The organism is Ornithinibacillus caprae (genome assembly GCF_009728145.1).
GTDB classification, from domain to species: domain Bacteria; phylum Bacillota; class Bacilli; order Bacillales; family Amphibacillaceae; genus Ornithinibacillus; species Ornithinibacillus caprae.
Window position 1 is genome coordinate 173,014 of the sequence record NZ_WOCA01000002.1, and the last position, 230,686, is coordinate 403,699.

Sequence of the window (230,686 nt, forward strand, 5' to 3'; positions counted from 1 at the left end):
TCAATCTGCTAAAGGAACACTGGATATTACCGTACTAGGTGAACTCGACAGGATCGAAGCCTCACAATCCTATATTGGTCTTGAAATGGGAAGTACCACTAGTTTTTCTGTAAATGGCTATGATAAAGATGGGTATACCGCACGAATTGAAGCACGTGATATGGAATTAGAATATGATCGAACCGTTATTTCAGTAGAGGATAATCAAGATGGAAGTTTTACGGTTGTACCAGAGCAGGATGGAGGATCGACAACAATTAAGGTAACCGTTCAAGACGAAGTGATCCATCTTCCAGTTACGGTTGGACTTACTACGGTGGAAATTTCCGATTTCGAAAATACCGATGGATGGTCTTTTACAAAATATCCATCAGAGGTAGGAGCTTCCATGGAAGTGGTAGATGGTAGAAATGGAAATGGAATCCAATTAAACTATGATTTTTCGACAACGACTGCTACTCGTGCTGCCTACTTACAAGCGTCACCACTAATGGATCTTCCTGGTGATGTACAAAAGCTAGGTTTATGGGTACATGGTGACGGAAATGGTGCATGGCTTCGGACAGTTATTGAAGATGCTACAGGCACAAGATATACATTAACACTTGCCAACCAGGTCAATTGGACAGGCTGGAAATACGTGGAGACAACTATACCAGATGGAATACAATATCCAGCAAAATTATGGCGTATCTACCCAGTAGAAACGAACCGTAATAATCAATATACTGGTCAGCTGATTTTTGATGATTTGACAGTGAAAGTTCCACCAGAAATTGAAGATTCGGAGGCTAAGGCATCAACACCAGATCCAATTATTGCTCAAAATGCTGTAATTGAGGAGGGACGCTGGAAATTTGCTGTGTTGAATGACACGCAATTTGTTGCACTCTCACCAAATAGTCAGCAGGTGCAAATGGCTAGAGAAGCGTTACAGCAAATTGTTGCAGAGGAACCAGAGTTTCTTGTAATAAATGGAGACCTTGTAGATACTGCCTGGGAAGAGGACTTTGAATTTGCCAAACAGGTTTTGGAGGAAGAAGTTGGAGATGCGTTTCCAATTTATTATACTCCAGGGAATCATGAAATCGTCGGAAGTGGTTCGTTAGATAACTTTTTAGACGTATTTGGCGAGAATCGTTATAGCTTTGATCATAAAGGAACTCGGTTTGTTTTATTAGATTCATCAACCGGGAGCTTCCGGACGAGTGATTTTGACCAGTTAATCGAGCTAAAGGAATCATTGAATGATGCAGCAACAGATCCATTGATCAAAAATGTCGTTGTTTTCGGTCATCATCCAACACGTGATCCACTACCAACGAATAATAGTCAATTGTCAGATCGTAAGGAAGCGAAGCTACTAGAAAATTGGCTTACAGAGTTTCGTGAAGCCTCAAATGGAAAAGGTGCCATCTATATTAGTGGTCATGCGCATAACATTGGTCTAGAGAGAGTAGAAGGTGTGCCATATATGGTAACGGGTTCTGCAGGAAAAGCTCCGTACGGTTCCCCTGGTAATGGTGGTTTTTATGCATGGACAATGTTTGGGGTAGATCCGACACCAATTCCTGAGCACGCATTTGGTCCGGATCAAGCGGCTGCACCAAGTAATGCGAGAGGAAAAGAATGGATTCAAGCTGAGGTGAAACCCATTTTAGAATCAATTACAATTGATGCTCCAGAACATCTTACAGTTGGGGAAACAGTGGAGGTTTCTGCTGTGGGACATCAAGCTGGAAATTTAGATTTCCCACTAAGCTACCCAGCATCTGTCATTTGGCAAGGTAGTGACGATGTATTTGTCGGTGCTGGTGATGCGTTGGAGCGTGCTAAAAAATCGAATAAATATAGAGCAGTTTATAACTTCTTAACTGGGGAACTTACAGCACTAAGAAGTGGTGGGATTTCTTTAAAAGTAATAGCTAATAATGAAGAGGTTGAACAGGAAATAATTATTGATTGAAGTAATTGCCACGAAAAGGTTTTATTCCGCATGTAACGGGTAGGTAGACCAAAACGCAGGAGTCCTGGGAGTGTACCTGCGCAAGGATCGGTGCAAGGGAAAGTGGTAGATCAACGGATCAAACAAACTGCCCACTGATTAAAGAAGGCTGTTAGGATATTAATAAGATATTCTAGCAGCCTTTCTATATGACAGGTGCCTGTCACTCCTCGGGTTTTGTCGAATTATGTCGTTTGGCAATTTAAAAAGACATAGAGACTGGTTATCTCTATGTCTGGTTATTATATGAAATGTGTTCATAAATATTACATCTTTGGTATTCTAATATTACTAACCATTAGTATTGAGAGTATGGCTGTAATCATACCGAAGAATAGTACAGATAGTATTGGTACGAAAAATGAGAAAAAGGTTAAGATGATTCCTGCAGCCGTGATTGGAATACCATAAAAAGCCCCGTCGAATTCCTTCACATTAAAACGTGCTAAACGTATTGCACCACATAAGATATACACTGTGATGAACACTAAACCTATATCTGGTATATTGTGAAAAGCGGTTTGATAGATTAAGATAGCTGGTGCAATACCAAATGATACAAGATCGCACAGTGAATCTAGCTGTTTGCCGAAATCAGATTCGGTATTTAATTTTCGGGCTAGCATTCCATCAAAGCGATCAGAAAAAGCTGCAAGAAAAATAAACAACTGACTCGTATGTGTATAACCTCTTACGACTAGTATAATAGCTATAATTCCAAAAGAAATATTCAATAATGTAAGACTATTGGCAGCATGTGTCCTCATTTTTACTTTTGTATGCTCCATACTTCTAATAAGAAACATGTTATACCTACTTTATAGTATGTACTTTCTTTTACAGTTAAATAGGAAGGATGTCTATGGCCATTCCCCAATAGGCTGACCTACTCTAACCGATGATTCTGTTTTTACCATAGGAGCAAAGGATCGGTGCTTCTCTAGAAAAAGAATAACTGTTGAACCAAATGAAAAATAACCTAGCTCTTCTCCTTTTTTACATGTCGGGGAAGAATGGTGAATTTGAATACTATTAATATTTAATGCTCCAACCTTAACAATAGCAACTTTCCCAAATTCAGTTGATAGTTCCGAAATCAACCGGTAATTGCTAGATAAGGGACGGTTTCCATACTTCATCCCCAAACGATTAACAGGATATGACTTTTCTCCAAGTGCATAACGTGATAGAAGAGCACCATCAACAGGATAATGAATTCGGTGGTAATTACTTGGTGATAGATACAAAATAAAAAAATATCCATCTTTATATTGGTCTGCTTTTTTGTTATCACCAAATATATCTTTAATACTGTACAAGTGATTTTTAATGTAAAAAGAATAGTCAGATGCAACGATCCCATGATCACTTACCATCCCATCAACAGGTGAAATTAAATAATTGGGTGTTTGATCAATTGGTCTAGCATCATCCTGTAAGCCACGTGTGAAAAATGAATGTAAGGTTTTATAATGGGATATTGGATATTCCATTTCTTTTGTATTAATCTCATAAGCTTTTGAAAATGGGCCAATAAGTGGCTTGCTAATTCGAGATCGTGTAAAGGTTTTTAATATAGAAGAACTAATCGGATTTCCAGTTAGTTCGACGAATGATTTTAATAGCGTTTTTTTCAATGTTTCCAGTCCTTTATGTTATTACTAGATATGAGTTTTTCTTTTCTTCTATAATAAAACACGATAATTCCTAGGAGAAGGATGATTATCATTAACGTTGGCAGTATTATCCAAATATAGTGATGCAGCATTACAAAGAGCTGATCCCAATTATTACCTAGTTGATTACCTAACACAATAAATGTAGATACCCAAATAATCGCACCAATATAAGCAAACATAGCAAACCGCTTAAAAGGGAATTTGGATATTCCTCCTAGGTATGCAGCCACATGTCTTACACCTGGGATAAAATAACAAATTACCAGTACAAACGATCCAAATCGATTAAATAAGTGATTAGTACGTTGAATCATTCGTTCACTAATAAATAATCTTTTTCCAAATTTCCTTATAAATGGTTCCCCTAATTTGATTCCAAGAAAATAACTAATCGTAATTCCGCAAATAGCACCAAGAAGTGCTGAGGTATATGTAAAAAGAAAATTCATATTCCCTAAAGAGATGACGTATCCCAAATAGGTTAATAGAACCTCATCTGGAACAGGTAATCCTACAATACCTAACGTTAATAGAACAAAAATGGCAATATAGCCATATTGGGCTATTAAATCATACCATGTTTCCATACGGTGTCCTTCTTTCTGAGGAAGTTTGTACAATATTACTATTATACTAGATTATGTAAATAATGATAGAAAAAATAAAGACTAATTTATGAATTGATGGGAGGGAAGTTCGTTTTGAAAGAGTTTGAAAGGAATCTGTAGCTTGTTGGAGATTCAATGATAGTTTAGTTTGAAAAATATTGTAACTATTTTGTGTTATATTCGTGTTATGTAAGAAGGGGGGAGAGAGATGTGCGAGATGATATTGATGGGTTGTATCTTTTATATTTTAAGGATATTTATCGCTTTCTTCTTTCTCTGACCAATGATCATTATACTGCAGAGGATCTAGTACAAGAAACTTTTTTTCGTGCCTATTTATATTTGGAAAAATTCCATGCTGGGAATGTAAAAACATGGCTTTTTACGGTTGCTCATCGTGCCTTTGTTGATTATTACAGAAAGCATAAACGAATCGATGTGAAAGAGGAGGATTTTTTTCGGACTCGATTTGAACAGAAACAAACAACAGAAGCTATCGTAGTTCTACAGGAGGATATTTTAGAAATTAGGAAGTTATTAAAAGATTTGCCGGAGAAGCATAAGTTTGCTGTGCTACTTCATGATTTTCATGAACTTACATATGACGAAGCTGCACAGGTAATGAATGTAAAGAAATCTCATTTCAAAGTTTTATTGTTTCGTGGTAGGCAAGCAATTAGAAACAGAAAGGTGGGGGAATATGAGCGAAGATTTTAAGAAAAAACTATTAGCCTATGAGAAGGGTGAACTACAAGGAGAAGAGCTAGAAGCATTTGAAAAGGAAATGGAAAAACTAGAATATTATCAAGAGATGCTAGAAGGTAAAGAAGATCAGCAGCCACTTCCTACAATAAATGAGAAGAAACAAAAGCGTATTATAACGAAAGGGAAATGGAAAGCACGTTTTCAAACGGCATTAACTGTATTTGGATTGTTTATTTTATTTACGATCGTTTCTACGGCTCTTACTTTGGTTTATTATTCATGGGGCAAACCTGATCGGGTCGATGTGTATCGAGGAATATTAGACTATACACTTACGATTACAGAACCGTATGGGTATCTTGGCGGTACCAGTACAAATTCGACAGCCTTTTTTGGGTTAGAAGCTAGTAGAGATATTAGAAAGCGGGTCGGTAATGAAACGATCAAAGTTGGGGAGTTAACAGTGGATTTCCGCTTTTCTTTGATGGGATTTCCAGAAAGGGAATACATAGGACAGGAGTCAGAGGATCGACCAGCCTTTTCATATCCTAATATTGGTCATCGTAACATGTCTGATTGGGAACAGTTAGAAAACTTACCAGAGGGAACGGTTGTGTCTGCATATGTGTCATTTAATGATCTGATGGAAACGAGGGAGGTAGAATCTTTATTCTCTAATCGTGAGATGTTTCTCGAATGGCTGGCAGTTGATACCGGAATTGAGGAAACGGATGAGAAGTATGGAGGGATTATATTTGATCCTATTGGTTTTCCAAGTACGCCTATCTGGCATGATGATGACATGATTTTGACATCTAGTGAAGAGGATAAACGTTGGTTTGGTGGGACGAAATCAGAATCATATCAATCTCCTGTATACAATGAAGGGGATCAAGATATGCTACATGAACAATTTATGAAAACATTGTACTTTTTAAAAGATCATGAGAAAAAAGCAAATCGATTAGTCTTTTTAGATTTGCAATTGGAGGACCGAATTACTTACCTAGAGGAAAACGGGATTAAACATTACGGTGCGGTTATTACTGGTCCAACGAAGGAAGTTCTTAACTTACAAGACGAATCATGGGTAGCGGAATTAGAAGTCGATGAAGTTGCTTTTTGGAATTGGGAATAGCTTCAATCCCTATTTTTCGCTGTATTAGATAGAACGTTCAAACATTGTATCGACTTAGACTATGAATAATCAAGAAATTGGAAGACGAATTTCTTGGTGTTGGAAATGTACTAGGGATTGCAGCTAAGTCCCTCATTAAGGTAAAGAATATTTAGCGGAGCGATGAATCACATCACTAGTTTGATGGTTCCTCATTCCGCTATTTTTAAATTTGTATTTTATGTTGGTAAAATGACTCCATATTAGGAGGATAGCTGCATTGGTTCCCAAAATAAATGTGTTAAGGAAATCATTCGCAACAGTGGCAACCATACAATCTTTCCTACTCTATTTAATGACAAATGTAACTACTAATCATTAATGAAAGTTGTAATACATAATTTAATCAAAGTAAAGAAAGGGTGTTAAATATGTCCATTGCTTCTATGGAAGGTGTTGTTAAACGATATGGAAATCATGTGGTACTGGAGTATCATAGAAAATATAGGGAAACCTTCTGGTGATTACTTATATCGTGTAATAGATATACTTGAATTAGATGATCATCGGCCTGATGATAGTGATAGGAGCCAGTTAAGTTTGTTTTAATTCGATTCATGAAGGTGCCAATAATCATCGGGAGTTCATAGCCTCCCAGATGATTAAAGACTCACGTGATAACCATGATATTTCAGCAATCCTTGAGCCTTTGTGCGATCCTTATCCTTTTCAAAGCTAATTCGTAACACACCGATCAGGCCTTCTCTGTTTTCAATAATGTTTAGGTTGGTCAGACTTATACCTTGTTTAGCAAGTAACGTGGTGATCCCAGCAATGGTTCCAGGGACATCCATTACGTCCACATACAAATCATAATAGGAAGGGATAGCCCCTTTCGAATGAATAGGTAAGGAATCGCGGTATTCTTTGGCAACTTCAAAGTAGTGGGAAACCGCTGGGTCATCTCCTTTTTCTAAAATATGCCGGAAGTTCTGCATTTCTCCCATCCAATCGTCAAGTAATGCTAATAAATTGACTTGATTTTGTTTCACGATATCTTTCCACATCTCTGGATTCCCCGAAGCAATCCGTGTGATGTCTCGAAACCCTCCAGCAGCTAATAAACTAATCAGGGGATTACGTTCTGCATGTTTTTTCGCTTGATTAACCAATCCTGCTGCCATTACATGTGGCAAATGGCTAATGACACCAGTAACATAATCATGTTCTTCTGTTTCTAGAACAAGAAAATGGGAATTCGTACCTTCCAGCCATTGTTTTAACTCTTCGATTCTATCAGCTGACATACTAGAAGGAGTTAGGATGTAATAGGCATTTTCGAATAAGTGAGACTTCGCGCTTGCCACACCAGACTTATGAGAGCCAGCCATCGGGTGCCCACCAATGAACGTAACTGATTCCTCAGGCCATAGCTCATTAGCTAGCTTCATGATCTCCATTTTAGTGCTACCCGTATCGGTGATTAAGACGTTCTCTTTTAGATTAAAATTTGCTAATTCTATCAATAGATTTTCCAACTGGAGTACTGGTGCAGAAAGAATAATGACATCTGCCAATTCAGCTCCTTGACGAAGGGAATTCGCTACTTCATCAATGACCTGCAAAGCTTTAGCGGTTTCTATTTCGCTTTTTTGAATATCATATCCGTAAATTCGCGCTTCTGAATGTTGCTTTTTAATGGCGAGGGCTAAAGAGCCTCCTATTAATCCAAGTCCTACGATCATTACATTTCCTTGCATGCCTCATCCTCCTGTCGGTGTTTATTATCTTTTCGTGGTAATCCATTCCGCCAATGCATTTCTAACAAGTTTGTTTTCATGCTTCTGACCAACAGTAATGCGGACTGACGTTGGGAATCCTAATGCTTTTCCTGAACGAACAATGATCCCTTTTGATAATAAAAACTCAGCAACTTCGTCTCCGTCCCACTCAACATTAATTAATATAAAGTTTCCTTGGGATGGAAAATAATGAAAGTTGTTTTCCTCGCAAAATGCATAGTATTTTTCCAGTTCAACTCTGTTTCTCATCCGGCAATCCTCAACAAACTCTTGATCTGAAATGGCAGCAGTTGCCGCTAGTTGTCCAAGCACATTTGTGTTAAATGGAAGGCGAATAGGTTCCAATTTTTTAATGGTTGTTTGTGATGAAATTCCGTAACCGATCCTAAAGCTGGCAAGACCATATATTTTGGAGAAGGTTCTCATGATCATGATGTTTGGAAATTCTTCCATAAACGAAAGAGAGTCATATGGCTCCGTCACATACTCGTAATAAGCTTCATCAAGAACCACCAATACATCGTTTGGAACGCTCGCTAAGAAATGGCGGATTTCCGTTTCTGGAATATAACTCCCTGTTGGATTATTGGGGTTGCAAATCCATACAACTGCGGTGTTTTCATCCATTTTAGTGAGCATGTTTTCCAAAGCATGATTTCCATTTTTCAATTTTACTTCGCGTACTTCTGCTCCTTCAATAATGGCCGAATGCTTATATTGTGGGAAAGTCGGTGTAGCCATTACGGTATTTTTATCAGGTGTCAGTAATGCTCTTGAAATAATTTGGATCAGTTCATCCGTGCCATTTGTAAACATTAATTGATCATCGTTTACATCTAAATGGGAGGCAGTAGCTGCTCTTATTTTTGTAGCATTTCCATCTGGATAAAGCATGTAGGACGAATCCATATGATGTAATGCGTGAACAACATTTGGTGAAAAGCCATATGGGTTTTCATTGGAAGCCAATTTGATAATGGATTCCAGTTGATATTGCTTTTTTACTTCCTCTGTGGCTTTCCCTGGTTGGTATGGTCGTAGGTTATGAATTTGCTCTTTCCATTTCATGCTGGTTTCTCTGCTGTTTTTTATGGTTGGATGCTGTTGGTTACGTGATTCACTTGTTTTTAAGGCTTTCATAACGTTTCCTCCTTTTTTCTTGAGCATTATGTTAGCTTTTCTTTAAATTCCTTTAATTCGTTCATAAATTGATGGAATTCCGGTATATTCATTTGCTGAGCGGAGTCAGATAAAGCAACTGCAGGGTCTGGATGAACTTCTGCCATAACGGCATCCGCGCCTATTGCAAGTGCTGCTTTTGCGGCTGGAAGAAGTAAATCTTTTCTTCCTGTTGAGTGGGTTACATCAACTAGTACAGGTAAATGTGTTTCTTTCTTTAAGATTGGAACTGCTGAGATATCTAGCGTGTTTCGTGTAGCCTTCTCATATGTCCGAATACCACGTTCACAGAGAATGATTTGATCGTTTCCCTGTGCCATGATGTATTCTGCGGCATTGATAAATTCTTCAATTGTTGCAGCCAAACCTCGTTTTAACAGGATCGGTTTTTGCACTCTTCCGACCGTTTTAAGCAGTTCGAAATTCTGCATGTTACGAGCTCCGATTTGTATGACATCTGTGTACTCTAAGGCGATTTCTACATCATGAGGAGTTAGGATTTCACTGACAACAGACATTCCTTCTTCGTCTGCAACCTGTTTTAGAATTTGTAGTCCATCTATTCCAAGCCCCTGGAAGTCATAAGGAGAGGTACGTGGTTTGAAAGCCCCACCGCGCATAAGGGTTAGACCTTGTGCTTTCATTGCCACAGCTACATCCTTTACCTGTTCGTAACTTTCAACTGCGCATGGTCCCATAATGAAATTCTGCTCTCCATTACCGATCTTTGTACCGTTCACATGGACAATTGTATTTTCAGGTCGAGCTTTTCTTGATACTAATAACGCTTTTTTATGATCATCTTCTTGAAGTTCAAGACTTGCTTTGAAGATCTCTTTGAAAATATGTTGGATTGTTGAGGCTTCAAAGGGTCCTTCGTGATTTTCCATAATCAAATCAAGTGCTTGACGTTCACGAACTGGATCGAACCGAACTACTCCTTGCTTCTCTTTGTGCTCGCCAATTTTTTGAACAATTTTACCTCTTTTATTTAACAAAGCTAAAATGTCTAAATTAACCTCATCGATTTGGTCGCGTAACTCTCTTAATTCATTTGCAATCATTTCTCATTCCTCCTGAACGTTTTGGTTAAGGTAAAACTTATATGATGTGTTGACTCGAAAATAAGCATGCCCACCTATAGTGGTATTGGTGCTTTGGATGATGCGAAATTTCCTAGGTGGAAAGGGGAATTTTTCTATCTTTTCCTTCCAACAAAAAATCGTCCCTGTCGTAATTGTATAAACGACAGGGACGATTTCATCGCGGTACCACCCTTATTGTGAACTGAAAAACGTGTTCACCTCTCCATTATTGTTAACGATCAATGACCGTCTTTCTCATCGTAAAGATTCCTCCTTACTTCGAAAAAGAAGCTCCAGGATTGTAATTCATGCTTATCTATGACTGATTTACACCACCATCAGCTCTCTGCACAGGGAGATAAGGCACTACTTCGATCCATTCGTTGCTTTTGGAATTATTGAATTTTTTGGTGACTGTCTTAAAAGATGGTAACTTACCTTGGGTGGTTAATGTTCCAACGAATAAAAAAGTCCCTACTGATTGATTAATCAGTAGGGACGATTGTGTTCGCGGTACCACCCTAGTTGTGAATATGATCATTCACCACTTCGATTTGTTAACGATCATATGACCGTCTTTTTCTTTAAAAAGCTACTGCTTTATGAAGAAAAAGAAGCTCCGGGATTGTAATTCATGCTTATCTATGACTGATTCACACCACCACCAGTTCTCTGAACAGGGAGATAAGACACTACTTCGATCCTTTCGTTGCCGATTATATAAATTGATTTATTTCACTGTTTCGATGTTATTGTTTCACATTATATGCAACTCGGAATAATCTGTCAATAGTTTTTTTGTGGGACTTAGTAGAAGTAGTAATTTTGTTTGGAGGCATGTGTAATAATTTTTAGGCGTGTAGTTTTAAGGAGTTTCTCTAAAAGAAGCAGGAATATTTTATAGCGACAATATTATAAATTGAATCAAAAAAAGACCTCGATATGAGGTCAATTTATTACTTTCTTATAGCATCACTGATGAAAAGTTCATCTACTGTGGTATCCAATACAGAGGCTATATCAAACGCTAATTGTAAAGTAGGGTCGTATTTATCATTCTCAATTGCATTTATTGTTTGTCTGGATACCTTACAGAGTTTAGCCAGTTCGTCTTGGGATAATTTAGCTGATTTTCTTAATTTCTTAATGTGATTTTTCATTTAATCACCATATTTTTTTCTGTAAATTAGTAATGTTACCAGATATATAACTGAAATCACCGTCAGAAAAACTATCGGAGAAATCCCATTGCCATTATAAGATATATTCCCTTGGATAGTTAGATAAATCGACTGTGCAACCTCTAAAATTAGCATACCAAAAACTACCATAAATGCATATGATTGAGCTTTCTTATTGATAAACTTCCTTCTTTCATCACCTTTTTGAGAAAATGTTGCAACAAAAATAAAAATTCCACAAATTAACAATATGACTGAATACACAATTTTAACCAAGTCCATTTTTTGTTTCCTCCCATATTAAATTATTAACTCATAGGCAGAGAATTTTCGTGGAAGGAATGGGAATCCTTCGACAAGAGTCGGAAACCTTACCAAACGAGGTGGGGAGGAAAATTCTATGAATGGGGGAACTCTCGTAAAGGGTATTGGCGAGTAGTCAAAAGTCCAATCCTACACAAAAAAATCGTTTTCGCCTATTGGCGAAAACGAGGGCTAAAGAGTTTAACTTCGAGATATGAAATTCTAAGTTCGACATAATCTGGTGGAACCACCGTATATAGTGGTGTGAGGGAGGTTAATTACCTCTCCTATTTCAATGGTGATTATCTAACTATGATCGCAACTAAGAGATTTCTTTTATCAGTTTATCTTTGTAGGAGCCATAATACTCTGGTGTTCTCTTTAATGTCTCTACAATTATTCTCGTTATTGCCCCTCTTAGAAAGAACAATACCTGTTCTTTCGTTTCACATTTCTCCAAAGCATACAAGATCCACTTTTTCTTATCCCTCGTACTAACCACTAATAAATATTCCTTTACTTCCAAGCTATGATTCTGGTAGGTATATTTATGTTGAACATCAATTCCGTGTTTCTGAAATACGACATGACATAATTCTTCGTAATAACTGTTCATACCATTACTCCTTTAATCTGATAGGAACAGTCTTTACTATTTTCTTATCATGTATACCTTATGGAATGGGACAAGGGGTCGGGTCCCAAAGTCAACAAAATTCGATGGGACAAGGGGTCGGGTCCCAAAGTCAATAAAATTCGACAAGTGACAGGCACCGACACAACAAATTATGCTAATGAGCCAAATATTTTTTCTTTTAATAGTCGTCCTGTTGGTGTGTCAGCTAGTCCGCCTTCACCTGTTTCTCTTAATGTGGATGGCATGGATTGGCCAATGCGGTACATCGCACCGATTACTTCATCGCACGGGATCCGGCTTGATACACCTGCTAATGCCATGTCAGCTGAAACGATTGCAAGTGAGGAGCCTGCAGCATTCCGTTTGACACATGGTACTTCAACAAGACCTGCGACAGGATCACAAACAAGTCCAAGCATGTTTTTTAGTGTGATCGCAAATGCTTCTGCAGATTGTTGAGGAGTTCCTCCCGCCATTTCCACTATTGCGGCTGAAGCCATCGCTCCTGCTGAGCCAACCTCAGCTTGACATCCTCCTGCGGCACCAGATATGAATGCATTGTTGGCCACTACAAATCCAAATGCACCTGCAGTAAACAAATAGCGAATCATCTGTTCACGTGTTGGATTGAGTTGATTTTTCACTGCAAATAATGTACCTGGAACAACACCTGCGCTACCGGCTGTTGGGGTTGCGCAAATTGTTCCCATAGCTGCGTTTACTTCATTTGTTCCCATTGCTTTACTTACTGCATCTAACAGTAATTTACCGGATAAAGGTGTTTTGTTTTTCATATATTCTTGAATTAAAACAGCGTCTCCACCAGTTAATCCTGTGACAGATTGGACCCCTTTTAGGCTATCTTCAATTGCTTTCTCCATTACTTCAAGGTTTCTTTCCATATCAGAAAAAATAGCTTCACGCGTTTTATCTTTAACATCCATTTCTTGACGGATCATCACTTCTGAAATCAATATGTTTTCTTTTTCTGCTATTTCCACTAACTCTGCTGCTGTACGAAACATATGATATCTCCTCTCTTTTAAAACTATCTATCGATCAATAGTAGATACACGTGTAATATGCTCTGCTTCCGCTAGTTCGTTCCTTACATGCTCCTCTATATTTTGATCTGTTTCAATGACCATGATTGCTTCCTTGGTCGTGTCGTTTCGGTTCACTTCCATATGACCGATATTTATTTCATATTTTGCTAATATAGATGTGACAGAAGCTATAGCTCCAAATCTATCATTATGCATGACCAGAATAGCTGGATGATTTCCAGATAAACGTAGTTCAAACCTATTTAATTCCGTGATTTCTATCGTTCCACCACCAATAGATATTCCAACTAATTCAATTTGTTCTTTGTCATTGCCAATAATCAATCGAGCTGTGTTTGGATGGCTAACCGCACTTGTGTCTTCAATGAACTCAATACTTAGCCCGCATTCTTCCGCTAGTTTCAGCGCCTGACTCATTCTAGGATCATCCGCTTCAAAGCCTAGTAACCCTCCAGCGAGAGCAAAGTCTGTTCCATGACCTTTGTATGTTTTGGCAAAGGATTCATATAAATGGATTTTTGCCCAACGAGGTTGTTCTCGAAATAAATTTCTTGCTGCTTTTCCAATTCTTGCTGCTCCTGCAGTATGTGAACTGGATGGCCCAATCATAACCGGACCGATAATTTCAAATACTGAATTATATTTCATCAATCTCACCGCCTTGAGAGTATATCTTATGCTGCTTTATTTCCTATTTTAGAAAGCTCGTCCACTCGACGAATTTTAAAGTTTTTAAAGATAATGGAGCCAACAAATCCCCAAAATGCACTAACCAATGCACATAAAAGCGCAACAATGGTTACTTTTACAGGGTCATTAAAACCATACATAACAGCAAAACCAGCAATTGGAGTGGCTGTTCCTGTTGCACCATTGACTAATCCAGATAGGGCGATGATCACTCCTGCTGATGCTCCGCCAAGGAAGTTTGTAACATATACTGGTATCGGGTTAGCAGAAATAATATCGACTTGAGATAAAGGTTCAATCGCAACCGAAATCGTTGTTTTTCGATCACCAAATTTCATCCGATGGAAGAAGATAAAGTTCATGAATGATGATCCAAATACGGCCAAAGCCCCGATTGCCATTGGTACTCCTGTTAAACCTAACATAGCCGTTAAAGCCATAGAACTTAATGGTGCAGTGGCTACAACCGTAACAACTCCTCCTAAAATAATACCCATGATAATTGGGCTTGCATCTGTGGTTTGGGTAATAATTCCACCAATGTTAAGCAATGTTGCATCAACCAGTGGGTCTGCATAAAATGCTAACAGACGTACAAGTGGAGCTGCAACAACGATTGTAACAATTAAGTCAAGACCATCTGGTACTTTTGCTTCGATTTTCTTCACTACAAATGCCATTAGATAACCAGCGATAAAACCAGGTAAAAGTCCTAATCCTGCACAAGAAACCCCTAACATTAAGGCATAAACAGGTGAGACTCCAACTGCTAATGCAACAAGAGCCGCAGCTGCAACCCCGCCCATACTTCCAGCTGCATCACCAACTTCGCCTAGAAATTCGATGTTTAATAAGTCTCCACCTACAAAGCGTTGAAATGCCTCTACTAAGAATGTTGCAATGGCAGCACTTGCTAACGCTCCCATTGCTTTCATACCTTTTGGTGCTTTATAACTAAATATTGTAAAACATGCTAAAACAATGAGTAATAATATTGAACCTTTTAAAATTTCCATTATGCAATCTCCTCTTGGTTGTATAGTTTGTATGCGTTTTCATTTTTCCTGTATTAAACGAGCAATTCGATGGAGGATGAAGAAAATTCCTACTGAATGAAGATTCCTCTATCCTATGTAAACAGGAATGAAGCTTTCTATTATTGTAAAAACTAATACCTTATTCACTTACTTCTTTTTCTACTTGGTAATCACTCATGGAACGAATCTTGTTCAAATAATTATAAATGGTGAATTTAGAGACTCCTAAGACATGGGCAACATACTCCGTAGCACCTTTGATTAAAAATGTTCCTCTTTTATCTAACTCACTAACGCATTCCACTTTTTCTTCCATAGACATCTGTGAAGGTGCTTTTTTAAAGCGTTGAAGAACTTGATGAACCATTTCGTGTGTAACATCTTGCACAGAGTTAAAAAATGTTTCAGAAGGATTTTTTTCCTGCTGAAAATCGATAAAACGATCAATTTCTCCACTAAATTCCATCAGAAGGCTAATATCATAATTCGTGCAAAGTGCTCCAATAATCTTGTTGTGTTCATCTCTTAAGAAAACAGTGGTAGATTTCAAGATATTTCCTTCTTTTGTCTGAGTTTGATAATTAGGGATATCTTTAATGTCTTCATGATTTTTTCTTAATTCTTTTAAGACAAGGTCTGTGATCGGGGAACCAATTTCCCTTGATGTGACATTGCCAGCAATATGAATTAAGGATCTTTCCAAATCTGAGAAATCATGGACGGCAACCTCACATCTTGGTCCAAACATATTGACCATCATATCAGCAGTTCTAATCGCATGATCAAATATAAGTTTATTCATTTCTCCCATTCTATTAACCCCCTTGTAATCGTTTTCAATAAAACAACCTAGTATACTATATCATAATTGTTTATGGTTTTAAAACAAAATTTTAATGGTTAAAAAAATATTTTAATAGTGTTGGTTGAATAGGGTTAGAATTTCACCGTGATAATAAATCGGCGTTGACTACTAATTCATTTTAGGATGGAGAGAGAGTAACTTTGTTGAAAATGGATTTGAAATAGTGATAATCTTATAAATATAGATAGGAGGTATATCATGAATGAAATAGTACCTAGGGTAACACTGCATGATGGGCTTACAATACCATCCATTGGTCTTGGTACATATCAGCTGAAAGGCGTGGAGGGTGTACATGCAATAACAAGTGCAATTGATATCGGTTACCGTTTAATTGATACCGCGTATAACTATGAAAATGAAGCAACCGTTGGGGAAGCAGTGAAAAGAAGTTCGGTTCCAAGAGAGGAATTACGAATTACATCTAAATTGCCTGGACGCTATCAAACATATGACAAAGCGGTGACTACCATTCAGGAATCCCTTTATCGTGCAAATCTTAACTACTATGATTTATATCTGATACACTGGCCCAATCCTAAACAGGACCATTATGTAGAAGCTTGGCAAGCGTTGATCGATGCGAAGAAATGGGGGCTCATTCGATCTATTGGTGTGTGTAATTTCTTACCAGAGCATATAGAACGTCTGGAAAAAGAGACTGGTATAAAGCCGACAGTCAATCAGATCGAACTACATCCATTTTTTAATCAAGAACAACAGCGCAACTGGCATGATGAAAATGGAATTGTAACGGAATCATGGAGCCCATTGGCTAGGGCAAATCATGTTCTACAACATGAAACATTAAAAGATATTGCTGCGCGTCACCATAAAACAATATCTCAAGTTATTTTAAGGTGGCATTATCAACTTGGTGCAATTTCCATTCCTAAATCAGCATCACCTCAACGACAACGTGAAAATATCTCTATCTTTGATTTCGTATTAGATGATGCAGAGATGAATAAAATATCGAACTTAACACGCCCAGACGGAAGGATTAATAACCAAGACCCAGCAGTTTATGAAGAATTTTAAATGCTGAAGATAAAATTTTAAGAGCGTTAAACTCCAGTTTTTCAGTTGTGGGGTGTATCGCTCTTTTTTGATATTTCATCAGAGCTATGAGTGCCCATCCGAAGCGGAGCAAGCGTCAAACGGTAACTCATCGAGTCGATGAGAGCCCAAAAGCACGTCGGCAAACCGAAAACGGTAACTCAAGGGCGTTATGAGTGCCGATCCGAAGCGGAGCAAGCGCCAAACGGTAACTCATCGGGTCTATGAGAGCCCAAAAGCACGTCGGCAAACCGAAAACGGTAACTCATGAGCGTTATGAGTGCCCATCCGAAGCGGAGCAAGCGCCAAACGGTAACTCATCGGGTCTATGAGTGCCCATCCGAAGTGGAGCAACCGTCAAACGGTAACTCAAGGGCGTTATGAGTGCCCATTCGAAGTGGAGCAAGCGCCAAACGGTAACTCATCGAGTCTATGAGTGCCCAAAAACGCATCGGCAAACCAAAAACGGTAACTCAAGGGCGTTATGAGTGCCCATCCGAAGCGGAGCAAGCGCCAAACGGTAACTCATCGGCGTTATGAGTGCCCAAAAGCGCATCGGCAAACCAAAAACGGTAACTCAAGGGCGTTATGAGTGCCCATCCGAAGCGGAGTAAACGCCAAACGGTAACTCAAGGGCGTAATGAGTTCCCATTCGAAGTGGAGCAAGCGCCAAACGGTAACTCATCGGAGTTATGAGTACCCAAAAGCACGTCGGCAAGCCAAAAACGGTAACTCATCGGAGTTATGAGCGAGTTTTAGCTATGGGAGTGTTGCATTTTTTAATAAATTGTTTCAATAATCGACAACACTTTTGGAAATTGTTTCAAATTTAATTGACTTTGCCATCATAGTTACCTACAATAAAATTAATTGAATACGAAAAAAATTAGGTTGATATACAAAACAGTAGTTTTGTAATCATTAAAAGGGAAGTCCGGTGAAAATCCGGCGCGGTCCCGCCACTGTAAATGGGAGTTTTCTATGAAAATACCACTGTCTATGATGGGAAGGTAATAGAAAACGTAGAACATGAGCCAGGAGACCTGCCTAGTTTTTTACGCCATTCAACCTACGAGGATAGGGAGGTGTGCTAGGGCAGGACAATGATTTTCTGATTTTTAATGTATAATGTCGCTTAGCATATTTACGCATGCACCTCCGATTAGGGGTGCATTTTTTGTTGGAATAAAGTCTTTGGCAAAAGTTTTCAAAATTTTTTCACTTGAAATAGGAGGGTTTACGATGCAAAAAATAATAAAACAACTTGCGGTTATTTTTTCTGTCTTGTTAGTAATTAGTAATCTAGTATTCTTACAGCCACAAATAAGCTATGCTCAAGCTTTAGATGCAGGTGTTACGATAACTGCGTTGGATGAAGAAGGGGAACGTGTACTTCCTTTAACTGCAATCAGCATTGATGAGGGAGATACTGCTTTTGATGTGTTACTTGAAGCCGGAGAATTACATAATTTGGAGATTACGTATGATGAATATGACTTTGGTGTTTTTATTACTGGAATTGGGGATGCTGTCCAAACGGATTCCGAGTGGTGGTCGTTTAATGTATATGGACATGGCCCAGACGTAGGGGCTTCCTCTTATCAAGTTACCAATGGAGAGCATATCTTATTTACATTAACGGATGAATTTAGTCCAACTGTTCCTGTTATCGTTTCCGCAGTGGACATGAATGAAAACGATGTCATTCCAGAGACAGAAGTTACAGTCATGGAAGGTGCTAGTGCGTATGATGCGCTCTATCAGGCTGCTAAGGAACATCAGGTAGAGATAGAGGCTACTATTGATGATGAATATTTTACATTCATCAATAACCTTGGAGAAATCGCACTTGAGGAAAATGAATTTTGGAATATATCCGTAAATGATGAGCCATTAATGACAAGTATCGTTGCACATCAAGTTCAGTCAGGGGAACATGTTCAACTAGAGGTACAAGCATGGGAATCCAATGATGAAGAATTAGATGAAGAAACAGAAACAGATGAAACAACAACCAATTCTGAACTACCGGTAATTACGAATGAAGTGATCCAAGAAAGTATTGCTGGAATCACCAATTATATATCAGAATATAATATCTCGATTGAATATGGTAATGAATGGTGGGCATGGGGAGTAGCTCATACCGAACAAGGGTTACCTAGTTCCTATGTGACGAGTGTGGAACAAAAAGTGAAAGAGTTAGACGGTGAATTCCGTAGTATTTTTGATTTGGAAAAAGTCATTATTGGCTTGTCTGCTGCGAATGCCGATGCAACAAATGTTGCTGGATATAATTTGATTGAAAAACTATTGAATCATCGTAGTTTTGAAAATCCTTCTATTAATATGGCAATCTATGGTTTATTAGCTTTGGATAGTGGTTCCTATGATGTTCCAGACGAAGCAAGGGATCATTTAATAGATTTCATTTTAGACAGTGAATTAGAGAATGGTGGTTGGGCATTATTTGGTGATCGCCCTACAGCTGACATTACGGGAATGGTATTAATCTCCTTAGCACCATATCAAGATCGCCAGGAAGTTAAAGGCGCGATAGAAAGAGCTGTAACTTATCTATCTGCTGCGCAAGACGATACAGGTGGATACTATGAATCCTTTAATGGGGGAGATTCTAGTGAATCGGTATCTCAAGTCATCACGGGTCTTGCTGCTGTTGGTGTGGATCCAACTGGAAATGACTTTACGAAAGATGGAGGAAATCTTGTACAGCATTTGCTGAAGTTCAAGCAGGATGACGGGGGTTACAGCCATCTCATTGATGATACATACTCCATGGGAATGTCAACCCAACAGGCATTACTAGCATTTTTTGCTTATCAGAAGTATGTCAATGGCGAAGGTTCGGTGTATCAATTTAATACTCAGTCGGATGACGGGCAAGATGACGAAGAAGAAAAGAAAGAGGAAGAACCAGATCCTTCAGGGGAAGATGGTAAGGGTGGATCCGAAGATGGTACCGATGATAATGGCGATGATAATGGTTCAGTAAATGACGATGATCAAAACGGCAATGATGAAAACAAAGAGGGAGAAAAAGAAGAACCGAAGAAAAAAGCAGGAACAACGGATGAAAATCCAGAGGGTAAAAAGCTTCCTCAAACAGCAACCAATACGATGAATATTCTATTTATCGGTTTAGTTTTATTACTAGTAGGGGCTTCTTTGTTCATGGTATACCAAAGAAAAAAAGCATAATTCTCATGAAGGGGAGATAAGAGGAAATAAATTTTCTTATCAGCGTAAGCTTTTGCCAGAAGGATTTGGCAAAAGCTACGTTTTCTAATGGGATACACTCTCCATCATGGAAAGGAGAATTTTGATGAAGCGTATGATCTGTATGGTTTTAGCTATCATCATGACGGTCTTTGTGGTAGGTTGTGCAAAGGATGGAGTTAACTCGCAAATGGATTCGAAGGACCAACCTACGAGAAGTACAGAAGTAGTGGATTATAAGTCTGCAACTATAGTAGGAGAAACGGATCCAGAATCAAAAGAGGATCAAGAAGTTGCAGAAGAAGGATCCAATGATGAAGCAACAGAGAGCAACGATGAAGAATCAGAGGAAATAAGTCAATCATCAGATGATAGATCGACAACCTCTTTAGAGGATGGAACGGATTCAGCAACGAAGGAATCTAAAACCGAGCACAAAAAGAAGAAAGAATCTAGCTCCAAAACAACTAAAAGCTCGAGTCAAAAGGAATCTTCGAGAGAACAGTCAAAAGAAAAGCCAAAGGAACAACCAAAGGATACACCAAAAGAAGAACCAAAGGAAGAGCCAACCGAGACAGTTACCATTTCCATAACAACTGGAGATGTTCGTGGCGTTATTTTATCCTCTACAACAGTACCTGTTCAGGAAGGGGATACCGTGCTAGATGTTACACGCAGGGTTACCAAAGAAAAAGGCATTCAACTGAGTGTCCGAGGTTCTGGTGCGACCGCTTATGTGGAAGGAATCGATAATCTCTATGAATTTGATGAAGGACCATTAAGTGGCTGGCTTATTCGGGTAGATGGGGTTCTCATTGATCGGAGCACTGGTATTTACCCTGTTGAACCTAATCAGACCATCAAGTGGATATATACGACGAATTATTTGGAAGATGGTTTTGATTAATGATTAGGGGGTTTCGTTCGATTCATCCGTTTGTATTATTTGTTTATTATGTCTATATCATTACTAGTCTCATGTTGTATCAGCATCCTTTTTTTCTTCTAACTGCTCTTTGTTTAGTGGTGTATGTTCATGTGCTTTTGGACCGTGGTGAACAGTTGAAACGATGGATTTGGATGCTGGTTTTGATGAGCATTTTCATTTTTATTCTAACTCCTTTCTTTAATAGAAGAGGGAATCACGTGTTGTTTTACCTGTTTGATAATCCTGTCATGTTAGAGGCGGTCATTCAAGGTGTAATGATTGCCCTAACATTGATGTGTATTTTAGCGGTTTTTATTACGTTTAATATCGTGATGACCTCGGATAAATTTTTATTTATTGTTTCCAAATGGTTCCCAAAATGGGGAATGCTGATCATGCTGTCCATGCGATTTGTTCCACTATTAAGGAAGAGATTACAGGACATTGAGCAGGTCCAACAAGTAAAAGGGGTATCTCTGAGGCAAGGAACGGTTAGACAGCGGGCGAAGAATGGAATGTTGCTCATGCAAATCCTGCTGACTTTTTCATTAGAGGAGTCGATCCAGTCAGGTGACTCCATGACAGCTAGAGGATATGGGTTACAGAAAAGGAGTAAATATCACCCATACGAAATGACACATCGTGATTGGGCGTTAGGATTCGTGATGACAGTTTTCTTTGGAATCATCCTATATGGATGGTGGCTTGAGGATGGCGTTTTGGCATTGCTACCAGCGCTTGAACCGATTTGGTTAAGCGGTAGGGAATGGTTCTTCTATGCCATTTGGTTTATGTTCATCGGAATTCCGATTTTTGTAGAAGGAAGGGAAGTTCTCAAATGGAAATATTATCAACAGAAAATGTGACGTTTCGCTATCCAGGATCACCCCAATATGTTCTAGAAGATATCAACTTCTCCATCCATAAAGGGGATTTCGCCATTCTTTGTGGTCCATCTGGTAGTGGGAAATCCACCTTGCTTCGCATGTTTAAACAAGAACTGTTACCGCATGGGGAATGTTCCGGTTCTTTTTTTTATAAAGGGAATTCATTACAAGACATGGATCGTCTTACCGTTGCCAAAGAGATAGGGATGGTATTTCAGGATCCAGATAATCAAATCGTGATGGAGCATGTCATGGATGAACTTTTATTTGGGATGGAAAATATGGGATATCCAACAGATGTAATGCGAAGGAAAGTAGCAGAAATGGTTCACTTCTTTGGGTTACAGGATTTATTAGAAACGAGAACAGATGAATTATCTGGTGGCCAAAAACAACTCATTAACCTTGCTTCAGTATTGCTATTAGACCCAAACATCCTATTGCTGGATGAACCTACTGCGCAGTTGGATCCGATTGCAGCAAAAGAATTCATTCATTTGCTCAAACGATTAAATGATGAGTTTGGGATAACGATACTCATTGTGGAGCATCGTTTGGAGGAATTGTTTTCCCTTGCCAATCGTGTAATTTTACTAGATAAAGGAAGACTTGTGTTTGATACAAGCCCCCGTGATGCGGTTAGTCACATGTATACAAGCATGAGACATTTTTTACCGAGTGCAGCATTGGTGTATTTGGATCATAGTGAGGAACGACGTCAGGAGAAGATCCCCTTATCGGTAAGGGAAGCAAAGAAATGGGTAGTTAATGCGAATCTATCATTTGTTCAAAAAAAGGAGAAACTGTTACCTGAACAAGAACCTTTTGTTGAATTAAGAAAAATAGATTACCAGTATTCCAAGCATAGCGAACCAGTATTAAAGAATCTATCTTTTTCCGTCAATCGTGGAGAGTGGATGTCTCTTGTTGGTGCTAATGGGACGGGGAAAACGACGGTGTTAAAACTAATTGGAGGGTTGTTAAAACCACAGCATGGTTATATAAAATATAGTGGTCGAAAGGTGAAACAAATTGATCAGGAGGAGATTGGCTATTTGCCTCAAAACCCCAAAACCTTTTTCTTGCACGATACATTATTTGATGAATATAGACAGATTGCTAAAGCAAATCAGAAGAATGTAGAAGCGATCGATTCCCTTGTTAGGAAGTTTCAATTGAGGGAGCTACTAACTAGACATCCTTATGATCTCAGTGGGGGAGAAATGCAAAAAGCAGCTTTAGTAGGGATTTTGTTAGGTGAACCATCGTTATTGCTTGTGGATGAGCCAACCAAAGGAATGGATCCTGATTTTAAAGCGGAGTTTGGTGAATTAATGCAAGAATTAGTGAATGAAGGGCTAACCGTTATTATGGTTACCCATGATATTGAATTTGCAGCTCATTATTCTACTAGATGTAGCATGATATTTCGTGGAGATATTACTGTGTCTGAACAAACACAATCTTTTTTTCGGGAAAATACATACTACACAACTGCGATCAATCGAATAACTCGTGAGGGAAGTGGTTTATCCCCGGTCACATTGGAAGAGGCGATGCTGTTATTACAAAAAAATGGTATTTGATTAGTTTAGTCATTATTATTTTCATCTGTTTAATTGGTTTTCCATTGATCAATGTAAAATATTATCTTTTGCTAAGTATAGTTATTATGGTTGCTTCTTTTCTTCCGTTTGTAGTTCGTTTTTCTAAACAACAGATTACGAGTAGAGAATTGGTTATGTTAGCGATTTTGGGTGCTATTGCTGCAGTAAGTCGTGTACCATTTGCCTCCATACCAAGTGTACAACCTACCACCTTTGTCATTATTGTTGCGGCAATCGTACTAGGTCCACAAAGCGGATTTGTAATCGGTGTGACGGCAGCAATTGTATCGAATTTATTTTTAGGACAAGGGCCGTGGACACCATGGCAAATGTATGCATGGGGGATGATTGGCTTATTTGCCGGTATCATGCGCAATACATGGGTGATGAGAAGTAAGGTTGGCAAATGTACATTTGGCTTTGTCGTTGGTTTTCTCTTTGGATGGTTTATGAACCTATGGATTGTTGTTGGCGTCATACAAGAAATAAACTGGAAAACGATTATCCTTTATAACAGCACAAGCTTCTACTTCGATTTAGCCCACGCACTATCAAATGTCTTCTTTTTATTACTGTTTAGTAAGACTTGGATTAAAATCTTGGAGAGATTTAAGCAGAAGTATGGGCTGTTTGAGTGACGTTTAGGGTCAGGTCCACTGTCCCAATTTCTATTTAACTTTATAAAACCCAGTGGGAAATTGAAATTTCCACTGGGTTTTTTCTGTTTTATGTGGTTTGTACCGCTGAAAATTGTTGTTTTAGGTGAGAAACGTGAAGTTAGGTTTCTGCAAGGGATGGAAGTTTTCGTTATGCTAAGTCCAATGCGGGATGAAAGGATGTGTTCGTTTCGCAATGAAGGAGGAGAAAACATGGAAGATGAAAAAGAATTTTCATTTGAAGAGATTTTCAAGCAAAACGAGAGGAGGATACATTTCTATATTCACAAACTGGGACTTCATGATCCACATCGGGAGTACTATGTAGAAGGTATTTACGCGATGTGGATTGCCTATAAGAAATACCAACCAGACAAAGGCCCGTTATCAACTTACTTCAATTACACCATCCGCAATCGCCTCATCGATATGCTCCGCAAAAAAGAAAGGGAAACCCACCATAAAGAAAAAATTGTTCAAGAGGAAATAACGAAGATTGATAATGGAAATAGAGATGGTAAGAGCAACATTCCTATTGTAGAGACGGCAGGGATTACGTTAGAAGACGAAGGTCTATGGGACGAGCTTCAGGCAAGATTAACCAAAAACCAAATGAAGTGGGTTTACTATCATATTGTGATTGGAATGAAGCTAAATGAAATTGCAGAACAAGAAGACGTCTCGTTAAATGCTGTAAAAAGCTGGGGAAGAGAAGCGAGAAAGAAGCTAAAGGATATAGGAAGAATAGAGTGAAGTAAGATACAGGCACCGACAACGGGCACTTGCCCGATGTCGGTGCCTGTCACTCGTCGGATTTTGTCGAAAAAAATTGGATTATTTTCAAATGGAGAGTATTTGAGTGAATTTAGTCTTATTTGGAAGGTTTAAATAATATTATCAAAATCTTAGCGAGATTATTCTAAAAGTTTATGTTATTTACTGTTATTTGAGTTTTTATGCGGTTTGATTACTCCTGTTAGTTAACCTAACATTAATAATATGTGTTCGAAAGGAGGGATTGAATGAGGGTAACGATTGGTCAGTTTGATCCTGTACTAGGGGATAAAGCGGAAAATATAGTGCGGATGATCAGGATCATGGAACAGGCTTCTGAGGCTTCAGCAGATATAGTTATTTTTCCAGAGCTAAGCTTAACCGGATATTTTATCCAAGATGTTGATGCCAAGCTTGCAGAGCCAATTAATGGAGTGAGTATTCAAAGCATTCAAGAGAAGAGTAGAAGCTTACGCTTACATACGATTTTACCCTGGCCAGAACTTGCAGAAGATGGGAGCGTGTACAACTCGGCTTGTCTCATTTCGGATATGGGAGAAATGATTGGAACCTACCGCAAAGTCCATTTATATGAAACAGAAAAGGAAGTTTTTACAGCGGGGAATGAATTTAATGTGTTTGAAACGAAAATCGGTCGAATTGGATTGATGATTTGTTTTGATTTGGACTTTCCAGAATCTACGAGAATATTAAATTTAAAAGGCGCTGATATCGTTCTTTCTCCGACAAATAATATGGTTCCTTACCAGCGTTATCATGAGGCATATGTACGAAGCAGGTCCATGGAAAACGAATTACCGATTGTATCCTGTAATCGTATAGGGAATGAAAGAGACCTTACCTTTTTTGGCGAAAGTACAGCCTATGACGCTTATGGCAATCAACTAATAAAATTGGACAGTAAAGAAACTATACAAACAGCGGAAATTCCAATTAATCAACAAAGGGATCCAAATTTACAGTATAAAGAGAATCGTATACCCAAAATTTATGAGCAGCTTACAAATTTACAATAAATAGGAGAATGTACATTGAAAAAACGGAAAGGTATCATAAGTGGATTTAGTTTAGTCTTAGTTATTTTAATGGTTGCTGGTTGTGGAACGAATGCTTCTAGTGACAAAAAAGAGCCCATTGTTTTTGCAGATGCTGGTTGGGATAGTCTTCGTTTTCACAATGAAATCGCGGGTATCATAATCGAGGCTGGTTATGGTTATGAAACAGATCAGCGCACTGGTTCAAGTACGGCAGTGTGGGTTGGTATTGAAGAGGGAGATATTGATGTCCATATGGAAGTATGGAAAGATAATCTGATGGATATTTATGGAAAAGGAATTAAAAATGGGGACTTTCAAAAGGTATCGTTAAACTTTGACGATAATTATCAAGGATTCTATATCCCAACTTATATGATCGAAGGGGACCCTGAACGGGGGATTGAGCCGGTTGCTCCAGATTTGAAATATGTTACTGATTTACCAGAATACAAGGATCTATTTCAGGATCCAGAGGACAGTAGCAAAGGGCGTATTATCGGATCAATTTCTGGCTGGACGGTCGATGAAATATTATATGAGGCGTATGAGTATTATGGTTTAGATGAGACATTTAATTACTCTCGCCCGGGTTCTGAAGCGGCAATTAATGCGTCACTAACTCAAGCCTATGAAAACGGGGAGCCATGGGTTGGATATAATTATGAGCCAAACTGGATTATTGGTATGTATGATATGACTCCATTATTGGAAGAAGAGGAGGGTCCTTTGGCTGAGATTGCTACACAGGATATTGAAATTGTTGTGACTAAATCATTACCTGATCGTGCACCAGAAGTAACAGAATTTCTAGGAAACTATCAAACATCGAGTGAAATTGCTAATGAAGCCCTAGCCTATATCCAAGAAACGGATGCTTCGGCGTATGAAGCGGCTGTGAAATTTTTGCAAGAAAATGAATCTATTTGGACAGAGTGGGTACCTGAGGAAGTAGTAGAAAAAGTAAAAGAAGAAATCGAGTAGAATATAGTGCCTTTTAATTGGGGTAGGCACGTAACTAGGAGGAATATTATGGGGCAACAAATGGAACGTGTAGTTGGAGAAGGTGTAACGGATTATTTAGAGCATCCAACCTTTAAAACAATTGAAGAAGAACGTCAACATAACAAACAAAAATTAGCCGCAGCATTTCGCTTATTTGGTCGGTTTGGATTTTCCGAGGGAGCTGCCGGGCATATTACGTATCGTGATCCGGAATTAACGGATCATTTATGGGTGAATCCATATGGCATGCATTTTAGCAAAATTAAAGCTTCGGACCTTGTATTAGTTAATAGTGAGGGGAAGGTAGTAGAAGGAAAATATTCGGTACATAAATCGGCATTTTCGATCCACTCGGCAGTTCATGAAGCGCGTCCAGATGTAGTTGCATCTGCTCATGCCCATTCGGTATACGGAAAAACCTGGTCAGTGAGTGGAAGATTACTAGATCCGTTAACACAGGATGCTTGTTCCTTTTACAATGATCATTCGATTTTTGACGAGTATAAAGGTGTTGCATATGACGAAGAAGAGGGAGTTCGCATTGGGAGAGCATTAGGTGATAATAAAGCAGTTATATTACGAAGTCATGGGCTCCTTACCGTTGGCCAATCCGTAGATTCAGCAGCGTTCTGGTTCATTACCATGGAGCGCTCATGCCAATCTCAATTACTAGCAGAATCAGCTGGCATAGTAAATCCAATTGGACCTGAAGATGCTGCACATACTGCAAGTCAAGTGGGAAGAGAAATCGACGGATGGGAAAGCTTCCAACCACTATGGGAACGGATCATTAGCGAAGAACCAGATTTGTTGGATTAGCGGGGCTGGTTGCTGGGTTGGCTTGGTTGTTTGGGGTCAGGTCCCTCGTCCCAGGGAGGGGTGCAATTTGGGGTCAGGTCCCCCGTCCCAGAGAGGGATGCAATGTGGGGGTCAGGTCCCCCGTCCCAGAGAGGGATGCAATGTGGGGTCAGGTCCCGTGTCCCAGAGAGGGATGCAATGTGGGGTCAGGTCCCGTGTCCCAGAGAGGGGTGCAATGTGGGGTCAGGTCCCCCGTCCCAAAAGGGATGCAATAAGGGACCTGACCCCCTGTCCCACTTTACCGATTTGCTCTATTTTTCACCCAAGCAAATCCTAATAATCCAAGCATTACAATCATTTGCGTGAGGAAGGCTATGCCGTCCCAAAAATATGGATTGGATGTGGGATAGGTAACTAAATGATTTAAGCTCCTTGAAATTGCATATAGTGCTTGCGGCAGAAAGTAAAAGATAAATAATCCGGACATTAAGATAATGCCACAAAGATAGAACACGCTATAATAGCGTACAATTTTTGTCTCATTATCAAGGAGGACTTCTGTTGTACTTGGAGCACTTTTCCTAACTGGAAGCCATTTTCGTAGCATTTGCTTTCCACTCTCCATTAGGTTGTAACAACCTGTTACATTCTCAACAACATAATACAGGTCCGTTTTCATATAAAAACAGCATTGATAAATAAATTTAATAAATAGATCAAAGATGATTATTCCGATAATACCTTGTATCAATAAATGACTATCTGTAAGAACTAAAGTGATCATAAAAGCAAAAAAGAGAATTATCTGCTCAAATGACATGCCGGCAAAATATAGTCGATTTCGTTGTTTAGGAGATAGTTTCCAGGCCGGGGTTAAGTCGGTCTCAAATACAACAAAAAATAATCGATGACCAATATCTAATTTAGCAGGTAGACCGTGAGCTCGAATGGCTAGTATATGACCAAACTCATGAATCATAATAAGAACGAGAGAGACAGTCATATAGGTCACGATATTTAACATCATGGAGTCAAAGACAAAGATATCCCGATAACTTGGTAGTAGAGTAGGATTTGAAAATAACAAAAAAATATTTGTCAGGAAAAATACCAAATATAACTTACTAGCTATTTTATTAAAAAAGAATTGCCCTAACCGAACAGGAATCCACTGAAGCCCTGTTGGGGATTGGTTCTTTTTTTCCTTGCCCACTTTTTGCCCATCTATTTCTTTTACTAAACCTAAGTCTATGAGTTGCTCAGCAAAAGGAATAAGTTCGACTTCTTCGGTAGGATAGACCTTTCTTAGTGATTGTTCAATTTCACCTATTGTTTTACCGTCTTTTATCATCTCCAATGCATCGATACAAACCTTTGGCATTTCGAAAAATTCACCGGACTGGTTATCTTCGACGATATAATGTTTTTTATCTTGGCGGATTTGTAGAGGATATAGAGATAGCTTCGACTGGAGGGTTAATTTCATCAGGTATCACTTCCTTTAATAAAAATAATAGGATGCTAGAACTTTACTCCTAACATCCAACGTTTTTCCAAATGATTAGCGGCCACCCCACCAGCACCACCAGCAAGTTACTTTGATTTTATGTAGTTTGCGGATTTTCATTGTCAATACACCTCCTTTCAAATAATTAGTTATTATTGTTTTGATGGTACTCTTTCCAACTTGGATAAACTTCTATAAATAAATCTACTAATTGAGGATCAAATTGTGTTCCTTTTCCTTCAATGATACGCTTGTATGCTTCCTCAAGAGATAAAGCAGACCTATAGGATCTAGAAGAAGTCATCGCATCAAAGGAATCAGCAATTGTTGTGATTCTCGCTAATAATGAAATTTCCTTGCCCTTTAATCCATCTGGGTAACCATTTCCATCCCAGCGTTCATGGTGGTGATAAATTATATCGATGTATCCAGATATTCCTTCCACATCTTGGACAGACTTTGCTCCAACCGTAGGATGTTGTTTAACTAATTCGAATTCTTCATCTGTTAATCTTCCAGGTTTCGTTAAAATCGCATCTGGGATATTGATCTTCCCTATATCATGTAATAGACATGTATAGTAGAAGTTTTTTAATTGCTCTTCCTTAAATTTGCCTGTCGCTTTTGCTAAACTCATGGCATAATAAGCAACTCGTTCACTATGACCGCGTGTGTAAGGGTCTTTTAGTTCTAAAGTAGCAATAACACCTTTTACAATACCTTCTAATTGTTTATCGTATGTACTCTTAACTGCCTTCACATAGCTGAGGAAACGATATAAAAGAAATGAAGAAAGTATTGCTATGACGGCTACTATTAGTAATGGGAGTAACACAATTGGATCTTGGAGCACGATCCCCACGACTAAGAACTTTGTAACCGTTCCTAAAAATACTAAATAAAAAAACTTTTTATTGATAAATAAAGGTGCAAACAATACAATAACAACCTCAGCGATATTACCGTTTGCATAAGTTGCATCTTTTCCCCAGTAAATCCATATATCGTTACAAGTATTAAGAATTGTATATGTAATAAAATAAATATATTTTATCCATTCAGGTCTTTGATTTTTCATTAAATAAATAGCCAAGGGTAATAGACCAATCATGATAATATACATAAATATATTTAGCCCAACATTGGGAGAATCCTCTATACTCCAGGGTGTTTTAGGCAATATATAATAATAAGTGATATCATAGCCCAAATAAAGTGTATAAAATAACCACAAAAACCACTTGGTCGCTCGTTTTTCCTCAAATAGTAACGATTCTTGAAGTATTTTCTTTTCCATGCTGTTATCCTCTCGATCTTAAAAATATAACGTTTGTATAATAGTTTCTAGTCTATTTTGCTTCCTTTGCTAGAAGCCTTGATTTCATACATTTTCTCATCTGATAAAGAAATTAACTTATCGACGGTTTTTCCATCTTCAGGAAAGATAGCAATACCAATAGATAATTGAATATTTAGATTCTGATCTGTAGTTAATTCGTCTACACTTTCATGTAATTGATGTACTAGTTTGCCAGCAGTTTCTCTATCTATATTTTGATAGATGACGAGAAATTCATCCCCACCCCATCTAATAACTAAGTCTCTATTACTAGTTTTGCTAGATAGGACTTTGCAAATTTCTTTTAATATATAGTCTCCATATTGATGTCCATAGGTATCGTTTATGTATTTAAAATGATCAACATCGACATTGAATATTGCAAGGGATTCTTTTTTACGTGTTGCTTTTGCGAGCATTTTTGGAATAACTTTATATCCGTACCTGCGATTATAAACCATTGTTAAAGGGTCTCTATAAGATAGGAAACGATATTTATCGTATGAGTAACCAACAATCCATGATAAAACGGTATAAAAAATGCTGAATATAATCGCCAAAGGTTGTATCTGATCAACAAGAAAAAAGTGAGTGACTGATGATGTAATCATTAAAGTGCAAAAGGTAATTCTACCAGTATATCTCATCGTAATCTCCTAAAACATTCGAATACCATCTAGTATAATATTACTAGTTTATAAAGTAAATTGGCGGAAAATTTAAATTAAAGCAATTGGGGGACAGGTCCATAGTCCCGGTTTGAAGTGAATTGGGGTCAGGTCCCTTGTCCCGATTCCTTTTCCTAAATTGGAGGCAATAAGGGACCCGACCCCCTGTCCCACCCCCTGTCCCATTTGTGATAAAATCAAATTTCCTCTTGACGAAACTTTTTAAATCTTTATAATAGTTGTTAATTAAATTTTAAATAAGATTCATAAAATTCGTTTAAAAGGATTGACATTTTATTTCATAGTGTTAAGATATCGATAATTAAAAGTTATAATATTATAAATTATCGGAGGCAGCTATGATTAATAAAAATGCACCACATCCTTTATACCATCAAGTGAAGGATCACCTAGAAGCAAAGATTGTATCGGGAGAGTGGCCAAAAGGGTTCCAAATTCCAACAGAGAAAGAGCTAGCAGAGCGCTTTGAAGTTTCGACAATCACGATTAAACGGGCCGTTTTGGAACTTGTACACCAAGGAGTATTATATCGACAACGTGGGAAAGGGACCTTTGTTACTTCTAAAAAGGAAACTGACTTACAGAGTTTAGTTACTTTAAAGTATGGTCAGAAAGAAGGAGTAAAACATCCGCACCACACGAAAGAATTTCATACGCAAGAAGCTAATCTCTTAATAGCAAAGCTTTTGGAAGTGGATGAGGAAGATAAAGTATATAAACTGAGCAGGATTAAGATGAATGATTCCATGCCTATTGGTTTGGAGTATACTTATCTACCGGTAAAGCTACTACCTGATCTTAAAGAAGAAATGATTCAAGACGAGTTACTTTATAGTGTTTTACAAAACCATTATTCAATTGAACTCGGAAAAGCAAAAATATATTTTTCTACATTAACAGCAAACGAGGCGGAAGCAGAACTACTACAGATTCCAGTTGGTGAGCAACTATTCGTCATTGAACGTTTTACAAGGACAGTGCAAGGCGAAGTCATTGAGTATTCTAAGTTTATCGTTAGACAGGAACATTATCAGTTCTATATCGAAGTAAATATTTAAAACATACTTTCATGTTAAAGTATGCTTTAATACATAAAAGTTATAATGTTATAATATTATATTTTTTAAGGTGGTGTGGACATTGAAAGTATTTATGTTTGAAGGAAAAGAAATTCCTTTTCGAGAAGGTCAAACGATTGCTGGAGCTCTCTTCCAAGCTGGGATCTACGGCATAAGTTTATCAAAAAGGACGAAATCACAAGTAGGGTCATTCTGTATGACTGGTGATTGCTGTAGTTGTTATGTGAATGTCCAAAATGAGAGGGTGCTAGCCTGCCAAACACCACCAAAGGAAGGGATGCTTGTCATGCGAGGTGAATTGTTTGGAATATGATGTAGTTATAGTTGGAGCAGGATTATCGGGGTTGGCGGCACTACAAGTCATTCAACAACACTCCTTAAAAGTCGCTATCATTGATGACAAACATGAGCTTGGTGGGAATTATTTAAAACGCAGATGGTTAATTGATCACCGACATTCTTTTAATAGATTGCTAGATCAAGTGATCGAACCGTCAACAGATGTCTTTCTTAACCACCAAGCAATTGGGCTTTATGCTGATAATTCTCTCGGAGTAACAGATCAACAAACGATGACTTGTTTTCGAGCTAAGGTGGTGCTTCAATCTACCGGTGCTCGTGAGCTTCCTGAACAATTCGAAGGCTGGCAATTACCGGGAGTGATTACGTTGGATGCTTATTTGAAGCTACGTTATATAGAAGGCATTATCTTTCCGAAGCGCATCGGTATTGTAGGAGCACATCCCTCCCTTCCTAAGGTTGCACAAAACCTTAGAGAAGAAGGTCACGAGGTTGTTTTAGCCTCAACGAATCAGTCAGTGACCGCTTTTGGTAAGGATCAGGTAAAAAAACTTTCTGTTGATGGAGCAAAACATGATGTGGATGTTGTCATTTCTAGCAAGGGTTATGTTCCGGTCAACGAATTAGCTCATTTATACGGATATCCGCTGAAGTATAAGAAGGATTCAGGTGGCTGGGCAGCCCTACCAGTTGATAAAACAAGACAAACATCCTTTTTTGTTGCAGGTCGAGCAAGTGGAACACAAACAGAAGAAGAGTCGGTTCAATCGGGAATTCAGGTGGCGCATAACATCTTGACCTATTTGGAGAAAGAAGGTGAGGAACATGGAAGCGAATCAAGTAATCGTATGTCACTGTGAAGAACTTACAGTTGCGGATTTAAAAATGGCATTTGAACACGGTGCGCGTACATTTGACGACCTGAAACGAATGAGTCGATGTGGCATGGGACATTGCCAAGCGAAATATTGCTTCGATGCAGCAAATGATCATTTGGCCAATTGGTCCAAGGTTCCCGTGGAGTGCCTTCCTAACACACGTCACCGGATGCCAATTCGACCGGTTCCTTTGAAAGTGTTTATAGAGGGGGGATTTCATGAAGGTTGAAACCTATGATGCTATTGTGATTGGGGCAGGAGTCGTTGGACTAGGCATTACATATGAATTATCCAAACAGCAAGGGCTCAAAACATTGACAATAGATCAGGGTTATCCAATGAGTGGAACCTCAGGTGCGACGCAGGCATGGATTTGGGTTCACAGCAAAACCCCTTATAAGTATGGTCAACTTAGTCTGGCAAGTGCCAATCGGTACCAGGAATTACAGGAGGAAATTGGTGACATTGAATATATAAGGTCTGGAGGCATAGCGCCTATTTTTTCAAAACAGGAACTTTATGATGCTAAAGCATTACAGCTAGAAATGAGTAAAGCGAACATTCCGGTAGATCTCCTTTCAAGAGAAGAGATTCTTAAGCTAGAGCCGAATCTATCACCTAATTTACTCGGTGCAACCTATTCCCCCATTGATGGTCACGTGAATCCATTTAAACTAATTCAACGTTATCATCTTCAGGCAAAGATAAATGGGGCACATTTTTCTTTTTACAACGGAGTGAGAGCACTAGAGAAGACAGAAGTAGGTTACAAAGTAACAACGAATAGGGGAGTTTATGAAGCCGAGAAGGTCATTCTATCGGCGGGGCTATGGTCAAAATCTATTGGTGAATTTCTGAATATTCGAATACCTACTCATACTTCTCGGGGACAAATTTTAGTTACTGAACCTACAGAGCCACTTATCCATCATGTGATCATTGGTATGAGACAGTTAAGTAATGGAATTGTATTAATGGGTTTTTCAAAAGAGGATGTCGGATATGACCGACGAACGACAATGGATGTGCTGCAGGATACAGCTGAAAAGTCGGTCAATTTGGTACCGAAACTAAAGGATGTGAAAATTGTTCGCTCCTTTTCTGGTATTCGAGTTATGCCAAATGATGGATTACCAATATTTGGTGAGGTGTCTGAACAAAAAAATCTATATGTAGCCGTTACGCATAGCGGTATGACACTCTCAGCAATTTTAGGAAAATCAATGGCTGAACTTGTCACAACAGGGGAATCAAGCTTTCCTATGGAAGCTTATTCAATAGAGCGATTTAAGGGAAGGGAGGAAAATCAATGAGTAAGGTACATCAATACATTGAAGCAAACAAGGAGAAGTACTTAGGTTGGCTTGAAAAGGTTTGTAACCAACCAAGCGTTTCCGCTCAAAATCGAGGGATGGAAGAGATGTTTACTATTATGAAGGAGCTCTTGCAAAGTGTTGGGGCAAAGACGAAAACGATTCAAACAGAAGGGTATCCAGTTTTAATTGGTGAATTCCAAGGTGAAAAGGAAGAAACATTAGCATTTTACAATCATTACGATGTTCAACCAGAGGATCCTCTCGATGAGTGGGAAAGTGAACCTTTTCAAACGACTTTTCGCGATGGGGTGGTCTTTGCTAGGGGAACAGCTGATAACAAAGGAAATATCATTGCTCGGTTAGCCGCACTCGATGCGTATCAAGCCGTTCATGGTAAGTTGCCGATTCATATTAAATTCATCATTGAAGGGGAAGAAGAGGTTGGTAGTCCGCACCTAGAATATCTTGCGAAGGAACATACAGAAGACATTCGAGCAGATGCGATTTTATGGGAAGGCGGTATGCGTGAGGTAAACAATAAGCGACTTCACGTCGGATTAGGTGTCAAGGGAATTGCGTACGTTGAACTGATTTCAAAGGGGGCGAAGCATGATTTACACTCATCTGAAGCAGCGATCATTGAGAATCCAGCATGGAAACTAACGTGGGCTTTGGCTACACTGAAGGATCGAAACGACAATGTATTAATCGATCATTTTTATGATGAAGTAAAGCCGCTTACGGATAAATCAAAACAATTCATTGAAACGCTAGAGTACGATGAGAATTACACAAAAGAGAACTATGAGATCGACGAATTCATTGACGAAATCTCAGGCTATGAATTAAAACGTCGTTTGATTGCAGAACCCACATGTACCATCTGTGGCATAAAGTCTGGCTATTTAGAAGAAGGTGCAAAGACAGTACTTCCTTCCAAGGCAGTTGCTAAGCTGGACTTTAGGTTGGTTCCCGGACAAACACCCGACCGAATCGTTTCTTTACTAAGAAAGCATTTAGACAAACATGGGTTTGAAGATATTGAAATTAATCAGTTAAACCATTTGGAACCGTATAATACCGATCCGGATGATCCGTTTGTAACACAGGTGTTGGACGCAGTGGCAGAAACGTATGAAGAAGAAGCGATCATATACAGTAACCTAGCTGGTTCTAGTCCAATGCATAAATTATTATCGAATTGTCAGATGCCAGCAGTACAAGTGGGGGTGGCCAATACAAGCTCTAAATTTCATGCACCAAATGAAAATATCACCATACAGGATTTTATACAGGGTACACAATTGGTGGCGACCATTGTAAATAAATTTAAAAAATAGGAGGAGAAAAGCGTGAAACAAAGGTGGGAATGGCTAACGTTTATTGCAGTTTTGGTATTTTTCCTAGCTGCTTGTAGTGGAGAAAGTGGAGAAGTAGGAACTGATAATGGAACAGAAAATGGTAGCGTGTCGGATGGGAACTTGGTAATTGCCCAATCGGCAGATATCACGACCCTTGACCCGCAGGACTCCTTAAGTACTAATGGGGAGCGGATTTTCCGCAATATGTATAATCGCTTATTTGCTAGAAATCAAGATATGGAGATTGTTCCTGAGATCGTTGAATCGTATGAAAATGTAGATGACGAAACATGGCATTTTAATTTAATCGAGGGTATCACATTTCATAATGGTGAAGAGCTTACGGCTGAGGATGTTAAGTTCAGCTTAGAACGGGTTATGACAGACCAAGGATTAAAAGAATATCCATATTTCACACAGCTTGTAGAAGTTAATGTATTGGATACGTATACGGTTGAAATTGTAACCGACGGCCCAATGCCTACGCTCCAACATGTACTTGCTAAAAGTGGAGCAGATATCTTACCGAAAGACTATGTGGAAGAAGTTGGTATGGATGGGTTTGTTGAAAATCCGATTGGTTCAGGACCTTACCAGTTTGTTAGTTGGGATGTGGACAGTGAAGTAGTGTTGGAAAAATTTGAGGACTATTATGGTGAGCCTGGAATATGGGATATGGTTACTGTTCGTGCCATCAGTGAGAGTTCTACTCGGGTTGGCGAGTTGTTGACAGGTGGTGTTCAGTTGATTACGGATGTTACACCGAATGAATGGGATCGAGTCAATGACAATGAAGGAACTTCTCTAGTGCAAGGTGAGACAACTCGCGTCATGCTATTGATGAACCGTTTGACAGAAGGATTTGCGACATCAGATGAACGTGTTCGTGAAGCAATTGATTTGGCCATTGACCAACAAGCAATTGTGGATTCTGTTCTTCGTGGTTCTGGTGTTCCAGTTCGTTCGCGTGTACCAGAAGGGGTATTTGGAACGGATCCTGACCTTTATGATACGTATGTGCATGACAAAGAGCGTGCAAAAGAGTTACTTGCAGAAGCGGGTTATGAAGATGGATTAGAAATCACCCTAACAGCACCACGCGGTCGTTATCCGCTAGATGGCGAGGTAGCAGAATTGATAGCTGTAATGCTTGGTGAGGTCGGTATTGAAGTGAATTTGGAACTTCTTGAGTCAGGCACATTCATTGATGTTTATTCAGAAAATGAAAACGAGGAATTGATTATGATTGGACTTGCGGATGGATTGTTGGATGCTTCTTATTCCTTGGTACATTACACGATAGACCGGGCTGCTGGACAAACAGATTACAATAATCCAGATGTTGACCAACTATTCCAAGATGCATCTCGTAACTTAGACGAAGAGTCTAGATTACAACAGTTTAAAGAAATTCAGCAAGTCGTCGCCGAAGAGCGTCCACACACTTTCTTGTATCAGGATAAAGTGAATTATGGCGTATCTGACAGTATACAGTTCGAACCACGCTTAGATGAAGCGTTGTATTTCGATCATATACAACCAAACTAACTGTTTTAGGTGGGTGAGCAAATGAAGAAATTCATAATTAAACGGTTACTCGAGTTAATACCAGTCTTGTTTATCATCACCTTTGTGGTTTTTGTGCTCGTCTACCATGCTGGGGATCCGGTTTCCTTGATGCTTCCTGAGGATGCCAGTCAGGAAGACCGTGAATATATGCGGGAATCCTTGGGACTCAATGATCCGTTCATTGTTCAATATGCTAATTTTGTTATGGATATTACTCGTGGGAACTTTGGAACATCCACTCGGTACGATATGGACGCTCTTCCGCTTGTGATTGAACGCTTACCCGCAACCTTTGAGTTAGCAGGAGCTGCCATGTTGGTGGCTCTTGCCATCTCCATACCTTTGGGGATTTGGTCAGCGAATAGGAGGAATTCTTATGTCGACTTATTCATCACTGGTGGATCTGTATTAGGTAAAGCAATGCCAAATTTTTGGCTAGGGATTATGTTGATCTTGCTTTTGGCAGTCAATTATCAAGCCTTCCCAGTGTCAGGACGAGGAACTTTTATGCATTTAGTCTTACCGGCTATTACACTAGGAACATCGGTTGCTGCGGAGATGACTCGACTTGTTCGATCATCGATGCTAGATACATTAGGGCAGGATTATATACGGACAGCGTCAAGTAAAGGAGTACCTTATGTTAAGGTGGTTGTTTATCACGCATTCCGAAATACACTTATACCTGTCATCACAATTACCACTTTACAGCTTTCCATACTTGTTAGTGGGGCTATTATTACCGAATCCGTCTTTCAGTGGCCAGGTTTGGGTATGCTACTTGTTCAAGCGGTAAACGCACGTGATATGGCAGTTGTGCAGGCCTCCGTTTTTATTATTGCAATACTTGTTATACTCATTAACTTAATCACTGATTTGATTTATTTCATTATTGATCCACGGATTAAACATTCTTAAGGAGGTGTTCCAATTGAGTGAGGCTACTAGCGAAGTGAAAAAAGTTAAAACCTATAAGAGATCCGGAAATGTTAAGTTATTTCTAAAATTACTTGCACAGAGTAAAACAGGAATGGTCGGACTCTTCATTTTAATCAGCGTCACACTGATCGCGATTTTTGCCGATTTCATTGCTCCATACAGTCCAACCGAACCGCAATTATCCGATATATTGGTTCCACCTTCTTGGCAAGAGGGAGGCACATCAGCTTACTTATTAGGAACCGATAACCTGGGGAGAGATGTCTTTAGCAGACTGATATATGGAACGCGTGTCTCCCTGATTGTTGGGGTTTTATCCGTGGTAGTTGCTGGTTTTATCGGTTTGATTATCGGAGTTGTTTCGGCTTATTTCGGAAAATGGGTTGATCAAATTTTGATGCGAATAGTCGATGCGTTTTTATCCATACCAAGTATTTTGTTCATCATGGTTATTTTGACTATTTTTTCCCCAAGCTTGACCGTTTTGATTATTGTAATTGGACTGACTACTTGGGTGAACTACGCACGGATTATACGGGGGGAAGTTCTGAGTTTAAAGGAACGTGAATTTGTGAAAGCTTCTCAGACAATTGGCACAAGCCACTTGACCATCATCCGAAAGAATCTGATTCCAAACGTGATGTCGACATTTATCGTTATTTCAACGTTGAGCGTGGCGACAACGATTATTCTAGAAGCATCTCTGAGTTTCCTTGGATTAGGCATTCAACCACCAGACATTTCCTGGGGAGGGATGTTGAATGATGGAAGGGATTACTTGGCAACACATTGGTGGATGGGAACCTTCCCAGGTATTGCGATTACTATTACGGTGCTTGGCATTATTTTTCTCGGTGACTGGCTCCGCGATGTACTTGATCCGAGATTATAAGGAAAGGAGATAACGGAATGAATTTATTGGAAGTCAAGAATTTGCATACGAGTTTCTATACTGATCATGGTGTGATCCCAGCACTTACCGGTGTCTCTTTCTCTGTTAAAAAAGGCGAGGTCCTGGGCATAGTCGGTGAATCTGGTTGCGGGAAGAGTGTCACGTCATTGTCTATATTGCAGTTGTTAGGCAATAAAGGAAAAATTAACTCTGGAAGCATTCATTTTAAAGGGCAGGATTTAACGACTTTTTCAACAAAGAAAATGAGGAAAGTGCGAGGGAATGAAATTTCCATGATCTTTCAGGAGCCTCTAACATCTCTTAATCCGTTGATTCGTGTCGGAAAGCAAATTGAAGAAACCGTCTTACTGCATAAAGAAGAACTTTCGAAAATAGAAGCACGTAATCATGCGATTAACATGATGAAAATGGTAGGGATTCCACAGGCGGAAGAAAAGTATGCGTACTATCCGCATCAGTTGAGTGGTGGGATGCGACAGCGGATCATGATTGCTATTGCCTTAGCTTGTGATCCGGAATTATTAATTGCGGATGAGCCAACTACTGCACTTGACGTGACAATACAGGAACAGATCCTAGGATTAATGAAAAAGATTACGAGAGAGCTAGATACATCTATTATTCTCATTACCCATGATTTAGGTGTAGTGGCTGAAATGGTCGACCGAGTGGTAGTAATGTATTCGGGCCAAGTTGTTGAAGAGAATGAGGTAGAGAAGTTCTTTGCCAATCCGAAGCATCCTTATTCCAAGGGACTTATCAGGAGTACTCCATCCATCGATCAAGAGGATAACCTCGAATCTATCAAAGGGAGTGTGCCTACCCCTGCCAACAAGCCAAGTGGTTGTCCGTTTCATCCGAGGTGTCCATTTGCGATGGAGATCTGTAAAAGTCAGGCACCAGAAAATATGTACTACGGTGAGGAAGAGATGGTGAATTGCTGGCTGTATAAGGAAGAGGTGAAGACATCGTGACCGAAGCAGTGGAACTTAAAGAAAAACATCGTACTACAGATGATCAAAAGGTTTTATTGGAAGTAAAAAATCTAAAAACTTACTTTCCTATTAAATCTGGAAAATTCAAACGAACAACTCGCTATGTAAAGGCTGTGGATGATGTATCTTTTTATGTAAAAAAAGGAGAAACACTTGGTATTGTAGGAGAATCTGGGTGTGGAAAATCAACGACAGGAAATTCAATTATTCGATTGGTTGAACCGACAAGTGGAGAAGTTTTCTTCAACGGTGAAAATATTGCTAGCGTAAAGCCAAAGGATTTTCGTCCGCATAAGAAAAATATCCAGATGATCTTTCAGGATCCGTTTTCTTCCTTAAATCCAAGAATGCACGTCTTTGATATTATTGCTGAGCCTCTCGTCACGCACAAACTCTACAAAGGAAAAGAGCTTGAAAAACGAGTAGTTGAATTGATGGAAATCGTGGGATTAGATCCAGAGCTTTTGCACCGATATCCGCATGAGTTTAGTGGCGGACAACGACAGCGGATTGGTATTGCCCGTGCTATTGCACTAAATCCTGAATTGATAATTTGTGATGAGCCGGTTTCCGCTTTGGATGTATCGATTCAGGCACAGGTTTTGAATCTATTAAAAAGACTGCAAAAAGAACTGGATTTAACCTATGTCTTTATCGCGCATGGAATCCCGGCTGTTAAATATGTGAGTGACCGGATTGCTGTAATGTATATGGGGGAAATCGTGGAGGTGACCACGAATGAAAAACTATTTTCAAACACGCTTCACCCTTATACAAAGAGGTTGATTTCAGCTGTTCCATCAACTGATCCAACTAAACGGACAATTGGTGACAGTGACGCGGTCGCCGATGAATTGAACCAGGAAGAGACTAGTGACCAAGGGTGTAAATTTGCTGCGCGGTGTCCGTTTGCACAAGACAACTGTTTGGTTGATCGACCGAAACTAAGAGAATATGCCAAAGGTCATTATGTGAAATGCCATTATCCACTAAAACATTAGATGGGGGAAGTTACATGACATATGTAGTAATTGGAGGAGGAATAGTAGGTGCATGTGCTGCTTACTATTTATCACAAAAGGGAGAAAAAGAAGTCATTCTTATCGATCAAGCATTTGAAGGAAAAGCCACATCTGCAGGAGCAGGAATTATTTGTCCTTGGATATCAAGGGTGGATGATCCGGACTGGTTTGCTATTGCGAGTAAAGGAGCTCTATATTATCCTGAATTGATCGCATCGTTGGAAGCCGATGGGAATACAGAAACAGGTTATGGTTTTACCGGTGCATTAGCGACAAGCGACAATTGGGAAGAATTAAAGGAATTGAAGAAAAAAGTAGAAAAACATAAGGAGTCCTATGCAGCAGTTGGCGATATAAAACTGTTGGAAGCCCCAAAAGCCCAGGATTATTTCCCTGGTTTGGATGAAAATCTGCATGCACTTTATATTTCGGGTTCAGCTCGGTTAGATGGAAGATTACTTGCAAAGGCGTTAGTGAAAGGCTTTAAACAAAATGGCGGAAAAGTAATTGAAGAGAAAGTAAGCTTAATAAAAGACTCAGATCATCGGGTAATAATAGAAACGAGTGAAGGTAACATTCAGGCAGACCAAGTAATTGTGGCAGCAGGTGCTTGGACTGGTGATTTGCTTAAACCAGTTGGTGTAGCGATTAATCAAGTGGCCCAAAGAGGCCAGATTGTTCATCTAACCGTTGACGAGGATACTTCTAATTGGCCAGTTGTCCTTCCGCAGGATAGTAGCCATTATATGGTATCTTTTAATGATAACCGAATTGCATTTGGTGCTACGCGTGAGACAGGGAGTGGTTTTGACTATCGGGTAACACCCGGTGGAGTTCAAGAAGTATTACATGAAGGGTTGCGTGTTGCCCCTGGCTTGTCTGATGCTACGTTCAAAGAAGTCCGAGTCGGATTCAGGCCGATGAGTCCGGATAAAAACCCGTTGCTCGGTAAAGTATCAGGCTTTGAGAATCTAATTATTGCAACCGGGCTTGGTGCCTCAGGCTTAACGATGGGGCCATACGTTGGCTCGTTGGCAGCTCGATTGGCATTAGACGAAGCTATTGATCTTGATTTAACACCGTATGATCCATTACGTTAAAAGCAGGTGAATGAAATGAAATATGTACGTTTCAAACAAGGAGAAACAGATAAATATGGTGTCCTGAAAGAGGAGGAAATTATTGTCTTAACAGGTTCTCCTTTAAACGGAGATTCAACGCAGACAGATGAAAAAGTGAATATAGAGGAAGTTCGTCTGATTTCTCCTCTTGTTCCAAATGAAATCATCGGAATTGGGGCTAACTTTTTTGCTGATGAGAAGGACCGACCGGAATGGTTACCCGACACGCCGATTTTCTTTTCAAAGCCAAAGCATTCCGTCATTGGGACAGGAGATTCCATCGAATTGCCACCTGGAGTTGAATCAGTAAAATTTGAATCAGAAATTGCTGTAATCATTGGGAAACAGGCTCGGAATATTGATGAATCGGATTATTTAGATTATATCTTCGGCATCACTGTCGCAAACGATGTAACAAGCCCAGATTATTTTAGAGAAGATGGTCATTGGTTCGTAGGGAAATCATTCCCTAGCTTTACCCCCTTAGGCCCCGTGATTGAAACAGATGTTAAATTAGAAAATGTAATGATTCAATCATACGTAAATGGGAAACCGTTTCAAAATAGCCCAACTAGCCACATGATTATATCCATTCCACAAATGATCACTTACTTGTCTCAAGTAACGGTTTTAAATCCTGGGGATGTCATTCTTACTGGGAGTCCAGTAGGAGCAGATTTTGTTAAAGCTGGTGATGTAGTATCTTGTACCGTTACAGGAGTAAGTACACTAGAAAATCCAGTAATTCAATCAAAAACAACAAAGAAAGTAACTTTGATATAATGAAAGGGTCACATGATGTGGCCTTTCTTAGTTCGTAGGAATGTATAAACTTTCTTATCCTGCATAAGTACAACTAAGGATGGATAAGAAAAGCTAAGTTTTTTAATGAGGTGAATATATTGAAAACCGTGAGCGGAATTATTTTAATAATAGGATTTTATTTATTAGGGGAAACCATCAATACATATCTTTTGTCATGGGTTCCAGGCAGTATAATTGGCATGATATTGCTATTTGGTCTTTTTCTAGTATTTGGTGAAAAACTAGTTGATTGGGTAAAAGGTGGCGCTCAGCTTTTCATTAAGTATCTGCCTTTATTTTTTGTGCCAGTAACAGTTGGAATCATTCAATATGACAATCTTTTAAGTGTATTTGGCGTCTTATTCTTCAGTTTAATGCTTGTGAGTTCATTTTTAATCATTTTACTTGTTAGTTATTGGATGGACCGGAAAGTAAGTGAATTTTCATGTGGCTAATATTAACTTTAATTGTTTTCGCTGTAGCTCAGTATGTTTATTTACGAAAGAAGCGCAATTATTTGATTCCTGTTTTCACAGCTACGGTGGTCCTAATCATATTGGTACTCATAAGCGGAAAAACCTATGCAGATTATTATGTGAGTGCACAGTGGATTGACTGGTTGCTCGGTCCTGCTGTGGTTGCATTAAGCTTTCCGTTATATAAACATCGTAAAATGCTCGCACAAAATGGATTGAAAATTGTAAGTTGGGTTGTCATTGCCGCAATCCTAGGCGTATTGACAGGTGCTGTCGTCTTATGGGCATTCCAAGTAGACAACAGTTATGTAGTTTCTGCTATGTTGAAAAATATAACTGCACCAGTCGCCATCGATCTTGCCGAATTTTATGGAGGGATTCCTGCTTTGACAGCTGTTATCTGTACCATGTCTGGGATGCTTGGTGCAGTAATCGGTCCAACTATTTTTAAAAAGCTGAACATAAAAAGCAGCTTGGCTAAAGCAGTAGCTATGGGATCAACCTCTCACGCAATCGGAACCGCCCGTCTGATGGAAGACGATGATTATGCTGGGGCTATTAGTACATTATCATTCTTGTTAATGACATTAGTCATGCCTGTATTGGTCCCATTGTTTGTTTATGTTTTGGTGGGGTGAGAGTATTGGGACGAGGGGTCGGGAACCTTGTCCCATTTTTATTGATAAAGTGTACTCGATTTTCTAGAGAGGTTTGATATAAATTAAAGGTGGGGTAAGGGGATTCAAAATTAAACGGAATACTTTAATCCCATTGCTCTTCTAGTAATCTTATACATTTTACCATTTATTTCCTCGCCTGAAGATTATATAATAATATGGTAATGAATTTATAATGGAGGGAATTTGATTTGAATAGGATTGTAAGAAAACTATTAATCTTACTTATTTCAATCATTATACTGTTTCTAGCAACGGAGTGGATCGTAAAAGGAGTTCTTTATCTCTTATTTCAATCACATACATATATAACTTTTGTAGCTCCTATACTTCATTTTACGAAGTATTTTGCAATTGCTATTGTCCTACTTCTTTTATTCAAAAAATATGTTAGGTTAACTCCCGTGGGTCGTAAACTAATCCCTATATTTTTGGTTCTGTCCATCGTCATGATACTAATAACATCGTTATGGTTCCAAGCTGCAAATGAAGAGAAGATAGTTAGGAACCGGATTGTTTGGCATGATGTCAAATCATGGGATGAAGTGGAGTATGTAGAAACTGAGATTTATCATGAAGAGAAAATATTCACAGAGCGGGATAACCCATTCGAATCATCTAGCGTAATTGCAAATTATAATATCCATTTCCAAGATGGCTCTGTCATCAATGTCTGGAGTGACGTTTCTTCGATATATGAACTTCATCAATTTGTCTTAGAAAATGACATAGAAGTAAAACATCTAACCGACACCGAACACTTCAATCAAAATTTCAGCTATTACTTCAAAGAATCACTCCCAAAAGCACAATATATATTTGGCGTTGAGTAAGACAACTTGGGGTCAGGTCCCGCGTCCCACTTCAACAGGATCGCTTGGGGTCAGGTCCCGTGTCCCACAACCACCGCGAGGGACCCGACCCCATGTCCCACCACCACCCCATGTCCCGGTTTTTACATATACTTTACCTGCTCCTAATGGTGGGTTAATAGAGAACTACTACAATTAAATAAGAGAGTCAAATAAAGGGGGGAGAGTGTTAGGTAGTGAAAACTCCTAGTATGACAAGGATTTGCAGTTGTATACTTCTAACGTTTCGACATAGTAGATTGTTAGTTTACTAGATTAGGTGTTAAGTATTAATAAAGATCCTATAGGAGGTAACTTTTCTATGATGAACAAAAAGTATTTCGGGTTTTCGTTAAGATTGACAGCAATTATTATGATCATGTTATCGATGGTTTTGCCAGCTAGTGTATTTGCTGAAGAAGAGAGTGAGAATTTTTCGCTAACGATTATGCATATGAACGACACACATGCACATGTGGAGCCATTACCGAACATGTTAACTGCAATCAAGGAGGTTCGTGCTGAAAATCCTGATGCATTATTATTCCATGCTGGTGATGTTTTTTCAGGAACATTATATTTTAATCAGTTTAAGGGGATAGCTGATTTGGCGCTAATAAACATGATGGATATTGACGCGATGGTTTTTGGAAATCATGAATTTGACCTTGGATCAAATGAGGATGGACATCAATCTTTATCAGAATTCGTTACTGCAGCAAAATTCCCATTCCTTGGGACAAATATTGATTTCTCAGCGGATCCCTTTATGGCTGGCACTATAAATGCTGATCCATTTACAGATTCACCAGAAAACGGATCGGTCCATGATGGGATTATCAAAGAGATTAATGGGGAAAAAGTAGGTATTTTTGGATTGACGTCTGAGGATACAGCTAATATTTCTAGCCCAGTAAATGTGAAGTTTTTAAATTATATCGAAGAGGCAGAAAGAGCAGTGGCGGCATTTGAAGGTCAAGGTATTGATAAAATCATAGCAGTCAACCATATTGGTTATAACAGCAATCCAGATTTTGGAAATGATTTACAACTTGCCTCCTATGTAGAAGGTATCGATGTCATAGTTGGTGGTCATTCCCATTCCAAATTGGACGAGCCGGTGCTTGTTTCAACGGATGCAAATGGGGCTGAAAAAGACCCAACAGTTATTGTGCAAGCGCATCAGTACTCTCAGCTTTTAGGGAAATTAGATGTTGAATTCGATGAAAATGGAGTTGTGGTTGGGTATGCAGGCCAATTAATTGATGTAAGTGAAAAAGAAGCCGATCAAGATGCTATTGACGTACTTGCTCCATATAAAGCGGAAGTTGATGAATTAATCAATCAAGAGACGGGCGCAGTTGCCATGAAGCCTATACTAAATCCACGTCACAGTGATAGTGATATTAGTGTTCGGGCAAATGAAACAGAATTAGGAAATCTGATAACTGACGCGATGCTTGCAAAAGCAAAAGAAAAATATCCAGAAGTCGTCATAGCCATGCAAAATGGAGGAGGAATCCGTGCTGCAATTGATGAAGGGCCAATTACTGTTGGTGAAGTGATCGCTGTGCTTCCATTTGGAAATGATCCAGTGATTGCAGAATTAACAGGAGCTGAAATTAAACAAATCTTAGAGCATAGTGTTCGTCAAGCTCCTGCAGAAAGCGGTGGATTTTTACATGTTGCTGGTATGAAATTCACCTATGATAGTACAATGGACCCAGGATCACGAATTGTAACAATGGAAGTGGAAATTGATGGTGAATATGTGGAAATTAACGCAGACCAGACTTATTTAGTTACAACAAACAATTTCACTGGTAAAGGTGGAGACGGCTTTGAAGTTTTTGCTCAAGCGTATGATGAAGGACGCGTAAAAGATATCGGTGAAATTGATTGGGAGCAATTACGAGACTATATGGTAGAGGACTTAAATGGTGAAGTTGACCCGGTTATTGAAGGCCGTATTATTGATTTATTAGGTGAGGATCCAGAACAACAACCTGATGATGATCAAGACGGCTCTGATGATGACAACAATGACGAGAATTCTGAAGATGAAAAGAATAAAGATAGTAGCGGAGATGGAAAGGATAAAGACGGAACAGATAATGGTGATTCTGGCTCTGACGAAGGAAATAACGAAGGTGAAAATAAGGAAAATGGTGATGTAACAACCCCAGAACAAGGTAAAAAAGGACTGAAGGGAGAGCAAGAAGGAAAGCCTTTACCCAAAACAGCTACTGATATGTATACCTTTCTCTTAGTAGGTGGGATTCTACTAATTATTGGGGCAGGTATTTTAGTGTATAGAAAAGTGAGATTTTCATCGATTGGTAAATAGAATAGGTCAAACTGTCATTTGTATAGAGGAATTTTCTCTGTTTTAAAATTATCTCTCAATCCATACTTATTACCTATTGTTACAAAAGTGAAACTATCATACTATTATAGTAGTTGAATAAATGGATTTGAAGACTTTGGGTGGAGAATAAGAGAACCCCATGGAAATGTGCAGTATTACGTTAGCGTAGTACGGTTACTTTTCATGGGGTTCTTTTTATTTACAGATTTTTTGTTCTGTATAAATGCAACTAAGGCTTTGCAAAATCCAAATAATTCCCTACTAGATACCCCTATCCAACAAGTAAAGACATTCCCGTATAGCACATCCCTTAAAATGAAAGGGCTTTCTTATGCTGTTATATACTATATCCCGATGCTCAACCAATATTCAACTTTAAACCGACTAAAAAGGAGGAAGAAGGATGTTTCATAGAATGAAACGTTTATGGATTTGTATTGCAACTATGGCAGTCGCACTGATAATGTTTACTTTCCCTACTACCGAGTCAAACGCCTCAGAAGAATCACCATTACTAATCACGGAAATTGTTTCGAAATCTGCAGGGACAGGTCAGCCTTATGAATATGTGGAAATTTATAACAATAGCTCCGATGAAATTAATTTAGATGGTTATGAGTTACAGTATTTTACGAGTAATTTTTCAAACCCCGCTAATACATGGCCAATAACTAATAAAACAATCCAACCAAGAGATTCATTAGTACTCTGGTTAAAGAAATTTAATTACCCAGATGTTCCACTATGGGATTTTAACTCGAATTACGATGTGTTACTGACTCCAGATCAAGTGTTTGAAGTAACGTTGACAACATCTGCACAAGGATTGCATGACAGTGCTTTAAGACAAGTTGGGCTAGCTAACTCTACTGGTGAAACGATTGTTACGGCATTGATCAATGATGGAGAAGTTGATGGGATTACAAATAAAAGTGTTATTTACCAAAAAGGTGACGGCAGTGAAATGGTAAAAATTCGACATGATGAAGAACCTACTCCTGGTAGATTGGTGAATGAACAATTACCTGGTCCTGGAACACCATCGGGGATAACGGCTGAACCACTGAATGAAGCAGTTTCACTTCGGTGGGAAATTGTAGAGGGAGCAGCTAGCTACAATATCTATTATTCTGCAAGCTCTGATCCAGTCAATGTTTCTGGTGAAAATTCCTATATACTAGAAAATCTAACAAACCATGAAACGTATTCTTTCCGAGTAACTGCGGTTGATCATGAAGGAAATGAATCCTCAGCCAGTTCGGTAGTCTGGGCTACACCTCAAGATGAGGTTGATAGTGAAGCTCCAGCTACACCAACTGGTCTACAAGTAACTCCGGGTATAAATGACGTGGAATTACAATGGAATGAAAATTCGGAGGACGATCTTGCTGCATACCGAATTTACGTTAATGGTACAATCTATGATACGGTTTTGCCTAACCACACAAGGATTTCTGTCTTTCCATTAGAACTTGGAAGAGAATATACCCTTGAAGTAACAGCTTTGGATCATGTTGGGAACGAGTCTGAAAAAGCAACTATTATTTCCGGACCAACCGAAAACGCACCGATACCAAAAGTTTTAATTACCGAGGTTGTACCAAATACGGATAACTATGCACGATATGATGCTTTTGAATATCTAGAAATCTACAATAATAGCAGTGAAGTGATTGATTTAGAAGGGTATCGTGTTAAGTCAGGAAGCTGGGATGTTGAAATAAAAGAATCGTTAATCATAGAGCCATATGATACACAGTTATTTTGGACGAGAAGACAGGAAATTGTACCAATTTCGTTAGAAGCATTTAACTCCAATTATTTTGGCTCCTATCACAATAAGTATCTTGAAGCAGAAAAGGTATATATTTTTAATGATATTGGTGGGCTTGTGAATAGTGGAAATCAAACCGTAACCATTTCAAGCCCTCAAGGTTTAGAAGTAGTGCGGGCAAATTATACAGGAGATGATGTGTCTCTACGAAATTCCGTTGTATTCGGTTATCCAACCGATGGAACATTGACCATGGAGACTCTTTCAGGACATCAACCACCGACACCAGGTTGGGTTGATGCGAATCAAGTTCCAGAAAGACCGGTGTTAGATGAAGATCCTCCTGCAACTCCAGCAAATGTCCAAGCTATAGCGGGGTATGGAGAAGTAGAATTAACATGGGATGCAAACGAAGAATCTGATTTATATCGTTATCACATCTATAAAAATGGAGAACTAGAATTTTCTGTATCACCAGACCAAAATGAGTTTACACTATCAGCGTTGATTGGGAACCAGCAGTATGTATTGGAAGTAGCGGCAGAAGATGTTTCTGGAAATGTATCGGAAAAATCTGCAGAAATTTCGGTTACTCCAGCACATCAAATTATCACACAGGAAGAACGATCTTTTGTAGAGAAGGATCCAGCTTATCAAGGCTTGTGGGATATTAGCGAGGATGGGCCTGTTATCCCTGGTTTGGCTCAAGATCTCGTGCCACAGGGAATGACGTACTATAAACAGAAAGATTGGCTGTTAACGGTCAGTTATCTGGATTATGGTAGGCCAGGAACATTGACGGTTGTTGATGCGACAACAGGAGAGTTGGTTAAATCGGTTTTACTTTATAATCAAGACGGTACTCCGTACACCGGCCATGCAGGTGGCTTAACGATTAGCAAGGATCATATTTGGGTTGCTTCTGAAAATTATTTGCTACCATTTGAAATTAGTGAATTAGTCAATGCTCCGGATAATGGAGAGATTCAATTCATCCATCATATTCCTGTTCCTGTAGATGCAGCGTATACGGTTTATGATGAAGGCATCCTTTGGGTTGGAGAGTTTTATCAACAAAATGACTATCCAACTAATCCAGATCATCATATGGAGAATCGGAATGGGGAGATGCACTATGCCTGGATGATTGGCTTTGATTTGCCATCAAGTACGGATATGCTTACCGATGAACAATGGAACGAAGCATCAGGTGAAGCAGCAATTCCTGATTACGTACTTTCCACGACTGATATGGTCCAAGGTGCTATTGTTGGGAAAAAAGGAGTAACATTGAGCACCTCCTATGGTAGAGGAAATGATAGTGTGCTATATCGTTATGAGCATCCATTAAAGGAGGAGCCACATGATTATGTGGAGGTGGCTGGAAAAACAATTCCACTTTGGTTCCTTGATGGAGCACAATCCAAGCCACGAGAAAGTATCGAAGCAATTCCAATGCCAGAGGGAATTGTTGCTGATCATCCAAAAGATCTTTATGTTGTATTCGAATCAGGTGCAAATAAATATCGCTATACAACAACATATCCGATGGACCGTTTTTTAAAGATTGACTTAAAACGACTGATGAAGGATGATAAGGAGATTATTAAGGAAGATATAGAATAGTATTTAATGGGAAAGAGCGGCTATGTGGTCGTTCTTCTTTTTTTGGTTAGTGGAGAGTGTGTGGGTGTGAGGTGGCAAGGTTTGGGAAAGGGGAGTGGAGCGATTTGGATCGAATATGGAGCAGATGTGAGGAGTGGAGGGCGATTAATTAGGTAAGGAGCGGTTGTGAGGAGTGGAGGAGCGTTTAAATTAGATAAGGAGCGGTTGTGAGGGGGGGGAGGAGCGAATAAAAAATGGATAAGGAGAGCTCGCCGCGAGCAGAAGTATTTTAATAGGAAAATGCTAGGTTACGTAGAAAAGTCACATAAATAACACAAGAGCTACAGGTTTATCAGGATATAAATTAATTTTTCACTTAATGTTTTTACTAGATAATTGTATTTATAACTGAAGAAAATTCTTATTTGTAACCTATAACACTAGCTAGAATACATTTATATCGATTAGACAAAAATAATTGGCTAAAGTATGCTAAAGCAAAAAAGGAGAATTAGATACTAATGAATTTACGTAATCGCCCCAAACCAATTCCGTTATTAAAGTTAGAAGCATTAATACCACGTTTAAGGCCGGGATTTCCATATCTAGCAGAATTACAGATGGAGGAAAGAAATCGTATAAAAGGGTACGAAGGTGAAAAAAAGATTGATTATCACATAAGAATACTAGATAAACGTTATACAGTTCTTCATGATGTGTACTTGAGGGTTAATGGCAAGTCCTTTCAAATTGATACATTAATTATTTCAAGTAACGCCATCTTCATTGTTGAAATGAAGGATTACAGTGGAAAAGTCCTCTTGGACACGGTTCTGAGGCAATGTATCCATAGTAATGGCAGAAAGGAAAATGGTATTAATTATCCTATTGCCCAGGTGGAGAACCAGAAACTTCAACTCGAAAATTGGCTTGTTAGTCATAATCTTTTTGACATTCCAGTCTATTACTTTATCGCATTCAGTGACTCTAGTACAATCATAGAAGTTAAAGGAGATCCGCAAGAAATTGCACCAATCGTTGCACATGGTGAACAAATTCCTAAAATGGTACTGGATAAGGATAGAGAATTACCTAATAAAAAAATACAAGACTATAAACTAGGAAAAGCAATATTACGTGAGTGTCGTGAGTACGATTTCGACATACTTGGTAAGTATCACGTATTGCCACATGACATTATGCCAGGAGTTCAGTGTCCAAATTGTGGTATGTTCGGAATGACTCGTACTCAAAAAAAACTGGCATTGTAATAAATGCAGTCACCGATCAAAGTATGCCCATAAACAAGCACTACAAGATTACTTCCTCCTTATCAATCCTTCCATTACAAATAAATCAGCTATGAACTTCTTAAATGTTGATTCGCGTTATATCGTCACAAGACTATTTAAAAGTATGAACTTAGTATACACTCCGCTAACTCGAAGCTGGGCTAAAACATCCCATCTCCCAAGCGCCCCAACCCCAAGATAAGCGCCCCACCCCATCTCCCAAGCGCACCAACCCCAAGATAAACGCCCCACCCCATCTCCCAAGCGCACCAAACCCAAGATAAACTCCCCATCCCATCTCCCAAGCACTTTACTATTTTATTTACCTTGAGCAAATTCACTAAAAAACTCGAGTGTCAGACCCCACTCCAACTATTAATCAGCTATCCACTCCTACCACACTAACGAAATCTATGTTAGGTTAAACATATGAAAAATACTCTTACATAGCATAACTGAGCTATTGGTTTTTCATTAAGTACCTTATACGATCGTTTTAAAAAGGAGAGGAGAACTGTGGATAGATTGATCGTCCCAGATAAAATTACCGATAACAAATTAATCAATTTATATAAACAAATGTGGGTGATTCGTTTCTTTGAGGAAAAAGTAGATGAATATTTTGCAAAAGGTATGATTCATGGTACGACACACTTAGCAATTGGGCAGGAAGCAAGTGCAGCGGGTGTTTGTGCATTGCTTGATGTGGAAGATAAAATTACAAGCACGCACCGGGGGCATGGACATTGTATTGCCAAAGGTGCAACCGCTGACAAAATGATGGCAGAGCTTTTTGGTAGGACAACAGGATATTGCAAAGGGAAAGGTGGATCGATGCATATTGCTGATGTGGACATGGGGAACCTTGGAGCAAACGGGATTGTTGCTGGTGGGATTCCGCTAGCAGTAGGATCTGCTCTTACAGCACATATGAAAAAGCTGAATTATGTTACCGTTTGCTTTTTTGGGGATGGGGCTACAAACGAAGGAAGTTTTCATGAAGCAGTGAACTTAGCTTCTATTTGGAAGTTACCTGTAATTTTTGTTTGTGAAAATAATCAGTATGGTATGTCTAGTCCAGTAAAAGAAATGGTTAACGTAGATAACCTCGCAACCCGTGCACAAGCGTATGGTATCCCAGGAGTTGTTGCAGATGGTAATGATATGATTGAAATGATGAATGTAACAGATGAAGCGATAAAACGAGCGCGAAGAGGCGAAGGGCCAACATTCATTGAAGCAAAAACATATCGTTGGAAAGGCCATTCCAAGAGTGATACGAAGAAATACCGCACGCTTGAGGAAGAAAAGGAATGGATGCGTAAAGATCCCATCAAACGTTTTAAGAATGATCTGATGAAAGCAGGTTTTTTAACGAAAGAAAAAGCTGAAAAACTTCAAGAGGAAGCAAAAAAAGTAATTGAAGACGCAGTGAAATTTGCAGATGAAAGTCCAATGCCAACTCTAGATGATTTACTAACAGATGTTTATGCATAGGAGGGGGTAGCAATGAGAGAGATTACTTATTTAGAAGCGGTACGGGAAGCAATGAGCCAGGAAATGCGTGTCAATAACGATGTATTTATTTTAGGTGAGGATATTGGTGTCTATGGTGGGGCATTTGGTGTAACAAGTGGGATGATTGAAGAGTTTGGTCCGGAACGTGTTCGTGACACACCGATTAGTGAAGCGGGGATCGCTGGTACAGCAGTTGGTTCTGCGTTAACTGGGATGCGTCCAATTCTTGACCTACAGTTTTCAGATTTTATTACCATTGCCATGGATCAAATCGTAAACCAAGCAGCGAAAATTCGTTATATGTACGGTGGCAAAGGGATGGTTCCGATGGTTGTACGTACGCCAAGTGGTTCTGGTACTGGTGCGGCTGCCCAGCATTCCCAAAGCTTAGAAGCTTGGGTAACACATATCCCAGGATTAAAAGTGGTACAACCTTCCACAGCCTACGATGCAAAAGGATTGCTAAAAGCTGCAATAGATGATGATAACCCAGTTATTTTCTACGAACACAAATTATTATACAAAACCTCTTCTCATGTACCAGAAGATACATACAGTATTCCATTAGGGAAGGCCGATGTGAAACGGGAAGGTTCGGATGTGACCATCGTTGCAACAGCTATCATGGTACACCGGGCATTGGAAGCAGCAATGGAACTTGCTAAAGAAGGAATTGATGTTGAGGTTATCGATCCCCGGACACTGGTTCCTTTAGATGAGGAAGCAATTATAACGTCCGTGTCGAAAACAGGGCGTGTCGTTGTGGTACATGAAGCTGTAAAACGTGGTGGATACGGGGCAGAAATCGCAAGTATGATTGCTGAAAGTGAAGCATTTGATTATTTAGTTGCACCGATTAAGCGGTTAGGTGCAGCCCCTTCACCAGTACCTTACCATCCTGAACTTGAAAAAGCACATGTCCCACAAGTGCCGAATATCATCCAGGCTGTGAAAGAAATGTTAAAACGGGCATAAGGGTAGTAATCCTTCCTTTCTGTTCCCTTTTCAAAGAATGGTAGATACATATAGAAATATCTATCGTCTATAAAAAAGGTATGTTATACTGAGATTGATAATTACATAGATTTCAAACTAGGGGAGCCGTAAAAGGCTGAGACAGATCTTATCTGGACCCTTTGAACCTGATCTGGAAATACCAGCGTAGGGAAGTGGGAAAATGTATATTATGTTACATAATATATTCAAGCAAAGGCCACCCCTATATGGAGTGGCCTTTTATATTTAAGGAGTTACGTGTTTATGGGTAATGGTGAGCTACATGTTATTTCAACAGGGAAACAATCCCCAGAAAAATTAGTAGAAATTGCAGCGGTAATACACCCTTATATCGATGCTTTACATATTCGTGAAAAAACAAAAACTGCAAAAGAAATCTATGAAATTGTAAAGCTATTACTAAAAAAACAGGTCCCGATTTCTAAAATAATTATTAATGACCGACTAGATGTAGCTTATCTTATGAAGGCCCAGGGAGTTCATTTAGCGTACCATTCCTTACCCGTTGATCTTGTGAAAGAAGCCATTACTGATTTACGTGTTGGCTGTTCCGTGCATTCTTTAGATGAAGCTCTGCAAGCACAGGCTCAAGGGGCTGATTATATAACCTACGGACATGTTTTTTCGACACAATCCAAACCAGGGTTAACTCCACGAGGGTTGAAACAATTACGATCCATTTCAATGTCTGTTACGATTCCAGTTATTGCAATAGGTGGAATTAAACCATGTAATGTTAGGTCTGTGGTTGAATCAGGGGCCAAAGGGGTTGCTGTGATGTCAGGTATTTTAGAAGCAAATAATCCTATAGAAGCGGCAAAAGAATATGCTTTACATCTTTCTATCTAACAGCTTCTTATAAGCTAAAACTACTGTTTATCCCGCATGTAAACGGGTAGGCCTACAAAAAACGCGACATCCTGGAACTGCGATTATTCGTCCCACTTAGATATTTGTCGCATTGTCGGCACTAGCACGTCCTGTGCGTTGTAAGACCCCCACTTCAAGGCTTTGCGATGATACTAATAAGGATAAGTGGGGGCGGGATGCCCGTAAATTTCCGATTGGTTCAGAGGCCTTTAGGTCATACCATTAAGGTACTAACAAACAGCGGGGGAAGAAGAAACTTCCACTGATTGAAGATACACTTTATAAGGTGTTGTAGTGCTTGTTGGAAAGGAGATTTTTGATGCCTAGCATGTATGATGCAATTATTGTAGGGGGTGGTATCAATGGTGGTTCCATTGCTTACAGTCTTGCGAAAAGAGGGAAGAAAGTTCTTCTGTTGGAAAAGGATCGACTTGGTAGTAAGTCTTCCAATGCAGCAGCAGGGATGCTAGCTGCACAAGCTGAATTGAATGAAGATGGTCCGTTATTTCAATTAGCTAAGAAAAGCAGAGCGATGTTTCCGTTACTAGCTGAGGAAATAAAAGAATTAAGTGGAATTGATATTGAACTAGTCAATAAAGGGATGTACAAAATTGCTTTGTCTGAAGAAGAAGAACATCAGTATAAACAAATAATCGATATTCAACGGCAAACAGGAGAATTAGCGGAATGGATCACCGGAGAGGAAGTTAGAAGGAGAGAGCCTTCCTTATCTGAAGCGATTACTGGTGCGGTGTACATTGAAAAAGATGGGCAAGTTTCAGCTCCCAAATTAACGTTAGGATTTTTAAAAGCTGCTGCAGCTTTAGGAGTAGAGATCAAAGAATATACGGAGGTTTTATCCTTTCATGTTGAAAAAGGAAAAATAGCTGGGGTAAAAACAAACAGTGGGAATTTCGAAAGTGAGACCGTGATTGTAGCAGGTGGAGCATGGAGTCAGAAAATATTGTCGGAAGCTGACGTGAAATTGAAAACGTATCCAGTTAAGGGAGAGTGTTTTTCTGTTCTTACCCACCAACCATTGATCAATGGAACCATCTTTTCTCATGGATGTTATCTTGTTCCTAAAAAGGGCGGACGCCTTCTAGTGGGTGCAACCGTTAAGCCGAACACGTTTGATCAAACCGTAACCGTTGATGGAATTGGCTCTCTTATGGAAAAAGCAAAAAAAATCGTGCCATCCATTGTGAATGCGGAATGGGAGAAGGCATGGGCGGGCATTCGACCACAAACGAGTGATAGCTTGCCATATTTAGGGGAACATCCAAATTATAAAGGATTATTCATTGCAACAGGGCATTTCCGCAATGGTATTTTGCTTTCTCCAATAACCGGTGAGATGATATCTAATTTGATCGATGGAGAATCTACACCGATTGATTTAACCGCTTTTCGAATCGACCGACATGTTAGAACGATTGTCTAAAAGGGAGTGTAGATATGGAGTTAATAATTAATGGTGATAAAGTAGAAGTCCCAAATAAGATTACAACAGTATCTTCCTTACTACAGCACTTTGGAATTAACCAAAAGGTAGTAATTGTGGAATTAAATCAGTCTATCTTGGAAAAAGGATCTCATCAAGAAACAACTATTTCTGATCGTGACAAAATCGAAATTGTAAACTTTGTAGGAGGCGGATGATGATGTTAAAAATTGGACCATATGAATTTTCATCAAGACTTTTGTTAGGTACTGGGAAATATCCGAACTTTGATGTTCAAAAAGAGGCAGTAGAGGTTTCACAGACGGAGATCCTGACGTTTTCCGTACGCAGAATGAACATTTTTGAACCTAGTCAACCAAATTTCCTAGAAAATATTGATGTACAAAAATATAAATTACTTCCTAATACGGCAGGGGCAAAGACAGCAGAAGAAGCAGTCCGAACTGCAAAACTAGCAAGAGCTTCTGGGCTTTGTGACATGATCAAAGTAGAAGTAATTGGTTGCCAAAAAACACTTTTACCTGATCCAGTAGAAACATTGAAAGCATCAGAAGAGTTGATAAAAGAAGGTTTTATCGTTTTACCATACACGTCGGATGATGTTTTGTTAGCAAAACGTTTAGAAGAATTAGGCTGTCACGCGATTATGCCAGGTGCTTCCCCAATTGGCTCTGGTCAAGGAATTATTAATCCATTAAATCTTAGCTTTATTATTGAACAGTCTAATGTACCTGTTATTGTTGATGCAGGGATTGGTACCCCTTCTGATGCGACTGTAGCGATGGAATTAGGAGCAGATGGTGTACTATTGAATACTGCTGTTTCAGGTGCGGAAGATCCAGTGAAAATGGCGAAAGGAATGAAACTGGCTATAGAAGCAGGACGACTAGGATATGAAGCTGGTCGCATACCGAAAAAACGTTATGCAACAGCAAGTAGTCCAATGGAAGGAATGAGCATCAGTTGAGTGAACGTTATTCCCGACAAGAATTATTCTCTCCAATAGGGAAAGATGGACAATCGAAAATTAGTAGAAAACATGTGTTAGTGATCGGTGCAGGCGCTCTTGGGACAGGGAGCGCTGAAGCACTTGTCCGTGCAGGGGTGGGGAAGCTAACCATTGTTGATCGTGATTATGTGGAATGGAGTAATCTCCAAAGACAGCAGTTGTACGTGGAGGAGGATGCCAAGCAACGTATGCCAAAAACAGTAGCTGCTGAAAAACGTCTGAGAATGATCAATTCAGAGGTGGACATTCAAGCTTCGGTGTTAGATGTATCAGTGGAAGAAATTGAACAACTGATTGATGAAGTTGATTTAATTATGGACGCTACAGATAATTTTGACATTCGCATGATTATTAACGATATTTCTCAAAAATACCAGATCCCCTGGATATATGGGGCCTGTGTGGGTAGTTATGGTATTAGTCATACCATCTTACCAGGAGAGACACCTTGCTTACATTGTTTACTCGAGACCGTTCCGATGGGGGGGGTAACATGTGATACGGCTGGAATTATTAGTCCAGCGGTTCAAATGGTTGTTGCCTATCAAACAACGGAAGCAATGAAGCTATTGGTTGAAGACTACCACGCCCTGAGAAAAAAGTTAGTTTCTTTTGATTTATGGAAAAATCATCATACAGCAATTGGTGTCGATAAACTTAAAAAGGAAGACTGTTCATCTTGTGGCCAGTCACCTACATATCCATTTCTGTCTTTTGAAAATCGGACTAAAACCGCTGTCTTATGTGGAAGAGATACGGTCCAAATTCGTCCACCAGAACGGATGAACAGAGACTTAGAAAAGCTTGCTACCATTCTTTCCGAACAAGGTGGAAGGGTTTCACTAAATCCGTATTTACTGTCTTTTCAAATTGAAAAACACCGACTTGTTCTATTTAAAGATGGTCGAGTACTTATTCATGGTACAAAAGACATTGCCAAAGCAAAGACGTTATATCACCGGTATTTAGGTTAGATAACGAGGGGACAGGTCCACTGTCCCAAAATCACTTCGTATATCGATTCGCATAACTGCTTGCTACAAATGCCTCTGGTTTAATCTTAGGCTCTAAACCTAGCGACTCCATTCTGGATACCATTTCGTTTACAAATACACGAGTTTTGTTTCGTGCTCCGGCCCCAATGTCAATATGACCTTCTATGGTAAAAGAAGCCCCTTTATAAATATTCGGCAACACAAGATCGATGAGATGTTCTTTCTTTTCTTCTGTAAACTGGGATACGACTTCTTCGGTTAACGTTGTTTCATAAGATATTCGTTCGTGCAGATTGATCATCTTACGTGGAACCTTTACCTTGCGTATGCAAGCCCATGCCCCTTTGCGCTCTCGTTGGATGACAATTCCTGTGATAAATAACGTGTGATCGGTATGAATCTGTGAATCTGTTCCGAAAATTAAACGGTAATTCCCCAATGGATCCTTCTTTATATAGGATACAATGTGTTGAAATACCTCTTCAAAAGACATCCGTTCTTGACTTAGGTTTTGGAATATCAATTCATTATCTGGTTTCATAACCTTACCATTTCCCTCCCATGGAGTGGAGATTGTATATCCTTAGTATATGTCAAAATGAACGTGCTTAGTTGATTGTAAATATTAATTAACTCTTTCTTTAGATTTTATTCATTTGAATTTGATTGGGTGTGGGGGATTAGCTCGTGAGGGAGAAATAAGGAGTGTAAGACGAGTAGTTGTTATAACAAACCATGTAGAATCGGCATATAGGGAGCAGGACTGTACTATTTGGTGAAACTGGGACAAGGGACCTGACCCCAAAAAACTGGGACAAGGGACCTGACCCCAAAAAACCCCAAAAACTCACAGGTCCCTTGTCCGAGTTTATTTTACTCTCACTTCTTTTTGATTATAATTTTTTCCATTTCCTTCAGGGTTATAGTTTTTTTCTATATTTCCAGCTACGTCCATGGAGAACCATTTAACTGTTGTGGTTTCAGTGATCGTGATGGATTCCGCTCCTTCACGTGTTCCCTTAAGTGATATCCTATCTGACTCAAATGTAGGCTTTGAACCATCTAACGTATAGAAGACGGTTGCTGGTTCACTCGTTTCAAATGAAATTTCTACAGTTCCACTAGTTTCATCCGGTACGGTTTGCAATGATGATTTTGGTAGTTGATGATCTTTTCCATATTGATGGGCGATATCAAGCATTCCAATCATTCCATTGGCAAATTCCATTGCTTCTTCATGACCTTCTTCAAATGGTGGTTGGAAACCTACAGCCTGCCAGCGTCCTGTTTCAGGGTTCCATAGATCCGCACCTACTTCAAAGTCCCAAGCGAAAATATCATGTTCATACCACAGAACATCTGCTGAGTTACCTGCTGCAGAATATAGCACATCTGGAATTGGTCCGGTTCTTCCAGGTAGGATTACGGTTCCGCGATGTTCTTTAATTGCATCTAAAATTGTTTCAGATGCTTGCCAGAAATAAGCTTCTTCACCTGCAGTTGGTCGTGGTAGTGTAGTTCGATTTTCATCATATGCTCCTGGAGGCCACATGAAGTAACCACCATAGCTGTGTATATTCATACCAAATTTAATATTCGGATTTTCTTCCGCTAACCAGATCAGATTCTTCGCTTCCGGTTCAGAGGTTTCTTCAGGTCCTGCATAACTACCTGACAGGCAATTCGTAGAACCGCCTATATAACCATCATGAACGGAACCAACAGAGTGGTTACGGTTTAAATCCACGCCCCATGAATTTCGATTAAGTGGGTCAGCAGATTCTGCTGGACAATGATTTGTCATATTCTTACGTTGGTAATTGTAATCATAGAACGAGTAATGGCCGCCGTCAGGGTTCACTGTTGGAACGATAAAAATATCAAGGTTATTGACAAGTTTTTTCGTATCTGCGTCCGTACTGTAATTCCGCAATAATCTTTCTGCTGTTTCTATAGCTACAAGCGGTGTAACCCATTCACGGGCATGTTCTTGAGAGTAGGCTAAAACACCAGTTTTCGAACCATCCCGATCTTTACCGATACGAATTGCTTTCACTTCGAATGGATCACGTGAAATTTCTTCAGGTGCGTTTAATCCATCGGTAAGAGTAATTTCTGTTTGCGCTTGAACAATGCCTTCACCTTGGTTATTTCGGAACGGTGTTGCCGTTACTAAATGACCTGCTTCATCATTAATTGCTTCTATCACTTCTGCTGCTGTACTGATTGGATTCGAAGTAGAGTTGGTTGCTAGGTTTACTTCAATCGTGTCACTGCTTACATTTACCTGTAAGTCTGCATTAGCTTGTTCTGGATTCTGTAGTTCAACTGATATCTGGTTTCCACCTTCATGACCCCATGCATGCGATGTAAGTACAATTGCCGCTCCAGGATTATTGTTCACATCACCAATAATAGCCTGTGCATTTCTTCGATAACCATTTGTTTCATATGGTAATGTTACGATCTCAGCAATTTCAGGAAATTCTTCTGCTAACTGTTCAATTCTCTCGGTTATTTCGGTTGGATCCATGTAATGATCAATAAAGTCTGTAACATAATGCTTGCCATCGTCTGGTGTTCCATCACCGATCCATTCCGTAACAGCAGATTCTGCCGATGCACCTAGACTACTAGTAATGGTTACATGTTCTGGGATGTCTTCAATGTTAAGCAATACATAATGATACAAGTATTCACCATGATCAACTTTTGGACTTAATGTAGCACTCTGTTGTTGTCCATTTTCATCTGTCCATTCTGCAGTTAAAACATTACTTCGATAATCTCCCGCTGTTGTTTTGGTTTCTATATAGAGAAATGTTCCTGACTGATTTGTAAAGTGATTAGCTCGAAGTATATTTAGTTGATCAGCTTCTTCAGAAATTTGCTCTAGTTGGTCAACTGTATGTTGTCGTTCCGTTAAAATCTGATTGACTTCTTCATCAGAAGTAATCATTTCTATGTCATACCCTTGTTGTAATAGATCCTCTACTTCACGGTTAGTTGCAATTGCATCCATTTCAATTTTTCCATTTTCTCTGTTCAAGTATTCTGTTAAATCGAGATCACTTGCAACTAACTCATCTAATGCTTTTTCGTTAGGAACGGTGATGCGAATAAGTGACTTATCTTGTTCTGCTTCAAGTTCACTCATGGTTGATGCTACTGTCTGCGGACTAGACCATACAGATGAAAATCCTAAAGCTATGATACTTAGAACCGCGAGTGCCAGAGATAGCATTCTTTTTACTCCCATTTCCATCAATCCTCCTAAATATATTTTGATACTCGAAGTAATTATATCAATGCTTGAACAACTTTTAAATATATTTTGAATATTAAGAACAAAAATAAGTAAAACTACTTAGAAATAGATGTTTTGGCGAGTCATAAGAACTATTGGAGCAGTAGAAAGAGTATTGATTGGCTCTAGATAGTGGGGTTCTACTTTTTGAGAGGAAAAAGAACATGCAATAAGTATGTTCAACTTTGATATGGTTGGGAAGAATGCTGGTGAATATATGAACTAACTACCTTAAATAATAACGAGTCAGCCAAGGGTTTTTTCCACCGTCCCTCTTCTTGAAGATATATAATCGACACAACCATCATATTACCAACAAAAAAGACCATACTAAACCAAAACACAGAAAGTAGGGATAAAACATGGATGAGGATAAGAAAAAATCATCAAAAACAACCACAAACCAAGGAAGGAATCAAAGTGAAAAAGGGAAGGAGTATAATATCCGGTCAGAAAAAATCAGATACAAAAATGCTGACGATATTTACGAGTAGGAGGGACTACTAGGGAGCTAATGATATCTAGTAAAAATGGGACAAGGGACCTGACCCTAAAAATTGGGACGAGGGACCTGACCCCAGAGATCATCAAAATTGGGACGAGGGACCTGACCCCAGAGATTATCTTAAAGTTCCCTTCTTTATTAATCGGGTAATTTTATCAATTGCTATGCCTGTTTCAAGAGAGATGTCTATTGCGTTTGAGTTTGGATTGTTTGTTAAAAATGTCTTTACTTGTTTTACGAGTTTTGCTTCCTTTTCATAGCAATCTTCGCATAAATTATTTAGTAAACTATCGATTTTTCCACAGTCTAAACACGAGCCATTCCTTTTCATATATACGTAACCTCCAAAATTATCCGTTCAAATTGTTATTTATAATTTCATTTAAATTATTAAAATTAGGTTTGACAATAAAATCTTTTGCACCAATATTAATCGCTTCAATAATGTTCATCTGTGAACCTAAGGCTGAACACATGATTACACGAGCATTAGGATTAATTTTGATGATTTCCTTTAATGCTGTTAGTCCATTAACTTTTGGCATGGTGATATCGAGTAAAGTTAAATCTGGATGGACTTTCTTAAATTGCATAATCGCTTCAAGACCATTCGTTGCTTCCACAATTTTAAAATCGTTATGTTCGGTTATTCTCTTTTTAAGAAATGTCCTCATAAATAATGAATCGTCTGCAATCAAGACTGTTTTCATGTGAATCCCTTCTTCTAGATATATTTTAAGCAACAAAAAAGGGTCAGACCTCTAATATTGAATAGAGACTAACCCTGTTATCATCTTCTTCGGTAGCCCGGCTGTCTTAGCAATTGCCTTAGACCCGCAGCTTTGCGTCCTTACCTTTCAGTAAGTTTGCCATTATCGGAGGATGTCTCAAAATTATGATTATATAGTACTATTGTACCGTATAAGTTATAGTTCGTGAAGGTTTTTGTAGGAATTTGTCGGAAAAATAGTAAAGAGATATTCTGTGGGGAGGAAAACTGGAGGATATTTAGGTTAAAAATTTGTGACTGTGGTAAGTTTGTTTTGAACATTAATGAAGGACTTTTCTTCTTCCTAAAAGAAAAGTCCTCCATTATTTCAAGTTTACTAAAGTAAAAATCTAATAGCAAACAACTCTATTATAGGCCAAGGTTTTAATAAAATGAGCACTTATCGGAAATTACGTCCACCACATCTCCCCAATAGATTCCTTCACCATCACTGGCTTCAATGTATTAACAGCCTTTGTAAACCCTTCGTCAATAGACATCAAGCCATCCTCATGCTCAATGCTAACTACATAGTCATATCCATAGAGTCGTAGAGTACTAATCATATCTGCCCAAACCTTAGAATCATGTCCAAACCCAACCGTGCGGAAATACCAAGCACGATGTTGCATATCTGAATAGGAAGTCATATCTGTTAGTCCGTTTCGATTCATATTTGGTTGGTCGATAATGGTGTCCTTTGCATGGAAGTGGTGAATTGCATTTTCCCGACCTAGTATTTTAATTGATTCAACCGGATCAATGCCTTGCCACCACATATGGCTTGGATCAAGGTTAGCACCAATAGCTGGACCACATGCTTCTCTTAACCGTAAAAGTGTTGCGGGTGTATGTACCGAAAATCCTCCATGAAGCTCTAGTCCAATTTTCACATGGTGCTCCTTTGCAAAGGCTGCTTTTTCCCTCCAGTACGGAATAATCTTTTCTTCCCATTGCCATGTTAAAATTTCCTGAAATTCATTCGGCCATGGTGCGACTGGCCAGTTCGGATATTTCGCATCCTCATGGTCACCTGGACAACCGGAGAAGGTATTTACCACCGGAATACCGAGCTTGCTAGCTAGTTTTACCGTTTTATCGAACAAGGCATTCGCCTCATCTGCAATGTGTTTTTGTGGATGAAGTGGATTGCCATGACAACTTAAAGCGCTTACAATTAATCCTTTACTTTTAATTGTTTCGATAAAATCCTTCTGCTTTTGTTCATCTGCTAATAATTCATCCACCTTGCAATGGGCATCACCAGGGTAGCCTCCCGTACCTAATTCAACTGCCTCAATTCCTTTTGCGGCTACATGATCCAGCATTTCCTCTACATTTTTATCAGAAAATAATACTGAAAAAACTCCTAATTTCATGAAAAAACCTCCTTTATGGAAATTTGTAATCCGTTACATCTATTATACATAATATTTATGAAAATCAATACAAAAAATCATTATTTTTGAAATTAACGCGCAATTTTGTATTGACAAACAATCACCTGCGTTTTACAATCAACATGTAATCGATTACATTTAGTGAGACTTATATATAGTGAAAGTAGGAATCATCATGGCAAATATTCAACAAATCGCTCAAAAAGCGGGAGTTTCCGTTGCAACGGTATCTAGAGTATTAAACAACGCTACATCAGTAACCCCACAGACAAGGCATAAAGTAGAAATTGCAATAAAGGAGCTAAAGTACGAACCTAGTATGCTAGGACGAAATCTACGAAACTCAGAAAGCCGTCTATTGCTTGTCCTACTGCCTAGCATTTCCAATCCATTTTACAACGAGATTATAAATGGTATCCAAAACACGGCAATAGCAAAAAACTACAACATTCTTCTATGTGAGACAGACTCCAAACCCGAACGTGAAAATATTTATTTTAATATGGTCAAAAACAAGCTGGCTGACGGTGTCATATCAATGGATCCAACGGTTAATATGCAAAAACTGAATGAATTAGCAGAAAATCATCCAGTCATTCTTTGTAGTGAATATGAAGAAGGAGGAAGTATTCCGTACATTACTGTTGATAGTGAGTTAGCTGCTTACCAGGCGGTTAAGCATTTAATTAAACTAGGTAATGAAAGAATAGCACTCATCAATTCGGATGAAAAGTTTCTCTATGCGAGACTTCGTCGAGCGGGATATGAACGAGCACTCAAAGAGTTTAATCTTCCTATCCGTGATGAATGGATTTATCATACCAAGGATTTAGAGTTTGAACATGGTGTGCAGGCAATGAGAATGCTGCTACAGTCAGAAGAGAAGCCAACTGCAGTATTTGCCGTATCGGATACATTAGCTATCGGTGCACTAAAGGCCATAAATGGTGGGGGGGATACTCCTAATCCAATTGCAGTTGTTGGTTTTGATAATATCAGCTTTTCAAGTATGACAAACCCAACCCTTACGACCATTTCACAACCAATGTTCAAAATGGGTAGTTTAGCAGCAGATATGCTAATGAATAGCATTAAGGGCGACAGAGTTGAAAGCATTGTTTTAGATCATGAATTAATTATTCGTGAGTCTACGATGGGGTAGGGAGTTATCTTGATAGGAGGGAGATCTGTCTTATGAAATTCAATGTAGGGATTATTGGATGTGGTTCGATTACTAGATTTCGACATGCACCTGAATACAAAGCGAATCCTCATGTTGAGGAAATCGTCTTCTATGATCGAAATATTGAGCGGGCCCAACGCTTAGCGGAGGAGTTTGGTGGGCGGGTCGCTGAAAAGCTGGAAGACTTACTTACTGATTCATCCATTGTTGCTATTAGCGATTGCTCCTCAAATGAAGCGCATCATATCAATACGCCAAAAGCTCTAGAAAGTGGGAAGCACGTTTTATGTGAAAAGCCATTAGCAATTAGTGTTAAGCATGCGAAAATTATTCTTGAAGCAGAACGTAAATCTGGCAAAAAATTAATGATTGACCAGAACCAACGTTTTACAAAAGCTCATCAAAAGGCTAAAGAAATTATACAAAGTCAAGAGCTAGGTGAGGTGCTCACCTTTAAGACTTCCTTTGGCCACCAAGGTCCAGAAAGCTGGGGAGTAACAAAATCGAATGCGACTTGGTTTTTTAAAAAGGATCGTTCCCATTCAGGTGTTGCGGGAGACTTGGGAATTCACAAAATTGATTTGATTCATTACTTATTGGATGATGAAATTGAGGATGTGCATGCCTTTCATGGAGCTCTTGATAAGGTTGATGAACACGGAAAACCGATAGAAGTATGTGATAATGTTGTATGCGCGTTAAAAACGAAAAAGGGTCGATTGGGAACTGCTTCTTTTTCTTGGACTTATTACGGGGCTGAAGATAACGCAACGACCATTTATTGTCAGAAGGGGATTTTAAAAATATATCATGATCCAGAAGCACAGCTCATCATGGAAATGAATGATGGTTCGGTGGTTAAATACGAGCTGGAACAGATTCAGACCAATGACAATCAAACCAATACAGGGGTTATTGATGCCTTTATTGATTGCATTGTGAACGATCTAAATTCGCCAGTTACCAGTCGTGAGGCGGTTGCTTCTTTGAAAGTAGTTGAAAAGATACTAGGGTCATCGAATTAGGATAAAAGCGGTATAAATTTTCAAAATAATTTGACTTAATTTTATTTTTAAATTAAGATGTTTGTAACGGATTACATTTATAAAACTCCAAGCAAAATATTCCCAGCTTACCTTGTAATCCATGACCAATATGACGGGAGGGGTAGCATGTTTAAACAGCTTGCGATCAATTCGAATACCTATCATGGCTTTTCGTTAGAGGATGCTGTAAAAGGAGCGAGTAAGGCAGGTTTTAAGCAGATCGAATTAGCCGCCGTAAAGGACCATACCGCTCATGTTTTACCCAATATGTCAGCAGAAGAGCTCCAAGGAATTCAGGTATTGCTCCAAACATACGGAATGACCTGTGTTGGAATTGGTGCGCATAGTAATGTGATGAGGGAAGAAGGTATTGCTAATTTGATGGAGAGTATCGAATTAGCTGTATATTTTGATTGCCGGTATGTGGTTACGGCAACGGGTGATGCACATTATGATTCAGATGTTATTGAGGATACAAGGCTATTAGCCGAAAATTTAGAGCCAGTCCTAAAGAAGTGTGAGGAGACAGGGAAAATTCTTGTCTTGGAGACACATGGCAATAATTTTGCTTCAGGTATTTCTTTGAAAAAACTAGCTCAAACATTAAATAATCGTGTCAAAATCAATTACGATACAGCCAATGTGATCTTTTATGGTGATGTGTTGCCATATGAGGATTTAGAGGCTTCCATAAAAGAGGTGGAGTTTATTCATTTAAAGGATAAGCTTGGTGCGAATCATGAGTGGAATTTCCCTGCAATTGGTGATGGGTATCTTGATTTTAACCGAATCTTTACCATCCTTGAAAAAGGAAGTTATCAAGGTCCGATTAGTGTAGAAATTGAGTTTACCCCAGATGGTCCTAAAAATCTAGAGGAGGTAAATGAATCAGTAAAACGATCGTTTACCTATCTTGAGAGCTTACTAGGTGGAAAGAGGTAGGAGGCTATCATGAAACGTATTGGACTAGTTGGATTAGGGTTTATTGGTAAAACGCACTTTGAAGCGTATCGGAAGATCCCTCATGCGGAGGTAACAGCTATTTGTACGAAAGGTAAAAGTAATGATGAATTAACAGCTTCTTTTGAAGGAGCATTTGTTTCAGATTATGATGAACTGTTACAGCGAGAGGATATTGATGTTGTTGATATTTGCGTACCGACCTTTTTACATGAGGAGTATATCACAAAGGCTGCTAAAGCTGGAAAGCATATTATTTGTGAAAAACCGTTAACCTTATCGGAAAAAGCTGCTGATCGAATGTATGATGTCATTGGAAAATATGATGTAAGGCTGTTTGTCGGCCACGTACTTCGGTTTTGGCCAGAATATCAGACCATTAAAGCTTATAGTGAGTCAGGTAAATTGAATAACATTGATACGATTCATGCCGAGAGATTAGGCCAGCTTCCAGCTTGGAGCGAATGGTTCCAACATCCTGAAAAAAGTGGTGGAGCTCTGTTTGACCTTCATATTCATGATATTGATTTTGCCTATTATTTGCTTGGTGAGGTGGAGAGTGTTTATGCAGTAGGACATCAAAATCAATATGGGGCATGGGATCAGATCATAACAACGCTTACGTTTAAAAATCAGGCAAAAGCTGTTTTGGAAGCATCCCAGCGAATGCCACATGGATATCCATTTACGATGTCGCTGAGGGCACAGACATCCGAGAACGTATTGGACTTCCAGGTAAAAGCTGGGGAAAACATTGAAAGTATTCATGATCGTCACTTTGTATTTTACGAAGGAGAACAAAAGAAGATGGTAGATGTTGAGGAAGCAGATGCGTTTGTCAATGAATTAAATTATTTTATCGATTGTATGGAAAAAGATCAAGAAAACCAAATAGTTCCATTAGACGACGTATTATACATAATTAAACTACTCAAAGTGATTGAAAAGTCGTTGGTAATAGGGCGAGAGGTACAAATTTCATTTTAACAGGAATTGAAAGCGCTTTATCAAATTTAGGTTTCATCATTAATTTATTGGATAGATTTTCAAAATGGAGGGGGTTTTTATGTTGAAAAAGTTTGTAAGGCTGTTTGTATTGCTTGTATTGGTCATGGTTCCAGTGTTGAGTGCATGTGGAGATGATGCTTCTGGAGGTGGAGATTCAGGTGATAAGTATAAGGTTGGTATTCTGGCTCCTGCCGTTACACATGGATGGGTTGCTGCGGTTGCCTATCATGCGGAATCTCGTGCGGAAGAATTATCTGACCAGATTGAGTATCAAATTCATACGAGTAGTGATGCTTCTGAAATGACATCACAGCTTGACGATTTAATCACTTGGGGAGCAGAGGCAATTGTAGCATTCCCGCAGTGGGAAGGAATGGAAGTTCCGATTCAACGTGCGCTGGATGAAGGGATTGAAGTGGTAAACTTTGATATCGTTATTGATGTAGACGGTGTGTATCGTGTTGCTGGTGATAACTACGATATGGGTGTCCAAGGGGCAAACTATATTGTTGATAAGGTTGGAACAGAAGGTGAGGTTGTTATTTTAGAGGTACCTTCTGCTGGTTCTGTATCTGAATTACGAACAGATGGATTTATGGATACGATTGAAGAAATCGCACCAGATTTAAACCTACACACGTATGCGACGCAATTTACAAGAGAAGATGGGTTGAAGGATTTTGCTGATATTTTAACAAGCTTAAATCATATTGACGCCGTATATTCTTTGGATGATGAAACGTCAATTGGTGTCCTGCAAGCAATTAGTGAAGCTGGTCGAGACGACATTCAAGTCGTTACTGGTGGCGGAGGTATGCAAGAATACTTCGAGATGATGCCAGAAAATGAGGATATTTGGATTCAATCTGCACTATACAGCCCAGCTATGGTTAAAGACGCAGTTGATATCGCAGTTGATTTATTAGAAGGTAATGACGTTGACATGGAAACAATCATTCCAACAACCGTAGTTGACCGCGATAACTACGAAGAATTTTTGGATGACGGATCCCCTTACTAGGGGTCAGGTCACTAGGGTCAGGTCCACTGTCCCAAAGGGACGGTGGACCTGACCCCATTGTCCCACTGAATATTAGCATGGATGTGATGGCATGAGAATTGAGATGAAGAATATCCGTAAGTCATTTGGGAGTAATGATGTGATTAAGGATGTGTCCTTTTCTGTTGAGGGTGGTGAAATTTGTGCGCTGCTCGGTGAAAATGGGGCGGGAAAATCGACATTAATGAATATTCTTGGTGGGGTTTACCAAACGGATGCGGGATCGATTTTAGTTAATGGTCAGCAAGTAGACTTTGAAAAGCCTTCCGATTCAATGGAAGCGGGAATCGCTTTTATCCATCAGGAACTAAATTTAATTAATGATTTACCTATCTATGAAAATATGTTTTTAGGTCGGGAAATAAAAACGAAACGGGGAAGTCTAGATTTAAAACAAATGTATCAACAAACGGCTGACATGTTTGAACGAATGAATATCGACCTAGACCCGGGTAAAATGGTTCGTGACCTAGATGCATCCTATAAACAAATAGTAGAAATCTGCCGTGCAATGATGACGAATGCATCGATTATTATTATGGATGAGCCCACCACATCGCTAACCGATTCTGAAATTGTACGAGTTTTTAATATGATGGAAACCATGAAGGAGCACAATGTCGGGATCATTTTCATTTCCCATAAATTAAAAGAGGTATTACAAATTTGTAATAAGTATCTCGTGCTTCGAGATGGGAATTTGGTTGCAGAAGGAAATGTAAGTGATGTTACTACAAAGGATTTGGCTAGTTATATGGTTGGTTATGATGTAAGAACGGAGTCACTAAGAAGAGAGAAAAACATGGAAGAAGAAGATAAAGAAGAAGTATTAAGGGTAGAAGGATTAACGGATAAACACCATTTCAGAGATATTAGCTTTTCTGTAAAAGCAGGAGAAATTGTTGGTGTGACAGGGCTTCTCGGAGATGGTCGGAGTGAGCTGTTTCAAGCAATCTTTGGGGCGGATCCATTCTCATCGGGGAAAATTTACTTGAACGGAAAAGAAGTGAACATAGGTAGTACCTATCAAGCCATTAAAGAAGGCATTGCCTATCTTCCTCGTAATCGAAAAGAGAATGGAATTTTAAAGGATATGAATATTTTCGAAAATGCATCGATTGTAACATGGCCAATGTTTTCAAAACGTGGAGTTATTAATACTGCAAAGCATAAACAGAAATTCAAGGAACACCGTGGTACGTTAAGATTAAAGATGGGCGAGCTGACAGATAGCATTACTAGTCTATCTGGGGGGAACCAACAGAAGGTAGTTTTATCAAAGTGGTTAGCTGCAAACCCAAGGCTACTAATTTTAGATAATCCTACACAGGGCGTCGATGTAGGGGCAAAGGAAGATATTTACGATATTATCATCAAGCTTGCCGAGGAGAATATTGCGATCGTTGTATTATCTAGTGAGGCTCATGAGATTATCCGCGTTTGTGATAGAGCATTAGTTATGTATCACGGTGTTATTCAAGGAGAAGTTCGTGACGACAGGATGAATGAGCAAGAAATTATGCGTCTAGCTACTGGTGGGGATTTTGGTTTGGAGAGGAGAGAACACCAATATGAAACCTGAATTAGAGAATAATACCACTGACCCGGTAAAAACGAAGAAAACGTTTATCGAATGGTTTTCGTATAAATGGTCAAATGACCCACTTTTTAGTATATTAATTGCCCTTATTATTATGGTTATATTGCAAACGTTGACACTAGGATTTGATTATGACTCCGTTGGGGAATGGTTTGGGGCGTGGATGAATAATTGGATCAATATTTTACGCAACAATGCTGGTATTGGAATCATTGCATTAGGGATGACCTTGGTTATTATGACAGGAGGAATTGATTTAGCGGTCGGTTCTACTTTGGTTATTACCGGTGCTTTCACTATGTATCTGTTAGATACGGGAAGTGGAGGAATTCTAGCTGCAGTTGGTGTAACGGGGGTCCCGGCTATTATTCTTACTGTTATTTTAGTCATGGCGTTTGGATACCTATTAGGTTCTCTTATTGGTGTAACGGTAACGAAAGGGAAGGTACCACCATTTATCGCAACACTGGGTGCAATGATGATTTTTAGAAGTGTAACCCAGCATTTTGCACAAGGATATAATACAACTGTTCCAATGGAATTTTTACAGATATCTAGTTTAAAAATAGGAAATCTAATGATTATGCCGATTATTTATTGGGCGATCATTGCTGTTATTCTTTACTATGTTTCCAAGCGAACGACCTTTGGGCGACAAATTATTGCAGTTGGTTCCAATGAAAGAGCAGCAAAGCTTTCGGGTGTAAATGTTAATAAAGTGAAGCTTCGTGTCTATGCGCTGATGGGACTTTTAGTTTCCATTGCGGCTATTATTCAAGTATCTCGTATCGGCTCGATGGACTTCTCTAATGCAGGTAGAGGAATGGAAATGGATGCCATTGCAGCAGCTGTTGTCGGTGGAACCAATATGCTTGGAGGACGAGGGTATATTCTAGGTACGGTATACGGCATGCTCATCATTGCTGTCATGAATAATCTACTAAACCTGTTTGGAGTACCTCCCTTCCTACGAGACGCCTTCAAAGGAGTCATCGTAATTGTAGCAGTGCTACTACAGAGAAAAGAGAAAAGTGCATAGAAGATGAAGGGAGTGTCTCTGTCGGTGCCTCTGTCGGTGCCTGTCACTCCTCGAATTTTGTCGAATTATGACCACCTTAGCGGATTGCTGAGGTGTTTTTTTCTTCTCATATATTTATCATTCGGACTGTTTGTAATAAATTTGTAAGATAATGCATTGTTATTGTTATTGAATAACTAGTAGAATGATACTACAATGTAACTTAGTCAGTAGTTCAAAAGACTTATTCGGAAACAAAACCTTTTTCATATATTTGAAACTATTCATTTTCATTCTGACTCTAAGTTTATCTACTAATCTAACGAAAAGGTGGGAATCCCAATGGAGGAAATGATCGCATCAAAAGAGAAAACATTAACACAGGTAACGATGCTCCTCCAAAACATCCTATACCTTTTCGTAGTTATTTACTATTGGGGAGACGCTAATGCATGGTGGTTAAGCATTATTTTTGTGCTGCTCATGGGCTTTAATGTGCTTGCGATGAAATATTTGCAATCCAAACGATATATTCTGTTAACTGCCATCATCCAATTAGTTGCAGCTTTTTTAATCATATATTTTTCCGGAAACACGGAAAGTCCATTTTTTCCAGTTTATTATTTACCGGTGATAACTTCTGTAGCTTTGATTACGAAGCCTGAACAGCCGAAGGATATATTCATCACCACTATTTTAGCTTCTATCCTATCATTTATTAGTACACTATTAATGAATCAAACTATTTTTCTAGACTGGATGAGAGTAGGAGTATATTCAGTTAGTTATGTAGCTTTAGGATATGGAGTAATGTTCTACCAATACCGTCTTGAGCAAAGCATAAAGAATGCAAAGATCGATTTTTTAACGGAATCTTTTAATAGAAAGACCGGAGAAGCGTTGCTAGTAGAAGGCATCGACCATGCTAGGGAAAAGGGGACTCCAGTTAGCATTGCATTTTGCGACTTGGATAAGTTTAAAGTATTAAATGATACGTACGGCCATCTGTGTGGGGATATGATTTTAAAACAAGTTGCAGCAATGTTTAATGAGAACATTCCAGAGGACTCCCAGGTAGTTCGCTGGGGTGGAGAAGAATTTATGCTAATTTTTCCAAATAAAACAGAAGTAGAGGCAGTACAAATAATGGAAAACATACGGAAGAAAATAGAGTCTCATTCGTTCTATTATATGGATCAAAAGCTTTCCGTAACCATTAGTGGTGGAGTTGTAGAAGTAGACCGGGGATCAGACGACATGTTAGATGCTATTAGTAAAGCGGATCGCTGCTTATATGAAGCCAAGGCATTTGGTCGAAATAAAATATTAGCTGGAGGCTGCAATTTGGGGTCTGACCCCAAATTGCGGCCCACCAAATGACAAACCTAAAAAAACGGGATCGCACTAGGCGAGCCCGTTTCTTTTCTGGTTCATCCTTCCAACCCTTGCTTACTCGGAATTGCCTTCGTTTCCGTTTCATTCCGTACAAAATGTCCAGAGCCTAACCAAGCTGCCATCGCAAAGATTAAATAAATGGCTTGAGTAGCGTATGCCCCCTGTAAAAACACTTGTAACCCCATTCCTAATCCAAGTGCGGGAATAACTAGTAGAAATGTACGAAATATCCGTTCAAAGCCTTTATGTGGCGGAAGTGGCCATAGGCGTGAAAAGAAAATACCTAATGCTACACCTAGACCAGATACAACAAAAAGCTGCAGAAGTACATTTGGTGTCGGAAAGGGCCATTCCATGATGTAATGCCCAATGAGGTAAAATACCTCTAAAAACAGCGTAATCCCGATCACTTTACGAAAAGCGTTTATATTCATCCACGGGTGTGCCAAGTAGAGTAACACTACGCCAATTCCTAATAATATTGTCCAAATCATGATTTGTCTCCTTTCCAACAACCTTCATTTTTACGACTCATCTAAACGTCTAGTCTTCTTTCGTAGCTGCGATTTCACCTTTATCATCCACCTCAGGTGCGCGCACATTTTCAATTAGCTGCTGAATTTCAACTGGTGGTGCTTGTGTATTTCGTGAAACGATGAAACTGACGATGAAATTCAGTATCATACCAACTATCCCAACACCTTGGGCATTGATTCCAAAGAAGTTTTCTATAATCGGTCCATCTGTTCCGAATATGGATTCGGATAGAATGAGCCCGATCATGACTAAGGTAAAGGTCAATCCAGTTAAAATACCGGCAATCGCACCTTCTTTATTCATCCGCTTATCAAATATCCCTGTCAAAATAACTGGGAATAAGCTTGCAGCACCTAAACCAAATGCTAGTGCTACCACTTCTCCAGCAAACCCGGGTGGATTGATCCCAACATAAGCAGCGATTAACAAGGCAACAAATAGGGTCATTCTACCAACACGGAGACGCTGTTTTTCTGATGCCTCTTTATTAAAAATTCGATAGTAAATATCATGGGATACCGCACTAGTCATGGTAATCAATAGCCCAGAGGCTGTTGAAAGGGCAGCGGCCAACCCACCAGCAGCAACTAGAGCAATAACAAACGGTGCTAGGTTTGCCACTTCAGGAGTGGACAGTACGATGATATCTCCATCAATCACGACTTCATTATTTTCACCACTCGTAAAGTTAATTTCTCCATCCCCATTTAAATCATTAAATTGTAATAACCCTGTTGTTTCCCATTTATTAACCCATTCAATGTCTTGAACTTCTTCAAGTGGTTTATCTGCAATGGTATTGATTAGATTATACTTTGCAAACGCGCCAACAGCAGGTGCAGTTAGATAGAGCAATGCAATAAATACGATTGCCCAAACCGCGGACCATCTAGCAGAACGAACACTCTTAACTGTATAGAATCGGACGATTACATGTGGTAATCCTGCAGTTCCTGCCATTAAGGCTAAGGTGATCATAAATACATTGAGTAACGATAAATCGGTAAACGGTGCCATGTATTCTGTCATCCCTAGGTCAACTTGAATTTGACCAAGACGATCCACAATATCACTTCCCGTTATAGCAAGCTGTGGAATTGGATTTCCTGTCAGCTGAAAGGATATTGCAAATGCTGGAATAAGAAAGGCTAGGATGATAACAAAGTATTGAATGGCTTGTGTCCACGTTACCCCTTTCATTCCACCAAGAAGTGAAAAGAATCCAACAATAGCCATTCCGATTAAAACACCGACAATAATATCCACCTGCAAATAGCGACTAAATACGATTCCCACTCCACGCATTTGACCGGAAATATAGGTTAAAGAAATAAAGATTGTTGCAATGGCGGCTACGGCACGAGCGTTATTGGAGTAAAACCGATCTCCGATAAAATCTGGCACGGTAAATTTTCCAAACTTACGTAAATACGGTGCTAGTAATAAGGCAAGTAGAACATATCCACCAGTCCATCCCATTAAATAAATGGTGCCATCATATCCTAAAAAGGCAACCAGACCAGCCATGGAAATAAAGGATGCAGCAGACATCCAATCCGCAGCAATGGCAGCACCATTGGCTACAGTAGGTACATTTTGACCGGCTACATAAAAACTAGATGTGTCACGAACCCGAGACCACCAGCCAATACCCGTATAAATTAAAAACGTAATTAAAACTAATGTTATGGTAATTGCTTCTACAGTCAAAGCTATCCCTCCTTTTCATTATCCTACATTCGATTGTTTCTCATTTTTTACCTGATCTAAGTATTCTTTATCCAATTTATCCATCCGAATGGCATAGATTAAAATTAAGGAAATAAAGACTAAAATTGCTCCTTGTTGTGCAATCCAAAATGAGAGTGAGATACCGAAAAACTGAACGTTACTTAATGGTTCAGCAAAGAGTATTCCTCCTCCAAACCCAACCAGTGCCCAAACAGCAAGCAGACCGCTAATTAATCTCAAATTTTTCTTCCAATAACGTTTTTGCTTTTCATCGAGTGTTTTGTATCCTTCTTGTTTTTCCAATCATAATCCCTCCCTTAGAATAGTTTTTATTAGCTATAAAGAAAACGCTTTCATTGATGAAATAAAAAAATACTGAATATTCAGCTTGTGATATTCAGTATATAAAAAAAATTCGATTAGATTTAAAAATGAACATAAATTGTAGGTTTTTACGTTTGAAATGTTAAAAACGGTGTGTAAATGAATTATGGACTAATCCCTTCTAAAGCTTCAAATAATCCTTTAGCAGCTGTTCGGCTTACTGGGATAGTTGAATTTTCTTCATCTTTTATCACTAAATTATAGGCACCATTAAACCAAGGGGTTATTTCTTTGATGGCATCTATGTTTACTAAATAACTACGATGCGGACGATAAAAGGGGAACCCAGTTAATTTATCTTCTAATTCCTTCAGGTTCATTTTTGTTTCCATCACATCATTTTTTAATGTGTGTATTTTAATCGATCTTCCATCACGTACAGCGAATCCAATTTGCTTTGGATCTACGACTACCATTTTTTCATCAATAGAAACTACCAATTTATCTATTTTCGGTTTCCTAGATACCTTTTGGGGAAGAGCTGATCGAACACGGTCCATAGCTGTTTGGAATCTAGCGTCATCAAAAGGCTTTAATAAATAATCCGTAGCTTGGAGATCAAAGGCTTGTACACCATAAGATTCATAGGCTGTTGTAAATACTATAAGTGGAGTCTTTTGTTGTGTTTGTTCATCACGAAGAATTTTAGCTACTTCTACACCATTTATTCCTGGCATATGAATATCGAGAAATATAACATCTGGTTGATATTCTTGATATAGTGTTAACAATTGCTCGCCGTTTTCTGCACTAGGGCATAGAAGAACATCTTCTTCCTGCTGTAGTAGATATGCTAGTTCTTCTCGCGCTAATCGTTCATCTTCTACGATCATGGCATGTATTTTCATTGTTCACTTCCCTCCGTTTCTAGGTTACATGGTTTGCGGATTGAAAAGATTCCTGTTTAAAGGTATGCCGAATCGGTAAATAAAATGAAATCCTACTTCCCGCGTCTATGTTTTCTATATGTAATCTGTTATCGTTACCGAACATGCCTTTTATTCGCTGATTAATATTATATAGTGCGGTACCATTCCCGTCTTTTAGGTGTAATGGTTTTTCGCCTAATAGTGGTAGCAAGTTCTCTGGAAAGCCCTGTCCATTGTCTGTAACGTTGCAATAGATTTGTTCGTTCACTTGAGTAATTTGAACGCGAACAACTCCCTTGCATTGACAATCTTTAAGCCCGTGTTGAATGCTATTTTCTACTAGTGGCTGTAATGTAGCAGGGGGAATTAGTACGTCTTCTAATCCATCTTCTATATCAATATCCACCACGATTTGATCTGGGAATCTTGCTTTTACGATTTCAATATATGCATGTACATGCTCTAATTCACTTTTTAATGGTATTAAAGAGTCACTTGCGATTTTTAAATTTGCTCGCATGTACTGGCTTAATTGGAAAAGTATATGACGGGCCTTTTCAGCATCAACTCGTAATAAGGAATGAATTAAATGGAATGTATTGAATAGGAAATGAGGATTAATTTGCGCCTGTAAATTACGCATTTCCGCCTCCTTTAATAATTCTTTCATTCTTTCTGCTTCAAATCCGCTGATTTGGTTGGAAATAATCATTCCAAGCCCTTTTGCTAAAGCCACTTCAACGGCTCGTATTTGCTGAGAATGTCGAAAATAAAGATTGATTAAGCCGATAACTTCTCCAGATCGAAAAATAGGCACCATAATGGCTGTTTTCAGTGGACAAGCATCATACCGACATTGAATATCGCTCTGTTCATAAGCAACCTGAATTTCTCCTTGCTCTACCGCCTTGCGTGAGAGACGCATTTTTAACGGTTCCATTGAACGATGATGGTCATCGCCAAGTCCAACATGACTGAGCACCTGCGTTCGATCTGTAACAGAAATCGCTGCGACATCCAGTTCTTGGTACAGTAACTGTGCCATTTTTTTCGCATTCATAGTTCCAGGTGCTTCCCTTAGTAGGGGCAATGCCTTTTCAGCAATGGATAAGGCACGATTTGTCTCGATGGCAGCTTCTCTTTCTGTTTCATTTAACGCGACACGAATCATCATCGTAAAAATCGCTAGTGCTACCGAATTGGTAATTACAAGCGGTATTCCTATCGTATTCACAATTTCCACGCCGTTCTGTTGGTTTGGCAAAACCATTAATAGCATTCCCATATGTAGAACAGGTGGGAAAATACCTATAAATAGGGCTTTGTTTGGTGCTATGACTCGCTCTTCGGAAAAAAATTGCCCGGTTCCACCTGTAATGAGTCCTGCCATCGGATTAATGATACAATTAGCTACCCAGGCATCACCTCCAAGGAAAGCGATGTAGATGCCGGAAACAATTCCAGCCCCAAGGCCAACCAATGGCCCTCCTAATAAACCAGCAATCATGACAACGACAAGGCTAAAACCAATTAGTACCTCATCGTTACCAATATCGATAACCAATGCTTTAATGATCAATTCTTCTCCATGCATGATTACTCCAGCATGTGTCCCAACAATACTCATTAGTCCAAACACTAAGGAGTGGTAGATGACCGTTTTTATGGTAATATCTCGATCCAGTAGCGAGCGGAATCTAGGGATCCTGGTCAACATAAAAGCCATGAGTAATAACAGACCAATTCGCTGAAACAAGATAATCGTTAATTCAATCATGTATCTCGACCTCCCATGCTTGCATGGATTTTTACGATCATCTCCTTATACTTGCCTTGATCCCCATTGCGGTAGAAATAGGAAACAACAATAGCAGCTATAAATCCTAATGGAATGGCAATAATTCCAGGATTATAAAGTGATATGATATGAAATCCCTCTGGACCAATGACGACTAATAATAAAGAAATTAGAAATCCTACTGATAGTACCGCATATGCACCAACACGGTTAAAACGCTTCCAATAGAAAGTAAGAAGCAATAAAGGAAAAATCGTTGATGCAGCAACAGAAAAGGTGATCGAAACTAAATAGGCTACATTGCTATCTTCCAATCCAATGGATAGTCCAATGGCAATAAAACCTATTACCACTGCTGTTAATCGTGCAACAAAAAGTTGTTTGCGTTCACTTACTTTCTTTTTCATGAAATAGTGAAAGTATATATCATGGGCAAAAGCGGATGTGGCTGCAAAAATTAAGCCGGTAACGACGGCAATAATAGTTGCAAACGCAACTGCCAATACAAATGCTACAAGGAAATCACCGCCTAGCACATCAGCTAAAAGGAAAATAGCTAAGTTTCCACCTGGATCAGAGTTTGCTAGACTATCCCAACCGACAAGTCCAATGACTCCAACCCCTAAAATTAATGTCATTAGATAAAAGAACCCAATTAACCAAGTAGCTGACATCGCAGATAGACGAGCGTTTTTTGCATTTTTTACCGTTAAAAACCGAATTAAAATATGGGGAAGACCGGAAGTACCTAAAACTAAGGACAAGGTCAGTGATAGCATTTCAATTGGTTGTTCAAATAGATTTCCTGGTAAGAAAAATTGTTCCCCTAATGGGCTTTCTTTTTTTGCTTGGTCATATAAGAAAGGGATGTCCCATTTCACCCATGACAATAAAATGAACAACAAAAGCAATGTTCCAGACATCAAAAGCACAGTCTTTATTATTTGAACCCACGATGTTGCCACCATTCCTCCAAACACAACGTATATAGTCATTAGGGTACCGATAATCCAAACGGAGGCTGCGTAATCCACACCTAATAACAAGCGGATTAATAGACCGGATGCTACTAATTGTGGAATCAGATATAAAATAGAAATAATGATGCCAGTCGTTGCAACAGCAAACCGCATTCTCCGACCAGAAAAACGTACAGCAATCACATCGCCAATTGAGTACGTTCCTAGATGATGGACAGGTTCAGCGATCAGTAACAGTAAAATAACATAGGATACAAGAAATCCTGCAGCATATAAAAAACCATCATATCCATAGAAAGCAACTAATCCTGTTATTCCTAAAAAAGAAGCCGCGCTAATATAATCCCCTGCAATGGCCAGTCCGTTTTGAATCCCTGATAAACTTCCTGCGGCTACATAAAATTGATCGGTTGTTTTGCTTCGTTCAGCAGCCCAATGAGTGATAATTAGTGTACCGATGACAATTGCTAGAAAGAAAATGAAATATGTTAGATTCATAGATTAACCCCTAACGTGTTTTGCTTTCTGCTAATTTGTTTACCTGTTGTTCGATATCCTTCATTCGTTTCCAATGGATCCATCCTATTAACCAGGTTAATAGGAATAAAGAAAATACGTAGAACCAAGCAAACATTCCACTAAATTTTGTCTGTATCGTAAAAAAGAGTAGTGGGAGAACAAGATAAAAGGTAAGAAAACAGGAAGACATGATGAAAAGGAAACGATTCTTTTTTCGAACGATGTGTTGAAAATCTGAATGATTATATATGGAATCAATTGAATTGCGTTGATGATTATTATCCATGATAGGCACCCTTTCCTTCATGAGTCGAATGGTTATTGCATGGGATAATTATAAATTAAATGACGAATTTAAGTCAATATTTCAAAAATTCATTTTATAGAAAATGTAGTCCATCTGCTTTTTTATTTCTGTTTCTTCTTTTGTACGGTATAATTAATATCATTACAACGGTACAGGAAATCGACTTAACCATATAGAGATTTCGAATAGTGTGTAGGGAGGAGATTACGTATGTTAAATGTGTTAGATTTGAAAAAGATGAAACAGAACGAGGAAAAAATTACGATGGTCACAGCATATGATTATCCTTCAGCGAAACAGGCAGAACAAGCAGAAGTAGATATGATCCTTGTCGGGGATTCATTGGGGATGGTTGTTTTAGGTTACGAGTCAACTGTTGAGGTTAAAGTGGAGGACATGGTCCATCATGGAAAAGCAGTAAAACGCGGTGCGCCAAATACGTTCACGGTTGTTGATATGCCATTTATGTCCTATCATATCTCTGTAGAAGACGCTTTACGTAATGCAGCGAAGATTTTCCAAGAAACCAATGCTCAAAGCTTAAAAATTGAAGGGGCATCAGAGGAGATCTTGCTTTTCATTAGAAGGTTAACAGATGCAGGGATTCCGGTGGTTGCACACTTGGGGTTAACCCCACAATCTGTCAATGTACTTGGTGGCTTTAAGGTGCAAGGGAAGGACAAAGCAGCAGCTCAAAAACTTCTAGCAGATGCTAAGAAAGTACAGGAGCATGGGGCAGTTGCACTAGTATTAGAGTGTGTTCCAAAAGAATTGGCAGAAATGGTAACAGAATCCGTCAATATCCCAACAATTGGTATTGGCGCCGGCTTAAATTGTGATGGACAAGTATTGGTTTATCACGATATTATGAAATATGGTGTTGACCGCCTGCCGAAGTTTGTGAAATCGTATGCTGATTTTAATGTCCAAGGGACCCAAGCGCTAAAAGCATATGTCTCCGATGTAAAGCAAGAGCGTTTTCCAACGGATGAGCATTCTTTTTTTAGTAAGTAAGGTAGCTTAGTAGTAAGGTGGGAGAAATAAATGAAAGTAATCCGTTCGATTGAAGAGATGAAGCAATCGAGTAAATTTTTTCAAGAAGAAAAGAAGCAGATTGGATTTGTTCCAACGATGGGATTTCTTCACGAGGGACATTTAAACTTGATGAGAGAAGCGAAGAAAGAGAACGATGTGGTCGTAGCCAGTATTTTTGTTAATCCATTACAGTTTGGTCCGAATGAAGACTATGAAAAATATCCACGTGATGAGCAAGCGGATACACGACGTGCTGAAAAAGTAGGAGTCGATGTATTATTTATACCGTCTGTGGATGAAATGTATCCAAATCCAATGCTTATTCAAATGGGGATTAAAGAGCGAGTCGATGTTTTATGTGGTAGTTCCCGTCCTGGTCATTTTGATGGAGTGCTTACCGTATTAACGAAGTTATTTCATGTTGTTCGTCCAGACAGTGCATACTTCGGGTTAAAGGATGCACAGCAAGTGGCTGTTGTGGATGCCTTAATCCGTGATTTAAACTTCTCAGTTAACATAGTAGGGTTACCGACTGTTAGAGAAGAAGACGGATTGGCAAAGAGTAGTCGTAATGTCAATCTATCTGAACAGGAGAGAAAAGAAGCAATTTGGATCTATAAAGGTTTACAAGCAGGACGTGAGCTCATGCTAACTGGTGAAACAGATCCTGATCAAATAATCCGTGAAGTAACCAAATCGATTGAAGCCCATATTTCTGGGGAAATTGATTATGTCGAATTATTAAGTTATCCGTCATTAAAGCCAGTGACCTCGATCAATCAACAAGTAATTCTTGCTACTGCTGTATACTATAAGCAAGCTAGGTTGATAGATAATCTGCTTTTAGATAAAAACGGAGACATTATAGAGCGTTTTAACTAGGAAGGAACTTTTGTATCCTGCAAAAGTACAACAAAGGCTATTTGTCATAAAAAGTTGGCTATAGCTTAGATTACTAGGAGGAAATAGTATGTTTCGTACGATGATGAAAAGTAAAATTCATCGGGCACGTGTGACAGAAGCAAATTTAAATTATGTTGGCAGTGTTACCATTGATCAAGATATTTTAGACGAAGTAAATATATTACCTCATGAAAAGGTACAAATTGTTAATAACAACAATGGAGCCCGCCTTGAGACGTATGTGATTTCAGGTGAGAGGGGATCTGGTGTCGTTTGCTTAAATGGAGCGGCCGCACGATTGGTACAAAAAGGGGATGTTGTGATTATTGTTTCCTATGCACTTGTTTCAAATGAGGAGCTTGCTTCCCATAAACCAATCGTTGCAATCATGAATGAAAAAAATGAAATTACCGAGTTAATGGAAGAGGAGCCACCATTGACAATCGTGGAATCATAAGATAGTTATTTTAAACAGAAACAGTCTGATTCAATCATCGAATCAGACTGTTTTTTATTGGTAGCAGGGTAGGAAAGTCTATATTTTCCTATCTTGCGTATGTGCAACGAAGGTATTCACCATAAATGCTTGATGAATGCCATGTTTCTATATATGTATGATTATTTTGGATGAATCATCTGTGAATAGCTATTTTCCATAATTTTTATTAGATTTAATAGCATATCATTATAGGGCGTTGGGATGCTGTGCTTTTTCCCTTCCTCCACAATTGCGCCGTTGATTGCATCTATTTCTGTTTTTCGCTCGTAGAGAATATCTGATAACATGGAGGAGGTATTCATGCCGATCTCTTCTTCTCCTAATCTGATACATTCGTCGACAGGGTGGTCAAACAATAAAGGAATATTTTTTGCCTTGGCGATCTTTATTGCCTCATTAACTAGCTCCTCTAAAATATGTTTGCCTTCTGGTAATCGTATGGCATCTCCATTTTTAAGTCTAGTTACTGCGGTTAATCCATTATAGGCAATATTAACAAGTAATTTACTCCATATGATCGACTGGACATTATCAGATACCTTTGTGTCGAGTCCACTTTTTGTGAAGGCTGATGCAATGTTTTCTAGTAGGTCATGATTGAAGTTAGATTCTACTGCGCCAATAAATGTGCTTCCCCATGCCTGATGCAAAATGGTTCCCGGCTTAGGGACACTTGCTCCGGACCATGTGCCTCCTACAAACACTTCCTGTTGTGGAGCCATTTTTTTAATAGCTTCCATATTTCCAATCCCGTTTTGTAAGGTAAGAATAGGTGTGTTACTCCGAATGAATGGTAACACGGTTTCTAAGACAATTTCTGTAGCAAATGTTTTAACTAGTACGACGATCATATCATAGTTGTCGGTTAGATCCGTTGGATTTGTTATAATCGGAAGTTTAACAGTGGTGTTATTACCGTGTTGATCTATGATCTTTAATCCGTCCTTTTTAATAGCTTCGACATGATGGTTTGATCGATTAAACAACGTTACGTCTACACCGTTTTGCGTTAACTTTCCCGCAAATAAACTTCCCATTGCACCAGATCCGAGGATTAAGAGTTTCATATTTATTCTCCTTTAGTGGTGGTTTAATCAGCTTGCAGGATAGGAAAGTGTGAAATTATTCTATCTGCATTCGTTCAACTAAGGTATCTGTCATTGCGTGTTCGTTTTCTAATTATGATTTTATCATGAAATTTTTGGGACAGGAAACCTGTCCCTCTTTTGCATCTTAAAAAAAGAATCTTCTATTTTATGGCGAATATATGGATATGTTACAAATAAATGGAAGGTGTTTTACATGATGAAGGGTCAGAACCGAGGTTGTCTGGGACAGAGGGTCAGACCCCAGGTTGCCAGGGACAGAGGGTCAGACCCCAGGTTGCCAGGGACAGAGGGTCAGACCCCAGGTTGCCTCAGACCCCAGGTTGTGGTTTTACGGGTCCTATCCCACGTGGAATTTCGATTTTTTCGCTTGTTTTTGCATCTAATGCTTGAATAATATAGTCAACAGCAATGGTTGGGTCTACCTTTTCACCGCATGTATAAACATCGATGCTGGCATACCCGTGTTCTGGGAAGCTATGGACGGTTAAATGGGATTCGGAAATAATAACAACTCCGCTAACCCCATGTGGTGCAAATTGATGGAAGGCTACTTCGCGAACCTCAGCACCTGCTTTAAGGGCTGCATCTACAAAGATTTGCTCTAAAAGGTTGATATTATTTAATACATCAATATTGCAGTTCCATAATTCAGCTATGATATGTCTCCCCAAAACATCCATTAAAAAAGTCCCCTTAGTTTTAGTTATTTCTTTTATGTGAAACATAGTATAATAGGGAGTATAAACTGGATTCTACGTTTTTGCAATGAATGGGACAAGGGACCTGACCCCAAAAATTTTTTGAAACTTTTCTTTTTGTGGGTACGTATTACTAGGTGTCGATTGGAATATTTTTAGTTAGTGAGGTGAAGTTGTGGGTCTGTTTTCTAAGATTTTTTCAAAGAATAAAAGTAGTGAACCAGCACCGAAAGAAAGAACTGTATTATCTATAAAGGTTGGTGACATTATCACTTATGATTTAGTTGATTACGAAGTAGTTGGAAAAATTACGTATCGAGATGGAAATTATGAGTGGTATGGGTATCAGTTACTAGAAGGACATGATACAATTTGGTTAGCAGCGGAAATGGATGATGAACTGGAACTTGGTATTTATAAAAAAGTTCAGTTGCCTGTATCCAAACCGTTTCCAAAGGAACTTACGCATGAGGGTGAGACCTATTATTTAGATGAATCTGGTATAGCTAAGATACTTGGTGAAGGTAGAAGTGCAAACTTGCAAGGAGCGGAAATGGAATACGCTGATTATGCAAACAATGATGAATCCAAATTCATCAGTTTGGAAGCTTGGGGAACTGAGGTAGAAGCAAGCTCAGGATATCCAATTGAACCATATGAGATTAAAATCATGGCAGGATCAAGGTAATCCCTATAAAGGACCTAACTGTCAGACTTATGAATATAAAAAGATAAATTTTTGAGGAGGGTAACTATGTTTAAATTTTTTAAACGTGTAAAAACAGTTGTGAGTTCAGAGTTAAATAGTGCGCTAGAAAAAGCGGAAGATCCGGTGAAAATGCTTGATCAGTACATGCGTGATATGGCAGAGGATATCCGTGAGGTGGAATCGGCAGTTGCGAAACAAATTGCCAATGAAAAAATGCTAAAGCGTAAATTGGATGATGCCAATGCTATGGTGGAAAAAAGACAAAAGCAAGCAGAACAAGCAATTGAAGCAGGAAATGATGAGCTAGCTCGTCGTGCACTTCAAGATAAAAAAGACCATGATTCAACCGCAGCATCTTTCCAGGAATCATGGGAAAGAGCTAAGAATGATTCGGAAATGCTACGCAATAAATTAGATGAAATGAAAAAAGAATATCAGGAAATGAAGCTGAAAAAAGATTCCTTAAAAGCGCGAGCTGAATCCGCAAAAACTCGTACAAAAATTAATCGTACGATGTCTTCTATTGGCAATGACGCATCCAAGCAAGGATTTGAGCGCATGGAAGAAAAAGTTATGCAATTTGAAGCGGAAGCAGAAACAAGTGATGATATGTCACAGGAAAGCCGCACTTTAGATGATGAGTTTAAGGATCTAGAGAAAGATAGTGTTGATGATGAATTAGCCGCATTAAAAGAAAAAATGAGTAAAAAGTAGGCAGGTAGCTACAGGAGCAGTCTAGTCACCTGAGACAAACAGCTGCTCCTTATCCTGTAAAGAGGGGGATTGATTTGTTTAAACGAGGGATGTTACTTATCGGGCTTTTATTCCTATTGATTCTTTTAGCTTCATGTTCATCTCGTGGGATCGACCAAGGAATGTCGTTTGCGGCTGAAGATATTCCGAATGAACCTTCGAAAGATGAAATCATAGAGACGATTAATCATTCGACTAACTATGAAATCGATGATGTAATCGAAGCTAATTTTTCGAGGATGGATGAGGTAAGTGGTGATGGTTCTAAAGCAGAAATCTATGCCACTACTCAATTTGGACTTACAGAGCTTAGTTCTGTTATTTCAAATGCTATTGAACCAAGGGAAATAAGTGAAGTGAAGGATAATCAGCAAATTTTAATTTATCCAGATCACTTTCTTACATTAAGGGAAAGTGAAGAGGACTCTGATGTACTTTTAATCGAGGTTGCAAGTGATGAGTTTGTTAGACGAAACTACTCACCGAACTTTTTAAGTACATATTTTTCTATCAGACTATTAGAGAGTATGTTAGGGACAAGTAATTGGGGCAGCAGTAACAAAGGTGGATATACAGGCATGGGAGGTTTGGGGGGTTCGTCCGGTCGTGGAAACACGACATTTAGAGGGGGAGGCCCTGGAACAGGAAAATAAAGGGAAGGTGATAAAATGGAACCATTTATCTCTACGTTAATTTATTTTGTGGTAGCAATCATTATTGTGGTAATCGGCTTAATTATTTTTGAGAACATGACTCGAAAATACAAGGACATGGAAGAAGTTAAAAATGGGAATCATGCAGTTGCATTGTCAATCGTCGGGAAGATCATTGGGATTTGTATCATTCTATCGTTTGCGATCTATAATAGCAATGTAATATACGAAACAATCATTTGGGGTGCAGTTGGTGTTGCGTTACAAATGATTGCCTATTGGATTTTCGATTTATTAACTAGAAATTTTTCCGTGGAAGAGCAACTTAAAAACAATAATATTGCAGTAGGGATTATTTCAATGGGTGTATCGATTGGATTAGCATTAGTAATCGGTGCTTCCATTACGTAACGGAATATTTCGGTTGGCGGTCAGGCTCTTGCTTGGCCGTTTATTATTATCAGGCTAGTTTTTAGGTGGAGTGGATCAAACTTGAATGAAGCAGCAATTAGACAAAGTAAAATTATTTATTGGTCATCTGGAATTGTATCGATTTGTGGAATTATATTTGAAGTATTATTTGGTGCATTAGGTTCGTACATATTAGGTGATGGGGTCAAACAGTATACGCTAACCATCTCTTTATTCTTAACAGGGATGGGGATTGGTGCTAGCTTAAGTGAAAAGTTTATGAAAAACCTAATTATCACGTTTGTGTGGATTGAGTTTGGTGTTGCTATTATTGGTGGTTTTTCTAGTTTTACGATGTTTGGAATTACAGCGTTTGCTCCTGCTGGAACCGATGCGTTTTATTTATATTTAATTACCTTATTAGTTGGTGCGTTAACAGGGGTTGAATTGCCGATTCTTATTCGTAAAGCAAATGAAATTGGTGTCACCTTAAATAAAAGCACAGCTCGGGTGTTATTTTCTGATTATTCTGGAGGCTTAATTGGTGGACTACTATTTGTATTCTTTTTCCGACCCTATTTTGGCATGGTAAAAACAGCTTTTTTAGTTGGTTGTATTAATCTAACGGTTGCCTTAATTGTGCTATGGCTATTCCGTAAAGAAATTCGGCATTTTGTGGTACATGCAGTGATTGGGGTTAGTATTGGAATCATATTAATGCTTGGGTTATTTTTTGGGGAAGCAATGGCATTTAAGTTTGAACAAAAGCTATACAAGGATCCGATAATTCATATGGAAGATAGTAACTATCAAAAAATTACCATCACGAAAGATAAAGAAGATGTTCGTCTCTTTTTAGATGGGCAGCTACAATTTAGTTCGATTGATGAGCACCGTTACCACGAAGTACTTGTCCACCCTACGATGGGGTATGCGGAAAATCCTGAGAACATATTGATCTTGGGTGGTGGAGACGGAATTGCAGCGAAGGAAGTTCTTAAATATGATGGGGTGAAGTCTATTACGCTCGTTGATTTGGATCCAGCTGTTGTTGAATTGGCTAATACTAATCGGCATTTACTTGAAGCGAATGAAGGTGCGTTGAAAAATGAAAAAGTACAGGTTGTGAACACGGATGCCTTTCAGTATTTAGAGGAAACAGATGAGTGGTTTGATGTCATTATTGTTGATTTACCTGACCCGAATAATGAAAGTTTAAACAAACTGTATACGAAGGAATTTTACTCGATGGTGCGAAATCATTTAATACCTGGAGGAGCAGTCATGATCCAGGCGACAAGCCCTGTCTTTGCGACAGAAGTGTACTGGACGATTGCAGAGACTGTTTCATCTACAGGGTTATATACGGAGCATTTCCATGTTGATGTGCCTAGCTTTGGTAATTGGGGATTTGTAATGGCAAGTAGAGAGGCGATCGATCTTGCAGAAATCGAGATCTCCGTCCCAACTAAATTTATCACTCCAGACATGCTACCTGCATTAGCAGTATTCGGGAAGGATGAAGACTCAGAAATAGTAAAGAAGAACGGGGATCTAGTAGAATTAAAGCCCAATACATTAATAGACCCACACCTAATTGAGATTTATGAGAAGGAATGGGTGAATTACTAGGGGGGTCAGGTCCCTTGTCCCAATGGGACAAGGGACCTGACCCCAAAAAACCGGGATTGACATTTTTTTGAATCCTGTTAAACTGATGGAAGTTTATAACAGCAAACTTGGTTTTATATATTAATATCTGGAGGTGAGTGAGTTTTGAGTAAACAAAAATATTGGGTTCCAGCATTAGAAAAAGCCAATTTAATACTTGAACAAATCGCTAAACATCCAAAAGAACTAAGGTTAATTGATCTATCGAATAAATTAGAGATCAACAAAAGCTCCATGTACTCTTTATTAAATACACTAGAATCCCTTGGTTGGATCCATAAGGAGAAAAGCGAAACGTATTCATTGGGTTCCGTGTTAGGTTTTATAGGGTCTAATTATTTAAATCAATTCAATATTTTGGAAGCATTTTCAAGAGAAGCTAAAAAAGCTATCGAAATAGTAGATGAACATATTCAATTAGGGAAATTAATTGGAAATGAAGTATTTTATATTGGAAGAGAGCAGGGTAGTTCTCCAGTTCGTTTGGTAACAGATCCTGGGACAAGGTATCCTTCCTATGCATCAGCAATCGGAAAAATTCAGTTAATTAATTTTAACTACGATGAATTAAGAGGAATTTTTCCAAACTATTATTTTGAACAAAAAACAGAGCATACTGTAAAAAACGTAGACCAATTATGGGAGCAAGTTCAAAAAGCGAAAATTGATGGTTATGTAGTAGAAGAACAAGAGGGTGCCGATGGTTTTTATTGTGTGGCAGCACCTATATATGATCATAGTAATAAGGTTGTGTACGGGGTTAGTTTTACTATGACTGAAACTAGTTGGCTTAAAAAAAAGAAAATTGCTAAAGAGGAAATTACAAAACTAGCTCATAAACTATCCGAGGGTAATGGGTATGTTGGGTATTCATAATTGTTTTCCAGTGAAGTATTAAAATGTACTGAGTTTTAGTACGTTAATCTAATTATTCATAAAAAAATATAATAACTCGAAAGGTCACATGTCTTCCATTAGTCGACATGTGGCTTTTTCTCTTTTCTATAAAACTAACTGTTAATTTAAATTTTGATAAATATTTGACAATTAAGATGCATATGTTAAACTATGATTAGTTCATCAAACAAAACTTAGTTTACTATAATAAACTAAGTGATTTGAAAAAGAAAACTATTATATTCTGAAAAGTAAGCTGATATAAAAACGAAAGACAAAATTATAGACCGATTGCATCTTTTTTCAGCTTATTGGAAGCGGTGTCAATCGTTTGTTTTTGTATCGATCGTTTACTGGCAAGAACAAAGTAAAAGGAGTGGCATAATGAAATTACTTACTTTTCAAGTAAACAATGAAACTAGTAAAGTCGGAATTCAAAATGGAGGAACAATATTTGACCTTTCAAAGCTTGTTGATTTATATCAACAGTCAACTATGCGTGATGTTCCATTGATAACAAATCTCGAACAATTAGTAACGTTAAATGAAGAAGTTATGCCTGTAGTACGTGATGTATTTGCTTGGGCAAAAGAAAATGAGAATGAGGTTTCCGAAGCTACATATTTGCTTGATGAAGTTACTGTTCAAGCACCTTTATCTCAACCTGGAAAAGTAGTATGTGTTGGAAACAATTACATGGATCACTGTATTGAACAAAATGTCGAACCACCTAAAAAGCCAATGATATTTTCTAAATGGGCTTCTTGTATTGTTGGACCAGGTGAAGCAATTGAATTACCTGAGGACTCCGAACAGGTTGATTATGAAGCAGAATTAGTTGTTGTGATAGGAAAGCAAGGAAAAAATATTTCTGAAGAAAATGCACTTGATTATGTATTCGGTTACACCATTATGAATGATGTTAGTGCACGTGATGTTCAATTTGAAGATGTGCAATGGGTTCGAGGTAAATCGTATGACACTTTTGCACCCCTTGGTCCGGTTATTGTAACGAAGGATGAGATTGAAGATCCACATAATCTAGATATTAAATTAGAGGTAAACGGGGAAGCATTACAGGATTCAAATACAAAGCATTTAATTTTTAATATTTCACATCTTATTTCATATTTATCAAAAGGCTTCACCTTTGAACCAGGTGACATCATTGCAACAGGAACTCCACATGGGGTAGGTGTTTTTCGTGAACCACAAGTATTTTTAAAATCTGGTGATAGATGCAAAATTGAAATCGAGAAAATTGGTGTATTAGAAAATAAAGTGAACTAGACAGCATTGGGGGAGAGTTTGATGAAAGTATTATCTTGGAATGGACCAAAACAAATTGATGTTGAGGAAAGACCTATACCACAATTAAAAGAGAATGAAGTTCTAGTAAAAGTGGATGTTGTTGGTATATGTGGGTCAGAAATCGAAGGATTTTTAGGACATAATAGTTTGCGTGTGCCACCATTAGTTATGGGACATGAATTTAGTGGCCATATTGAGGAGCTTGGTGCCGAGGTAAATAGTTTAAATATGGGGTCAAAAGTGGTAGTAAACCCACTGCTAACGTGTGGAACTTGTAAGCAATGTGTCCGTGGGAATGGGCCACTATGTGAGAATAGACAAATCATCGGTATTCATCGTTCTGGTGGCTTTGCGGAATATGTTGCAGTCCCCGCAAGTTCTATTGTAGAAGTACCAGAAAAATTTGACTCTTATGCTGCAACACTTTCAGAACCACTTGCATGTTGTTTCCGAGCAGTTAGAAGAGCAATGGCACAGCATACGGTTCCAAATGTGTTGATATATGGAGCTGGTGCAATTGGTTTATTAAGCTCATTTGTTGCGAAAGAAATAGGAGCTAATAACATTATTGTTGCTGATATTAATGAGGATCGATTACAAACATTAAGCGATATTGGGATCGAGCATGCACTGAATAATGGTAATCCTGATTTTGAGGAGAAACTTGAAGGAATTGTTGGTAACAAAGGGGTTGATGTCGTAATTGATGCGGTTGGCTTTCTACCGACAAGATCTCAATCTGCTAAACTAGTTAATCCAGGTGGAGTAATTATGAATATAGGGTTAGGTATTGATGAGACTCCAGTACCGATTAACCATTTTATCCGTAGTGAAATTACCGTTTTAGGTTCATTCTGTTACTCAAGGCAAGACTTCTGGGATGCTGTGCAACTTCTTGTTGAATCGAAGGTAACACCAGATGGTTGGACAGAAGTTCGCACTTTAGAAGAAGGTCAACAGTCGTTTATGGAGTTAATCGAAGGAAAAGTGAAAAATAGTAAAATTTTTCTTGACTTAAAGAAGTAAGAGTTTGAGGAGGAAAAAAGATGAGTGTAACTGGACATAAAATAAAAGCTATCCGTGCATATGTCGTAGGTGGTGGCGGTGGGGACTACCATGACCAAGGACAAGAACACTGGATTGTTAATCAGATTGCAACACCAATGAGTATTTATCCAGAATATAGGCAAACACGAACAAGTTTTGGGATTAATGCATTAAAAACATTAGTAGTAGAGGTTGAATCCAATCATGGTGAGATTGGTGTTGGGATTTCAACTGGTGGGTATCCCGCTGCATGGATTGTAATGAATCATTTGGATCGATTTATTGTTGACCAGCCTGTTGAAAATGTAGAAAAAATGTGGGATCAAATGTACCGTGCAACTATGTATTATGGTCGCAAAGGTGTTGTAATGAATGCAATATCTGCAGTTGATTTAGCATTGTGGGATTTACTTGGAAAAGTAAGACAGGAACCTGTTTATGCAATGATTGGTGGAAAAGTTCGTGAAGAGATATCTTGCTATGCAACGGGGCCGCGTCCTAATTTAGCAAAGGAAATGGGCTTTATCGGTGGCAAGCTTCCATTAGTATATGGTCCTGCAGATGGAGAAGAAGGATTACGTAAAAATATAGAACATGCTGCTGAGATGCGTAATCGAGTAGGCGATGACTTCTGGCTCATGTGGGATTGCTGGATGGCGCTTGACTTACCATACGCACAAAAGTTGATGGAAAAATCATCTGAGTTAGGTTTTAAGTGGATTGAGGAATGTTTCAATCCAGATGATTATTGGGCATATCGTGATCTGAAAAAACGGGCACCAAATAATATGATGGTAACTGGTGGGGAGCATGAAGCAACTCGTTATGGTTTTCGTATGTTAATGGAGTTTAGTGACCTAGACATTATTCAACCAGATGTTGGTTGGTGTGGTGGTTTAACGGAACTAATAAAAATTGGTAACTTAGCTGAGAGCTATGGAAAATATGTTATTCCTCACGGTAGTGGCGTGTATAGCTATCACTATGTCATTACGAAAACGAATAGTCCGTTTGCTGAATATCTAGTGATGAGTCCGAATGCTGATAAAGTGGTTCCACAGTATTATCCGTTATTAGAAGGGGAAGTTATTCCAGAAAATGGAAAAGTGAAATTAGATGACCGTCCAGGGTTTGGAGTTACTTTATCAAAAGATGCTAATTTGACTCAAGTTTATAAAGAAAAATAAAGGGGTTAACCAATAAAATACATGGCAGATTTGAAGTGTTAGCCTTTCGTCTGCCATGTAAATAGATCAAAGGGAGAGGGAAAAGTTATGGGTCAAGATACGTTATTACTTATTTATTTAGGTATATCCCTAGTCATTATGCTAGGTCTTGTTGTAAAGTTTAAAATAAATGTAGCTATTTCACTTGTGATGGCGAGTTTATTTATGGGACTTGCATCCGGGCTAGGTTTACTTGGTACATTAGATGGAATATCACAGGGATTTGGTGGATTAATGACAGATCTTGGTATTCCTATTGGCTTAGGGGTGATTCTAGGTAAGCTTATTTCGGATTCAGGAGGAGCGTACTCGATTGCAGAGGCAATATTAAAACGAACGAATGAAAAGTGGGCATTATATTCCTTAGGGATTGCATCATTTGTACTTGCAATACCGGTATTTTTCGATGTAGCATTTATTATTTTAGTTCCTTTAGCAATCCAATTAGGAAATAAAATTAATAAACCACTACCATACGCAGTAGGGGCTATCATTATTGGGGCAGCAATAGCACATACATTGGTTCCCCCAACACCTAATCCATTGGCAGCAGCTGGGATTTTAGATTTTGATTTAGGTATTATGATTGTAGTAGGTGTTATTGTAGGTTTATTAGGTACGTTATGTACTGTAAAAATATATTTTATGATATTAGATAAAGGCTTCTGGAATAAGGATACGGATGAGGATGCAACAATGGAGAATCCATATGGTACAATGGATATCCCAGAAAATCGTCCATCGGCATTTTTATCGATAATTCCTATCGTACTGCCAAGTATTCTAATTTTATTCGGATCTTTTGGTAACGTTTTCTTTGACGAAAATCCTGCAATTATAACATTTCTAAGTGATCGTATTGTTGCATTACTAGCAGGTACAATTGTTGCATACTTTGTAGCTGCAAAAGCGTTAAATAAAAATAAACGTGATTTATCATCTTCTGAAGCGATGCAGGCAGCGGGTATTGTACTACTAATTACAGGTGCAGGTGGTTCATTCGGTACTATTATTAAAAGTACTGGGATTGACCAAGCGATTTTAAATATTTTTGTAAGTGATGCACATTCCACAATTAGTGTACTATTAGTAGCATTCTTTATGGGTGTTTTATTTAGAACGATAACAGGCTCTGGAACAGTAGCTGGTATAACTACTATGACTATTATGGCAGGTGTTTCCGCTGGCGTTGACGTTCATCCAGTATGGGTAGCCATGGCTTCATTATCTGGTGGATTAATGTTAGGACATGTGAATGATAGTGGATTCTGGATTTCAACTAAGATAGCAGGTTTAAGTGTTAAAGGTGGATTAAAAACCTATACAACAAGTGAAGCAATCGCCGGATTTGTAGTCATCATTATTACCATTATCGGAGCTCATATTTTTTAGGGTATTTTTTAGGGGACAGGTCCCTTGTCCCATTTGTATAATAGAGTCATAGATTTTCCCTTGATGGATTAGCTTCAACTTGCTTTCATCAAGGGAATAAGAGTTTTGGACTTGAATTAGGGGTTGAAGTAATTTGGGGTCAGGTCCTTTGTCCCGTTGGGACAAGGGACCTGACCCCAAGAGGAGGGATGCGGAATGAAGGTTTCGTTGTTCATTACGTGTTTATGTGATATTTTTTCAACTAATGTCGGGAAAGATACGGTGGAGATTTTGGAGCGTGTCGGTTGTGAAGTGGATTTTCCGGAGCTACAAACCTGCTGTGGGCAACCAGCTTATAATAGTGGGTATTTGAAAGATTCAAAAGAAGCGATGAAACAAATGATGCGGGCTTTTAGGGACTCTGAATATGTTGTTGGTCCATCAGGGTCTTGTGTTGGAATGTTACGTGAATATCCTGAAGTATTCGCTGGGGATCCTGACTGGGAAGAACCTGCTAAGGAATTGGCTGCAAAATCGTATGAGTTAACTCAGTTTCTAGTAGATGTAATCGGCGTGGTTGATATTGGGTCCACATTTAAAGGTAGAGTGACATATCACCCATCGTGCCACATGACGCGAATTCTAGGAGTAAAGGATGCACCGAAGGCATTACTTCAACAGGTTAAAGGTGTTGAGTTAGTTGAGTTACCAATAGCTGAGGATTGTTGTGGGTTCGGAGGGACATTTGCCGTTAAACATGCAGCTATTTCGGAACAGATGGTCAGTGAAAAATCACAGCATGTTTCGGAAACTAATGCTGAATTTTTGGTCGGTGGTGACATGGGTTGTTTACTTAACATAGGTGGTAGGATGGCTCGTGAGGGTAAGAAGGTAGAGGTCATGCACATCACAGGGATTTTAAATTATCGCCAATAAAATGGAGGGATAGGAAATGAGTATAAAGATCGGAAATGCTCCATTTGAAAGTCGTGTGCAAGATGGCATAAAAAATGACTTTATGCGCAAGGCTGTATCCTCCGCACAAGGTCGCTTTCGAAGTGGTCGATTAGTGGCTGCAGAAGAGTTAGGTAATTGGGAAGAATGGCGTACCTTAGGAGAAGAAATTCGAAGTCACACATTAGAAAATCTCGATTATTACTTAGAGCAGCTTAGTGATGAAGTCTCCAAACGAGGTGGAAATGTCTTTTTTGCACAAACTGCAGAAGAGGCAAATGAGTATATTAAGGAAGTTGTTAAGAAGAAAGAAGCGAAGAAAATTGTTAAGTCCAAATCGATGGTAACCGAAGAAATTGGCTTAAATCATGCCCTAGAAGAAGTGGGAAGTGAAGTTATTGAAACTGATTTAGGGGAATGGATCTTACAGTTAGATGAAGATCCACCATCCCATATCGTAACACCGGCACTTCACAAGGATAAAGGTCAAATTCGCGAGACCTTTGCTGTGAAAAAAGGTTATGATAAATCGGATCGCCCAGAGGAGCTCGCATTATTTGCACGGGAACAGTTACGGCAAGAATTCCTACAAGCGGATGTAGGGATCACTGGTTGCAATTTTGCGGTAGCGGAATCGGGTGCGATAACGTTAGTAACGAATGAGGGAAATGCTAGACTTGCAACAGCATTACCAGATACACAGATTTCCGTAATGGGGATGGAAAGGATTGTCCCGACATGGGAAGAACTGGAGGTCATGGTTAGCTTATTGACAAGAGCTGCAGTTGGTCAAAAATTAACGAGCTATGTTACTTCGCTTACGGGAACTAGGTTGGAGGACGAGGTGGATGGACCTGAGGAATTCCATTTAGTTATCTTGGATAATGGACGTTCGAAGATTTTGGGTACTGAGTTTCAAGCTGCTCTACACTGCATCCGTTGTGCTTCATGTATTAATGTTTGTCCAGTTTATCGTCATGTTGGCGGGCATGCGTATGGATCGATTTATCCTGGCCCAATTGGAGCTGTCCTTTCACCACTATTGGATGGATATGATGATCACAAAGAATTACCGTATGCATCTTCATTATGTGGTGCTTGCACCGAAGCGTGTCCGGTAAAAATTCCGTTACATGAAATGTTAATTCGACATCGTCAAATTATTGTGGAGCGGGAGAATAAGGCACCGAAAACAGAGAAGATGATGATGAAGGGGTATGCAAAATGGGCATCGAGTCCAGCAGCGTATAAGATGAGTACAAAAGTCGCTCGCCCAGCATTAAAACTCTGGACGAAAGATGAGTCTATTTCAAGTGGACCTGGGCCTTTGAAGGGCTGGACGGATTCCCGTAATTTCCCTGCACCGAGCAAGCAATCCTTCCGAGCTTGGTATAAGGAACGACAAAAAGGGGGGAGTTATAATGGGAATCCAAAATAGAGAATCATTTTTAAATAATGTTGCTGAAAATCTTGGCCGTGAACGTCGAACACAAGATGTAAAGCGTCCTGAGTGGAGCGTGAATCCGCAGTGGGATGTGTACCGTGATTTTTCTCAGGATGAGCTTGTTGACGTATTAGAAAAACAGTGCGAAGTGATCCATACCGATTTTAAGCGCACAAATAAAGAGAATTTGGTAAACGTTCTTGCAGAAACGATTGAAGGTTTTGATGGAAACTCAATTGTGGCTGCGAATGATGAACGAAATGTATCGTATGGGTTAGTTGGCTTATTTGATAAGTTACACCAGGATGGCAAGGAAGTTCATATATGGGATCCGAATTTTGGGAATAAGAACCGTGAATTTGCGGAACGTGCAGATGTTGGCATTACATTTAGTGATATTACGTTAGCGGAATCAGGTACAGTGACATTGTTTAATAATAAAAACAATGGAAGATCGATTAGTTTATTGCCTAGGACCTATATTGCCATCATACCTAAACGTACGATTGTTCCACGAATGACGCAAGCAACAAAGCAAATACATGAAGCAAATCAAGAAGGACATAACGTTTCATCCTGTATCAGTTTTATCACAGGACCAAGTAATAGCGCAGATATCGAAATGAAATTAATCGTCGGAGTTCACGGACCAGTCAACGTTTGTTATGTAGTGGTTGAGTGATGAGTGGGGTCAGGTCCCTTGTCCCACTCCGACCCATTTTGAAAATAATTAAAAATTGATTAATAGACTATTATTGGTAGTACAATTTGTGATTCTTCCTCTGAATCACAAATTATTATTTAATTTTCTAACTGCTTATTATTACAAAATCTAATTTTACGAGCGAAAGGCATCTTTGACAGGAGTTTCTATATAGATTATGTTATATAAAAACTATACAGGTGGGACAGCGGACCCGACCCCAAATTGAGGTGAGTTATATGTCAAGGAAGCCAAGGGTGAAAAGCTATAGTGGTATCTATCATATTATGATGAGAGGGATTAATAGACAAACTATTTTTGAAGATGATCAGGACAAAATAAGGTTTATAGAAACGGTTAAAAGGTTTAAAAACATAAGTAACTTTCATATTTATGGTTATTGTTTGATGGATAATCACATCCATCTATTAATAAAAGAGAATGACGAAGCGCTATCAAAAGCTGTTCAAAGGATTAGTGCAAGCTATGTCTATTGGTATAATAATAGATATGACCGCTCAGGATCTCTATTTCAAGGTAGGTATAAAAGTGAACCAGTAGATTCGCTTTCCTACTTTTTAAAAGTAATAAGGTACATACATCAAAATCCTTTGAAGGCTGGTTTAGCATCAAATGTATTTGAATGTAAATGGACAAGTGTCAATGAATATTTTAATAGATCTACCTTCTTAGATATTGAATTTGCCCTCCATCAATTTTCCCCAGATAGAAAACAAGCAATTCAAATGTACACAGATTATATGCACGCTCCAAATGATGATGAATGCTTAGACGATCAAATAATGGTAAAGTCCTCAGATGATAATGTGAAAAAATACCTTTCCGAAATTGGATTTCCTCACAGTAGTGAACTTCAAAAGATAGACAAGAATAAAAGAAATGAAATTATTTTAGAACTAAAAAGCTTAAAAGGAGTAACAACTAGACAATTATCAAGAATTACTGGTATATCCAAAAGTGTGATTGATAGAGTGCGTTAAAGCGTGTATATTTGGGACAAAGGGTCTGACCCCGAAAGAAACTGGGACAGTGGACCTGACCCCAAACAACCGCCTGAATCGGACTGGGACAAGGGACCTGACCCCAAATAACAAAGGAGGAAGTCGATGGGGAATTCAAGTGTTAGTAGTACATATCAAAGGTTAATGGATAATCAAATGATTCGGGAGACGTTGGTGTTTATTGAATCGGATCATGATAGAACGGTGGCGGAACAAATTGCGATCACGGAAATTGAGGCACCACCATTTAAAGAGAAGACACGTGCGGAGGATTTTAAGAAACGATTAGAGGATTTAGGTCTTTCTGATGTTCGTATGGATGATGAAGGGAATGTATATGGAATTAGATACGGGACAGGAAAAGGTCCAAAAGTCTTCATCTCAGCTCATTTAGACACCGTCTTCCCTGAAGGAACGGATGTGAGCGTGACTGAAAAGGATGGGATTTTGTACGCGCCAGGTATCAGTGATGATACCAGAGGATTAGCAGAATTATTAGGGGTTATACGAGCGGTTAATCACGCTAATTTACCAACGGTTGGTGATATTATTTTTGGTGGAACAGTGGGAGAGGAAGGAGCAGGAGATTTGCGAGGGGTGAAGGCATTTTTCCATGAAAACAAGGATATTGATGGTTTCATTTCTATAGATGCTCCAGGAGCAGATAGCATTGTTTACTTAGGTACAGGGAGTTATCGTTATACGATTACACTTAAGGGGGATGGTGGGCATAGTTTCAGTGACTTTGGTATTCCAAGTGCAACCCATGCGCTAGGTAGAGCTATATCCGCCATTTCAGATATTCAAACCAAAGTAGATCCAAAAACAACATTTACCGTAGGAGAGGTTTGGGGTGGAACCTCGGTAAATGCGATCGCAGAAGAAGCGGGAATGACTGTTGACCTAAGATCGAATGATCAGACCGAGTTAGACAAACTAGAGGAACAGTTTTTGCAAATAGTACGCAAAGCCGCTGAGTTAGAAAATACAAGATGGGATAGCAATACGATAACAGTGGATATCGATAAATTTGGAAATCGCCCACCGGCAAGTCAACCCAAAGATGCACCAATTGTTCAAGCTGCCTATGGAGCCATTGAACAAGTTGTTGGCCAGCCATCACTAGCAGGTGCAGTGAGTACAGATGCTAATTATCCAATGAGTTTAGGGATTCCATCTGTCACTTTAGGGTTAGGTGGAAAAGCTGGTTCTGCTCATACCCTTAATGAATGGTATGATCCGACTGGGGCTTTTATTGGCGTGCAAAAGAATTTTCTGGCTTTAATTGGGTTAGTTGGAATAGAGGGGATTTCGGAACCTTTATTAGAAAAGCGAGTGAAATGAGAGGAAAAAGAAATGCCAGCTGATATGTTCAGCTGGCATTTTTGCTACTGTTTTACACCTTCTGGCCAATGTAGATCATGTTCCTCCACTTTGGTTATATTGTTTTCTTCATCTACAAAAACCACTTTTGGACGTAGTGTTTCAATTTCTTCCTCCGACATTTGGGCCATACTTAGAATAATGACAAGATCTCCTGGTGAAAACAAGTGGGCAGGGGGGCCGTTTAAGCAAATTCTTTTGGAACCTTCTGGAGCAGGTATGGCATATGTTTTCCATCTTGTGGCATTTTTTAAATTAGTTATTTGAACCATTTCATACGGTTTAATATCAGCCTCCTTCATTAATTTTTGATCAATTGTAATACTACCAACATAATCGAGCTCTGCTTCGGTTACAGTTGCTCTATGAATTTTCCCTTTGCACATTAAACGTTGCATGTTGTTAATCCTCCTAATTCCTTTACACTAAATTCACTGATATAAATGATATGAGTTGGATGATTATCTTATGAATGTTACTTATTTGGCAGATAAGGAATTTTCTTATGCTGCGTCGAGATTATTGATATTTACTGATAAAAATGAAGCTTGAAATCTATTAAAAAATAGTGGTACTATGTATAAATCAGTGTGTAGAGATATTGGTTATGTTTATTGACCAAAAATATATGTCTCATGAGATACGTCTGCCATCTGAAATTTTATTATATGGAGTTGACGGATATGCATGAGGAAACAAGGTTGCCTAGAAACGGAAAAGAATTTGTATTGTTTTTAGCTATTATTTCAATCCTTTCAGTAAACATTATTGCCCCTATTGTTACAGGTTTTGAATTAGGATTTAGTAGAGAAGTTTATATTAATACATTTCAATAATTCCATTTATATGGCTCTGTGTCATTTTATTGGTGACGCTTGTTGCGAACCCAATCGTTAGTAAATTGGTACCCAAGTTCGTTGGACCAAACGATGGATTTAATGCAAAAGTATTATTCACGATACTGTTTAACGTAACTATCTTATCTATTTTACTAACAGTGATTGGATCTTGGATTGGCATGGGAGAAATTAGTATGGAGCCAGTCCAATCATTCTTTTATTCTTGGCCACGTAACTTTTTCATTGCTTTTTGGGTTGAACTATTAATTGCCCAGCCAATAGCGCGATTTGCAATGAAGAAATTACACGAAAGTCAGGCAAGAAAAACAGTTAAAAATTAGGGGTCAGGTCCCTTGTCCCATTTGGGACAAGGGACCTGACCCTTATTTAGTTACATATTTACTACTTACATAGCCAGTCTTTTTACCATATTCAATCTTATACCATGATCCTTGTTGTCCTATAATTTTAATTTTTTGATTTTTCTTTACGGTACCAATTACTTTTGATTTTGTTGTGTTTTGCTGTCTTACATTTAGAACGGAAGCCCTTACTTTCCCATTTTTAGCTTTAAACGTATTAGCTACTGTTTTAGTAAGTTTGTAACTTTGAGTTAGTTTCGTTTGCTGTTTATTTGAGTTTACAGCACTAATGTTAAATTTGTAGTTTCCATTTTTAAATTTAGAAGCATTCCATTGAATAGAGTGTGTTCCAGATTTTGTATTTACATTATTTCTTAACGTACTTACTACTTTCCCAGAACTATTAGCTACTTTAATGGTTATTTTTGATGGTTGGTTCACATGGTAAGTAAACTTAACCGTATGGTTTTTCTTGTTGTAAGATGTTTTTACTTTTTTGAGTACAGGCTTTTTAACGGCTGTTGGTTTAATAGGAACAGGTTTTGTTTCTTGTACTGGTTTCTCCTCAATAATTTCTTGTAATGGAGTAGTAATTGGGTTTGGTGCTGAAACAATACCACCATTTAAAGCTTGGTTTAGCTCACTCCAAATCCCTGCCTGTTCTTGTCCTAAGCTCCAGCTTCCCATTCCTTTTAAGTTATACTTATGAATTAGACCAACTTTATATTTTAACGACGTTGCATTTTCATACCAAATCGTATAGTTTCCTGGTGCAAGTGTACGGTTACCAACGACTGTTTTAGGGTCGGATTCTTTAATTGTAAACTTAGCTACTGCTGATTGTGAGATTTGGTCCATGGTTACTGTTCCATTATAACGAGTCACAATTTCATCAATACGATTATTAGATATTCCAATTCCACCGTGTGGCTGTCCATCTACCCAATAACGACCAAAAAAGGGTACGCCTAAAACAATTTTCTCTGGTGGAGCATGCTTTAGTATAGCTTGTACGGTTTTCTCCACCCATGGAAAGCTAGCTACAGGTCCAACTGGTCCCCATTCATACGACTCATCATATGCCATAACCATTAAATAGTCTGCATACTTTGCTAATTTTACATAATCATAGGAACCATGCCACCCTTTTGTCCAGTTGTTTGGGTTGGCTGCTACTGCAACAGATACTTCTTTATCTAGTGGAATTTTTTCCCGTAAAAGACGAACGAAATCTGTATAAGCATCCTTGTCTACCTCGGTTACATTTTCAATATCTACATTAACTCCATCAAGATTATACTGTTTAATTGAATCGGCTATTTGAGTCGATAGCTGCTCTCTATTTTGTAATGCAACACGACCGATGGTTCTATTCCAATGATTACTCAGGAACGGTACAACTTTTATCCCTCTATTATGCATTTCATTAATAAATTTCGAATCTAGTTGATAGGTTAATTTCAGTGTTCCATCACTATTTAAATCAAAATAGCTTGGAGATACAACATTTAATGAACCATTAGTTTTATCTACATTTCTAATGAATGTGTCTGTGCTACCGAAGTAAATATATGACATATTAAAATTACTTGAGCTTGCACTGACATTTTGGTTGTAGTTTGGAAGAAAACTATATACTAATAATAATGATAGAAAAACCTTGAACATTTTTCTCATTTCATTTTTCCTCTCAATATAAGTTGTGAGATTGCTAGATTGTTATGAAAATGAATAAATTAGCAACCGGTAAATTGATTATAATTGGCAAATCAAGAATTGAATAGCCGATAAATATTACCAAATAGTTTTCCTAAATTATCCACTATACAAAACGATAAAAATAACTATAATTAATCTAAATCTATTTTTTCTAAAGGGGAAAGTGAAGGAATTGATGAAAAAACAATGGTTTAAAGCTATTATACTTGCTATTTGTTTTGCCCTAATTTTTCCTTTTAGTTTACCGCAACAAATAAGTGCGTCTAATCTATCAGAGGAAAAAGTAATTATTCTATTTGAGAAAAACATTGATAAAAATGCAGTAGCGAATGCGAAGGGAAAAGTAAATAAAGAATTTAACCATATTCCAGCAGTTAGTATGTCCGTTAGTCCACTGGCGTTGAAAGGATTGAAGAACAATCCCAATGTACGTTTAATTGAAGAAGATCAAAAAATTGAGGTTAAGGGCCAAGTACTAGATTGGGGTATTGAAAAAACAGCGACGGTAACCGCATGGCGATCTGGATTAACTGGTAAAGGTGTAAAGATTGCAGTAGTGGATACAGGAATTGCTGCTCATGAAGATTTATCGATTGCAGGGGGTATTTCTGTTGTTAATTATACACCCTCTTATAGTGATGATCATGGACATGGTACACATGTCGCTGGCATTATTGGTGCCCAAAATAATGAATTAGGTATAGTTGGTACTGCTCCAGACAGTGACATTTTTGCTGTTAAAGCTCTTGATTACAATGGATCCGGTTACTTATCTGATATTATTGCAGGTATTGATTGGTCGATTTCTAACCAGATGGATATTATAAATTTAAGTCTAGGAACCTCACAGGATTCTGTTGTCTTAAAACAAGCTATCGATCAAGCGTATCAAAAAGGAATACTAGTTATTTCAGCTGCAGGAAATTCAGGTAATAAGGATGGTAGTGGAGATACAGTTAATTTTCCTGCTAAATACCCGACATCAATTGCAGTAGCTGCAGTTGATTCCAATAATCAAAGAGGTTTATTTTCATCCACAGGAGAAGCAGTAGAAATAAGTGCCCCTGGTGTAAACGTAGTAAGTACGTATTTAGGAAACCAGTATATACGAATGAACGGAACATCGATGGCCGCGCCTTTTGTATCTGGAATCATTGCACTGTATTTGCAGGAAAATCCGCATGCAACAATTCAAGATGTTCGAAGTCAATTACAAACGAATGTTATTGACTTAGGAGTAGAGGGTAGAGATTCATTTTATGGGTATGGTCTGATTCAAGCTCCACAAATGAAAGTAGTACCAGTTGGCGATGAAATAGTTACCGAGCCAAGTCAACCGGAAATAATTGAACAAGCTCCAAATGAGGAAAAAATAATCCCTTTACCACCAGCTAAGCTTTCAAATCCTAGTAATTTTAAATCGAAGAAAACGAAGGCAACTACAGTAGAGCTAGGATGGAATAAAGTATCAGGTGCCAAGAAGTATGAAGTAAAAAGAAATGGTAAGGTAATCTATAGAGGAACAAAGACTCGTTTCGTAGATAAAAAGTTAAAAAGAAATAAAGTTTATACGTATGAAATAATAGCCATTAAAGATTCAGTGAAAAGTAACCCTACGAAGCTCCGTGTAAAAACGTTAAAAATAGATCAACCTACAAGCTTTAAATCAACATCTACCAAAGCAACAACTGTTGGCTTGGATTGGAATAAAGTATCAGGTGCCAAGAAGTATGAAGTAAAAAGAAATGGTAAGGTAATCTATAGAGGAACAAAGACTCGTTTCGTAGATAAAAAACTGAAGAAGAACAAAACCTATAAATATGAAGTCAGAGCAATCAACACATCAGGTAAAAGTAAACCCACAACACTGAAGGTAAAGACGAAGAAAAAGTAATTTGGGGTCAGGTCCCTTGTCCCAATTGGGACAAGGGACCTGACCCTATAAAATTGGCTCTTCATAATAATAATCTACTGGTACTGGTGCAACTTGTGAACGTTCAAGTGCTGGTGTATCTTTTCTAGCTACTTGATAAATAGCTGCACCAACAATATCTGCAACATCTTTCAATTTTTCTTTACTAATATAGTCGATAATGTCATCTTCTGTATGGTACCAAGGTTCAAGAGGTGTATGAATAAATAGTGCTGCTGGAATGCCTAGATTATGGAATGGAACATGGTCACTTCTACCAAGCTCACTGTATGGAACAAGCTCACTTACACGAGAACCTGCTGCAGCCCCTAGATCTGTAACTGTATTCTTTTCGCCATCAGCTGTAAACATAACTAGATCACCAGCATCCACACTTCCAACCATATCTAACTGGAACATGGCAACCGTACGCTCTACTTCGTCTTCGGTCATAGCTTCCGCATATCTTCTAGAACCCCATAATCCATATTCTTCTGCACCGAAGGCAACAAATTTAATCGTTGTATCTGTTGGTGTATTTGCAAAAACTCTAGCTAGCTCAAGCAATGCTCCAGTACCTGAAGCATCATCATTAGCTCCTGGTCCCCAAGGCACTGTATCATGATGTGCACCTACAATAATTTGCTGTCCATTGTCATGATTTTTCATGGGCTCTTTGACTGCTTCCACATTATAAGCTGTCACTTCATTTCCACCGGAAGGAAAAGTAAACTCATAGACATTGACATCTTTATAACCATAGCTTTCTAGTTCATCAACCAGATAGTCTACGGTTGCCAATTCTCCTTCAGTACCAGCTCCACGAGGTCCAATTACTTCAGATAAATATGAAATGTGTTGATAAATATTGTCCTCGTTTACTCTCTTAACAACCTTGTTGTCAAATGCTTGCCCTGACTCTCCATTTGAAGCTGCAAATACCGGTGTTGTTAGAAGCATTAAAAAGACGAAAAATAAACTAGTAAACTTATAACCTTTCAATAAAAACACGTCCCTTCTATTTTTTGCAGATTAGTGCCATGAAGCTAAGCAAAGACTAGCTTCCTAATTTTAAATATTCTTTTAATTTCAACGAAATCCTGCTTATTTCTAAAAAATGGTAATAAGGTAGGAGCTAATTTCAAGAAATTGATACTTAAGTATTAAAGTTGTTTTAATGTAATGGGAAAGAGAGTTCTGTAAAGAATAGGTAAATGGGTTCATTCTATTCTATTACCGTTCTATTTCCATGCTATTTTCGATATATTTTACTAACTATATATAAGATAAATTTTATAAAAGGGATGTGGACGAGCTGATGAAGGGAAATAAATATTGGAAAAAAGTTGTTATGCTGCTCTTTATCGTGGCAGTGGCATGTCTGCCATTTTCTAGCGAGGAAAAAGATCTTTTTGTAGTCGCATCGGATGAGCTAGCGGAAGGAACATCAAATCAATCATTAGATGATAAAATTGATCAACTGCTCGAAGACGAACGATTGGATGGAGCAATGACTGGTGTGAGTATTCGAAAAGCGAGTGACGGAGAACTACTTTATTCACATGATGGTGATATACGATTACATCCTGCTTCTAATCAGAAAATACTTACCGCTATTTCAGCACTTCGAACACTGGGTGCTGATTATCGGTTTACAACGGAAGTTTTAACTGATGGTAAATTGGAAGGGAAGGTTCTTCAAGGTAATTTATATGTAAAAGGAAAAGGTGACCCAACCTTATTAAAAGAAGACTTCGATCAGTTTGCAAATGAATTGAAGGAACAGGGGATTCATAAAATCAAAGGGAATCTAGTTGGGGATGACAGCTGGTATGATGATGTTCGTTTATCGACTGACTTAAATTGGGATGATGAATTTAATTATACTGCAGCCCAAATCTCAGCATTGACCATTTCTCCTAATACGGATTATGATGCTGGAACGGTTATCGTGGAGGTTTATCCTGGTAAAAAGGCAGGTGATCTTCCTGTCGTGAAACTGACACCGGAAACAGATTACCTTACGATCGTCAACAAAGCCGAAACAGTTGCAAAAGGTGAATCAAAATCTATTTCCATTGACCGAGAGCATGGTACAAATAAATTTATCATCGAGGGGAAAATCCCAGTCGATGGATCACTTTCTAGAGCGTGGCGAGCGGTATGGGAACCAACTGGCTATGCACTAGATGTATTCAAAAAGTCTCTGGAAGAACAGGGAATCGAGTTAATTGGGAATTCACAGGTGACGTTAGGTACAACGCCAAACGAAGCTACTGTTCTTACGTCAAAACAATCCATGACGCTTGAAGAGCTATTAATTCCGTTTATGAAACTTAGTAATAATGGACATGGGGAAGTACTTGTAAAGGAAATGGGACAGTTTGTTCATGGAGAAGGTAGCTGGAGTAAAGGGCTAGAAGTTATGGAGGAAGTATTAGCTAATAATGGTTTATCGATGAATTCGATTTTGCTGCGTGATGGTGCAGGTATGTCTCATAAAAATCTGATTCCTGCAGATCAAGTTACAAAACTACTTTTCGAAGTACAAGATGAGAGCTGGTTCCCTGTATTTGAAAATTCATTACCAGTAGCAGGGGAGCCTGACCGCTTTGTAGGTGGAACGTTACGAAACCGTATGACTGGGGATTCAACAAAAGGAAATGTAAAAGCAAAGACGGGCTCCCTAACTGGCGTTAATACACTATCTGGCTACGTTACATCAAAAGACGGCGAGAAATTGATCTTCTCCATCATGATGAACAACTATATCACCGGATCAATGACCCAAATTCAAGACACCATCGCAACCACACTAGCAGAGCATGAGTTTGAATAATTGGGGTCAGGTCCCTTGTCCCAAAAATTCCTCTCTTTACATTAGGAGAGGAATTTTTCTGCTTTTGTTTGCATGGGAATTGAACATTATTCTCTTTACGATTTACATTCCCGTGTAGGGGATGAGAAATGGGACAGTGGACCTGACCCCAAAAATGAGCCTCAAATTGGGACAGTGGACCTGACCCCAAAGTACCCCAAAGCTTTGATTTTCTGACTATTTAAATTATAATAAAAATTATAGTGGGTAGTAGTGAAAAAAGGAGATGATGAAATGGAACCAAAAGTAGTTCAGAAGAACGCAATTCAAATTATAGGGTATGAATTCGAAGCAAACTTAAAGGAGATTGAAGAACAACAATTGGGAAAAAAAACGCTTGAGAAATTAAAGGAAAGCGTGGATGAAATTGAAAATAAAGTCGGTGATCATGTATATATGACACAAATTTACCCAATGAGAGAAGATTTTGATGCAGAGGTACACCAATTCAAACAAATAATTGGTTTCGAAGTAGATGAATTAGACAGTAATATACCAAAAGGAGCAGTCCGGCATACGATACCAGAGAATGATTATGTATGTTATACACATCATGGCCTAGAATCAGAGTTACATAATAGTTATTCCTTCTTGTATGGTAAATGGCTAGAAGAGAATGGTTATGTTCCACTTGGTTACGATGTGGAACTATGGGGTGAACGATACCAGCCATATTGTACGGATAATCAAATTGACTTATTTATTGCAGTAAAAAGCAAGTAAGGTCTAGGGAGGGAATGACAAATGACTTCCACAGTATTGAAAACACGTGATCATCGAAAAATATATCAAGAAATATACCGACCCAAAACTGAAGAACTAATTATTCAACAACTTCCTGAGTGAAAATATGTTTCACAACGAATGGTTACTTCTTTTAATATGAACTGGGATGGAAGACCAGAGCCAAGAGATGAAAAATGGCTAGCATGGAAAGTGGTTAATCAAATTAAGCAAATCACAAAAAATGAATTACAATATAAATTTAAGTTGATGCCACCAGAGACTATTTGGCATTAAAAAGCGGATGGCGATCAGTGGATCGTGGATCAAATGATGTTAGTAGCTGATTGTACAACGGAAGAAATGTTTCTAAGAGCATTAAAAAAAATGAAAAAGAATTTACGAGTACAAGATTTACCGACAATTTCGTTTGTTGAACGCTCTCCTTCCTTATGTGCACAAAGACTTTATGTTGGTCATTATCAAAATACAAAAGAAGTTTTTGAAGAAATGAAAAAAGAATTAACAGATCAGGGATACCGAACGCTGGGCCCTCGTCGTGATATTTACCTGTTACCGGCAATGGACTGCTATCCAGCTGAAAAGTCTAAAACAATTATTTCTGTTGATGTGGAGAAAAAGTAGAATCTTAAACTTATATCCTGAGAGAAAAAGCATTTTGAACGGACTTTTCGTTCCAAGATGCTTTTTTATCATTGGCAGATAGAAAAGTATAAACTTTTCTATCCTGCATAAGTGCAACTAAGGCATTCACCATAAGGGCTTGGCGAATGCCAAGTTTTCTAATAGGCACATATCTGTCTCTGAAGCAGGTCTTTATGTATAATTAAATCAATTAAATTAGAAATCTGGTGAATACATCTGTGAGAAAAATATACATCGCGTTATTACTGATTATGATGACATGGGGATTTAATGTTTCGGCAATTAAAATATTGGTTGCTAATGTTGACCCTATTTTATTAACTTCTGTTCGAATTTTTGTTGCGGGAATATCCGTGTTAGTGATTCTAGCTTTCTTTAAAATACTTCGCTTGCCTACTAAAAGGGAAGTAATAGTTATTATCTTAATCTCTCTATTTAATGTGGTTATCCATCATATCTTCATAAGTGTAGGTCTGTCGAAAACATCTGGGGTTAATGCTGGTTTAATTGCCGGAACTACTCCATTATTTACCATGGTATTTTCGATCATTTTCTTAGGGAATCGAGTAAGTAAACTACGACTATTTGGCTTCCTCTTAGGTTTTATCGGTGTTGCTACTACATCCATTGCAGGTAGTGGGGGAATTGCTTCTGTCTCCGTAGGGGATATTTTGGTTTTACTTTCGATATTAGCTCAAGCCTATTCATTTATATTGATTAGTAAATTAAATCCTGAGCTTGATCCAAGGCTGTTAACTGGATATATGTTGTTGTTTGGTTCTGGACTTATTTTCATCGCAAGCTTATTTGAAGGATCTGATTTTCGACAATTAACGAAATTATGGAGCTGGGATGTGGGATTAGTCTTTATCTTCAGTGCTGTTGTTGCAACTGCACTTGGGCATATGTTATATAACTTCGCTATTAGAAAAGTTGGTCCTGCTGAGTCAGCTATTTTTACAAACTTCATTACATTTTCAGCATTAATTGGTTCCGCTATATTTTTAGGGGAAGCAATTCTGTTTACTCATATCATCGGATTAGTATTAATCGTATTAGGAGTATTGATAGGTACTGGTGTTGTTGAGTATTGGTGGAGGAAAAGTAGAAAAAAGGAAAGAGAAGTATAGATAATGAATCAAGTACTGCTGGTGCAATTTGTGCTAGCGGTATTTTTTTACATATGCTGGGTAAGTAAGTGCAACTAAGTTTTCAGCAATAAAGGCTTGTCAAAAGTTTAATATATCGGAAGTCTAACTTTCCTATTCCGTATGCTTTTTTTCTATAGAGATTTATCAATAGCAAGTTTTTAAATACTCATAGTCTGTCCAATCCTTTCATAAGTTTATGTTAGAAGGGGAGGTCTTACCATGGGGTTATTTCACGAATTCAAGCAGTTCACCATACGCGGAAGTGCACTAGATATGGGGGTGGGGGTCGTATTAGGTGCTGCGCTAAGTGGATTTATCGATTCCTTAGTCAGAGACATTTTACTTCCTCCAGTCGGATTATTGATATCAAAAATGAATATAGAAAATTTATATATTAGTCTCAATGGTCGAATATACCCTTCGTTGGAAGAAGCGAAGGAGGCTGGTGTTGTGACGATTAACTATGGTCTTATTCCTCTCACAATCTGTCAGGTTTATCCCGCATATAACGGGCAGTAAGCCCCCACTTAACCTACGAGGTAAAACCAAGGATGAGGTGGCGGATCAACTGCCCGTAAATGTCCGATTCGTTCATCTAACAATCATTGGGGGATAAAGCACGCCCCACTGATTGAAGATAAACTTTATTATTATATTGTTTATCGTTTTTCTCGCTGTAAGGCAGATTAATCGTTGGAAAAAACCTCATGAACACCCACTTGAGTCCATGACAAAAAAAGAGTGTCCGTATTGTTGTTTATCTATCCCGAATAAGGCGGTCATTTGTCCGCACTGCTCTTCACCGATTGCGGATAAGAAGAATGATACGGGACCACGTTGGAGAATAAGATAGTAGGAGGAAATCGCCTAACTAGTAGAAGAATAAAAAAGAAGATAAAGGTGGAACTTCCTCTGTTAACCTTCTTTTAAAAATAAGTGGTGATTTAAAGAGCAAGCAATTATTTTTGTTAAAAACCTAGGTCTTGCGCAATAAAGACTTTCAAAAAATAGGAAAAGGTCAGACCAACAGATCTGACCTTCACCATAAAACAGGGAGAGGTTTATATTATTGCCCAACGTCTTTGGTTTGATTCGTACTTCTCGTTAATGTAAAAAATACGATACATCCAATAAGGGAAGTACTAAATAAAATGAACCCCATTGGAATCGCTGAGGATTCGTTTATTCCAACAAGTGGGGATACGATCGAACCAAGTACTAATGGAAGCATGCCCAATACGGCACTTGCACTACCCGCTCGATGCCCTTGTTTTTCCATTGCCAATGTAAAGGAACTGGTAAGAATCATACCCATAGATGTCATGTAAATAAAAATTGGGATAACGATTAGTGCTAATGGTCCTTCTACCATGGTCATGATCAGTAGGAAGGTTGTTGCACTAACAGCGACAACAACGGCCACTCGAAGTAAGCTTCGCTCAGGTATGATTCCCCCTAAACGGCCAATGATAAAGCTACCAGAAATTATTGCCAACCCATTTATGCCAAAAAGAATGCTAAAAACCTGAGGCGACACGTCGTATATCCCTTGATACACAAATGGTGTACCCGATACATATGCAAAACTTCCTCCATGAATAAAGCCAACTACTAAAGCGTAGCCAATAAAAGAACGGTCTTTTATCAAATCACCAATGGTGCGAATGGAGTGACCAATCGAGCTAGGGATACGCTTTTCGGGTGGTAATGTTTCCTTTAATTTGAATGAAATGGTTATAACAATGATGATTCCAATGATACAAAGTGTATAAAATATGGAACGCCAGCTCGCAAATGGGAGGAGTAAGATAGATCCTCCAGCAATTGGTGCGATCATTGGTGCAGTCGCATTGATTACCATTAACAGCGCGAAAAATTTAGTCAGTTCCCGTCCGCTAAATACATCTCGGACGACTGCACGGGAAAGGACAATACCAGCAGATGCTGTAAATCCTTGGAGAAATCGCGCCAGTACCAAAATGATAATGTTTGGTGCAAGTGCACATAATAAAGAAGATAATGCGAATAAGGAAATGCTGATAAGCAAAGGGCGCCTTCTGCCGTGTGAGTCACTAATCGGACCAATAATCATTTGTCCAATCGCTAGACCTATTAAACATGCAGTTAAACTTAATTGTACTAATGAAGCACGAGCCCCTAAATCTTCGGCTATTTCTGGAAAACCAGGTAAATACATATCAATATTTAATGGACCTAATATGCCAAGCATACTAAGAAGAAAAGCTAAGCCTAGGCGTTCTTTTCCTGTTGGATTTTGTAACATGAGTGTTTAACACCTTTCTATTAATCTACGAATTGATAAATACAGTAATTATACGGTACAAGGAAGAGACTGTCCAATGTTAGAAATCGTAATCTATTAAGATTAGGTAGTTTCCTATACTAAAAAACACCCCTCTACCTATCGACACGATCCGACAAAAATCGATTAGTGACAGGCACTTGTCGAATTGGGAGGATCTAACAGGTAAAAAGGACTATTATTTTTATTGGGGATTTTTACCTGTTTTTACATGGAAAATTAAGGAATTAATGGTGAAAATAGTACCAAATAATCAATTTTCAGAAAATGGTAATATGTGCGTTGACATTATAAATATAGATAATTAGTCTTTAAGTGAGAAGGTTAATTCAGTAGGTTAAATGAATTACATAAGGTAATACATTTACTATGTAACCTCAAAGTTTTTATTTTTTAAAAGGGAGTGGAAGATTATGTCAGGTCAAATTCGGATGTCACCAGATCAATTACAAGACAAAGCCAAACGTTATGGTCACAGTGCGCAGCAAATTGATCAAATTTTAAGGGATTTATCAAACTTACAGGAAGAGTTAAGAGGTGAGTGGGAAGGTCGTGCGTTTGAACGTTTCGATGATCAATTTAGAGAATTAACACCAAAAGTACAGGACTTCTCCCGCTTAATGCAGGAAATCGAGATGCAATTAACGAAAACTGCTGAAGCTGTGGCACAACAAGACCAAGCTTTATCACAAAACTTTGGTTTAAGATAACTGTTAATCTAAGAAAAGAAGTCGTAGCTAGAAATCTATCGCCAGAGTTTAAACTATGACACAAGTAAGTATTGATGAGCTGCACGACTATAGTTGTGTGGCTCATCTAATATACAGTTAATGTACATAAATAGTACTAGGTAATATAAACCGGTGTTTAAAGAGCCACGAAACGAATGATACCGATTTTTATTCATTCCATGAGGACTAATACCTACATAATAATGCTTGTTTTACGGTATCTTCTACTATTTCGTAACACTATTGGGCTTATATGATAAATGGATTTTGTAGGAGTGGAGAAATAATTGAAGAAATTAGATAAAAGATGGCTATTATTTTTAGTATTAATTTTATTACTCGCTTCTGGTTTATCCTATCTTGTTTTAAAACAAGAGGATGAAACGAGAACGGAACAATCAAATGATACGCTAAAGATGAATATTGCCCTAGTGAATGAGGATGAAGGTGCACAATTTGGGAATGAAGATTTAACGTTTGGTGATGCTTTTGTCAGGAGTTTGAATAATAATGACGAGCACAATTGGTATGTCGTTAGCCGTGGTGTTGCAGAAAGTGGCTTGAACGGAAATACATACGACATGATGATTGTTATTCCAAATGATTTTTCCGAAAAAGCATTGTCAATTGATTCTGAATCACCAGAGCAGGTAGTGCTTGATTATAAAATCAATGCTTCAGATAATGAACAAATAAGATCTGAAGCAGAGAAAACAGCAAGCAATATATTAAATGACTTTAATCGTAGAATTATAGATGTCTATTTTGCAAGTATTATAGGAAATTTACAAGATGCGCAGGATTCTATTGGGGAGATCATTGAACAACAATCACAATACACGAATATGTATAACCATAATGTCAATGCCCCCCTTTCAAACTATACAAATCAGTTTGGAATGCTCAAAGATCATAGTCAATCTTCGAGAGAGACATTTTCAGGGTTTGAAGATACATTACAACTGTTTGAAAATCAGCTAGGAGAGAATATTGAAGCGGGTCAGAGCTACTTGACAGATGTAGATGAATTTTCAAATTTAAAAGAATCTAATAATTTATCACTATCAAACTTTAGTGATTTATTAACTCAATTCGATCATGCCTTAAAGAATGATGATGTCGAACAGAAATTAAACGATTTACAAGCAACCAATAACTTTATTTGTCAACAATTCAAACAAAGCATGGAACAACAAGATAATCTTGTCTTTGATTCTGCTGAATTACGTGCGTATTTTCTAGATGCAAATGAACGGGTGCGTAATGTAGAAAAAATACTAAACGATACACTGGAGTCTGATCTAGAGTCAAATATAGAAGACCGTTTGCGAAATATATTTGCCGAAGCGTTTAGTGATGGGTATATTTTAAATCCACGCACAATATTTGAAGAGCCAGATCAACGAGTACATGCTCGTATTCAAGATCAAATTGAAAAGTTGCCTTCATTAAATGAGGAAGATATTCGTGATTCTGGATTATCCGAGCAATTAGTTTTGCAATTAGTGAATGTTATTGCTGTAACAAATAAATATATAGAAGAGTGTTCAGTTGATGAAGATTGCGATTATACTCCTTCACCAAAAGATAACAGCAATATGCTAAAACACGAAATTCAAGCAATTAAAGACCATTTAATATCAACAGGTGTTACAATAACTGATTCGGTTGAACTACCAAAAAACGAAAAAGAAGGTCAGATTTTTAAGTTGGAAATCCCTTCTGAATATGATCTAACCCGATTAGTGTTGACGTTACCAGGACATGATGAAGCAGATTATACAAGCTCTTATAAAGAAAATGGCGAAGTAAGATTACCTGCTAATGAAGAAGGCATATTCACGGTGTCTATTTCGCTTAAATTGAACGATGAATCTAGTGACATTGATGTATTTCAACCAGCAACATGGAGTTGGGAAATGGAGCAAAAAAATATTACCAACGTGGATGAACCAGAAGAAGTTGCTGCCATTGTATTTAATGCACCTCTAGTTGCAAGTGTGAGCACAGAGTCTAGGGAAGGTACAGATGAGAAAGAGAGCAGTCAAGAAGTAAGCAATGATCCTAATAAAGAAACATCTTCGACAGAGGAAGAAAACCTAAAGGATTCTCAAAACGAAAGTAATGATTCAGGAGAAGAAACTGAAAATAATGAAACGAAAACAAACAATGATTCTACGGATGAGACCCCAGGAGAAGACAACAGCGATCCTGTAAATGGCGACGATGGAGAAAGTAATCCAGATGGGGACGAACCAGACCCAGACCCTGATCCTGAAATCATACGAGTAGAGGTTATCAATAACTTTATTCGCCACAAAGTGATGTCTTCAGTTCATGAAGAAGGGATGAATCCAGATTATGACTCAAGTACGGAATTACTTATCAATGCAGCTGTTCATACAGTAAGCAATTATCAGCAACTAAGATCCCAGTACGAAATGTATTATGGACTTGATATGGATAGTCCAGGACTAAAGCGACGCTTAAATAGAAGTTCCTTAGCTAATCTAGCTACTGAGTCCTCACTATACTATTTGTTCAATGAACAAGATATTGAAGAATTGCTAACGAACTACGTTATTTCAAACGTAAAAAAAGGAATAACCGAAGAAATTCGTACACCAATACAACAATTAGAAGAACAAATATCGACGTATCGAGAAATCGCTGAGTTAGCTGAACAGAATTCGAATGAATTAGTAGATAAAGTAATGAAAACATCTGAACAGGCTGCATTATTAAATGATAGCCTACAAGAAACCTTGAAAAATGTTTCCCGTTGGCGTGAGTCAAGTCTTGAATTAATTGATAAGCAGAGGGAAGTTCAAGCAAATAATGATAATGAACAACTCGAACTATTATCACTTGGTAATGAGTTTCAGCCACTTCTTTCTGAAAGTCAGTCCCTTGTGGAACAAGCAAGAAGTAACCTGGAATCAGCCGATACAGTTTATCAGGCCTTTGAGATGGTTGATACTCAAGCGGATACTATTGAACAAAGCGGAGAAGACTTAGTTCAATTAGCTAGTCAATTATCTGCAGAGATGACGGATAAACTAGTAGAGGATCAGGAGTTTGCAGATAATTTTACTGGTGTTCTTGCAAATAGCCGTATAGGTGAAAGACAAAATGAAAATTTATATGAGTTTCTATCTAATCCTATTCAAACTAGTAATGAGGGAACCATTAGAACTCGAGAAACCTTTTCACCTTATTTACTAGTTCTCACCTGTTTTATTGTGGTTTTATTTACAGCGTATGTTATTTCCACTATTCAGCAAAGAAGAGTGGAACATGATCAGTTCTCGGCTGATAAATCGTTAATCAGTAAGAATTTACCTATTACATTAATTACTGCTAGTATCGGAATCTTAGAAGGAATCATAATTGGTTTAATGTCTAGTTACTTCCTACAAATTTTAGAAGGAAGTATGATCATCTGGACATTATTAGTAACCTCTGTCATGGTTGCTATGCTCCTAATTGCAACCTATTTGTTAAGACAAATAAAAATGGTTGGAATGTTTATATTGCTAATTATATTTAGCTTGTATTTATTCTTATCCAATGCATCTGGTACTGGATTAGAGACAATGAACAAGTTAAAAGTATTTTCACCTTTACAGTATGTAGAGTCTTTATTGCAACAAGCAGTACAAGGAAGTCCTAATTATGCATTAGCAACTATCTTTTTACTAGGATTAATCATCATAGGGACTCTAGCTAATTTATTTGTCTTCCATCATTTTAAACAAAAAGGAGAACTAGAAGATGAAAGTACAGCAAAAGCTAGTTAAAGCTATGCTATTATTTTCCACTATTCTACTGATACTAGGTGTAAATATACATCTAGTATCAGCTGAGTCTAGTTCTAATAATCGAGGAAGCCTGGAATTTAAGATTGATCGTATAGAAAAAAGTAAAGAAACCGACAGAGAGATCAGTGAAACAGAACTAGAAAAGGTATTTCCGTCTTTGTTTTCAGAGGAAACGGAAACTACTATTCATGATCAACAAACAGAAGAAGAAAAATTATTGAAAGAACTGGAACAATCTCTTTTTTCCATGGAAACTGAGCCAAATGAAACGCTTGAAGATGTGAAGCAAACATTGTTTACAGAAGATTATACAGTAACCGTGTCACAATCCATACAAGACCAAGAAGAAGAGAAGAATTCAGGGTTGGGCAATTCCGTTATAGCTGTTTTCAGTGGGTTTGCTTTTCTCTTATGTGGTGGAGTTTATGTGATGATGCGCAAAATGCTAGATTAGGAGAGTGAAAGATGTCTCAACAAACACATATTAATGTGACATTTGATTTTAGCAAACGACTATATTCAGATAAAAAGTATGATTTACGTGTTCCAGTTCAATTGTCTGTCAAACATTTGCTCCAAAGTGTTATGGAGACGGTAAACATTGATTATGATGCTGATTCACGATGTGCTATTAAGGTACTTACTAAAAATCTATTGCTAACAGACGATGATATTCTATCCGATTACCCTGTGTCAGATGGAGATATTTTTATCGTATTATAACGATTATACATTCTACGTGCGTATTCTTGGGATTGGAGAATAAGGAGTTGGAAATATAATATACAAATGAACCGGGGAGGCTAGAACCCTCACCAAATGAAGTTTCAATCTAATGAAGGGGTCAACTACTATGCAGGAAAAAACAGTACAAATGGATAAACTTACACTTCAGGTTAAGGTAGAAGAAGGCAGTTGGCAATTCTCACTTCCAAAGTCAGAAACAAGTATCAAAAATGTCAGACAAATGGATTTGATAAAAGATCCATCTGACTATTTCGTTCCACTTTCTATTGAAGAAAAAGAAGATGTATTTCTATTTAATATGCGTATCGATTCAACGATGAAACGTTGGGAACATGTACAAAAACTTAACCGAAATGATAAATTGCGCCTATTATGCAATGTGGCTCGACTCGAACAATTTCTTTTTACGAGAATCACATTTTTCCTTCATCCAGATAATCTTGTTTTCGATGATAATTTAATGCCTAAGGTTGTTTACCGAGGGATTCGCAATGTCGTTCCTCCTTATGAAATGGATGAAAAAGTATTTTTGAACCAATTTAAGTGTTTTATCATTGCACTTTTTTCAAAAAAATATAATTTTGATCAGCTATATAATGGTTCTTTGAAAAATGCAAAAGAAACCGATTTTCAGCGTCAAGTGAGTGAAGTGGATGATCTTAAAGAATTGTACTCATTATTATTAGAAAGCTATAAGAAGGAACAAAGGAAAGTAGAAAAAACGATGGAGTTAGTTCCTACAAAACGTTTTCGTTTATTTAAACAGTTATCCATTATCATGATTGTAGTATCTGTATTATTAGCTGCTCCACTTATATATTATGGGTTTGTAAAAAGTCCTTATCAGGAAACATTGTTGGAAGCACATGGTGAGTATTTAGCTTCTGATTATGGAAGTGTCATTTCCACTTTACAGGGAGAAGACCCTGAGAAGCTGCCAAATCAAACAACGTATATCCTTGCACATTCTTACATTAATGTGGAGAAATTATCTGACCGGGAAAAAGAAGCGATTATGAAAAATGTAAGCTTAAGAAGTGATTCGGACTATTTACTATATTGGATCTATAATGGACGTGGTGAGTTTGAGGCATCAATTGAAAAAGCTAAATATATAGATGATCCACAGCTCATTATGTATGGATTAATTAAACAAATAGAACAGGCAAAAAATAATCCTAACTTGACTGGGGCGGAACGTGATGAAACGGTTAGTTCGTTACAAGATGAATTAAATAAATATAGAGAAGAATATAACTTAAATGAAGAAGATGATGAACTTCAAGATAATGTAACCGAAACAGAGCAAAGTGAAATTACGGAAAGTACCAGTACAGAAGAGGAAACAGAAGAAGAAACAGAGGAAGAAAGTGAAACTAGTAATGATGAGGAATAGTAGTTTCATAGGAAAGCAAAAACTTCTACGGTTGGAATAGAGAGAGGAAGTAAACAGATGGCACAAAAATTACTCATGATCATGTATCGTAACCAATTACATAAATGCCATTTATGGGAAGATAAAGCTAAAACAATAACGATTAGTAACCAATGGGCAGATACAATTACATTTCAGGATTTAGAAGACTCTTTTACCGTTGAATGGGATGGGGAACAATGCCACGTAGGAGAAGAAATTATTAAGGAATATAACAGTATTTCGGTTTCAGGGGAATTGCTAGAGTTTTATCTATTAGACCTAGAGAAGGTTTATACATATGATTTAGCTGGGAAATCTTCGTTGACAATAGGGAAAAATGAATATGATGATCTAACTATTGAAGGAATAATGGCTGATTTGGTACTTGTTCGAGAGGATATGAATCCTTCGTTCACACTTGAAGTTCAAAACGGAACTATTTATCACAATTTTTTTCGAGTAAAAGAAAATGCTCAGGTAGAACCAGGTGACCAACTATTTGCAGATGGAGTTCTGCTTATCTTTGGAGACAAAGAGATTCAGGTTATGGCTTCACATAAGCAGGTATCTTCTAAACTAGTAGCATTGACGGAAGTAGAGCATCCCTATCAAGGAGAATATCCTAATTTTCACCGATCCCCACGGATTATTTATCGAGAGCCAGAAGAAAAAAAGACAATTGCTAAGCCGTCTAATAAACCGGCTAAGCCTAGTGAACAATTAGCACGAACTATTGTACCACCATTAGTAATGATTGCAGCACTTGTCCTAATTTCTTTGGTTCAGCCTAGAGGTATATATATTATTGCCATGCTCTCCATGACTATTGTTACCATTATATTTTCAATAACTTCTTATATGAAAAATGTAAAAAAGTATAAGACAGACATGAAGGAACGAGAGCAAAGCTATAAAGAATATTTGCAGCGAAAAACGAAAGAGCTCTACTTAACGAGTGAGGAACAACGCCATGCTTTAATGTATCATTATCCAAATGTGAGTAAAATTAGTGAAATGGCTGTAGATGTGGATGCTCGAATATTTGAAAAAACCATTTATCATCATGACTTCTTAACCTTTCGAGCAGGCTTAGGGAAAGTTGAATCGAGTTTTGACATTGAGTTTAATGAAGAGGAATTTACCCAAGAAAAAGATGAATTGATTGATGCTGCACGAGATCTGCTTTCTCAACATAAAGAAATTCAACATGTTCCTGTTATTACTACCTTAATGAAAGGTCCGGTAGGTTACATTGGCCATCGAAAACTTGTTATAGAACAATTACAGTTATTAGTTATACAACTATCTTTGTTTCATAGTTATCATGAATTACAATTTATCACTATTTTTCCAGAAGAGGAGAAAGATGAATGGAATTGGATGCGGTGGTTACCACATGCTAGCTTACGAGATGTAAATGTTCGTGGGTTTGTTTATCATGAACGCTCAAGAGACCAAGTATTACATTCCATGTATCAGATTATTAAGGAACGAAAACAGGCATTAGAAGAGAAATCAAATAAACACGAGAAAACCTATTTTACACCACATTACACAGTATTAATTACAGATGAGAAAATGATTCTCGATCACACCATCATGGAGTTTTTTAATGAAGACCCAAGTGAACTAGGTATATCGCTTGTATTTGTTCAAGATGTCATGCATGCCCTTCCAGAACATGTGAAAACAGTTATCGATATCCGAGATGCTAAACATGGCAACATTATATTGGAAGAGGGAGAATTAGTTAATAAACATTTTATACCGGATCATTTTCCTAAAGACTTTGATAGAGAAAAAGTATCTCGTGCACTAGCACCTATAAACCATTTGCAGAATCTAAAAAATTCTATTCCTGAAAGTGTCACTTTTTTGGAAATGTATGGGGTAGAAAAAGTTTCTGAGTTAGCTATTTCAGAGCGTTGGAAGCAAAATGAGACGTATAAAAGCTTAGCTGTACCACTTGGTCTGCGCGGGAAAGATGATATTGTTCAATTGAATTTACATGAAAAAGCACATGGTCCACATGGTCTAGTTGCAGGTACTACTGGTTCAGGGAAATCGGAAATTATTCAGTCATACATATTATCCCTTGCAGTTAATTTCCACCCGCATGAAGTTGCCTTTCTATTGATTGATTATAAAGGTGGGGGAATGGCGAATTTATTTAAGAACTTGCCACATTTAGTTGGAACCATCACGAATCTTGATGCTGCACAGTCCATGCGAGCCCTTGCTTCGATAAAAGCGGAATTACAGAAAAGACAGCGACTTTTTGGAGAACATAATGTGAATCATATTAATCAATACCAAAAGCTTTACAAACAAGGTGAAGTTAGTGAGGCAATGCCTCATTTGTTCTTGATCTCCGATGAATTTGCGGAGCTGAAATCAGAGCAACCAGATTTCATGAAAGAGCTTGTTTCTACGGCAAGGATTGGACGTTCACTAGGTATTCACTTAATCCTCGCTACCCAGAAACCAAGTGGCGTGGTGGATGATCAAATCTGGTCGAACTCAAAGTTTAAATTGGCATTAAAAGTACAGAACGCAAGTGATTCCAATGAAATCTTAAAAACGCCTGATGCAGCAGAAATTACTTTACCAGGTCGAGCTTATTTACAGGTTGGGAATAATGAGATCTATGAATTATTTCAAAGTGCTTGGAGTGGTGCAGATTATGTTCCAGACAAAAATGATCAAGATTATATAGATACAACCATTTATGCAATCAATGATCTTGGACAGTACGATATTTTAACAGAGGATTTAAGTGGACTTGAAAATAAAGAAGAAATTTCGAAAACACCATCAGAGTTAGATGCCGTTATTGACTATATTGCTGTTTATACGGAAGCACAACAAATCGAGCAGTTACCAAGGCCATGGCTTCCACCACTGCCTGAACGTATCTATGCTCCTGATATTCATCCAGTAAATTATCAGGAGGCATGGCAGGAGCCTAAAAAAGTATTACATGCCATGATTGGTCTTCTTGACCAGCCAGAATTACAGAAACAGTCACCACTAGCTATTGATTTAACAAAAGATGGGCATATTGCTGTGTTTTCCAGTCCTGGTTATGGAAAATCAACCTTTTTGCAGACGGTTGCGATGGATCTCGTACGTCAGCATAATCCGGCGCATTTACACTTGTATTTACTTGATTTCGGTACCAATGGATTGTTGCCTTTAAAAAATATCCCACATGTTGCGGACACGATTTTAATAGATGATCTAGAGAAGGTTGGGAAATTTATTCGTATCCTCACCAACACCATAAAGGAACGAAAACAAAAGCTAAGCAACTATGGGGTTGCGAATATGACAATGTATGAAAAGGCAAGTGGAGATATCGTACCAAATATTCTTATAATGATTGATAACTTCGATTCTGTTCGTGATGCAGACTTCTCGGATGAGTTTGAAAAGCTTATTACACAAATTGCTCGTGAGGGAGCCAGTGTTGGTATCCATTTAGCCATTAGTGCTGGAAGACAAAGTGCAATGAAAATACCGTTGCTTTCTAATATTAAAACGCAAATTCCATTGTATTTAATCGAAACAACGGAGGCTCGAGCAATTGTTGGAAAAACAGGTATTGAAATTGAAGAAATTGCTGGAAGAGGTCTTATTAAATTGGAGGATCCCGCATTATTTCAAACTATGTTACCAGCTGCTGGAGAAGAATCTTTAGAAATTATTGATTCAATACAGCATATTGCAAAAGAGATGGATGCTTCTTGGGATGGGGAGCGACCGAAGGAAATACCTGTTGTTCCGGAAAAAATAACGTTAGAGGAGTTTATTCAAATTCCAAAAACAAAAGAAATGATTACTAATGGTGGCATTCCATTTGCTGTAGACTTTGAATTAGTTGAGCCATTAGAGGTAAACGTTATAAAAGACCAAAATACATTAATTTTAGGCGAAGTAATGGATACTATCGAGGAAACATTCTTGACCGTTATGAGTAGTATTTCAGCTAATCCGCATATTGATGTAGGTTTAATAGATAATCAATCAGCTAGATTTAGAACATATAAAGAGAATACAAATGTCTATGCTGGTGATCCAACATCAATGGAAGAATTCACCGTGTGTATTCAAGAGCTTTATGAGGCGAGAGAGGATTCATATCGAGAGACTCAAAGTAAGACAGATGGTCAAGCGACGGTAAATGATTTTCTCCAAGAGATTCGTCCAATGGTAATATTGGTGACCGATGTCTCTTATGTAATCGATAATATGTCGTTATCTACTCAAACGACTATTTCAAAATTGATCGAAAATGGGCCGCGAATGGGTATTTACTTTATCATTGGAGCGGTGCACAGTGCGATTGATCGCTTGTATGATGATATAACAAAAGTAGTGAAAAAGCAGAAGAATGGTGTATTAATTGGCAGAATATCCGATCAGAACATGTTAGAAGTTTCTAATAGACCTTATCGTGAAAGTAATTTATTACCGTATGAAGCGTATTATATACAGCAGGGCAAGGCTGAGAAAATTAAAATTGTGGCACCTTTTTAATATAGAGGGGAGTAATAGGTTATGTTTGGTTGGTTTAAAACAGATACCGAGAAGAAAAGGGATGATTATCTTAAGCTCTATGAAAAGTTGCAATCTGCAAGAGAATATCATGATAAGAAAGTAAGTGATGCAGAAGCGGCTTATTCGAGCTATATTCGCTCTGTACCGTACATGTCTAATTATAAAATACCTTCTAATGATTTTGATCCAAAACGTGAGGAATTAAATGGTAAGTTACAGCGGTACTTTGATTACGAAAAAAGGAAAAGAAATGATATTGTCAATGCAGCTTCTAGAGCTTATCAGCAATACGAACATTATAAAGCAATGGCAATAAGGGAAGCAGAAGCTGAAAGAGCAAGAAGAGAAAAAGAAGCGAAAGAGCGATTGGAGCGATTATATGGGCGACGTTAAAATCGATGGGAGTAAATTAAATGAGGCAAAGGCTGCAGCGCGAGCGATGGAATCTTCTTTAAAATCAACTTATCGCCAATGTGAGAGTTTGATTTCTATTGTCCAATCAGCATCATGGAAGGGGAAATCTCGGGACGCTTTTATTACTTATTTGGAAATTATTAATCAATACCACAAAGAGTTAAAGGAAGCTGCTACACTTCAAACAAAAGCGCTAAATAATTTAGAAGGATACATTGACGATTTCAAGAAGGATAGTTCGGTTAGGGAAGTGAGAAACCTATGACACAATTGTCAACTGATGCATTTAATGTTCCTGAACTGTATTTATTGGCAGCAGCTTTCGGTGGAAATGTATTGTTTGGACTTCCTGAAAAGGAAATCTATCAATTGAAGGGCGAGGAAGTGTTTGAAGAGGCTCATAATCGACTGATTGAGAAACAGATTATAACACCTGATGGAAAGATCACAAAAGCTGGTGCAATCATCATCCAAGCAATTGAATATTATCACCAAAGTAAAAAGTATGTCCGAATCAATAATATAATGTTTGCTTTTAGTGATCATAATGACGATGAATTAATTTTACTCGTGGAGTTGGAAGAAAAGTCTCTATATAAATTATTTGTTGTATCAAAAGCTATTGTCTTAAAAATGCTAGGAGAGAAGTTTCCAATCATTCTTAGAGAACCTCAGGAAGAAGAGAAAACCTTCTTGAAAGAGGAATTATCCAATCAAGATCGACATGATACGGAACAATATGATCCTGGAAGCTCGCTCATTAACTTAGAATTCTTTCATTTGGATAATCAACCACAAGAAGCTACAAATCCTTCTTTTTATCAGCAGTGGTTAGCTTTTGTGAAAGAGGAAAAGTTACTGATGGTTGATACAGTAAAACGCAAATATTACCATGCAAGTCAATATTGGTTTTTAAAAGTACTCTTTGATGAGATGGAATTCCCCTACAAGGAGGCGAAGTAAATGCATAAAATAGCGACAACTGGTGCGGCTGCAGGTGCTTCAAATATTACGATAAGTACAGATGAAATTACTTCCATTTTTAATCAGTTACAAGCTATTATAACGGAATTAGATAGCAATGTTACACCAAATATTAAGAAGCTTGGAGAACTGAACTTCTATCAAGATGGAAAAGCAAAAAAAGCTATGGCTGCCTATGCTGAGGCAAATGAAAAAATGCTTGATTTACATGATAACTATGTTCGGGCTTCATCATTAGTAATAGAGGTATTAAATAAAATGATGGAAACAGATCAAGCAATTGCCCAACAAATTATAGCAAAGTTGGAGGTCTGATGCGATGGATGTAAAATACATCCCTGCAGACTGGGAAAAGATGAAATCTGGTCTGGGTGATCTAATTGGATTAGGTCGCTGGGGAAAAGGGATGATCGATGACCTAAAGGATATTACGGATAACTTAGAGGATGCTAAATCTGATATTGCTAAATATGATAGTGACGGAGTCGTTTCCTTCAGTCATATCGATCGGGAGCAAAACTATCAATCTTTGTTTGATGACTTCAACGTATTACATACTTTCTCAGGAAAGGTTGGAGATATCGTAGATCGAACGATTGACCAGCCCTTTTACGAAGATATCGATACTTTCGTAGAGACGATGCGGGATGCGACGATATCGAAATATACAACGGAGAATCGAATTGGTGCGACAGAAGAACAAACGATATACTATGGTCAAGGGATGCAGGAAACACGAAAGGTTCCAAAAGCTGAAGTTAGCCTGGATGATTTACTGAGCGGGGATAATTATTACGCTGAACAATTGAAGATTGAATATGACATGTGGAAAGCAGAACATCCTGATCAGGATTTTTCTCAGGAAGATTACCGCATGGCAGCAGTTAACATGCGAGCATTTGAATATGATTCAATCAAGGATCAGCAATACAACAAAGAATTTTGGGTGAACATTGCAGCGCTAGTCGTGATTGTAGGAGCAGCGATCGTTTGTCCACCAGCAGGATTAGCATTGGGAGCAGCGTATGGTGGTATGGAGATCAGTACTGCGATTACAGGAAAGGACTGGATATCAGGTCGAGAACTGGATACGGGAGAACGTTGGTTCAGAGGTGCACTAGCTCCATTAGACATCGTCCCAGGGGTAGCGGGTATTAAGAAATTCAGTTCTGGCGTACGAGTTGCTAATCAAGCTGCAGACTTAGGTCAATTTGGCTTAAAAACGGGTGTAAAAACAAGTGTTCAAAAACAGTTAAGCCATGTTGGAGACATGGTGGTAGCTGCTGGGAAACAGACGGAAGCCAGATTGCGTAATGCGGGAAGGGTAGTGAAGGATAAACTAGTAAATGATACGATAGACCTTACAAAAGTAACAGATAAAGCAGTAACAGTAATTAAGCCGCGAGAAGTAGTAGAGGTCGCCGGTATTGGAAAAATGTTCATGAAAGCAGAAAACACACACTCCATTGAGAAGTGGGCTAAAAGTAAGTTTGGTAAGACAGATGGGGTGAATGTTGGGGGAGTTAGGAATGCAAATGACCTCGAAAAATTCGCCTATAATATGATTGATAATCCTGGACCATTATCTAAATTACGTGGTAATCCCGCAGGGAATTTTTATGGAGGCAAATATAATGTCGAAGTCTTAAAAGATGACCTTATTCTATACAGAGCCGGAGAAGCAGGAGGTTTAACTATGCTAGGGAAAGAAAAAAATGCTTTAGGACAATGGTTTACAAGAGAACCTGCTGAATCAGCAATAAAGGTAAGGATTGATACAGCTGTTAAACCACAATGGATAGACCCCAAAACGGGAATTTTAACAGGTACTTCACCTATTAATGCCACTTACAAGATAAAAATTCCTAAAGGAACCACTATTTACGAAGGACCAGTAGGTAATCAAGGAGGGGTTTATACCGGAGGGATGGACTATAATCAAATATTTATATCGGAACCTTGGAAGATAAAGGGGATAGAAGTTCTAAAAGAAATACCTCTAAAATAAAGGAGTTTTTTATATGGATAGTAATGCTGACTTAATTCAACTGAAACAATTGTACACTGAATTATTAGACATAACTGAGAGGCATGGAAAAGGAGAAATAGATTATCAAATTCAAGAAATAAAGAATGTTATTAATATAATACACGGCACGATTATTAATGGTGATAAAGATTCTGAAGAAGTACTACAAAAAGTTAGGAAAATTAACCGCAATATTTATCCACCAAGAGGGGGATTAACTGATTTTTTTATTTGGAGTAATGATGTTGATCAAAGGATCAAGCTTAATGAACCACTAAGTAATATTGGTAATAAAATATGGGAGATTTTAAACTGACTTCACTGCAAACAATATTAATAAGTTCTAAATAAGGCTTATGGAGCTTAGAGTACGGATGACCTGAATGTTAAAAATGCTGAAGATTATTTTAATTATATCAATGATATTGGAAAAAAACAGATTTAACAAGTGAAGAAAAGTTTGCTAAGATTTAAGATGCGTATGGTGCATTTGAAGTAAAAGGTGATGTCACAGTCGTTGCTGATATGAAGTATCTAAAACTGGAGGCTTTTGGCAGGAGGCGTTTGGATTGCAAAATAAAAGTTATGAAGTAATAAAAGATGAGATGAAAAATGAGTTAATAGAATATTTTAAGGATAAAATTGGGGGTTTTTCAATCTCAGGACAAACAGATACACCTTATACAATGTTTAATATGCAGTTTACAATGTATAATTATTTTAATGTTATTCTCAATTAGATAGAGTAGCTTTTGGTTTTTCAATTATTAATGGAGATGTGGGAATAAATTTAGAAAACAGTCAAGAATGGTATGACAAAGCTGATATGAACATATTTTTGAAGGAATTAGAACAACAAATAGAACTAAGAATACCAGATAAGTTTTTAGAATTTTATGGATGGAAGTAATTTTTCATAAATAATTAATAAAGTAAATGGAACAAGAGAGCCAACTGTAATAAGTTATAGAATATTATGGTTGGCAATCTTTTTATGGATGAAAATTTTTGTGTTAAGAATGCCCGTGATGGAGTTTTTTTGTTTCCCATTGCCTGGGGCATACTATTCGATAAAAAAACTGCACCCATATCAAGGTGCAGTGTTTCACTCTATTGGATCCATTCATCCACTAAATCTTGATTGTCTTCAACCCATTGTTCAGCGCCAGCAATAGCATCTTTTCCATCATCTTCAGCTTCTTTTACATATGTCATTAATTCGCCAATGGATTCATCATCCATTTTCCAATTTTTAATCCACTCCGCTACTTCAGGGAAATCTTCACTAAATCCTATACGCGTAGCATGGTGAATTTTTTCGACTTCTCCGAACATGTTCATAGGATCTTCTAAATATTTTAAGTCTAATGATGAGAAGACCCGGTGTGGATTCCACAATGGAACAATAATCGGTTCCTCTGCTTCAATAGCATTCTCTAATTCCTCTAACATCGCAGGTTCAGAACTAGGAAGTAATTCATAATCAAGGTTATAGTCTTCGATCACATCTTGAACAACTAGCATGGTTCCAGCACCAGGGTCAAACCCAGTAATTTTTCCTTGGAACTCATCGGTAAAATCGTTCAAGTCCTCAATAGAGTTTATATCTTCCATATATGCTGGAACAACCAGGCCAACTTTTGCATTGTCGTACCATGTTTCTTCTGAAAAGTTAATTTGTTCATCATATTGTTTTACGTATTCCGCATCCTGAATTGGCAGCCATACTTCTACATTAATATCTAATTCATCATTTGCAAGTGCCGCCATTTGTGTTCCCATATCAAGCAAATGAAACTCTACATGATATCCTTGTTCTTCGAGAATAACTTTCCACATGTTAGTGACAGCAATATTTTCTGCCCAGCTAATTTGCCCCATATCAATGGTTGGTTTTTCTGTATTTTGCTCCGTTCCTGTTTCTTTTGTTTCTCCGCATGCACTTAAAACCATCACCGCAATAACTGTTAATATGAATGTTACTCCTTTTTTGAACATCATTGGTTAGCATCTCTCCCTTAGTTGTTTTGTTTATTTATCTTGAGTATCTGTTTCTTTCGGTAAAAATTTATATATTTCTTCTGAACGTATACTTTCAACTAGCTTTTCCAGCCAGCGATAATACACTTTGGATTGATTTAGTAAGTCGTAGTGACTTTTTGCTTCTTCACGAAGCTCATCAGAAATCGTTTCATCCTCAAAAATTTCTGCCAGCATATTTTCTGCTTCATGAATCGCATCCATATTCATTTTTACTTCCCGTTCCCACATTTGGCAGAAGTAGGCCATAAAGGAATGGAAAAAGTCTTTTTCAGCAGTGTACGTATGTTTTCTAGTACCACGCTGGAATTTTTTCTTTACCATTTCGATCTGCTGTAATTTTCGAACATTCGTGCTCATGCTGGGTTTGCTCATTCCAAGCTCTTCCCGCATTTCGTCTAAATTCATTTGATCCTGAAAATACATGGTGGCATAAATTTTTCCTGCTGCAGGTGTTACTCCATATAAATCCATGGTTTCGGAAATAGCTTGTATGACTTGTTCTTTAGCTTCTTCTAGTTGCTCTCTTGCCCTCTCATCCTGTGGATTTTTCAATAAAAATAACCTCCATTTGATTATGGTTCAATTAATTAAATTTTTTCTTAACAAATTAAATATTATACAAAGAAAAAATAATGTCAAATAAAATTAAGATTAATATCCGCTTTGATGCTAGTGTTCATGCATCTTAGAAGAATATTAGATTATTTGAAAGCGTATTGTTTTAGCTACCATTTTTATAAAAATTATATACGTCTCTCTTTGACAAACAAAAAAATCTGTTTTATGATTAATTTTGTTCAAAACGTTAAATTTTTTCTTAACAAACTTAACGAAATAAACGTAAGATTAGGAGGGAATAGTTTGGATATCAAAAAACAATACATCAATGGTGAATGGATGCTTGCCCTCTCCAAGCAGACGAGAGAAATCATCAATCCATATAATCAAGAAGTGATCGCCACGGTTGCTGAAGGTAACGAAGAGGATGCAAAACTAGCTATCCAAGCAGCTAGAAATGCGTTTGATCATGGAGAATGGCCCGAAACTTCTGCTACGGAACGTGGAAGAATGGTTAGCAAAATTGCTGAATTAATTGAACGAGATAAGGAAGAATTAGCGGAAATGGAATCCCTGGATACTGGAAAAACAGTAGAAGAAAGCAGGGGCGACATGGACGATATTGCAGGTGTCTTCCGGTATTACGCAGAGCTTGCGGATAAAGATGGTGGAGAGATCATTGAATCTCCGGTTCCTAATTCAGTTAGTAAAGTCGTAAAAGAGCCAGTTGGTGTTTGCGGACAAATTACGCCTTGGAATTATCCATTATTACAAGCTTCATGGAAGCTAGCGCCAGCCTTAGTGACTGGCAATACATTGGTAATGAAGCCAAGTGAAATTACACCACTAACTACGGTGAAAGTATTTGAATTAATGGAAGAAGCTGGTGTTCCAAAAGGTGTAGTTAACCTAGTTCTAGGAGCTGGAAACACGGTTGGCGCCGAGCTTTCTTCCAATACTGATGTTGATCTTATTTCCTTTACCGGTGGTATTGAAACGGGAAAGAAAATTATGCAAGCAGCTAGCAGCAACGTGAAAAATCTAGCGTTGGAGTTAGGTGGTAAAAATCCAAATGTTGTGTTTGCGGATGCTGATTTTGACACAGCCGTTGATCAAGCATTAAATGCTGTATTTTTCCATGCTGGACAGATTTGTTCAGCTGGAACGAGATTAATCGTAGAAGAGAGTATCCATGATGAATTTGTAGACGCACTTGTGAAACGTGTAGATAACATTCGACTCGGTAGTGGTTTTGATGAGGAAACGCAAATGGGTCCACTAATTTCCGAGCAGCATCTAAATAAAGTGGTTAATTATGTAGAAGCTGGAAAAAAAGAAGGCGTCACAGTAGCTACAGGCGGTAAGCGCCCTGAAGATCCAGCACTAAACAATGGCTTTTTCTATTTGCCGACTGTATTAACTAACTGTACAACGGATATGAGTGTTGTTCAAAATGAAGGTTTTGGACCAGTCATTACTGTAGAGAAATTTACAACAGAAGAAGAAGCTATGAAACTAGCAAATGACTCTATCTATGGCTTAGCAGGCGGTGTTTGGACGAAGGATATCGCAAAGGCAGAGCGCTGTGTTGCGAAAATGCGTATGGGGACAGTTTGGATCAATGAGTTTAACTTATACTTCCCGCACGCACCGTGGGGTGGCTTCAAGCAATCAGGAATTGGTCGTGAGCTAGGGAAACCAGGTTTAGAAGAATACCAGGAAACAAAGCATATTTTCCATAACTTAGCCCCACAACCAATTAATTGGTTTTAATAGATAGCTAATCGATAAACAACTTGAGGAGGAATTTTACATGAGCTTAAATATGAAAGTAGAACACATGCACAAATTTCATCAATTCGAATTACCAACTGCGATTAAACATGGCATTGGTTCAATTAAACACATTGGGGAAGAAGTGAAAAGCCTTGGTGTTACGAAGGCACTTCTTGTAACTGATCCTGGCATCTATAAAGCAGGAGTTACAGCACCAATTGAAAAGCATTTAAAAGAAGCAGGAGTAGAGGTTGTGCTATTTAATAAAGTAGAACCAAACCCACCAGTGCGCTTAATTGCAGAAGGATCTGCACTTTTTAAACAAGAAAATTGTGATGGCTTAGTAGCTGTTGGTGGAGGAAGCTCCATGGATACGGCAAAAGGTATCGGCGTAGAGGCTACCCATGAAGGATCTGTACTCGATTATGAAGCAGCTGAAGGCAAGAAGCCATTGGAAAATCGTATTCCACCACTAACTACAATCCCAACAACAGCTGGAACTGGATCTGAGGTAACGCAATGGGCAGTTATTACGGATGAGGAACGTGAATTTAAATTTAATACTGGTGGACCGTTAATTGCAGCACATCTAACAATTATTGATCCTGAAATTCATGTTTCTATGCCACCACATGTTACAGCTATGACTGGTGTAGATGCATTAGCACATGCGATCGAATGTTATACCATGCATTATGCGCAACCAGTTACTGATGCAGTAGCACTTCTTGCGATTGAGTATGTAGGGAAATATTTACGCCGTGCATATTCCGATGGTGGAGATATCGAAGCACGCTATGGTATGGCTCAAGCGGCAATGCTTGCAGGTCTTTCTTATGGTAGTGAGTCTGCTGGGGCAGCACATGCGATGTCTCAAACATTAGGTGGAATTATTCCAGTTGCTCACGGTCAATGTGTAGCAGCAATGATGGGACCAGTTATGGAGTATAACTGGAAGGGACATCCTGAAAAATTTGCACGTATCGCGCAAGCATTAGGAGTAAATACGTTCGGTATGACTACAGAAGAGGCGGCAAAAGCAGCAGTAAATGAAGTGTATCAATTAGTAGAGGACTTAGAAGTTCCGACACTAGAAGAGCAAGGTGTATCACCAGATATGATCGATCGCCTATCTAAAGAAGCAATGAAAGATCCACAAACGATAGGTAACCCAAGAGACCTAACCGAAAAAGACTACAAATGGATCTACCAACGCTGCTTTGAATTAACACCAAAAACATTATAAATTCGACAAGTGCCTGGCACCGACATAATTTGACATAATTCGAGGGGTGACAGGCACCTGTCAGTTAAAATAAAATCTCGGATGAAGTTTCATCCGAGATTTTGTTTATGTTTATTCTTTTATTCTTTTCTTTGATAATCTTCCTAATAAGAATGCCCCTACGCCAACACCGATAACTGTGTTGGTCTTTTTATTAAACACTTGCTTTGCAACAAGGTTTAAGTTTTGTGGACGTTCTGCTAAACGGCGCATGAAGTAACCATACCAGTCCGTTCCAAATGGAATGTAGGTAGTAAAGTTATAGCCTTCTTTTGCTAGTTGTTGCTGCATTTCTTTTCTAAATCCGTAAAGCATTTGGAATTCAAATTTATCATAAGGGATATTGTTGTCTTTAACAAATTGCTTTACGTGATTAATGATAGTATGGTCATGTGTTGCAATAGAAGTGAATTTTCCATGTAACAAGTGGTACTCTATTAATCTGATAAAGTTTTGATCAATGTCTTGTTTATCTTGAAAAGCAACTTGTTCAGATTCTTTATATGCACCTTTTACTAGTCTTAAACGATAGTCTTTATATTTTTGGATATCTTCCTCAGCTCTAAAGAAATAAGCTTGGATCACAGTTCCAATATTGCTATATTTATTAGAGATTTCATCGATTAAATCAAATGATGGTTGTAAGTGACTATAATTCTCCATATCCACGTTAATAAATATGTCATAACGGTCAGCAGCGGAAACAATTTCTGAAAGATTCTCTAAACAGAAATTATAATCGATATCTAAACCGATCTGCGTAGGTTTGATAGAAATATGTGCATCTACCTGATTCGTATGAATCGCTTCAATTACAGCTAGGATTTGCTCTTTAGCTGCAAGTGCTTCTTCTTTTTGATATACAAATTCGCCAAGGTTATCAATTGTACAAGAAATACCTTGTGCATTTAATTCTTTAACACTCTCAATCATTTCTTCAATATTTGTACCTGCTACAACAGACTTAGCACCAAGCTTTAACCCCCAACGCTTTGCCCCACTGTTAAGCACTTTATTTTCTGATAGATGAATGAAAAAATCTCTTGTAATACCCACTTAAATCCCTCCAACTCTGCTACTGCTAAAGAATTTTGTCTACTATATAGTATATGGTTCGTACATGCTAATGGATAACTTGATGAAAGGGTTTTAATTATTCCTCAAGATTATCCTAATTAGATTATAAAATTTTCAAAAAACAATCTAACACTACTATTATACTACATTTTGTTGAAATTTGTCATTATGATTATCTTCACTGTTGGTGTAATGTCGCTACCGATGTCGGTGCCTGTCACTCCTCGAATTGTGTCAGATTTTGTCGGTTAAAGGGGGAGTTGCTAGGGGAAATAAAAAAATCACACAATCGTGTGATTTCTAAGAGTTAAGATGTCATTTTTTCTTTCAACGCTTGAATTAGTTCTTCGTCGGTTAAATAGTTTCCGTCTAACCCTAATTCGTTTGCTATTTGAGTTATAGATGGTTGCTCCAAATGTGCTTGTTGGAGTATATTTTTTTGTTTGAAAACCTCACGACTAGGTCCGTCCGCTAAAACATTCCCTTGATTAAAAACTATCGTACGTTCAAAAACTTCTGCTGCAAAGTCCATATCATGTAGAATACAGATGATTAGCTTTCCTTGATCACGCAAATCCCAAATAATCTCTTTTAGCTTCTCTTTTCCAGCAAAATCTTGTCCCATTGTTGGTTCATCAAAGATAACAATATTCGTATTCATTGCAAGGATAGATGCAATTGAGATCATTTTTCTTTCTGATAAACTTAAATCATATGGATTTGTATCTAGTTTATCATCTAATTGGACCTTTTTTAGTGCGGATATGGCGTTATGACGGGCTTCCTGATCATCTTGGCCAATGTTTAATGGTCCAAACATAACCTCGCTGATTACATTGTTTTTAAAGATTTGATCATTGGGATTTTGAAAGACAAGCCCTATGTCTTTAGCTAAACTAGCGGCAGTGTAGTCTCTCGTATTTTTGCCTTTAAATAAAATTTCTCCTTTGGTAGGGTATAATAAACCTTTTAATAGTTTAACAAACGTTGATTTACCAGCGCCATTTTGACCGACGATAGCAGTTGTTTGCTGATCCAATTCTAGGTCGATTCCATTTAACACGCTACTTCCTGGTGTATAGGAGAAATGTAGATTGTTAACTTGTATCGTATTCATAATTTATCACCAATTTCCCGAGATATTGCTTTAATTGTGACAGGGAAAAGATCAGTCTTTGAGTCTTTAATCCCTAATGCTTTGCCAATTCGTGTTGCTGTAGGTGCGGTTATACCGTAATCGGGCAGGTCGTCACGAGAAAATACCTTTGCCGGGGTATCAAAATCGATGAGCTTGCCATGATCTATTAATGCTACCTTATCCGCATATTCCGCCAGCTTGTCTATTTTATGCTCAGCCATGATAATGGTAATGCCTTCTTTTGTAAGATTTTCGACTACTTTAAATACCTCTTCTGAACCTTGTGGATCAAGTTGGGAGGTAGGTTCATCTAATATTAGTATTTTGGGCTTCATGGCAATAACACTAGCAATTGCAACTCGTTGCATTTGTCCGCCTGAGAGATCAAACGGATGTTTATCCTTGATTGAAGTAATATCTAGTAAGTCTAGGCTTTCATCCATTCTTGTTATCATTTCATTTCTTTCGACACCCATGTTTTCTAAACCAAAGGCAATCTCTTCAAATACGGTATATTTGGAGGCAGTCATTTGGGAAAATGGATTTTCAAAAACTAATCCCACATGTGCAGCAATGTCACCGACTTCATGTTGCCTAACCTCTAATCCATTAACAAAAACCTTCCCACCGTAGCCACCATTAAAAAAGTGAGGGACTAAACCAGAAAGAGCAAAACAAAGAGTGGATTTTCCAGCAGTATTTCTGCCAATTAATCCAATAAACTCTCCTTGCTTTACCTCAAATGATATATCGTCTAAAGCGAGCTGATCCGTGTCTGGATACTTATACTTTAATCCTTCAACTTGTATGATGCTCATGATAGAATCCTCCAAGCAATAGTGACAATTAAGATTGCCCATAAAATACTCTGAATAGTTTTGGTATATTGATATTCTTTGGAGAGGTTTAAAAATGTCTTTTTCATCTTGGTATTAAAACCTCTTACCTCTAATGCGATAGCACGTTCACGTGTATTGTGTAGGGAGTTCAATACAACTGGTACGATTAATGGGAAAAACGCTTTCACTCTAACAAGAAGGTTCCCCTCGGTTTCCATTCCTCTAGAACGCTGTGCATCGGTTATTTTCCCCATCGTTGCTCGCATTTGTGGAATGAGCTGTAGTACGGATAGTAATACATATCCAATCTTTGGCGACATCCCTTTTTTAATCAAATCCTCAACTAATTCATCATGTTTTGTTGTGAGAATTAATATCCCAAAGGACATAATCATGTTCAGCACACGTAAGGTAAGTAATGCAGCAAAGGTTAACCCTTCTTTATAGAACGTTATAAAGCCTATGGAGTAAAGGACTGTTTGATTTTCTGGGTGAAAAAATCCTTGGACAATGATGATTGAAATGATTAATAGAATACTAAGTGCTAGGATTGGTAATATTTTTCGAAAAACCTTTCCAATAGCAAGAATCAATAAGCTTGTTAATGTAACGAAAAGGACAAACTCTAACTTAGGAATAATGTATGTGATGGCGATACTCACCATCACATACAAAAGCTTTGTTAGTGGAGCAACATGGTGTATGAAGGATTTTTTGTCAACGTAAAGTGTCATTGTGCTCATGGAATCATCCTCTATAGTTCTTCGATTTTGTCGCTACCACGGAAAATAGAAATGAAATTCTTTGGTAATCCTCTAAATATCAAATAACTTACAATCACAGTTGCGACTTTATCTGGAACATCTACTACGATACTATCACCAAATGAAGCTAACCATACTGGGAAGTTGTTGGAAACTAAGAAAGCATAAAATGCATCGCCCCATACATTTCCTGTTTGTCCTCCCCAGAAAATGATATTTAGTGGTGTAGATACCACTGCTGCAACAAGACCAACGACTAAACCGATTACAATTGCGGTCTTTATACTTTTCAGCCACCCTTTGTAAGCCATAACCCCAACAACTAAACCAATTGCACCACTTGTTATGGCATATACAGTTGAAATAGGGTCTACCGTAAGGCCAAAAATAACGTTATTAATAATTCCGGATAAAGCACCAATAATAGGTCCTGCTAGCATACTTGCTAAGACAGTACCAATAGAGTCCAACCATAATGGAAGCTTTAGTAGTCCAGCAAATAGTTTTCCTAAGTAGTTAATTCCGATTGCAGCTGGTATCAATGCAATAGCAGCTGTGGAAAGCTTGAGTGTCCACATACTTTTTTTACTCATCATGTTTCCCCCTAAAATATTTTTTTATTATCAATGGAAGATCTATTGCTCCCCCCTCATATATTCTAACGAAAGTAAAGACTGAAGTACAGTATAATTTGAATAAATGTCTTTACACTATGTCGGTGCCTGTCACTCCTCGAAATTTGTCGAAACAAGAATCATTATTTACAAATTATTTATCTAGTCTTAATAGACTATTAATAATTATAGATTACAATGAAGATAGAAATTAAAAATGTTGAAGGTAGGGATTAAGTTGATCAACCTTAAGCATGTAGCTAAGCTAGGAAAAGGACTCATGTATTTTCTAATTTTTCCGTTCTTGATCTTCGTCATAGTTAAAAGGATGCGAGCGAAGGAACAGTATGTAAGAATTTAACTCACAAGATATACTTATAAAACAGTTACCCCCTTTTTTTTGATAACATAAATGGACACCAATTGTTACCTTATAGGTGATAGTTGGTGTTCTTAGTTTATTTCACGAAACGAATCTAGAGGTGTGAATCTCTCACTTCAACCTTTTTAGGTAAAGTCAGAGTGATTAGTGGGGTGTCTATAAATTTCCAATTTGTTCAGGTAACTTATTGATAGTTCATTTTATGTTGCAAAATAGCATATGATTCGTACCATTCAAAGTCTTGTTTATATATTTCCCTAGACATGATACAATTTTCACAATTAATTATTAGCTAGGGGAGAGGTAGATTTCATGATTACACTTATAAAAAAAGCAGACATATACACCCCGGAATATATAGGTAGCAATGACTTGTTGCTCATAGAGGGGAAGATCGTCAAGATTGGGGAAATTACCGATGATAGCTTGCTATCGCTTGGTTTAGATGTAGAAATAGTTGAAGCGAGTGGAAAGATCGTTACCCCAGGATTTATCGATCCACACGTCCATTTAATTGGAGGTGGAGGCGAAGGTGGTTTTGCTACGAGAACCCCAGAATTACAATTAAGTGATATCGTAGCAGCGGGAATCACTACGGTAGTTGGGTTGCTTGGTACGGATGGAACAACTCGACATATGACATCGTTATTAGCTAAAGCGAGGGGACTTGAAGAAGAAGGAGTAACTACATATATCTATACTGGAAATTATCATGTGCCGACACCGACGATTACTGGTAGCGTGAAGGATGACGTGATTTTGATCGATAAAGTAATTGGTGCAGCGGAGATTGCTATTTCTGATTCGAGGTCAGGGCAGCCCACCGTTGAAGAAATTGCTAAACTCGCTGCTGAAGCACGAATTGGTGGATTGTTAAGTGGGAAGGCTGGTATAACACACTTTCATGTTGGACCGGGAAAAGATCTATTAGGACCACTGCATCGAGTTTTGGAAGATTATGAAATTCCACCTTCCAAAATCTATGCCACGCATATTAATAGAAGCAAAGAATTAGTAGATGATGCGATTGCTTTAGCGCAAAAAGGTGCATTTGTAGATATAACTGCTGGTGATGATACATGCGAATGGATAACTTATTATAAAGAAAATGGTGGAGATATGAAGCAATTAACTATTTCTTCTGATGGAAATGGTAGCTTACCGAAGTTTGATGCTGCCGGAAACTTCATCGGATTGGGTGTTGCTAGCCAGAAGACATTATTTGAACAAGTTGTTTCTTCGGTTAAAGAACATGATTTATCGTTGGAGGAAGTTTTACCATTCGTAACAAGCAATACTGCTACGGCATTACATATTGGATCCAAAGGGATCATCAAAGAAGGCGCAGATGCAGATGTAATAGTTTTAAATAAGGAAACGCTTGAGCTTACACATGTCTTTGCCAAAGGCCAGCAAATGGTAAAGGATGGGGAAGTGATCGTGAAGGGAACGTTTGAATAATGTTAGCTTAGCTTTGTCGGTGCCTGTCACTTGTCGAATTTCGACAAGTGACAGGCACCGATATTTAATCTTCCATTAAGGTGCTTTCTACTAATACGGTTGATTGTTGTTCGCTAATGATATAGGCATCTTCAATACCTGCGTTTTTCACCTCGTTTAGTCGGACTTCAGCATTTTGTCTAGTAGAAAATGCTCCAGCCTGTGCACGATACCATACCTCTCCTGAAATGGTAACCGTAGCAACAAACGAGTCGATTCCTCTGCTATTAAGAAATGCCACGCGTTCTTCGGCATTCTCTCGTGATTTGAAGGAACCTGCAATAACCTTGTAAAAGACATCTGAATCATCTGGTTTACGCTGAAGGTTGAAGGCAATAGCTAGTCCATTTACATGCCCTTGGGCAACAGTTTGTAACCAGGATGATTGCTTCATTAAATTAGAATCATGTGTATGATCGATAAATCCATTCTCCGTTAACATTGCTGGCATATTGGATTCACGTAATACATGGAAGTTATCTTTTTTCTTTCCTCGGTTATACAGTTGATTCACACGTGTAACTTCCGTATGAATAGAATCACGGTATCTAGCGGTAGGGGAAGAGTCAGATAATCCACTATAAATAAAATCCTCATAACCATATGCAGTGCCATTGAAAGCATTACAATGGATGGATAGAAAATAATCCGCTCCCCAAGTATTTGCATCATTCGTACGTTGTTGAAGGCTCACAGTCGTATCTCCGGTTCTACTCATTCGAATATTAACATTCTCATAGTTATTTAGTAAGATGGTACCTATTCGAAGTGCAATATCTAAGTTAATGTTTTTTTCTAGTAGTCCATTTCCTGTGGCACCGCTGTCTGTACCACCATGACCTGGGTCTAGGTAAAGCCTCATCATCAATCTCCTCCTTAAATTTCACGAAATTATAATGGCTTATGAAATTTCTTGGATGGGACATGGATAGCATTGTATTCCCCTGATGATGTTTACTTTTCACTTAACTTTATTGCTGCTTCTATGTTGATCCGTAAGGGTGTTTATCTATGATGAATTACATGTGAGTAAAATAAAAATTTGCTTTTTCATATTCATCAATATCTCCCTTCTCTTAAAATTTGGATCATAGATAGTATTCGACGAGAAGAAAAGAAAAACCTTTAATATTCTGAAAAATGAATCAATATACTTATCCGAATTCAACATTGAGGTACAAAGTCATGAAAGGTCTAAGGATTTTTATCTATTTGGTATTTTATAAAGCAGAGGATAGTAGTTGAATGTTTATACCAATGTAGATGAAAGTAAAATGATAAACTTACTGCTACAAAGTTTCCTTCGAGTGTAAAAGGGCTCCCTTTTTATAGGAACCCCCACACTGATTACTGCATATGAATAGCCTTTCTAGCCAACTGATCTGCATGGCCATTACTCTTTTCCGGTATCCATTTTATAAAAAAATACGGTAAGGAACTGGATTTCTCTCTTATTTTCTCAAGCAATGGTAGAAAGGTTGGATTTTTGGTATAATCTTTTTCTATCGTGTCTACAACGAGTCGAGAATCTGACCGAAAGGATAAAATTTCATTGGAAAATTGCTCCCGACAAATTTCTAATGCTTTGATTACTGCATGAAATTCTGCTTCATGATTAGAAAGTACTCCCAATGGGAATGAATACGTATATTTTTCTCCACCTGCTTTTATATAAATGCCAGCACCACTAGGACCAGGGTTACCACTGGAAGAGCCATCTGTATATACTTCAATCAAGTTTTATTACTCCTTTTTATACTTTATCCCGCATGTAACGGGCAGTAAGACCCCCACTTCAAGACTTTGAAGTGAAGAAGGATAAGTGGGGGATCAACTGCCCGTAAATGTCCGATTGGTTCAACTAACATTCAGTGGGGGATGAAGAAAACCCCCACTGAATGAAGTTTCACTTTATCTAGTATTAGATTATAGCAGTTTTTTTACAATAGATACATTAGGCAGGCTTCAAGGTATAGGTTTAAAGCAAAAAAACAAGGATAGCCTCGCTACCCTTGTAGATTTCTTCCTATTTTACTTTTGCTTTCTGTGTTTGCCAAATGGTGAAACCAACCGATAAAAAGGCTAGTATCAAGAAAGTTAAAGAGATAGGTCGGGTTAGGAAAAGTGTCCAATCGGGATTAGACATAAACGCCCTTCTCAAATTTACTTCAGCAATCGGTCCAAGAATTACCCCAATAATAATAGGAGCTAAAGCAAACTTGTATTTCGTGAAAAAATACCCAATAATCCCAATTATAAATAATAAATACAGGTCAGTTATACGGTTGTTTAGTACAAATGTACCAATAACACATAGCATTAAAATTACTGGTACTAAAATGCGGGTAGGTACCTCTGTAACTCGGACGAAAAGGCGAATTCCAAGAAACTGTGTAATTAGCATGAAAAATGAGGCTACCAAAAATGCTAGAAAGATTCCGCCAACAATATTAGGTTCGTTGGTAATTAATAATGGACCTGGATTTATACCGTGAACCATTAAAGCCGATAATAACACAGCTGTTACCGCTGATCCTGGGATACCCAAGGCAATCGTTGGAATTAGGTCACCACCCACAGTAGAGTTGTTTCCAGCTTCGGAAGCAACGACACCTTCCTCATGACCTTTACCAAATTTATTTGATTCCTTAGACCATTTTTTTGCTTGGTCATAAGCAATGATATTAGCAATACTTCCTCCTGCTCCAGGGATTGCTCCAATAATTGCACCAATCGCAGAAGAACGAATGAGATTTACAGGTTTTCGAATTACAGTCATAAATGTTTGTTTTGGTTTCAATACAAACGTAATTCCTTTGATTTTTTCTTCCTGCTTTTGTTTAAGATCTTTCTCTAGCTCCGAGCGTTCGACGGAGTTAAGTAGTCTAGAAATCGCGAACATTCCAATTAGTACAACAAGAAAAGGAATACCTGCTCGAAGTGTTTTAATGTCAAAGGAGAAACGGGAAATTCCTGCAATTGGATCTGCCCCAACTGTAGCTATCAATAACCCAAACAGTCCTGCAATTAAGCCTTTCAGTATGGATTCACCAGTCACACTGGCGATAATCGTTAAAGCTGCTACTATTAAAGAAAACATTTCCCAAGGGCCGAATTTGAGAGCAAGATTAGCGATTTGTGGTGCTATCGAAACGAGCAGAAAAAAGCTGATGATTGAGCTTAGAAACGAAGCCCAAATTCCAATCGATAATGCCTTTCCAGGTTGTCCTTTTCGTGCCATCGGATAGGCATCGAAAGTGGTTGCAACAGCAGATGGGGTGCCTGGAATTCCAAGTAGTGCAGCTGTTATAAGTCCACCAGACATACCTCCTACGAGAACTCCAATCATGGCAGCTACACCAGTAACTGGCTCCATTCCAAACGTTAACGGTAATGTTAAGACAATGGCCATAGTGACAGTGAAACCAGGAATTAATCCAGCTAGGATTCCTGCTATTACTCCTAAAAATATGACTATCAGTATATGTACTTGGAAAATTTCACTTATCCCAAGCCAAAATAAATCTAACATTCTAACACCTCCTGTTAAAAGAGTATTCCATCTGGAAATCTGACGTATAGTACGTTTTCAAAAAAATAATACATTCCTAACGTGACTATTAATGAAATTAAACTAATTAACATGATATTTTTTTTCTTTCTTGGTCCAATGATTAGTCCAGTTATTATAATAAAAGCTATACTAGAAACCATGAATCCTATCACATTCATTAGAAGGATATAAAGACCAAGGGTTAGCAAGATCAAGACAACAAATTTGTATTCGTTCCATTGTGTTAGTAAATACTTTTTCATTCCGCCTTCAAAGCCTAATGATTTTTCCCTTACTAGTTCAATAGTTTTTTTAATTAACAAAATCGTTGCAAATAAAGCTAGTAAAGAGGCAATCAATTTTGGATAGGAGCCAGGATCTAAATGGGTTTCATTAAGCTGTTGAAAATTTCCCGAATTAAAATATATAATGGCACTTAAAAGAATTAATAGAATTCCAATTACAATTTCACCCATAATATCTCTCCCGCAATATCAGTTATAATGAAGTAGAGGGACGATTTCTCGCCCCTTTTGTTTTTATTCTATATCAGCAGTGATTTCTTCAATCACTTTGTTTTGGTTCTCTAAGTAATCAGCATAGTCCTCATGGTTCATGAAGTTTACACTTGCACCAAGATTCTCAACATCTTCAATAAAGTCGTCACTACTAGCAACTTCTTCAAACTTTTCACTTAAAATTTGGATGATTTCAGGGTCAGTACCGCCTGGAGCTACATATCCACGGTTTATTCCCATTAAAATGTCATAACCTGATTCTTTAAATGTAGGTACATCAGATAACTTGTCTTCTCTTTCCTCTGTACCGATAGCAATAAATTTCATATGTCCTGCTTCAACAAATTCGATTGCAGATGGATAATCAACAATAACAGCATCCACATGTGCTCCAGCAAGTGCTTGAATTGCTTCTCCAAGTCCTTCATAACCAACTAAGTTATACTTGATGCCCAATTCCGTACCAATTTGTTCAACCCAGACGCGTGGGATACCACTTACAGTTCCGCCAAAATTTATTTGGTTATCCTTTCCATATTCCACAAATTCTTCTAACGAATCGACATTCATTTCACTTGAAACAGCAAGGATCTGGTTGGAAGCCGTCATAGAAGCAATCGGTTCGAAGTCATCATAATTTACTTCGGTAACTCCAGTGTGATGTGCTACGAGATGGCCATCATGAATTTGTCCAATATGATAGCCGTTTGGATCTTTTTCTAGTAATTCTTCTGCTCCAATTGTTCCCCCCACACCAGGAATGTTAACGACAACCATTGATTGATTCAAGGCTTCTTCCACATGTTCAACAACCACACGACCTTCGATATCACTGCCACCACCTGGATCCCAGGGTATTACCATTTCAATTTCACGGTTTGGATAATTTTCTGTTGAATTCGCTTCATTTCCACAAGATGCTAGAATCATTGAGCCAGAAATGAGGATAAGAAATACAACAAGAGTGTGTACCTTTCCTTTAGCCATACGATTCATCTCCTTTTTTATGGATTGTTTCCTATCCTAATGACCTGCTTTGAAATTCAAAATGTAAGTAATTACAAATCATCTGAATATTTTATGTTATTATAATTTATTCAATACTTACAGTCAATATGTAATTTTGAGAAAATTGGTTTCTTTTTGAATGTATTTCTGTGTAGTTGTTGAATAAGGGGAACAACTTTTATCGTTTCCATAACAATTATGGGGATGTTTAATGTGGGGATGGTAACATACATTAGATGTCCTTGTCTTAAAATGATATATCGTATGTAATAATAATTTCAATTTACTAATATAGTACAAGTATACTTCGAGTGAACTAGGGAGGAATTGTCTTTATGATAGATAAACTGTTCCCAGGGCTAAGACATTTAACATCTTATAACTCATCAAAACTATCCAGTGATATTACAGCTGGGGTAATTGTTACATTTTTGTTGATACCACAAAGTATGGCGTATGCAATAATTGCTGGTGTTCCACTGACGATGGGAATACTTGCTGGCACATTCCCTTTGATCATCTATACGTTATTTGGTAGCTCTAGATATTTATCTATAGGACCAGTTTCTATTGTATCCTTACTAGCTTTTACAGGAATATCAAGTATCACGGATCCCGGATCTAATAGATTTCTAGAATTAATTATTTTACTTTCCTTGTTAGTTGGAATGGTACAACTACTTTTGGGGCTATTAAAATTTGGCTCTTTTTTAAACTATATATCACCAGCTGTCATTGGTGGATTTACCTCCGCTTTAGCAATCATCATCATACTGAACCAAATGAGTTCAATCATAGGTGTGGCGTTGCCGAAATATAATAATTTCATAACATATTTTTGGGGGATTTTTGAACGGATATCAAATGTAAATATAGTAACGATCACAATTGGACTAGCCAGCTTACTTTTTTTAGTAGTGCTAAAAAATATACTACATATGTTGTCGGGACCATTTTTACTAATCTTTATATCGATTATAGTGGTAGATTATTTTGACCTGAATAACAAGGGAGTAGAGGTTGTAGGGGGAATACCTAGAAAGCTTCCTGATGTTTCTCTTACTATTCCAACATTAGATATATTATTATCTTTAATACCAATAGCGTTAGTCATTGGATTTATATCATTTTTTGAATCTTTTTCAGTGGCAAAAACGTTGGCAGATAAAGAAGGTGAAAAAGTAAACCCTAATCAGGAGTTAATTGGGTTAAGCTTTGCCAATATTACTAGCTCATTTGTAGGTTCCATTCCAGTTGCCGGGGCCATTTCACGTACAGCTGTAAATTATGAATCAGGTGCTAAAACCAACGTGTCCATGCTTGTAACAGCACTATTAATGTTGCTAGCTGTTTTATTTATGACACCATTGTTTTATTACCTACCTAAAGCGACTCTTTCAGCAATTATTATTTTTGCTGTGATGAAGTTAATTAATGCAAAGCAACTTGTGTATTATCTAAAGCGCAAACCAATCGAGGCTTTCATCTTTTTAGTGACTTTTATTTCTACATTAATATTGGATGTTTTTATAGGGCTAGTTATTGGAGTTGTGGCTTCATTAGGTATCTGTCGCTTGACGAAAGTAGATAAGTAACAGGTAACTGACTACCTAAAAAGAAATCTCTGAATAAGAGTGATCCAGCTACGACAAATACGGTTGGATCGTTCAAAAAGTAGATAGCTAATACCGGCAATTGCTAAGATTGGTAGTAATCGAATTCCTAGAGCGGATTAATTTGAAGAAGTTCTATCTAGTAGGATCGCGATTACGGAATGAACGGATAGCTTAGAATACATATTACCTGGTTCTATTGCTTTAAACAAAAATTATATAGCATTTTCTAAGCTTCCAATGCAACTATACCCTGAATTTATAAAACATTCGCCATCTATTTTTGAATTAATGTTATACTATGAGAACATATCATGTTTAAAAAATATTTACATGCAAAAAAAACGTTGTATAGTTTTTGATTTCTTTTTGAAACTAATATAGCGTATAATCTTACATAATGTTAGCGCGTTATTTTTCGCAAAACTTACATAATTTGTTTAAATCCCTAAATCTATAATATATAATAAATAATAGAGGTTAATTCAATTAGAGGAGTTTTATAAGTGAGACTAGATGATATTGATAAAAAGCTTATTGAGATTCTTGCAGATGATGGAAGAATTTCCTATGTAAATTTAGCAGAGCAGGTAGGGCTTTCAAGGGTAGCTGTAAAAGATAGAATCCATAACTTGATGGAGAAGGGGATTATCGAAAAATTTACCGTTGTTGTTAACTCCGAAAAAGCCGGAAAGCAAATTTCTGCTTTTTTTGAGGTTGAGGTAGAGCCAATGCAATTACAGAAAGTTGCACAAAATCTAGCAGATAACCCGAATGTTGCTAGTATTTATCAAATGACAGGGCCGAGTACGCTTCACATGCATGTTCTTGTAGAAGATATGAAGATGCTAGAAACGTTCATAAATGATGAACTTTATTCGGTAGAAGGCATCAATCGAATTGAAAGTTCCGTTATTTTGAAACGATTTAAAAGTCGGAACGGGTACAAATTATAATTTGTATGTTAAAAATATAAAAGATCCAGACACAGATACGTGTTTGGATCTTTTTTAGTATAAACTTTTCTATCCTACACAAGTGCAACAAAAATATTTTAAAAAAGCTAAATTTTCTAATACCTAGGTATAAATAAATATGAGTAAAGTCCTATATTCATGCGTGTTTTCGTAAATTACAAAATGGTGTCCGTAATAGGTTTTTATCGGAATAAATGAAAGTGTTTCCGATATTTTAATTAATTTTTGTTGCATAATTATATTGACAAGTGCATATTATTTGGAGTATAGTCAATTTTAAATAAAAAGAAAATTGTATAAAATACTGAATAAAGGAGGGGTGACATGATTAGTTTTATCATAAGAAGAATGGGCCAGTTAGTACTACTGTTGCTAGGTATTTCGTTTATTGTGTTTATGAGTATGCACATTGCTCCAGGTGACCCAGCAACGATTATTGGTGGACCTACCGCAAAGGAATCTGATCTAGAAGCAATTAGGGAGGATTTGGGTCTAAATAAACCTGTCTTCGTTCAGTATGTTGATTATCTCAAGGGGATATTACAAGGAGACTTTGGCTACTCCTATCAAAATAGTCAACCGGTCGGAGAAGCTATTGCCACCCGCTTACCAAATACCATTAAATTAGCTGTTTCAAGCATGATTGTAGCCATCATAATTGGATTAATAGCAGGCATGATTTCAGCGATGAAACAGAATTCCTGGTTAGACGTAACCAGTACAACCTTCGCATTAGTAGGGGTATCGATTCCGAATTTTTGGTTAGGTGCAATGTTGATTTTAGTGTTTGCGGTGAATTTACAATGGCTCCCGGTGAGTGGATTAAGTGAACCGTTCTATACGATGGATGGAATGAAGCAATTAGTCCTACCATCTATTACATTAGGGACTGCTTCAGCAGCTATCATTGCAAGAATGTCCCGTTCATCCATGCTGGAGGTCGTTAAGTCAGACTACATACGAACTGCAAAAGCTAAAGGTGTTAAGCATAAAACAGTTATTTGGGTACACGCTTTACGAAATGCCTTGATTCCAGTAATTACAGTTGTAGGGATTAATTTTGGTGCCTTGCTTGGTGGAACCATTATTACGGAGCAGGTGTTTGCTATCAATGGAATTGGTAGATTAATGATTGATGCTATTGCAGCTAGAGATTTTCCAATGGTACAAGCAACGGTTTTATTAGTTGCAAGTATTTTTGTCATTATAAATCTAATTGTCGATATCATTTATGTGAAAGTCGACCCAAGAATTAGTTATGAATAATCATGGGGAGGAGGGAATCGTACGATGTCGACAGATTTAGCGATAGAAACTAATTCATCGAATAGCGAGAAGAAAAAAGATGGGTTTATTGTTGAAACAGTAAAAAAGCTTGTACAGAATAAATTAGCCGTAATTGGATTAGTAATTATTTTTATCCAAGTTGTTCTTGCTATATCTGCTCCTTTTATCGTTAGCTATGGTCCATATGAGCAGGATCCAACTGCAACGTATTTAGGAGTTGGATCAGAAGGTCATTTTCTAGGAACAGATAACTATGGGAGAGATATGTGGTCTCGCATTGTATATGGTTCAAGGATTTCCCTTATTGTTGGGGTATCAACCGTTGCAATTGGTTTACTTGGAGGTATAACTTTAGGGTTGTTAGCCGGTTACTTTAAAAAATTAGATGCAATTATTATGAGAATAGTAGATTTGTTATTTGCGTTCCCTGGAATTTTGCTAGCAATGCTTATTATTGCAATGCTTGGGACAAGCCTAGTAAACGTGGTTATTGCTATTAGTATTTGGTCTATTCCAGGATGTGCTCGTATTGTACGTGGTAGTGTTTTATCTGTTAAAAAGCAGGAATATGTGATGGCATTGCGATCGGTAGGTGCAGGCAATACCCGTATACTGTTAAAGCATATTTTGCCAAATTGTACGGCACCTATCATTGTGTTTGCTACTACTCGTATGGCAACAGCAATTTTATCAACAGCTTCGTTAAGCTATTTAGGGTTAGGCGCACAGCCACCAACACCTGAGTGGGGAGCTATGATTGCAGCAGGTCAAAATTTCATGTGGGATGCACCTCATATGGCGGTTATTCCTGGAGTCGCAATTATGCTTACTGTATTTGCGTTTAACGTTGTGGGGGACGGATTGCGTGATGCGCTTGATCCAAATATGAATGTGTAATGCTTAATTAAAGAGGAGGAATTAAATTGAAAAAATTATGGATGACAACAGCTGTTTTACTATTAATCTCTCTATTAGTAGCTTGTGGGGATAGTGAAAGCTCAAGTGGAACGGAAGGTGAGGATGTACCCAAGGAACTAACCTATGCTTCCACTTCAGATGCCAAAGGTTTATCACCAATTGATACAAATGATTCCGTTTCAAGCAATGTAATCGTACAAGTCTATGAAACTTTATTTTCACTAAATCCAGAAACGATGGAACCTGAACCATTACTAGCAGAATCCTATGAAACTCCTGATGAAAATACATGGGTAATTACATTGAAAGAAGGAATTTCTTTTCATGATGGTACACCATTTAATGCAGAGGCAGTGAAATATACCTTTGAACAGATGAAGGATCCTGATCGTGCAGCACCTCGTGCATCACTATTAGAACCAATTGATACGATTGAAGTGGAGGATGAATATACGGTTGTTTTAACTACGAAAGAACCATATGGACCGATGTTGGCAGCATTAAGTCACTCCAATGCATCCATTGTAAGTCCAACTGCAGACCAAGAAGGTGATATTAATAGAGAACCAGTAGGAACTGGCCCATTCGTTTTTGAAAATTGGGAAGAAGGAGACCAAGTAGTTTTAACTAAAAACGAAGACTACTGGAGAGATCCAGCCCAATTAGATAAAGTAACATTCAAAGTTGTGCCAGAATATTCTACGGCAATTTCTATGTTAGAAACGGGAGATGTTCAATTCTTAGATGCAATTCCATCTGATCATATTTCACGTGTAGAATCACTAAGTAATGTAGAAGTAGATAAACAAGAAGGTACACGTGTATCTTATTTAACATTTAATGTAGAAAAAGAGCCTTTTAATGAACTAGAATTCAGACAAGCTGTTGCATATGCGGTTGATCAAGAGTCGTATGTGAACCAATTAAATGGATTAGGTTCTTATAATGAAAGCATCATTGGTCCAAAAGTATTTGGTTATGAGGAAGAGGCTACTGAATATGGTTATGACTATGATCCAGACAAAGCTACGGAAATCATTGAAGCAAATGGATATAGTGATGAAAGTATTACGATGCTAGTAGCAAATCGCGATAATTATATGAAAATGGCAGAGATTGTACAGTCTCAGCTGTCCAATGTAGGATTGGACGTTGAAATTGAAACAATGGAATGGGGTGCATTCCTAGATACGGCAAGAGCTGGTGACTATGAAATGACATTCTTAGGATGGGCAAATAGTACAGCTGATGGTAGTGAGTTATTATATCCAAATCTACATTCCGATAATATTGGTGGATCCAACTACACTCGTTATAATAATGACGAATTTAATCAACTTGTAGAAGAATCACGGATTACAGTAGATCAAAACGTACGTAAAGAAAAACTTCAAGAAGCTAATATTTTAGCAATCCAGGATGTTCCGTGGGTCGTAATGGAGCATGGTGTAGTAACGGCAGCGTATGATGAGTCCGTATCTGGTCTGTCTGTTGATCCAACAGGTCAATGGTCATTATATCCTGTAACAAGAGAGTAGGGGGAATATGGGGAATTTACTTGAAGTTAACGATTTAACAATTAAATTTCGAACAGCTAAAGCAACATCTACAGCTGTTCGGAACGTTTCTTTTTCGCTTGAAGCTGGTGAAACCCTATGTATTGTTGGAGAGTCTGGTTCAGGAAAAAGTATTACTTCATTATCCTTAATGGGCCTTCTTCCCGAAAACGGGGAAGTGTCAAATGGATCCATCCGTTTGAACGGGGAGGAGCTAGTTGGGAAAACGGAAGAGGAATTACGAAAAATCAGAGGAAATGAGATCTCGATGATTTTCCAGGAACCAATGACTGCACTTAATCCGGTATTTACAGTTGGCTATCAAATTCAAGAACCATTGCGAATTCATAAAAGGATGTCCAAGCAAGAGGCGACCGTCAAAAGTGTTGAGTTACTTAAGCAGGTTGGGATACCAAATCCTAAAGAAAAAATACATCAATATCCACATGAGTTAAGTGGAGGAATGCGCCAACGGGTTATGATTGCGATGGCATTAGCGTGTGAACCTTCTCTATTGATTGCCGATGAACCAACAACAGCATTGGATGTAACGATTCAAGCGCAAATATTGGATATCATGGATGATTTAAAAGAAGAATTTGGCATGGGCGTTGTGTTTGTAACCCATGATATGGGAGTCGTTGCTGAAATTGCTGACCGTGTAATGGTTATGTATGCTGGTGACGTAATAGAAGTAAATGATGTACAAACGTTATTTGAAGACCCAAAGCACCCTTATACGAAAGGATTATTGGGGGCAGTGCCAAATGTAGATGATGAAACACAGGAAATGAAAGTTATTCCTGGCTCTATGCCGAGTATGGAAGATGATATTCCTGGATGTCGTTTTCATCCCCGGTGTCCAATGGCAATGGATATTTGTAAAGAGAAAAAACCAGCGTTAATTGACGTTGGTAAAGAAAATGCTGCTGTAAGATGCTGGCTTCAGGAGGTGGACACCAATGCCGACACAACCATTGCTGCAAGTGGAGGATTTGAAAACGTACTATCCGATTAAGGGTGGCGTATTAAAGCGAACAAAGTCACATGTTAAAGCAGTTAATGAGGTTAGCCTAGAGATTTATGAAGGCGAAACACTTGGAGTTGTAGGAGAATCCGGCTGTGGAAAATCAACGTTAGGGCGAACAATCCTAGGGCTGGAATCCAAATCGGGTGGCTCGATTCAGTTTAAAGGAAATGATATTGGCTCATTAACAGAGAGACAATTGAAGAAATACAAAAAGGATATGCAAATGATTTTTCAAGATCCATTTGCTTCACTTAACCCAAGGCAAAAAATTGGAAAAGCATTGGAAGAGGTATTTGTAATCCATACAACGATGTCTAAGAAGGAACGGAAACAACGTGTACTAGAACTGTTATCTGAGGTTGGATTAAATAAAGAGCATTATGATCGTTATCCACATGAATTTAGTGGGGGACAACGGCAGCGGATTGGTATTGCACGAGCGATGGCGCTGAACCCTTCATTAGTGGTGTGTGATGAGGCGGTTTCTGCTTTAGATGTCTCGGTACAAGCGCAGATTATTAAACTATTAAAAGAGCTCCAAGCGAAGCACCAGTTAACCTACGTTTTTATCTCGCATGATTTAGGGGTTGTACGTCATATTAGTGATCGTGTTTTAGTGATGTATCTTGGAACTACAGTAGAGTTAGGTACGACAGAGCAGATTTTTAAAAATCCGCAACATCCATACACAAAGGCATTACTATCATCGATCCCGCGTCCAATTCCAGGAAGAAAAAGAGAGAGAATCAAACTAGAAGGAGACTTGCCAAGTGCATCCAATTATCCTACTGGATGTCCTTTTCATACAAGATGTCCAGTAGCAACAGAAGCATGTAGGGAAGCAAAACCAGAGTGGCGAGAAGTAGAAGAAGGCCATTATGTAGCCTGTCATTTGGTTTAATAGAGTAGGTGCCTGTCACTTGTCGAATTTCGACAAGTGACAGGCACCTTCCTTTTTTTAGTAAAATTACATAGAAATCCTTTACAATTAAAAAAAAATGTTTTACAATTTAATCAACTGGTTATAACCAATGTGATATTAACCTAGGAGGTGAATTTTTGGACTTTGGATAAGACTAATAAAGTACCACTATATTTACAATTAATGGAAGAAATAATTAATAAAATTGATGGTCAAGTCTACCATGAACATGAAAAGTTACCTTCTGAACGAGAGCTTTGTGAGATATATGACTTAAGTCGAATTACTGTTAGACAAGCATTACAAGAACTAGAGCGTGAAGGCTATATTTATAAGCTTCACGGTAAAGGTACGTTTGTTGCTTCGAAATCTATTACACAAAATTTAGTGAAATTATATAGTTTCACTGAAGAGATGAAAAAAATGGGAAAGACACCAACTACCAAAGTATTATCATTTAGTGAAATTGCTCTTGATAATCATCTGGCAAAACAAATGAATTTAGAACCACTAGAAGAAGTATATCAAGTTGTTCGTCTACGTCTGGCAGATGGATCACCACTGATATATGAAACATCCTATTTGCCAAAAAAGTTGTTTCCTAATTTAACAGCAACTGACTTAGTAGAAAAACCTATGTATGATGTTTTTAAAGAGGATTACCAAATCGTTGTTACTAAAGCAATTGAAAGATTTACTGCTTCTTTGATTAGAGAGAATGAAGCACCTCACCTTGGTGTGGAAGTAAGGCAACCCGCTATGATATTAAAACGATTTGCCTATTATCATGATGAATTGATTGAATATACCATCAGTGTCGCACGAGGCGATAAATTTGCTTATACGGTTGAGTTACAATAATAAAGCTCTATTTAAATTATTTTAATAGAGCTTTACTTAAAAACTTACTGGTTATGACATCATTACCAGATAATATTAATAACTTATGGAGGGGCACCATGTTTAATTTGACATCTAAACAATTAGAAGAAATGAAAGCGATTTATACATCGAAAGAAATACTACAGCAACCAAAAGTATGGCGAGAATTAACTCAAAATCTTTCTGATCAGATAGAAACTTTAAGAAATTTTATTGAAACAATCTATTTTAAGCATAGTAATGTACGCATAATATTCACAGGTGCAGGAACTTCAGCTTTTATCGGAGATATACTGGTACCTGAATTAAGAAAGCAAAATCAAGAAAAAGTCCAAATTGAGGCAATACCTACTACAGATATTGTTTCTAATCCTAGTGAGTACTTAATTAAAAATGCTCCAACCATTATGGTTTCGTTTGCGAGGTCTGGAAATAGTCCAGAAAGTGTTGCAGCTGTGAAGCTCGGAAAAGACATTATAGATGAATTTTATCAAGTTGTTATAACCTGTAACAAGAATGGTCAATTGGCTCAGAATACTAAGGATGATATAAAAAGTATTACTGTTTTGACACCTGAAGCTGCACATGATCAAGGGTTTGCAATGACTAGTAGTTTCACAAGTATGGTACTTGCAGCATATCTAATATTCTCTACTAACGTATTCAATGTAAATGAATTAGAACAATCATTTTCAAATGCTGAACAACTATTTGAATCTATTAATGAAACCATTGAAGATATTGTTAATTTTGATTTTGAGCGCATTGTATATCTAGGTTCTGGATTATTAGGGCAATTATCGCACGAAGCAGCATTAAAAATGCTTGAGCTATCTGCAGGTCAAGTAGTTGCTATACATGAATCTTCCCTTGGCTTTAGACATGGTCCTAAATCAATATTAAATGAAAAATCAGTAGTTGTATTGTTTATGTCTCAGAATCCTTATACACGAAAGTATGATTTAGATATTCTACGTGAGTTGTCAGAAGATGATTTATCCAAAATTGTCGTTCTTACAGATAAAAAAGAAGATGAAATAGAACAGCTAGCTGACTGGACAATACCTGTGGGTGATTTAGCAAATGATCTATACCTTGCATTGTTATATGTAACCTTTGCACAAGGGTTAGCATTAAAGAAATCAATTCAATTAGGAATTACACCAGATAATCCAAGTCCGGATGGACGTGTGAATCGCGTTGTGCAAGGTGTAACTATTTATGAAAGATAAAAATAACAGTTTACTAGATTTATATAAACTATAAAAAAGGAGAATGTATATGTCAGGACCTAACATTTTATTAACTAGAATTGATAATCGTTTAATTCATGGACAAGTGGGAGTAACTTGGACAAATCACCTTGGAGCTAATTTAGTCGTTGTTGCAAATAACAAGGTTGCTGAAGATGAAGTCCAACAAAATTTAATGGATATGGTGTTACCCGATACAGTGCAATCACGCTATTTTACATTGCAAAAAACCATTGATGTGATTCATAAAGCATCACCACGTCAAAAGATATTTTTAGTAGTAAAAGATGTACAAGATGCATTAGCCCTAAGAGAAGGAGGGGTTCCTATAGATAATTTAAATATTGGAAATATGCATTATGAAGAAGGGAAAAAACAAATTTCATCAACTGTATCTGTTGATGAAAAGGATATTGCAGCTTTTAAACGACTAGATGAATTAGATGTAAAACTCGACTTACGTGGTGTGCCAAGTGAGAGAGGTCAAAACATTTTAGATTTACTTTAGGTATTGCTATATAGAAAAAATAATAAGGGAGGCAAACATATGTTATTAGAAGCATTATTAATTGCTCTGTGGGCTGGAATTGTGGGGATTGATCTTTTTAATGGTCTTACACACATTCACCGTCCAGTAGTTACAGGGCTAGTCGTCGGGATTATTTTAGGAGATGTTACTACCGGTTTAATTGTAGGTGGTACATTAGAGTTGATTTGGATGGGAATGGTACCACTGGCTGGTGCACAACCACCAAATGTAGTTATTGGTGGGGTAATAGGTACAGCATTCGGTATTATTATTGGTCAAGATCCGAATGTCGCCGTTGGAATTGCTATTCCATTTGCAGTTGCAGTACAAGGATTAATTACATTGTTTTTCACTATTTTTTCACCAGTTATGCATAAAGCAGACCAATTCGCTCTGGAGGGTAATTATAAGGGGATAGAGAGAATAAATTATCTTGGATTAGCAATATTGTTCGTATTTTATGCAGTAATTGCATTCTTGCCAATATTCTTTGGAGCAGAACAAGCATCTGCATATGTTGAAACAGTTCCACAATGGATACTTGATGGACTATCTATTGCAGGTGGAATAATGCCAGCAATTGGTTTTGCCATGTTATTAAAAATTATGATGAAAGTCGAATATATTATGTTCTTTATTGTGGGGTTTGTTTTAGCTGCTTACTTGAACTTACCAATTTTATCAATTGCATTAATTGGTCTAGCTATCGCACTTTATGATTTCTATCAAAACAAAAAAGGAAATAACAATAGCGGACCTCGAGAGGAGGAAATAACAGATGGAATCTAACATATATGAAGATAATACATCAGCTCAAGAATTATCAGCAAGACAGTTAAGACATTTAGCCTGGAGATCATTATTATTACAAGCATCATTTAACTATGAACGTATGCAAGCTGCAGGGTGGTTATACTCTCTATTACCTGGATTGCGTTATATTCATAAAAATAAAAAAGATTTAAGCAAATCCATGAAAGATCATATGGAATTCTTTAATACGCACCCGTTCTTAGTAACATTTATTATGGGTGTGATACTCGCTATGGAGCAAAAGAAGGAAGATAGAGAAGCTATTCGAGGAATTAAAATCGCAATGATGGGTCCACTAGGTGGAATTGGGGATGCAATGTTCTACCTAACTTTATTACCTATTACCGCGGGTATAGGTGCTTCGTTAGCCATTGAAGGTAATGTATTTGGACCTATAGTATTTTTGCTTCTATTTAACTTAGTTCATTTTGGAGTACGCTTTGGATTAATGAACTATGGTTACAAAATGGGTGTAAAGGCAATTTCGAAACTTAAAGAGGGAACTCAATTTGTTTCTCGTGCTGCATCTATTGTTGGTTTAACAGTTGTTGGTGGTTTAATAGCAACATACGTAGCATTTAATGTAAGTTATGTTTGGAAGTCAGGAGAAGCTGAACTAGCAATTCAAGCTGATGTTTTAGACCAAATTATGCCAGCTATGCTTCCTTTAGGGTATACGTTATTAATGTATTGGTTGTTAAAGAAAGGTCGCTCTCCTATTACTCTAATTGGAATTACAGTGATTGTAGGGCTGCTTGGGGCATATTTTAACATTTTATAATTAATTATAGATGGTTCACAATTAGAATTTCATTATAAAGAATTTGAAAGAAAGTACTAAGGTAATCTTCAGTTTCATAATTAGACATCATTGAAAGGGATGAAAGTATGATCGGTATTGTTCTAACTGGACACGGAGCATTTCCAAACGGAATGCTTGAATCTGTACAGCTCATTGCTGGTGAAGTAAAACAGGTACGCATCGTACCGTTTAAAGAAGATCAGGATAAACTAAAGGATGAATTGGAACAAGCAATAAAAGAGGTTGATACAGGGTCTGGCGTTGTTTGTTTTGCGGACTTAGCTGGTGGAACACCTTTTAATGTAAGTAGTCGTGTAGCAGCTACAAAATCTAATGTAAAGGTTATTGGTGGTGTCAATTCACCTATGCTATTAAGTGGCTTATTTCAACGTGAGCTTCATTTAGATGATTTTATTAATAGGGTATTACACGATGGCAAAGAAAATATAAAGGAATTCGCAGTGAATAAGAAGGAAATAGAAGAAAGCGAAGAAGGAATCTAGTAAAAGTATAAAAAGGAAGTTTACTATATGACCTATTATATAAAAGCTGATCGATTCTTACTTGAACATGAAGAGAAGCTTGGAGGGTATTTACAAATAGAGGAAGGAAGATTTGGTGAATTTGTAGAGGCCACTCCTAAAAATGCAAAGATTATAGATTGGACTGGGCATACCATTGCCCCTGGCTTATTTGATACACATATCCATGGAATAAATGGATATGACATTATGGATGGCACTTCTGAAGCGGTTCATGAAATCTCAAAAGCTATTTTACCATTAGGAGTTACTCGTTTCTTGCCAACTACGTTGACGTCATCAAAGGAAGATTTGAAACAATCAATAATTAGTGTTACTGAAGCTGTTCAAGAAGAATTAACTGGAGCTAAGTCAGAAGGAATATTTTTAGAAGGTCCTTACTTTACTGATAAACATAAAGGAGCTCAAAATCCTAATTATTTTCGTGATCCAAACATTAATGAATTTCAAGAATGGCAAGACCTATCTGGTGGAACTATTGTAAAAATCGCGTTAGCACCAGAACGGAACAAAGCTGTAGAATTCACGAAAAAAGTAACTGAAAGCGGAGTATTAGTTAGTATTGCTCATACAGAAGGGTCATATGAATGCTGTCATGAATTGATAGATTCTGGGGCTCGAAACTATGTTCATTTATTTAACGGGATGACTGGTTTACATCATCGTGAACCAGGGGTTGTAGGTGCAGCACTTACTGATTCACGTGCATTTACAGAGTTAATATGTGATGGGTTTCATGTACATCCAAAAGTAGCTGTATTAGCTAGTCAAGTGAAAGGTGATAAATTAACATTAGTTACCGATTGCATGCGTGCAGGGTTAATGCCTGATGGACAATATGATTTGGGTGAGTTTTCAGTTGTAGTGAAGGATGGTATGGCGAAGACGGAGAGTAATTCATTGGCCGGTAGTACATTACAGCTAATTGAAGGTGTAAAGAACTTACAGCAATGGAGCGAAATTCCATTGTATAAAGTCTGGCATAAAGGATCGTTATCTCCAGCAAAAAGCCTTGGACGTGAACATGAGATTGGTAGTATCACTACTGGAAAAATAGCTGATTATGTAGTCCTTGATTCTAACATTAACGTTCAAGCTGTAGCAATTGCAGGTGAAATAAAGTTTGAAAGATAAATAGTTATCCATATTATATAAATTGTTTTCATCAGCGATTAGACACATTTCTAGGAGGAAATTTATCATGGGATTTGTTCAAAATACAAAAGAAATGCTATTAAAAGCAAGAAGAGAAGGTTATGCTGTTCCAGCATTTAATATTCATAACTTAGAAACCGTACAGACTGTAGTGGAAGCAGCAGTAGAAATGAAGTCCCCAGTGATATTAGCAGCAACCCCTGGGACAATGAAATATGCTGGTCGGGCATACATCCAAGGAATCGTAGAAGTCGCAGCAAAAGAAAATGATATTCCAATTGCATTACATTTAGATCACCATGAAACATTAGAATCTATTAAGGAATCACTAAAATTAGGTACAAAATCAGTAATGATTGACGGTTCACATCATTCCTTTGAGGAGAACATTGAGCTTTCTAGAAAGGTTGCAGAGACAGCACATAACTATGATGCTACTGTGGAGGCAGAACTTGGAAAGTTAGTTGGTCAAGAGGATGACCTAGTAATTGAAGCAAAAGATGCTGCTTACACTGATCCGGATACAGTAGTTGAATTTGTTAGGCGAACTGGTGTTGATTCACTTGCTGTTGCAATAGGAACAGGTCATGGTTTATATGAAACTGAACCTAACTTAGACTTTGATCGTCTTGAAAAAATTAGGAAATTAGTAGACGTACCTATAGTATTACATGGTGCCTCAGGTATATCAAAAGAGGATGTTCGTAAATGTATTGAGCTAGGGTGCGCTAAGGTAAATATTTCAACTGAATTAAAAATACCATTCTCTACTGGGTTACGTAATCACTTAATTAATAACCCAAACGAAACTGATCCAAGAAAATATTTCGGACCAGCTAAACAAAAAATGAAAGAAGCGGTTATCGAAAAAATATTAATATGTAAGAGTGATGGCAAAGCATAATAAATTAGTAGAATGGAGTGGGATGGTGTTCCCACTCCATTTATTATAAGGAGTGAGCATGATATGATCTTAACCGTAACGTTAAATCCGTCAGTTGATATTAGCTATAAACTAAAGGAATTTAACATAGACACAGTAAATAGAGTGTCAGATATTTCGAAAACAGTAGGTGGTAAAGGGTTAAATGTAACTAGAGTTCTTAATCAATTACATGAGGATGTAGCAGCAACTGGTTTTATAGGAGGAAGTTTAGGAGCATTCATCCGTAATGAGATTACAAAAAAAAATATTCAAGATAAATTTATAAAAATAGATGGTGAAACACGTAATTGTATAGCTATTATACACGAAGGTAAACAAACAGAAATATTAGAGAGTGGACCAACAATTAGTTCTGAGGATTCAGATGCACTTTTATATAATTTTAATACTTTCATTAAAAAAGCGGAGATTGTTACAATTTCTGGTAGTTTACCTGTTGGATTGCCAGAAGAGTATTATGAAAAATTACTAGGGATAGCAATGAATAATAATACCCCTGTTCTTCTTGATACGAAAGGGGAATTACTTTCCAAAACGTTGCAAGGAAAGAGTATGCCTTTTTTAATTAAACCAAATAGTGATGAATTAGGAGAACTGCTTGGTAAAAATATAAGTACTCTATACGAAGTAGTGGAGGCTATAGATAATCCGTTATTTAACAAGGTACCATGGGTTGTTGTAACATTGGGTTCTAAAGGTGCGATCGTAAAACACCAAGACAATATATATAGAGTAAGAATACCGAAAGTTGATATTTTGAATCCAGTTGGATCAGGAGATTCAGTTATTGCTGGATTTGCTGCAGGTCTACATCGAAATCTAAAAGAAGTAGAATTAATAAAGTTTGGAATAACGATGGGTGTATTAAATGCAATGGAGGAAGAAACGGGGTGTATTAATTCAGATAATATTGAGTGGTGTAGAAAAGAAATTATGGTAGAAAAAGTACTATAAAGTGAAATAGTTAGTACAGGTGACGAAACATATCTAGGATAAACCTAGATATTGTGATGTAACACAAAATCCAATGGTATATATACCATTGGATTTTGTAATAACTTAGTAAATTCCCACCTGATCAAATCCACTCTCTACAGCTGCAACTTCATCGCTACCTTCGCCATAAATATCAGCCGCGGACTGTACAATAGCATTTCTAGCATCACTAAAGTCTGATGTTGGAGTTAGATATACAGTTAATGCACGGTAGTAGATTTGTCCAAGTTTTTGTTTCCCAATTTCCTCACCAATTAAGTATGCAGCATGGTTGGTAATAGAAGAGTTAACGTGTACACCACCATTATCGACATAAATTGGCATATCGTAGTACTCATCCATATGCTCAGGATACATTCCGTTACCATATGGAGCTCTTTGTTCAGATACTGGGAATTTGCTTGGGTTACTTAGACTACGTAAAGCAGTTCGTCCTTCTTCAATAGAAGGTGGAGCCATAATATCTTCACCCATTTCCCAATCATCTTCATCGATTAACGCACCGAACACATCAGCGAATGATTCGTTAAGTGCTCCTGACTGGAAGCGGTACTGTAGGTTAGCAGTATGAGTGATTACACCATGTGTCATCTCATGTGCAGCAACGTCTAGACCTGCAGATAGAGGTACCATAAATTCTCCATCCCCATCTCCGTATGTCATATGACGACCATTCCAGAAAGCATTGTTATAATCTGTTCCATAATGTACGTACGAAATAATCGCCATTCCGTTATCATCTAACGAGTTACGGTCGTGCTCATCCAGATAATATTCATAGACAGTTTCGGAATTAAAGTGTGCGTCTACAGCTGGGCTTTGGTATTCATCCATCCAGGATGAATTATCGTTTTCAAAAATTTCTCCCGTGTTGTGATCAAATGTGTAAATTCCTTCTAGGTTTTCATGAGACTCATCATATAATTTAAATGTTGTAGCACCACCTGATGTTACTTCTTGTGTTGTGTGTATATGGCGAAGATCTCCATGAACCCCTTCACCTACACCTTTATGATGTTTCTTTTTGATATCTTCTGTATGCAATAATGCATTGTACTTATCGACTACCTCACCAGTATTGGCATCAACGAATACAAACCAGTTACCGGGTTCATCTCCCAAGAAGGTTAGATTTACCTTGTAAACTAGATTGTTCTGTTCTTCAAATGGATATACAACAAGTTCTGATGAAGGTTCATAGCTTAATTCAACTGGAGCTTGTACCGCTGATTTAGCTACTTTTAATGCATCTTCAGCTTGTACAGATGCATTGGTGCTTAAGGATTCAATTTCTGCATTTTTGTTATAATGTCCATTTACACCAACTACTTCATGATCTTTGTTGAAGTGAACGATGATTTCCGCTCCATCTACTGGAACATTATTTTTCATTTGTTGGAAGCGGATATGTGTCATTCCTAATTCATCTTCTTGGATTGTTTTAACGTTGAGGTTAGCTTGTGGATTTTTAATTCCTAGTTTCGTTTCATGTTTACTCAAGTAATCTACTGCATTAGTAGTATTACTAGATGCATATTTTTCTGCGTGTTTCTCCTTGACGAAGATCGGAACGTTAGACTTCTCATTCCATTCCTTTTGAACTTGTTCACTAAGAGGTGTAAAAGATTCATGTGGCTTGGCCAATACCTCACTGACTGAGAATGAGCCTGCTACAATTGCTGAGGATAAAATGACCGGAATAATTTTTTTCTTATTCATCTATTTCCCTCCTAAAATTTGAATTGAATTCATTATAGAATAAAATAGTTTGTATTACATGATTATTTAGAACTGATTTAATATTATGTAAATTACTATATTTTACTCATAAAAAAATAGATTCATGGTGCTTTTTACCTCATGAATTAGGTAGTTAATTCTAGTAAAAATCCTAGTATTTTAAAGGAATCTACTAGATAAGTGTCGAAATAATAGGATTAATAGTTTGAATATTACGTATTAAGAACTAAGGTATTCGACAAAATTCGAGGAGTGACAGGCACCGGGAATTTTCTTGACAGTACTATGGAATCGTTTTATTCTTGGGGTAGATATTAGTTTAAATGGAAATGAGCGATTATATGTTAAGTTGGGAAGATCGACGACTAATGGTTAAAGTCGCTATGTTGTATTATTTTGAAGGTTGGACACAAGCAGAGATTGCCGCAAGAAATAATGTCTCACGTCCGGTGATTTCTAAGCTACTGAATACAGCTAAAAAAGAAGGCATAGTCGAGATATACATTAAAGATGAAACATTCCATACGGTGGAATTAGAACAGAAAATAATTAAGAAATTTGGATTAAAGGAAGTAATTGTTGTATCAACTGCCGGTTTTGCACCGGAAATGGCTAAGCGTCAGCTTGGTAAAACAGGTGCTTCGTATATAGCTAATCATACTAAGGAAGTAAAAAGCTTAGGAATATCATGGGGAACAACACTTCTATCTTTAGTGGCAGAGTACCCATATGAACACAAAGAAGATGTCCATATTGTTCCGATAGTAGGTGGAATGGGGAGTGAATATGTTCATCTTCATTCCAATCAACTTGCTTTTAACTTAGCACAGAAGATGAATACTACTTGTTCTTACCTCTACGCTCCAGCGATGGTAGAGTCAAATGATTTAAAAGAACGGCTCGTTAGTTCCAAAGATATTGCCCATGTTTTGGAAGAAGGTAAGAATGTCGATATGGCAGTAGTTAGTATTGGAAATCCATTTAAAGGGGCAACGATGGAGAAGATCGGTTATCTTGGTCCAGATGACCTTGCGTCATTACGTAAGGCTGGTGCAGTAGGAGATATAAGCTCTCGTTTCTATGATGCAGTTGGAAAGGAATTAGACCATCCTTTAAATCAGCGAGTTATTGGATTAAACTTAGATGATATAAAAAAGATCCCTGAAGTTGTTGGAATTGTAGAAGGCTCTTACAAGCTAGAAAGTATTGAAGCCGCACTTCAAGGTGGTTATCTTGATGTATTAATTACTGATGATCGTACAGCTCAAGAATTAGCAGATAGTCATAACTTATAAATAATATTTACATTCATAGTAGACCATCATAACGAGATCATAAATAAAAGGTACTGTGACAGTCAAGTAACGATGAATGATCGTAATTATTTTGTGCTTAAGAAGATTCCCAGATAGGGATCAGTAACACTTATTTTTGATGTGATACATTTATAAAGTTGACAAGAAACATAGGGGAATACAATAGTAAAAAACTAGAATGTATTCCCTTTATTCTTATTCACAAGGTTTAACCACACACTTCAACCCTTCTTTACGGAGTGCAGTTTGAAATGCTTTTTCTGTATCCTTCAAAGGGAAGGTATGGGTAACAAAAAATGAAAAATCAATTAGTCCTTCATCAATCCATTTCACGGATTCTACATGTAAATCCCTCGGTGCCCCATGTGTTCCAACTACCTTCAAATGTTTATAAATAAAGTGATTCGTATTAATAGGTATCTCGTCTAGATGTTTAATCCCAGCAAAATAAAGGACACGGCCACCAGTTCTTGCAAGTTCCAGTGCTTCCTTTTGAACCTCTGCAGAAGGAGCAGTGACAATAACCACATCTGCTCCCAAGCCATTCGTTTCAGCCTTAACCTTTGTAAATGTATCTGAATTACTTGGATCAATCACTATATCAGCACCAATATCTAATGCCAATTGTTGTCTGGGCTTAGAGCGTTGAATGGCGATTACTTTTGCTGCTCCCATTCGCTTTGCTGCTGCCATGTACATGCAACCTATCGCACCTGCACCATAAACTACGACTGTATCACCTGCATTGATCTCAACTTCACGTAACCCATTTAACACACACGCAAAAGGTTCGGATAAACTTGCTAGTTCGTATGAGGTATTGTCAGAAATTTTAAGAATGGAACCATACTCTACAAACTCTCTAGGAAGGACCACAAATTCTGCAAAACCACCATCCACCTGGTATCCAATGGACTCTCCTTTGACACACAAATGTCCCTCGTTTTTTTGACAATATAAGCAAACTCCACAAGGGATGTGAGCCCAAAGCGTTACCCGGTCCCCTTTGTTAAATCGTTTCACGTGAGATCCCGTTTCAACAATCTCACCAGCGATTTCGTGTCCAGTTACTCTTGGATAATCGATTCGTTTATCGCTATTTTGATAGATACGTAGATCGGAGCCACAAACCCCTGTAGCATATATCTTCAACAGCACTTCATGCTCAGAAATAGTGGGATATTTTCGTTCTTGGTATTCCAAAGTTTCCTTACCTGTTAGTGCAACAACATGCATACCTTCTCCTCCTATTCTGATTTAAAATTCAACGCTTTTTTAATTAGATAATGCATTTTTCGTTTCTCTTCTTCTTTTTGCACGTTATTCCAATTCAATAAAGAGGATGCCTCACTTGACACAATATCTAATGTACGTTTCACTTTTTCCAAATCAAATAATAGATAGCTAGTTCTACGATCATAAAAGTCAGATAGAGTTGAAACCATTTCGTGTTCTACCGTGTATTTTAATTCACCTAAGATGTTTCGTTGCTTTTTTTCCATATCTGGGCGATAAGAAGCTATGGTTTGCAGGACTTTACCTGTATTTGATCCGTAACGCATTACATAATTATTTACTTCTTCTTCTGTTAAATCGAGTTCCTGATAGTAACCGTGAATACGATTTGCATAGGAATTCATCTCGCCTGCATGGTTAAATTGAGAGCCAGATAATTTTATTTTATCGGTTTTCGTAGGTTGGATTAACCTGCTTTCTTTTTTCTCAATGTATTGTAGAACGCGCTCAGCCATTTTACGATATCCTGTCAGTTTTCCACCAGCTATCGTTACTAACCCACTATCAGATTCGAAAATCTCATCATGACGTGATAACTCTGATGGATTATTTCCATCCTCACCAATTAAAGGACGAATGCCAGCCCAACTAGAAACAACATCATCAACACTAAGGTCTAGGGATGGGAACATATCTTTTAAACAACCAAGTAAATAATGTACTTCAGATAGTTTCACATGAATATCATCCATATCTCCGTAATAACGTGATTCCGTAGATCCAACATATGTGCGATTTCCAACTGGAATGACAGCTATCATTCTGCCTTTATGTTGAAAGTAGATAGAAGATTTGACTGGTAGTGAGTTATGGTCAAACACAATGTGGATTCCCTTGGCAAGGATCATGTATTTCCCTGAAACGGGACGATCTTTCCTCCGAACAACATCTACCCATGGACCTGCAGCATTAATAATATGTTTAGCATAAGCTGTAAAGATATTTCCTTTAACATGGTCTTTCACTACGATCCCTTTTACCTTATTGTTTTCGTCTTTTAAAAACTCAGTCATTTCTGCATAGTTAAGGACAACAGCACCTTTTTCTGCAGCAGTTTTGGCAACCTCCATGGTTAATCGACTATCATCCGTTCGGTATTCCACATATTCACCACTACCTTTGACTGTTTTTTCATTGAATAATGGTTCATTTTGCAATGTTCTCTTCTTATTATAAATTGTATGACGTTCTTCCTTTTTAACACCTGCTAGTCGATCATAGAGCGTGAGCCCAGCTTTTAGTGTTACTAGATTATAAGATTCCTTTTTAATTAAAGGAAAATTCATTTTGATTGGATAGACTAAATGTAGGGCATTATTATAAACAATTTCACGCTCTGAACCAGTTTCTTTTACTACTGGAAAGTCAAAGTTTTGTAAGTATTTAAGTCCACCATGAATTAACTTACCTGATCGGCTACTTGTACCAGAAGCAAAGTCATGTCGTTCAACTAAAGCGACCTTTAATCCTCTTGTTATTGCATCTAATGCAATTCCACTACCAGTAATTCCGCCACCAATTACGATGAGATCAAAATTTTCTTGTTCCATTTGTTTGATGGTTTGCTGACGATTTAACGTTGAAAAAGAAGTATTACTAGTCATCCTGATATCCTCCTTTACGAGATTTTATACAAACGTTCAACATAAGATCAAATGTAATATATCATTTAAAGTATATCTTTTGTAATTTTTTTCGTCAATAAAGGGTTTTCATTATAAGCATTATAATTATTAGTTGAGTAAGAAAACAAAATTATAATGAAATTTTTTACAAAAATAATTTGTAAACGATTTCAATTTGAAGAATTTATGTTAATATGTTATCTATCTGTTACATATGTAAAGGGGGAGAAAGAATGGATTTAGATGAACGTCGTTTACTCCTAAAGGTTGCAAAACTATATTATTTCGAGGGATGGACACAGACAGAAATTGCGAAAAAAGTGAATAAATCTAGGCCGATCATTTCCAAATTACTAAAGCAGGCAAAGGAAAAGAAGATAGTAGAGATTTATATAAAAGATGGTTCCGTTCATACCGTTCAATTAGAAAGAATGATAGAAAAAGAGTATGGATTAAAAGAAGCAATTGTAGTATCTACTTCAAATAGTGGTCCAGAAATGGTTATTCGTAAACTAGGAAAAGCGGCTGCTGATTATATCACTAAAAAGCTTGACCAGATTGAATCTGTTGGAATTTCATGGGGGAAATCCGTTCATGCTGTTGTGGAGGCAATTAAATTTCAAGAAAAGAAGCATATACATTTAACACCATTAATTGGCGGGATGGGCCAAGAATACGTTCATTATCATTCCAATCATCTTACCTTCCAAATGGCGCAAAAACTAAACACGACTTCTGCTTATCTATATGCACCAGCAATGGTAGAAAATGAAGATCTCAGAAATCATATCATCCATTCTAAGGATGTGTGTGACGTATTAACGAAAGGAAAACAGGTAGATTTAGCTATTGTTGGTGTAGGGAATCCTAACGTTGGTTCTACACTTACAGAAATGGGGTATTTAAGTGAAAGTGATCAGCAAAGTTTACTAGAGTCAGGGGCAATAGGCGATATAAACTCTAACTTTTATGATCAAAATGGAGAGGCAGTAATACATTCGTTAAACGAGAGAACAATTGGTATCAATTTACAAGATATGAAGGATATCCCAGAGGTAATAGCGATTGTAAGTGGAGCGCATAAAGTGCAAGCATTACATGTAGCCTTAAAGCGAGAGTACGTAACTACAGTGGTGTTAGACGATAGTACAGCTATAGCACTTACAAATTTAAATAATTAAATATATAAAAAACATTGACAATAACTTGAAAGCGCTTTATCATATTTTTACAAAGGTAATAAATAATTACTATTGTAAAAAAAGGGGGGTAAAACAGTGTGGGGGAATTTTATATTAATTTTTGCTTTAATCTGGGGATTACAGTTTCTAATGACTCAATTACAGGTGAAACACTATCGTTCACATATTAGAGAGTTTACTAAAAGGGAGTCTGGATATTTAGGGACTGGATATTATAAAAAAACCTTAGGTACTGGAGCGCTTGTTTTACTAGTATGTGATGAACAGTTGCAAATAGTTGAAGCAAAAGTTATGAAAGGTATTACGGTTTTTGCTAGATTTAAAGATCGCAGAGAGTTAATAGGGAAAAACTTATTGGAAAGTAAAAATTCTGAATTTTTAAGTAATAAAGAAAAGAACGCTTTATATGGTGCAATTCAAATGATTGAAAAAGAACTTAACAAAGAAAAAGCTCAAGTGTCAGTTTAGAAAGGTACGGTGAAGAGGGAAGACTTGATATTTTATGGACACTAGAACTAGATATTGTAAAAAAAGAAAGGGGAATGAAGAATGGATTTCTTAATTTCAGTAGCTGAAGGCTTTATCGGTATGTTCCAAGAAGGCGGAGACACATTTATGGGATTAGTAACTGGTATCATTCCGATGCTTGTTGTCTTAATCACTGCAGTAAATGCACTAATTAAATTTATTGGAGAAGAACGAGTTAATCGTTTTGCACAAAAATGTACAAAGTATTTCATTTTGCGTTATACAGTGTTCCCGTTTTTAGCAGTATTTTTCTTAACAAACCCAATGTGTTATACATTTGGTCGTTTCTTACCAGAAAAACAAAAACCTGCATTCTATGATTCTGCTGTATCATTTGTACATCCAATTACAGGATTATTTCCACATGCGAACCCTGCAGAGTTATTCGTTTATATGGGGGTTGCTGCAGGTATTACAGAACTAGGGTTATCACTTGGACCATTGGCACTTCGATTTCTACTAGTTGGTATCGTAGTAATGTTAATAAGAGGATTAGTAACTGAAATCATCACTGATCGCATGCTAAAAGCAAGAGCAAAAAATGTAGCATAATCGTTTAGAAATTAAAGGGAGGCGTACACATGAGCGAATATAAAGCTGTCAGAGTAAATAAAGGTCCTTCTGGTTGGGGTGGACCGTTAGTTATAAAACCTACTGATGAACAAAAATATATTATTTCAGTAACTGGTGGAGGAATTCACAGGGTAGCACAGGAACTAGCAGACCGTACTGGTGGAATTGCTATTGACGGTTTTGAAAAATCTGTTCCCAAAGAACAAATTGCTGCTGCAGTTATTAATTGTGGTGGTACTGCACGTAGTGGTGTTTATCCAAGAATGGGTGTTAAAACTATAAACACGTTTAGTAACTCACCATCTGGACCATTACTGAAATTTATTAATGAAGGAAACTTTGTATCAGGTGTTGAAAGTGCAAGTCAATTTGAAGAACTTGATGCAGAAGAAGCAAGTGCAGCAGCAGTTGAAGAATCGCTTGAAGAACATGACCGTTTAGATAAAAATGTTGCAAAGCAATTAAAAGAAGAAGCGAAAGCAAAAGTTACTGAGCAAAAGTCTGCAAATGAAAATGGAAAAAAGAAAAATCCAATCATGCGTTTCATAGAAGTACTAGGAAATAAGGTCGGTAACGTGGTAAGTATCTTCTTCCAATCTGGACGAGATACCATTGAAACAGTTATCAAGAATATTTTACCATTCATGGCATTTGTAAGTGCGTTAATGGGTATCATTACATTTACTGGTATTGGTGACTTTATAGCTGAACTAGTTGCACCAATGGCAACTAGTTTAATAGGTATGTTGATTCTATCCCTAGTTGCAGCAATTCCAGTTATTTCACCATTGCTTGCTCCTGGTGCAGTTATTGCGCAGGTAGTTGGTGTGTTAATTGGGGTAGAAATTGCAAACGGTAATATCCCGCCACAAATGGCATTACCGGCATTATTCGCAATCAACCCACAAGTAGGTACTGACTTCGTACCAGTTGGTTTAACACTTGGAGAAGCAGAACCTGAAACAGTTGAAGTTGGTGTACCAGCCGTATTATTCTCTAGGCTAATCACTGGTCCAATAGCAGTGGTAATCGCATACTTTGCAAGCTTCGGATTATATAGCTAGTAGGTTAATAGATTGTTATTCAACGACATACTGTGACGTTAGGAAAGGTATTCAAATGTTTACAAACATAGAAAGATCTTGATGCACGAGGCGGAGGAGCATAGTAAAAATGTATCCACATTTTCTGTGACTGATGTATGAATGAGGAATATTTCTTGTCCCCGAGCGAAGTTTAAAATGTATTGAACTGCGCCTCGAGCATAATGTACGTATTCTAAAAAATAAAATTCTTTTTCATTGACTATTCAGTGAAATCGTTTTACAATTACAAATGTAACTAGTCGTTACATTTGTAATTTTTTTATTTAAAAATTAATATACTACTTAAATATAAAGGAGAAAATTAGGCTTTACAAAGCCAGGATTAATTACGAGGGAGCGATATATATGAGTAATATATTTATAGAATTAAATGTAGTTGAAGTAGGGGAAGAAGCATCACTAATGTTAGACGAAGGTATGATGATTTTATTTAACGATACAGTTCCTGCAGATCTTAAAGGGATTGCAGTAGTACACGATGCTAGTAACATCACTGATGAAATCAAAGTTGGCGACAAATTAGAAATTGATGGTCATTCATTTGAAATATTGTTTGTCGGTGAAAAAGCAAATGAAACGCTAGGTGAACTTGGGCATGCAACATTCAATTTTGATGGGGAAAAGCATTCTGAATTACCAGGTACTATTTGCTTAGAAAAGAAAGCGATACCAGAAATTAAAACAAATTCAGTTATTACCTTTCACAGAGGATAATTTATATAAAACAACTAGGGAGTGGAGAAAATGCTAAATATCAATAGAAAACTAGCTAGATTAGAAAAAGAAGGTTCGTACATTAAAGTTGGTTTAGTTGGTGCTGGACAAATGGGAAGAGGGATGATCTCCCAAATTGAAAGCATGAAAGGAATGCGTGTTGTCATTACTGCTGATTTAGTCGTTGACAATATTACTAATGCTTATAAACATGCTGCAATAAATCCATCTGATATCGTGGAGACAAATGATAGAGAGGCAGCTTCTAGAGCAGTTCGAAATAACAATGTAGTTGCTACTACAGACTCTAAATTAGTTACATCATTACCTGAGGTTGATGTAGTTGTAGATGCAACAGGTGTACCAAATATAGGTGCTGAAATTGCCTGGGATTCGATCCTAAACAATAAACATATTGTTATGTTAAACGTTGAAGCAGACGTAACAGTTGGTCCATTACTTTACAAAATGGCAAATGCAAGTGGTGTTGTTTATACTGGTTCTGCTGGTGATGAGCCTGGAGCAATTATGGAATTATATGACTTTGCAGATGCAATGGGATTCGAAGTAGTTGCATTAGGTAAAGGGAAAAATAACCCACTTAATCTAGAAGCTAATCCAGATTCAGCTGCAGAGGAAGCAAAAAGAAAAGGTTCAGCGCCAAAAATGCTAGCTTCTTTCCAAGATGGTACGAAAACAATGGTGGAGATGAACGCTGTAGCTAATGCTACTGGATTTTTACCAGATCAACCAGGAATGCACGGTTTTGAAGGTACAGTAAAAGAACTACCTGGAATCTTCATTGAAAAAGAAAAAGGTGGACAGTTGAACGGTAGAAAAATTGTGGATTTCGTTAATGGAGTTGCACCTGGTGTATTCGCAATAATTGCTTCTGATAAAGAAGAGGTAAATGCGGAAATGAAATACTTAAGTATGGGAAATGGCCCAAACTATGTGTTATATCGTCCATATCACTTAACTAGCTTGGAAACTCCACTATCTATTGCGAAAGCATATCTAGATAACGAAGCAACAATCGCGCCATACTGTGGCTTACAAGGAGAAACTGTTGCAGTTGCTAAGAGAGACCTGGAAGTTGGTGAGAATCTAGATAGTATTGGTGGATTTACAGTATATGGTAAGCTTCTAAAAGCAACTGTAGCAAGAGAACAAAACGCATTACCTCTAGGTTTAGTTGACCATAATGTTGTAATGAAAAAGTCAATTAAAAAAGGTGAAGTGATCTCTTACGCTGATGTAGAACAAACAAAAGAATCTACTATTTGGAAATTACGAGCAATGCAAGATAGAGAATTTTAAGGAATAAAGATCGCCTCCACACTTCCAAATAAATCAGTGTTGGGGGCTTTGTTTACGCAAAACATACTTCTACGTTAGATTATTGCAAATGTAATCATATAGAACGAATTTAAAGGGAGATGTAAAAAAATGAAAAAAATGAATGTCCCAATTAAAATAACGGATGATAAATTAGTAGATTTATACAAAGAAATGTGGCTAATTAGATATTTTGATGAAAAGGTTGATGAATTTTTCGCAAAAGGTATGATTCATGGTACAACTCATTTAGCAGTAGGTCAAGAAGCAAGTGCATCTGGTGTATGTGCGTTACTAGATGTTGAGGATAAAATTACAAGTACACACCGTGGACACGGACATTGTATTGCAAAAGGTGCAACTGCTGACAAGATGATGGCAGAACTTTTCGGTCGTACAACTGGTTATTGTAAGGGGAAAGGCGGATCTATGCATATCGCGGATGTTGACATGGGGAACCTTGGAGCAAACGGAATTGTAGCAGGTGGAATTCCTTTAGCAGTAGGTTCAGCTTTAACTGCACAAATGAAAAAACAAAAATACGTAACGGTTTGTTTCTTTGGTGATGGTGCAACAAACGAAGGAAGCTTCCATGAAGCAGTAAACCTAGCATCTATTTGGGATTTACCAGTGGTCTTCGTTTGTGAAAATAATCAATACGGAATGTCCGGTCCGGTAAAGGATATGGTGAATGTAGAAGATATCGCAACTCGCGCACAAGCTTATGGAATACCTGGAGTGGTGGCTGATGGTAACGATATCGTAGAAATGATGAATGTGACAGATGAGGCGGTTGAGCGTGCTCGTAAAGGTGAAGGTCCAACATTAATCGAAGCTAAAACCTATCGTTGGAAAGGACATTCAAAGAGTGATGCGAAGAAATATCGAACTCGTGAAGAAGAAAAAGAGTGGCGTGCAAAAGACCCAATCAAACGTTTCAAATCGCAATTAGTAGAATCAGGGCTTTTAACAGAAGAAAAAGCAGAAGAAATTCGTTTAGCAGCAAAGAAAGAAATCGAAGACGCAGTTAAATTTGCAGAAGAAAGTCCAATGCCAACATTAGATGACTTACTAACTGACGTTTATGCATAGGAGGGGTTCATGATGAGAGAGATTACTTATTTAGAAGCAGTACGTGAAGCAATGAGTCAAGAAATGCGTAAAAATGATGACGTATTTATTTTAGGAGAAGATATTGGTGTTTATGGTGGAGCGTTTGGTGTGACTCGTGGGATGATTGAGGAATTTGGTCCGGAGCGTGTTCGTAATACACCAATTAGTGAAGCTGGTATTGCTGGTGCAGCAGTTGGTTCTGCTCTAACTGGTATGCGGCCTATCCTGGAATTACAGTTCTCTGATTTCATTACTATCGCCTTAGATCAGATCGTAAATCAAGCAGCTAAGATCCGTTATATGTATGGGGGGAAAGGGAAAGTTCCAATGGTTGTTCGTACTCCAAGTGGATCAGGTACTGGTGCTGCTGCACAGCACTCCCAAAGTTTAGAAGCCTGGGTAACTCATATTCCTGGACTTAAAGTGATTCAGCCTTCTACTGCGTACGACGCAAAAGGTTTGCTTAAAGCTGCAATGGATGATGATAACCCAGTAATTTTCTATGAGCATAAGTTATTATACAAAACTTCTTCAGATGTGCCAGAAGAGCAGTATAGTATTCCATTAGGTCAAGCAGATGTGAAGCGTAAAGGTACAGATGTAACAGTAGTTGCAACTGCAATTATGGTACACCGTGCACTAGAAGCAGCTGCTGAGCTTGAAAAGGAAGGAATCAGTATAGAGGTTATTGACCCTCGTACACTTGTACCTTTAGATGAAGAAACTATTGTAAAGTCTGTATCTAAAACCGGACGTGTTGTTGTTGTTCATGAAGCGGTTAAACGTGGTGGATATGGCGGAGAAATCGCGAGCATGATTGCAGAAAGTGAAGCATTTGATTATTTAGATGCACCTATTAAACGTCTAGGTGGTGCACCATCTCCAGTACCTTACCATCCAGAACTTGAAAAAGCACATGCTCCACAAGTACCAGATATTATCAAGGCTATTAAAGAAACATTAAATAAGGCATAAGGGGGGATCATCATGGCAAAAGAAGTTTTTATGCCGAAACTAAGTAGTACGATGCAGGTTGGTACCGTGCTTCAATGGTTCAAAGAAGAAGGTGATTCCGTTGAAGTTGGTGAACCACTTTTCGAAATTATGACTGACAAAATAAATATCGAAGTGGAATCCTATGAAGAAGGGATTTTACTTAAACGATACTATGATGTAGATGACGAGGCACCTGTAAATGCAGTTGTCGGATATATTGGTGAGGTTGGTGAAGAAGTACCAAATACACCGCCTGAAGTTGCTGGGGAGAAAGCAGAGGAAGATGAAAGTGCTGAGCCTTCTGTTAATGTTATTACGGATTCATCGAATGATACTTCCTTAGTTGAAGAAGTAGCTGATGAAAATGGCGGAAAAGTTCGTGCAACTCCTGCTGCTAGACGTGTAGCTCGAGAAAACGATGTATCTTTAAGTCTAGTGTCTGGCTCTGGTCCAAGAGGTAGAGTGCACGAGCAGGATGTTGTTATGTACATTGATAGAAATAAAGTTATAGTGACACCACTTGCTGAGAAAATAGCGAAGGAATATGATGTTGATTTAAGTCAGGTTACTGGAAGCGGATCACGAGGTAAGATCGAAAAAGCGGATGTCCTAGCATTTATAGAGTCTCAGAAGGCAGCATCAAGTTCGGTTGCTCCAGCTACCGGTGAACGAGTGAAACTAAAAGGTTTACGAAAAGCAGTTGCGGATAAGATGGTGGAAAGTGTTCGTACCATACCACATGTTACGCTTACAAGTGACGTTGATATGACGAAAGTTATTGAAGTACGTAAAGCATTGTTACCTGTTATTGAAGGTCAAACTGGATACCGTTTGTCTTACACAGAAATCATAATGAAGACTGTTGCTCATGTACTTGGTAACCATCCGAAAGTAAATGCTTCGTTAGTTGAAGACGAAATCGTATACAACAATGATGTTAACATTGGTTTAGCGGTTGCAGTTGAGAATGGATTGATCGTTCCTTCTGTAGAAAAGGCAAACCAAAAAGGATTAGCTGAGCTTACAGAAGTAAGTAAAACATTAGGAGCAAAAGCTAGAGATAACAAGTTAACTCCTAATGAAATGAAAGGTAGCACCTTTACAATTAGTAACTTAGGAATGTATGCAATTGATGGTTTTACGCCAATTATCAATCCACCTGAAACAGCTATTTTGGGTGTTGGTAGAATCGTAGAAAAGCCAGTAGTGGTCGATGGTTCAGTAGAAGTTCGTCCAATGATGGTTCTAAGCCTATCTTTTGACCACCGTGCAATCGATGGGGCACCAGCTGCAGCATTCTTAACAGAAGTAAAGGAATCCTTAGAAGACCCATATAGTCTGTTGGTTTAGGGGGGGGGGAACGACATGAAGAACTTTGACTTAGCTATTGTTGGTGGTGGTCCTGGCGGTTATGTAGCTGCTATTCGTGCTGCAAAATTAGGTCTTTCTGTTGCACTTGTCGAGGGGGGAGACCTAGGTGGTACGTGCTTAAATCGTGGATGTATCCCATCGAAAACATTATTAAAACATGCAGAAGTTTTAAATCAAATTAAAGAAGCTGGAAGCTATGGTATAACGGTTAATGATTTTTCTTTCTCTATTAAGGAGATGATTAACCGTAAGAATAAGGTTGTTAAACAATTGAGAAGTGGAATTCAAGGACTGTTAAGACAAAATAAAATCACCCTTTATCAAGGGTATGGTACGGTTAAGGATGATAAAACAATTTCAGTCGCTACAGACAAAGGGGAAAAGAATCTTCAGGCGAAGAACGTTATTTTAGCTACCGGTTCTAAGCCTTTTGTTCCTAGTATTCCAGGGTTAGATAAGGTCACCTATCATACAAGCGATACTATTTTTGACATTGAGGAAGTACCAAATCATCTAGTAATTGTTGGTGGAGGAGTAATCGGCTTAGAAATAGCTTGTGTATTTAATAGTTTAGGTACAGAAGTTGAGGTCGTCGAAATGTCTGAACGGGTTATTCCAGCTGAAGACCCAGATGCATCTCAGTTTTTGGCAAAACATTTGATGGCAAAAGGGATTAAAATTTATACGGATACTAAAATTACTGGTTTTAACAATGCTGGTCATACTGTTGTAAAAATGGAGAAAGAAGGTAAGAAATTAGAGCTTGTGACAGACAGTGTACTAGTTTCTGTTGGTCGTGAACCGAATGTAATTGGTTTAGACGAACTGTCAGTAGAATGGAATGGTCGATTTGTAAAAGTCGATCATAACATGAGAACTTCTGTAAATGGAATTTATGCGATCGGTGACTTAATTGGTGGATATCAATTAGCTCATGCTGCTAGTGAAGAGGGCATTCTTGCGGTCAATCATATTCTTGGAAACATAAATAAGAAAGATATAGCTATGCCACGATGTGTATATACGTTTCCTGAGATTGCGAGTGTCGGGATGACAGAAGCCGAAGCAAAGGAAGCTGGATACAAAGTGAAGAGCCACAAAGTTGAATTAGCTGGAAATGGTAAAGCAATTGCATCAGGTGAAACTAATGGATTCATGAAGATTATTGCAGAAGAAAAATATGGTGAAATTCTTGGTGTCGTCATGGTTGGTGCGCATGTTACTGAAATGATCAGCCAAGCAACTTCCTTTGTACATTTAGAGGGTACCGTAGAAGAAATGGAATCTATGACTTTCCCACACCCAACTGTATCAGAAGCATTATTCGAAAGTGCAGCAGCATGGTTAGAAAAAGGAATTCATTATAATTAGAATAAAAAGAAGCCGAGTAGATCCGTCACGTCTCCTCGGTTATTTTTTTCGACAAAACACGACAAGTGACAGGCACTTCATATCAATCCGTCTTCAATCGCAAATCAATATCATATTTCTCTTCCATTTCAGTTGTAATCTCATCCCTGATGGAGGAATGGTCACTGATATAATAATCCTTTTCAAAGTGTTTGATTATTTCACCACGCATTTCTTTGTACTTATCTTTTTCTTTCTTTACTTTATTTTTAGCTTCTAAGTAAAAATAGTAGAGCATAGAAATAATAGAAATAATGACAATGTATACTAGATTGGTGATTATCTCAACAATAGCATAGAAAATATTAAGCTGAGTTATATCAGTCATGTAAAGGATATAACAAATAAATAATACAAGTGTAACCCCAAATAGTAATAGAAAATTTCTTTCCCTACGCTTCCAGCTATCTAGGTATTCCTTTTTCTTCTTTACAGCTTCAATTCTCATCTTTGTATCATTTGTTACCTGATCTTGCCAGGACATGTCCATCACCTCTTGAACAAATATATGATGGAAGGGATTAAAATATCCCATAAAATGATGATTGTATTTATAACCTGGTGTTAATTAATAGTTAATTTTATCTTTTCTAAAAATTACATTTACTATTCATTTTATATGTGGTATAGTTTTTTATAAATTAATATTGTCGGCTGTCGACAACCGACAATAAACATTTTTTGGAGGACATCTAGCATGAAAATTGAGAAGAAAGATCCGTTATACCTTCAAGTTTATGAGCAACTAAAACAATATATTTTAGAAGGAGGATGGAGTCCTGGTGAAAGGTTAGTAGAGAGTCAAATTGCTTCAGAGTTACATTTAAGTAGATCCCCAGTTCGAGAAGCTTTGCGAATTCTTGAACATGAGGGGTTAATTGTGAAAAAAGATCAGAATCTATATATTCATAATCCCTCAGTTGAAGATATTATAGAGCTTTATCAGATTCGCTTTGGGTTGGAAGCGGTTTCATGTTATTTAGCAGCGGATGTGGTTACGGAAGAAGAACTAATGGAGATGAAAGAAATTTTGGAAATGACGGAACAAAGCTTGAGAAACGGAGATTCTCAAGAAATTTATGAATGGAATACGAGGTTCCATGAGTCTATTATTTATGCATCAAAGAATAAGCATTTAATACAAATTATGGATAGCTTAAGGTCTAAGGTTCTTTACTGTAGGAATGTGTTGATTCGTTTTGATTATGTTCGTATGGATAATTTTTTCCAGGAACATATGAATATTTACCTTGCAATAAAAGAAGGAAGGAGGGAGCAGGCGAAAGCTCTAATGGAGGATCATATCAGTGTTGATTTAGATCGTATTTTAGGATTATTTCCTGATGGAAAATTTGAAGGGGGACTAAAATAATGAAAATGAAGCTAGGTATTGTATTTGTTGTATTTACAATTATCCTTGTTGGATGCGGAAGTCAAACTTCATCGGATGAGACTGTGGAACTAACCTTTGCTACTACGATGGATGATTCTGGGATTGATAAAGATCTACGGGAATTTTTTGAAGAAAAACTGACAGAACTTAGTGATGGCACAATGACAGTAGAATTTTTTATGGGTGGTCAACTAGGTGGAGAGCGTGAGGCACTAGAACAGATGAAATTAGGAGAGTTAGATATGGGATATAACGTATTACAGGCTGAGTTATATTATCCTGAATACAATGCAATTACAATTCCATTCTTATTTCCAGATTTAGACTCCATGAGAAGATTTATGGATGACCCTGAAATAAAAGATGAAGTAGAAAAGATTGCTAGAGAAGAGGGTGGAATTATTCCAATGGGAATGCATGGGTATGGTGCTCGTTGGACTACTTCTAATGAACCTTTTTCTAATTCAAATGAATTACAAGGATTAAAAATTAGAATGCCTGAAATCGAATGGTGGGTTGACGTTTGGGAAGAAATGGGAGCGCTTCCAACTCCGATTGCTGCTACTGAAATTGTAACTGCCTTACAAACAGGTACAGTTGATGCACAGGAGAATTTCCTTACAAATATTGCTGGTCGTCAAATGTGGGATTATCAAGATTACTTAATAAAAACAGAGCATATTCAATTTTACCAAACATGGGTAGTTAGTGAAAATACATGGGAAGAAAAATTGAATGCGGATCAACAAGAAATGTTAAAACAAGCAATTGATGAAACGATTGCGTATGTAGATGAGATAGTTGCTGAAAGTAATGAGGGGTTCATTCAAGAAGCAGAAGATAATGGAATGGAAATTATTGAACCAGATCAAGAGGAGTTGAGACAGAAGGCACAGCCAGCTATTGAGAAAATTATTGAGGAGGATTTAGCTCCTGGTGTGTATGAAAAGGTTCAAGCAGCTATTGGAGAATAAAATTCTAGGATACGAGATTACTACTACTAATCTCGTATCCCATTACAAAACGTAGGAGGGACCAAATGCTATCGAAAATCTATAAAAAAATGTTGGCGATTGTTGAATTTATCATTGAACATTTGGCAACTTTTTTATTTATTTTGTTTTTTATCGCAGCAATTTTACAGGTGTTTTTCCGATTTGTATTGAACGCTCCTTTGACTTGGAGTGAAGAGGCGGCAAGATATTTGAACTTATGGTCCGTGTTATTAGGTGCAGCACTAGCTGTAAAACATAGAGATCATCTACGTGTAGATTTAGTGGATAACTTAGTTAAAAAATGGCCATATAGGGCACAAATTGGTTTTTACTTTTTTACTACTATCATTTCGGGGTTATTGGTATTGAGTTTTTTATCTGGAAGCATTCAAATGACCATTGATCGCTGGAATGTACCGTTAACAATGCTCCCGTTATCTCAAGGAGTTATTTATCTAGCTTTACTAGTGAGCTCGATATTAATGTTATGGTTTTTCACGCATCAATTGATTCATTACATTATTGACTTTATTAAGAACAAAGGTGGTGAGGTTGAATGACTATGTTAATCATGTTACTTGTATTAATTGTTGCTCTAATTATTGGTATTCCTGCTGTTTTTTCGATGGGAATAGCAACATTAATTTATTTCCTTTTAGAACGTGGTTTATTTGATATTCCTCATTACATGGTTGTTCAACGTACCGTATTTGGTTTAGACAGCTTTACACTATTAGCTATTCCTTTGTTTCTTTTAGTAGGTAAAGTCATGAATGAATCAAATGTTACGACAAGATTATTTGATTTTGCTAAAGCATTGGTAGGACATTTTCGTGGGGGGTTAGGGCAGGTAAACATTGCTGCAAGTGTAATTTTTGCCGGAATGAGTGGGTCTGCAACCGCTGATGCAGCTGGATTAGGTTCAGTAGAGATAAAAGCAATGAAGGATGCTAAATATCCTGGAAAGTTCGCTGCGAGTATAACAGCTGCGTCCTCTTTAATTGGACCAATTATTCCACCTAGTATTCCAGTTGTACTTTATGCAATTGTTTCCGGGGTGTCTGTAAATAAACTGTTAGTTGCTGGTATTATTCCTGGATTATTGATGGCAATTTCGTTAAGTGTTTTCGTAGCTTTTCAAGCGATGAAAAATAATTATCCTACAGAAGCAAAAGCATCGATGAGTAAATTATGGTATACGGCCAAACGGGCATTCTTACCTGGTTTAACTCCAGTAATTCTAATTGGTGGTATTCTATCTGGCGTATTTACTGCAACGGAAGCGGCGGCGGTGGGTTCGTTGTATGCGATTATTTTATCTACGGTTGTTTATCGGACCATCTCTTTACGTCATATGTATGATATTTTCAAAAGAACAATGAGAGATAGTGCGGTAATCATGATCATATTAGCAGTTGCAAATGTATTTGCCTGGATATTAACTAGAGAGCGAGTTCCTATTTTATTTGTAGATTTAATTACATCGTTTACTGAAAATTATTATGTTGTCATGGGACTATGTTTAATTTTCTTACTTATCCTTGGAATGTTCTTATCTTCAATCGTGTCCATCACAATTGCTACACCAGTATTGGTTCCGCTTGTATTAGAAGTGGGTGGAGATCCATTGCATTTTGGAATCATTATGATTGTTGCGTTAATGATAGGTGAGATTACACCACCATTTGGTATGGTATTATTTGCTATTACTAGAGTAGGAGATATTCCATTTATTGATTTAGTCCGAGGGGTTGTACCCTATATCATACCAGTATTTATTTTATTAATAATTTTAATTATATTCCCGGCACTCGTTACGGTGTTACCTACTTTATTTCTATAGCCAAGGGAGAGGGTTGTTATGAAGAATGAAAAAGTAATTATTACTGATGTCACAGGTAGAGATGGATTTCAAATGGAAGATGAGTGGATAGAGACAGAAGATAAGGTAGCGATATTAAATAAAATCATTGATGCGGGTATAAAGCGTATTGAAGCAACATCATTTGTTTCCCCAAAAGCAGTACCTCAATTAAAGGATGCAAGAGAAGTAATCAAACATATTAATCGTGAACAGGTTGATTTAGTGGTACTTATTCCGAATATAAAAGGAGCCGAGTTTGCTTTAGAAGCAGGAGTCGATGAGGTAAATGTCGTTGTTTCAGTTAGTGAAACCCATAATCAAAAAAATGTAAGGAAATCGGTGAATGAATCAATTGATGGCATTGGAGAAATATATCGATTACTAGATAAATTAAATATTAAGGTTAATGTAGGATTAGCAACTACCTTTGGATGTCCTTTTGAGGGGATCTATGATGTTAGTCGTGTATCTGTAGTGATTGATAAGTTGAAGGAACAAGGACTGAACAGATTTATGTTATCTGATACCACAGGTGTCGCAAACCCAACACAAATTACTAGTTTTATAAATGACTTAACAGGTAAGTTTTCTGATAGTCATTTTAGTTTACATCTTCATAATACTAGGGGGATGGGGTTGGCCAATCTATTAGCTGGATATCAAGCAGGAATCTGTAATTTTGATGCTGCTCTTGGAGGGATTGGTGGATGTCCGTTTGCACCAGGTGCTACAGGAAATGTATGTCTAGAAGATGTCGTTCACATGTTTTACCAAATGGGTGTAGATATCGACCCAAATGTTAGTAAGTTAATTGATGCATCTAAACATTTAGAAAAAGTACTTGGATATAAATTGCCAGGGCAAGTAATGAATGCCGGTCTTTCTACAGATACAGTTTCAGCATAAAGAAAGGAGTTTTTTATATGGGAATGGAATCAATGAAAGCAAAGAAACCGTTAGAGGGAATTAGAGTGCTAGAATTTGGCTCATTTATTGCTGGACCATTTTGCTCCCGATTAATGGCAGACTTTGGTGCAGAAGTAATAAAGGTAGAGTCACCTAATAGTGGGGACCCTTTACGAAATTGGGGGCTAGCTAAATATAAAGGTGAATCACTTTGGTGGCCGATACAGGCAAGAAATAAAAAGTGTATTACCTTAAATTTAAAAGAAGAAGAAGGTCAAGAGATTGTTAAGAAATTGGTGAAAGAAGTAGATATTATTGTTGAGAATTTTCGCCCAGGTACCATGGAAAAATGGGGGTTGGGTTATGAAGATTTAAAGGAAGTTAATCCTTCTATTATTATGGTTCGAATTTCGGGATTTGGCCAAACAGGTCCGTATAAAGAAAAGGCCGGGTTTGGTAGTGTAGGGGAAGCAATTGGTGGAATTCGACATATAACTGGTTATCCTGATCGTCCACCTACCCGTGTTGGTGTTGCAATTGGTGATTCACTAACCGCAATGTTTGGAGTTATAGGTGCATTAATGGCTCTACATCATCGAGATAACTCGCCGAATAGAGAAGGACAATTTATAGATGCTGCATTATATGAATCTGTATTTGCAATCATGGAAAGTAGTTTAACTGAATACATGAAGGTAGGGGCTATACGGGAACGAACAGGCACTTTCCTGCCAAAGGTTGCTCCGTCGAATAACTATCCAACTAAAGAAGGGAAATGGATTGTTATTGGAGCAAATGCAGATAATATCTTTAAACGCTTAACTAAGGTGATGAATATGGAAGAGTTGGCAGAGGATGAACGTTTTGCTACTCATAATGCTAGAGGAGAAAATCAAGAAGAATTAGATGAAATTATATCTGATTGGACAAAAAATTATGGTTTAGAAGAGTTAACAAAAATGTTGGATGAAGCAGGAGTTCCAGCTGGTGGAATTTATACAGCAGAAGATATTGCAAATGACATACATTACCAGGCTCGCGACATGATCTTAAAAGTTATGGATAAAAAACTTGGTGAATTATACATTCCTGGAGTTGTACCTAAGTTAAGTGAAACACCAGGTGAGGTAGAATGGACTGGGCCAGAAATCGGTGAGCACAATGAAGAAGTATACAAAGAGATTCTACAGTTTAATGATGAAGAGTTTGCGGATTTAAAGGAAAAGGGAATTATTTAGTTGTTAGTTGTCGACAGTCGACTGAATAACCCAAGAGCATGGAGATATTATTGAAGCGAAGGAATTTACTAGCACTGGGACATAAAGACCCATGTCGGTGCCTGTCACTTGTCGAATTTCGACAAGTGACAGGCACCTGTCGTTTCTAATAGAATGATTTCCTCTTTATGGGGGAAATTGTGTGTGTTTAGATGAAAGCGCTTATATTCTATTATGGTTATAGATAAACAAATAATACTTTAAACAACCAAGGAGGAAATAGATATGAAACGTATTTTATTAGCTTGTTCAGCAGGGATGTCAACTAGTTTATTAGTATCAAAAATGAAGGAGTCTGCGGAAGCTAAGGGATATGAAGTTGAAATTTGGGCTGTTGCTCAAGATAAGGCTCCATCAGAAATGGAAAAAGCGGATGTTCTGTTGATTGGACCGCAAATGAGATTTATGAAGAAGAAGTTTGCAAAGGTTGCTGATGAAGTTGGTATTCCTTTAGATGTCATCGATCCAGTAGCATATGGACGAGTAGACGGAGAAGCAGTATTAAACAAAGCTTTTGAATTAATGGGTGAGTAATTAGAAAAAGAAAAATACCGAAGAGGGGGAAGAAACATGAATAAATTCATGGAGTTCTTAGAAAATATTTTGTTACCAATAGCAGATAAATTGAATAACAACCGTTACTTATCCGCTTTAAGAGATGGTTTTATGGTTGCATTACCATTAATCATTTTTGGTTCCATTTTTGTTGTAATCGCTAATTTCCCATTTCTTGATCGATTAATTGGCGAAGAAGCATTTGCAACATATCAGGATGCGTTGGGACCAGCCTCAGCGGCAACCTTAAGTATTATGGGGATGTTCGTCATTGTAGGAATTGGATATAGCTTAACTAAGCATTACGAATTAGAAGCGATATATGGTGGTGTCGTAGCATTAGCTGCCTTCTTAATTTTAACACCACAGGTACTTGAAGGAGTGTCTGGTGTCATTCCTACTGCCAGCTTAGGTGCTCAAGGAATGTTCTTAGGAATATTTACTGCATTTATTTCAGCAGAGCTATACCGATTCTTTGTACAAAAAAATTGGACCATTAAAATGCCTGCTGGTGTTCCAGACGCAGTTGCTAAATCATTTAGCGCATTAATTCCAATCACATTAACATTAACTGCCTTTTTGCTTGTTCGAATTATCTTCAGCTACACGCCATTTGATACGGTTCAAAACTTTATCTACACCGTAATTCAGCAACCGTTAACAGCGTTAGGTAGTGGGTTGCCAGCAACTATTATTGCAGTGTTGTTAATTCAAGTTTTCTGGTTCTTTGGTTTACACGGTCAGATTATTATTAATTCCGTATTTGATCCGATTTGGTATACATTAAATGATGAAAACTTACAAGCGTTCCAAGCAGGATTAGAGTTACCAAACGTTGTAACGAAACAGTTCATCGATACATTCTTAGTTGGTATGGGTGGATCTGGTATGACGTTAGCAGTTATTATTCTAATTTTCATGATCGGTCGAAGCAGACAGCTTAAGGAATTAGGTAAGTTGGGTGCTCCAGCAGGGGTATTTAATGTAAACGAACCAATTATTTTTGGGTTACCAATAATTATGAACCCATTAGTAATTATCCCTTGGTTATTAGCACCAGTAGTGATAACAATTATTACGTATGTAGCCATGTCAACTGGACTGGTCCCTAAACCAGCGGGGATAATCGTACCTTGGACAACACCACCACTACTAAGTGGATTTTTAGCAACAGGTAATGCGTGGCAAGGTGCTGTATTACAGGCGTTTAACTTATTAGTTGTTACGTTGATTTGGTGGCCATTCTTGAAAATACTAGATAAAAACTATTACGAAAATGAAAAAAAAGGTGAAGGTAACTAATCATATAGTGGCCCTGGGTTCATACGCGGGGCCATATTCTTTTAAACAATAGATGCAACTAGAGAGGTGAATAAAATGGATAAGATGACAGAAATCGCATTTCAAATAATTTTATATGCCGGAAATGGTAGATCAAGCGCAATGGAAGCTATTCAAGAGGCAAAAGAAGGGAACTTCAAAGAGGCTGATCGCTTAATAGAAGAAGCGGGTGAAGAACTTAGTAAAGCACATGGCTATCAAACAAACTTACTTCAAGAAGAGGCTAATGGTGAAGGTGCCTCAGTAAACGTCATTTTAGTTCATTCACAGGATCACTTAATGACAGCAATGACAGTAAGAGACTTAGCAATTGAGATTATTGAAATACACAGAAACAAATAATGGGAGGTACATCTTATGACTATTAACTATAAATTTCCAGAAGGTTTTTGGTGGGGAAGTGCAACATCTGCAACCCAGATTGAAGGTGCTGCAAATGAAGGTGGAAAAGGAAAAAATATTTGGGACCATTGGTATGAAACGGAACCAAATCGTTTCTTTGAAAATGTAGGTCCTGAAACAACTTCGGATTTTTATCATCGCTATAAAGAAGATGTGCAATTAATGAAGGAAATTGGTCACAATACATTCCGTTTGTCTATTTCTTGGGCAAGGTTGATTCCTGGTGGACGTGGAGAAGTAAATCAAGAAGCAGTTGATTTTTACAATAAAGTAATTGATGAATTAATTGCTCATGATATTGAGCCTTTCGTTAATTTATTCCATTTTGATATGCCCCTAGAGCTACAAAATGAAGGTGGATGGGAAAGTAGAGAGGTAGTAGACGCGTATGTAGAATATGCCAAAACAGCTTTTGATCTATTTGGTGATCGTGTATCGAAATGGTTTACGTTTAATGAACCAATTGTGCCTGTCGAAGGTGGTTACTTATACGATTTTCATTATCCAAATGTTGTGGATGGAAGACGAGCTGTACAGGTTGCCTATCATACCATGATTGCTCATGCGAAGGCAGTAGAGGCGTTCCGTACATTTGATGTGAAGGATGGGAAAATCGGAATTATATTAAATCTAACTCCATCTTATCCAAGAAGTCAAAATCCTGCAGATTTAAAAGCGTCACGTATTGCTGATTTATTTTTCAATCGTAGCTTTTTAGATCCTGCTGTCTTAGGTGAGTATCCTCAAGAGTTGATCGAAATTTTACGTGAGCATGGTCAACTTCCGACGACACAAAAAGGAGATCGTGAGTTAATAAAAGCAAATACAGCAGATATTTTAGGTGTGAACTATTATCAACCACGTAGAGTAAAAGCGAAGGATCATTTACCAAATCCATATAGCCCATTTATGCCTGATTGGTTTTTCGATAACTATGAAATGCCTGGACGCAAGATGAATCCATATCGTGGTTGGGAAATCTATGAAAAAGGTATCTATGATATTATGATCAATCTAAAAGAAAACTATGGTAACATTGAGTCATTTATTTCTGAAAATGGAATGGGTGTTCAGGATGAAGATCGTTTCTTAGAAAATGGGGAAATACAGGATGACTACAGGATTGATTTTATCCGTGAGCATTTGAAGTGGTTGCATAAAGCCATTGAAGAAGGTTGTAATGCAAAAGGATATCATTTGTGGACATTCATGGATAACTGGTCATGGATGAATGCATATAAAAACCGTTATGGATTCTATTCGGTAGATATTAAAACGAAAAAGCGTACGCCAAAGAAAAGTGCACATTGGATCAAAGCTGTTTCAGAAAACAATGGCTTTTAATCTAGAATTACATTTTTACTAGATGGAGTGAAACGGCGGGTATTAACAGTGTTACAAAGGTCCATTGGTTTGGTTATACAATTTAATCGTTTGAGAGATGCTGCTGAGGCAGCAGTAACTGGAGATTACCATAAAGCTTTATTAGCGGTGACGATTAATCCATTAGATCATCTGACACCATTGCTAAAGAAATCTTGGATGAAATGTTAGAGGCGCACAAAGCCTATTTGCCACAATTCACTAGTTCTGTAGTATAATGAAGCTATCTAAATGAAGAGGTTCTGGTTCGTATTATGGATCAGGACCCTTTTTAGATAGGATTATGCAAGGAAAAGTTGTACACCATAAGGGATGAACGACACAAGGAGGTGTAGTAAATGCTAGACTCTCGAACAAAGATAATATTACGTGAATTAATGGCTGCACGGACTCCTGTTACTGGTTCTTATTTAGCAAAAATCAATCAGGTTACAGCACGGACAACAAGGGAAGACATCAAAAACCTTTCTACAATATTGGAAGAGCATGGGGCACAAATAGAGTCTTTAATGGGAAAAGGTTATAAACTTGAGATCAAGGAAGAAAATCTTTTCCGTCATTATTTAAAGATGATTGCCAACCATGAAGAGGCAGAGGTAGGATTTGTTCCGAGAACTCCAGAGGAACGGACAAATTATATCATTAAACGCCTTTTACTAAATGAGGACTATACGAAATTGGAAGATCTTGCTGATGAAATATATATTAGTAAATCAACGATTCAAAATGATATAAAGCATGTGAAAGAAATATTATGTAAATATGATATAAGCTTAGAGGCTCGCCCTAACTATGGTTTAAAGGTTAAGGGAGATGAATTGAAACTGCGTTTTTGTATGTCCGAGTATGTTTTTGAGCGGAATGATGACGGTGGGGATCAATTGATTGATTTTCACCTTGCTTCTTTTGCACAAGAGGACTTGGATAGTATTTCAGAAATCATTATGGATCAAATTAACACACATCATATTACGTTGTCAGATATTGCTATCAATAATTTGCTTGTTCACATTGCAATAGCATATAAACGGATTAAAAGTGGCTATCATGTTACCTTATATCAAACAGATATACAGGATATAGTGAAACAGAAGGAATATGAAGTTGCCAAAGAGATTGTTGAAAAGGTGGAAGACAAATTTAAGGTAACTTTTCCTGAAACAGAAATAGCATATATTGCTATTCACTTGTTAGGAACAAAAATGATATCACAGGCGAATGAGTCTGTTGAACAGGTGATGGATGAAGAAATTCTGCAAATCGTAACGGTTGCTCTTGAAAAGATTGAGAAGGAATTTAATCTTGGAATTAAGGATGACCAAGAGTTGATTCTAGGGTTAGGATTACATCTTAAGCCTGCTGTTAATCGGTATAAATTCGGGATGAATATAAGAAATCCGATGATCGAGGATATTAAAAAGAATTATCCGTTAGCTTTTGAAGCTGCAGTAATTGCTGGAATTGCAATTGGGGAACATACCGGTACGAATATTGATGAAAATGAAGTAGGCTATTTAGCACTCCATATTGGTGCGGCGATCGAACGCAGGAAATTAAAGTCTGGACCTAAACGGTGTTTAATTGTGTGTGCCTCTGGATTTGGTACCGCACAATTAATCTATTACAAATTGAAAACAAAGTTTGGTAAGGATTTGGATGTGTTGGGTACTACAGAATATTATAAGCTGAAAAACTATAATCTACATGAAATTGACTTTATTGTTAGCTCGATACCAATTCAAGATAAGCTGCCAGCACCTGTTATTGAAGTGAATGCAATTTTAGGGGATAATGATTTGAAAAAAATTGAGGAATTTGTATTGGAAAATAAGCAATCCGTACAAATGTACTTTGAGCAAGAACTGATGTTTTTACGGAAAAGGTTTCAATCGAGGGATGCTGTAATAGAGTTTCTGGACCATAAACTACGGCAAAAGGGATTGGTAGATGATACGTTTTTAGAATCTATTTATGAACGTGAAAAAGTTGCACCAACTTCCTTTGGTAATTTAGTAGCGGTTCCTCATCCGATTACTCCAAAAACCGAGAAAACATTTTTAACAGTATGTACGTTGGAGAAGCCGATCATGTGGCAAGACAAGCCTGTTCAATTTGTTTGTTTATTATGTGTGAAGAAAAATAGTGAAGAAGATCTCCAAGCGATGTATGATATGCTCGCTAAAGTAATCGACAATAGTACCATTGTACAAAAGCTAATTAAAGTAAAATCATATGAAGAATTCATGAATGTATTAATTGGATAATGGAAAACAAACTGGTGAGACAATGCTATGATCTCAGCAGTTTTTTGCGTATTCGACAAAATTCGGGTAGTGCCTGTCACTTGTCGAATTTCGACAAGTGACAGGCACCGACAAGGGAGCTTTAATCAACAAATTGGATGTAGTTTTGGGCTTTGTTGGGGTAGACAGCTTGCGTTGCGAGCCAGGTCCAGTAGAAGTCATAGTTGTTCATTCCAATTGTGCCTTCTAGGAGGATTCCAGTGGAAATTGTAGTTGGAAATGCAGCAATTTGCAATGCAGTGTTTGTGTCTATATCACGGACCGAAACGATACCATCCGTGATGTTAGTTACCTCAAATATACTATTTAAAGTTGTATCACACCCCTGTAACCTTGCTTCGATTTTTGCTATGTCTTCTAGAGGATTCAAATCTTTTTGGTGTAAGTTAGGATAGGAATGTAAAAATAACGCATTAAATATTTTTTCACATGTTTTTAATTCTTCTAATCCATCTTCTATACACTTTTCAACGGTGCTATACCAAGAGCAGCCAGAGCGTTTATCAAGCCAGTAGATAAATTTTTTTAATTGCTTTTGAAATATTTCAGATTTATTTTGTTTAAGGGAAATATCTAGATACATGGGGAAGCATGCATAAATGAATTCTTCCCACAGTTGGGGGTGAAATTCTTTCCATGATGGGGGACAATCATCTTCTAGGTGATCCGTAAGATATTTAGAGAAGATATAGAGAAAATCGTTCACGTGCTTACTTGATAAATTTTTCCGCTTATAAGCAATTAAATCATCTCCATAATATTCAACGAGGCCTCGATATCTCATATCAAATTGGGATCCTACATGTAATCTTTCCATAAATTCTTTGTGTTCATTGGGATCGGATATTGTTTTTACCCAAGCCCTCACCTGAAGTTGATCCGATTTGGAACCTTCTCCGGCATGTCCACTTTCGTCATGGAACATCCTAGAGTTCGTCATATACTTCATCTCCTTAATTATTAATTTTTAAAATGGGAAACAAACCGTGCAGAGGGGAGGTGAGTCGGGCGATACTAGAAGTTATTTATGGGGCATTCCTTTACTCCTTTCGTATTATTTAGAATAGTATAACATTAATTAATAATTTTTCCAATGATTGATGTGATAATCCTTCATCCCTACACTTTACACAAATTTCACACTCACTTATTAATGGTTTAAAAGTTATTGGTTACACTAAAAGCAAACGATGACATTCGCTAATCGGAGGTGTCGTATGCGCTTTTTGATGAAGGTATGTGTTTGTCTTGTTCCAGCTGTTTTGTATTTGGTTTAGAAGTTTAAAAGTATCCCTTTAAAGAAGCGAGGTGATTGTAAATGAAATATCTGAATTATGTCTATGAGGTGGATTGTCGTTACTTTCGAATAGTAAATAAAAATTTTGAGAAGCGGTTCTTGCACTCATTCTTTCGTAAAATCACTCACTTAGGCAGCGCTAGTTTTACTATTTCCATTGTATTATTCTTAATATTATTTTCAACAGGATCCACTAAACTTGCTGTTATTGCTAGTGGTATTGCTCTAGCCTTAAGTCATATACCGGTCATGCTAATTAAAAAATTCATTCCTCGAAAACGACCATATTTAGTTCTTCACGATTGCCATGTAACGGAGAATCCATTAACAGATTGTTCTTTTCCTTCTGGACATACCACAGCATTTTTTTCTATCATTATTCCATTTTGTTTCTATTATTCTGTACTTGCAATTATTCTTTTACCTTTAGGTTTTTTAGTAGGATTATCAAGAGTTTATTTGGGCTTGCACTATCCTTCTGATATTGTTTTTGGCTGTTTGTTAGGTAGTTTGGTAGGAAGCGTTTCGTTTATATTGGTATTTCAATAAAGGGGTTATGGAGGTTTGTTATGAAAATAGCTATATTCACAGATACATTTTACCCTGACGTAAATGGTGTAGCTAAAACATTAAAGCGTTTCACGGATTATTTACGTGACCAATCGATTGAATATCAAGTATTTGCACCAAAAAGTTCAAGTGGGGATATGTTAACGAGCCATGTTCACCGGTTTACTAGTTTACCGTTTTTTCTATATCCTGAGTGCAGAATTGCATTGCCGAATGTGGTTCATATAAAGGAAGAAATTCAAGCGTTTCAACCGGATATTATTCATGTCGCAACTCCATTTAATATGGGATTATTGGGAGTTCATTATGCTAAAAAATGGAATATTCCTATCGTAGGATCCTACCATACTGATTTTGATAAATATCTAGATTACTATGATTTTCCAGGCTTGAAGACGGTACTGTGGAGATATTTAAGATGGTTTCATCGACCACTCGAAAGAATATTTGTTCCTTCTCAAGTAACACTAGATCATTTGAAGACACAAGGATTCAGCGGTTTATCCATTTGGTCTAGAGGGGTAGACTGCTCTCAATTTCATCCGAATTTTGACCAGTCATTAATTAGAGAAAGATATGCCATTAAGGAAAAATATATTTTATTATATGTTGGACGCCTTGCACCAGAAAAAAGTGTTCAATTATTACCTAAAGTTGCAGAGCAGCTTCTAAATTCGATAAGTCATGATGTCCACTGGCTGATTGTTGGTGATGGGCCTGAAAGGATGGAAATAGAAAAAGCTTCTCCAGATCATATGACATTTACAGGATTTTTATCAGGAGAAGAATTGGCTCGAGTGTATTCCGCAGCAGATTTATTTGTGTTTCCATCGGCTACGGAAACATTTGGGAATGTTGTTCTCGAATCATTAGCGTCTGGTACGCCTGTAATAGCGGCAAATGCTGGTGGTGTTCGAACGATTATTAAAGATGGGGTGACTGGGGTTTTATGTGATCCAAAAAGCGTACCGGATTTTGCGAGTCAAATTACAACATTACTATTAGACGAGCGCAAACGAAAAATAATGCAGCTAAACAGTAGAGAATATGCACGATCTCAATCCTGGGATGCCATTTTTGAACAGTTATTGTTCGAATACAAAGAAGTAATAGCAGAAAGAATTCTAGTGAGAGCAATGTAGCAAGGCTAGATTCGACAAAAAATGAGAAGTGCCTGTCACTTGTCGAATTTCGACAAGTGACAGGCACTTCTACTTCTGCTTCTACTGTGATTTTTCTATTAATCTACGGTTACTGCTATGCTTTTTATTTTTAGGGATGGGGAGCCGATGTAGCCATAGCCTCCCATCGGTGAAAATTCTAAGTCTGTGCCTACTTTTTCGACGTCTTGTAGAACTTCAAAGAAGTTTCCTGCAATGGTCATTAGGTTGGTAGGTCCTGCGATTTTTCCGTCCTTGACGTAATAACCATTTGCGGCAACTGAAAAGTCACCAGAAATTTGGTTAGCACCAGAGTGAAGACCTGCTAGATTTGTAATGATCACACCTTCATCTAATGATTCGTACAGCTGTTCATAGGATTCTTCACCTGGAACAACAAAGAAATTGGATGGGCTGATGCCAACCGTTCCTTTGTAAGAAGATTTATACCCGTGTCCAGTCGAAGCTACACCGTCTTTTTTTGCTGTTTTTAAATTGTGGAAGTAGGTTTTTAGCTTTCCGTTTTCTACTATACTGATCTTTTTAGTTGGTACCCCTTCCGAATCAAATGTCCCACTTCGGACACCATCTGTTAATAATGGGTCATCTGTAAGTGTAACTGTTTCGGAGGCTATTTGTTCGTTCAGTTTTCCTTTTAATAAGGATTGATTCTTTTGTACGGCTTCAGCTGAAAACGATGATGCAAACGTTGCTAATAGTGCTGCCGCTGCACTGTTTTTAAAGACAACAGGATAGTTTTTGTTTGGATATGTTTTTCCGCCTAAATAACTTAAACTTTTCTCTACAGCTTGTTTAGCAATTTCATCGGCATCTAATGTTGAAAAGTCCTTTGTAATTTCGATGTGGAAGTCGGATTTAATTTCTTCATTTTCTTTTACAACGACAGAAAAGGCAACGAAAAAGAAATTATTGCGATCACTTAATGCGATTCCTTTATTATTATACAAAGCTTTTTCTACGGATTGATCTTGTAGTCCAGCATAATCGGATTGTACGACTCGTGGATCATATGCGTAGATCTTCTTTTCAACTTCTTGTAAAAAGGCAATTTTTTGCTCGGTGGTTACTTCATCTAATGAAGAGGAGTAAAAGTCTTTTTCTTCATAGGAAGCGTTCCCCTCGAACAATTCTTCTGGTTCATCTTCAATAAGTTCGGCATTTTCTTTTACACTGTCTAGTAAAAAGTGAACGGATTCTTCGTCTAGCTTTTCCGTATAAGCGTAGCCCATTTTTCCATTATAAAGGCCGCGAACAGACACCCCATTTACAGTTGAGGATTCGTATTCATCCACTTCACCTTTGAAAATTTGGCAGGCAAAGCTATCTTGCTTTTCATAATAAAGCTCTAATTCAGTAATACCAAGTTTCTCACCTTCTGTGAAAAGCTGATCTCGAAAAGTTGATAATTCCATTTAGTTTGCCTCCCTTCCGCCAACTGTAATTTCACTGACACGAACCATTGGTTGGCCAACATTAACTGGAATACTTCCACTTGATGCACCGCACATTCCAGCGCCATGTCCTAAGTTATTTCCAACCATATCAATCTTTTGAATTGTTTTTGCTCCATTGCCAATTAAAGTTGCACCTCGTAAAGGCTTGTCGATTTTTCCGTTTTTCACTAAGTAAGCTTCATTTATGGCAAAGTTATAATCACCAGTTGCAGGGCTAACGGAGCCACCACCCATATATTTTGCATAAATTCCATATTCGGTATTTTCTATAATTTCTTCTGGTGTTGATTCTCCAGGTGCAATGTAGGTGTTGGTCATACGTGATGTTGGTGCAAATTTATAGGATTCTCTCCGGCCAGAACCGGTTGATTCAGCTTGCATTCTACGAGCATTGAATTTATCAATTAGATATCCTTTTAAAATACCATTCTCAATTAGCACGTTTTTGCGTGCTTTTTCTCCTTCATCATCTATGTTGATGGATCCCCACTCATTTGTGATTGTTCCATCGTCAATATATGTAACAAGGTCTGAAGCTACCTTTTCGCCTACTTTATTGGCAAATACGGAATTGTTTTTAGCGACTGAGGATGCTTCTAGACCATGACCACATGCTTCATGGAAAATTACACCACCAAATTCATTGTCAATAATAACTGGGAATTTTCCACTTGGTGCTGGATCTGCATGTAGCATGGTAACTGCAATGCGCGCAGCTTCTTTTGCGTAATGGTTTAGATCAAGCCCTTCGATGAATTCAAATCCTTGGTGTGCACCTGGCCCGTAAAAGCCAGTTTGCATGTCTGTTCCATTTGTAGCAACAGCTTGAATGGCTAAGCGACTTCTAACACGCTTGTCTTCCGTAAAGGTTCCTTCTGAGTTGGCGATTAAAACGTTTTGTTCTTCATCCATTAGACTAATAATTGCCTGTGCGATGGATGAATCATAATTAGTTACGATTTCATTTGCGTTTCGCAGCACGTTTAGCTTTCGAGTTTTCTCCATATTGGTTGGCATGAACTGAATGGGGTGAAGTGTTTCTCGTTTTTGTGTTTCCATTGGCAACACGATGTTTCTTTCCGTTTTTGTTCCATGTATCGCTTGAGCGGCTGTTGTTGCTGCTTTTAGCAGACCTTCTTTTGAATTTTCATTTGTATAAGCGTATACACTATGTAGTCCTTTGAAAATACGGATGCCAATACCGAAATCACGTCCGGATAAGTTTTTTTCTAAACGACCACCTTGCAATGTCATATTGTTTGTGTAGCGATCCTCCACAAATACCTCCGAGAAATCCCCACCAGTCGTTAAAGCAGCAGATAAAACATCCTCAATTATAGACTTGCTGAGCATATGACCCCTCCCATTTTCATTTAATTTTATTAATTTTCTAAACTTATTATACAATAACGGGAGGTGCCTGTCACTTGTCGAAAATTCGACAAGTGACAGGCACCAGTCGAAATGACATATAAATAGAAAATAAAAAATAGTATAAGTATTGAAATAATTTGGATAAGGTGTTATATTGGTAACGAGTGACAGCGCTTACACATTTTAACACCATTTTAAAATTCTAATTTAAGGAGTGGGTTTATGTGAGTAACAAGGCGGTAGTATATGTCAAACCTGGTGAGGTAGAGGTACGGGATATTGGATATCCTGATCTTGTCTTGCGTGATGGACCTGGAGTTAATCCACTGAACGTAGGACGAAAGTGTAACCATGGTGTTATCTTAAAGGTGATTACTACAAATATATGTGGTAGTGACCAGCATATGGTTCGTGGTCGTACAACTGCCCCAAGCGGATTGGTTCTTGGTCATGAAATAACTGGTGAAGTGGTTGAAGTCGGAAGTGACGTAGAATTTATTGAAAAAGGTGATATTGTCTCGGTACCATTCAATATTGCGTGTGGACGATGTGTGAACTGTAGGAAGCAGGATACACATATTTGCTTAAATGTTAACCCTGATCGTCCTGGATCTGCATATGGCTATGTTGACATGGGAGGATGGGTTGGCGGACAATCCGAATATGTAATGGTTCCGTATGCGGATTTTCAGCTATTAAAATTCCCAGATCGTGAACAAGCATTAGATAAAATTCTAGATTTAACTATGTTATCTGATATTTTCCCAACTGGGTATCATGGAGCAGTGAGTGCTGGAGTGAAAACGGGTTCCACTGTATATGTAGCAGGTGCAGGGCCGGTTGGATTAGCTGCAGCTCATTCAGCACAAATACTAGGTGCATCTGTGGTTATTGTTGGAGACCTGAATGAAGCCCGACTTGAACAAGCTAGAAGCTTTGGTTGTGAAACAATTAACTTACGCGAGCATGATAATTTAGGTGAGCAGATTGAGGAAATACTTGGAGTACCTGAAGTAGATTGTGCAATTGATGCGGTAGGATTTGAAGCTAGTGGTCATGGAAAAGATGCTGGTGAAGCTCCTGCAACTGTATTGAACTCCATTATGGATGTCACAACAGCTGGTGGACGTCTTGGTATTCCAGGACTCTATGTAACTGGTGACCCGGGTGGAGTGGATAAGGATGCAAAGGAAGGTACGTTAAAGATTCGATTCGGATTGGGCTTTGCAAAAGCGCATATATTTGTAACGGGCCAAACGCCAGTGATGAGATATAATCGTGATCTCATGAAAGCGATTCTTAGTGGAAGAGCGCAAATTGCAAAAGCAGTAAATGCAACGTTAATTCCAATTGATGAAGCTCCAGATGGCTATAAAAAGTTTGATGGCGGGGTTTCTAGGAAATTTGTCATTGATCCGCATGGTATGGTTAAAAATAGAGTTGCTGCATCTGCTAGCGCACAAGCACGTTAATCTAAAATAATAATGGTTCTGGAAAGACCTACACTGAATGTACATACTTGTATAAAAGTGTAGGTCTTTTTTAGCAGAAAGAAAAAATAATAATTTCCTTTCCTACATAGGTGTAACGATGGATTTCATCTTAAAGGCGTAGAGACAAGTCGATTTTTCTATTAAGTTAATAGGCATGTATTTTTTTCTAGGGAATATAGTGTAATAGAAAAGATGGTACGAACTATGAAGAGCTGGCGACCATATTTTCTAAAATGATTTTTCTATATTAGAAAAGGGGTGTATGGGATTATGTCGGAGTTTTTAGCAGAACTTATTGGTACGATGATTTTAATTATTTTAGGTGGCGGTGTAGTTGGTGGAGTCGTTCTGAAAAATTCAAAAGCGGAAGGGGCAGGCTGGATCGTTGTAACAGTTGGATGGGGTCTGGCCGTTGCGATGGCCGTTTATGCAGTAGGTAGTGTATCGGGTGCACATATCAATCCAGCTGTAACACTTGGCTTTGCTTCCGTTGGCGAGTTTCCATGGGATAAGGTGCCATTATATGTTACTGCACAGATGATTGGTGCGATTATCGGTGCTGCTGTGGTTTATTTAGCTTATATAGCACATTGGCGCAAAACAGATGATCCAGCGGCAAAGCTTGCTGTATTTTCTACAGCTCCAGCAGAACGCAGTGTATTTGCAAACTTCCTAACAGAGGCAATTGGTACCTTCGTACTTTTGTTAGGTCTAATGTTTATCGGTGCCAATCAGTTTACTGAAGGGTTAAATCCACTGATAGTTGGTTTATTAATAGTTGCAATTGGAGTCTCACTAGGTGGTCCTACGGGGTATGCCATCAACCCAGCACGTGACCTTGGACCGAGGATTGCACATGCAATTTTACCTATCCATGGAAAAGGAAGCTCTGATTGGGAATATTCTTGGATACCAGTGGTGGGTCCATTATTTGGTGGTGTGTACGGTGCCGTGTTCTATCAAGCAGCTTTCTTAGGTGAATTTACCGTGTTATTCTGGGTGATGACTGTATTAGTATTAGCGGTTGTAGCTGCTGCAGTAAATGAGGATTTTAAAAAGAACGAAAATGTGGTTTCCGCAGATAAAGAAGCTGTATAATCGTAATTAATAATAAATAGGGAGGAGAAATTGATATGAGTGATACATTCATTTTAGCGCTCGACCAGGGAACGACTAGTTCTCGAGCGATATTATTTAACCATCAAGGACAAATTGTTGAAACCGCTCAGCGAGAGTTTGAACAGCATTTTCCAAAACCAGGATGGGTAGAGCATGACGCAAATGAAATTTGGACTTCCATTCTTTCGTGTATTGCTGAAGTATTGCGAAAGGCAGATGTGGATCCGAACCAAGTAGAGGGTATAGGGATAACCAATCAACGCGAAACAACGGTTGTTTGGGATAAACAAACAGGAAAGCCAGTGTACAATGCCATTGTGTGGCAATCCCGTCAAACGGCAGATATTTGTAAGGAACTTAATGAAAAGGGTTACAATGATCTGTTCCGTGATAAAACAGGATTGTTAATCGATGCCTATTTTTCCGGAACAAAAGTAAAGTGGATCTTAGATAATGTGGAAGGTGCTAGGGAGAAAGCTGAAAATGGAGATTTATTGTTCGGTACCATTGATACGTGGCTCGTTTATAAGCTCTCTGGTGGGAAAGCGCATGTTACCGATTATTCCAACGCTTCTCGTACATTAATGTTTAATATCTATGACTTAGAGTGGGATGATGAGTTACTTGATATTTTGACTGTGCCAAAAAGCATGCTACCTGAGGTGAAACAGTCCTCTGAGGTTTATGCTAAAACAATTGACTATCATTTCTTCGGTCATGAGGTGCCTATTGCGGGGATCGCTGGTGATCAGCAAGCTGCATTGTTCGGCCAAGCATGTTTTGAAACAGGAATGGCAAAAAATACGTACGGAACTGGATGCTTCATGCTCATGAATACTGGGGAAAAAGGTGTTAAATCTGATCACGGTCTGTTAACTACGTTAGCATGGGGAGTAGACGGAAAAGTAGAATATGCGTTAGAAGGAAGTATTTTTGTTGCAGGTTCGGCAATTCAATGGTTGCGTGATGGGTTAAAAATTATCGACAGTGCGCCTGAAAGTGAAGACTATGCGAACAAGGTAGATTCTACCGATGGAGTTTATTTGGTCCCTGCATTCGTAGGGTTAGGTACGCCATACTGGGATAGTGATGCACGTGGTGCGGTATTTGGCTTGACACGTGGTACATCGAAAGAGCATTTCATTCGTGCGACATTAGAGTCACTTGCTTATCAAACGCGAGATGTATTGGATGCGATGATCGCTGATTCTGGTATTAATCTAAAAACCTTGCGCGTCGATGGTGGTGCAGTAAAAAATAACATGCTCATGCAGTTCCAAAGTGACATTTTAGGTGTACCAGTTGATCGCCCAGTTGTTCAAGAAACAACTGCACTTGGTGCGGCTTATCTTGCTGGGTTAGCTGTTGGGTATTGGAAAGATAAAGATGAAATTGCCCAGCAATGGCAAAATGAAAAAACATTTGAAAATAATCTTGACGATGAAAGCCGGGATCAATTATATGCTGGCTGGCAAAAAGCAGTAGAAGCTACACGGACATTTAAATAAAAAAGGGGTCAGGTCCCTTGTCCCTCTCAAAGGATTGGGACAAGGGACCTGACCCCTATATGGGAGGGGAAACGATGAAAAAGATTATTAATGATCCTAATCAGGTTGTGCAGGATATGGTTGATGGTCTGGTAGCGGCATTTCCGAAAACAATGAAAAAGGTAGAAGGTACACTAGTTATAGCTCGGTCAGATGCACCGGTATCGAATAAGGTTGGGCTTGTTAGTGGTGGTGGAAGTGGGCATGAGCCTGCACATGCAGGGTATGTTGGAAAAGGGATGCTAGATGCGGCTGTTTGTGGGGAAGTATTTACATCACCAACACCTGACCAAGTTTTTGAGGCGATTAAGGCGGTTGATGGTGGAGCGGGAGTGTTTTTAGTTATTAAAAATTACACAGGAGATGTTCTCAATTTTGAAATGGCTGCAGAGCTTGCAGAAGCGGAAGGCATTCAGGTCGAGAAGGTTGTTGTGAATGATGATGTTGCAGTAGAGGATAGCTCGTTTACGACTGGAAGAAGGGGAATTGCCGGTACTGTGTTCGTGCATAAAATTGCAGGTGCCAAAGCGGAAAGTGGTGCGAGCTTAGAAGAGGTAAAGGCAGTAGCGGAAAAAGTTGTTGGTAATGTTCGTTCAATGGGAATGGCTTTGACGCCATGTATCGTTCCTGCAGCAGGTGAACCAAGCTTCAAACTAGATAATGATGAGATGGAAATCGGCATTGGTATTCATGGTGAGCCTGGGATTAATCGAACACAGATTGACTCAGCGGATGCGATTGCGACAGCGTTAACCGAAAAAGTACTGGAGGACCACGACTTTTCTGGTGAGGTTGCGGTCATGATTAATGGTCTAGGGGCTACTCCTGAAATGGAGCTTTTTATTGTAAATAAAAAGGTTCAAGAGATTCTTGCGGATAAAGGCATTTCGGTTTATAAAACGTTTGTCGGAGAATACATGACATCATTAGAAATGGCGGGTTGTTCGGTATCGTTATTGAAGCTGGATGATGAATTAAAAGAATTGTTAGATGCTGAGTCAGGTGCACCAGCATTTCGCATGTAAGGGGGAGATTCCGTGGAGTTTAATGTAGCAGATATGATCGAATGGTTCAACAAGGCCAATGAAAAAATACAGGAAAATAAGGCGTATCTCACCTCACTAGATCAACCAATCGGTGATGGTGACCATGGAATTAATATGGCTAGAGGTTTTCAAGAAGTAGCTGGAAAGCTATCAGAGAATGATTATACCGATATTTCTGCTATATTAAAGGAAGTTGCCATGACCCTGCTAGCTAAGGTTGGAGGTGCTTCTGGTCCTTTGTATGGAACGGTATTTTTGAAAATGTCCATGACACTAAAAGGAAGGGATGTTGTCGATGGAACTGCATTTACGAAGGGACTGGAAGATGCACTTGCCGGAGTGAAACAACGCGGGAAAGCAGAGACCGGTGAAAAGACGCTCGTTGATGTTTGGCAGGCAGTTGTGGAATATTTTCAAGCTGGTAATATTACTGCGGACGGATTGGTAGAAGTGGCTGCTAGGGCTAAGGAACGAACAAAAGATATGGTAGCTACGAAAGGGAGAGCTGCCTACTTTAAAGAGAAATCAAAAGGGCATATTGATCCAGGATCGGCATCTTCGTATTTGGTTTTTGAGGCATTAGCTGATGTGATGAAGGAGAAGCACTAAATGGAGTATGTAGGTATCGTGCTCATATCTCATAGTTCTAAAATTGTAGAAGGACTGAAGGAGTTAATCCAGCAGGTGATTACGGATGTGCCGATTGAAATTGCAGGGGGAACGGATCAAAATGAAATTGGCACAAGTATCGAAAAGATTATTTCTGCAATAGATGCTGCGGATCAAGGAAAAGGTGTGACCGTTTTTTATGACCTAGGCAGTGCGAAAATGAATGCCGAGATGGCGATAGAAATGGTTGATGGCAATGTTCGGGTTGTTGAAGCTCCACTAATAGAAGGAGCTTATGTAGCTGCAGTAGAATCAAATATGGGAAAAAATTTAACGGAAGTTTGTGAAGCTGTGGAGAAGGAATTTTAATATACGCAAATATAATTTGAGAGTCGTCCTATATGTGGGGCGACTCTTTTTTGGGACGGTGGACCCGACCCCATGTCCCATCCCCCCGACCCCGACAGTGAAAAAATGTTTTGACATCTTTCTTAAAATGAGTTACATTACTAAAGGCGAACGATTTAAAGTTAACTAATTATAATATTCGTGTTTAGGGGTGTGTACCATGGAGAATATATTTGATTATGAAGATATCCAATTGATTCCACGAAAATGCGTAGTAAATAGTAGGTCTGAATGTGATGCGAAGGTTACTCTTGGTGGCCATACATTTAAGCTACCAGTAGTGCCTGCGAATATGCAGACAATTATTGATGAAACTATCGCCATTTATTTAGCTGAAAATGGTTATTTCTATATCATGCATCGGTTTGAACCGGAGAAGCGTACTCATTTTATAAAAGATATGAAGTCGCGAGGATTAATTGCTTCGATTAGTGTTGGAGTAAAAGCGGAGGAATATCAATTTGTGGAAGAGATTGCTAAGGAAAATTTAGTCCCAGAGTTCATTACGATCGATATTGCACATGGGCATTCGAATGCAGTCATTGAAATGATTAAGCATATAAAGAACCATTTACCAGAGACGTTTGTTATTGCTGGTAATGTTGGGACACCAGAAGCGGTTCGGGAGTTAGAAGAGGCTGGCGCTGATGCAACAAAAGTTGGGATTGGACCTGGAAAGGTTTGTATTACAAAAATTAAAACTGGATTTGGAACTGGTGGCTGGCAACTAGCTGCAGTTAAGGCATGTGCTGAGGTTGCGACAAAGCCGATTATTGCTGATGGAGGAATCCGTACACATGGAGATATCGCAAAATCAATTCGCTTCGGAGCAACTATGGTGATGATTGGATCCTTGTTTGCGGGTCATGAGGAATCACCAGGTGAGACAGTTGAAATCGATGGATTATTGTATAAAGAGTATTTTGGTTCTGCTTCTGAATATCAAAAAGGTGAAAAGAAAAATGTAGAAGGTAAGAAAATGATCGTGGAGTATAAAGGGAACTTACAGGATACCTTAACCGAGATGGAGCAGGATCTACAATCTTCTATTTCTTATGCGGGTGGTACGACATTGGATGCAATTCGTGAAGTGGATTATGTTGTCGTGAAGAATTCGATTTTTAATGGAGACCGTATTTAAATAATTGGAATAAGAAAAAAGCTGTTAGAACAGGGATTATCTCAACCGTTCTAACAGTTTTTTTAGTGTATAGAAAATTATAAAATAGTCAAGATGTGGATAACTACACGATAGCCATGTCCAGCACCTGCGCCTACGCCTACGTTTTTGTTCGTATTTTTTAAAATTTCTAATAGGTAAAATCGTATTAAGTTTCAAATTAAGAGAATCATAGAAATGATCGTTGAGAATAAGACTAATATCCCCCCTGCTATTAGTAAAGGATAACGGATTGGTAAGTTAATAGAAGAAATAGAGGGGGTAAGCTCTTTTCTTTCAACCTGATTAACAACTTCTTCTGTTTTGCTAATTTTTTTGAAAAAATATTTAAAATTATGAATGAAGCCTTGAAAAAATCCTACGTGTATAAGCAGCATAACTGAACCGATAACAGTAACAACTAATGCACATGCAAACAATATATTAATCCAATGAAGGATATTAATAGATCTATAAAATAGCATGGTTAATGGTAGTGAAAGAACCACCGTTATGAATATGATCAACAAACTTGCTTTTTTCATTGCAAATCCCCGTTTCTAAAATCAAATCTATGTTTTCATTATATGTACAATTTAAATATTAATCTAGTCATTATTCTGAAAATGTGTTAAACTATCAATTAATTAAATTTTTCTTTGAATTTTGAATAAATGGAAAACAGTGGAATTTTGAAGTAATGAATGAAGGGGTATCTTAGCTGCCCACTTCATTCATAATATTTTATCAACCCAGACATAGGTTAAATTAGAAAAAGGTACATAAATGTTTTGGGTGGAAAAGGAGGGAAGAAAATCATTTTAAATAAATTATTACTAGAACTCTCTATAAAATCTAAGAAATAGCAATTAAATAATCAGAACATTCAGTTCTGTTAAAAAACTTTTATCCAAGGGGGAAATAATGTGAAGAAGTTTTTATGGTTTTTATTGATAGCCACTTTTATGGTTTTTGTAGCTGGATGTGGTTTTGGGGATAATTCAGAAGATGCGACTTCAGATAATGATAATTCGTCATCTGAAACGGATGATGGAGATACTTCTGAAAGCGCCATTGAAGGTGATAAGGTTATTAATCTAGTTTCAACAGCAGACATTCCGACGTTAGATTCTGCCCATGCACATGATGGTGTAGCATTTACAGTACTTAACAACGTAAATGAAGGACTTTACCGTAGTAATGAGAACCATATTCCAGAGTTAGCAATTGCTGAGGATCATCAGGTTAGTGACGATGGTACAGTTCATACATTTACATTACGTGATGCGCAGTGGAGTAATGGTGAACCTGTTACTGCTCACGATTTTGAATACTCATGGAAACGTATTTTTGAGGTCGTTGGACATTACAATGTTATGTTTGAGACAGCAGGCATTAAAAATGCATCCGCTATCATTGATGGAGAAGCATCACCAGATGAGTTAGGTGTTGTAGCAGAAGATGATAAAACATTAGTCGTTACACTGGAAGGTCCTAATTCCTTGTTCACTCAATTATTGACTTTTCCGGTATTCTTACCACAAAACCAAGCATTTGTTGAAGAAATGGGAGATGAATATGGAGTAGAAGCAGATAAAATTTTATTTAATGGACCATTTGTTCTTGAATCATGGCAACATGATCAAGGGTGGACATATAAAAAGAATCCTGATTACTGGGATGCTGATGCTGTAAATCTTGATGGAATTAATGTGAATGTGGTTAAAGAAATATCTACAGCGGTTAATCTATGGGAAACAGAAGCGGTTGATCGAATTACCATTTCATCTGCCTATGTAGACGAATATAGGAACGATGAAAGCTTTAATAATGAAGTAATCGCATCCATCGTGTTTATGCGATTCAATCATAATCTAGAACATTTCCAAAATGCTAATATTCGTAAGGCGATTGATATGGCAATTGATAAAGAAGGTTTAACTAGTACTATTTTGAATAATGGTTCTGAACCTCTTTATTCTTTAGTACCTTATGAATTCTCATACTCACCAGATGAAGAAAAAGATTTCCGCGAGTTAAATGGTGAATTTAATCAAGGTTCTGCAGAAGATGCTCAAGCATTATGGGAGCAAGGACTATCTGAAATTGGAAGTGATGGATTTGAATTTGCTCTAACAGTTGCGGACGATGACAACCATGTGAAGAGTGCTGAATTTATAAAAAATCAGCTTGAAACAAATTTACCTGGTATTACAGTTGAAATAAAAACAGTACCATTTGAAGCACGTTTGGAACAAGAAAAAGCAGTCGAATACGATATGGTAGTTTCGACTTGGGGGCCAGATTATGGAGATCCAATGACATATATTGATATGTGGGTAACGGATGGCCCAGCTAACCGCATGGACTACTCTGATGAAGAGTTTGACAGCTTGGTTGCACAAGCTAAAGTGGAAACTGATGCAGCGGTACGTTATCAATTAATGCTAGATGCGGAGAAACACCTACTTGATGAAATGCATATTGCTCCACTTTATCAACGTGCTGATGCAATACTCACACGTCCAAACATCAAAGGTCTTGTTCGCCACCCTGCGGCACCAGAATTTGAGTATAAATGGGTAGATGTAGAGTAATTTGATGGATAAAAGGGGGCGTATGTTGTGCCCTCTTTTTTTATTTTACAGATAGATTGTGTGAATTTTTAAGTTACATAAGTGCAATGAAGGCTTTATCCAAGGCAAAAACCCAGTTTTCTAATGATTATATCGAACGAGAGGTGAGAATGTGCTCAAATTTATTTTGCAACGCCTAGGTTATATGGCGATTACCTTATTAATCATTATCACTATTACGTTCTTTCTAATGCAGCTTTTACCGGGTACTCCCTTTAGTAACCCGGAAAAACTAAGTGATAGACAAATTGAAATAATGAATGAAAAATATGGATTGGACAAGCCATTGGCGATTCAATATTTCACGTATTTAGGTAATCTACTACAAGGTGATCTCGGTATTTCCTTCCAGTCCCAGGGTCGGACTGTTAATGCTATGATTGCTGAGCGAATTGGTCCGTCTGCTCTAATTGGCGGACAAGGTGTTGTAATTGGCCTTGTATTAGGTTTAATTTTAGGGATAATCTCAGCGCTTAAGCATAATACCATTTTTGATTATGGATCGGTATTTGTTGCGGTATTAGGAATGTCTATCCCATCGTTTGTTTTTGCAGCATTAATGCAGTATTTTATCGGTGTGAAATGGGGCTTGCTGCCAGCTGCACTATGGAAGGATTATAGTTATTCAATTATGCCTTCATTAGCATTATCGGTTTTAGTTACTGCAACGGTAGCTAGGTTTATCCGCTCTGAAATGCTAGAGGTTCTTGGACAAGATTATGTCAATACAGCACGAGCCAAAGGAATTAAAGAATTCAGTGTGATTATTCGACATGTTTTACGTAATGCACTGATTCCGGTAGTTACGGTTTTAGGGCCACTAGCGGTAAGTATTATGACGGGAACTCTTGTTATCGAAAAAATATTTGCAGTTCCTGGTTTAGGAGAGCAGTTTACGCTATCTATTTTAGTCAATGATTATAGTGTCATTATGGGAATTACGTTATTTTATAGTGCTTTATTTATTTTCGTGATATTTTTAGTTGATATTTTATATGGTATTTTGGATCCACGTATTAGCATAGGGGGAGGGAAAAAAGATGTCAGATAATCGTCAGGAAATAACAGATGATCTGTTTGTACATGAACCCCTTGAGGAAGGGAAAGCAGAAGAAATAGCAAATCCCCCCTCGAATTTTTGGAAAGAAGCTACGGTTCGATTATTAAAAAATAAGGGAGCAGTAATCGGTCTAATCACAATTATTGTGATCTCGATATTAGCAATTTTTGGACCACTGATGAATGAATATGATTATAGAGAGCAGGATTTGCTACGTTCTAATTTACCACCACTTGCTGCTGGATTAGAATGGCTTGGACTTGATGGTACGAATTCTCATCATACAAATGTATATGAGGAAAGGTCTATCACAAATGCTCCAGCATGGTTTGGTACCGATGAATTTGGTCGGGATTTATGGACAAGGGTGTGGAAAGGAACGCAAATATCCTTATTTATTGCTCTAACTGCAGCTTTCTTAGATTTGATGATTGGAGTTATCTACGGTGGAATCTCAGCGTATTACGGAGGTAAAGTGGATGACTTTATGCAACGAATTGTAGAGGTTTTGGTAGGGATACCGAACCTAATTCTTATCATTTTATTTATCCTTATTTTAGAGCCAGGAATTACATCGATAATTTTAGCAATGGTTATCACTGGCTGGGTTAACATGTCAAGGATTGTCCGTGGGCAGATCTTACAATTAAAAGGACAAGAGTTTGTGCTTGCATCTCGAGCACTGGGAGCATCACACAATCAATTAATGTGGAAACATTTAATCCCAAATGTTATGGGGCCAATTATTGTTACGTTGATGTTTACGATTCCGACAGCTATTTTCTTTGAGGCCTTTTTAAGCTTCATTGGACTAGGGCTACAGCCACCACTAGCATCATTGGGAACCTTAATCGAGAATGGCTATCAGGAAATGAGGTATTTTTCCTATAAACTGATCTTCCCAGCTATAATTATCAGTGCAATTATGATTAGTTTTAATGTCTTAGGGGATGGCCTACGAGATGCGCTTGATCCAAAAATGAGAAAATAACAGAGGAGGACAACCATGACTGATACCATTTTATCTGTTGAAAACCTTGATGTTTCTTTTCAGTCATACAATGGCCTTATCAAAGCAGTACGTGGAGTAACCTTTGACTTAAAGAAAGGAGAAACATTAGCCATTGTTGGCGAGTCTGGGTCGGGTAAGTCAGTGACGGCTAAAAGCATCATGCAATTACTCCCAAAGAAAACAACGGTAATTAATAATGGTTCCATTGTTTATGAAGGAAACGACCTTTTAACATATAGCAAAAAAGAAATGGAAAAAATTCGTGGATCAGAAATTTCCATGGTATTTCAAGATCCGATGACTTCCTTAAATCCAACGATGAAGATTGGAAAGCAAGTAATGGAAGGAATACTTAAGCATAAAAAAATCAGTAAGAAAGAAGCGTTTGTTCGAGCGAAAGAATTATTAGAACTTGTAGGGATTCCTAATGCAGAAGAACGTATGAAGTCTTACCCACATGAATTCTCAGGAGGGATGAGACAACGAGTTATTATTGCAATGGCATTAGCGAGTGATCCAAGTGTTTTAATTGCAGATGAACCTACTACTGCACTGGATGTAACCATACAAGCACAAATACTAGATTTAATGAAAAATATCCAAAAAAAGACTGGTACGTCTATCTTAATCATTACGCACGATTTAGGTGTAGTAGTTAATATGGCTAAGCGTGTTGCTGTTATGTATGCAGGGCAAATCGTTGAAACAGGTACGCTTGAGGAAATCTTTTATGATTCTAAACATCCTTATACATGGGGACTCATGCAATCTATGCCAAAGTTACATCAGGATCGTTCGGTACCACTTATTCCTATTGCTGGTTCACCACCTGATGTGAGCAAATTACATGATGGGTGTCCATTTGCTGCCAGATGTCCATACGTAATGAAGGTTTGTCATAATCACATGCCAGACCAGTCTACTATTTCAGGTACACATTCGGTTTCTTGTTGGTTACAAGATGAAAGGGCTCCTCACGTTGAAAAGCCTGAACTTGGAGGGAATAACGTTGACAAATCAAAAACTAGTTGAAGTAAAAAACCTAAGAAAACACTTTAAAATGGGTAAAAAGCAGCTTAAAGCTGTTGATAATATAACCTTTGATATTTATGAAGGGGAAACTTTAGGTTTAGTTGGTGAATCTGGTTGTGGGAAGTCAACGATTGGAAGAACAATATTAAACCTGTACCAAGCAACGGATGGACAGGTTATTTATAAGGGAAGAAATTTGCAAGAAAATCTATCAACTAAAGATAGGAAGTATTACCAAGAAAAAATGCAAATGATTTTTCAGGATCCTTATTCCTCTCTAGATCCAAGAATGACAGTCTTAGACATTGTGAGTGAAGGGTTAAAAATTCACCGACCAGATATGGACAAGAAGGAAATGAGCGATCGAGTATACGATTTACTAGAATTGGTAGGCTTAAATAAAAATCATGCCAAACGTTATCCGCATGAATTTAGTGGAGGTCAGCGCCAACGTATTGGTATCGCTCGTTCATTGGCGGTTAATCCGGAGTTTATTATTGCTGATGAACCCATTGCCGCACTAGATGTTTCGATTCAGGCTCAGGTGGTGAACTTGTTAAAAGAGTTACAAAGAGATCGTGGCCTCACTTATTTATTCATTGCCCATGACTTATCGATGGTGAAATATATAAGTGATCGTGTTGCGGTAATGTACCTTGGGAAAATGGTGGAGTTAACCACTAGTGAAGAGTTATATGAAGATCCGCTACATCCTTATACAAAAGCTCTTTTGTCAGCTGTCCCTATACCTGATCCTAAAATTGAGCAACAGCGTGAGCGTATTATTTTAACTGGAGATATCCCTAGCCCAATTGATCCACCAAGTGGCTGCAGTTTTCGAACAAGATGCCCAATGGCCAAGGAAATTTGTGCAGAGATAGTTCCAGAGTGGAAAGAAGTTAAAAAAGATCATTATGTTGCATGTCACTTGTACTAGGTTAGAAAAGTGGTAGATTTATGATTGCTCCTCTTTGTGAGACTATTACCAGTCACACGCAGGAAAAAAAGCTGAAATATAAGTTGTTAGATCGATAGATAACTACTCTATGATTTAACAACTTTTTCTGCATATTTGTCGATAGATATCATAGTCAAAATGTTACATAACGTGATAACTCCTGAATTATAAAATCCTTTAAGAAAGTGTTATAACGGTAGGATATTTCCTTTGTATGAATAATAAAGTAGAAAAGAGGTTCAAACATGACAAATAAAGTTTTTATGGGAAGCTTTGAAGAATATGCTCGTAAACTAATACGTGATTATCAAATACCAGGTGTTTCCATCGGTTTAAATCAAGGTGGAAAATCTGTCTATTATCAAGGGTTGGGGTATCGAGATATAGACAATAGTTTACCAGTAACTGGTGACACAGTTTTTGGAATTGCATCTATTACCAAATCGTTTACAGGAGTAGCGATTATGAAATTACAAGAAGCTGGAAAATTATCAGTACATGATGAAGTAGTTGATCATTTACCAGAATTTAAAACAACAGATCCTGAAAGAACTGCACAAATGACCATTCATCACTTTTTAACCAATTCATCTGGGCTTCCACCATTACCTTCTCTTATATATGCCAACAAGCGTAGCATGGATAAAGATCCTTCTAAGGATGATTATCCAGGATTAACTATTTCAGAAAATGTATCTCAAGGTCCAATTGATACGTACGAAGAGTTAATGAACTTTATCGGAAAATTAGACTTTGAATTGTTAGGATCTCCTGGTCAACATTTTAGCTATTCAAATGACGCTTTTGCATTGCTAGGAGCAATTATTGAGCGAGCAAGTGGGCAATCATATGAATCATTTGTAAAAGATAATATATTAGTACCTGCTGGTATGAGAAATACCACATTCGATCTTAATGATTTAAACGAACATGATGACATTACGATGCTTTATGCATCAAAAGAAATGGATGGCAAAACGAATGTATATTCGGCACCTGTTTGGTGGGATGCTCCTGCTATGCGGCCTGCTGGCTACTTGAAATCTACTGTTCATGATATGCTGAAATATACAGAAATATATCGTAATAAAGGTGTTGTAAACGGAGTACGTATTATCTCAGAAAAAAGTGTAAAACAAATGATTTATCCTTATATTGAGGCAGAGCCAGGTAAATATTACGGCTATGGTTTAATGATAACACCGGATTACTATGGGAATACATTAATAGAGCATGGTGGAAACTTAAAAGCGATTGCTTCTTTCATGTGTATTATTCCTGAAAAAGGGGTAACTGGTGTCGTATTAACTAATCTTGCTGGTGTACCTGCTACTAGTCTATTAATGGGAGCATTAAATGATTTTCAAAGTAGAGAAGTAACAGCATCTCATAAGAACCTTGAAGAAGTCGACATATCTTTAGAACAATTACAAAAATATGTTGGTACATATACATCAAATGAAGGAATGCAAGTAACAATTGGTGTTAAAGATGGCAAACTAACATGTTTCACTCAAGGATCCTATCATTCTATTCGGTGCGTAGGAGAGGATATTTTTGTTGTTCAGTTGAAAGACCAGGAAGAAACAATCCGCTTCATTACAGACCATAATGGAAAAGTAGATCGAATCGGATACCATTTCAGACAATTTCCAAAATCCCAAGAATAGGGGTTGCTGAACATAAAGAGTTTGCTTTTCTTAGAAAATAATGGGGCTGTTTTAGATTCATAATGTTTCATTGCACATGCAATAAAGATGATTCAACAGTTGTTACCGTAGGATGTGAGTTATAACAACATTATATGGTTGACAGTATTACATTATCTTAAGGACAATACTATGGAGGGAAGACATTCTATATTTGTGTACATAGACTAAAGCTCTAAGCCATAAGTCAATTAGAAACAAAATAACTGCATGTAGGTAATCCATCTTAAAATATATTCTAGATGGATGGAAATTACAAACACGTTATCTATCTAATCAGAGCCCTTATTTGATTACAGACAAAACAAGAGAAAGGAGCTATTAACATGACGACAAATTCCGACAAATATCGAGGAGTGACAGGCACCTTCCAATATTTGCATGATAATCCAGAGGTGAGTTGGGAGGAGTTTGGTACGACGGATTATATTCGGGGGCTTTTTGAGGGTCGTGATGATTGTAGAATTACGACGTTTGAGGGTTCTCCGGGATTGGTTATTGAGATTGGACAGGGAAAGCCAGTTATTGGGTTACGGGCTGATATGGATGCATTATGGCAGGAAGTCGACGGTAAATTCCAGGCTAACCATTCCTGTGGGCATGATGCACATATGACAATCGTGATCGGGACGTTATGGAGGCTGTTAGAAAATGGTTATCCAGATAAAGGTACGTTCCGGTTTATTTTTCAGCCTGCTGAGGAAAAAGGGACAGGTGCATTAGCATATGTTGAAAAAGGAATCGTAGATGATGTTGAATATCTATATGGAATGCATTTACGACCAATCCAAGAACTGCGTTATGGCCAGTTTGCGCCAGCTATACAACACGGGGCAGCACGATTTTTGCAAGGAACGATTCGTGGAGAAGATGCCCATGGTGCAAGGCCCCATTTGAATGCCAATGCAATCCAGGTTGGTAGTGAGCTTGTCCAACAGTTAAATAATATTCATATGGATCCGATGGTTCCTTATTCAGTTAAAATGACAAGCTTTCATGCTGGTGGGGAAAGCTCCAATATTATCCCAGGGAACGGTACGTTTTCTCTTGACGTTCGGGCACAAACAAATGAAGTAATGGCTGCATTAACGGAAAAAATTGAGGATATAGTCAACATGCTGTCTGCGTATCATGGAGTGGAGATTAAGTTAGAAATTGGTGCAAATATTGCTGCAGCTGTAATCAATGAGGAAGCAATTGAAATCATGGAAGAAGCAATTATTCAAACAGCTGGAGAAGCAAAATTAGCACCTATGATTACGACAACTGGTGGGGATGATTTTCATTTTTATACAATTAAACGACCGAATATAAAGGCAACCATGCTTGCAATTGGCTGTGATTTAGAGCCAGGACTGCATCATCCAACAATGACATTTAATCATCAAGCGATTCCAGAAGCTATTAACGTGTTGACGAGAGCACTTATACATACTGCTGAGAAAAACTAAGGGGGAATGTTTATGCATGAAAACATTGAAATCCGACGATTAACTACAATGGAGGAATTGTATCACATGCAAGAAGTAGAGGAAGCTGTTTGGCAGGCACCACCTACACCAGTTCATCAGACGTACACGGCATCTTATAACGGTGGATTGATGCTAGGAGCCTATGATGGGGAAAAGATGATTGGCTTCCAATACAGCTTTGCAGGCTTTGATGGGAAAAATCCTTATCTTTGCTCACATATGCTTGGAATTTTGCCGGAATACCGGCGTGGTGGACTTGGAGTAAAAATGAAACTAAAACAAGCTGAGATAGCAAGAGAATTAGGCTATGACATGATGACATGGACCTTTGATCCGTTGGAAAGCTTAAACGCATATTTGAATTTGCATAAGCTTGAGGGTGTGGGTGCATCCTATAAGGTCAATCATTATGGCATGATGGACGATGGCTTGAATAAAGGGCTTCCTACTGATCGGATTCAAATCGAATGGTGGTTGAACGAGGATAAGAATGATCAACGTCCTGTATTTGATAAGGGTGCGGTGCTCCTTCGTATGGATGATCGTGATGAGCCAGCTGTAACCGAATATTTTTCCGATGAATTCTTGGATACCTCTCAACCTGCTTGGTTTGTGGCTATACCGGAAAAAATCCAAGATATGAAAAGAACGAATCCAGAGCTTGCAATCAAGTGGCGCTATGAAACTCGAAAAGTGTTTGTAGAACTATTTGCGAATGGATACAAGGCAACAGATTTGATCCGAAAAGATGTGGGAAGTTATTATTGTTTTTCCCGTAAGTAAGAATGTAAAAGCTTCTTGCCGTAAATAAATGCTCGATACAAGCTAAGTTTCCTAAATAGGAGGTAAATATATGGCTATTCCAATTCAGAAAATTATTTTACGAAAGTTGAAGATGACATTAAATGATCCTTTTACAACAAGCTTTGGCACGATGCAGGAGAAAGAATTTTTTATTGCAGAGGCTATTGATTCAGGTGGTAATCGAGGATTTGGTGAGTCTGTTGCGTTTACGGTTCCGTGGTATAGTGAAGAATCGGTACAAACAAATTTCCATATCATGGATGATTTTTTAATAAAGATGCTACAAGAAAATGAGATTGACCACCCGAATGATGTATTAGATATTTTTTCACCAATCAGACGAAATAATATGGCTAAATCTACGTTAGAAGGTGCAATATGGGATTTGTATGCCAAACGCGAAGGGATACCTTTAGCTCAGCTTCTAGGCGGAGAAAAAACGGAAATCGATGTTGGAATTAGTATAGGCATTCAACCGACCGTTGCAGATTTGATAAACACGATTGATCACTACGTTAAAGAAGGGTATAAGCGGATTAAATTAAAAATAAAACCAGGTTGGGATATCGAGGTCCTACGTGAGGTTCGGAGACATTTTCCAAACACATTAATCATGGCGGACGCGAATTCTGCTTACACATTAGATGACGTGGATCATTTGAAAAAATTAGATGAGTTTGACCTAATGATGATTGAACAGCCGTTAGCGCATGATGATATCGTTGATCATGCGAAGCTTCAAGCAGAAATAAATACACCAATTTGCTTAGATGAAAGCATTCATTCATTGGCAGATGCTCGCAAAGCGGTGGAGCTTGGAAGCTGCAAAATTATTAATGTGAAGATTGGGCGTGTTGGTGGATTACGGGAAGCAAAACGAATTCATGATTTTTGTCAGGAGCAGGATGTACCGGTTTGGTGCGGTGGCATGTTAGAAGCAGGGGTTGGTCGTGCCCATAATATTGCATTAACGACACTACCTCAGTTTACCATGCCAGGAGATACGGCGGGATCATCGCGGTATTGGAAAAAAGATATTATAAAACCAGAGGTTGTCGTGGAAAATGGAGTTATTAAGGTACCGGATAAACCCGGGATTGGGTATGATATGGATGATGAAGCATTAGAACAATTTACGGTTGAGAAGAAAGAATATGTTTTTTAATCAAAAGCTATCTTTACTTGGCAGATAGGAAAGTATAAACTTTCCTATCCTGCATAAGTGCAACTAAGTCATTCACCATAAAGGCTTGGCGAATGCCAAGTTTTATAATTGCTATTAGTCTAGAAATATAGGAAAATATAGGTATAGGAAGTGGATGGTTGTCCACAAAATTAGGGGGGATCCATATGCTAGTCAAAAATGATTATGTGAATAAGAAAGATGTCGTGTTTGTGAAAGAAAATGACAGCATTGAGAGTGTTATGCAGAAGCTGGAAGAGTCCGGTTATAGATGTATCCCTGTACTAGATGAAGCTGGTAATAAGTATGTTGGAAATATTTATAAAGTGGATTTATTGGAATATGAAATAGATCACTCGTTAGTAGGTAGCCTATCTGATCTGATTACTGACCGTGAAGATAGCTTTGTTAAAGAAGATGACGCATTCTTTAAAGTGTTTTCTTCCATTAAAAAATTGCCATTTTTAGCAGTAGTTGACGATGATAAGGAATTCCTTGGAATTTTAACGAATGGGAATGTGATCCAAGTACTTGAAAATGCATGGGGTGTTCATAATGGTAGTTATTCCTTTACCATCGGAACGATTGAATATGCAGGTGTATTGCGTAAAATGTTAAAAGTCATAAATAAATACTGTAACGTACAAAGTGTTATTTCCTTAAATAATAATTCTCAATATGTAAGACGAGTTTGTATCGTCCTACCAAAAGACGTGGATGAAAAATTAGCAAAAGAAATCGAAATGGACTTAGACAAACATAACTTTACCGTAACCCATATTGAAAAATTGAATTAATAGGTGCCTGTCACTTGTCGAATTTTGGCGAGTGACTGGCACCTTTTCTGTTTTATTTGCTATTTGGATATTTATCGAACTTGGGCGAGAAGACTCCTTCCTCAAAACGAGACAGTGTTTAGGTGGGGGAGGATGTCAATCTTCATCAAAGAATTCAATTAGTCCGTCTGTGATGGCTTCTGCTACTTTGTTTTGATAGGTTTCTGTTTGAATCGTATCTAAATTATCGGGATTCGACATGAAACCTAGTTCTAGTAAAACGGACGGATTTTGATTTTTTCGTAAAACGAGATAGCCTGTTTTACGTATGCCACGATCCTTAATGTCTACATGTTGCATCAGACTTGTGTGAATCGATTTTGCGAGATCAAAGCTTGTATCATGATAGTAATAGGTATTAAAGCCATTAACACTTGTATCTGCAAATGAATCAAAATGCAGACTTATAAATGCATCAGCTTGATGCTTGTGACTTGTGTGAATCCGTTGATCTAGTGAAACAAAATCATCATTCTCACGAGTAAATACAACATCAGCTCCTGCGTGTTCTAGGTGTTCAGCTACTTTTTCGGCAGTAGTTAAAGTTAGTTCTTTTTCTTCGATTCCATTGGCAATTGCCCCAGCATCTTTTCCACCATGTCCTGGATCAATAACAATCTGGTAATCTTCTAATAATTCATCCGTAATCTCAAGTGCTTCATTCGATACTTGCTCATTTCGCGCTTCTACTTTTTTTAATGGACCATCGATATGTTCACCCTCTGGTAAATCAATAAATAAGGGTTCACTTCCGATGAAGTCCGATACTCGGAAATAATCCTCTGTCATTTCATCCGTGGATTCACTTTCGGGATTTTCTGTTTCTTGGTTAGTAGACTCATTACTTTTCTTATCCTCAGGATCATTGTTATTATCTGCTTCTGTATCTTCCTCAATAAAAATTAAATATCGAGAGGAAACCCATACGGATTCCCCATTATAAAAAGTTTTCACCCAACCGTCCTCTTCTTCAAATATTCGTAATCGATCACCTTCTTCAAGCTGACCAATTATCTTCGTTTCATGACTTGGTCCTGTTCTCATGTTTAAAAAAGAAGTATCTACTTCAAATAATTGTCCATTAGCCTCTGCACTAGAGATTAGTGTAGGTCCAAAGAAGAATAGTGTAAAAAAGAATCCAGTAACGAGAATGCGATTGAATAGTTTTTTCATGATTTTTCATACCTTTCCAGTAGATTAATAGTTTAGTAGAAGGATGGACAAGGTTGATAGATTTTAAACATGGTTTTGATTTTTTTTCTACTAAACATGGAAAGGTGCACGAAATTTATCCCGCATGTAACGGGCAGTAAGCCCCCCACTTCAAGACGTTGAAGTGAAGAAGGATAAGTGGGGGATCAACTGCCCGTAAATGTCCGATTGGTTCAACTAACATTCAGTGGGGAATGAAGAAAACCCCCACTGAATGAAGTTTCACTTTATTCTCCTTTGCAAGAATGAGGAGGAGATATAAATAGAACTAGCCATAACATACAGGGGGGATCTGTATCTTATGGCTAGCTGTTATAAAAGAGTTAAATTAACTTAAGATCATTTCAATTAACCTATTTAATCCTTCGACTCAGTGTTGAAAAATTATTTTGAAAGGATACCCTTGGTAGAAAATTAGCGACGAATGAATGAGAGTACTTCTGCTCTTTTCGCTGAATCCTTTTCAAAAACTCCCCTGGCTGCTGTTGTTACTGTTTGGGATCCAGGTTTTTTTACACCTCTCATGGTCATGCATAAATGTTCTGCTTCGATTACAACCAATACCCCACGTGGTGATAATGTTTCCTCAATTGCATTAGCGAGTGTTGTAGTCATTCGTTCTTGAATTTGTGGGCGCTTTGCAACAGCTTCAATTGCTTTTGCAAAGTTACCAATTCCTGTCACCTGTCCATTTTGTGGGATATAAGCGACATGAGCTTTTCCAAAAAAAGGGATTAGGTGATGCTCGCATACGGAATGAAAATCGATATCTTTTACGAGGATAAGCTCCTCGTGTTCTTCACAAAATGAGCTAGTAAAATAATCTCGAGGATCTACATTCATCCCAGAAAAAATTTCTTCATACATCGTGGCAACTCTGTTTGGTGTTTCTAAAATTCCTTCTCGATTTGTATCTTCACCGATAGCCTCAAGAATCATTTCTACAGCTTTTTTTATTTTTTCTTGTTTGCTTTGCGCCAATGTTCTTCCTCCTATCTAGTCTATGAACGTTGGAATTTATCTAATAACGTAATCCGTTTTACTGCTTGCATTGCTTGGCCAACAGCAGTTGAAATGCTTGTATATGGCGGGAAAGTGGCCACATCTCCAATAGCAAAAACATTATCCTTTGTTGTTTGTCCGAACCGGTCTACACCAATGATCCCATTTTTATCCGCTTGTACATGATCTTTTATAAACTCACTATTAGCCTTGGTACCTATGCGAATTAATAGACCATCAACGCTTTCAGTGTGGAGTGTATTGTTTTTGTTGATGGAAATGGCCGTTACTTTTTGTCCATTATCAAAAATTCTTTCCACGTTTGCATTGGTATGAACAATGACATTGGGGTGAGAATATATGGAATTAACTAGATCTTCTCGTGCTCGAAAATGGGTTGAACGATGGATTAGATGGACTATAGCACCATTCGTTGCGAGCGTGTTGGTTCCTTCTAATGCACGATCTCCACCACCAACAATCGCTACCACTTTATCCTTGTATAAATGGCCATCTTGACTAGTTGAGAAAATTTCACCCCGGTCGATCATCGCTTGTTCCCCGGGAATACCAAGTTTTTTTGGAGCTGCACCTGTTGCAATTATTAAATATTCGAATTGAACATATTGCTCAGTGTTTTCAGCTGTAATTGTTACTGTTTTTTCCTTAAGGTTTAGATTTATACATGTTGACTTTACCTTGTAATTACATGAAACGGACTGTACGTGAGAAGTAAGCTTATTCAGTAGCTCTAATCCGTTTTTGGAATGACTGCCTGGGTAGTCAATAATTTCATTTTTTATTTGATGTAACTGACCACCTAGTTGGGATTTGGATTCGATCAATAAATGGTTAACATGTAATCTCTGGCACCAAATTGCTGCGGCTATTCCAGCTGGACCTCCTCCTATAATTAAAACCTTCACTTTTTTCATAGCTTCCAGTCCTCTTGATGAATTTTTAAAGCTTGCATGTTTACTTTTCCACCTCGTTTTGTTTTTTACATCAAAAAGCCCCTACTGATTAAAACAGTAGGGGCAAGGTTATCGCAGTACCACCCCAGTTGCAAATAAATTGCATCTTTGTTTGTGTACGATCATGGGTAACTGGATTTGCGTTTAGCTAAGATAAACAGGTAGCTACTGGCATGTAATTCATGAGTAGCCCCTATACAATGAAGCTAACCATCCGTTCACTGTGATAGTAGAGCACACTACTATTGCCCTTCAAAGCATATAACTATACAAAATGGTTACTTGAATAATTTAAATTAACTGAATTATAAAGCGAGGATAAAAACATGTCAAGATTGGTGCCTGTCACTTGTCGAAATTCGACAAGTGACAGGCACCTCCCAATCTTTTACAGGAACCAGACGAATAGGCCGATGGCTAGGAAGAAGAGGGAGTTTGGTAGTGCTAGCATCATGACTTTGAGTGGGTCCACTTTTTGGTTTAGAATTCCTCCGATCAATCCACAGATAACGAATGCGGTTAATCCGACTGGTGGCATGTTTTGACCAGCTGCTGCGATGTGGGAGGCTCCTAATGCAATTAAGGTAGGATCAACGCTCATATTTTCTAGCATTGGTCCAAGGAAGGTAACGATAACAGATTGAGCGGTCGTCTGGGAACCTGTTAACATCCCAATCACAACCATGGCGAAGGCTCCACCAACTTTTACCATAGAAGATGCTAGGCTTTCGGTCATCATGGCCACCTTATCGATTAAACCTGATGCATAGAAAACACCAACCATAATCCCAGCACTGAGCTGTATCTGAACCGTTTTACTTACTTTTGCTAATCCGTTTTTAATGACTCCTTTCGTTTGTTTGTGAACGGAGGGGAATAAAAAGCTTACTAGAATGGCAACAATGATTGCACTTACGACTTGGAAGGTTACTCCTTGTAAAATAGGAATTTCTTGAAGTGGCGTCAATACCGTTGCTAGAAAGGTAATTTCGGTGAATATATTATATTCAAACAGTGTGTTGGCCATTACGATCGCAATTAATACAAGGAGTGGGATAAGTGTCTTCCATCTTTCCTTTAAAATTTGTAATACGGATTTATCAGGAATAAGCTCTGATGGCATTTTCTTCCCGCGTACAAAGCGAAATGATTCTAGCATGGCAATGATTGCTCCAAAGGTAACAGTGATAAAAGCGAGCTTGATAACAGGATTAGGGTCTGTACCAACGAGGGATGCAGATAAAAATACTCCTTGTGTGATTGGTGGCATGATCGATCCAATCGATGCTCCGAGTAGAATAATCATCCCGATTTGCTCTGGTTTTAACTTAAGCTCGGTTAGTGAATGGATGACGAGAAATCCGATAACAGTAGCGGCTGCAATTGCATCACCAAGGAAGGAACCAGCAATTATTAACGTTATAAATATGGCGATAATCAAACCTTTTGGTGAGTTACCGAATGCTGCTCGTAAGCTATTGAGTGTCGTTTCCATCGCACCTAATTTAACCTGTGATTCTGCGTAAAGACTACCAAAAACAGACAGCATAATTACCCAAGATAGCCGATCGATTCCATCGATAAATGCTAAAACAGTTTCGCCTGGGTTAAGTCCTGAAATAATTGCTGAAGAGACTGCAGCAACAATAAGAGCAATTCTAATATCCCCGCCAATCTTTGGGATTTTTTTTACTAAAGCAATGGTGAACAATAAAATTAACGGCACTAAAATTTCTGCCATTTCATCAATCCCTTCTATGGATTAGAATGATAAACTTCTTGACGACCGGTTTAATTTTAATGGTTGAAGCAGTTCTTGTTCCTTTGCACGTTTGTCTATTAAACTTGTAACTAAATGACCAGTGATTGGAGCTAGGGCAATCCCATCCCCTTCATGTCCAGCTGCAATAAAAAATCCTTTTACATCTGGTGCTTCATCGATAATGGGGAGTCCATCTATTGTATAGGGCCGAAATCCTACCATCGTGCGGATGATACGAGTGTTTCTTAGTGCGGGGGCTAATCTGCTAGCATGTGCTGCAATTGCTGATAGGACCTTTGCATCAACTGATTTATGGTAGCCATTAAATTCTCTACTCGCCCCAATTAATACATTGCCACTATCGGTTTGCCCCAACGAAAGTCCAATACCGAATGGAGGTGGGTTTTGGGCTTCATTATGTTTGGCGGTGATGTATTGAGAGCATAGAACATTCCCAAAAATGGTTGGCTTTAATTTTTCGGTAATAAGAATGGCACCACGACGTGGCATAATCGTAAGGCTCACACCAGCCATTTCGGCTATTTTAGGAGCGAATGGCCCAGTTGCATTGATGACGATTTCTGATGCGATAGATCCATTTGTCGTTTGAACCCCAGTTACTTTTTGGTTTTTGGTGGTAATGTTGATTACAGCGGTGTGTGGTCTGATTTCTGCATGATGGCGTTTTGCTGCCTCTGCAAATGCTTGGGTTAATAAAAGTGGGTTTACTTCGGCATCTTCCTTACTATATGTTGCTCCTACAATGTGATGAGATAAACTAGGTTGCCTTGCAAGTGCTTCATTTCGGTCTAGAAGCTTAACATCGATTCCAGCTTTTTGCTGTTTTTTTACAAACTTTTTCATAACTTCTAAGTGTTCTTCCTGTTCGATCACAATCATTCCGCCATTTGGTTTGAATTCAATGGATGCACCCAGTTCTTCTTCTAGATTTTCATAGATGCTTCGACTCTTTTTTGCTAGTTGGACAGGGAAACCAGGTTTCTTTGATTGTAAAAAAATTGCTTTATCACATGCAGCCGATGTCTGCGCACCAATCTCTCCTTTTTCTAACAAAATAACGCTTCTACCAGTTTTTGCTACGTAATAAGCAATCGAGGTACCGATAACTCCACCGCCAATGATTATGGCATCTGCTGTTTCCATTGGTCAGATTCCTCCTTGGCTGGAAAGTTTTGATCCCATAACTGTTGTACCTTTTTTCGTCCTTGTTCAATTTGTGGATGAAAATGGAATAGGGAATCATTTCTAGTTAGGCGTAGCTGTTTTTGTGCTTTCTGAATGGCAGGTTTTACGTTTTTAAGTAATCCCATTCTTCCACTAATTGCTGTTCCAGCTAATTTCCCCTGTGCGATTGCAACCTTGGCGCTTTCGATTCCAGTGATATTGCCAGCGACAAAAATTCCTTTTTCGGTTGTTTCCATTTCTGCATTATGCAGTGGAATATGTCCGCCAAGCTCTTTCATGTATGCCATTTTACAACCAACTAAGGTTGCTAGCTCCGTGAGTGGATATAGACCGCCAGATATACATACGCAATCGACTTTGATAGTTTTATTTGCTGTCCTTTTAATGGAACCATTTGGGGAGAGATTGGCTATTTTTATTTGCTCGACTTGTTGTTCACCTTCTATTTCTAAAATTGTTTTTCTGAAATAAAGAGGAACTCCTTGAACGTTTATTCCAAATGGTAGATGGGTTGAGAGTGTTTGAATGAACGGCTGTTTAGCCATTTTTGCAAATCCTTTGAGCCATGGATTTGGAGCTAGATGTGCCAGGGTAGACAAGTAGGAAATGGTTTGCTTTGGGTTTGATTTTTCATGGGAAAATTTACTTGCTGGAGGTTGGAAAATTCCTATTACATGGATGCCTGCTAGCTTTAATTCATGGGCTACAGTAAGTGATAGTGGATCGATTCCAATTATGGCAACTTTATTTCCTGGTTTTACACGGTGATAGTTTGCTAGTGTTTGTGCAGCACCAATTGCCATAGCACCAGGCTTTGTCCATCCAGGAATGGGAATAGCTTTTTCTGCTGCACCAGTAGCGAGTAGGATGTTTTTGGTGCTTAATTCTTCACCGGTGTTTAAATTAACTTTCCAGTGTGGGAAAATTCCCCAAACTTCAGATTCTTGGAAACAAGTGATTGGAAGTTGTTTTATTTTTTCATCCATCATTTTGGCTATATCTTTCCCAATCCACCATTCGTTTGATTTCGGGTCCTTATATAGTTGGCCCAATAGCTTTCCACCAGGTATTGGGTTTTCGTCTATGATTGCAACCTTTGCACCGTTCATAGCAGCTTGGATTGCTGCGCTCATACCAGCTGGTCCTGCCCCGATTACTACTAGGTCATAATTCGTATGTTTCATATGCGTTCGCCACTTTCTGATTCGATAAACATGTTGTCTTTTACTGGTGTGATACAAGCACGGACATGATGGGTTTTGTTTACCGTGACTCGACATTCATAGCAGTGTCCAATCCCGCAATATATACCACGTGGCTGTTTTTGTTTTTCTGTGTGGCGAAGGATTCGAACATTGTTTGCGAGTAATGCAGCAGCAATGGATTCTCCTTTATATGCGGGATATTTGTTACCGTTAAAGGTGATAGATATGGGGTGTTTTTCTAACTTCCCTAGAATCGGATGTTCAGTTATTCTCATGTGAAAAATCCTTTCTGTTAGTGGCTAATTCCGATAATGTTAGTGGACGAGCTGGGATGCTTGGGGTTAGGCTAGGTAATTCTGGAATTGGTTGATTGGTTCGTATTGAAATGAGTTGTTCGATGAGTGGTCGACAGGTTCTTCCTTGACATATTCCCATGCCAGCCCTTGTTTTGAGTTTCAATTCCTTTGCGGTTTTTGTTCCATTTTCAATTGAGGTCAACAATTCACTTAGTAGAACCTCTTCACACCTACAGATGATTATATCTTCTATAATTTGATTACCTCCAAACTGTATAATGTTTTGATTGACTGGGCTTGGTCCCCCTTCATTCATTATATGAAGCCGAACATGAAAACATGAAACCGATTCAATTCGAGGGGTGCCTGTCACTTGTCGATTTTCGACAAGTGACAGGCACCGACAAAGTGCTATACTTATAGGTAGTTTACATTGAAGGGGATTTTTTCATGCTGGTGTTAAGATTGATCGAAACGTTTGTGATTGCTTTTATTGGCGGATATATATTTTATTTACTTGATTTTCCGTTGCCGTGGGTGTTGGGAGCATTAACACTCGTAATGCTATGGCAAGGATTCATGAAAAGGAACTTACTGGTGCCGAATGCTGTTAGAGATGCTGGATTTATCATATTAGGAATTTATTTTGGATTATATTTTACAAAGGATACTTTTCAAACGGTTATTCCATATTTTTTGCCATATGTATTACTAACTATCGTCTTAATTGTTGTATGTGTCGTATTAGGATCAATCGTTTCTAAGTGGATTAAAGTTGATCAAACGACAAGTGTTTTTGCCTGTATCCCAGGCGGACTGTCGGAAATGGCGATTGCCAGTGAAGCACTGAAAGGGAACTCATCCTTAGTCGTTATTTTTCAAACCGTTCGTTTGATTGCAGTATTATTTATGATTCCACCTGTCATGACCTTAATTTTTAGAGATGGGGGAAGCTCTGGTACGAATGTAGTTGTCGGAGAGATTTTCAATGGAAGCTTATGGAACTATGGGTGGTTTATTTTGCCAGTTATTGCAGCAGTATTCATTCGAGATAAAATTCCTGCTGGTATTATTATTGGAGCACTTGGAATTACCGCTGTAATGAATGTAAGTCCGATTGAGCTAGCATCAGTGCCCTCGATTGTCATGAATGGTGCGCAAATAGCGGTTGGTGCTAGTCTTGGGAAGAAGATGATTTTTGAGGATTTAAAAGTAGGTGGAAAATATATTTTCCTTTACTTTGGTTTAGCAATAACCATTATTGCCGTTTCATTCGGACTTGGTGTGGCACTAGCGAATTTTACAACGCTAAATTACCCAACAGCTATTTTATCTATTGCACCGGGAGGATTTTTCGAAATGGTATTAACAGCTTACAATGTCGGGGGCGATGCTGCTGTAGTAAGTGCACTACAATTAGTACGGGTATTATTAATCGTTTTATGTGTCCCGCCAGCATTGAAGTGGTGGTTTGAACGAAATAGAAAAAGAACGAATCTAGGTGATCACCACTACCACCGAAGTTCGACAAATTTCGGGGAGTGACAGGCACCGACAAATAAAGGGGGAGTTTTGATGAGTGGTTTGGGTTGTCCTAATTGTGGGGCGGAGTTGTTTGAGGATTTTGAAGAGAGGATGGAGCAAACGAATGATGGTGGTGTGATGATGGATACGTATCCTGCTTATGTGTGCGCTGATTCTTGTGGTTTTTCCATTCGGATCGATTCCTTGCCTAGGGTTATTGCACAGCAAGGTGAGGAACGGCTTTTGTTACTTTATTCCAATATGCAGGGCAGAATAATGGATGTGCGTGATTCGGTAATATGGCCGCCTATGCATATCGATGCCTTACTAGCTCGTGGAGGATGGGAAGATTATGTAGGGAACCACGATTTAGAAAAGTTACTTGCACAGGCTCGTGACAGTCGTTCTGCTTATCTGGAGCCACCGAATTTATTTACATATGCAACAAGTGAGTTGTCTCAGGATGCATTCTTATGCTGGTTAATGTCTTGGAGTGAGGAAGCTTATTCTGCACTAGATCACCAGCTACATGAAGTAGCGATAGATTTTATCTCTGAGATTTTTAGGTTACATGATCTGTCTACGCCTCCAATTGAATCCATTGAAATAGAGCGACAGTTCAATGGATTGGATATATTAGCTGTTATTAATAACAAATATGCCATTTTAATAGAAGATAAAACATTTACGAAAAACCACTCCAATCAGTTGGAACGGTATAAGAAAAATGTTCGAGCGGTGTATCCGAAGTTAAAGCAATTACCAATCTACTTTAAAATTGCAGATCAAAGTAATTACCGTTCTGTTGAAGAAGCAGGTTATATTCCATTTCAACGTGAGCTGATGATGAGGATTTTGAAAAGAGGGATCGATAGTGGCGTTAAAAATGCTATTTTCCTAGATTACTATCGACATGTAGAGCGGTTGGAAAATAGTTACCGTTCGTTTAAGAAGAAGCCAGTTAAAGAGTGGGGAGCTATGGCGTGGCATGGATTTTACCAGGAGGTACAGAAGGAATTAGCTGGTAATTGGGGGTATGTTCCTAATTATTCTGGTGGATTTTGGGGATTTTGGTGGAAATCAAGGTGTTTGACCGAACAAAGGTATTATTTACAGCTTGAGCAGGAAAAATTGTGTGTTAAGGTAATGGTTAAAGAGGATGAAAATACTAGGGAAGTCCGTCAAGAAGCTGTGAAGGAAGTTCTAGAACAATCAAATGTTTATCAATTAGGTCTCCAAAAACCAGCAAGACTCGGTACCGGAAAGACCATGACTATTGCCGAACGGAAGGGGTATATTCAAGTTGATCCGCATGGAATAGTTGATATCGAGCGTACTATTAAGGAACTAAAGAGGTACTAATAGTGAAAGGGGAGAGGAAGAGTTATGGGAAAGTTCTATGATGTTGCTATTATTGGTGCTGGTTCCATGGGAATGGCAGCTGGCTATTTTTTGGCAAAACAAGGGAAAAGCACTTTGCTACTCGATGCCAATGATCCACCGCATGCAAATGGCAGTCATCACGGAAGCACGCGAATTATTCGACATGCATATGGGGAAGGGCGTCAGTATGTTTCCTTAGTTTTACGGGCTCAGGAACTGTGGGAAGCGTTAGAAAAAGACAGTGGAAATCGAATCTTTGAAAAAACAGGGGTACTAGGAATAGGGGATGAGGATTCTGCTTTTATAAAAGAAACAATAGAAAGTGCGCATCAGTACAAACTACCTCTAGAGGTTTTAAGTGCGAATGAAGTAAAGAAAAGATGGCCAGGGATTCAGGTTCCCAATCATTTTGTAGGGTGTTTTGAGCCTAATTCTGGGTTTCTATATAGTGAGGAATGTATTAGGTCTTACCGGAAACTTGCCTTAAACCATGGTGCTGATTTAAAAGTGAATACAAAAGTTGAACAAGTAAATTCGGTAGATGGGAAGGTTGAAATAATAACGAATCATAATGAGACTTTTTACGCTCAAAAAGTGGTTGTGTCAGCAGGGGCATGGGCTTCGAAGTTGTTGGCAACCATGGATTTACCATTACAACCAACAAGGAAGACGTTTGCTTGGTTTGATACAAAGTCCGATTCGTTTGATCATCCTAAATTTCCTGCGTTTTTCTTTGATATTGGAGAACGGTTGTATTATGGCTTCCCCAATATAGATGATGCTGGATTAAAGCTCGGAAGACATGATGGTGGGCAAGATACAGATCCAGATGAAGTAAATCGGGTTTTTGGGAGCTTAGCATCTGATGAGGGAGATTTGCGGGAGTTTCTAGATGAGTTTATGCCACAGGCATCAGGAAAAATTAATTATGGAAAGGTTTGCTTATATACGAAAACCACTGATGATCACTTCATTCTCGATCATCACCCTAAAAATCCCAATATAATAATTGCAGCAGGATTTTCTGGTCATGGCTTTAAATTTAGTAGTGTGATAGGAGAGATCTTGAGTCAGCTTGCCATGGAAGGAAAAACCGAGCATGATATTTCCCTGTTTAGGTTGGGAAGGTTTAACAAATGAGGTGCCTGTCACTTGTCGAATTTCGACAAGTGACAGGCACCTGTTTTTCTGTTTAGTTTTGCAAATTTTAATATTACATTTTCTGAACGTTGGAACCCCTTACTTTATTGTTGTTTTCGTACTATAATGTGGTCAAAGGTTAATCCTTTTATTATTTTTAGTGCAATGCATTGCAAACTTGTTTTGTGAAAGGATCTTTGATGTGGTATTAGATAAAAGACGCGCGTACTTATTATCTGCACTCATGCAAGAGTCTGAACCAGTTCATGCTAAGGTTTTATCCAATCAAATGGGCGTTTCTCAACGCACGATATATTACGATATGGAACAATTAAATAATTGGTTAGTCGACCAACAGTTAGAACCAGTTCAAAACATTTACGGTAAAGGTTTTTGCCTTCCAGATCAATCTAAATTTAAGTTGGCGGAGCAAGGAATACAAATTAAAAATGAATATGAGTATCAGTTTTCAGAACAAGAACGAATATTGCTGTTTATCGTGAAAATATTAACTACTGATACCTATATAACCATGAATGAGTTTATAAAATTATCGCAGATGAGTCGAGGAACAGTTGTTAAAGATTTACAAAAAGTAAAGGAGCATTTGACTGAACATGATCTAGCATTAACTTACTCCAGGTCGTATGGCTATCAAATTACAGGATCAGAGGAAAGTAAACGAAAGCTATTATCACATGTGCTTACTTATACCTTATTAAACAAAGAGACAGAGGTATTTCGGATAAAGATATATAGTATGATTTATCCTAGCTCTGTTTACAAAGATCATGATGTTCAAGAGAGAAAAGTGATTCTAGAGATTATTAATCAGGCTGAAAAAGAGCTTCGTTTTACCTTGACAGATGAAATGGTGGAGATGCTTTCCATTCAATTAATGGTTGTAATGAAAAGGGTTAATGCACATCAAATGGTTAGAATTGATCCGGAAGAAAAGAATGTTCTGCGGCAGTCTACGTACTATCATGCAGCACAGCTAATTGCAGAAAAATTGTTAGCTCAATTTCAAATAGAAATACCAGATGATGAGATATGTTTTGTGACGATGCATTTATTAGGGTCGAAGGTACATCATGATGATTTAAGTAATTATTCCGAAAGAGAGCTTGCTGGATTACAAAAGGTTGTAGAAAGAATGGTCTCTGATTTCCAAAATAATGCTTGTGTCATTTTTGATGACCGAAAAGGACTAGAGAAGAATTTAATTTCACACATAAAGCCTACCTACTACAGGTTGAAATACAGTGTGAAATATTCAAATGATTTTACAGAAAGTATTAAACAAAATTACCCTGATATTTTCCACTTTACAAAGCAGGTCATGTTTCATTTAGAGTACTATGTTGGAAAACCTATTCCTGATTATGAGATTGCATATATTTCCTTGCATTTTGGTGGCTGGTTAACAAAAGAAAAGAAGCAAGTAAATGTTAAGTATAGAGCAATCATTGTTTGTGAAAACGGGATTGGTACTTCTAATATGCTGAAGACACAATTGGAAGGTTTAATTGCCGGATTAGATGTCATTTCCATTCAATCCATCCGTGAATTCCATGTGGAGCATGAAAAGGTAGATGTTATATTTTCTACCAATTATATTATGGAAAAAGATATTCCAGTCATTCATGTCCCAGCAATTTTGTCCAATGTAGAAAAGGAACGTATTCTGCAACAAGTCAATGAATTATTTGATTTAGATACAGAAAAGCAGGATCAATTGGGAGAAATGATGACAGTAATTGATCGATATGCTTCGATACATGACAGGATTGGGCTAAGGTCAGCTTTATCCGAAGTTATTAAAGAACGTAAA

At 37.9% G+C, this 230,686-nt stretch carries 215 protein-coding genes, 1 pseudogene, 3 riboswitches and 2 other annotated features (2 of these 221 running past the window's edge); of the genes and pseudogenes, 154 read left to right on the plus strand and 62 right to left on the minus strand.

Annotated features, from left to right (window positions below):
• Positions 1-1,966, plus strand: the 3' portion of a protein-coding gene (locus tag GMD78_RS03575) for a phosphodiester glycosidase family protein (protein ID WP_196493709.1). Its footprint begins 1,430 nt before the window's first position; 1,966 of the gene's 3,396 nt are visible here — the last part of the coding sequence; its start codon lies off the left edge, out of view; the stop codon is at positions 1,964-1,966.
• Positions 1,967-2,271: 305 nt separating this feature from the next.
• Here the strand turns inward: GMD78_RS03575 and pssA are convergent, their stop codons facing one another.
• Genes pssA through GMD78_RS03590 form a run of 3 tightly spaced genes read right to left on the minus strand, consistent with a single transcriptional unit; the run spans position 2,272 to position 4,271 of the window.
• On the minus strand, positions 2,272-2,811 hold the full coding sequence (gene pssA / locus GMD78_RS03580) for a CDP-diacylglycerol--serine O-phosphatidyltransferase (RefSeq protein WP_155667201.1): 540 nt from the start codon (positions 2,809-2,811) through the stop codon (positions 2,272-2,274).
• Positions 2,812-2,865: 54 nt separating this feature from the next.
• Entirely contained in the window at positions 2,866-3,642 is a 777-nt protein-coding gene (locus GMD78_RS03585; protein WP_196493710.1) for a phosphatidylserine decarboxylase, read from the minus strand.
• Positions 3,639-4,271 (minus strand): DedA family protein, encoded by a 633-nt coding sequence (locus GMD78_RS03590; RefSeq protein WP_155667205.1) that lies wholly within the window; start codon positions 4,269-4,271, stop codon positions 3,639-3,641. The genes GMD78_RS03585 and GMD78_RS03590 overlap by 4 nt, the downstream gene beginning before the upstream one ends.
• A gap of 231 nt (positions 4,272-4,502) precedes the next feature.
• On the opposite strand from GMD78_RS03590, the gene GMD78_RS03595 reads away from it, so the two are divergent.
• From GMD78_RS03595 to GMD78_RS03605, 3 genes are all read left to right on the plus strand, one after another.
• A complete protein-coding gene (locus GMD78_RS03595) occupies positions 4,503-5,009 on the plus strand; it encodes a sigma-70 family RNA polymerase sigma factor (protein WP_343042104.1) in 507 nt (168 codons plus the stop codon).
• Positions 4,993-6,135: an anti-sigma factor gene (locus GMD78_RS03600; protein ID WP_155667208.1), complete on the plus strand. Its 1,143-nt coding sequence runs from the start codon at positions 4,993-4,995 to the stop codon at positions 6,133-6,135. Before GMD78_RS03595 ends, GMD78_RS03600 begins: the two co-directional genes overlap by 17 nt.
• Positions 6,136-6,582: 447 nt before the next feature.
• On the plus strand, positions 6,583-6,723 hold the full coding sequence (locus GMD78_RS03605; RefSeq protein ID WP_155667209.1) for a hypothetical protein: 141 nt from the start codon (positions 6,583-6,585) through the stop codon (positions 6,721-6,723).
• Positions 6,724-6,776: 53 nt separating this feature from the next.
• Here GMD78_RS03605 and GMD78_RS03610 read toward each other — a convergent pair whose 3' ends face one another.
• From GMD78_RS03610 to GMD78_RS03655, 10 genes are all read right to left on the minus strand, one after another.
• A complete protein-coding gene (locus GMD78_RS03610) occupies positions 6,777-7,874 on the minus strand; it encodes a prephenate dehydrogenase (RefSeq protein WP_155667211.1) in 1,098 nt (365 codons plus the stop codon).
• A gap of 24 nt (positions 7,875-7,898) precedes the next feature.
• On the minus strand, positions 7,899-8,984 hold the full coding sequence (gene hisC, locus GMD78_RS03615; protein ID WP_155667611.1) for a histidinol-phosphate transaminase: 1,086 nt from the start codon (positions 8,982-8,984) through the stop codon (positions 7,899-7,901).
• 98 nt (positions 8,985-9,082) lie between these two features.
• Positions 9,083-10,159: a bifunctional 3-deoxy-7-phosphoheptulonate synthase/chorismate mutase gene (locus tag GMD78_RS03620; RefSeq protein ID WP_155667213.1), complete on the minus strand. Its 1,077-nt coding sequence runs from the start codon at positions 10,157-10,159 to the stop codon at positions 9,083-9,085.
• A gap of 183 nt (positions 10,160-10,342) precedes the next feature.
• Positions 10,343-10,573: a binding site (T-box leader), on the minus strand.
• 98 nt (positions 10,574-10,671) lie between these two features.
• Positions 10,672-10,899: a binding site (T-box leader), on the minus strand.
• Positions 10,900-11,136: 237 nt separating this feature from the next.
• On the minus strand, positions 11,137-11,340 hold the full coding sequence (locus GMD78_RS03625; RefSeq protein WP_155667215.1) for a helix-turn-helix transcriptional regulator: 204 nt from the start codon (positions 11,338-11,340) through the stop codon (positions 11,137-11,139).
• Positions 11,341-11,643 (minus strand): hypothetical protein, encoded by a 303-nt coding sequence (locus GMD78_RS03630; protein ID WP_155667217.1) that lies wholly within the window; start codon positions 11,641-11,643, stop codon positions 11,341-11,343.
• A 343-nt stretch (positions 11,644-11,986) separates the two neighbouring features.
• On the minus strand, positions 11,987-12,280 hold the full coding sequence (locus tag GMD78_RS03635; RefSeq protein ID WP_155667218.1) for a hypothetical protein: 294 nt from the start codon (positions 12,278-12,280) through the stop codon (positions 11,987-11,989).
• A 170-nt stretch (positions 12,281-12,450) separates the two neighbouring features.
• Positions 12,451-13,326 carry an L-serine ammonia-lyase, iron-sulfur-dependent, subunit alpha gene (gene sdaAA / locus GMD78_RS03640; protein WP_155667220.1) on the minus strand — a complete coding sequence of 292 codons (876 nt, stop codon included), beginning with the start codon at positions 13,324-13,326 and terminating at the stop codon, positions 12,451-12,453.
• A 27-nt stretch (positions 13,327-13,353) separates the two neighbouring features.
• Entirely contained in the window at positions 13,354-14,016 is a 663-nt protein-coding gene (sdaAB, locus tag GMD78_RS03645) for an L-serine ammonia-lyase, iron-sulfur-dependent subunit beta (protein WP_155667222.1), read from the minus strand.
• A gap of 26 nt (positions 14,017-14,042) precedes the next feature.
• Positions 14,043-15,074 carry a PTS sugar transporter subunit IIC gene (locus GMD78_RS03650; RefSeq protein ID WP_155667225.1) on the minus strand — a complete coding sequence of 344 codons (1,032 nt, stop codon included), beginning with the start codon at positions 15,072-15,074 and terminating at the stop codon, positions 14,043-14,045.
• A gap of 160 nt (positions 15,075-15,234) precedes the next feature.
• Entirely contained in the window at positions 15,235-15,906 is a 672-nt protein-coding gene (locus tag GMD78_RS03655) for a helix-turn-helix transcriptional regulator (protein WP_155667227.1), read from the minus strand.
• Positions 15,907-16,158: 252 nt separating this feature from the next.
• Here GMD78_RS03655 and GMD78_RS03660 point away from each other — a divergent pair, with 252 nt between their 5' ends.
• The 10 genes from GMD78_RS03660 (at position 16,159) to GMD78_RS03705 (ending at position 27,987) form a co-directional block, all read left to right on the plus strand.
• Positions 16,159-17,001 (plus strand): aldo/keto reductase, encoded by an 843-nt coding sequence (locus tag GMD78_RS03660; RefSeq protein WP_155667229.1) that lies wholly within the window; start codon positions 16,159-16,161, stop codon positions 16,999-17,001.
• A gap of 889 nt (positions 17,002-17,890) precedes the next feature.
• Positions 17,891-18,084, plus strand: a riboswitch (cobalamin riboswitch).
• A 177-nt stretch (positions 18,085-18,261) separates the two neighbouring features.
• Complete coding sequence (locus GMD78_RS03665; RefSeq protein WP_196493711.1) at positions 18,262-20,238, plus strand: DUF4430 domain-containing protein; 1,977 nt, start codon at positions 18,262-18,264, stop codon at positions 20,236-20,238.
• A gap of 124 nt (positions 20,239-20,362) precedes the next feature.
• Positions 20,363-21,163 carry a DUF4430 domain-containing protein gene (locus tag GMD78_RS03670; protein WP_196493712.1) on the plus strand — a complete coding sequence of 267 codons (801 nt, stop codon included), beginning with the start codon at positions 20,363-20,365 and terminating at the stop codon, positions 21,161-21,163.
• On the plus strand, positions 21,163-22,050 hold the full coding sequence (locus tag GMD78_RS03675; RefSeq protein WP_155667235.1) for an energy-coupling factor transporter transmembrane component T: 888 nt from the start codon (positions 21,163-21,165) through the stop codon (positions 22,048-22,050). The genes GMD78_RS03670 and GMD78_RS03675 overlap by 1 nt, the downstream gene beginning before the upstream one ends.
• Positions 22,023-23,657: an ABC transporter ATP-binding protein gene (locus tag GMD78_RS03680; RefSeq protein ID WP_155667237.1), complete on the plus strand. Its 1,635-nt coding sequence runs from the start codon at positions 22,023-22,025 to the stop codon at positions 23,655-23,657. Before GMD78_RS03675 ends, GMD78_RS03680 begins: the two co-directional genes overlap by 28 nt.
• Positions 23,636-24,316: an ECF transporter S component gene (locus tag GMD78_RS03685; RefSeq protein ID WP_343042125.1), complete on the plus strand. Its 681-nt coding sequence runs from the start codon at positions 23,636-23,638 to the stop codon at positions 24,314-24,316. The genes GMD78_RS03680 and GMD78_RS03685 overlap by 22 nt, the downstream gene beginning before the upstream one ends.
• A gap of 231 nt (positions 24,317-24,547) precedes the next feature.
• Positions 24,548-25,087 carry a sigma-70 family RNA polymerase sigma factor gene (locus GMD78_RS03690; RefSeq protein ID WP_155667241.1) on the plus strand — a complete coding sequence of 180 codons (540 nt, stop codon included), beginning with the start codon at positions 24,548-24,550 and terminating at the stop codon, positions 25,085-25,087.
• Between the two features lie 269 nt (positions 25,088-25,356).
• Positions 25,357-26,145, plus strand: coding sequence for a carbon-nitrogen hydrolase family protein (locus tag GMD78_RS03695; RefSeq protein ID WP_155667243.1), 789 nt, complete (start codon positions 25,357-25,359; stop codon positions 26,143-26,145).
• Positions 26,146-26,160: 15 nt separating this feature from the next.
• Complete coding sequence (locus GMD78_RS03700; RefSeq protein ID WP_246187548.1) at positions 26,161-27,147, plus strand: glycine betaine ABC transporter substrate-binding protein; 987 nt, start codon at positions 26,161-26,163, stop codon at positions 27,145-27,147.
• A gap of 48 nt (positions 27,148-27,195) precedes the next feature.
• Positions 27,196-27,987, plus strand: coding sequence for a class II aldolase/adducin family protein (locus tag GMD78_RS03705; protein WP_246187549.1), 792 nt, complete (start codon positions 27,196-27,198; stop codon positions 27,985-27,987).
• A gap of 277 nt (positions 27,988-28,264) precedes the next feature.
• On the opposite strand, the gene GMD78_RS03710 is transcribed toward GMD78_RS03705, so the two are convergent.
• From GMD78_RS03710 to GMD78_RS03720, 3 genes are all read right to left on the minus strand, one after another.
• Positions 28,265-29,452: a peptidase gene (locus GMD78_RS03710; RefSeq protein WP_155667245.1), complete on the minus strand. Its 1,188-nt coding sequence runs from the start codon at positions 29,450-29,452 to the stop codon at positions 28,265-28,267.
• Positions 29,453-29,618: 166 nt separating this feature from the next.
• A complete protein-coding gene (locus GMD78_RS03715) occupies positions 29,619-30,770 on the minus strand; it encodes an HD-GYP domain-containing protein (protein ID WP_155667247.1) in 1,152 nt (383 codons plus the stop codon).
• A gap of 47 nt (positions 30,771-30,817) precedes the next feature.
• Entirely contained in the window at positions 30,818-31,459 is a 642-nt protein-coding gene (locus tag GMD78_RS03720; protein ID WP_155667249.1) for a GGDEF domain-containing protein, read from the minus strand.
• A 380-nt stretch (positions 31,460-31,839) separates the two neighbouring features.
• Here GMD78_RS03720 and GMD78_RS03725 point away from each other — a divergent pair, with 380 nt between their 5' ends.
• The 26 genes from GMD78_RS03725 to GMD78_RS03850 all read left to right on the plus strand — a co-directional run bounded on the left by GMD78_RS03725 (position 31,840) and on the right by GMD78_RS03850 (position 59,694).
• A complete protein-coding gene (locus tag GMD78_RS03725) occupies positions 31,840-32,559 on the plus strand; it encodes a GntR family transcriptional regulator (RefSeq protein ID WP_155667251.1) in 720 nt (239 codons plus the stop codon).
• A gap of 82 nt (positions 32,560-32,641) precedes the next feature.
• Complete coding sequence (locus GMD78_RS03730) at positions 32,642-32,893, plus strand: 2Fe-2S iron-sulfur cluster-binding protein (protein ID WP_155667253.1); 252 nt, start codon at positions 32,642-32,644, stop codon at positions 32,891-32,893.
• Positions 32,883-33,740 carry an FAD-dependent oxidoreductase gene (locus GMD78_RS03735; RefSeq protein ID WP_196493713.1) on the plus strand — a complete coding sequence of 286 codons (858 nt, stop codon included), beginning with the start codon at positions 32,883-32,885 and terminating at the stop codon, positions 33,738-33,740. Before GMD78_RS03730 ends, GMD78_RS03735 begins: the two co-directional genes overlap by 11 nt.
• Positions 33,706-33,987, plus strand: coding sequence for a (2Fe-2S)-binding protein (locus GMD78_RS03740; protein WP_155667264.1), 282 nt, complete (start codon positions 33,706-33,708; stop codon positions 33,985-33,987). Before GMD78_RS03735 ends, GMD78_RS03740 begins: the two co-directional genes overlap by 35 nt.
• A complete protein-coding gene (locus GMD78_RS03745) occupies positions 33,977-35,071 on the plus strand; it encodes an NAD(P)/FAD-dependent oxidoreductase (RefSeq protein ID WP_155667266.1) in 1,095 nt (364 codons plus the stop codon). The genes GMD78_RS03740 and GMD78_RS03745 overlap by 11 nt, the downstream gene beginning before the upstream one ends.
• Complete coding sequence (locus tag GMD78_RS03750; protein ID WP_155667268.1) at positions 35,068-36,414, plus strand: M20/M25/M40 family metallo-hydrolase; 1,347 nt, start codon at positions 35,068-35,070, stop codon at positions 36,412-36,414. Before GMD78_RS03745 ends, GMD78_RS03750 begins: the two co-directional genes overlap by 4 nt.
• 12 nt (positions 36,415-36,426) lie before the next feature.
• Positions 36,427-37,983, plus strand: a complete 1,557-nt coding sequence (locus tag GMD78_RS03755) for an ABC transporter substrate-binding protein (protein WP_155667270.1) — start codon at positions 36,427-36,429, stop codon at positions 37,981-37,983.
• Between the two features lie 21 nt (positions 37,984-38,004).
• Positions 38,005-38,922, plus strand: coding sequence for an ABC transporter permease (locus GMD78_RS03760; protein ID WP_155667273.1), 918 nt, complete (start codon positions 38,005-38,007; stop codon positions 38,920-38,922).
• A 13-nt stretch (positions 38,923-38,935) separates the two neighbouring features.
• Positions 38,936-39,835, plus strand: a complete 900-nt coding sequence (locus tag GMD78_RS03765) for an ABC transporter permease (RefSeq protein WP_246187550.1) — start codon at positions 38,936-38,938, stop codon at positions 39,833-39,835.
• A 17-nt stretch (positions 39,836-39,852) separates the two neighbouring features.
• A complete protein-coding gene (locus tag GMD78_RS03770; protein ID WP_155667275.1) occupies positions 39,853-40,830 on the plus strand; it encodes an ABC transporter ATP-binding protein in 978 nt (325 codons plus the stop codon).
• Entirely contained in the window at positions 40,827-41,852 is a 1,026-nt protein-coding gene (locus tag GMD78_RS03775) for an ABC transporter ATP-binding protein (RefSeq protein WP_343042105.1), read from the plus strand. The genes GMD78_RS03770 and GMD78_RS03775 overlap by 4 nt, the downstream gene beginning before the upstream one ends.
• Before the next feature lie 14 nt (positions 41,853-41,866).
• On the plus strand, positions 41,867-42,973 hold the full coding sequence (locus GMD78_RS03780) for an NAD(P)/FAD-dependent oxidoreductase (RefSeq protein ID WP_155667277.1): 1,107 nt from the start codon (positions 41,867-41,869) through the stop codon (positions 42,971-42,973).
• A gap of 15 nt (positions 42,974-42,988) precedes the next feature.
• The gene (locus tag GMD78_RS03785; RefSeq protein ID WP_155667279.1) at positions 42,989-43,777 is read left to right on the plus strand and encodes a fumarylacetoacetate hydrolase family protein; all 789 of its coding nucleotides are present in this window, start codon (positions 42,989-42,991) and stop codon (positions 43,775-43,777) included.
• 128 nt (positions 43,778-43,905) lie between these two features.
• Positions 43,906-44,253, plus strand: a complete 348-nt coding sequence (locus GMD78_RS03790; RefSeq protein WP_343042126.1) for a CidA/LrgA family protein — start codon at positions 43,906-43,908, stop codon at positions 44,251-44,253.
• On the plus strand, positions 44,244-44,912 hold the full coding sequence (locus tag GMD78_RS03795; RefSeq protein ID WP_155667283.1) for an LrgB family protein: 669 nt from the start codon (positions 44,244-44,246) through the stop codon (positions 44,910-44,912). Before GMD78_RS03790 ends, GMD78_RS03795 begins: the two co-directional genes overlap by 10 nt.
• Positions 44,913-45,142: 230 nt before the next feature.
• A complete protein-coding gene (locus GMD78_RS03800) occupies positions 45,143-45,784 on the plus strand; it encodes a hypothetical protein (RefSeq protein ID WP_155667285.1) in 642 nt (213 codons plus the stop codon).
• Between the two features lie 340 nt (positions 45,785-46,124).
• Positions 46,125-48,149, plus strand: coding sequence for a 5'-nucleotidase C-terminal domain-containing protein (locus GMD78_RS03805; protein WP_155667287.1), 2,025 nt, complete (start codon positions 46,125-46,127; stop codon positions 48,147-48,149).
• Positions 48,150-48,573: 424 nt separating this feature from the next.
• Positions 48,574-51,570, plus strand: coding sequence for a lamin tail domain-containing protein (locus tag GMD78_RS03810; RefSeq protein ID WP_155667289.1), 2,997 nt, complete (start codon positions 48,574-48,576; stop codon positions 51,568-51,570).
• 500 nt (positions 51,571-52,070) lie between these two features.
• Complete coding sequence (locus GMD78_RS03815) at positions 52,071-52,820, plus strand: nuclease-related domain-containing protein (RefSeq protein ID WP_155667291.1); 750 nt, start codon at positions 52,071-52,073, stop codon at positions 52,818-52,820.
• 600 nt (positions 52,821-53,420) lie between these two features.
• Positions 53,421-54,338 (plus strand): thiamine pyrophosphate-dependent dehydrogenase E1 component subunit alpha, encoded by a 918-nt coding sequence (locus GMD78_RS03820; RefSeq protein WP_155667616.1) that lies wholly within the window; start codon positions 53,421-53,423, stop codon positions 54,336-54,338.
• Positions 54,339-54,350: 12 nt separating this feature from the next.
• Complete coding sequence (locus GMD78_RS03825; protein ID WP_155667293.1) at positions 54,351-55,334, plus strand: alpha-ketoacid dehydrogenase subunit beta; 984 nt, start codon at positions 54,351-54,353, stop codon at positions 55,332-55,334.
• Between the two features lie 109 nt (positions 55,335-55,443).
• A riboswitch (TPP riboswitch) is annotated at positions 55,444-55,544 on the plus strand.
• A gap of 75 nt (positions 55,545-55,619) precedes the next feature.
• The gene (gene tenI / locus GMD78_RS03830; RefSeq protein WP_155667295.1) at positions 55,620-56,225 is read left to right on the plus strand and encodes a thiazole tautomerase TenI; all 606 of its coding nucleotides are present in this window, start codon (positions 55,620-55,622) and stop codon (positions 56,223-56,225) included.
• A 340-nt stretch (positions 56,226-56,565) separates the two neighbouring features.
• Entirely contained in the window at positions 56,566-57,690 is a 1,125-nt protein-coding gene (gene thiO, locus GMD78_RS03835) for a glycine oxidase ThiO (RefSeq protein ID WP_155667297.1), read from the plus strand.
• A 14-nt stretch (positions 57,691-57,704) separates the two neighbouring features.
• Positions 57,705-57,908, plus strand: a complete 204-nt coding sequence (gene thiS / locus GMD78_RS03840; protein ID WP_155667299.1) for a sulfur carrier protein ThiS — start codon at positions 57,705-57,707, stop codon at positions 57,906-57,908.
• Between the two features lie 2 nt (positions 57,909-57,910).
• Positions 57,911-58,678 carry a thiazole synthase gene (locus GMD78_RS03845; RefSeq protein WP_155667617.1) on the plus strand — a complete coding sequence of 256 codons (768 nt, stop codon included), beginning with the start codon at positions 57,911-57,913 and terminating at the stop codon, positions 58,676-58,678.
• Positions 58,675-59,694, plus strand: coding sequence for a thiazole biosynthesis adenylyltransferase ThiF (locus tag GMD78_RS03850; protein WP_155667301.1), 1,020 nt, complete (start codon positions 58,675-58,677; stop codon positions 59,692-59,694). Before GMD78_RS03845 ends, GMD78_RS03850 begins: the two co-directional genes overlap by 4 nt.
• Before the next feature lie 31 nt (positions 59,695-59,725).
• Here the strand turns inward: GMD78_RS03850 and GMD78_RS03855 are convergent, their stop codons facing one another.
• Positions 59,726-60,256, minus strand: a complete 531-nt coding sequence (locus GMD78_RS03855) for a ribonuclease H-like YkuK family protein (RefSeq protein WP_155667303.1) — start codon at positions 60,254-60,256, stop codon at positions 59,726-59,728.
• A 327-nt stretch (positions 60,257-60,583) separates the two neighbouring features.
• Positions 60,584-62,974, minus strand: coding sequence for a M14 family metallopeptidase (locus GMD78_RS03860; protein WP_196493715.1), 2,391 nt, complete (start codon positions 62,972-62,974; stop codon positions 60,584-60,586).
• Positions 62,975-63,384: 410 nt separating this feature from the next.
• On the opposite strand from GMD78_RS03860, the gene GMD78_RS21700 reads away from it, so the two are divergent.
• The gene (locus tag GMD78_RS21700) at positions 63,385-63,516 is read left to right on the plus strand and encodes a hypothetical protein (RefSeq protein WP_281349667.1); all 132 of its coding nucleotides are present in this window, start codon (positions 63,385-63,387) and stop codon (positions 63,514-63,516) included.
• 126 nt (positions 63,517-63,642) lie between these two features.
• Here the strand turns inward: GMD78_RS21700 and GMD78_RS03865 are convergent, their stop codons facing one another.
• The 3 genes from GMD78_RS03865 to GMD78_RS03875 all read right to left on the minus strand — a co-directional run bounded on the left by GMD78_RS03865 (position 63,643) and on the right by GMD78_RS03875 (position 65,675).
• Entirely contained in the window at positions 63,643-63,858 is a 216-nt protein-coding gene (locus GMD78_RS03865; protein WP_155667307.1) for a hypothetical protein, read from the minus strand.
• A 19-nt stretch (positions 63,859-63,877) separates the two neighbouring features.
• Positions 63,878-64,237 (minus strand): response regulator, encoded by a 360-nt coding sequence (locus tag GMD78_RS03870; protein WP_155667309.1) that lies wholly within the window; start codon positions 64,235-64,237, stop codon positions 63,878-63,880.
• An 88-nt stretch (positions 64,238-64,325) separates the two neighbouring features.
• Positions 64,326-64,408, minus strand: a riboswitch (cyclic di-GMP riboswitch).
• A gap of 298 nt (positions 64,409-64,706) precedes the next feature.
• Positions 64,707-65,675, minus strand: coding sequence for a sugar phosphate isomerase/epimerase family protein (locus GMD78_RS03875; protein ID WP_155667311.1), 969 nt, complete (start codon positions 65,673-65,675; stop codon positions 64,707-64,709).
• Between the two features lie 196 nt (positions 65,676-65,871).
• On the opposite strand from GMD78_RS03875, the gene GMD78_RS03880 reads away from it, so the two are divergent.
• The 8 genes from GMD78_RS03880 to GMD78_RS03915 all read left to right on the plus strand — a co-directional run bounded on the left by GMD78_RS03880 (position 65,872) and on the right by GMD78_RS03915 (position 74,951).
• Positions 65,872-66,858 carry a LacI family DNA-binding transcriptional regulator gene (locus GMD78_RS03880; protein WP_155667313.1) on the plus strand — a complete coding sequence of 329 codons (987 nt, stop codon included), beginning with the start codon at positions 65,872-65,874 and terminating at the stop codon, positions 66,856-66,858.
• 32 nt (positions 66,859-66,890) lie between these two features.
• Positions 66,891-67,904, plus strand: coding sequence for a Gfo/Idh/MocA family protein (locus GMD78_RS03885; protein ID WP_155667314.1), 1,014 nt, complete (start codon positions 66,891-66,893; stop codon positions 67,902-67,904).
• Between the two features lie 147 nt (positions 67,905-68,051).
• Positions 68,052-68,867, plus strand: coding sequence for a sugar phosphate isomerase/epimerase family protein (locus GMD78_RS03890; protein ID WP_155667315.1), 816 nt, complete (start codon positions 68,052-68,054; stop codon positions 68,865-68,867).
• A gap of 9 nt (positions 68,868-68,876) precedes the next feature.
• Positions 68,877-69,872, plus strand: coding sequence for a Gfo/Idh/MocA family protein (locus tag GMD78_RS03895; RefSeq protein ID WP_155667316.1), 996 nt, complete (start codon positions 68,877-68,879; stop codon positions 69,870-69,872).
• A gap of 79 nt (positions 69,873-69,951) precedes the next feature.
• Positions 69,952-70,914: an ABC transporter substrate-binding protein gene (locus tag GMD78_RS03900; protein WP_246187551.1), complete on the plus strand. Its 963-nt coding sequence runs from the start codon at positions 69,952-69,954 to the stop codon at positions 70,912-70,914.
• 91 nt (positions 70,915-71,005) lie between these two features.
• Positions 71,006-72,535, plus strand: a complete 1,530-nt coding sequence (locus GMD78_RS03905; RefSeq protein WP_155667318.1) for a sugar ABC transporter ATP-binding protein — start codon at positions 71,006-71,008, stop codon at positions 72,533-72,535.
• On the plus strand, positions 72,525-73,592 hold the full coding sequence (locus tag GMD78_RS03910; protein ID WP_155667319.1) for an ABC transporter permease: 1,068 nt from the start codon (positions 72,525-72,527) through the stop codon (positions 73,590-73,592). The genes GMD78_RS03905 and GMD78_RS03910 overlap by 11 nt, the downstream gene beginning before the upstream one ends.
• A gap of 321 nt (positions 73,593-73,913) precedes the next feature.
• Positions 73,914-74,951: a GGDEF domain-containing protein gene (locus tag GMD78_RS03915; protein ID WP_155667321.1), complete on the plus strand. Its 1,038-nt coding sequence runs from the start codon at positions 73,914-73,916 to the stop codon at positions 74,949-74,951.
• 50 nt (positions 74,952-75,001) lie between these two features.
• On the opposite strand, the gene GMD78_RS03920 is transcribed toward GMD78_RS03915, so the two are convergent.
• From GMD78_RS03920 to GMD78_RS03950, 7 genes are all read right to left on the minus strand, one after another.
• Complete coding sequence (locus tag GMD78_RS03920) at positions 75,002-75,460, minus strand: hypothetical protein (protein ID WP_155667322.1); 459 nt, start codon at positions 75,458-75,460, stop codon at positions 75,002-75,004.
• A gap of 49 nt (positions 75,461-75,509) precedes the next feature.
• Complete coding sequence (locus tag GMD78_RS03925; RefSeq protein ID WP_155667325.1) at positions 75,510-77,213, minus strand: sodium:solute symporter family protein; 1,704 nt, start codon at positions 77,211-77,213, stop codon at positions 75,510-75,512.
• An 18-nt stretch (positions 77,214-77,231) separates the two neighbouring features.
• Entirely contained in the window at positions 77,232-77,537 is a 306-nt protein-coding gene (locus tag GMD78_RS03930; RefSeq protein WP_155667327.1) for a DUF4212 domain-containing protein, read from the minus strand.
• Between the two features lie 185 nt (positions 77,538-77,722).
• Complete coding sequence (locus GMD78_RS03935; RefSeq protein ID WP_155667329.1) at positions 77,723-78,466, minus strand: LytR/AlgR family response regulator transcription factor; 744 nt, start codon at positions 78,464-78,466, stop codon at positions 77,723-77,725.
• 19 nt (positions 78,467-78,485) lie between these two features.
• Positions 78,486-80,264 (minus strand): LytS/YhcK type 5TM receptor domain-containing protein, encoded by a 1,779-nt coding sequence (locus GMD78_RS03940; protein ID WP_155667331.1) that lies wholly within the window; start codon positions 80,262-80,264, stop codon positions 78,486-78,488.
• Positions 80,261-81,763 carry a solute symporter family protein gene (locus tag GMD78_RS03945; RefSeq protein ID WP_155667333.1) on the minus strand — a complete coding sequence of 501 codons (1,503 nt, stop codon included), beginning with the start codon at positions 81,761-81,763 and terminating at the stop codon, positions 80,261-80,263. Before GMD78_RS03945 ends, GMD78_RS03940 begins: the two co-directional genes overlap by 4 nt.
• 10 nt (positions 81,764-81,773) lie before the next feature.
• On the minus strand, positions 81,774-82,070 hold the full coding sequence (locus tag GMD78_RS03950) for a DUF485 domain-containing protein (RefSeq protein ID WP_196493716.1): 297 nt from the start codon (positions 82,068-82,070) through the stop codon (positions 81,774-81,776).
• A 231-nt stretch (positions 82,071-82,301) separates the two neighbouring features.
• Between GMD78_RS03950 and panB the strand changes: the two genes are divergently transcribed.
• The 3 genes from panB to panD (GMD78_RS03965) all read left to right on the plus strand — a co-directional run bounded on the left by panB (position 82,302) and on the right by panD (GMD78_RS03965) (position 84,486).
• Positions 82,302-83,105 (plus strand): 3-methyl-2-oxobutanoate hydroxymethyltransferase, encoded by an 804-nt coding sequence (gene panB / locus GMD78_RS03955; RefSeq protein ID WP_155667337.1) that lies wholly within the window; start codon positions 82,302-82,304, stop codon positions 83,103-83,105.
• 30 nt (positions 83,106-83,135) lie between these two features.
• Positions 83,136-84,008, plus strand: coding sequence for a pantoate--beta-alanine ligase (gene panC, locus GMD78_RS03960; RefSeq protein ID WP_155667339.1), 873 nt, complete (start codon positions 83,136-83,138; stop codon positions 84,006-84,008).
• An 88-nt stretch (positions 84,009-84,096) separates the two neighbouring features.
• Positions 84,097-84,486 carry an aspartate 1-decarboxylase gene (gene panD / locus GMD78_RS03965; RefSeq protein WP_155667341.1) on the plus strand — a complete coding sequence of 130 codons (390 nt, stop codon included), beginning with the start codon at positions 84,097-84,099 and terminating at the stop codon, positions 84,484-84,486.
• Positions 84,487-84,647: 161 nt separating this feature from the next.
• Here the strand turns inward: panD (GMD78_RS03965) and GMD78_RS03970 are convergent, their stop codons facing one another.
• Positions 84,648-85,595: a ketopantoate reductase family protein gene (locus GMD78_RS03970; protein WP_155667343.1), complete on the minus strand. Its 948-nt coding sequence runs from the start codon at positions 85,593-85,595 to the stop codon at positions 84,648-84,650.
• Between the two features lie 350 nt (positions 85,596-85,945).
• A complete protein-coding gene (speD, locus tag GMD78_RS03975; RefSeq protein WP_155667345.1) occupies positions 85,946-86,317 on the minus strand; it encodes an adenosylmethionine decarboxylase in 372 nt (123 codons plus the stop codon).
• A gap of 193 nt (positions 86,318-86,510) precedes the next feature.
• On the opposite strand from speD, the gene GMD78_RS03980 reads away from it, so the two are divergent.
• From GMD78_RS03980 to GMD78_RS04050, 15 genes are all read left to right on the plus strand, one after another.
• Positions 86,511-87,023 (plus strand): DUF4178 domain-containing protein, encoded by a 513-nt coding sequence (locus GMD78_RS03980; protein WP_343042108.1) that lies wholly within the window; start codon positions 86,511-86,513, stop codon positions 87,021-87,023.
• Positions 87,024-87,089: 66 nt separating this feature from the next.
• Positions 87,090-87,758: a PspA/IM30 family protein gene (locus GMD78_RS03985; protein WP_155667347.1), complete on the plus strand. Its 669-nt coding sequence runs from the start codon at positions 87,090-87,092 to the stop codon at positions 87,756-87,758.
• Positions 87,759-87,832: 74 nt separating this feature from the next.
• A complete protein-coding gene (locus tag GMD78_RS03990) occupies positions 87,833-88,450 on the plus strand; it encodes a DUF4247 domain-containing protein (RefSeq protein ID WP_155667350.1) in 618 nt (205 codons plus the stop codon).
• A gap of 15 nt (positions 88,451-88,465) precedes the next feature.
• Positions 88,466-88,861 carry a DUF350 domain-containing protein gene (locus tag GMD78_RS03995; protein WP_155667351.1) on the plus strand — a complete coding sequence of 132 codons (396 nt, stop codon included), beginning with the start codon at positions 88,466-88,468 and terminating at the stop codon, positions 88,859-88,861.
• A gap of 81 nt (positions 88,862-88,942) precedes the next feature.
• Positions 88,943-90,493 (plus strand): polyamine aminopropyltransferase, encoded by a 1,551-nt coding sequence (locus GMD78_RS04000; RefSeq protein WP_155667353.1) that lies wholly within the window; start codon positions 88,943-88,945, stop codon positions 90,491-90,493.
• A 144-nt stretch (positions 90,494-90,637) separates the two neighbouring features.
• On the plus strand, positions 90,638-91,408 hold the full coding sequence (locus GMD78_RS04005) for an IclR family transcriptional regulator (RefSeq protein ID WP_155667355.1): 771 nt from the start codon (positions 90,638-90,640) through the stop codon (positions 91,406-91,408).
• Between the two features lie 405 nt (positions 91,409-91,813).
• Positions 91,814-92,719 carry a fumarylacetoacetate hydrolase family protein gene (locus GMD78_RS04010; RefSeq protein WP_155667357.1) on the plus strand — a complete coding sequence of 302 codons (906 nt, stop codon included), beginning with the start codon at positions 91,814-91,816 and terminating at the stop codon, positions 92,717-92,719.
• Positions 92,720-92,740: 21 nt separating this feature from the next.
• Entirely contained in the window at positions 92,741-93,766 is a 1,026-nt protein-coding gene (locus tag GMD78_RS04015) for an alcohol dehydrogenase catalytic domain-containing protein (RefSeq protein ID WP_155667359.1), read from the plus strand.
• 20 nt (positions 93,767-93,786) lie between these two features.
• Positions 93,787-94,974 (plus strand): L-rhamnonate dehydratase, encoded by a 1,188-nt coding sequence (gene rhmD, locus GMD78_RS04020; protein ID WP_155667361.1) that lies wholly within the window; start codon positions 93,787-93,789, stop codon positions 94,972-94,974.
• 87 nt (positions 94,975-95,061) lie between these two features.
• Positions 95,062-96,405 (plus strand): GntP family permease, encoded by a 1,344-nt coding sequence (locus GMD78_RS04025; RefSeq protein WP_155667363.1) that lies wholly within the window; start codon positions 95,062-95,064, stop codon positions 96,403-96,405.
• A 195-nt stretch (positions 96,406-96,600) separates the two neighbouring features.
• Positions 96,601-97,320: a (Fe-S)-binding protein gene (locus tag GMD78_RS04030; protein WP_155667365.1), complete on the plus strand. Its 720-nt coding sequence runs from the start codon at positions 96,601-96,603 to the stop codon at positions 97,318-97,320.
• A gap of 16 nt (positions 97,321-97,336) precedes the next feature.
• Positions 97,337-98,776 carry a LutB/LldF family L-lactate oxidation iron-sulfur protein gene (locus GMD78_RS04035; RefSeq protein ID WP_155667367.1) on the plus strand — a complete coding sequence of 480 codons (1,440 nt, stop codon included), beginning with the start codon at positions 97,337-97,339 and terminating at the stop codon, positions 98,774-98,776.
• Positions 98,760-99,464, plus strand: a complete 705-nt coding sequence (locus GMD78_RS04040) for a LutC/YkgG family protein (RefSeq protein ID WP_155667369.1) — start codon at positions 98,760-98,762, stop codon at positions 99,462-99,464. The genes GMD78_RS04035 and GMD78_RS04040 overlap by 17 nt, the downstream gene beginning before the upstream one ends.
• 260 nt (positions 99,465-99,724) lie before the next feature.
• On the plus strand, positions 99,725-100,486 hold the full coding sequence (locus tag GMD78_RS04045; protein WP_155667371.1) for a transposase: 762 nt from the start codon (positions 99,725-99,727) through the stop codon (positions 100,484-100,486).
• A gap of 126 nt (positions 100,487-100,612) precedes the next feature.
• Complete coding sequence (locus tag GMD78_RS04050) at positions 100,613-101,851, plus strand: M20/M25/M40 family metallo-hydrolase (RefSeq protein WP_155667373.1); 1,239 nt, start codon at positions 100,613-100,615, stop codon at positions 101,849-101,851.
• A 44-nt stretch (positions 101,852-101,895) separates the two neighbouring features.
• On the opposite strand, the gene panD (GMD78_RS04055) is transcribed toward GMD78_RS04050, so the two are convergent.
• Positions 101,896-102,288, minus strand: a complete 393-nt coding sequence (panD, locus tag GMD78_RS04055; RefSeq protein ID WP_155667375.1) for an aspartate 1-decarboxylase — start codon at positions 102,286-102,288, stop codon at positions 101,896-101,898.
• A gap of 285 nt (positions 102,289-102,573) precedes the next feature.
• Here panD (GMD78_RS04055) and GMD78_RS21815 point away from each other — a divergent pair, with 285 nt between their 5' ends.
• Positions 102,574-102,726 (plus strand): hypothetical protein, encoded by a 153-nt coding sequence (locus GMD78_RS21815; protein WP_343042109.1) that lies wholly within the window; start codon positions 102,574-102,576, stop codon positions 102,724-102,726.
• 32 nt (positions 102,727-102,758) lie between these two features.
• Positions 102,759-103,070, plus strand: coding sequence for a DUF2798 domain-containing protein (locus tag GMD78_RS21820; protein WP_484549344.1), 312 nt, complete (start codon positions 102,759-102,761; stop codon positions 103,068-103,070).
• 42 nt (positions 103,071-103,112) lie between these two features.
• Here the strand turns inward: GMD78_RS21820 and GMD78_RS04065 are convergent, their stop codons facing one another.
• Positions 103,113-104,768 (minus strand): glycosyl hydrolase family 18 protein, encoded by a 1,656-nt coding sequence (locus GMD78_RS04065; protein WP_155667377.1) that lies wholly within the window; start codon positions 104,766-104,768, stop codon positions 103,113-103,115.
• Between the two features lie 217 nt (positions 104,769-104,985).
• On the opposite strand from GMD78_RS04065, the gene GMD78_RS04070 reads away from it, so the two are divergent.
• Positions 104,986-106,704, plus strand: coding sequence for a S8 family serine peptidase (locus GMD78_RS04070; protein WP_155667379.1), 1,719 nt, complete (start codon positions 104,986-104,988; stop codon positions 106,702-106,704).
• Between the two features lie 45 nt (positions 106,705-106,749).
• Here GMD78_RS04070 and GMD78_RS04075 read toward each other — a convergent pair whose 3' ends face one another.
• Entirely contained in the window at positions 106,750-107,733 is a 984-nt protein-coding gene (locus GMD78_RS04075) for a M20/M25/M40 family metallo-hydrolase (protein WP_425495043.1), read from the minus strand.
• Between the two features lie 307 nt (positions 107,734-108,040).
• On the opposite strand from GMD78_RS04075, the gene dacB reads away from it, so the two are divergent.
• From dacB to GMD78_RS04105, 6 genes are all read left to right on the plus strand, one after another.
• The gene (gene dacB / locus GMD78_RS04080; RefSeq protein WP_155667383.1) at positions 108,041-109,561 is read left to right on the plus strand and encodes a D-alanyl-D-alanine carboxypeptidase/D-alanyl-D-alanine endopeptidase; all 1,521 of its coding nucleotides are present in this window, start codon (positions 108,041-108,043) and stop codon (positions 109,559-109,561) included.
• A gap of 273 nt (positions 109,562-109,834) precedes the next feature.
• On the plus strand, positions 109,835-110,323 hold the full coding sequence (locus tag GMD78_RS04085) for a GyrI-like domain-containing protein (protein WP_155667385.1): 489 nt from the start codon (positions 109,835-109,837) through the stop codon (positions 110,321-110,323).
• Positions 110,324-110,482: 159 nt separating this feature from the next.
• Positions 110,483-110,620, plus strand: a complete 138-nt coding sequence (locus GMD78_RS04090; protein WP_196493717.1) for a hypothetical protein — start codon at positions 110,483-110,485, stop codon at positions 110,618-110,620.
• Between the two features lie 24 nt (positions 110,621-110,644).
• Positions 110,645-110,968 carry a hypothetical protein gene (locus GMD78_RS04095; RefSeq protein WP_155667389.1) on the plus strand — a complete coding sequence of 108 codons (324 nt, stop codon included), beginning with the start codon at positions 110,645-110,647 and terminating at the stop codon, positions 110,966-110,968.
• A 239-nt stretch (positions 110,969-111,207) separates the two neighbouring features.
• Positions 111,208-112,119 carry a DMT family transporter gene (locus GMD78_RS04100; protein ID WP_343042111.1) on the plus strand — a complete coding sequence of 304 codons (912 nt, stop codon included), beginning with the start codon at positions 111,208-111,210 and terminating at the stop codon, positions 112,117-112,119.
• A 240-nt stretch (positions 112,120-112,359) separates the two neighbouring features.
• Complete coding sequence (locus GMD78_RS04105) at positions 112,360-112,659, plus strand: MscL family protein (protein ID WP_246187552.1); 300 nt, start codon at positions 112,360-112,362, stop codon at positions 112,657-112,659.
• 547 nt (positions 112,660-113,206) lie between these two features.
• Here GMD78_RS04105 and GMD78_RS04110 read toward each other — a convergent pair.
• Complete coding sequence (locus GMD78_RS04110) at positions 113,207-114,424, minus strand: Bcr/CflA family efflux MFS transporter (RefSeq protein ID WP_155667391.1); 1,218 nt, start codon at positions 114,422-114,424, stop codon at positions 113,207-113,209.
• A 452-nt stretch (positions 114,425-114,876) separates the two neighbouring features.
• Here GMD78_RS04110 and GMD78_RS04115 point away from each other — a divergent pair, with 452 nt between their 5' ends.
• The 13 genes from GMD78_RS04115 (at position 114,877) to GMD78_RS21525 (ending at position 129,906) form a co-directional block, all read left to right on the plus strand.
• Complete coding sequence (locus tag GMD78_RS04115) at positions 114,877-115,173, plus strand: WXG100 family type VII secretion target (protein ID WP_155667393.1); 297 nt, start codon at positions 114,877-114,879, stop codon at positions 115,171-115,173.
• 308 nt (positions 115,174-115,481) lie between these two features.
• On the plus strand, positions 115,482-118,994 hold the full coding sequence (esaA, locus tag GMD78_RS04120) for a type VII secretion protein EsaA (protein ID WP_155667395.1): 3,513 nt from the start codon (positions 115,482-115,484) through the stop codon (positions 118,992-118,994).
• Positions 118,969-119,469 carry a type VII secretion protein EssA gene (essA, locus tag GMD78_RS04125; protein WP_155667397.1) on the plus strand — a complete coding sequence of 167 codons (501 nt, stop codon included), beginning with the start codon at positions 118,969-118,971 and terminating at the stop codon, positions 119,467-119,469. Before esaA ends, essA begins: the two co-directional genes overlap by 26 nt.
• An 11-nt stretch (positions 119,470-119,480) precedes the next feature.
• Positions 119,481-119,738 carry an EsaB/YukD family protein gene (locus GMD78_RS04130; protein WP_155667399.1) on the plus strand — a complete coding sequence of 86 codons (258 nt, stop codon included), beginning with the start codon at positions 119,481-119,483 and terminating at the stop codon, positions 119,736-119,738.
• Positions 119,739-119,868: 130 nt separating this feature from the next.
• Positions 119,869-121,158, plus strand: coding sequence for a type VII secretion protein EssB (gene essB / locus GMD78_RS04135; protein ID WP_155667401.1), 1,290 nt, complete (start codon positions 119,869-119,871; stop codon positions 121,156-121,158).
• 57 nt (positions 121,159-121,215) lie between these two features.
• Positions 121,216-125,718, plus strand: a complete 4,503-nt coding sequence (gene essC, locus GMD78_RS04140; protein ID WP_155667403.1) for a type VII secretion protein EssC — start codon at positions 121,216-121,218, stop codon at positions 125,716-125,718.
• A gap of 21 nt (positions 125,719-125,739) precedes the next feature.
• Positions 125,740-126,132 carry a hypothetical protein gene (locus tag GMD78_RS04145; protein WP_155667405.1) on the plus strand — a complete coding sequence of 131 codons (393 nt, stop codon included), beginning with the start codon at positions 125,740-125,742 and terminating at the stop codon, positions 126,130-126,132.
• Entirely contained in the window at positions 126,119-126,418 is a 300-nt protein-coding gene (locus GMD78_RS04150; protein ID WP_155667407.1) for a WXG100 family type VII secretion target, read from the plus strand. Before GMD78_RS04145 ends, GMD78_RS04150 begins: the two co-directional genes overlap by 14 nt.
• Entirely contained in the window at positions 126,415-127,116 is a 702-nt protein-coding gene (locus GMD78_RS04155; RefSeq protein WP_155667410.1) for a DUF5081 family protein, read from the plus strand. The genes GMD78_RS04150 and GMD78_RS04155 overlap by 4 nt, the downstream gene beginning before the upstream one ends.
• Positions 127,117-127,452, plus strand: coding sequence for a hypothetical protein (locus GMD78_RS04160; RefSeq protein ID WP_155667412.1), 336 nt, complete (start codon positions 127,117-127,119; stop codon positions 127,450-127,452).
• Between the two features lie 4 nt (positions 127,453-127,456).
• Positions 127,457-129,145, plus strand: coding sequence for a pre-toxin TG domain-containing protein (locus GMD78_RS04165; RefSeq protein WP_155667414.1), 1,689 nt, complete (start codon positions 127,457-127,459; stop codon positions 129,143-129,145).
• Between the two features lie 13 nt (positions 129,146-129,158).
• Entirely contained in the window at positions 129,159-129,482 is a 324-nt protein-coding gene (locus GMD78_RS04170) for a hypothetical protein (protein WP_155667416.1), read from the plus strand.
• A gap of 253 nt (positions 129,483-129,735) precedes the next feature.
• Entirely contained in the window at positions 129,736-129,906 is a 171-nt protein-coding gene (locus GMD78_RS21525; protein ID WP_246187553.1) for a hypothetical protein, read from the plus strand.
• A gap of 370 nt (positions 129,907-130,276) precedes the next feature.
• Here GMD78_RS21525 and GMD78_RS04180 read toward each other — a convergent pair whose 3' ends face one another.
• Both GMD78_RS04180 and cudC read right to left on the minus strand, forming a co-directional pair.
• Complete coding sequence (locus GMD78_RS04180) at positions 130,277-131,167, minus strand: glycine betaine ABC transporter substrate-binding protein (protein ID WP_343042112.1); 891 nt, start codon at positions 131,165-131,167, stop codon at positions 130,277-130,279.
• Positions 131,168-131,197: 30 nt separating this feature from the next.
• Positions 131,198-131,761, minus strand: coding sequence for a choline uptake/conversion transcriptional regulator CudC (cudC, locus tag GMD78_RS04185; RefSeq protein ID WP_155667418.1), 564 nt, complete (start codon positions 131,759-131,761; stop codon positions 131,198-131,200).
• Positions 131,762-132,070: 309 nt separating this feature from the next.
• On the opposite strand from cudC, the gene betB reads away from it, so the two are divergent.
• Both betB and gbsB read left to right on the plus strand, forming a co-directional pair.
• The gene (gene betB / locus GMD78_RS04190) at positions 132,071-133,540 is read left to right on the plus strand and encodes a betaine-aldehyde dehydrogenase (protein ID WP_155667420.1); all 1,470 of its coding nucleotides are present in this window, start codon (positions 132,071-132,073) and stop codon (positions 133,538-133,540) included.
• Positions 133,541-133,580: 40 nt separating this feature from the next.
• Entirely contained in the window at positions 133,581-134,789 is a 1,209-nt protein-coding gene (gene gbsB / locus GMD78_RS04195; RefSeq protein WP_155667422.1) for a choline dehydrogenase, read from the plus strand.
• A gap of 111 nt (positions 134,790-134,900) precedes the next feature.
• Here the strand turns inward: gbsB and GMD78_RS04200 are convergent, their stop codons facing one another.
• From GMD78_RS04200 to GMD78_RS04220, 5 genes are all read right to left on the minus strand, one after another.
• Positions 134,901-135,878 carry a proline dehydrogenase family protein gene (locus tag GMD78_RS04200; protein WP_343042127.1) on the minus strand — a complete coding sequence of 326 codons (978 nt, stop codon included), beginning with the start codon at positions 135,876-135,878 and terminating at the stop codon, positions 134,901-134,903.
• A gap of 334 nt (positions 135,879-136,212) precedes the next feature.
• Positions 136,213-137,022: an energy-coupling factor ABC transporter ATP-binding protein gene (locus tag GMD78_RS04205; protein WP_155667424.1), complete on the minus strand. Its 810-nt coding sequence runs from the start codon at positions 137,020-137,022 to the stop codon at positions 136,213-136,215.
• Entirely contained in the window at positions 137,019-137,861 is an 843-nt protein-coding gene (locus tag GMD78_RS04210) for an energy-coupling factor ABC transporter ATP-binding protein (RefSeq protein WP_155667426.1), read from the minus strand. Before GMD78_RS04210 ends, GMD78_RS04205 begins: the two co-directional genes overlap by 4 nt.
• The gene (locus GMD78_RS04215; RefSeq protein ID WP_155667428.1) at positions 137,858-138,625 is read right to left on the minus strand and encodes an energy-coupling factor transporter transmembrane component T family protein; all 768 of its coding nucleotides are present in this window, start codon (positions 138,623-138,625) and stop codon (positions 137,858-137,860) included. The genes GMD78_RS04210 and GMD78_RS04215 overlap by 4 nt, the downstream gene beginning before the upstream one ends.
• Positions 138,626-138,636: 11 nt before the next feature.
• On the minus strand, positions 138,637-139,242 hold the full coding sequence (locus GMD78_RS04220) for an ECF transporter S component (protein ID WP_196493718.1): 606 nt from the start codon (positions 139,240-139,242) through the stop codon (positions 138,637-138,639).
• Positions 139,243-139,954: 712 nt separating this feature from the next.
• Between GMD78_RS04220 and iadA the strand changes: the two genes are divergently transcribed.
• Positions 139,955-141,103 carry a beta-aspartyl-peptidase gene (iadA, locus tag GMD78_RS04225; protein ID WP_155667432.1) on the plus strand — a complete coding sequence of 383 codons (1,149 nt, stop codon included), beginning with the start codon at positions 139,955-139,957 and terminating at the stop codon, positions 141,101-141,103.
• A 64-nt stretch (positions 141,104-141,167) separates the two neighbouring features.
• Here the strand turns inward: iadA and GMD78_RS04230 are convergent, their stop codons facing one another.
• The 5 genes from GMD78_RS04230 to GMD78_RS04250 all read right to left on the minus strand — a co-directional run bounded on the left by GMD78_RS04230 (position 141,168) and on the right by GMD78_RS04250 (position 146,200).
• On the minus strand, positions 141,168-142,004 hold the full coding sequence (locus GMD78_RS04230) for an N-acetylmuramoyl-L-alanine amidase (protein WP_155667621.1): 837 nt from the start codon (positions 142,002-142,004) through the stop codon (positions 141,168-141,170).
• A gap of 485 nt (positions 142,005-142,489) precedes the next feature.
• Positions 142,490-142,879 (minus strand): ribonuclease HI family protein, encoded by a 390-nt coding sequence (locus GMD78_RS04235; RefSeq protein WP_155667433.1) that lies wholly within the window; start codon positions 142,877-142,879, stop codon positions 142,490-142,492.
• 289 nt (positions 142,880-143,168) lie between these two features.
• The gene (locus GMD78_RS04240; RefSeq protein ID WP_155667434.1) at positions 143,169-144,674 is read right to left on the minus strand and encodes a tripartite tricarboxylate transporter permease; all 1,506 of its coding nucleotides are present in this window, start codon (positions 144,672-144,674) and stop codon (positions 143,169-143,171) included.
• Between the two features lie 14 nt (positions 144,675-144,688).
• Entirely contained in the window at positions 144,689-145,171 is a 483-nt protein-coding gene (locus GMD78_RS04245) for a tripartite tricarboxylate transporter TctB family protein (RefSeq protein WP_155667435.1), read from the minus strand.
• 63 nt (positions 145,172-145,234) lie between these two features.
• Positions 145,235-146,200 carry a tripartite tricarboxylate transporter substrate binding protein gene (locus GMD78_RS04250; protein WP_196493720.1) on the minus strand — a complete coding sequence of 322 codons (966 nt, stop codon included), beginning with the start codon at positions 146,198-146,200 and terminating at the stop codon, positions 145,235-145,237.
• A 356-nt stretch (positions 146,201-146,556) separates the two neighbouring features.
• Between GMD78_RS04250 and GMD78_RS04255 the strand changes: the two genes are divergently transcribed.
• From GMD78_RS04255 to GMD78_RS04330, 16 genes are all read left to right on the plus strand, one after another.
• Positions 146,557-147,816 carry a SulP family inorganic anion transporter gene (locus GMD78_RS04255; protein ID WP_155667438.1) on the plus strand — a complete coding sequence of 420 codons (1,260 nt, stop codon included), beginning with the start codon at positions 146,557-146,559 and terminating at the stop codon, positions 147,814-147,816.
• Between the two features lie 524 nt (positions 147,817-148,340).
• Positions 148,341-148,790, plus strand: coding sequence for an Lrp/AsnC family transcriptional regulator (locus GMD78_RS04260; protein ID WP_343042113.1), 450 nt, complete (start codon positions 148,341-148,343; stop codon positions 148,788-148,790).
• A 345-nt stretch (positions 148,791-149,135) separates the two neighbouring features.
• Entirely contained in the window at positions 149,136-150,077 is a 942-nt protein-coding gene (gene nikB, locus GMD78_RS04265) for a nickel ABC transporter permease (RefSeq protein WP_155667440.1), read from the plus strand.
• Positions 150,078-150,101: 24 nt separating this feature from the next.
• On the plus strand, positions 150,102-150,995 hold the full coding sequence (locus tag GMD78_RS04270) for an ABC transporter permease (protein ID WP_155667442.1): 894 nt from the start codon (positions 150,102-150,104) through the stop codon (positions 150,993-150,995).
• 41 nt (positions 150,996-151,036) lie between these two features.
• Positions 151,037-152,554 (plus strand): glutathione ABC transporter substrate-binding protein, encoded by a 1,518-nt coding sequence (locus tag GMD78_RS04275; RefSeq protein WP_155667622.1) that lies wholly within the window; start codon positions 151,037-151,039, stop codon positions 152,552-152,554.
• A gap of 7 nt (positions 152,555-152,561) precedes the next feature.
• Positions 152,562-153,590 (plus strand): ABC transporter ATP-binding protein, encoded by a 1,029-nt coding sequence (locus tag GMD78_RS04280; RefSeq protein WP_155667444.1) that lies wholly within the window; start codon positions 152,562-152,564, stop codon positions 153,588-153,590.
• On the plus strand, positions 153,535-154,503 hold the full coding sequence (locus tag GMD78_RS04285; protein ID WP_155667446.1) for an ABC transporter ATP-binding protein: 969 nt from the start codon (positions 153,535-153,537) through the stop codon (positions 154,501-154,503). The genes GMD78_RS04280 and GMD78_RS04285 overlap by 56 nt, the downstream gene beginning before the upstream one ends.
• 165 nt (positions 154,504-154,668) lie before the next feature.
• Entirely contained in the window at positions 154,669-155,385 is a 717-nt protein-coding gene (locus GMD78_RS04290) for a GntR family transcriptional regulator (protein ID WP_246187554.1), read from the plus strand.
• Between the two features lie 98 nt (positions 155,386-155,483).
• A complete protein-coding gene (locus tag GMD78_RS04295; protein ID WP_155667448.1) occupies positions 155,484-156,638 on the plus strand; it encodes an SIS domain-containing protein in 1,155 nt (384 codons plus the stop codon).
• Between the two features lie 49 nt (positions 156,639-156,687).
• Positions 156,688-157,167 (plus strand): PTS N-acetylgalactosamine transporter subunit IIB, encoded by a 480-nt coding sequence (gene agaV, locus GMD78_RS04300; RefSeq protein ID WP_155667450.1) that lies wholly within the window; start codon positions 156,688-156,690, stop codon positions 157,165-157,167.
• A 39-nt stretch (positions 157,168-157,206) separates the two neighbouring features.
• Positions 157,207-157,977, plus strand: coding sequence for a PTS N-acetylgalactosamine transporter subunit IIC (gene agaW / locus GMD78_RS04305; RefSeq protein WP_155667451.1), 771 nt, complete (start codon positions 157,207-157,209; stop codon positions 157,975-157,977).
• Complete coding sequence (locus GMD78_RS04310) at positions 157,967-158,782, plus strand: PTS system mannose/fructose/sorbose family transporter subunit IID (RefSeq protein ID WP_155667454.1); 816 nt, start codon at positions 157,967-157,969, stop codon at positions 158,780-158,782. The genes agaW and GMD78_RS04310 overlap by 11 nt, the downstream gene beginning before the upstream one ends.
• Positions 158,783-158,889: 107 nt before the next feature.
• Positions 158,890-159,306 carry a PTS sugar transporter subunit IIA gene (locus tag GMD78_RS04315; RefSeq protein ID WP_155667456.1) on the plus strand — a complete coding sequence of 139 codons (417 nt, stop codon included), beginning with the start codon at positions 158,890-158,892 and terminating at the stop codon, positions 159,304-159,306.
• Between the two features lie 27 nt (positions 159,307-159,333).
• Positions 159,334-160,479 (plus strand): N-acetylglucosamine-6-phosphate deacetylase, encoded by a 1,146-nt coding sequence (nagA, locus tag GMD78_RS04320; protein ID WP_155667458.1) that lies wholly within the window; start codon positions 159,334-159,336, stop codon positions 160,477-160,479.
• A 67-nt stretch (positions 160,480-160,546) separates the two neighbouring features.
• Complete coding sequence (locus GMD78_RS04325; RefSeq protein WP_155667460.1) at positions 160,547-161,404, plus strand: tagatose-bisphosphate aldolase subunit GatY; 858 nt, start codon at positions 160,547-160,549, stop codon at positions 161,402-161,404.
• Positions 161,405-161,467: 63 nt separating this feature from the next.
• Positions 161,468-162,400 carry a hexose kinase gene (locus tag GMD78_RS04330; protein WP_155667462.1) on the plus strand — a complete coding sequence of 311 codons (933 nt, stop codon included), beginning with the start codon at positions 161,468-161,470 and terminating at the stop codon, positions 162,398-162,400.
• A gap of 105 nt (positions 162,401-162,505) precedes the next feature.
• Here GMD78_RS04330 and GMD78_RS04335 read toward each other — a convergent pair whose 3' ends face one another.
• Positions 162,506-164,161: a M4 family metallopeptidase gene (locus GMD78_RS04335; RefSeq protein ID WP_155667464.1), complete on the minus strand. Its 1,656-nt coding sequence runs from the start codon at positions 164,159-164,161 to the stop codon at positions 162,506-162,508.
• A gap of 344 nt (positions 164,162-164,505) precedes the next feature.
• Between GMD78_RS04335 and GMD78_RS04340 the strand changes: the two genes are divergently transcribed.
• Entirely contained in the window at positions 164,506-165,477 is a 972-nt protein-coding gene (locus tag GMD78_RS04340) for a sugar-binding transcriptional regulator (protein ID WP_246187555.1), read from the plus strand.
• Positions 165,478-165,693: 216 nt separating this feature from the next.
• Here GMD78_RS04340 and GMD78_RS04345 read toward each other — a convergent pair whose 3' ends face one another.
• Together GMD78_RS04345 and GMD78_RS04350 are read right to left on the minus strand one after the other, a co-directional pair.
• A complete protein-coding gene (locus GMD78_RS04345; protein ID WP_155667466.1) occupies positions 165,694-166,734 on the minus strand; it encodes an alcohol dehydrogenase catalytic domain-containing protein in 1,041 nt (346 codons plus the stop codon).
• An 11-nt stretch (positions 166,735-166,745) separates the two neighbouring features.
• The gene (locus GMD78_RS04350) at positions 166,746-168,398 is read right to left on the minus strand and encodes a glycerol-3-phosphate dehydrogenase/oxidase (RefSeq protein ID WP_155667468.1); all 1,653 of its coding nucleotides are present in this window, start codon (positions 168,396-168,398) and stop codon (positions 166,746-166,748) included.
• A gap of 254 nt (positions 168,399-168,652) precedes the next feature.
• Here GMD78_RS04350 and GMD78_RS04355 point away from each other — a divergent pair, with 254 nt between their 5' ends.
• The 10 genes from GMD78_RS04355 (at position 168,653) to lpdA (ending at position 178,731) form a co-directional block, all read left to right on the plus strand.
• Positions 168,653-169,600, plus strand: a complete 948-nt coding sequence (locus GMD78_RS04355; protein WP_155667470.1) for a sugar-binding transcriptional regulator — start codon at positions 168,653-168,655, stop codon at positions 169,598-169,600.
• A gap of 96 nt (positions 169,601-169,696) precedes the next feature.
• The gene (locus GMD78_RS04360; RefSeq protein WP_155667472.1) at positions 169,697-170,089 is read left to right on the plus strand and encodes a transcriptional regulator GutM; all 393 of its coding nucleotides are present in this window, start codon (positions 169,697-169,699) and stop codon (positions 170,087-170,089) included.
• A gap of 81 nt (positions 170,090-170,170) precedes the next feature.
• Entirely contained in the window at positions 170,171-170,701 is a 531-nt protein-coding gene (gene srlA, locus GMD78_RS04365) for a PTS glucitol/sorbitol transporter subunit IIC (RefSeq protein WP_155667474.1), read from the plus strand.
• Between the two features lie 29 nt (positions 170,702-170,730).
• A complete protein-coding gene (srlE, locus tag GMD78_RS04370; protein ID WP_155667476.1) occupies positions 170,731-171,786 on the plus strand; it encodes a PTS glucitol/sorbitol transporter subunit IIB in 1,056 nt (351 codons plus the stop codon).
• Positions 171,787-172,173: 387 nt separating this feature from the next.
• Complete coding sequence (locus GMD78_RS04375) at positions 172,174-172,542, plus strand: PTS glucitol/sorbitol transporter subunit IIA (RefSeq protein WP_155667478.1); 369 nt, start codon at positions 172,174-172,176, stop codon at positions 172,540-172,542.
• Positions 172,543-172,572: 30 nt separating this feature from the next.
• A complete protein-coding gene (locus GMD78_RS04380) occupies positions 172,573-173,862 on the plus strand; it encodes an NAD(P)H-dependent oxidoreductase (protein WP_155667480.1) in 1,290 nt (429 codons plus the stop codon).
• Between the two features lie 129 nt (positions 173,863-173,991).
• Positions 173,992-174,972 carry a thiamine pyrophosphate-dependent dehydrogenase E1 component subunit alpha gene (locus tag GMD78_RS04385; RefSeq protein ID WP_155667481.1) on the plus strand — a complete coding sequence of 327 codons (981 nt, stop codon included), beginning with the start codon at positions 173,992-173,994 and terminating at the stop codon, positions 174,970-174,972.
• Positions 174,973-174,984: 12 nt separating this feature from the next.
• The gene (locus GMD78_RS04390) at positions 174,985-175,968 is read left to right on the plus strand and encodes an alpha-ketoacid dehydrogenase subunit beta (protein ID WP_155667482.1); all 984 of its coding nucleotides are present in this window, start codon (positions 174,985-174,987) and stop codon (positions 175,966-175,968) included.
• A gap of 12 nt (positions 175,969-175,980) precedes the next feature.
• On the plus strand, positions 175,981-177,339 hold the full coding sequence (locus GMD78_RS04395) for a dihydrolipoamide acetyltransferase family protein (RefSeq protein ID WP_155667483.1): 1,359 nt from the start codon (positions 175,981-175,983) through the stop codon (positions 177,337-177,339).
• Between the two features lie 15 nt (positions 177,340-177,354).
• A complete protein-coding gene (lpdA, locus tag GMD78_RS04400) occupies positions 177,355-178,731 on the plus strand; it encodes a dihydrolipoyl dehydrogenase (RefSeq protein WP_155667484.1) in 1,377 nt (458 codons plus the stop codon).
• 82 nt (positions 178,732-178,813) lie between these two features.
• On the opposite strand, the gene GMD78_RS04405 is transcribed toward lpdA, so the two are convergent.
• On the minus strand, positions 178,814-179,254 hold the full coding sequence (locus GMD78_RS04405; protein ID WP_196493721.1) for a DUF2663 family protein: 441 nt from the start codon (positions 179,252-179,254) through the stop codon (positions 178,814-178,816).
• Between the two features lie 213 nt (positions 179,255-179,467).
• On the opposite strand from GMD78_RS04405, the gene GMD78_RS04410 reads away from it, so the two are divergent.
• The 12 genes and pseudogenes from GMD78_RS04410 (at position 179,468) to GMD78_RS04465 (ending at position 191,150) form a co-directional block, all read left to right on the plus strand.
• Positions 179,468-180,142 (plus strand): GntR family transcriptional regulator, encoded by a 675-nt coding sequence (locus tag GMD78_RS04410; RefSeq protein WP_155667486.1) that lies wholly within the window; start codon positions 179,468-179,470, stop codon positions 180,140-180,142.
• Complete coding sequence (locus GMD78_RS04415; protein ID WP_155667487.1) at positions 180,142-181,137, plus strand: TRAP transporter substrate-binding protein; 996 nt, start codon at positions 180,142-180,144, stop codon at positions 181,135-181,137. Before GMD78_RS04410 ends, GMD78_RS04415 begins: the two co-directional genes overlap by 1 nt.
• A gap of 65 nt (positions 181,138-181,202) precedes the next feature.
• On the plus strand, positions 181,203-181,718 hold the full coding sequence (locus GMD78_RS04420) for a TRAP transporter small permease (RefSeq protein WP_155667489.1): 516 nt from the start codon (positions 181,203-181,205) through the stop codon (positions 181,716-181,718).
• A complete protein-coding gene (locus GMD78_RS04425; RefSeq protein WP_155667491.1) occupies positions 181,715-183,001 on the plus strand; it encodes a TRAP transporter large permease in 1,287 nt (428 codons plus the stop codon). Before GMD78_RS04420 ends, GMD78_RS04425 begins: the two co-directional genes overlap by 4 nt.
• Before the next feature lie 18 nt (positions 183,002-183,019).
• Positions 183,020-183,928 (plus strand): hydroxymethylglutaryl-CoA lyase, encoded by a 909-nt coding sequence (locus GMD78_RS04430; RefSeq protein ID WP_155667493.1) that lies wholly within the window; start codon positions 183,020-183,022, stop codon positions 183,926-183,928.
• 23 nt (positions 183,929-183,951) lie between these two features.
• Positions 183,952-185,166 carry a CaiB/BaiF CoA transferase family protein gene (locus tag GMD78_RS04435; protein WP_155667625.1) on the plus strand — a complete coding sequence of 405 codons (1,215 nt, stop codon included), beginning with the start codon at positions 183,952-183,954 and terminating at the stop codon, positions 185,164-185,166.
• A gap of 264 nt (positions 185,167-185,430) precedes the next feature.
• The gene (locus GMD78_RS04440) at positions 185,431-185,739 is read left to right on the plus strand and encodes a PTS sugar transporter subunit IIB (RefSeq protein WP_155667495.1); all 309 of its coding nucleotides are present in this window, start codon (positions 185,431-185,433) and stop codon (positions 185,737-185,739) included.
• Positions 185,740-185,775: 36 nt separating this feature from the next.
• Complete coding sequence (gene celB / locus GMD78_RS04445) at positions 185,776-187,062, plus strand: PTS cellobiose transporter subunit IIC (protein ID WP_155667497.1); 1,287 nt, start codon at positions 185,776-185,778, stop codon at positions 187,060-187,062.
• A 75-nt stretch (positions 187,063-187,137) separates the two neighbouring features.
• Positions 187,138-187,443 carry a PTS sugar transporter subunit IIA gene (locus GMD78_RS04450; protein WP_155667499.1) on the plus strand — a complete coding sequence of 102 codons (306 nt, stop codon included), beginning with the start codon at positions 187,138-187,140 and terminating at the stop codon, positions 187,441-187,443.
• A gap of 15 nt (positions 187,444-187,458) precedes the next feature.
• Positions 187,459-188,847 carry a glycoside hydrolase family 1 protein gene (locus tag GMD78_RS04455; RefSeq protein ID WP_155667501.1) on the plus strand — a complete coding sequence of 463 codons (1,389 nt, stop codon included), beginning with the start codon at positions 187,459-187,461 and terminating at the stop codon, positions 188,845-188,847.
• Between the two features lie 66 nt (positions 188,848-188,913).
• Positions 188,914-189,104, plus strand: a pseudogene (locus GMD78_RS04460) (6-phospho-beta-glucosidase); the annotation flags it as partial.
• A 120-nt stretch (positions 189,105-189,224) separates the two neighbouring features.
• Positions 189,225-191,150, plus strand: a complete 1,926-nt coding sequence (locus GMD78_RS04465) for a BglG family transcription antiterminator (protein ID WP_155667503.1) — start codon at positions 189,225-189,227, stop codon at positions 191,148-191,150.
• Positions 191,151-191,271: 121 nt separating this feature from the next.
• On the opposite strand, the gene GMD78_RS04470 is transcribed toward GMD78_RS04465, so the two are convergent.
• Positions 191,272-192,129: a hypothetical protein gene (locus GMD78_RS04470; RefSeq protein ID WP_155667505.1), complete on the minus strand. Its 858-nt coding sequence runs from the start codon at positions 192,127-192,129 to the stop codon at positions 191,272-191,274.
• 378 nt (positions 192,130-192,507) lie between these two features.
• Between GMD78_RS04470 and GMD78_RS04475 the strand changes: the two genes are divergently transcribed.
• On the plus strand, positions 192,508-193,035 hold the full coding sequence (locus tag GMD78_RS04475; protein ID WP_155667507.1) for a phosphatase PAP2 family protein: 528 nt from the start codon (positions 192,508-192,510) through the stop codon (positions 193,033-193,035).
• 20 nt (positions 193,036-193,055) lie between these two features.
• Positions 193,056-194,198 (plus strand): glycosyltransferase family 4 protein, encoded by a 1,143-nt coding sequence (locus GMD78_RS04480; RefSeq protein WP_155667509.1) that lies wholly within the window; start codon positions 193,056-193,058, stop codon positions 194,196-194,198.
• Positions 194,199-194,296: 98 nt separating this feature from the next.
• Here the strand turns inward: GMD78_RS04480 and GMD78_RS04485 are convergent, their stop codons facing one another.
• Together GMD78_RS04485 and GMD78_RS04490 are read right to left on the minus strand one after the other, a co-directional pair.
• Positions 194,297-195,649, minus strand: a complete 1,353-nt coding sequence (locus GMD78_RS04485; RefSeq protein ID WP_155667511.1) for a TldD/PmbA family protein — start codon at positions 195,647-195,649, stop codon at positions 194,297-194,299.
• Complete coding sequence (locus GMD78_RS04490; RefSeq protein ID WP_155667513.1) at positions 195,650-197,044, minus strand: TldD/PmbA family protein; 1,395 nt, start codon at positions 197,042-197,044, stop codon at positions 195,650-195,652.
• Positions 197,045-197,289: 245 nt separating this feature from the next.
• Here GMD78_RS04490 and fdhA point away from each other — a divergent pair, with 245 nt between their 5' ends.
• The 7 genes from fdhA to guaC all read left to right on the plus strand — a co-directional run bounded on the left by fdhA (position 197,290) and on the right by guaC (position 204,428).
• Complete coding sequence (gene fdhA, locus GMD78_RS04495) at positions 197,290-198,537, plus strand: formaldehyde dehydrogenase, glutathione-independent (protein WP_343042115.1); 1,248 nt, start codon at positions 197,290-197,292, stop codon at positions 198,535-198,537.
• 291 nt (positions 198,538-198,828) lie between these two features.
• Entirely contained in the window at positions 198,829-199,656 is an 828-nt protein-coding gene (locus GMD78_RS04500; RefSeq protein WP_155667515.1) for an MIP/aquaporin family protein, read from the plus strand.
• Between the two features lie 35 nt (positions 199,657-199,691).
• A complete protein-coding gene (gene glpK / locus GMD78_RS04505) occupies positions 199,692-201,185 on the plus strand; it encodes a glycerol kinase GlpK (protein ID WP_155667518.1) in 1,494 nt (497 codons plus the stop codon).
• 74 nt (positions 201,186-201,259) lie between these two features.
• The gene (gene dhaK, locus GMD78_RS04510; protein ID WP_155667520.1) at positions 201,260-202,249 is read left to right on the plus strand and encodes a dihydroxyacetone kinase subunit DhaK; all 990 of its coding nucleotides are present in this window, start codon (positions 201,260-201,262) and stop codon (positions 202,247-202,249) included.
• Positions 202,250-202,261: 12 nt separating this feature from the next.
• Positions 202,262-202,879, plus strand: a complete 618-nt coding sequence (gene dhaL / locus GMD78_RS04515) for a dihydroxyacetone kinase subunit DhaL (protein WP_425495044.1) — start codon at positions 202,262-202,264, stop codon at positions 202,877-202,879.
• The gene (dhaM, locus tag GMD78_RS04520) at positions 202,880-203,248 is read left to right on the plus strand and encodes a dihydroxyacetone kinase phosphoryl donor subunit DhaM (protein ID WP_155667522.1); all 369 of its coding nucleotides are present in this window, start codon (positions 202,880-202,882) and stop codon (positions 203,246-203,248) included.
• A gap of 199 nt (positions 203,249-203,447) precedes the next feature.
• Positions 203,448-204,428, plus strand: a complete 981-nt coding sequence (guaC, locus tag GMD78_RS04525; RefSeq protein ID WP_155667524.1) for a GMP reductase — start codon at positions 203,448-203,450, stop codon at positions 204,426-204,428.
• Positions 204,429-204,622: 194 nt separating this feature from the next.
• Here guaC and GMD78_RS04530 read toward each other — a convergent pair whose 3' ends face one another.
• The gene (locus GMD78_RS04530) at positions 204,623-204,991 is read right to left on the minus strand and encodes a DUF3899 domain-containing protein (RefSeq protein WP_155667526.1); all 369 of its coding nucleotides are present in this window, start codon (positions 204,989-204,991) and stop codon (positions 204,623-204,625) included.
• A 381-nt stretch (positions 204,992-205,372) separates the two neighbouring features.
• Here GMD78_RS04530 and GMD78_RS04535 point away from each other — a divergent pair, with 381 nt between their 5' ends.
• From GMD78_RS04535 to cbpA, 10 genes are all read left to right on the plus strand, one after another.
• Positions 205,373-207,043, plus strand: coding sequence for a peptide ABC transporter substrate-binding protein (locus tag GMD78_RS04535; RefSeq protein ID WP_343042116.1), 1,671 nt, complete (start codon positions 205,373-205,375; stop codon positions 207,041-207,043).
• A gap of 151 nt (positions 207,044-207,194) precedes the next feature.
• Positions 207,195-208,133: an ABC transporter permease gene (locus GMD78_RS04540; protein WP_343042117.1), complete on the plus strand. Its 939-nt coding sequence runs from the start codon at positions 207,195-207,197 to the stop codon at positions 208,131-208,133.
• Positions 208,123-209,133 (plus strand): oligopeptide ABC transporter permease, encoded by a 1,011-nt coding sequence (opp3C, locus tag GMD78_RS04545; RefSeq protein ID WP_155667528.1) that lies wholly within the window; start codon positions 208,123-208,125, stop codon positions 209,131-209,133. Before GMD78_RS04540 ends, opp3C begins: the two co-directional genes overlap by 11 nt.
• Positions 209,134-209,148: 15 nt before the next feature.
• Positions 209,149-210,186 (plus strand): ABC transporter ATP-binding protein, encoded by a 1,038-nt coding sequence (locus GMD78_RS04550; RefSeq protein WP_155667530.1) that lies wholly within the window; start codon positions 209,149-209,151, stop codon positions 210,184-210,186.
• Positions 210,187-210,214: 28 nt separating this feature from the next.
• Positions 210,215-211,123 (plus strand): ABC transporter ATP-binding protein, encoded by a 909-nt coding sequence (locus tag GMD78_RS04555; RefSeq protein WP_155667629.1) that lies wholly within the window; start codon positions 210,215-210,217, stop codon positions 211,121-211,123.
• Positions 211,124-211,389: 266 nt separating this feature from the next.
• A complete protein-coding gene (locus tag GMD78_RS04560) occupies positions 211,390-212,814 on the plus strand; it encodes a serine hydrolase (protein ID WP_155667532.1) in 1,425 nt (474 codons plus the stop codon).
• Positions 212,815-213,179: 365 nt separating this feature from the next.
• The gene (locus GMD78_RS04565) at positions 213,180-214,304 is read left to right on the plus strand and encodes a M20 peptidase aminoacylase family protein (RefSeq protein ID WP_155667534.1); all 1,125 of its coding nucleotides are present in this window, start codon (positions 213,180-213,182) and stop codon (positions 214,302-214,304) included.
• Positions 214,305-214,316: 12 nt separating this feature from the next.
• A complete protein-coding gene (locus GMD78_RS04570) occupies positions 214,317-215,108 on the plus strand; it encodes a GNAT family N-acetyltransferase (protein WP_196493723.1) in 792 nt (263 codons plus the stop codon).
• Positions 215,109-215,178: 70 nt separating this feature from the next.
• Positions 215,179-216,294: an o-succinylbenzoate synthase gene (menC, locus tag GMD78_RS04575; protein WP_155667538.1), complete on the plus strand. Its 1,116-nt coding sequence runs from the start codon at positions 215,179-215,181 to the stop codon at positions 216,292-216,294.
• Between the two features lie 185 nt (positions 216,295-216,479).
• Positions 216,480-217,109: a cyclic di-AMP binding protein CbpA gene (gene cbpA, locus GMD78_RS04580; RefSeq protein WP_155667540.1), complete on the plus strand. Its 630-nt coding sequence runs from the start codon at positions 216,480-216,482 to the stop codon at positions 217,107-217,109.
• 135 nt (positions 217,110-217,244) lie between these two features.
• Here the strand turns inward: cbpA and GMD78_RS04585 are convergent, their stop codons facing one another.
• The 8 genes from GMD78_RS04585 to GMD78_RS04620 form a co-directional block, all read right to left on the minus strand.
• Complete coding sequence (locus GMD78_RS04585) at positions 217,245-218,321, minus strand: N-acetylmuramoyl-L-alanine amidase family protein (RefSeq protein ID WP_155667542.1); 1,077 nt, start codon at positions 218,319-218,321, stop codon at positions 217,245-217,247.
• 453 nt (positions 218,322-218,774) lie between these two features.
• Positions 218,775-219,341, minus strand: a complete 567-nt coding sequence (gene folE, locus GMD78_RS04590; RefSeq protein ID WP_155667544.1) for a GTP cyclohydrolase I FolE — start codon at positions 219,339-219,341, stop codon at positions 218,775-218,777.
• Between the two features lie 20 nt (positions 219,342-219,361).
• Complete coding sequence (locus GMD78_RS04595) at positions 219,362-220,297, minus strand: NAD(P)/FAD-dependent oxidoreductase (RefSeq protein ID WP_155667546.1); 936 nt, start codon at positions 220,295-220,297, stop codon at positions 219,362-219,364.
• Positions 220,298-220,724: 427 nt separating this feature from the next.
• Complete coding sequence (locus GMD78_RS04600; RefSeq protein ID WP_155667549.1) at positions 220,725-222,077, minus strand: hypothetical protein; 1,353 nt, start codon at positions 222,075-222,077, stop codon at positions 220,725-220,727.
• A 21-nt stretch (positions 222,078-222,098) separates the two neighbouring features.
• Complete coding sequence (locus GMD78_RS04605; RefSeq protein WP_155667550.1) at positions 222,099-223,262, minus strand: NAD(P)/FAD-dependent oxidoreductase; 1,164 nt, start codon at positions 223,260-223,262, stop codon at positions 222,099-222,101.
• On the minus strand, positions 223,241-224,488 hold the full coding sequence (locus tag GMD78_RS04610) for an NAD(P)/FAD-dependent oxidoreductase (RefSeq protein WP_196493724.1): 1,248 nt from the start codon (positions 224,486-224,488) through the stop codon (positions 223,241-223,243). The genes GMD78_RS04605 and GMD78_RS04610 overlap by 22 nt, the downstream gene beginning before the upstream one ends.
• The gene (locus tag GMD78_RS04615) at positions 224,485-224,784 is read right to left on the minus strand and encodes a (2Fe-2S)-binding protein (RefSeq protein WP_155667552.1); all 300 of its coding nucleotides are present in this window, start codon (positions 224,782-224,784) and stop codon (positions 224,485-224,487) included. The genes GMD78_RS04610 and GMD78_RS04615 overlap by 4 nt, the downstream gene beginning before the upstream one ends.
• Entirely contained in the window at positions 224,771-225,121 is a 351-nt protein-coding gene (locus GMD78_RS04620) for a (2Fe-2S)-binding protein (RefSeq protein WP_155667553.1), read from the minus strand. The genes GMD78_RS04615 and GMD78_RS04620 overlap by 14 nt, the downstream gene beginning before the upstream one ends.
• Before the next feature lie 134 nt (positions 225,122-225,255).
• On the opposite strand from GMD78_RS04620, the gene GMD78_RS04625 reads away from it, so the two are divergent.
• The 4 genes from GMD78_RS04625 to GMD78_RS04640 form a co-directional block, all read left to right on the plus strand.
• Positions 225,256-226,350 (plus strand): AbrB family transcriptional regulator, encoded by a 1,095-nt coding sequence (locus tag GMD78_RS04625; RefSeq protein ID WP_155667554.1) that lies wholly within the window; start codon positions 225,256-225,258, stop codon positions 226,348-226,350.
• 30 nt (positions 226,351-226,380) lie between these two features.
• Positions 226,381-227,691: a PD-(D/E)XK nuclease family protein gene (locus GMD78_RS04630; RefSeq protein ID WP_155667555.1), complete on the plus strand. Its 1,311-nt coding sequence runs from the start codon at positions 226,381-226,383 to the stop codon at positions 227,689-227,691.
• 24 nt (positions 227,692-227,715) lie between these two features.
• Complete coding sequence (gene solA / locus GMD78_RS04635; RefSeq protein ID WP_155667556.1) at positions 227,716-228,852, plus strand: N-methyl-L-tryptophan oxidase; 1,137 nt, start codon at positions 227,716-227,718, stop codon at positions 228,850-228,852.
• A gap of 202 nt (positions 228,853-229,054) precedes the next feature.
• Positions 229,055-230,686 carry the 5' portion of a PTS sugar transporter subunit IIA gene (locus GMD78_RS04640; protein WP_155667557.1) on the plus strand. The gene runs 474 nt beyond the window's last position, so the window shows 1,632 of its 2,106 coding nt (coding positions 1-1,632); its start codon is at positions 229,055-229,057; its stop codon lies off the right edge, out of view.

Bases quoted from the DNA above. Each gene is read 5' to 3' on its own strand.
- GMD78_RS03970 (WP_155667343.1), bottom strand. From the start codon at position 85,595: ATGAAACTCTTAATCCTCGGATCTGGTGCAATGGGAAGTTTATTTGCG.
- GMD78_RS03610 (WP_155667211.1), bottom strand. From the start codon at position 7,874: ATGCAAGGAAATGTAATGATCGTAGGACTTGGATTAATAGGAGGCTCT.
- GMD78_RS04210 (WP_155667426.1), bottom strand. From the start codon at position 137,861: ATGAGCATCATACAAGTTGAAGGATTAAAGTATAAGTATCCAGACACG.
- GMD78_RS04310 (WP_155667454.1), top strand. From the start codon at position 157,967: ATGGAATCTAACATATATGAAGATAATACATCAGCTCAAGAATTATCA.
- solA (WP_155667556.1), top strand. From the start codon at position 227,716: ATGGGAAAGTTCTATGATGTTGCTATTATTGGTGCTGGTTCCATGGGA.
- GMD78_RS04340 (WP_246187555.1), top strand. From the start codon at position 164,506: ATGGAAATGAGCGATTATATGTTAAGTTGGGAAGATCGACGACTAATG.
- GMD78_RS03600 (WP_155667208.1), top strand. From the start codon at position 4,993: ATGAGCGAAGATTTTAAGAAAAAACTATTAGCCTATGAGAAGGGTGAA.
- GMD78_RS04420 (WP_155667489.1), top strand. From the start codon at position 181,203: ATGCTATCGAAAATCTATAAAAAAATGTTGGCGATTGTTGAATTTATC.
- GMD78_RS04110 (WP_155667391.1), bottom strand. From the start codon at position 114,424: ATGTTACAAAATCCAACAGGAAAAGAACGCCTAGGCTTAGCTTTTCTT.
- GMD78_RS04220 (WP_196493718.1), bottom strand. From the start codon at position 139,242: ATGATGAGTAAAAAAAGTATGTGGACACTCAAGCTTTCCACAGCTGCT.
- GMD78_RS04410 (WP_155667486.1), top strand. From the start codon at position 179,468: ATGAAAATTGAGAAGAAAGATCCGTTATACCTTCAAGTTTATGAGCAA.
- GMD78_RS03935 (WP_155667329.1), bottom strand. From the start codon at position 78,466: ATGAAAATACATGCCATGATCGTAGAAGATGAACGATTAGCGCGAGAA.
- GMD78_RS04605 (WP_155667550.1), bottom strand. From the start codon at position 223,262: ATGGAAACAGCAGATGCCATAATCATTGGCGGTGGAGTTATCGGTACC.
- GMD78_RS04585 (WP_155667542.1), bottom strand. From the start codon at position 218,321: ATGAAAAAACTATTCAATCGCATTCTCGTTACTGGATTCTTTTTTACA.
- GMD78_RS03770 (WP_155667275.1), top strand. From the start codon at position 39,853: ATGAATTTATTGGAAGTCAAGAATTTGCATACGAGTTTCTATACTGAT.
- GMD78_RS04570 (WP_196493723.1), top strand. From the start codon at position 214,317: ATGCATGAAAACATTGAAATCCGACGATTAACTACAATGGAGGAATTG.
- GMD78_RS04105 (WP_246187552.1), top strand. From the start codon at position 112,360: ATGGGGTTATTTCACGAATTCAAGCAGTTCACCATACGCGGAAGTGCA.
- GMD78_RS03855 (WP_155667303.1), bottom strand. From the start codon at position 60,256: ATGAAACCAGATAATGAATTGATATTCCAAAACCTAAGTCAAGAACGG.
- pssA (WP_155667201.1), bottom strand. From the start codon at position 2,811: ATGTTTCTTATTAGAAGTATGGAGCATACAAAAGTAAAAATGAGGACA.
- GMD78_RS03705 (WP_246187549.1), top strand. From the start codon at position 27,196: ATGGGGCAACAAATGGAACGTGTAGTTGGAGAAGGTGTAACGGATTAT.
- GMD78_RS03885 (WP_155667314.1), top strand. From the start codon at position 66,891: ATGAAATTCAATGTAGGGATTATTGGATGTGGTTCGATTACTAGATTT.
- GMD78_RS03620 (WP_155667213.1), bottom strand. From the start codon at position 10,159: ATGATTGCAAATGAATTAAGAGAGTTACGCGACCAAATCGATGAGGTT.
- agaW (WP_155667451.1), top strand. From the start codon at position 157,207: ATGTTATTAGAAGCATTATTAATTGCTCTGTGGGCTGGAATTGTGGGG.
- GMD78_RS04555 (WP_155667629.1), top strand. From the start codon at position 210,215: ATGGGTAAAAAGCAGCTTAAAGCTGTTGATAATATAACCTTTGATATT.
- GMD78_RS03665 (WP_196493711.1), top strand. From the start codon at position 18,262: ATGCAAAAAATAATAAAACAACTTGCGGTTATTTTTTCTGTCTTGTTA.
- GMD78_RS04465 (WP_155667503.1), top strand. From the start codon at position 189,225: ATGCTAGACTCTCGAACAAAGATAATATTACGTGAATTAATGGCTGCA.
- cbpA (WP_155667540.1), top strand. From the start codon at position 216,480: ATGCTAGTCAAAAATGATTATGTGAATAAGAAAGATGTCGTGTTTGTG.
- GMD78_RS03815 (WP_155667291.1), top strand. From the start codon at position 52,071: ATGAATTTACGTAATCGCCCCAAACCAATTCCGTTATTAAAGTTAGAA.
- GMD78_RS04245 (WP_155667435.1), bottom strand. From the start codon at position 145,171: ATGGGTGAAATTGTAATTGGAATTCTATTAATTCTTTTAAGTGCCATT.
- speD (WP_155667345.1), bottom strand. From the start codon at position 86,317: ATGGATGTTTTGGGGAGACATATCATAGCTGAATTATGGAACTGCAAT.
- GMD78_RS03715 (WP_155667247.1), bottom strand. From the start codon at position 30,770: ATGGAAAAGAAAATACTTCAAGAATCGTTACTATTTGAGGAAAAACGA.
- GMD78_RS04170 (WP_155667416.1), top strand. From the start codon at position 129,159: ATGGATAGTAATGCTGACTTAATTCAACTGAAACAATTGTACACTGAA.
- GMD78_RS21815 (WP_343042109.1), top strand. From the start codon at position 102,574: ATGCATGAGGAAACAAGGTTGCCTAGAAACGGAAAAGAATTTGTATTG.
- GMD78_RS03725 (WP_155667251.1), top strand. From the start codon at position 31,840: ATGATTAATAAAAATGCACCACATCCTTTATACCATCAAGTGAAGGAT.
- agaV (WP_155667450.1), top strand. From the start codon at position 156,688: ATGTCAGGACCTAACATTTTATTAACTAGAATTGATAATCGTTTAATT.
- srlA (WP_155667474.1), top strand. From the start codon at position 170,171: ATGGATTTCTTAATTTCAGTAGCTGAAGGCTTTATCGGTATGTTCCAA.
- GMD78_RS03865 (WP_155667307.1), bottom strand. From the start codon at position 63,858: ATGAAAAGGAATGGCTCGTGTTTAGACTGTGGAAAAATCGATAGTTTA.
- GMD78_RS03605 (WP_155667209.1), top strand. From the start codon at position 6,583: ATGGAAATCATGTGGTACTGGAGTATCATAGAAAATATAGGGAAACCT.
- GMD78_RS03780 (WP_155667277.1), top strand. From the start codon at position 41,867: ATGACATATGTAGTAATTGGAGGAGGAATAGTAGGTGCATGTGCTGCT.
- GMD78_RS04330 (WP_155667462.1), top strand. From the start codon at position 161,468: ATGATCTTAACCGTAACGTTAAATCCGTCAGTTGATATTAGCTATAAA.
- GMD78_RS03825 (WP_155667293.1), top strand. From the start codon at position 54,351: ATGAGAGAGATTACTTATTTAGAAGCGGTACGGGAAGCAATGAGCCAG.
- GMD78_RS04595 (WP_155667546.1), bottom strand. From the start codon at position 220,297: ATGAAAAAAGTGAAGGTTTTAATTATAGGAGGAGGTCCAGCTGGAATA.
- GMD78_RS04450 (WP_155667499.1), top strand. From the start codon at position 187,138: ATGGATAAGATGACAGAAATCGCATTTCAAATAATTTTATATGCCGGA.
- GMD78_RS03760 (WP_155667273.1), top strand. From the start codon at position 38,005: ATGAAGAAATTCATAATTAAACGGTTACTCGAGTTAATACCAGTCTTG.
- panD (WP_155667341.1), top strand. From the start codon at position 84,097: ATGTTTCGTACGATGATGAAAAGTAAAATTCATCGGGCACGTGTGACA.
- GMD78_RS03950 (WP_196493716.1), bottom strand. From the start codon at position 82,070: ATGGATAATAATCATCAACGCAATTCAATTGATTCCATATATAATCAT.
- GMD78_RS04070 (WP_155667379.1), top strand. From the start codon at position 104,986: ATGAAAAAACAATGGTTTAAAGCTATTATACTTGCTATTTGTTTTGCC.
- GMD78_RS04490 (WP_155667513.1), bottom strand. From the start codon at position 197,044: ATGCTCAGCAAGTCTATAATTGAGGATGTTTTATCTGCTGCTTTAACG.
- GMD78_RS03750 (WP_155667268.1), top strand. From the start codon at position 35,068: ATGAGTAAGGTACATCAATACATTGAAGCAAACAAGGAGAAGTACTTA.
- GMD78_RS04480 (WP_155667509.1), top strand. From the start codon at position 193,056: ATGAAAATAGCTATATTCACAGATACATTTTACCCTGACGTAAATGGT.
- GMD78_RS03590 (WP_155667205.1), bottom strand. From the start codon at position 4,271: ATGGAAACATGGTATGATTTAATAGCCCAATATGGCTATATTGCCATT.
- GMD78_RS03890 (WP_155667315.1), top strand. From the start codon at position 68,052: ATGTTTAAACAGCTTGCGATCAATTCGAATACCTATCATGGCTTTTCG.
- GMD78_RS04560 (WP_155667532.1), top strand. From the start codon at position 211,390: ATGACAAATAAAGTTTTTATGGGAAGCTTTGAAGAATATGCTCGTAAA.
- GMD78_RS04380 (WP_155667480.1), top strand. From the start codon at position 172,573: ATGCTAAATATCAATAGAAAACTAGCTAGATTAGAAAAAGAAGGTTCG.
- GMD78_RS03630 (WP_155667217.1), bottom strand. From the start codon at position 11,643: ATGGACTTGGTTAAAATTGTGTATTCAGTCATATTGTTAATTTGTGGA.
- GMD78_RS03625 (WP_155667215.1), bottom strand. From the start codon at position 11,340: ATGAAAAATCACATTAAGAAATTAAGAAAATCAGCTAAATTATCCCAA.
- dhaM (WP_155667522.1), top strand. From the start codon at position 202,880: ATGGAGTATGTAGGTATCGTGCTCATATCTCATAGTTCTAAAATTGTA.
- thiS (WP_155667299.1), top strand. From the start codon at position 57,705: ATGGAGTTAATAATTAATGGTGATAAAGTAGAAGTCCCAAATAAGATT.
- GMD78_RS03650 (WP_155667225.1), bottom strand. From the start codon at position 15,074: ATGGAAATTTTAAAAGGTTCAATATTATTACTCATTGTTTTAGCATGT.
- GMD78_RS04165 (WP_155667414.1), top strand. From the start codon at position 127,457: ATGGATGTAAAATACATCCCTGCAGACTGGGAAAAGATGAAATCTGGT.
- dhaK (WP_155667520.1), top strand. From the start codon at position 201,260: ATGAAAAAGATTATTAATGATCCTAATCAGGTTGTGCAGGATATGGTT.
- GMD78_RS03695 (WP_155667243.1), top strand. From the start codon at position 25,357: ATGAGGGTAACGATTGGTCAGTTTGATCCTGTACTAGGGGATAAAGCG.
- GMD78_RS04275 (WP_155667622.1), top strand. From the start codon at position 151,037: ATGACAACAGCTGTTTTACTATTAATCTCTCTATTAGTAGCTTGTGGG.
- GMD78_RS04160 (WP_155667412.1), top strand. From the start codon at position 127,117: ATGCATAAAATAGCGACAACTGGTGCGGCTGCAGGTGCTTCAAATATT.
- GMD78_RS04630 (WP_155667555.1), top strand. From the start codon at position 226,381: ATGAGTGGTTTGGGTTGTCCTAATTGTGGGGCGGAGTTGTTTGAGGAT.
- GMD78_RS03900 (WP_246187551.1), top strand. From the start codon at position 69,952: ATGTTGAAAAAGTTTGTAAGGCTGTTTGTATTGCTTGTATTGGTCATG.
- GMD78_RS04430 (WP_155667493.1), top strand. From the start codon at position 183,020: ATGAAGAATGAAAAAGTAATTATTACTGATGTCACAGGTAGAGATGGA.
- GMD78_RS04295 (WP_155667448.1), top strand. From the start codon at position 155,484: ATGTTTAATTTGACATCTAAACAATTAGAAGAAATGAAAGCGATTTAT.
- menC (WP_155667538.1), top strand. From the start codon at position 215,179: ATGGCTATTCCAATTCAGAAAATTATTTTACGAAAGTTGAAGATGACA.
- GMD78_RS03920 (WP_155667322.1), bottom strand. From the start codon at position 75,460: ATGATTTGGACAATATTATTAGGAATTGGCGTAGTGTTACTCTACTTG.
- lpdA (WP_155667484.1), top strand. From the start codon at position 177,355: ATGAAGAACTTTGACTTAGCTATTGTTGGTGGTGGTCCTGGCGGTTAT.
- essA (WP_155667397.1), top strand. From the start codon at position 118,969: ATGAAAGTACAGCAAAAGCTAGTTAAAGCTATGCTATTATTTTCCACT.
- GMD78_RS03795 (WP_155667283.1), top strand. From the start codon at position 44,244: ATGTGGCTAATATTAACTTTAATTGTTTTCGCTGTAGCTCAGTATGTT.
- GMD78_RS03740 (WP_155667264.1), top strand. From the start codon at position 33,706: ATGGAAGCGAATCAAGTAATCGTATGTCACTGTGAAGAACTTACAGTT.
- panB (WP_155667337.1), top strand. From the start codon at position 82,302: ATGTTAAATGTGTTAGATTTGAAAAAGATGAAACAGAACGAGGAAAAA.
- GMD78_RS04355 (WP_155667470.1), top strand. From the start codon at position 168,653: ATGGATTTAGATGAACGTCGTTTACTCCTAAAGGTTGCAAAACTATAT.
- GMD78_RS04395 (WP_155667483.1), top strand. From the start codon at position 175,981: ATGGCAAAAGAAGTTTTTATGCCGAAACTAAGTAGTACGATGCAGGTT.
- GMD78_RS04385 (WP_155667481.1), top strand. From the start codon at position 173,992: ATGAAAAAAATGAATGTCCCAATTAAAATAACGGATGATAAATTAGTA.
- GMD78_RS04090 (WP_196493717.1), top strand. From the start codon at position 110,483: ATGAACTGGGATGGAAGACCAGAGCCAAGAGATGAAAAATGGCTAGCA.
- essB (WP_155667401.1), top strand. From the start codon at position 119,869: ATGCAGGAAAAAACAGTACAAATGGATAAACTTACACTTCAGGTTAAG.
- GMD78_RS21700 (WP_281349667.1), top strand. From the start codon at position 63,385: ATGGATGAGGATAAGAAAAAATCATCAAAAACAACCACAAACCAAGGA.
- GMD78_RS04530 (WP_155667526.1), bottom strand. From the start codon at position 204,991: ATGAAAAAAGCAAGTTTGTTGATCATATTCATAACGGTGGTTCTTTCA.
- GMD78_RS03660 (WP_155667229.1), top strand. From the start codon at position 16,159: ATGAATGAAATAGTACCTAGGGTAACACTGCATGATGGGCTTACAATA.
- dacB (WP_155667383.1), top strand. From the start codon at position 108,041: ATGAAGGGAAATAAATATTGGAAAAAAGTTGTTATGCTGCTCTTTATC.
- GMD78_RS04230 (WP_155667621.1), bottom strand. From the start codon at position 142,004: ATGAGGCTTTACCTAGACCCAGGTCATGGTGGTACAGACAGCGGTGCC.
- GMD78_RS03690 (WP_155667241.1), top strand. From the start codon at position 24,548: ATGGAAGATGAAAAAGAATTTTCATTTGAAGAGATTTTCAAGCAAAAC.
- GMD78_RS04025 (WP_155667363.1), top strand. From the start codon at position 95,062: ATGGGTCAAGATACGTTATTACTTATTTATTTAGGTATATCCCTAGTC.
- GMD78_RS03905 (WP_155667318.1), top strand. From the start codon at position 71,006: ATGAGAATTGAGATGAAGAATATCCGTAAGTCATTTGGGAGTAATGAT.
- GMD78_RS04345 (WP_155667466.1), bottom strand. From the start codon at position 166,734: ATGCATGTTGTTGCACTAACAGGTAAGGAAACTTTGGAATACCAAGAA.
- tenI (WP_155667295.1), top strand. From the start codon at position 55,620: ATGGGTAATGGTGAGCTACATGTTATTTCAACAGGGAAACAATCCCCA.
- GMD78_RS04485 (WP_155667511.1), bottom strand. From the start codon at position 195,649: ATGGAATTATCAACTTTTCGAGATCAGCTTTTCACAGAAGGTGAGAAA.
- GMD78_RS03845 (WP_155667617.1), top strand. From the start codon at position 57,911: ATGTTAAAAATTGGACCATATGAATTTTCATCAAGACTTTTGTTAGGT.
- GMD78_RS04155 (WP_155667410.1), top strand. From the start codon at position 126,415: ATGACACAATTGTCAACTGATGCATTTAATGTTCCTGAACTGTATTTA.
- essC (WP_155667403.1), top strand. From the start codon at position 121,216: ATGGCACAAAAATTACTCATGATCATGTATCGTAACCAATTACATAAA.
- GMD78_RS04550 (WP_155667530.1), top strand. From the start codon at position 209,149: ATGACTGATACCATTTTATCTGTTGAAAACCTTGATGTTTCTTTTCAG.
- GMD78_RS04255 (WP_155667438.1), top strand. From the start codon at position 146,557: ATGATAGATAAACTGTTCCCAGGGCTAAGACATTTAACATCTTATAAC.
- GMD78_RS03680 (WP_155667237.1), top strand. From the start codon at position 22,023: ATGGAAATATTATCAACAGAAAATGTGACGTTTCGCTATCCAGGATCA.
- GMD78_RS04435 (WP_155667625.1), top strand. From the start codon at position 183,952: ATGGAATCAATGAAAGCAAAGAAACCGTTAGAGGGAATTAGAGTGCTA.
- GMD78_RS04040 (WP_155667369.1), top strand. From the start codon at position 98,760: ATGGGAATCCAAAATAGAGAATCATTTTTAAATAATGTTGCTGAAAAT.
- GMD78_RS04315 (WP_155667456.1), top strand. From the start codon at position 158,890: ATGATCGGTATTGTTCTAACTGGACACGGAGCATTTCCAAACGGAATG.
- GMD78_RS03940 (WP_155667331.1), bottom strand. From the start codon at position 80,264: ATGATTGAATTAACGATTATCTTGTTTCAGCGAATTGGTCTGTTATTA.
- rhmD (WP_155667361.1), top strand. From the start codon at position 93,787: ATGAGTGTAACTGGACATAAAATAAAAGCTATCCGTGCATATGTCGTA.
- GMD78_RS04325 (WP_155667460.1), top strand. From the start codon at position 160,547: ATGGGATTTGTTCAAAATACAAAAGAAATGCTATTAAAAGCAAGAAGA.
- GMD78_RS03880 (WP_155667313.1), top strand. From the start codon at position 65,872: ATGGCAAATATTCAACAAATCGCTCAAAAAGCGGGAGTTTCCGTTGCA.
- GMD78_RS04565 (WP_155667534.1), top strand. From the start codon at position 213,180: ATGACGACAAATTCCGACAAATATCGAGGAGTGACAGGCACCTTCCAA.
- thiO (WP_155667297.1), top strand. From the start codon at position 56,566: ATGCCTAGCATGTATGATGCAATTATTGTAGGGGGTGGTATCAATGGT.
- GMD78_RS03945 (WP_155667333.1), bottom strand. From the start codon at position 81,763: ATGAATCTAACATATTTCATTTTCTTTCTAGCAATTGTCATCGGTACA.
- GMD78_RS04035 (WP_155667367.1), top strand. From the start codon at position 97,337: ATGAGTATAAAGATCGGAAATGCTCCATTTGAAAGTCGTGTGCAAGAT.
- GMD78_RS04045 (WP_155667371.1), top strand. From the start codon at position 99,725: ATGTCAAGGAAGCCAAGGGTGAAAAGCTATAGTGGTATCTATCATATT.
- GMD78_RS04085 (WP_155667385.1), top strand. From the start codon at position 109,835: ATGGAACCAAAAGTAGTTCAGAAGAACGCAATTCAAATTATAGGGTAT.
- GMD78_RS04030 (WP_155667365.1), top strand. From the start codon at position 96,601: ATGAAGGTTTCGTTGTTCATTACGTGTTTATGTGATATTTTTTCAACT.
- gbsB (WP_155667422.1), top strand. From the start codon at position 133,581: ATGAGCTTAAATATGAAAGTAGAACACATGCACAAATTTCATCAATTC.
- GMD78_RS04350 (WP_155667468.1), bottom strand. From the start codon at position 168,398: ATGACTAGTAATACTTCTTTTTCAACGTTAAATCGTCAGCAAACCATC.
- GMD78_RS04390 (WP_155667482.1), top strand. From the start codon at position 174,985: ATGAGAGAGATTACTTATTTAGAAGCAGTACGTGAAGCAATGAGTCAA.
- GMD78_RS03985 (WP_155667347.1), top strand. From the start codon at position 87,090: ATGTTTAAATTTTTTAAACGTGTAAAAACAGTTGTGAGTTCAGAGTTA.
- GMD78_RS04600 (WP_155667549.1), bottom strand. From the start codon at position 222,077: ATGGCAGAAATTTTAGTGCCGTTAATTTTATTGTTCACCATTGCTTTA.
- hisC (WP_155667611.1), bottom strand. From the start codon at position 8,984: ATGAAATGGAAAGAGCAAATTCATAACCTACGACCATACCAACCAGGG.
- GMD78_RS03675 (WP_155667235.1), top strand. From the start codon at position 21,163: ATGATTAGGGGGTTTCGTTCGATTCATCCGTTTGTATTATTTGTTTAT.
- GMD78_RS04375 (WP_155667478.1), top strand. From the start codon at position 172,174: ATGAGTAATATATTTATAGAATTAAATGTAGTTGAAGTAGGGGAAGAA.
- GMD78_RS04425 (WP_155667491.1), top strand. From the start codon at position 181,715: ATGACTATGTTAATCATGTTACTTGTATTAATTGTTGCTCTAATTATT.
- GMD78_RS04150 (WP_155667407.1), top strand. From the start codon at position 126,119: ATGGGCGACGTTAAAATCGATGGGAGTAAATTAAATGAGGCAAAGGCT.
- nagA (WP_155667458.1), top strand. From the start codon at position 159,334: ATGACCTATTATATAAAAGCTGATCGATTCTTACTTGAACATGAAGAG.
- GMD78_RS04455 (WP_155667501.1), top strand. From the start codon at position 187,459: ATGACTATTAACTATAAATTTCCAGAAGGTTTTTGGTGGGGAAGTGCA.
- panD (WP_155667375.1), bottom strand. From the start codon at position 102,288: ATGCAACGTTTAATGTGCAAAGGGAAAATTCATAGAGCAACTGTAACC.
- GMD78_RS04130 (WP_155667399.1), top strand. From the start codon at position 119,481: ATGTCTCAACAAACACATATTAATGTGACATTTGATTTTAGCAAACGA.
- GMD78_RS03875 (WP_155667311.1), bottom strand. From the start codon at position 65,675: ATGAAATTAGGAGTTTTTTCAGTATTATTTTCTGATAAAAATGTAGAG.
- glpK (WP_155667518.1), top strand. From the start codon at position 199,692: ATGAGTGATACATTCATTTTAGCGCTCGACCAGGGAACGACTAGTTCT.
- opp3C (WP_155667528.1), top strand. From the start codon at position 208,123: ATGTCAGATAATCGTCAGGAAATAACAGATGATCTGTTTGTACATGAA.
- GMD78_RS03710 (WP_155667245.1), bottom strand. From the start codon at position 29,452: ATGAAATTAACCCTCCAGTCGAAGCTATCTCTATATCCTCTACAAATC.
- GMD78_RS03870 (WP_155667309.1), bottom strand. From the start codon at position 64,237: ATGAAAACAGTCTTGATTGCAGACGATTCATTATTTATGAGGACATTT.
- GMD78_RS04115 (WP_155667393.1), top strand. From the start codon at position 114,877: ATGTCAGGTCAAATTCGGATGTCACCAGATCAATTACAAGACAAAGCC.
- GMD78_RS03995 (WP_155667351.1), top strand. From the start codon at position 88,466: ATGGAACCATTTATCTCTACGTTAATTTATTTTGTGGTAGCAATCATT.
- GMD78_RS04620 (WP_155667553.1), bottom strand. From the start codon at position 225,121: ATGAATGAAGGGGGACCAAGCCCAGTCAATCAAAACATTATACAGTTT.
- srlE (WP_155667476.1), top strand. From the start codon at position 170,731: ATGAGCGAATATAAAGCTGTCAGAGTAAATAAAGGTCCTTCTGGTTGG.
- GMD78_RS04240 (WP_155667434.1), bottom strand. From the start codon at position 144,674: ATGTTAGATTTATTTTGGCTTGGGATAAGTGAAATTTTCCAAGTACAT.
- GMD78_RS03745 (WP_155667266.1), top strand. From the start codon at position 33,977: ATGAAGGTTGAAACCTATGATGCTATTGTGATTGGGGCAGGAGTCGTT.
- GMD78_RS03670 (WP_196493712.1), top strand. From the start codon at position 20,363: ATGAAGCGTATGATCTGTATGGTTTTAGCTATCATCATGACGGTCTTT.
- GMD78_RS04050 (WP_155667373.1), top strand. From the start codon at position 100,613: ATGGGGAATTCAAGTGTTAGTAGTACATATCAAAGGTTAATGGATAAT.
- GMD78_RS04205 (WP_155667424.1), bottom strand. From the start codon at position 137,022: ATGAATACGATACAAGTTAACAATCTACATTTCTCCTATACACCAGGA.
- iadA (WP_155667432.1), top strand. From the start codon at position 139,955: ATGATTACACTTATAAAAAAAGCAGACATATACACCCCGGAATATATA.
- GMD78_RS03910 (WP_155667319.1), top strand. From the start codon at position 72,525: ATGAAACCTGAATTAGAGAATAATACCACTGACCCGGTAAAAACGAAG.
- GMD78_RS03810 (WP_155667289.1), top strand. From the start codon at position 48,574: ATGTTTCATAGAATGAAACGTTTATGGATTTGTATTGCAACTATGGCA.
- GMD78_RS04215 (WP_155667428.1), bottom strand. From the start codon at position 138,625: ATGAGCACAATGACACTTTACGTTGACAAAAAATCCTTCATACACCAT.
- GMD78_RS03860 (WP_196493715.1), bottom strand. From the start codon at position 62,974: ATGGGAGTAAAAAGAATGCTATCTCTGGCACTCGCGGTTCTAAGTATC.
- GMD78_RS03635 (WP_155667218.1), bottom strand. From the start codon at position 12,280: ATGAACAGTTATTACGAAGAATTATGTCATGTCGTATTTCAGAAACAC.
- GMD78_RS04285 (WP_155667446.1), top strand. From the start codon at position 153,535: ATGCCGACACAACCATTGCTGCAAGTGGAGGATTTGAAAACGTACTAT.
- GMD78_RS03720 (WP_155667249.1), bottom strand. From the start codon at position 31,459: ATGAGATATACTGGTAGAATTACCTTTTGCACTTTAATGATTACATCA.
- GMD78_RS03820 (WP_155667616.1), top strand. From the start codon at position 53,421: ATGTGGGTGATTCGTTTCTTTGAGGAAAAAGTAGATGAATATTTTGCA.
- GMD78_RS04250 (WP_196493720.1), bottom strand. From the start codon at position 146,200: ATGGCTAAAGGAAAGGTACACACTCTTGTTGTATTTCTTATCCTCATT.
- GMD78_RS03915 (WP_155667321.1), top strand. From the start codon at position 73,914: ATGGAGGAAATGATCGCATCAAAAGAGAAAACATTAACACAGGTAACG.
- GMD78_RS04625 (WP_155667554.1), top strand. From the start codon at position 225,256: ATGCTGGTGTTAAGATTGATCGAAACGTTTGTGATTGCTTTTATTGGC.
- GMD78_RS04280 (WP_155667444.1), top strand. From the start codon at position 152,562: ATGGGGAATTTACTTGAAGTTAACGATTTAACAATTAAATTTCGAACA.
- GMD78_RS04405 (WP_196493721.1), bottom strand. From the start codon at position 179,254: ATGTCCTGGCAAGATCAGGTAACAAATGATACAAAGATGAGAATTGAA.
- sdaAB (WP_155667222.1), bottom strand. From the start codon at position 14,016: ATGAAATATAATTCAGTATTTGAAATTATCGGTCCGGTTATGATTGGG.
- GMD78_RS04335 (WP_155667464.1), bottom strand. From the start codon at position 164,161: ATGAATAAGAAAAAAATTATTCCGGTCATTTTATCCTCAGCAATTGTA.
- GMD78_RS04470 (WP_155667505.1), bottom strand. From the start codon at position 192,129: ATGACGAACTCTAGGATGTTCCATGACGAAAGTGGACATGCCGGAGAA.
- GMD78_RS03655 (WP_155667227.1), bottom strand. From the start codon at position 15,906: ATGGGAGAAATGAATAAACTTATATTTGATCATGCGATTAGAACTGCT.
- GMD78_RS03785 (WP_155667279.1), top strand. From the start codon at position 42,989: ATGAAATATGTACGTTTCAAACAAGGAGAAACAGATAAATATGGTGTC.
- GMD78_RS04010 (WP_155667357.1), top strand. From the start codon at position 91,814: ATGAAATTACTTACTTTTCAAGTAAACAATGAAACTAGTAAAGTCGGA.
- GMD78_RS03895 (WP_155667316.1), top strand. From the start codon at position 68,877: ATGAAACGTATTGGACTAGTTGGATTAGGGTTTATTGGTAAAACGCAC.
- panC (WP_155667339.1), top strand. From the start codon at position 83,136: ATGAAAGTAATCCGTTCGATTGAAGAGATGAAGCAATCGAGTAAATTT.
- GMD78_RS04500 (WP_155667515.1), top strand. From the start codon at position 198,829: ATGTCGGAGTTTTTAGCAGAACTTATTGGTACGATGATTTTAATTATT.
- GMD78_RS04270 (WP_155667442.1), top strand. From the start codon at position 150,102: ATGTCGACAGATTTAGCGATAGAAACTAATTCATCGAATAGCGAGAAG.
- GMD78_RS04610 (WP_196493724.1), bottom strand. From the start codon at position 224,488: ATGAAACATACGAATTATGACCTAGTAGTAATCGGGGCAGGACCAGCT.
- GMD78_RS04615 (WP_155667552.1), bottom strand. From the start codon at position 224,784: ATGAGAATAACTGAACATCCGATTCTAGGGAAGTTAGAAAAACACCCC.
- guaC (WP_155667524.1), top strand. From the start codon at position 203,448: ATGGAGAATATATTTGATTATGAAGATATCCAATTGATTCCACGAAAA.
- celB (WP_155667497.1), top strand. From the start codon at position 185,776: ATGAATAAATTCATGGAGTTCTTAGAAAATATTTTGTTACCAATAGCA.
- nikB (WP_155667440.1), top strand. From the start codon at position 149,136: ATGATTAGTTTTATCATAAGAAGAATGGGCCAGTTAGTACTACTGTTG.
- GMD78_RS04475 (WP_155667507.1), top strand. From the start codon at position 192,508: ATGAAATATCTGAATTATGTCTATGAGGTGGATTGTCGTTACTTTCGA.
- GMD78_RS04415 (WP_155667487.1), top strand. From the start codon at position 180,142: ATGAAAATGAAGCTAGGTATTGTATTTGTTGTATTTACAATTATCCTT.
- GMD78_RS04180 (WP_343042112.1), bottom strand. From the start codon at position 131,167: ATGATGTTCAAAAAAGGAGTAACATTCATATTAACAGTTATTGCGGTG.
- GMD78_RS04440 (WP_155667495.1), top strand. From the start codon at position 185,431: ATGAAACGTATTTTATTAGCTTGTTCAGCAGGGATGTCAACTAGTTTA.
- sdaAA (WP_155667220.1), bottom strand. From the start codon at position 13,326: ATGTTTCGTACAGCAGCAGAGTTAGTGGAAATAGCAGAAAAAGAAAAC.
- GMD78_RS03805 (WP_155667287.1), top strand. From the start codon at position 46,125: ATGATGAACAAAAAGTATTTCGGGTTTTCGTTAAGATTGACAGCAATT.
- GMD78_RS04015 (WP_155667359.1), top strand. From the start codon at position 92,741: ATGAAAGTATTATCTTGGAATGGACCAAAACAAATTGATGTTGAGGAA.
- GMD78_RS04145 (WP_155667405.1), top strand. From the start codon at position 125,740: ATGTTTGGTTGGTTTAAAACAGATACCGAGAAGAAAAGGGATGATTAT.
- GMD78_RS04065 (WP_155667377.1), bottom strand. From the start codon at position 104,768: ATGAGAAAAATGTTCAAGGTTTTTCTATCATTATTATTAGTATATAGT.